Below are 230,686 nucleotides of genomic sequence, written 5' to 3' on the forward strand. Positions count from 1 at the left end.
AAGGGCGCGGATCTTGTGAATGGCAAACTGGTCTACACCAGCACCTGCGGCACGTGCCACAAGCTCCTGGGCGAAGGCGCCAGCGTGGGCCCGGATCTCACGGGTTCGAATCGCGGCAGCCTCGACTACCTTCTGGAGAACGTGCTCGACCCGAACGCCATCATCGGAAAGGCCTACCAGCTCAATCTCTTCTCCATGAAGGACGGTCGCGTACTCAGCGGCATCGTGAAGGAGGAAACGGATGATGCCTATCGCGTGGTCATGCCCGGTGGTGTGGAGTTCACTCTCACCAAGGCCGAGGTCGCGACGCGTGAAATCTCGAAGTTCAGCACCATGCCCGAGGGGCAGTTCGAGGCATTGCCAGCCGATATGGTCATCAACCTCGTCGCGTATCTGCAGAGCAACGTCTCCAAGCCCGCGACACCTGCCGCTGCCGGAGGGAATGCTCGCTGGGTGGAAGGTGCCATCGAAGGTGAGTCCTTGAGAGTGCTCAGCACCAGTGGTGGCAGTGCGCGTCCGCAGGCCATGGGTGGATTCGGCCCGCAGTGGAGCGGTGGACAGCACCTCTGGTGGACCGGTGCCAAGGCTGGCGACACGCTCACGGTGTCTCTCCCCGCGGAAAAGGCTGGCAAGTACGCGCTCAAGCTCGCCCTTACCAAGGCCCGCGACTATGGCATGATTGAAGCCACGCTCAACGAGACTCCCGTCTCAGCGGCAAAACTGGATCTCTACAACACACCGAACGTGATCCACACCGGAGAACTCGACTGGGGCACGTACGACTTGCCTGCTGGGGAGAACAAACTCACCATCAAGATTACCGGAGCCAATGCCGCTGCGGTGCAAAAGTTCATGGTCGGCATCGATTATGTGAAGCTGGAGAAGAGGTGAGGCCCGCCACGCGGGCAACACATTGCTCGGTGATGAATTCATTCGTAGCTGCGCCATAAAGGGGGCCTTGCAGCCTTTCAGGCTGCAACTTCGGTTGGGGTTGGGCGTGTGCTTCACGACATCTGAAAAATTGACTTCCCTCACACAAGCATTCCGCCCTGCGTCGTTGTCATAGATGCATGGCATTCATCCCATCTGGCAACGGGGACTCCCCACCCGGCGACAGCGGCGAGCGCGAGTACATCTCCGCTTCCGTCACCGCCGAGGCTGCAGAGGCTGTCCCCTGGCGCCAGTGGTATGAGTCCCATGCCTCGCGTCTGCTGCTCTACGTCCGCCAGTGGCTGCCTCGCCGGCAGGACGCGGAGGACGCGGTGCAGGCGGGTTTTGTGAAGTTCTGGAAGCACCGGCCCGAGCCGGTGACCGAGGACACGCCGCTGCTGTATGCCACGGTGCGGTGTGCGGCTCTGGATCTCCTCAAATCCCAAATGCGTGCCGCGAAGCGGGAATCGGATGCAGGGAAGGAATGGGACGATCGCTGGTGGGACGCTCCGACTCTGGAGGAGCAGGAGCGTGCCCAGGTCCTGCAGAAGGCCATGCAGCGCCTCTCCGAGGATCACCGCGAAGTCCTGCTGCTGAAGATCTGGGCAGAAATGACCTTTGCCGAAATTGCCCAAACCCTGAACGAGAACCCGAACACCGTGGCCGCGAGGTACCGCTACGCGCTGGCCAGCTTGAAGAAACTTCTGCCTGAAGATTGTCATGAACGAGTCTGAATTCGAATCCGGCCTGCGTCGCTTCACGCCGGTGAAGCCATCGCCCGACCTGGCGCAGGGTATTGCCACTGCTTTGGAGCGACATGTTCCTGCTCCCACTCCGGTGTCACGGCGGGTATCTGCGACTTCGGAACCTTCACTTCTCTGGGTCTGGCTTGATCGCCTGCTGTGGTCTGCGCTCGGCGCGACGGCGGCGATCGCCGTCACCATGGCCATGCGTCCAGCGCCGGCCCCTGATTCTGTGCTCACCGTCACGCAGCATGACCCTGTGACGGCGGTTCCGGGCGCAGTTCCTGAATTCCAGAAGGTGCTGACCAGCAACGAAGCGCTCGATTGGAAGGATGAGGGCATCCATTTCGACAGCAGTGGCCAGCCTGTGCTGAAGCTGCAGCGCACCGCCGTGGAGCACCAGGCTTGGGCGGACCTCCAGAATGCCGGGGTCGTGCAGGTGGAAGTGCCCCGCCAGGAGGTCATGTACGTGCCCGTCCAACTTCACTAGTGAATCGCGCAAAGAGACCAAAACATTCCAACTCAACTATCTTCATGAAATCGAATCGACGGAAACAAGCGCTGATATGCGCAACCCTGCTGTCCTCAGCTCTGGTGCCAGGCGGCATGTTGAAGGCACAAGACGAAAAGGACCCGGCCGCTGAGAAGAAGGAGCTGCTGGAAAAGGACCTGAAGAAGCTCAAGGAGTACAAGCTTGAAAGGCAGTTCGATGCCAAAGCTCCTGAAGCCAGAGAGTCTGGCCCCGCTTTGAGGAAGATGCTTTTCAAAAAGGAGGTGAAGCCAGGGACGAAGGTGCCATTCCTGGGAGTGGTCTTGGGTCCGGTGGATGAATCCCTCGGCTCACAGCTTGGCTTGTCTCGTGGTGTCGGTATTCTGGTGCGTGCTGTGATGGATGACAGCCCAGCTGCGAAATCGGGTGTGATGGAGCATGATGTCCTGCATTATTTCAATGACCAGCTCCTGGTGAATGAGCCCCAGTTGCAAGCGCTGGTACAGCAGGCTGGCATCGGCAATGAGGTGAAGCTCACCCTGTTCCGGAAAGGCAAAGTGGAAGCCATCCAGGTGAAGCTGGGCGAGATCGTGGCCAGTGAAGAGCGTGAAGTGACGGACGGCCCACGCCTGTTTCATCAGTTCGATGGTCCCGGTCGTGGAGTCATGGAGCGTCCGCTAGTTTGGGCTGCTCCGGTGAGGAGCCCTGAGGCTTACGAGCGTGAGGTGCGTGAGTTCCAGGAGCGCATGCACAAGCTGCAGGGGAATGCGGAGGAGATTCGCAAGGAGATTGAGCGTTTTACCTCCCGCATGCAGGATGCTGCGAAGCTTGAGGCCGGAAAGAAAAAAGGTGTCCTGTACTACCAGGACAAGGATGCCGGTGAGCCCAAAGTCCGTGTTCAGGTTCTTACGGGTGGGGAGGATGGAAAAGGCGCGGTGGCCTCAGCCATTTCCAGTGCCGTGGGCAAGGACGGCACGACCTACATCACGCACAACAACGTGATGGTCACGAAATGGAAGAACGAGCAGGGCAGCGGAGAGTTGAAGGTGGAGAACGGGCGCAAGCACCTCACCGTGAGGGATGCTGGGGGGAAGGAGCTTTTCTCCGGCCCGGTTGATACTCCCGAACAACGTGAAAAACTCTCCCCGGAGGTGCGTGAGCAAGTGGAGCGGATTGAAAAGGGGGTAAAGGTCGACGTCCGCTCCATCGACACCCCAGCGCCGGATGTCAAAAAGCCGGAGGGAGATTGATTCGCGCGACCCTATTCAACGGGAACGAGGGCCGGTGCATCTAAGGGAATGGGAGACCCCCATTCCCTATGAGCACACGAACCTTTGCCGGCCCCAAGCCGGACTCCGTACCGTCCCTGGCATCTGACGGTCTGCCCGACAAATCCGACTCAGGACAAAGTCACGGCCGACGGCGGCGACACACCCCGGAGCACCATCAAGATCGCTTCCTCCGTATCGTGTCGCGCGTTCTGGTGATCATGGGGGGACTGATGATGATCTGGCTCCTGCTGAGAGCTTTGGGTTGGGTGTGACGCGCCTCATTCTGCAATCACGGCCAAGTTCCTGAGTTTCTGCAACCAGGATGGACAATGGTGGTTCAAATGCCTACCATCTCTCCCATGCGCTCCCTCTCACGCATCGTTCCCGCCCTGTGCCTGCTTGGTTTTTCCCTCCTTTGCGGCGGGCTCCATGCCCAGACGACCACGACTTCAACGGGCCCTGTGGCTGTGTACCGGCTGTCGTTTGAGGAGACCGGGGACAGCGTGAACTACCGCCCCTACCAGAACGGCTTTTACATCGCCCCCATCAATGGTGGCAGTGGTTCCCTCATCCTGACACTCATCACGGGCAACCAGAAGCAATATTTCGCCTATGAGGCCTTCGGCGAACTCTTCGTAGCCGTCGATGGCAAGGAGAAGAAAATGGTCCTCAGTGCCACCGCCGCCAATGATGTGAGCACCACGGTCTTCTACGCCATCGGCAAGACTGAAAAGGAGATCGAAGTGGAGAGCCGCAACGCGGTGAGCAAGGTGAAGGTCGCTGAAAAGATGACGGGCTATGCCGTGAGCGCGGATAGCGAGAAGGATCTTCCGTTCGCAGGTGCCGGCACCTCCGTGGGTGTGGCTGGGGTGAGCATTCTCACCGCGAAGTTTGACCAGACTCTCACGAACGCCGCCATCCGCGACAATGCGAGCGTGGCCACTGAGGTGGATGAGATCATCGCTACGCTGACGGCTTCTGGATACGTCGACGGCAGGCCGCAGAACGCTGGCAACGGAAATCAGGCGACTGGCAACTAGGCTGGGTCTAGTGCCTGAGGGCGATTTGCGCGTATCTGCGCTCCATCTGCTCTCCGCGCACGGAGGCGGTGTAGGTGTTCAGGCAGCGCTCGCGTGCAGCTGCGCCTCGTTTGTGACGTTCTTCAGGGGAGTCGGCAAACGCCCTCAAGGCGTGAGCCAGCTCCTCCACGGTCTGGTCGGGTGTATCAGCTTCTATCACCCAGCCGCAGTCTTCATTCACAAAGAGTCCCGGGCCACCCAGGTTCAGGCAGATGACCGGAAGGCCGGCCGCCATGGCTTCGATGACGGCATAACCACCGGAGTCATGGAGCGAGGGGAAAAGCAGACCCGCCGCATTTGTGGTGGCCCTCAGAGCCTCTTCGCGGGGCACGCTCCCGCTGAACTGCACGCGGTCCGCGACGCTCAAATTCTTTGCAAGCTGTTCCAGGTATCCCCGCTCTGGTCCGTCGCCGAGCACGCGGAGATGCAGGTGGGAACGATCGCTCTGCGCCAGTGCGCGGATGGCGAGGTGAATACCCTTCCAGGCCAGCAGCCGTCCGGTGAAGAGCAGGGTGAGTTTTTCATTCTCGCCCGCGGACGGGTGACGCGGTAGGGCTGCAAGGGCCTGCGCTTCCTCATCCGGCAGAGAGATGGCCGGCAGCACGTCGGGATTCGGTGATCCGATGGCACGCAGCTCTTCGGCGGACTCGCGCGTCACACCCAGACTCAGGGCGGCACGTTTCACACAGGCGCGCAGCCAGGGGTCTGATCGCGCCAGGCGCACGTGCAGCAGGCGCAGGGATTCAGCGAGTCGTGTCTTCCACCCAAACTCTGCGTAGAAGCTTCCATGAGGCGCCTTCTCCGCACCGCCGACTGGTCCGAAGAGGAAGGGAATGCCCAGCTTGTGCAGATGGCTGGGTACGCTGTGTTTGCCAAAGGTGACGTGATGCGCCAAATCAAAGCGATGCTCCGCATGCAGGCGGCGGGCTTCACGAAGTGCGGCGAGCTGCCAGAGGTAGTAGTACGCCAGCCACCCGAGGCCATTGTTGAGCGGGCCGCCATCCACGAGCTTGTCCAGTGTCGGGATGCGCACCCAGACGAAGTGGACGTTGGGGTGTCTGGCCGGGTCGAATTTGCCGCCCATGCGCTCCTGCCAGCCAGCTTCCGTCAGCACCCAGACCTCATGATGCCGCGAGGCCTGCTCCACGGTGTTCCACCCGATGCCTGGTTCCGAACCCCAGCCGGGTCCGCAACTGAAGGCCGAGAGCAGGAGTTTCATTCCGTGGGTGCAGGAGGGTGTATCACGAGACATTCAACCCTCACGCCGGACACCCATTCATGCAAAACAAAACCTCCGCCCGGTGGGGACGGAGGTTTTGCGAAAACAGAATCGGAATGCGGTGGGGAAGTTACTTCTTCTGCGGCTTGTCCTGCGGAGAGGCCAGGGGCGGCACCGTTTCCACGGGCTTGCTGGAGGCCATGTCCTGCATGGGCACGCGGAAGAGCTTGCCGGTATAGGGACATTTCACTTCCATGCCGGCTGGCAGACCGGTCACATCCACGAGCTGGTGTTTGGCGGCGTACGGGCTGTTCACAAAGCCGGGGCGACCGGCAATGGCTTCGCCGTACGGAATCTCCTGCACCGGCTTCGGCGCTGGAGGCGTCGGAGCTGCGACTACCGGCGGGGAGGGCTTCACCGGAGGCGTGTTCTTTGCCACGTTGGGCGTGGGAGTGGGCTTCGTGGGAGCAATCTCCTTCGCCGCAGCGGGAGCCTTCGTCGGAGCGGAAAGTGCAGGGGCTGGCGAGCTGGCCACGGTGGGAGCGCTGGGCGTCGTCACCGGGTTGTTTTCGATCGGCTTCGTGGGAGCGGGCGCCGGAGGGGTGGGGGTGGAGACAGGTTTGTCATTGAGCACCACACGCGGAGCTTCAGCCTCCTGCTTAACAGGAGGGGCGGTGCGTTCTGGTGCCTGCACGCGGCTCGTGTCCTGCGCCAGCATGGTGCTTGGGGTGGGTACGGCTCCATTCGCGCCGGGCACAATGAACTTCCGGTGCGTATAGGGGCACACCATCGTGGTGCCGGAGGGCACGCCACGCACGTCCACGAGGCGCGGCGGGTTCGTGTACGGAGAGCGGACGTAGCCGGGAAGGGCCGGCACGCTGAAGGCCGTCAGCGGCGTGCGGGACTCCTCATTCTTCATCGACTCCACGAAGTTCCTCTGGGCGAGCACCATTTCGCCGGAGCGGGAACTGCCTGGCGTGGCCCTGGTGGGGGACACTGGCGTGGCAGGAGCAGGCGCTGTGGTCGGGGCACCGTGACGAGGCGTCTCAAGCTCGTACTTGATGTAGGCGATCAAGCCGTCATCTTGAATCTTGCGCCAAGCCTCACGTGGTGGCAGAGCACAGGAGGAAAGGGCTATGGTGGATGCCACACCCAAGAGCGCGGCACGTGACAGGTTTCGTGGGAGTGTGGCCATAGACGCGGGAGTTGAGACTAATCCAAAGTTTATGTTTTTTACAGCAATCTTGCAAGGCAAGTTAGAGAAAATTCTCAAAAAAGATTGTTCAGTGAGGCGGATTTTTTAGACCGATTGACTCATGAAGTGGCAGATCATCGTTGTAGGCAAGCCTTCCCTCCCTTGGGCCAAGCAGGGAATGGAGGACTATGCCGGGCGCCTTCGACACAAGGCCTCGGTGGAAATCGTCCATTTGCGGGAGGGGCCGTCCGCCCAAGTCGGGCAGAAAGCGCTGGAAGCCAGCGAAGGTGCCTGGCGCATTGTCCTCGACGAGAGGGGGAAACAGATGTCCAGTGTGGCTCTGGCGCAGTGGATAGAGAAGCAGGAGCTTTCCGGAAGGAAGCGCGTCTCTCTGTTGATTGGCGGGGCTGACGGCCACCCGCCGGAGGTGCGAAATGCGGCGGACGAGCTCTGGTCCCTCTCCGCCATGACCCTCCAGCACGAGTTGGCCCTCGTCGTGCTCATGGAGCAGATCTACCGTGCCATCAGCATCAATCGCGGGGAGCCTTACCATAGGGTGTGATACACCTGATTAATTTTCACAACGCGGGCGATGGTGGCTATAATACTTGGCGTCACATCCGGAAACCCGGAATCGATGGTAAAAATGTTTTTGAAAAAGAGTTCAGCGTCCGGCTTTTGTCTTGCTTGCGAAGCATGACAAAATTAATTATCACCCCTGAGATTCAGGGGAGCTTAAGCTATGGGGAACAGCCAGTTTTCACTACTGCGTCACGTCATCGAAAGCCAGGCCGACCAGCCCGGAGAGACTCCTGCGTCACCACCTCCCGCTCCTGACCTTTCGAGTTCGTTTCCGTCCGCCGGCACTCCGGTCATGCCTCATAGCAGTGCGGCGGATACGGTGGGTGCTGCACCGCGCGCCGCATTGGCTGGTCCAGCTCCACGCACGGCTGCCCACTCGGGGCACATGAAATTGCTGTTCGACAATGCGCCGGTTGCCATGGCCATGTTCGACACGGACATGCGCTATCTCCTCGCCAACCGCCGTTGGCTGGAGGACTTCAAGCTTTCGAAAGTCGACGTCACCGGTCGCAGCCAGTACGACCTCTTCCCTTCCCTGCATCCCGGCTGGCGCCATGTGTACAATCGCGCTCTCGGCGGGCAGGTCGTGCGCAGCGATCGCGACGCCATCACGCAGGACGGCAAGCGTGTGGTCTATCGCTGGGAGGTTCGCCCCTGGCGGCACATGGATACCACCATCGGTGGCGTCACCATTTCCTGCGAGCGTCTTTATCAAAGCGGCGCTCCTGCAGATGCGGTGGACAAGTCTGCCTCCCAGGAGGAAAGCCTTTGGAAGACGAAGATGCCGCTGCTTGCGCTCACCGCCACGGGGCGCATCCTGCGTGTGAGCGAGGGACTGGCGGGTACGATTCCCGATTGCTCGAAAGAAGAGGAACCCGTATTCTTCTGGGACGCTTTTGCGGAGCCGGAAATGCATCCTCCGGTGAGGCGTGCCACCCTCGTGGCTTTGGATGCGGTGTTGAGCAGCGGGGAATCGCAGGCTTCCATTTTCACCTATCCCATCCAGGAGAACGAAGACGTACTCGTCGCCTCTGCTCCCATCCAGTGGCTGGTGTCGAAGCTCCGCAGCGGATTGCCTGATGTGGAGGGAGATGTGGCGCTGGTAGTGGGCCTGCATGGAGCGGTGCCGGCTGCAAAGGTGGAGCCCGTCGCCGAGAATGCCGCAGCGCAGGGAGCAAGCAGCCAGGAATGGGATCAATTCACGGCGGAGATCGGCCGCCTCCGTCAGGCGCACAAGGAGGCGCTGGACGCTGCAGCTCTTTCCCGTCAGCGGGAGACCCGCCTGCGTGCCGTGCTGGAGCTCGCTCCGTGCGGACTCATGGTCATCGATGAGCACGCCTGTGCCATCTATCAGAATGCGCAGGTGCCCGGATTGCTGGGTCGCGTGGTGCCAGAGGGTCAGCCCATGCACGAGTGGCTGGCCGAGGGCGCGCGTGATGAGCAGCATCGCGCAGAAAGCATCCGCCTCTGGACTGAGGAGATCTGGAGAAAGCGCAGCATCATTCCCATGCCCCTCACCGGCGCGGACGGACTCCATCGCGAGGTGGAGATGCGCCCCGTGCCTCTTCCTGGTGGGGGACTCCTGCTCATGCTGCAGGATGTGACCGAGTCCCGCCGCAGCGAGGAAATGTTGCGCTCCACCGAGGCGAAGTTCCGCACGCTGGTGCATGAGAATCCGCTGCCGGTTGTGCTGGCAGACCGCTCCGGCGCAGTCTTCGACGTGAATCCCGCATGCGAGCAGTTGCTTGGCCACACGCGTGCTGAGATGCGCCGCATGCCCATCGAGCGCTGGCTGGACATGGAGAGCTTTTCGCGTCGTGCGGCTGTGTTGGAGGAGATGACGAAGCGTGGTGAGCGCTACGCAGAGTTCCCCGTGCAGGTCATCCACGCGACAGAGTATGTCTTCCCCGTGCAGTTGCGTCTGGCGGTGGTGCCAGACACGAGTGGCCAGCCGATGTTCACGCTGCACTTCTTCTCGCCGGTGCCTCAACTCGCAGCGAGCAGCCAGGTCGCACCCTCCGCTACTCCTGCAGCAGAGCCTGCCCACGAGTCGGCCTATCCCGCCCAGGTGGGTGAAGGCGAAGTGGAAGCTGCTGTCATGAAGACGTCCGCCGCGCTGGCTGACGCCGCAGCACGCATGAAGGCTTTCGCGCCCACGCCGCTGGAGAAGGCTCCTGCGGACCCGGTGACTGAGGACAGCGTCGCTCCGCCGACGGTTGCCGAAGCGCCAGCGCCGCCTCTCTTTGCTGAAACGGCTCCGGTTCCCGATTCGCCCAGTGTGTCCGCATACGATCCGGTGCTGAGCGAACCGCCCCCTGCCACCGAGCAGGAGGCGATGGCTCAGGATCCGTGGAGTGCGTCAACGGCAGTTCCTGCACCGGCGGAGTCGCATCGTGCCTTCGATCCCTGGAAAGCTTCCCAGCTGGCGGAGCCTGTCTCTCCGGCAGATCCTTGGAGCGCTCCGCAGGCCCAATCGTTTGCCTCCGCAGGGCTGGATCCCTGGGCGACGCCTGCACCTGCACCTCAGGTGGAACCTGAGCCTGCGACTGAAGTCAGCCAGCAGGCTGAATCCTTGTCGGAAACTATGCCAGCGGAAGCGGATATCCCCGTTTCCAGCGTCGAAGCCGCGCCTGCCGAGCCCGTGCCGCCCCCCGCTACTACACCAGTGCTGGAGGAGGCTGTCCCCATCGAGGAGATTCCCGCTTCCGTCCGTCCCGTCGCTCCTCTTGAAGAAGTGCGCGCCGTGGCTTTGCTCTCCACGGATTTTCACGGTCGCATCACGGCATGGACAAGCGAAGCCGAGACGCGCTTTGGTTTCTCACAAGTCGAAATGCTGGGACGCGGGTTGCACAGCCTGTTCCGTCCTTCGGATTCCACGGGGTTGCATATCGAAATCCTGGCACTGCCCGGGTGGGTATCAGCTTCTTCGTCCGCAGTGACGTGGAACTTTTTCCACAAGATGGAAGGACGTCAGGAGGCGACGTTCACGCTGATTCCTCTGGAGCAGGGTGGACTCGCCCTCATCATGCAGGAAGAACAGCGTGTCGCCATCCCGCAGAGTGCGCCGGAACTTCAGCCGGAGACTTCTCCAGAGCCAGCGTCGATCGTGGAAGACGCGCCCGTGCAGATGGAAGTGGCTGAGCCCATCATCGCACCCCAGGAATTCTCGCACGCGGTCCCGTTTGAAGCACCGCCAGCACCTGCAAGCGAGCCGCCCGTTCCCGGGGTTGCGGTCGTGGAGACTGCGCCTGAGAACGCAGCGGAGCCGAAGATCGCCGAAGACGAAGCGATGGTGCCGCCGCCTCTCTTGCTCGACGAGCACGAGGCGCCTGAGGAGTGGCCGGCGGTGCCCGCGAACTTGCTGGATGAGAGTCTTGCTCCTTCGATCTCCGCCGCGACTCCTGTGCCTCTGGCCTTCATTGCGGAGACCTTTGTGCAGAAGACAGTCGTGCCGGACGCGCCGGTGGCCCCGCTGACGCTGGCCCCTCCGCAGCGTATGTTTGCAGACACACCTCCCGCGGCGCCCAAGCCCTTGAGCCTCGCGCCGCCGCAGTCCCTGTACAAGGACACGACTGCCGCAGCTTCCGTGGAGGCGGGATTGACCGTGGCATATCAGGCAGCTCCTGTTTCTCCTCCTGTTCCGGCTCCAACTCCCCAGTCAGAGCTGCCACCGGAGCTGCCGGCACCTGAGAGCGCGCCTCCAGCTCCCACAACGCCCCAGCAGCGTCCTTCGTTTGAGGAGCTGCAGCGCGAGCGCGTGCTTCTCGGCGAGACGCACCACCGGGTGAAGAATCACCTGCAGATCATCACGTCGATGCTCAATCTGCAGATGAGCACGCTGCATAACGAAGAGGCTCGCGATGCCCTGCGCTCCAGCCAGAATCGCGTGCGTTCGATCGCGGCTCTGCACCAGCATCTTTATTTACTCACCACAGGTGAGACCGCGGACTTCCGCGCCTTTGCCACGGGACTCATCAGTCACCTGCGCGAGTGTTATCACGTTCCGTCGGATCGTGTGGTGCTTGGACTGGATATTCCCGAGCAGGCAATGCCCGATGAATGGCTCATGCCACTGGCCTTGGCGCTGAACGAGATGGTGTCCAATGCATTCAAGCATGCCTGGCCCGATGGACAGCCCGGCTTCATGCGCATCTGTCTCATGACTGGCAAGACCCCGGAAGGTACCCCGCACGGCCGGCTCACCGTGGCCGACGATGGCATCGGACTGCCTCCGGATTTTGAGCAGCGCGACCATCTCGGCATGGGGATGAAGATCCTTCGCGTGTTTGCCGGCCAGTTGGGCGGTGAAGTACGCACCCGCACTGGCAATGCCCAGGGGCGCGGCGTGTCTTTCGACCTCGTGTTTCCCACGGCGCGGTAAGCCGCGATAAAGGCGAAGGCGCCTAAGCAAGTAACTGGCTGTTTCCTACAGTTGGTTCACTGGCGCTTCGCTGCTCTCGTAGCAGCCGGATGGCCGAGACCACCAGAGATCCTGTGTGAAGAGCACCAGGATGGGGAAAATGAAGACGAAAGGTGCTTGCAATTGTTTGGCAAAAGGACATGCACACACGCCTGTGCACAAGTGATCCTGCGGCTGTCTTGAGATGCTTTTCCTCACCTATTGGTTCGTCATCTTTGCCGTGGCATTTTATGTCCTCTACTGGAGCATTCCCGTGGCCAGGGTCCGTGTGGGGTTGCTGCTGGTGGCATGCGTCGTATTCCACACGCATTTCGCGGGACCGGCTGGCGTGGTGCCCGTTTTGCTCCTGGGGCTGATCACGTATCTCGCGGCGCGCTCCCAGAACAAGAAAGCGTGCTTGGCGGCGATCGCGGTTTGTGCATTCGCGCTGGTCTTCTACAAGTATTCCAGTTTCATTCTCACGTCGGCGCTCTCACCCATCTCGCCTGAGATGGCAAAGACGGTCACAGAATGGGTGCAGGAGCACCTCCTTCCCGTAGCGCCACCTCTAGCCATCAGCTTCTTTGTCTTTGAGTTTGTGCATTATCTTTATGACGTCCGGAAGGGAACAGCGCCCCTGAAAAGCCCGGTGGAGTTTGGAGCCTTTGCCGTCTTCTGGCCCTCCATCGTCGCCGGCCCAATCAAGCGGTACGAGCAGTTCGTGCCAGCGATGCATGAAGGCGCGCGCAGCGTGAGCCAGCATGACGTGGCCATTGGACTCATCCGTGTCACGATCGGCCTCGTGAAGAAGTACGTGGCGGACAATCTCACCGCGTACATCACTTACTCAGTCTCTCTCTACGATACCCTTCCTTTGGCTACCCGGTGGTGGATTTTCATCGCGCTGGGATTGAGAATCCTCCTCGACTTCAGCGGCTACAGTGACATGGCCATCGGCTTCGCCCGGATGATGGGCATCGCGTTGCCTGAAAACTTCCGGTGGCCCTACCTTGCTGCTAACATCAACGAGTTCTGGAGGCGCTGGCACATCTCCCTCAGCACCTGGTCCGTGACTACATCTACATCCCCATCGGTGGAAACAGGTTCGGAGTCGCTCGCAGGATCTTCAATGGGTTGGTTGCCTTTGCCCTCTGCGGTCTCTGGCATGGCGCCGCGTGGAACTTCGTGCTGTGGGGCCTCTACCATGGGGTGGGATTGGCCATCAGCGGAAACTACCGCACGTTGCTGGGGCGGCCGGGACGCATGCTCGCCTTCTGGCTTTCACGAAACCGGATTTTTGCCTGGCTCCTCACCATGATGTTTGTGCACGTAGGCTGGCTCTTGTTTTTTTATCCCATACCACAAGCCATGAAGATGTTCTGCGGACTCTTTGCAACTGGGGGAACTCCATGAAACGACGCATCGAAACGGGTGCGAATCCCTGCATCATCCCATGGGCTTTGTTCTTGGGAGTGGCATGCGGTTTTGTCGCCTGCTGCATGGCTGGCAGGAAGACAACCGAGATCCACCAGCTGACCGAGGTGAATCGGTTCCATCAGTTGATCACACCCGAGGCCTTGTTTTATCCCACGGCGTCACAGGTGAAACAGCTGGCTCTGTACCGTACGAAGAAGGCAAAGATCAATGTGATCATCGGGGGAGTTCCATTCTCAATGGTTCCGGTCAGCAGGCTCACGAGTTGTGGTCAGGCAAATTGGCCAGGCTGCTTGGCCCGGAGTACAAGGTTGTCAATTTGGGCTTCCGTGCGGCCACCATGGGAGAGGTGGGCGCTCTCGGTGCAGAAATGATCATGGACCGTCGCAAGGTGATTTTCATCACCGACATGCGACCCGGTGGGAATCCTGCTCACCCTGACGGAGTCCGCTTCCGATACTTTTTTTGGGATGCCTGGTACAAGAAGCTGATTGATCGAAATAACCTCGCACGCAACGCCAGCCTTGCAGAGACCCAGAACCTGCGCAGGGGGGATGTCACCTTTGCAGATTTGCGCGCCGGCGCCCGGCTCGACTCTCGGTTTTACTTCAATGACTTGTGGAACTCCCTGGCGTACCACCACGGGGGAACCATCTGGAACCGGATTCATTGCTCCAAGTCCTTCACACCATTGAAACTGTTGCCGGACAATGAGCCGCAGCCACCACCGCCGGATGTCCGGCATGCGAGCCCAGACTATCTGGCCACAATCGACCCGTGCGTGAAACGGTTGGATCCTTCAGGACTGGAGAAGGAAGCTGATGGCCAGTGGACGGTGCCACCAGCCATGGTGCAACAGATCCAGAAAAAGTTGGAGGTTTCCCTGCCCAAAGATGAGTTGCGCCGTCGCACCATCGTCATTGAAACTACTTACGAACCTTTCGTCATGGCACGCATGCCGCCGGACCAACATCAGAAGCTGGCGGTTTTATCCAGTTGTACTGAAAAAGAAATCCAGGCGGCAGGGATGCGATGCTTGAATACTTTTGGAAAGTTCACTGACGAAGATTTCGCCGACCATGTGCACTTTACTGGGGCCGGTGGAGCAAAACTCGCTGCAGATCTCGCCCCTCTCGTTCGCGCCCTGGCCGCAGATCTCGGATACACAAAACAACAACAACAACCATCGGAGGGCCAAAAGAAGTAGATGTCCATGAAGAAGGCTCTCCGCATCCTGCTGTCATTCATCATTGGCTGTATCATTGGTGTCGTTGGCCACTACACATTGTACCGCATCGGCCTGCCGGTGGAGCCTTTCATCTACATGGCATTCTGATCCCGGGCCTCCTTTTCCTGGATGCCGTTCGAAGGCAGTTCATTCGGCCATGAGAAGGCCGGGCAGCTTTTTCACCGCGAACTGTTGCAGCATCTCCACCTGTGTTGACCAGTAGGCAGCGATGCTGTCTGGATCGGGCGTAGTTTCCGGAGCGCCGGACTCTCCATCGGCTGGGACGTCCGGCACTTCGATCATCAAGGGCTTGAGAGCTTCCAGAAGATCCGTGGAGCGTCCGGAGAGAAAGTCACTGAGCTGACAGGCCACTCCCACGGCGTTGCCAGGAAATGGCAACCGCAGGTGAAGGGGAGCTGTGAAGTTCAGGAGTCCTGCCGGGTACTCCGAAAGGGGCAGCTGAGGGTGATGCAGCCGCATGACACATCGGCATAGGGCCGCATGGATGGAACGCGGCAGGGCGAATGCTGGTGAGGCATCGGGCGTGTGGGCCTCTGTCAGGAGATGCTGGGAAGCCTCTGCCGCAGAGTCATCCAGCAAAGGAAGTGGGGGATGCAGAGAACGCGCAGGCGCGTGGACAGGCGAAACGATGGTGGTCACAGAGGACTCATCGGATGGCGCATCCACAGCAGGATTTCCCTCACGAGTCAGCGAGAGATGAAGGTGTTCACCTCTGACGGTGATGCGCAGATACCACGGCGGCGGTTGCCAGGTGCCGGCGCGGTTGAAGGGTGGGCGATGCTCAAGCAACAACACCCGCTCCAGTTCGATGGCGGCCCCGGCAGACTCGCAGGTCTGCCATTCGATTCGAGCGATGCGGTGCACCAGACGCAGGATGCGGCGGGGATGCCTCTCTGGGCTCACGTGACGATAGGAGGTGACTCGTGCGCGGAGATTGAGCGACTGTCCGATGTAGAGCAGCTTTCCCGTGAGATCGTAGAAGAAGTAGACCCCGGGGCACTGGGGCAGTCCCGCGAAGACCTCCGCACCCACACGCGTGGTGATGGGATTGGTGACCTGAAACAAGCGCATCTGACGTGGCCGCACTACAGAGGCGGACATTCCGGTCGCTATCTCGGTCGGATCTGGCGGCTTCATGCTCACGATGTGGACTCCCGTAGCTCGTCGGGAGAATCGTATGTTACCGCCGGGTCAAAAAGCAAGCGAGCGCGGACATCGCGTCCGTGCTCGCTTTGAGTTCCTCAAGGGAGGCGGAGACCGGTTTCAGTCTGTCCGTCTCCTATCTCCGGTGAAAAGGAATGCGAATGCTAGTTCGTTGCGTCTTTGACCGCATCCTTGGTTTCTTCTGCCGCGTCTTTGACGGCGTCCTTCACATCCTCACCGGCATCCTTGAGTCCTTCCGCGGGACGGCGATCCAAGGCGTCGTCCACGCCTTCTTTCAGTGACTTGTCGCGTTCACAACTCGTCATCGTGAGGGGGAGCATAGCCGAGGTGGCGACCAGACACAGGGAAATGCCGGCAGCCTTCAGGGTGTGGATTGCAGATTTCATGGTTCTTTTGGGTTGTGGTTGTTGCGGGTTGTTGAGGGGGAGACGGATTCGTGAATGGATGCAACCCGATCACGAATCGGGCTGGCTCCGGCAGCCGCCATCCTCATGGTGATGAGGTGGCCGGCATGCCGAAACTCAGGTTGGCGCTAGACGGCAGGTCTGCCGCGACCACCCCGACCGGTGAGGATCGAGATGAGGAAGAGCACCAGGAACACAACGAAGAGCACCTGGGCGATCCAAGCAGCAGTGCCCGCGACGCCGCCGAATCCGAGGACGCCCGCAATGAGGGCGACCACGAGGAAGATGATGGCATAGTGGAGCATGGCTTAGTTGGGGTTTGGGGTTTTGGTTTGGGTGATTTTGGGGGGGAAGTGTCCCGCCACGTTGCGGCGGGTTGGGGTTCTCAGGAAGGCAGCAGAGAGAGGTTCCTAGAGCTTCGCGATGAAGCTGCGGATGTTCTCCTTGGTCTCACCGGTGCGTTGCTGGATGCGACCGATCACTTCTTCCTCTTTTCCTTCTTCGAAGAGAAGATCGTCATCGGTGAGTTGGGCATACTTCTGTTTGATTTTGCCCTTCAGGGTGTTCCACCTGCCTTTAAAAGAGAGCTCTGTCATGGCTTTTTGGGGGTTGGGTTTTGGTTTCGTTTCAGAGTTTGGAAATCATCACAAACACCACGGATGAATCGCGGCTCGCGGGGTGGCTCAGTGTGAGGTGCTTCCCTCAATGGCCTCCTGATTGACGCCGGTGCTGAACCATCCGCCCGTGGCGATGTAGGACAGCATCTTGTCATGATCACCGGCGCGTGAAGCCAGCTTGCCCAGCAAGGTCGCTGCCTCACTCTTGCCCAGGCACCGGGCAAAGGCCTTCGCGGTGCCGAAGCCCGCGATTTCATAGTGGGCGATTCGTTGCGCATTGGCGATCAGACAGGCGTCGATGGTGGCTGTGTCCCCCTGCCCGCCCGTCGTTTGAGTGGTCTCCCGGATGAGCCCTCGCATGGCTTCGCAGGTGACACCGGTGGGAGCCGTCTCCAGAAGTTGGCAGACCTCCTGGAGTTGGGTGATGTTTTCGAGCGTGTTTTCAGAAATGTCGGAAAGCCCCTGACGCAGATCCGTGCTGGTCGCCTTCTCAATCATATCGGGGAGCATGGCGCTGAACTGGATTTCTGCGTCGAAGAGGTCCTTCAGTTGATCCTTGAGCAATTCATGGAGGGAGTGCATGGGAGGGAGCAGGGTTGTGCCCCACTAAGGGGCAATACCCGTGCCAATTTTGCGAGCTGTCATCGCAACATGTTGATGCACAGGTGTATATGTGCAGTTGGGAGCTTTTTGGTGCCTGCTAAAATTCCACCTGTTCGTGGCGAAATGCATGCGTATTGCGCATGGCGGTCAGCATTCTGCAATGTTCTTCCGTCCAAGGTGGAGTCGGCCGGAGATTAACTGGTGCTTGATCCCATCGTGACTTCTCCCTCATCTTAGCAGTCCCCCCGATGCGACTCCGGCAGCAAACCCCCAGGTCGATGCTCGTGCTTTTTGCAGGAGCCATGATTTTGAGCGCCTTCGTGCTCTCCGTTATTGTCTGGGTCCGTCTCAATTCAAGTGTGTCCAAACGGATGGAGGTGCGGACTGTCGCCATTGAGTGGGAGAAGCTGGTGTCCATGCTCAAGGACGCAGAGACAGGCCAGCGTGGCTTCCTCATCACCGGAGATGACAAGCACTTGCAGCCCTTCCATGCCGCTGCCGGCGCGCTGCCGGCCCAGTTTCAGAAACTGACGGAACTGGAGGCGCTGCAGGAGGATCAATATGGTGAGAATGAATTGCTCTCCTTCCAGCAGCTGACCGACCGGAGAATGGAAGAACTCCGCGACACCATTCTGGTACGGCGGCGTGAGGGTGCGGAAGCTGCGGCAACGCTCGTGAAGCAAGGTGCGGGCAAGGCCATCATGGACGAGATCCGTCTGAAGGCTGGCCGGAGAATGGGTGAGCTCGATGCCAAGGTCGAGCGGTACAACAAGATCATGGAAGGCGACCTGAGGTGGGGGTTCTACAGCGTGGCCGGCACCTCCCTTGCCAGCTTCCTCGCAGGCGTGCTCGCGTGGCGGCTTTTGCGTGAGTCCGAGCAGCAGGCGCGCCGTGAAGAACGTCTCGCGATCGAGAAGCGTCGCGCGGAACAGTCCGACCGCGAGAAAAGCATTTTCCTGGCGACGATGAGCCATGAAATTCGCACGCCCATGAATGCCATCCTCGGATTTGGTGAGCTGATGGTGGGGGAGGCGAAGACTGACAAGGAGCGTCGCTACGCGCAATCCATCGTCCGCAGCGGGCATTCCCTCCTGCAGATCATCAATGACATCCTGGATCTCTCCAAGATAGAAGCCGGCATGATGGAGATCCATGCCACGCCCACGGACGTGCGTGAGCAGGCGGCCTTTGTGCAGCAGCTTTTCAACACACAGGCAAATGCCAGGGGAGTGGAGATGCGGGTGGAGATTGCGCAGGACGTGCCACATTCCTTGATGCTGGACAGCACCCGTCTGCGGCAGGTGTTGATCAACCTCACCGGAAACGCTTTCAAGTTTACAGAAAAGGGGAGGGTGACCCTGCGGTTTGGCGGAAATCGGGAAGGGGATACGCGCCCCCTTTACCGACTGGTGGTGGAGGTCGCCGATACGGGCGTGGGCATTCCACCCGAGCGGCAGGCGGAAATCTTCAAGCCCTTCGTGCAGGCGAAGGTGAAGCGTGATGCGGAAAACCGGGGCACGGGTCTGGGCCTGGCCATTGTGCGACGACTCGCGGACCTCATGCGGGGCAGCGTTTCCGTGCAGAGCAAGGTGGGAGAGGGCAGCACCTTCCGCCTTGATCTGCCAGGAGTGGAAATCTCAGCGCGCCTGCCCCAGACTTCCATGCCGGAAGAACCTGCGGTGGACTTCAATGACTTGGTGCCATCCGAGATTCTCGTGGTGGATGACAACCCGGTGAACCGCGAGCTGGTACGCGGCTTCTTTGACACCACCCATCACCGCATCCGCGAGGCCTCTGATGGACGAGAGGCGCTGGACGTGCTGCGCGAGCGCAGACCCGACGTGGTGCTCATGGACATCCGCATGCCTGTCATGGACGGACGCACCGCGTTGCGGACGCTTCGTGAAAGCAAGGAGATGGATCCCTTGCCGGTGATTGCGGTCACTGCATCCAGTCTGGCAGGGGAGGAGGCCAGCTTGCGCCAGGCGTTCGACGGCTTTGTGCGCAAACCCTTTTCTCGCGCCCAACTCTTCCGGGAGCTCGCGCAATTCATCCCGAGGTACAAGGCGGTCAACGCCCCGCAATCCGGCTTGGGGGAGGTGCAGCCCACCCCGGCATGGAAAGAGCTGATCGAAAAATTGCACGATCTGGAGGCGAGCAGCTGGCCGGTGGTGCGCGATGGAATGGTGATTTCTGAGGTCAGCGCATTCGCGACGCGGTTGCGTGACCTCGCCGAGAAATACGCCTGCCCACCGCTCGACCTGTATGCATCCAATCTCATCACCCAATGCCAAAGCTTTTCACCAGGGGAACTTGATAAACTGATGGAATCCTTTCCACGTGTGATTGCCAAGATTGAGGAACGACTCGCCGCGACATGACCCAGCCCCCTGCGCAAACCATATTGATCGTTGATGATCAGGAAGAGAATCTCCGGCTGGTCGGCACGGTGCTTTCGATGATGAACTACGACATCATCCTGGCCAGCAGCGCGGAGCAGGCCTTCAAGCGCCTGACATCGCGACTGCCGGATTTGATTTTGCTGGATGTATTGATGCCAGAGACGGACGGGCTCTCCACCTGCCGGCAGATTAAGGCCGAGCCGAAGTGGTCGGACATTCCCGTAATCTTTCTCTCAGCGGCGGATGACAAGAATCTCATTGTGCAGGCTCTCGAGGCGGGTGGGGTGGACTATGTGACGAAGCCCTTCAACATGGCCGAGCTTGTCTCCCGCGTGCGCACGCAGCTTTCCCTGAAGCAGGCGCGTGACCAGTTGCGGACCCTGGCAGAGGACAAGGATGAGATTCTGGGCATCCTCGCACACGACCTCAAGAACACGCTGGCGGGCATGAAGCTGAGCGCCGGACTGCTGCAGGGGCGCTCCGGGGATCTGCCTCCAAGGTGCATGGCACTGGTGGACAACATCGCCAACTCCACCGAGCGCATGCTTTCTTTCGTGAAGGAGTTCCTCGCGAACCAGCATGCGGAGCGCCTGCAGTTGAAGAAGCAGAGGCTGAATCTCGGTGACTTCGTCACACTGCTCACTGCAAATCATCAGGCAGCGGCGCAAGCCAAGCGGATCACCCTGGTCTCGCAGATTCCCGGCACATCTGTGCAGGTGGAGGGCGATCGCGAGGCCATGACCCAGGTGTTGGAAAATCTCGTCTCGAACGCCCTGAAGTTCACCCCCCAGGGAGGCAACGTGGAGGTGATCGTGGAGCCGCCCGTGGCTGGCATGGCGAAGTGCATCGTGCGGGACAACGGACCCGGCTTCACTGAGCAGGACCGCGGAAAGATGTTCCGCCGTTATGGACGCCTGAGTGCGCGCCCTACCGGCGACGAGCCCTCCACGGGGCTGGGCCTCTCCATCGTAAAAAGGCTGCTCGATGCCATGGGTGGAACCATCGTCCTTGCGGAAGGTGGCGGACCCGGTGCAGAATTCATTGTGTCACTTCCCATCGCAACCACTCCGGAGCCCGCCGAAGTGCCCGCCGTGGCACAGGCTGCGGCCGATGCCCCCACGGAGCGCTCGCAATCCTAGTCACGCCTTCGCTCCCTCAGAATGGACATTCTCATCATCGACGACGAAAAGATCATCCGCGACGCCACCACCCAGCTAGTTGAGGACGCAGGGCACTACGCAGAGACTGCGACAGACAGCTCTACCGCCTTGCAGGCGCTGAAGGAATCTCCCTTCCACCTGGCACTGCTGGATGTGAATCTGGGCCGCGAGAACGGTCTCGATTTGCTCGCGGAAATCCAGAGGCAGCATCCGCAGCTGCCCGTGGTGGTGTTCACTGCGGCAGCAACCATCAAGACGGCGGTGGAGGCCATGCGTCGGGGTGCGCTCGACTTCCTGGAAAAGCCCTTCTCCGAAGCACAGCTCAGCATCGTGCTCTCCCGTGTGCAAAAGCATCGGAAGCTCGCGGAGCGCGTGGTGGAACTGCAAACTCAGGTGGCCAGCCAGTCCCCCGAGCCCGTGTTCGACTCGGCGAGTCCCGCGGTGAAAGAAGTGCTGGAGGTGCTCTTCCGCGCCGCCAGCACCCCGGCCTCCGTTCTGATCCTTGGTGAAAGCGGCACCGGCAAGAGCGTGGCGGCACGCGCGGTGCATCTGCGGAGCGCACGTGCGGAGAAACCTTTCGTCACCGTGAACTGCCCGAGCCTCTCCAAGGAATTGCTCGAGAGCGAACTCTTCGGTCACACGAAGGGTGCCTTCACTGGCGCGGTGCGGGATCACTGGGGCAAGGTGAAGGCCGCGGAGGGAGGCACCTTGTTTCTGGATGAAATTGGCGAGCTTCCCCTGGAACTGCAGCCCAAACTCCTGCGCCTGCTCCAGGATCGTGAATACGAACGCGTGGGCGAGAATACAACCCGCGCGGCGGATGTACGCATCATTGCGGCAACCAACCGCGACCTGAGAAAGTCCGTCGAGGCCGGCACCTTCCGCGAGGACCTCTACTACCGCCTGAACGTGATCACCGTGGAGATGCCATCGCTGCGCCGCAGGCCGGATGATCTGCTGCTCTTCGCTGACAAGTTCCGCGAGTTCTTTGCTTCACAATTCGGCCGCCCCGTGCGGAGCTTCTCCGCACCAGCCCGGCATCAGATTCTCGCCCATGGCTGGCCCGGCAATCTTCGCGAGCTCCGCAATGCCGTGGAGCGCGCTGTGATCCTCGCGCATGGAAAGGAAATTGCCGCGACCGATCTCCCATCTCCCAGCGCCAATGGCGTGGTCGGTGGCGTCGGTGGAGATGTCGCAACTGCTGGAAATGTCCCCATGGTGGGCACCGCAGTTTCGCTTGAGGAGCTGGAAAGTGCGCACATCAAAGCGCTTCTCAAGACCTTGCCGAATCTTGCTGACGTGGCGCGTGTCCTGGGAATCGACCAGGCCACCCTCTACCGGAAACGCAAGAAGCTCGGTCTTGATTGACAGAAGGCCGGGCTTGCAGATTGGAAATTGGATGGCGGGTTTTTCCACCCGCCATTTTTTTGATTGACGCGAATTGTTCCGACTACGGAATCGGAGTGGAGCAAAAGTTGCGCCACGAAGTGTCATAAGCCATGCGTGCCTCATTCCATGAATGTTGTGCATGATTTGTTTGCAACCTGCATAGCAACTTCGACCCAGGACATGCACATTGCATGAGGAATGAGGCGGTTGCGATGTGGTGTGAATTTGCAAAGGGTTGGGAATGAGGATGAAATCGTAACACCATCCCGATGGCACGCGGCATGCGCTTATGGATCGCATGGCAACCCTACTTTATTTTCCTGCACAAGACTGCTCCGAGGTGCCACGTCATCGCGGGCGTAGCCGGCACAGCAGTCACCTTGCTGCAGCCTTTGCAGCACTCAGTACGGCGCATGAGGACAACGTCGACCTCCGCCTTCTCGAGCATCTGGTCTCCATGGACGAAGACGAAAACGATGAGCCCCATGCTGCCTAGCCGCACCTCGCTCCAGACTTTCAAAGAAGCAAACCCCAACAAGAACATCCATACCCCCTCTTACCATGAGCACTTCCGGACCCTCCGTTGATACCCTCAAGCGCGATGTGCGCACTCTCGCTGACGACACCATGAAGATGGCGCAGAATCGCTTTGTCGAACCCGCCATGGACGCGGCGCAGCGTGCGAGCGTGCAAGCGCGCAAGGCTTTGGAGCAATCCCGTGATCGCATGAACCAACAGCTCGCTGTGGCGGAAAGATATGCCGCACGCGGCTACGACCAGACTACCACCTGGATCTCTGCGAACCCGCTGGCTGCCGTGGGCATTGCGGTAGGCGCCGGCCTGCTGTTGTCCTCCATCTTCCGCCTGTCCTCACGCCGATAGCCGCGAGCGCCTGGCAGACCTTTTTGACCCGCATGGCCGTCATGAAATCTCCCACCACTTGTGAACATGCACGCCTCCTCGCCTCCCTCGTGGTCATCACATCTTGATCGCGGAAACAGCCTGTCGGATTCCGTCCGCACGTTGCTTTCCTCGCTGGTGACCTATCTGGAGACGCGGTGGAAGCTGTTTAAGGTGGAATCGGGAGAGGCCATGCGGCTGGGAATCCAGGTGGCTGTGGTCACCCTGTTCGCTCTCGCGTGCGCCTTCGTGATGTACGTGTGCGCCATGGTCGGCGTGACCTTGTGGATCGCTCACCAATGGTGGGACGGCGCGGTGATGCCCGCTGCGTTCATCATGGCAGGAGTGCATCTCCTCCTCCTGCTCAGTTGCGCGGGATTCATCATCTGGTCCCTGCGCGGACGAAAGCTCTTTCACGATACGAGAACAGAATTCAAGGAGGACAAGCGATGGCTGCACCTGCAAACGACATCCAACGTCTGAGAACCCAGCTCGAATCCAGTCGCTGGCAGATGCACAGCGGCATCCAGCGGATCGAGGATCAGCTCAATGTCTCGAAGCGTGTGCGCACTGAGTTCAAGGAGCACCCGTTGAAGTGGGTGGCCATCAGTGCGGGAGTGGGACTGGTCGCAGCGAAGTTGATTCCACTCCTGCTCGGGAGCAGGAAGCGTGGCGTCATGGGTCGCATGCTCACGCCTCTCGTGCGTGCCGGTGCCGCAGCGGCAATGCCCATTGTGGCTCACCAGGTTTCCAATTGGATGGCCCAGAAAGGTCTGAGTATTCCAGGTCTTGCTCCGATGCCCATGCCCGAGCCCCACCCCATCTCCCAGGTGCCTCCGCCTGTCGTGGGATCTGCCCCGGTATCACCTGCTCAGGAGGCGTATCCCGAATGAACCCCTTCTCCTTACAGGACCGCACCATGGTGCTCGCCGCCAGATTTGTGATTGCGGCTCTCACGTGCGGTCTCCTGTATTGGGGGAGGGAAGTGCTCATGCCGCTGGCGCTGGCCACGTTGATTGCCTTCATGCTGCATCCACTCGCGGTGCGACTGCAGCGCATCCGGGTGCCCCGACTGATTTCTGTAGGGTCAGTAATGCTTCTGGCCACGGGACTGATCGTGACGGCTGTCTGGTTTATCACCGTGCAGGTGGCCAGTTTCACAAACGAACTGCCCTCCTATCAAAAGAACATCAGTCAGAAAATCGGTCAGGTGCAGGGCTCCATGCGAGGCGGCGCCTTGGAGAAGTTGCAGAAGGTTTTCCATTCTCTCGAGAGGGAGGCAAAGGCCAGGGAAGAAGCTGTTGCTCCTGCTTCCATTTCCAATGAGCCCATGCCTGTGGTGATTGAATCGAAGGAGCGCTGGTTCGACTTCAGTCTGACAAATGCCGCGATTCCCCTGATGGAACCCCTGGTCACCGGAGGCCTCATCTTTGTGCTCGTGGCACTCATGCTCCTGCGCTGGGAAGACCTGCGCGCGCGGCTGGTAAGCGTGATGAATCAGAATATCACGCGTACCACGCGAGCCATCGATGATGCTGGCAAGAGGATCGCGCGTTACCTCGCGGCGCAGATGTTCATCAACGGCAGCTTCGGCCTTGTCATCGGGCTGGGATTGTGGGCGCTGGGCGTGCCCTATGCCGGGTTGTGGGGCTTGTGTGCCGCCATGTTTCGCTATGTGCCTTATCTCGGTCCTCTGGTGGCCGCCGCATTGCCCATCATGGTGAGTCTGGTCACCTCTGAAGGGTGGACACAGGTGCTCAGTGTGGGGGCCTTGTTCCTCACGCTGGAATTGGTGAGCAACAATGTGCTGGAACCCTGGCTCTATGGGTGGCGCGTGGGTCTCTCGGAGATTGGCGTGATCCTGGCAGCCGTCGCATGGACATTCTTGTGGGGCACCGCAGGTCTGGTGCTGGCCGTGCCACTGACGGTGTGCCTCGTGGTGCTCGGCGAGCATGTGCCCGCGATTTCATTCTTCTCACAACTCCTTGGAGACAAGCCCGCGCTTCCATTGCATTTGCGCTTCTACCAGCGGCTGCTGGCCCATGACAAGAACGAGGCCGCTGAGTTGACGAAGAATCACGCCAAGGCCCATGGTTTTGCGAAGGCCGGTGACGAGATTATTGCACCTGCTCTGGCTCATGCCCGGGGTGAAGAGATGCGCGGAGCGCTCAGCGAGGAGGAGGTGGAGGAATTCGCGGCCGCCATTCCGTACATCCTCGATCGTACGGATGACGAAATCGACGAGGAAGAAGAGGCGGACGCAGCCAGGCAGAGCTCGGCAGTCTCTGCGGGACCGGTGGTGGTCTGGCCCTTGTGCAGCCTTTCAGAGGCACTGGTGCCACTGCTGCAGCATCACTGCACGGACCTCCCGTGCCGCTGGCAGGTCATTGCGGAGGGTTCCCTCACCTCCGAAGCGATTGGCCGGCTGGCCCGTGAAGAGGAACAGCCGGAGGCCGTGTGCCTGCTCCTCCTCACCCATGAGGATCTCTCGCGGACGCGCAACCTGTGCAAAAAGCTGCGCCACGCCTTCCCAGATGTCCATATCACGGTGGCATTCTGGGCTGAGTCGAGAATGGATACAGACATGACGCAAGCCATCGAAAAGCTGGGCTACGCCAAGATCACCTGGACGCCCTCCGAAACCCGTGGCGATCTCGCCCCGCACATCCTGGACCATGCCCGGGAGGTGGAAGAGAACGCGCCCCGCGTGCCGAACGCCCAACCTGTGGTGAGAGATGCTCGTGAAGCGGTCCCGGCGTGATCACTTCTGCCTGTGAGCTGGCGCCAGCCGCTCATCACTCAGGTCCAACCGGTACATGAGCTGGTTGTAGTCATACCGTGCCGGCGCGATCGGATTGCCGCTGAACTCCAGCGTATACGTCCCCTCAAAGTAAATGACCTTGCCACCCTCCTTATCCAGGAACCCGTGGTGTATCGGATTGTAATACGAATACCTGGGATGCGTGGCCACCTTCACCGCTTTGCCCCACGGACCGTCGGGAGCGTCGCTCTCGGCATACCACATCTCTCCGAGCGGTGAGGGAGCCTTGGCCTTGAAGCCATATTGCACCCCGAGCAGGATCCAGCGTTTGCGGTACGCGTTCCACTGCACACTGGCATTGTGAAGCTGCACAGGCTCTCCCGTGGCCGCATCTCGGATGTCAAAGCGGGCCTGCGCCAGCTTCATCTTTTCCTGCTTCAGCAGCACCTGCTCAGCCTCCTGGTTGGTGGGTGGGTGTTCCTTCTGCCACTTCCACTCACCCTTCGCCTGGTCGAACCACAGCGCTTCATACTTCGAAGGATCCAACACATCCGCCAGCGTGGCGCGTACGCGCGTGTGGGGCAGGGGAGCGCTGAAGTAGTAGTAGCCGTCCTCCGCCTGCACCGCATGCCCCTGCATGTAGCGCCATTCGTTGGACATCTCGAGCTTCACGGCAGTCTTGAAGGTCTGCGCCGCATCGTCGAAGCGCGCGATGCCATGTTCTGCATGTGGCTTGAGCCCCTCATGCCGTCCATAGTGGGCCAGCATCACCTCCTTGCCGTTCTCGTCCTTCACCGTGAGCAGGCCAAAGAGCCACACCGCGCCTGGTCCTTCCACGACCATCATCTTGCGCAGTCGCTTCGGGTCCTTCTCATCCATGTAGTACTTGTAGGCGATCCCTTTCTCGGGATCGATGTCGCGAGCCGTCGTCGCGCACGTGGTGTTGTAGTTGCCCAGCGGATAGTTGGGCATGTTCGTATCCCCCCACAGCCAGAAGATGCCATCCTTGTACGGCACCGCCTGCACTGAGTCCTGCCCCATGACACCGGAAGGATTCAAGTTCGGCAGCGGCAGGGGAAGCCCGAGCAGTTCACTCGCATGGTACTGTCCTTGTCCCGTGAGACGTCCCACGCGCTCGGCGATGTTGTTGCGCTTGAGCTTTACCGTGAATGTCTCGCCGGACTTCGGTGTCGGACGGATGCCGGTGAAACCAAAGCCGTCCTTCTTCCACTCATAACCCGGTCCACTGACATGGAACCACACCTCACGATCCATGAGTCCCGGCTCATAAATGGCGACCCACCCCGCATTGTCCGTCACATAGCGCAGGTCATTCACCGTGCGCAGCTCGATGAGCGGAATACCGCGTCCCGTGACTTCATCCACCACTTGGATGCCGAAGTGCTTGGTCTCAGCTTTGGAGACCAGAGGCGTGATGATGCCGAAAAGAAAGACAACAGCAGGCAGCAGAGGGCGGAGGAATGGCAGGACCGGTTTCATGAGTGATAGCACTGGAATCCTATCACGTGGCAATCTTGCCGGGAAAGGTTCAGCAGGAATGGCGAGCCGATTAGGTTGCGAACCGTCATCCCCGGGGCACCCCTGCGAAACCGCCACTTGCAAGTCGCGCTCTGGCAGGCACAGGCTTTGCTAGTACTGAAGTAACCTACCCCTCCCCGCTCCCGCACGCCCCTCCCTCATGGAAGACAAGACATCGCCAGCACCTGACTATCTCGACATCGGTTTCGAGCAGATTGATCGTGACATGAAGTTCCTCATGGGGGCTTTCGGAGAGGTGCTGGCGGAGTTGGGCATGCCGGAGCTCACGGAGCATCTCCCCTGGACGGGCAATGAACCCTCCACCACTGCGCTGCCGCCACGTCTCGGCCTCGCCTATTCCCTGGCCTTCCAGCTTCTGAACATGGTGGAGGAGAGCGCCGCCGCCAGTGTCCGCGCCATCCGTGAGGAGCATGAGGGCATCGCCGCCGAGCGCGGCCTCTGGGGCAGCCAGCTCCGCCGCCTCCAGAAGAAAGGCGCCACCGCAGAGGAAATCGTGGCCACCTTCCGTGAGGTCTGCGTGGAGCCAGTACTCACCGCCCACCCCACCGAGGCGAAGCGCCTCTCCGTGCTGGACCACCACCGCAGCCTGTTCACGCTGCTGAATGCGCGCCACCATCGCGAGGGTGGCAGCATCGGGGCCAAGCGTCAGCGCGCTGAAGTGAAGGCCGCCATCGAGCGCCTCTGGCGGACCGGGGAGATCCTTCTCGAAAAGCCCACGCTCACTGACGAGCGGCGCAATGTGCTCTACTATTTCCGCGAGGTCTTTCCCTCCGTACTGCGCATCTTGGATGAGCGTCTGCGCTTTGCCTGGACCGAGGTGGGGCTGGACCCGGTGCTGCTGAAGGAACCGGAGTCCCTCCCTGTGGTGCGCTTTGGCACCTGGGTGGGTGGTGACCGCGATGGTCACCCGGGGGTGACGTCTGAGGTCACGGAGGAGACCTTGGAACGCCTCCGCACGAACGCCATGGTGGTGCATCATCGCCACCTTGCCGATCTCGCCACGAAGCTCACACTCACGACCTGGATGCAGGCCCCGCCTGCACGTCTGCAGGCTCTGCGGGAGCGGCTCATCGCCACCAAGGTGCAGGTTGAGCCCCTGATGGCCTCCAGCTCTGAGGAGCCCTGGTCACAAGTGGTGAAGCTCATGCTGGCCCGCCTGCCTGTGAATGTCTCCCCCGGTACACTGGCGCATCTCCGGCATGGAGAGACCTACTATGCTCGTGCGGAGGAGCTCGCTGCCGATCTCGCGGAGTTGAGCGCCGCCCTCGTGGAGGCGGGTGCGGAGCGCCTGGCTGCCACCGATGTGGAGCCGTTACAGCGCGCCGTGCAGGTGTTCGGTTTCCACCTTGCCTGTCTCGATGTCCGGCAAAATTCGGCCTTCCATTCGCGGGCACTGTCCCAACTCATGAATGCCGCGGGCCTGGACGGCTCCGACTGGGAGGACTGGGCGGAGGGCGAGCGCCTGCGTTTCCTGGAGAAGGAGCTCCGCTCTCCACGTCCCTTCCTGCATGCCAATGCATCCGCGGGTCCCGAGGCAGATGCGGTGCTGGCCTGCTATCGCGTGCTGGCGAAGCACCTCGAAAGGAACGGCCACGAAGGACTCGGCGCCCTCATCGTCAGCATGACGCGCCGTCTCTCCGATCTTCTCCTCGTGTATGTGCTGGCGCGCGAGGCTGGCCTCATGAAGCGCACGCCGGAGGGACTGGTGTGCCTGCTCCCCGTGGTGCCGCTCTTTGAAACGGCGGACGACCTGGAAGGCGGTCCGGAGATGCTGCGGAAGTTTGTGGAGGAGCCGCTCACCCGGCGCAGTCTGGAGTACCACGCAAAGCGGGCCGGCAAGCCCGGGCGTTTGGTGCAACAGGTCATGATAGGATATAGTGACAGCAACAAGGATGCGGGCATCCTCGCCAGCCAGTGGGCGCTGCACCTGGCGCAGACCCAGCTGACCGCAGCCGGGAAGGATGCCGGGGTGAAGGTGCGCTTCTTCCACGGTCGCGGCGGTACCGTGAGCCGTGGCGCGGGCCCCACGCATCGCTTCCTCGATGCGCTGCCGCATGGCTCACTCTGCGGTGACATCCGCACCACGGAGCAAGGCGAGACCATTGCCCAGAAATTTGGCAACCAATCCACCGCTGCCTTCAATCTGGAACTGCTGCTCGCTGGTGTCTCCGCCACGGCGTGCCTCCATGCACGTGGCCCTGCTCCCGAGCATCCTCTGGCGCCGCTTGCAGGCAAGCTCGCCTCCACCTCGCGTACCGCCTATCGAGCGCTGCTGGAGAATGAGGGCTTCATGACCTTCTACCGGCAGGCCACACCCATTGATGCGCTGGAGCACAGCCGTATCGGTTCGCGTCCTTCACGTCGCACGGGCAAAGCGAGCCTGGATGACCTGCGTGCGATTCCCTGGGTGTTCTCGTGGAATCAATCGCGCTTCTACGTGCCCGGCTGGTACGGCACCGGCACTGCGCTGGCTTCGCTCACGGATGAGGAGTTCGCCCAACTCTCCAGCGAGCTCCGTAGCTGGCCCTTCCTGCACTATGTGATCACGAATGTGGAGTCTTCTCTCGCGAGCACCGACCACAGCCTGATGGCCGCGTATGCGGACCTCGTGGAAGACACCGAGGTGCGCGACAAGATCTTCGGCCAGATCGAGCAGGAATGGAATCTTACCCGCGTGATGCTCGATCGTCTCCGCGGCGGCCCCATGCATGAGCTGCGTCCCCGCATGTGGCGCACCCTCGAACTCCGCGCTGCTGCCTTGCGCACCCTGCACCAGCAGCAGATCGATCTGCTTCGTCAGTGGCGTGGACTGCTGAAGACCGATGAAGCCGCTGCGAACGAGTTGCTGCCTGAAGTGCTGCTGAGCGTGAATGCCATCGCGAGCGGCCTGCGCACGACGGGCTGAGCAAGTTCAAAGAACATGGCCCCTGTCGATCGAGTCAGCCTATTGCGGGCGCAATCTGTGCGGCGCTGTTTCAAAAAAATGCGGTGGGGAGCCGCTGCGCCGGCTTCCTAACTAGAGCGGGCGGAGGTGGGGCGGAGCATCCGGGTGATATCGGTTTGCGACACGCCAGTTCCCCACCACCTCCGCCCACCTGATCAGGAAGCCGACGCAGCGGCTCCCCACCAGTGTGTAGGCATGCCAAGCGATAGACTGGAGGAGTGTCGCGAGTGGGTTTTGGTTTCGAGGTGCGGCAGATTACCGAGGTGTTCTATGAAACAAAAAGCGCTGGCCCCACAACCGAGACCAGCGCTTAAAAAATCAATATCTCACCCCAACTCACCCTACCTCATAGTTCACCGGCTCCTCCGTGATCACGATGTCATGCGGATGGCTTTCCTTCAGACCGCCGGCTGTGATTTGGACGAAGTTCGCCTTCTGGCGGAGCTCTTCGAGGGTGTTGGCTCCCACGTAGCCCATGCCGCTGCGGAGACCGCCCATGAGTTGGAAGACCACATCGGCCAGCGGACCCTTGTAGGGCACGCGGGCTTCCACGCCTTCCGGTACCAGCTTGCCGCTGGAGTTCTGGCCGTAGCGGTCGCCGGCGCCCTTGCGCATGGCCTTGAGGGAACCCATGCCGCGGTACTCCTTGAAGGTGCGGCCCTGGAGACGCACGGTGGCGCCGGGGCTCTCCGCGGTGCCGGCGAGAAGCGAGCCAATCATCACGCAATCCGCGCCTGCGGCCATGGCCTTCACCACGTCGCCCGAGTAGCGCACGCCACCATCGGAGATGACGGCCACGCCACGGCTGCGGCAGACCTCGGCAGTTTCCTGCACGGCGGTGAACTGCGGCATACCCACGCCCGAAATGACGCGAGTGGTGCAGATGGAACCGGGACCCACACCCACTTTGATGGCGGAGGCGCCAGCATCGCAGAGATCGCGTGCACCTTCCTTGGTGACCACGTTGCCCGCGACAATCGGCGTGCGGTCGCCCAACGCTGCGCGGAGCTGTTCGATGACCTTGATGACTCGCGCGGTATGACCCGTGGCCGCGTCAATGAACACGGCATCCGCACCAGCAGCCTGCATGGCCAGACCGCGATCCACACAGTCTTCACCCACGCCCACAGCGGCGCCCACTCGAAGACGACCCTGGTCGTCCTTGGCGGCATTCGTGTACATCTGGCGCTTCTCGATGTCCTGCTTCGTGATGAGTCCGGCCAGATGACCGGCGGCGTCTACGAGCGGGAGCTTCTCGATGCGGTTGATCCAGAGAATCTTCAGCGCTTCCTCCCAGGTGGTGTCCGGCTTGCCAATCGCGAGCTTTTCGCGAGGCGTCATGATCTCACGGACGGGGGTGTTCTCGTCTTCGAGATACCACATGTCGCGGCTGGTCACCATGCCGACGAGGGCACCCTTCTCATCCACTACCGGGAAACCGCTCACACCCTTCTCGCGCATGAGGCGGGCGACATCGCCCAGCGTGTTGTCGGGCTTCACCCGCAGCGGGTTGTGGATGACGGTATTCTCCGAGCGCTTCACACGCGCCACCTGCTCCGCCTGGTAGTCGATGGGACAGGCCCGATGGATTACGCCCATGCCCCCCTCACGTGCCAGCGCAATGGCCAGCTCACTCTCCGTGACCGTGTCCATGGCGGACGACAGCACCGGAATATTCAGCGGCAGGGTGGGGGTCAGATTGGTACCCAGAAGAACCTCACCCGGCAGCACAGCACTTCTCCCCGGGAGGAGAAGAACGTCGTCGAACGACAAAGACAAAGGAATCGCGCCCATGTTCCACCTAAGCGAGTCTTTGCCATTTGTCAGGTGGTTTTTTAGGTTGCGTGCGGGAGGACTTCATTCGCAACGCAAATTGAGTGCTCACAAATGTGCGTGGGAGAGGGTTGGGCAACGCGGGGCTACATGAATCCCCTTTGCACCAGGTACCAGCCATCGCCCAGATCCTTCAAAACACGTCCTTCGTCGCGCATGGCGTCACTGACGGCGAGCGAGGCTTCATCTCCCGCATGGACCAGCACGTAGTAAAAGTCGATCGGCGTGACTTCCACAATCGGCGGTGTGGTGGGTTGCACCTCGATCGATTTCAGCACCGCCTGATACCTGCTGAGGTCGCCAGCTGGGTCTTTGCCCACGCTTTCGAGCAGTGCTTGGTATTCGCCCCGATGCGCTTTGAAATGAGCCAGGGTGGCGTCGCGATCAGCTGCGTTCCAAGTGCAGCCGGCAACCGGGAGCAACAGGCAAAACAAAAAGGCGAACCTGCTGGCCATATTGTCCCTCAGGTTCGCCAAATCTCAGACTTCCGCCGGGCTACACCACCGGCTTCCGTGAGCCACCTTCGTCATCGCCTTCGCGCTTGGGCGTGGTCTTCGGCTTGCGGCGCGGGATGATTTCCTCCTGCAGGATGCGGTCTTCCACGAGAGGTTTTGCGCCTGTCTCGGGCTTGGGATGCTTTTCCGTCCAGGCGCGCTGTTCCTTGTACTTGGTGAGGCGCTCACCCAGTTCCTTCTCCAGCTTCGAGCGGTCTTCGTCCGTGTACTCTTTCTCCTTGTCCTCGCTGAACATCACCAGCGCCTTGGTCTGGAGCTGCACCGCCTCGCCAAACTTGCCGTCCCGGGCCAGGGCGGCTGCAAGGGTGTCCACAACCTGATAGTCCTGCTTCTGCATCTTATCGACCGCGCTGCGGGCGAACTCCACTGCGGTGGGCCCATCATGGAAGGTCTCGTCCGGGCACACGGAAAGGAACCATGCGAGGTCATTGCGAGCCCACGGGTCCTCCGACCGGGCGGCGCGGCGATACCAGGCCTCCGCACGGCGGTAGTCCAGAGGTACTCCGGTGCCCGTGTAATACATGTAAGCGAGGTGGGTCATCGCGCGGATGAGCCCATTCTGCGCGGCCTTCAGGTACCACTTCGCGGCCTCGGGCGTGTTCTTGTCCACGCCGCTCCCTTTCTCCAGCTTCCAGGCATAAAGGGCTTGGGAGGGGGCGAACTCCTGGTGCGCGGCGCGCTCCAGCCACTTCATGGCCTCGGCCGGGTTCTTTTCCACCCCTTTCCCGGACTCATAGCACTCTGCAAGATTCTGCTGCGCCAATGGGAAACCGTATTTGGCAGCCTTTTCATACCATTCAAAAGCCTTCTTCTCGTCCTTGGCAAGGCCGACACCTTCCTCGTGCAAAGTGCCAAGGGCGTTCATCGCGGCTAGATTGTGCTGGTCCGCGGATTTCTGCAGCCATTCGGAGGCCTTCTTTTCATCCTTGGTCAGACCTTCGCCGCCCAGATAGCGGACGCCCAATTCGAACTGCGCATCGGCATTGCCACGTTCCGCAAGCTGCTGGAGGGCAGAGGCATCAAACTTGTCGTCCTGCGTGTCGGCTCCGAACTGGGCCTGCAACGGCAGGGCGGCCAGCGCCAGAAGGGCGGCAATCCAAAGGCAGCGTTGTTTCATGCTGTAGATCATAACCTCAACCATACGCTTCACAACACCGGACCTCGCTTGCATTTTTCGTGCCCGGGCATTTGTGAACAACTTGAATCGCGCCTCAGATTCATGGCGCTCGGACTTCCTTGGAAAACTTTATTGTCGATATGCTTGTAGTTGCCGGGCTGTAACAACAGTGCGCCACCGTGCACACTTCCGAAGAAGGTCCTGTGCATGGATGGCGCACTTGGATGTGCAGCCTTCAGGCCGCGGCGGGCTCTTCCGCTTCCAGAGGCTCGCCGTAGGGCAGGTCATCCGGCAATGGGACAAACTCACGAATCTTGTCCCACAGCCCGGTGAAGTCCTTGTTCACGTCGCCAGAGAGACAGTCCGTGATTTCGCCTGCGGCTTCGGGGTACTTCTTGATGACCTCGCGGAAGGAGAACTTCGGATCGTAGAAGGCGTAGACCAGCTTGCGCATGTTCTCCACGCCGAAGCGGATGGCCTTGCCATACTCTTCGAAGCGATTGGGTGAAAGGTCGCCCGCGACGAGGCCCTCGTGAATGGCTTCACCGACGAGATGACCACTCTTGAGGGCAAGCATGACCCCGCTGCTGAAGACCGGATCGAGGAACGCGAATGCATCACCGGCAAGTACGAGGCCGGGTGCCGCGCAGTACTTGGAGTGGCGGGAGTATTCGCTGGTCACGAAGTACTGCCCCGTGGACTCGCCCTCAGATAGGTAGCGCTTGATCCACTGGTTCTCTTCGATCTCGCGGTTGAAGATTTCCTTCGGATCCTTGACGCCGTCACGCGTGAGGTACTTGCCCTCCGCCACGATGCCCACACTGGTCATCTGGTCGTGTTGCGGGATGTGCCAGAACCAGCCCTTGTCAGGCACATATGCCACGGTGGTATCGCCTTCGTCGATGCCTTCGCCGCGCTTCGAGCCCTTGTAGTAGGTCCACACAGCAATCTTGTTCAGGTAGGGATCGTTCATGCGCCAGCCGCGCTTGTTGGAGGTGAAAGCCTCCTTGCCGGTGCAGTCGATCGTGATGGGCGCGCGCAGTTCGTAGGTCTTGCCGCTCTTGTCCGTGGCTTCCACACCCACCACCGTATCGCCATCCATGAGGAGCTTCTTCACGGTTGTTTCCTCGCGCACTTCGGCGCCCTTCTCGCGGGCGTTGTCCAGAAGCATCTGGTCAAACTCGGAGCGTAGCACCTGCCAGGTCTGGGCGATGGTCTCGCGATCATAGCGATTGAAGAAGTAGAAGGGCTGTGAGCGTTTCCCGTCCGGCTGCACGAAGGTGACGCTGTACTTCTTCACGAAGTGCGACTTCCGCATCTTCGGAATCATCCCGATGCGCTCCAGAGGCTGGAAAGTGAATGGGATCAGCGATTCACCGATGTGATAGCGGGGAAACTTCTCACGCTCGAGGATGACCACCTTGTGGCCGTACTCTCCGAGAATCGCGGCAGCGCAGGAACCGGCGGGACCACCGCCGATGATGATCGTATCATAGTCGTTTGGGTTGTTCTTCATAAGGGGCGTGTCTGTTGGCACTGGGTGGGTGGTGGTGGGTGCGTATTCGGAAATGAGCATTCAGTGGGACTTCCCGGTGGTTCCACCCTGGGCATCCATGCCCATGATGGAAAAGATGCGGTCGCGGACGGACAGGTAACGCGCGTCATCGAGGTTTCGTGGACGTGGCAAATCCACAATCACCTCTTCTTTGATCGTGGCGGGTCGCTTGCTCATCACGAGCACGCGGTCCGCGAGCTGTACCGCTTCCTCAATGTCATGCGTGACAAAAAGGATGGTCCTGCCCTCCTGCTGCCAGATGCGCACGAGGTCAGCCCGCATCTTCAGTCGCGTAAGGAAATCCAGCGCGCCGAAGGGTTCATCCATATAGAGCACGTGCGCTTCTGCTGCGAGAGCCCGGGCGATCTCCACACGCTGGCGCATGCCGCCAGAGAGTTCGCGTGGGTACGCTTTCTCAAAGCCGCTGAGCCCCACCATCTCGGTGTAGTGACGCACCTGCTTCTCGCGATGCGCCTTGGGCCGGTTCAGCAGTCCGAAGCCGATGTTGTCCTCCACGGTGAGCCAGGGAAAGACGCCGTTCTCCTGGAATACAAAGATGCGTGACGGATGCGGTCCCTGAACGGCTTCGCCCTCCACCACGGCAGTGCCGCGAGTCTGCTTCACGAAACCTCCGAGGACATTCAGCAGCGTGGTCTTTCCACAGCCACTCGGTCCCACGATGCAGACGAACTCACCGGGCCGGACGCTGAATTGCACGTTCTCCAGCACATGGATCGGTTCCTCAGCTCTGCGTCCGGGAAAGGTCAGCCACAGATCCTCCACGGTGATCACTGGCGATGCAGCAGCGGAGGCTGCGTTCGCGTTGCTGCGGCCGCTGTGCGCGCCTCCCATCTTGTCCATCGCCGCATTCATCGTTGGCCCACCCCCCAGCGTACTTCATCGAACTTCTCCAGCCGCCGCATCAGCAGATCCAGCCCAAGCCCAATCAATCCAATCATCACCATGCCCGCCACCACGAGGTCATACCGCTTGCCCGCATTTCGCGCATCGATAATCAGATAGCCGAGCCCACCGCCCTGCGTGGCAATCATCTCCGCAGCCACCACCACGAGCCACGCGATGCCCAGTGCAATGCGCAGTCCCGTGATGATCTGTGGCAGCGTGGCAGGCAAAATAACACGGCGGAAAAGCTGTATGCCACTCAAGCCAAAGTTCTGCGCCGCGCGGAGATAGACCAGTTGCATGTTGCGCACCGCCGCCGTCGACGCCACCACGATGGGAAACAGACTCGCGAGGAAGATCAGAAACACTGGCGCCGCGTCATGCGTGCCGAACCACAGGATGGCCACCGGGATCCACGCAATCGGCGAGATGGGCCGCAGCACCTGGATGATCGGATTGATGGCCATGAACGCCCGATCAAACCATCCCAGTGCCAATCCCAGCGGTACCCCCACGAGGATGGCCAGCACGAATCCCCAAGTCACTCGGAACAGCGAGGCCACGATGTATTTCACCAGAAGCCCATGGCTTGCCAGTTCTCCGATGCCTTTCACCACCTCCCACGGCGTGGGGAAGATGGTCGTGCCCGAAATCACCACCGAGAAATGCCACACGCCCAGCAGCACCGCTGCCACCAGCAGCGGCAGACCGAAGCGGGCCAGTATCGAGTCCTTCGCCTTCATCGCTGCACCCCCTTGCCCTTGTAGTCCCAGGGTTTCACCTGTGTGTCATCCGTCACAAACGAAGGATCCGCGTAGTCTTCAAAACGCACTGTGCCCTTGAGCACACCACCTTCCTTTCCGAGAGCCTCAATCTCTTCCAGATCCTTCCGCACCAGGTTGAGGTTGGTGTACTTCACACGATCCGGTGGCTTGCTCAGCACAAACTTCAGCAGCTCGGGATTCTGGTTGTAGTACTTCTTCGCCACCACCTCGCCAGCCTCCATGCGGTTGTCCATGCTGCTATCCAGCCACTTGCCGCTCTTCGCGATGCCATCCACCAGCGCCTGCACTTCTTCACGGCGGTTCTTGATGGCATCCTCATGCACCGCGAGCACGCAGGAGATGAAGTTCGGCCACACATCCTTGGTGAGGTAAAGGATGCGCCCATAGCCATCCATCTCCGTCTGTGCCATGAAGGGCTCTCCCGACGTCACTGCATCCACCGCACGCACACTCAGCGCCGCGGGCATGTCCGGTGGCGGCATTTCCACGAGTTTCACATCGCTGATGGACATGCCACGATCCTTCAGTGCCTTGAAGATAAGCAGCCGTTGATTGGAGAAGCGGCTCGGCACCGCAATGGTCTTGCCCTTGAGGTCCTCAATCTTGAAGATGTTCGAGTCCTTGTGCACCATCATCGCCGTGCCGTCACGATGCCCTAGGTACACCATCTTGATCGGCACGCCTTGTTCCCTCAGGGACATCGCCAGCGGCGCAAGAATGAACGTCGCCGGCATCTTGTCCGGATGGGACAGGAACATCTCCTTCAACTCTGGAAAGCCAGAGAACCGCATCGGCTTGAAAAAACTCTCGCCCTCCATGTTCTGATTGATGAAATCCGTGACCGGACAAGTCAGGTGGCAGGTCACCGGGATGAACCCCACGGCAAACTTCTCCTTCTTCGCCTCGGGCTTGCCCCACTCGAGATTCAGCGTGCCATGCAGCACCGTGATCGCAGCGATCCAGATGAGGCCGAAAATGAGCAGCGTGCTTCTCAGGGACATGAGTGAGAGTCAAAAACGTAACCGGGCGGTCTAATAGCGGAAATCCAATCTTGCAATCGCAGTGATGCCGTGATGATCTAACTCGCCTACCCTCATCCTCCCCATGGAACTCCGCCTTCTCCGATACTTCCAAGCCGTGGCGGAAGAGCTCAGCTTCTCCAAGGCCGCGCAGAAGCTTCGCATCGCCCAGCCCGCCCTCAGCCGTGCCGTGCGGGAACTGGAGCAGGAACTCGGCGCCGACCTCCTCACGCGGAACAAGCGCAGCGTGAAACTCACCCCCGCCGGCTCCGTATTGCTGAATGAAACCGGCATCATCCTCGGCCTCTGCGATGAAGCCGTGCGCAAGGTCCACCGCACCGTGAAGGGCCAGGAGGGCGAGCTGCGTCTCGGCTACATCGGACCGCCCACGCAGCCCTTCCTCACGGAATTGCTCAAGGAATATCGCAGCCGCCATCCGCGCGTCACCGTCGTCCTGGAGGAGCGCACCCCCGAGCGCGTGTGGGAGATGGTGTCCAAGGACCGTCTCGATATCGGCCTGACCCGTCCCGTCGCGGCCGGGGAGCGCATCGGTTTGCAAACCCTCCGCCTGCGACGTGAGGCCATGTGCGCCGTGGTGCCGCGCTCCCATGAACTGGCCAGGCTGGCCAGGGTGACGTGGAAGATGTTGCAGGGGCTGCCCCTCATCACCCTCGCCCGGCGCGAGGGTGTGGGCCTCTACGATGCCGTCATGCTCGGCTGCCACAAGGCGGGCTTCGCCCCGAGACTGGCGCACACTCCCAGCATCGTGGGCACGGTGCTCACTTATGTGGAGGCGGGCGCAGGGGTGGGGGTGGTGCCGGAGAGCATCAGCGCTTTCAACAACAGCAGTGATCTCATTTTCAAGCCTCTCCAACCCGTCCAGCCGGTGGAACTCGTGATGGTGTGGAACGCCGACCAGAACAACCCTGCCGCCCATGCATTCCGCACGCTCATGACCGAATGGCTCGCGCGCAAGAATGGCAAACAACCTCTGGTACCCGCCGGACGTTGAGTTATGTTGTCCACCCCCGTGTCCGAACCTGCCCCCCATCTGAACTACAAGCCCGAACTGCTCTCTCCCGCTGGCAACTGGGAGTGTGCCCGCGCCGCTGTGGCCAATGGGGCCGATGCCATCTACTTCGGCATGCCGCGCTTCAATGCGCGCCTGCGCGCAGACAACTTCACGGAGGAGGACCTGCCCGAGCTGATGACCTTCCTCCACAAGCATGGCGTGCGGGGCTACTGCGCGTTCAACACGCTCATCTTCACCGGCGAGATCGAAGACGCGGAGAAGCAGCTCAAGCTCCTGGAAAGCGCCGGCGTGGACGCGGTCATCATCCAGGACCTCGGCCTCTCCCGCATCGTGAAGGCCTGCACGCCGAAGCTGCACCTGCACGCCAGCACGCAGATGACCATCACCTCGCCCGAGGGCCTGCGCTTCGCAAGGAAGCTGGGTCTGGATCTCGCCGTGCTCTCGCGTGAGCTGAGCCTGCGTGAACTCGCCGCCTTCCCGAAGCCGGATGAGAATGCCCTGCCGCTGGAAGTTTTCGTCCACGGCGCCCTGTGCGTGGCCTACTCCGGCCAGTGCCTTACCAGCGAATCACTGGGACGTCGCAGTGCCAATCGTGGCGAGTGCGCCCAGGCCTGCCGCATGCCGTACGAGTTGGTGGTCGATGGCGAACTGCGCGATCTCGGTGACAAGCGCTACCTGCTCTCTCCGCAAGATCTCGCCGCAGTGAATGAGATCCCCGAGCTCATCAAACTCGGTGTGCGCAGCTTCAAGATCGAAGGCCGCCTCAAGACCCCCGAATACGTCGCCGCCGTGACGCAGGTCTATCGCAAGGCCATGGATGCCGCCTTCGCCGAGATGGCAGGCCTGCCCCATGGAGAAGCCTTTTCTGCAAAGGACAAGTACGCGCTGGAGATGACCTTCAGCCGCGGACTCTTCTCCGGCTGGATGCATGGCGTGAACCACCAGGAACTGGTCGGCGCGAAGTACGCGAAAAAGCGTGGCCCCTTCGTCGGTGAAGTCCTCTATGTGGATCGCGATGCTGTGGAGCTCACCGACTTCGCCACCCCCCTGAAACCCGGCGATGGCGTGGTGTTTGAGAATCCCTCCGACACCAACCGCGAACAAGGTGGCTACCTCTACGGTGTGCATGAGAACTGGATCGAGTTCCAGCGTGGCAAGATCGACTTTCGCATCGTGAAGCCCGGCACCCGCGTCTTCAAGACGAGCGACATGGCCCTGGAGAAGGAACTGCAGGCCAGTTTCAAAGGTGACATCGCTATTCGCAAACGATTGGAGCTCCACCTCCGCGTGAGTGGCATGATCGGCGCACCCTTGGTGCTGGAAGCGTTGGATGCCGCACAACAGGTCACCGCTCGTGTTGAATCCGCGATGCCTCTCGATGTGGCACGCAATCGCCCGCTGACGCGCGAGGGCTTGCAGTCCCAGCTTGAGCGTCTCGGTGGCACGCCCTACGAGTTGCGGCACCTCGATGTATCCCTCCCGGACAATGCCATCCTTCCTGTCAGCGAGCTGAATCGCCTGCGCCGCGACTTGGTGGAGAAGCTTGAGCAAGGCATCAACGCCGCAACTTCCATCGAAGTGAAGTCCGCCACGACCGCCGCAGAAATGCTCGCTGCCGTGCCGAAGCCTCGCGCGCCCATTGCATCTCCGGTGCTGCATGTTCTCTGCCGGAACATGGAACAAATCGAAGCTGCTCTCGATGCCAATGTGCAGCGCATGTACGTCGACTTCGAAGACATCCGTCTCTACAGCGATGCCGTGCGTCTTGTGCGCGAAAGCGGTCGCGATGGTCTCATCTTCCTCGCCACACCCCGTATCCAAAAGGCGCGCGAAGACGGTTTCTTCAAGCTCATCGCCCGCGCCGAACCGGATGGCGTGCTCATCCGCAACCTCGGTGCCATCGAGTTCTTCGCGAACGCCGGCCTGCGCATGACCGGCGACTTCTCCCTGAACGTGGCCAATCCTCTCACCGCCGAGTTCCTCATCGAGTCCGGCCTGGAACAGTGCACCATCAGCTATGATCTGAATATCGAGCAGGTGCTGGACCTTTTGAAAGGAGCACCGCCGGAGTGGTTTGAGATCACCCTGCACCAGCACATGCCCATGTTTCACATGGAGCACTGCGTGTTCGCCTCCTTCATGTCGAATGGGAAATCCTTCCTCGACTGCGGCCGCCCGTGTGAGAAGCACAACGTGAAGCTGCGCGACCGCGTCGGCATGGAGCACCCGCTCAAGGCCGACGTCGGCTGCCGCAACACCCTCTTCAACGCCGTCGCCCAGACCGGCGCCCTCTTCTTCCAGGACCTCATGAACGTGGGCCTGCGCCACTACCGCGTGGAACTGCTGGAGGAAACCGGTCGCGAGACCGCCCACATCATCTCCACCTACCAGGGACTCCTCTCCGGCCGCACCTCCGGCGTGAGCCTGCACCAGGCCCTGAAAGCCCAATCCCAACTCGGCGTCACGACCGGCACCCTCCGCCAAGGCGACTTCCGCTGATCCTTGGCGCCGCCATCACCGCTGAGCCCTGGGAGCGCGGGCCTCCGGCCGGCGTTGCGCCACCGTGCACACATGCCATACCCACACTCGCACCCTTGATCCCAACCGGCTCCGAGGTTGGCTGCGCACTCGAAGTTGCAGTCTGAAGGACTGCAGGAACCCAGCCCAGTGGTTAGGGAGCCTCAGCGACCGACACCCTGGGTGGAGAAAAAAAGGTGCCCACCCTGAAAGGGTGGAGGAGCGTGCGGCGGATTATGCATGGTGACGCCCCCTCATCGCAAGAATGCAGTTCAGAGCAGGATTGATTTTTTCTGCGCCATTGTAGACAATCAGTATGTTAGGCCAACAGCCATCGCGCTACATGATACACGTCTCATCTGAAGATCTGATCGAGTTCGTTTGTTCACGGGGCGACTTCCATCTTGTGACCCTGCACAGGAAGTGCCCATTCACTGTCCGGGTGCTGGGAGATGGCCTTGAGCATCTGCCTCAGACGGACAAGCCGCGACCACACGGACGCAAATCCCTTGATCGCCATTGCGTGGAGTTTTCCCGCACGAACTCATACCAGCCTGGCGATTACGCTAATATCACAATGAACGCATCATATACACTGGCGCTCATTCGAGCATATCTTGATTGGCAACGCACCGCAGCCTGACAGGGCGCTGCACCGAGTCCGGTTATCACGCCCGGAGCCTGTATACACTTTCGCGTGTACCAGTCACTTCCACACCGCATCCCATGACCCCTGAACACCAGAGCAACAACATCGCTTCATGGGAGATCGTCGCTGCCGGGATCGAAGAATATCCGGACAACGAGGCCTGGCTGCCGTGGAAGCCACTCGTTCGTCGATTCCTTCGTGCCGGGATCGACGCCGGGTTGAACCGTTACTTCCGCGTTGGCCAGTCGATGCATGAGATCATCTTCTCAACGCTCGATCATCACGGGTTTCGCGGCGGCGAGCCACGTGTCACCGTCGAGTTTCATCCCCCTACGGAACTTCGCATTCTGTACGGCACCTCTCTCCAAGGGGACCGTACCCGCAAGTTGAAGCCTGTCCTTCGCTTTGAAGACGGCGTCACCACGCTCAGCCACTATCTTCATCAGCTCTGGACCGCGACCATCCCGGGGCCGGTACCCGAGGAGATTCGCCATCTTGGCGTGAGCCTGCCACCGGACATCGCGACTAGACTTCGAGCGCTGGACTACGATCCAGCGTTCGATCCGAAGTTCTATGCGGATTCATTCCGCCGCCACGGTGGTGATTTTGTTCGCGGATACGTTGGCAGGATCGAAGAGTCGATGGACTACTACCTCGAGTGGTCGCCCAGGCTTCGTGACTTTGCGGCTGATTGCCGCAAGAAAAATCCGTGCCCCGACCCTGAGAGGCTGGATCCTCGTGATCGGGCCAAACTCCCAATCTATGAATCTCTGATCCGCAAGGCTTCGCCGAGTTCACACAGCGGAAGGAAGAGAGTCTTGATTTGCTCCATTCCGTTGGTGGGTATGTCCGTCGCAAAATCTTTGTGGCCGGGCGAGGACAATCGCGCGGTAGTGCTGACTCCCGACGAGCTATCAGCCTGGGATGAAATCTATAAAAACCCTGAATTAGTCATCAGGTGGTTCATCAACTATTGGTGGGAAGTCAAAGACCCTGCGCCGGACAAGTATTGGAATTTTTCGTACGACATGAAAACTGCTCCCGGCACTGTGCCGTGGCTTGTTCGCTCTGGAGAATCTTCAGGCGACCTCTCCGGGGGCGAAGACGCTGGACTTTGGTCATGGGATGGAAAACAAGCGGAATATGTGCGGCAACTTTGGACGATTGACTTTTAGCCGCATGCACGCGGGATGTGATAATCCCCCTCCACAGCCGTCGGCCGTTGACGGAGATCTTGCGCCTCGAACACCCACACCCCTACACCATGAGCGGTATCGAATACGATTGGGAACGCTTTGCGGAAGCGTGGCGAAACTCTGGCTGCGTAAACAGCGGGCAGGTCGGACCGAAGATGGAGCCGAGCCATGAACACTTGCTCTGCGTGGAGTTTACCGAACTGCATCCATACGCCGCCGACTTCCTGTTCTCCAAATTGTCGGACACGGATCCTTACCTGGCGGCTTACGCCTTCAAGTGCCTCACGCGAGTCAGCGATGATCTCCAGATGGATGACATTCCTCAATCCATCCTCCAGCGGAGTGATTCCATTCAGACTCTATGGGGGTGTGTGGTTCGCACGACTACACTTGGCAGTTTCATTCGCGGATATTGGGGTTTTGAAGACCCTGAACCGGAGCCGCCTGCCCCCCCTCCACGCTATCTGCCGTGACCCACGCGACTTCTGTTATTTGATATGAAAAGAGACTACAACGAGAAGGACATCAAGACGGCGAGTATTGCGGAGTCGGTTTGTCGGCGGCCCAAGCTGTGCCTTCCAAATGGCACGATCGAGGAAGTCTATGCCTACCTCCGAGGGTGCAATGACGTGATCATGAGATTCGGGCTGGAAGAGAAATCTCCGACTCCCCAAGATGCATTGAATTGGATCTATGGTGAGAGCAACAATTTGGGTGGCGGATTGGACCTGGCAGGACTACGCAGCAAATTTGGATCGGATGAAGCAACGCTTGCCAGTCTTCTTGAGAGCATTCAAGCTCTGAGGTTGGGCGATGAGCCCCTTGGTGACAAAGCATCCCCGGCGGAATAAATGCTGGATGCCAATCGCTGGGGTTCCGCCAGGAGATGAAACATCTCTCACCTTCAATCATTCCGTTCCGCACATGAAGAAGTGGACTGTCATCAATGGTATTATCCTCCACTGCGTCACCAGTGGATTGTGGGCTCTCGGATTCGGTGGCATGATGACTGCCTTCAACAAGGCTGAAGGCGTAAGTTTTGGGAAGGTCATATTCTTCCTGCACAACCTGTTTTATTTCCCGATCGTTCTCCTGGAATATTTCGGCCTGCGTGTGACCCCCAGAGGCTTGATGAGGAGAGAGACATTCTTTGAAACCATGATTGGGGGCACGATTGGCCCTTTCCCAAGTTTGGCTACCCTGGCGTGGTGCTTCGTCATGGGATACCTCCTCTATTCCTTCCTTCACCGTAGGAACAGGATAGAGAACTAGTGTGGTGTCACGCAAGTTTGTTTACGAAAAAGGCGGCGTTGCATGTGGCTGCTTTGTTGGCTGTTCCTACGCCGAAGGCGTTGCACATGCACAGCCCGGGGTCAGCCCGCGAAGCGGGCGCCACCCCGGGACAGCATGAGCATTCATGAACGCCGAAGGTGTTCCACAAAGACGGGTCCATCGGCAAGTCGCATCGTCCGGCCTGGCGTTGGTTTGTGGAACCCCTTCGGCGTAACAGCTCGCCCGGTTTGCGCACGTGTGAACGGGTCCCGTGATGGGGTAGGGAGAGCATGATGATTCAATAAACTTCCGTGACACCACACCAACTCGCTTGGCGCCCCTCCCTTCAAGCGCATGAGCTTTAGGGTAAAGATTCGGAAGCGGTGCCGAAGGCCTTGGATTTCGCGCGGCCCTGCTGCACGCTGCTTCGCGACGAAGTGGCACGTGGCGAGCGTGTAGCGCGGCGGTTGGAAAACCCGGAGTGATGGCTCTTCCCCTCTTTGTCAGTCAGCACAACCACCCCACCTTGGGCTCAACATCACAAATAATTCAACTATTTCATAAGTGCAAATTATGCGCAAACCTCTCCTTCGCTCCATGACACCCCCATGCCTGTCCCTCCCATATCTCACGCCCCCATCGAACCACCCCAGCATTCCAGCATTCCAGCACTCCAGCACTCCAGCACTCCAGCACTCCAGCACTCCAGCACTCCAGCACTCCAGCACTCCCCGCCACCCGTCCCTTCCCCCTCAAAACCAACGAACCGCTCCGAAAACGATAGTTCGTTCTGCCAAACATCCCTTTTTCGCCGATTCCAAGGCACCCAGAACGCCCTGAACTCGGTCACCACCTCCACGACCCGCTCCTTCCCACTCGACTCCACGCCGGGTTCGCGCTAAGACGCTGACGACGTTTTTCCCAGCCCAGTTTCCGCTCCCCCCCCTCTCATGACCCACGCAGTTCTCAGCTTGTTGAAGGAAGGCCGCACCAAGATGCGGGTGCATCTCATCGGAGTGGCCGGCAGTGGCATGAGCGGCCTCGCCTCTCTGCTGCTGGAACTGGGGCACTCCGTGAGTGGCTCAGACCGGGTGAGCACGGTCGAGACGACCCGCCTGCAGAAGGCTGGCCTGACCTTCCACTGCCCCCAGCATGATCGAGAGGTGGATGGCGCGGACATGGTCATCTACTCCAGTGCGGTGAAGCCGGGCAACCCCGCCTACGAAGCCGCCTACAAGCAGGGCATCCCCCTGGTGCGTCGTGCGGAAGCTCTGGCCGCCATCATGGCGCGCAAGGCTGGGGTGGTGGTGGCTGGTACGCATGGCAAGACGACGACCTCTTCCATGACGGCGCACGTGCTGCGCGTCGGTGGTATGCGTCCTTCGCACTATGTCGGTGCGGAGATCCCCATCCTTGGCTCAAACGCTCACTGGGATGATGAAGGCGAACTCTTCGTGGCGGAAGGCGATGAAAGCGACGGCACCCTGGTGAACTTCCAGCCGCGCCATGCCATCATCTTGAACATCGAGGCGGAGCACCTCGACTTTTATGAGGACTTGGATGCCATCAAGGTGGTGTTCCGTCAGCTCCTCGAAAAGACCAGCGGATTCAGCGTGTATTGCGCGGAAGACCCCGTGGCCACGGAACTCTGCCATGGTCGCAAGAATGGCGTGAGCTACGGATGGAGCCGCACCTGCGACTTCTCCGCGGAAATCATCGAACTGCGCCCGACGCAGACCGAGTACGACGTGTACGAAGGGCAGAACAAACTCGGCACCGTGGTGCTGGGCATTCCCGGGAAACACAACGTGCTGAACTCCCTCGCCGCGCTGGCGATGGCCACGCGTGCGGGAGTTCCCTTCGACCGCATCAAGCAGGCTCTGGAGTCCTTCCGCGGTGCACGACGTCGCTTCGAGTCGAAGTACGCCGGCGCGAACTACCAGATCATCGACGACTACGGGCACCATCCCACCGAGATCAAAGCGACACTCGCCACGGCAAAGGCGCTCAAGCCAAAGCGTCTCATCTGCCTCTTCCAGCCGCACCGCTATTCCCGCACGCAACTGCTCAAGAAGGAGTTTGGCCAGGCCTTTGGCGATGTGGACATCCTCTGCGTGACGGATGTGTATGCCGCGAGTGAGAAGCCGCTGCCTGGCGTCAGCGGCGAGACCATCATTGAAGAAGTGAAGTTGCAGTCGGAAGTGGAGTGCTACTCCACACCAAAACTCCTGCAGGCGCGTGACCTCATCGCCAGCAAACTGCAACCGGGGGACCTGCTCATCACCCTCGGCGCAGGGAACGTGCATGAGGTGGGCGGCTGCCTTGCGAAGGATCTCAAGGTGGCGGAACAAATCACCGAAATTCTCAACCGCGATGGCAGCGGTGCGGTGAAGCTGTATGAGCCGCTCTCCAATCACACCACCATCCGCATCGGTGGCCCGGCGCAGTTCTGGATTCAGCCCAGCACGATCAACGGGTTCGTCGAAGTGGTGAGGTTCCTGCGTGCTTCCTCCGTCCCCATTCGCGTCATTGGCCGCGGGTCGAATCTGCTGGTGCGCGATGGCGGCATCCGTGGCGCCGTGATTCATCCGTCCAAGGGTGAGTTTGACGAGGTGAAGGTGGAAGGAAATCGCATCATCGCCGGTGCGGGAGCGCGCCTGAAGAAGATTGCCAGTGCCGCCAAGGCTGCCGGCATCGGTGGCTTTGAATGGATGGAAGGCATCCCTGGGAATCTCGGTGGTTCGCTACGCATGAATGCGGGAGCCATGGGTTCGCAGACCTTTGACCAGGTGGTAAGCGTGCGTTTCCTGGATGGTGGCGGTGAGATTCGCGAGAAGACGAAGGATGAGATCACCCACCACTACCGCAGCGTGCCGGAGCTGGATCAGCACTACGCCGTGAGCGCCGTGCTGGAAGGTCGTCCGGCGGATGCGGCGGAGATTGATGCGAAGATGGAAGCCTCCCACACGAAGCGCCGCGAGAGTCAGCCCATTGGCGCGAGCGCGGGTTGCATCTTCAAGAATCCCGGACCCATCCCGGCAGGCAAGCTGGTGGATGAACTCGGCCTGAAAAAGACCGGCCGTGGCGCCGCCTTTGTCTCCGAGGAACATGGGAACTTCATCCTCAATGACGGCGGAGCGAGTGCGCGAGACGTATTGGATCTCATCAATGACATCAAGCAGTCCGCCCTCACCGAACGTGGCATTATCCTCGAGACCGAGGTGCAAATCATCGGGGAAGAGGAGCCCTTGGGCCTGTAGTCAGATGCCATGAAGATTGCGCTCGCTCAGCTCAATACCATCGTCGGCGACTTCGCCGGCAATCAGGCTCAGGTGCTTGATGCCTATCGCAAGTCGGTGGCCGCAGGCGCGAAGCTTGTGCTCACGCCGGAGCTTGTCATCACCGGCTATCCGCCCCGCGACCTCGTGCATCGTTCGCGCTTTGTGCCGGGGAATATCGAGACTCTGCATACCATCGCGGCAGAAGTGGGCGAGGTGCCCATAATCGTGGGCTTCGTCGACATCAACAAGGATGCCGGAAAGCATTTCCACAACGCAGCCGCCGTGCTGCAACACGGGAAGGTGGCGCACATCGTTCACAAGTCCCTGCTGCCAACGTATGACGTCTTCGATGAAGATCGTTACTTCGAGCCTGCGCGCATCATCGCGCCCGTGACGGTGGATGGCCAAAGACTGGGCATCACCATCTGTGAAGACATCTGGACGGACGAGTACCTGCCACGCCCGCTCTATGATGTGTCTCCACCGGAAATGCTGGGCGAGCAGGGGATTGATTTGCTGGTGAACATCAGCGCCTCCCCCTATGCCTTGGGCAAGCCTCGGATCCGTGAGCGCATGCTCGGTGCGCTCGCACAGGAGCTGAAAGTTCCCATCGTGTACTGCAACGCCGTGGGCGGGAATGACCAACTGGTGTTCGATGGCAACTCTCTGGTGATTGGAGCCAACGGTGATGTGCTCGCAAGATTGAAGGCATTCGAGACGGATCTGCAGGTCGTGGAGCTGGGCAAATCAACTGCTGCCACTCAGGCTGTCGAGACCTGCGATGCCGAAGAGCTTTACCGCGCGCTGGTGTTGGGCACCCGTGACTACGTGCGCAAGTGTGGCTTCAAGTCGTGCGTGCTGGGTCTGAGCGGCGGCATCGATTCCGCTTTGGTGGCGGTGATTGCCGCGGATGCCTTGGGATCCGAGAACGTGCTGGGCATCTCGCTGCCGACCGAGTTCTCCTCACAGGGCAGCAAGGACGATGCGCGAGACCTCGCAAAGCATCTGGGCATTCGCTACGACACCGTGGCCATCCAGCCAGTGTTTGAAAGCGTGAAGGGCCAGATGCGCGACATCTTCGCGGGCAAGCCGGAAGACGTTACGGAAGAGAATATGCAGAGCCGCATCCGCGGCCTCGTGCTCATGTCCCTCTCGAACAAGTTTGGTCACCTGCTGCTGACCACCGGGAACAAGAGCGAGATGGCTGTGGGCTACTGCACCATCTATGGCGACATGTGCGGCGGCCTCTCCGTCATCAGCGATCTTCCAAAGACGCGTGTGTACGAAGTCTCACGCTGGATTAATCGCGAGCGCGAGATCATTCCGTGGCCCACCATCGAGAAGCCACCGAGCGCCGAGCTGCGCCCCGACCAGAAGGACCAGGACACCCTGCCGGAGTACGACATTCTGGATGGCATCCTGGAGCTCTTTGTGGAGCAGGGGAAGAGCGTCGGCGAGATCGTGACCGCCGGCTACAACGAGGAAGTCGTGCGCTGGGTCCTTCGCCGCGTGGAGCTGAATGAGTGGAAACGCCATCAGGCCGCACCCGGCCTGAAGGTCACAAGCAAGGCCTTCGGCATGGGACGTCGCATGCCCATCGTCCAAAAATTCCGCGAGTAGCTCATCACAAAGTGCTTCGACTTCAGTCGAATCAGTCGGCGTTTCCGTCTCGAACGATTTCGAAGTTACACTGGAAGCTCTTCCTCACTCAAACTTCAGCAACCGCTTCGCTTCACCCAGCAGGAACTTCGCATCCTGGAACGGCGTGTAGCTTACATCCAGCCAGCGGGTCTGACCCTTGGCGTCGATGAGGAAGGTGCCGTGCAAGGGTGCCTTCTCGAAGTCATCGTAACAACGCCAGGCCTTGAAGGATTTCAGGTCAGCATCCGAAAGCAGCGTGAACGGTGCACCTGACTTCACATCACAAGTAGCTGCAGTGCTGCTGAGTTCCGCGGGAGGCTCGCTGCCAATGGCCACAATCTCGATGCCTTCTGCCGCATAATCTTTTGCGGCCGTGGTGAAGGCTTTGAGCTGCTGCATGCAGTGTTCACAGGTGCTGCCAAGGTAGAAGATCACCACCACAGGCTTTCCAGCGTAGTCCTTGAGCGAGACTTGCTTTCCAGCCGCATCTGAAAGCAGGAAATCTGGTGATGTCATCGGATGCCAGTGCAGTGGTCCCAGGGAGTCCAGGGAAGGATGCACGCCGCTGTCCTTGCGCGGAGCGGTGGGCTGACGCCAGTTCTTGTCCGCGCCGAATTCCACAGCGAGCTCATCCAGCCGCTTGCTCATGGGCAGCGAGGCATCGAGCAGCGAAGCGGTCTTGCGCGCTGTCGCGAACTGCTTCTTGGCGTCGTCCGTCTTGCCGCATTGCATTAAGGCATCGATGCGAATCGCAAGACCAGGAGCGTCATTTGGGAGTTGGTTGGCGAGAGTGACGGCCTTGTCCTTGTTACCAATCTTCAACTGGTAGCGGACGAGGCGTTCCTTCGGCGTGTCCTTGGCCTGGTCGAGCAGTTTGGTGACTTCTTCCGCAGGCTTGTTGTCGAGCATGGCGACAAGCGCCTGCAACTCGGCGATGGCATTGGTCACCGTCGCGTTGGGCTTGTTCTTGTCGTCCTTCCTCTTGTCGTCCTCGGACTTGGCAGCAGTGTCCTTGGTTTTGTCTTTGGGGCTGGCCTCATCTTTCTTCGCAGTCTCAGGTGCGGGCGATTTGTCAGGCTTCGCCTTGTCTTCGGGTTTTGCGGGTGCCGGTGATACCGGTGCATCCTTCTTGCTCTCTTCAGCCTTCGTATCCCCAGCCTTGGGCTTGTCTTTGCTGGTGTCCAATGAAGCCAGGGTGGTTGGATCCTCCTTCTTCTTCTCCGGGGCGTTTGGCGTCTTCGGTGCGGGCTTTGTCTTTTCCTCCGTCTTCAGTTTCAGCTTCTGCACTTCCGCGAGGCGTTTCTGCACGCCTGCCTTGTCCCCTTTGAAGAAGGCTGCAATGCCCAGTGCGCGAAGACGAGTGGCCTCGAAGCTGGGATTCTGCGCGACATCCAGATACGCCGTGCCATCCAAGGCCGTCAGTTCATCCCATTTTTCAAACTCGAGCAGTGTGTCCAGCAGGCGGTTGCGCCCATAGAAACTGCTGCTGCGATTCTTCTCGAAGGTGTTCCACTCGGGATGGCGGGGGAGTTCCACCATGTTCTTCGCGAGGCCCACGGCCTTGTCTGCCTGGCCGAGCTGGTTGTAGGTGCGGATGAGCCACTCAGCGTTGTGCGCGTAGTTGTGGATTTGATCGGGAAGCACGCGCGTACGGATCATGTACGCGTGATCCACGCGATTCGCGGCTTCCTGCTGCCAGGCGGCATCTTCATTGCGGCTCGTCTTGCTGAAGGTGTGGCCGGGCATGTGCCACATGTGGGCGATGCCGGGTGAGGTCTGGCCGCACAGCGCGGCGGAAGCGAGCGCTCGTGAGGGCTTCGTGTCATCCCATAGATGGATGATGTAGTGATGCGCCGGGTGCATGGGCGCTTTCGCAAACACCTGCTGCACGATGGCGTCCACGGACTCGCGGCTCACCATGGTGACACCTGCGTCCTTTGCCTTCCAGATGGCCCAGGCGAGAAAGGCCTTCGCCTCAATGTCTTCAGGGTTGTCGTGGATGATGTCCTCCAGATCCTTGATGAAGGTCGTATAGCGCACCTTCTTGTCCTTCTTCAGGTCCGCATAGAAGGTCTGTAGCGCGGTGATCCAGGCCTGCTCGCGCTTCGAGGCCTTGTCCTTGCGCTTCGCGGCCTCCGCAATGAAACCCGCCGCGCGCTTTTCATTGTTCACGTTCGCCATCGCACAACCCCAGTAGGCAATGGCACAATCCGGATCGAGTGTGAGGGCCTGACGGAAGGAGCGCTCGGCCTCGTAGTACCAGAAGCCGTGAATCTGGCCCACACCCTGATCAATGAATTGCTGAGCCGTGGTGCTTTTCGTCGTGGCTGGGAAACTCACCTTGCCGCAGCCCTCGATCAAAACGGCAGCCTGGCGCGGACCTTCATTGAAGGTCTCGCCATGGGCCGAATGGCCGGGCAGGGGATCCGCGGCGTGAAGAAGCGAGAGGGATGCCATCCCCGAAACGAGGAGGGCAGGGACATGGAAGCGCATAGGAAGGGAAACGTGCGAGCCGCGGGGATGTTGCGGCCCGCATCAGTCTACCGCTTCACCAGCGACTCGTACAGCTCATGCGTCTTCTCTGCGATGGCGCGCCAGGAGAAGTGCTGCTCGGCGCGCTCGCGGCCAGCCTTGGCCATGCGGGTGCGCAGGGGCTCGTCGGCCATCAGGCGGTTGATGCTTTCTGCAAGATCGTGGCTGTACTGCTCTGGGTGTGAAGCCTCGTAGGGGCTCTCAGATTGCTGAAGGAGCGGGACCAGCAGGCCGGTTTCACCGGGCAGGACCACCTCTTTGATGCCGCCCACGGCACTGGCGACCACGGCGGTTTCGCAGGCCATGGCTTCCAGATTGATGATGCCAAACGGCTCATAGATAGACGGGCAGCAGAAGACGTCCGCGTGCGAGTACAACGCGATCTTCTCCTCCACGGGGATCATGGCCTGGATCCACACGATGCCATCCCGAGTCTTCTGGGCTTCAGCCACAGCCTGCTGCATCTCCACCGCGATCTCCGGTGTGTCCGGCGCGCCAGCGCAGAGCACCACCTGATAGTTTGGATCCATGTACTTGATGGCTCGCACCAGGTGCACAATGCCCTTCTGCCGGGCGATGCGGCCTACGAAGAGCACGAAGGGCTTGTTCGGATCCACACCGTGCTTCACCAGGACCTCTGGCGCATGGACCTTGTGATACTCCTCGGGATCGATGCCGTTGTGGATCACGTGGATCTTCTTCGGATCCGCGTGGAAGAAGCGCAGCACATCCACCTTGGTTTCCTGGGAAACCGCGACGATGGCGTCGGCCATTTCAATCGCTGTCTTCTCCACCCAGCAGCTGAAGTCATAGCCGCCGCCGAGCTGTTCACGTTTCCACGGGCGCAGGGGTTCCAGCGAGTGCACCGTGAGCACCATGGGAATGCCATAGTTCAGCTTCGCGAGGATACCGCCGAGGTGCGAGTACCACGTGTGCAGGTGCACCACATCCGCATCGACATTCGTCGTGTTGAAGCTCAAGCCGCGCTGCACGGCTGCAAAGACGCTGGCGAGGGGTTTGGGGCAGGTCCACAGGTCCGTGTTGAGTCCGTAGCCCGTGACCTTGAGGTGGTCATTGAGCATTTCATTCTGATTGCCGAAGCAACGCACATCCACATCGCAGAGCCGGGAGAGTTCCTTCGTGAGGTACTGCACATGGATGCCGGCGCCACCGTAGATGTTGGGAGGATACTCGTTGGTCAGAAAAAGGGCTTTCATGGGAAGGAGATTCGAAAGGTAGAAAGACTCGGGCCGTGTCGATGAAGGAATTGTAGCAGATGAGTTGCGTCAGAGGGTCACGGTTTCATGCAGCTTGGCGACACGCACGTTGCTGGAGGGATACTTCAGCGCCAGTGCTGTGCGGAAGGCTTCGCTGCGCTCTGGTTCGCCATGCACAAGGAAGACCTGCTTCTTCGGGCCGCCCACGTGCGAGAACCAGTCGAGCAGCTCGCTGTGGTCCGCGTGGCCGGAGTAAGAGTCCATGATTTCGATGCGCGCATTCACCACAAATTCATCGCCGAGGATGTTCACCTTGCGCGCGCCGTTGCGCAGCTTCCATCCGAGGGTGTGCTCTGCGCAGTAGCCCACGAAGAGTACGGTGGTGCTGGGCTCACCCACGTGATTGCGCAAGTGGTGCAGAATGCGTCCGCTCTCGCACATGCCACTGGCGGCGATGATGACGGCGGGCTCCTTCAGGTCATTGAGCTGGCGCGATTCGTTGGCTTCACGGATGTAACGCAGGCCTTCGAAGCCGAAGGGATTCCGCTTCTCGAACAGGAACTGATACACCTCCTGGTTAAAGCACTCTGGATGCAGGCGGAAAATCTCCGTGGCGCTCACCGCGAGGGGGCTGTCCACGAAGATGGGAATGGGGGGGAAGCAGTTGCTTTCCCGCAGCTTGTTCAGCGAATACAGGAGCTGCTGGGTGCGCTCCACCGCAAAGGCGGGGATGAGGATCTTCCCGTTGCGCTCGAGCGTGGCATTGATGATCTCGCAGATGCGATCGTCGCTGGCGTTTTCCATTTCATGCTCGCGCCCGCCATAGGTGCTCTCCATGATCACGTAGTCGATGCCTTCGCTGGGTTCGGGCGGATTGAGCAGGTCGCTCTTGGGTCGGCCCACGTCTCCCGAGAACAGGAGGCGGCTCTTCTTGCCGGTCTCACGGTCATCAATGTCCAGAATCACCTGCGCCGCGCCGAGGATGTGACCGGCATCGATGAAGCTGAATTTCACCCCATCCGCCACGGGCATGGGGCGGTGGTAGTTGATGGTCACAAACTGACGCAGGCACTTCTCGGCGTCCATGCGGTTGTACGTGGGTTCCAGCAGTGGAAGCTTTTGTTTCTCGCGCTTCTTGTTAAGCCACTTCACATCACTTTCCTGGATGTGCGCAGAGTCCGGCAGCATGATGCTGCAAAGGTCCCGCGTGGCATCCGTGGCATAGATGTTTCCTGCGAAGCCCTGCTTCACCAGGTTTGGCAGATTCCCACTGTGGTCGATGTGCGCGTGGGAGAGAATCACCGCATCGAGTGTCTTTGGATCAAAGGGGAACTTGCGATTGCGCTCGAAGGCATCACCGCGGTGACCCTGGTACAGACCGCAGTCGAGCAGGATGCGCTGGCCATTGACTTCGATGAGGTGCTGCGAGCCGGTGGTGGTTTCGGCGGCGCCGTGGAAGATGATTTTCATGCAAGAGGCAAATGGGGAGCATGCGCGGCGTAGTATTTCAGACGCACCGTGGAGCGATTGAGAACGATGAAGGTGAAGACACCGAGAATCGTGCCGATTGGGAACTGCACGCAGTTAAACGCGGCCGTGGCGAGTGAGAACTTCCGGTGCCGGTGCTTGAGCAGGAACCATCCAGACAGGCCATTGAGCGTGATTCCTCCTATGAAGAGTACCAAGGCGAAGACATAGCCCCACTTCATGAGTGGGGGCATGGGCGTGATGATCGCCAGTTCCTCTCCTGATGAAGACGTCACCATCTGCACACGGGAGCCCAGAATGGACTTCATGATCATGTAGTGGGTTACGGTGACGGCAAACCCCGCCGCTGCGATTCCCGCGACGATGAAGTGGAAGAGGGCCAGCATCTTCAAATGATCCTCATCCCTGTCCCGTTCCGGTACGTGATACATGTGCGGCGGGACGGCACTTGGAACAGGCGGCGGGTTCATGGTGTAAGGTGTTTCAGCAGGGCCACGGATTACCTTGACGGGGCCAGCGTCCCATCGGCCACGGCGTATTTCGCCCGCACGCTTTCACGATTGAGCACGATGATGGTGCAGATGCCCAACGCTGTGCCCAGAGGGAACTGCAGGCAATTCTTCGCTGCGGTGAAGAGTGAGAATACCCGCCGCCTCCGTTTCAGCAGGAACACGCCGGAAAGACCATTGCACAGGGCGCTGAATCCCATCACCAGCAGGAGTGGCATGTAGAACCACTGCATCATGCGAATGGGATCCTCGATGTAGGTGACTTCGATTTGGGAACGTTCTCCGCCGCGCTTCATGCCCTCGTTGATCAGGAAGTGCATGATGCCGTAGTGCAGCCCCACCAGCAGCATCGCCAGGCCGATGCAACTCGCGCAGATGAAATGGAAGACCGCCAGCACCCCCAGGTGAGTCACGTCCCGGTCATGCCCATGTCCCGCGGGGAATGGGGTCATGGACCTGGGCGGTGGATTCATATCGGAGCTGGCGGACGCCGGTCCTGCTACTTGGCCTGCGCAGCGATCACCTTCTTGAGGTACTCAATGCTACGCTCTGCGATGACCTTCGGTCCGAGGGTGTAGTCGAAGACTTCGGTGCTCAGCCATCCATCGTAGCCCACTTCATTGAGTGCGGCGATGATGGGTTCGTATTTCACCTCACCCATGCCGGGACCGAGGAGGTTTGGGTCATTCGTGTGGAAGTGGATGAACCACTCCTTGCTGTTGCGGATGATGTCGGGAATGGACGTGGGCTCATCGCTCATCGCCTTCACGTCGAGATGCAGCTTGCAGCCGGGGTGATCCACCAGCTTGCAGAAGTCGATGCCTTCCGCGGCGGTGTTCATCCAGTTGGTCTCCTTGCGACCGAGGGGCTCCATGGCGAGCGTAGCACCGTTTTCGTAGGCCACTTCGGCCACGCCGCGGACCACTTCGGCGGCGCGCTTCGTGGCTTCTTCGCGATCCCACTCGGGGAGAAGGTTGCGGGCCTTGGGGCTGCCCCACACCATCACCTTGCCGCCGAGAGCGCCGCAGAAGCGGGCCAGATTCTGGCCGAAGCGCATCGCATCGCGACGCAGCAGCGGGTCCGGCGTGGTGATGTGCATCCACGTGGGACGGGTGAGCAGCCAGTGCAGGCCGATGATTTCCAGACCGAAGGAGTGCGCGATGCGCACCAGCCGCGTGGCATCTGCCAGGGTCAGCTCGCGGGGGTCTTCCTTCAGGGTGAAGGGGGCCAATTCCAGACCCTGGTAGCCGCAGGCCGCGGCGTCTTCACAAACCTTCTCAAAAGGCTCATTGCCCCAATGTTCGTTGCAGATAGCGAAACGCATGATGGGGATTTTTTAGCGGAGCGGTCCCATCGCCGCAAGCAACGAAGCCGCTTTTTGGCTCGGGGTGAGAGTCCTGCGGGTCACTCACTGAGCTGGATGACCCTGATCTCCGGTGGGTAGGGGGCCACTTCTGGCGGGACTTTGACGAGTTCATGGACCGATAAGTCTGACAGCGACATTCTCCAAACGTGGCCATCAAAGTCGTTCAGCAGCAGGTTCGCGTTGCTCGAAAGCGACCGAGGCGCCCTGCTGGCGCATAATGGAGCATCAACCCTGGCCAGTTCCTTATCCAGCGCGGCATCATGCGCCAGGAGGACCATCTCTTCCTTGCCTGACTTGATTCCGCAAATGAGTGCAGGCGTACCATGGAAGGTGGAGGTAATGACCCAACTTGGTGAGGCGTCCAGGTACAGTACCTTGCCCGGTGTCAATTTCCCATCCTTGAGCTCAAACCATTCAACCTGCCCTTTGCTGTTCCAGCGGAAGACTTCGCTCTGGCTCTTCGCGCCCATTCCATATCTTTTGCCCTCGGGTTCCAGACCTGGAGGTACAACGGTAGCCAGGGACTTCGAAGAGGTGTTGTAGTAATACAGTCCCGAGTTCGCCCATCCATAGATGGCCACGCCGTCGGGAATCTTCAGGAGTCGCGGGCTGTTGAATCCTGCAGGGAGCGGTACCAATTCAGCGGCGCCGGTGTCACCGTCCACGATGGCGAGCGAGAAGTTCTTCCTGTGTCCCTGTGCTTCGCCAAGATCTTCCACTGAGATGAGGAAATACTGACCCGTCTCGCCAACGACAATCTGTTCATCGGGGCCGCCCAGCCAGGCCTGATAGGGCACGTTGATGTCGATTTGACGCAGGGATTTACCCGTGTGGCAATCGATAGCCTGCAGCGTGCGTTTGAGCTTTCCGTCTATCTTGGTGGCAGAAAGGACGTGGATGGCCTTCTCACGGATTCCATAGATCGTTTGGCAGCCCAGTTCCACTTTCGTCTCGACCTTCCCATCTGCCAGGATCGTGAGTGCATCGTTGGCCCGGCCTGAAGCCAGGGTCAGGATGTGCTCGGTAGCCGAGGTGCCTGTTGCGCCAACGGCCATCAGGGCGAGCAAGGCTGCTGTCAGACAAGTCGATATTTTCATCGGTGCGTGGAAGGGGCGCTTGTTCGTGAATTCCGCAGTCCACCGCGCAGATCTCGACAGGTGGCAGGGTGAGGGCATTGCCCCTCCTACGGCTTCTTCTTCGTCACAAACGTTCCTATGTGATTCGTTGCCGGCACTGCCACTTTGTAGACCGTCCCTTCTGGCTCCACGGTGCAGACGATGTAGTTGGCCTGGCAGCCCTCACCGAGGTCGCCTTTGTTGGCGATGTGCTTTGGTTCGGTGGTGTTCTGCCGGTCGTCGCGCACGTTTTCATGAACCTGGTACATCGCCTTGATGGAAGGCGTACCCTTCAGCGCGTCCATGGCGGACTGGCTGGTACCCTTGCGCGGGCCGTTGTTCATGACGGAAACGGTGGGGGAGAGGCTCTTGATGAGCAGGGGATTGTTGCTCACATCGAGTCCGTGGTGGTTCACCTGATAAACATCCACTTCGCCTACAAGATTAATGGGCGAGACCAGCTTCTCCTCCAGGTTCCAAGTCAGGTCGCCCCCGTCGAAGAAGACGAAATTACCGTACTGTAGGAGCAGGACCACGCTGTTGGCGTTGTCGGAGGTGTCCTCGGGTTTGGCGGGCACGGAACCGTTGAGCGGGTTCGGGGTGGCCTGGTCGGCGCGCAGTGCGACGAATTTCTTGTTGGCACCGAGGCACTTGAGCGAGAGGGCAGGGGAGCCGGGAGCGCCTGACTTCAGGGGAATGGAATCACCGGCGGCAAGGGTCACGCGCTTGCCTACCTTGGCATCCCGATAGGGTCGGCTCATCAGGGTCCAGCGCATGTCATTGGGCTTGTTGTCGGGGCTCGTTTCCGTGATGCCCTTGTCGTAAAGCGTGCCGATGGGCATCAACACCGCCAGCTCTGCCAGGCCGCCAAAGTGGTCCACGTGAAAGTGGGTGATGACCACGTGGTCAATCTGCTTCAGCCCGGCGATCTCGGTCGCCAGCTTGTGAATGCGTCCCGCGTCCCGCCCGCCGGGGTTGCCGGTATCGATGAGGATGGATTCTCCTTCCGGAGTGACCACAAGGGTGGCGCCGCCGCCCTCGGCATCGATCCAGTAGATGGAAAGCTCTCTGGGTTTTGATGTTTCACTTTGAGCGTGAAGGGCTGGTGAGGTGAAAGCCAGCAGTGAAAACAGGCCGGCAAGAAAGGGGCGACGGGCGGATTTCATGGGAGGAATGTGGGTCCCGCGAGCCTAAAAGAGCCTCCCGTCGCAAGGGAACAGAAATCCGAAGCGGAGCCGAGAAAATTGGGGCGGAAGCGTGACTTTTCACTGCCGAGTTCACGGGTAAAATGTCCCGGAATTCCCATGCCTGATGAAACACTCGGGACGCCTCCTACAAAACCGGGCGACATGCGACAGCGATTCTTTCGCGGGCGTTCAAAATTCTTCCATTCCCGCCTTGCATTCGGCAGGCCCATCTCTACAATGGAAAACCCTTGTGAAATTTTTCACAAGCGCTGAAACAACTACCTCATGGGCAATTTCTTTCCTCGCTGGAGCAACTGGGTGCCGCTGCAAATCGCAGTCTGCCTCGGGTTTTTGGTGGTGGGTGCGGTCGTTGGCGCGACCTACTATTTCACGCCGAAGTACACGCGTGTGGGTTACGAGCCGACTCAGCCAGTTCCCTTCTCGCACAAGCAGCACGTCGGCGAGCTCGGTCTCGACTGCCGTTACTGCCATTCCTACATCGAGCAGTCCAGCCACGCGAACGTTCCCACGAACCAGACCTGCTACAACTGCCACGGCCCGGACAAGGCGCAGGTGAAGAAGGACAGCCCCAAGCTGGAGATGGTGCGCAATGCTGACAAGGACGGCCATCCCATCCAGTGGACCAAGGTTCACAAGGCGCCTGACTACGTGTACTTCAACCATAGCGTCCACCTTGCCCGCGGCGTCTCCTGTGTGAGCTGTCATGGCCAGGTCAATGAGATGGAAGTCGTGAAGCATGCCGAGCCGCAGAGCATGGGCTGGTGCCTTGACTGCCACCGCGAGCCTGAAAACAAGCTTCGCCCGCTCGACCAGATTACCAATCTGAACTACAAGCCCGAAGACCTCGGCCGCGAGCAGTTCTACAAGGGGCTTCAAGACAAGGGCGCCAAGGTCGAGGATCTTGCGCAGGTCATTCTTGGTGACAAGAAGGCTGAATCCCTCCCTGGCGACATCAGCGGCATCGTGGCCCTCGCCGAAAAGACTTACGGACCCAAGGTGACGCAGAAAGAGGTCGGCACCCAGCTCAAGCACAACTGGCGCATCACCCCGCCGGAAGATTGCACCGCCTGCCACCGCTAAAATCCCGCGCCCGCCCTGCTCAGCATGAAACGCATCTGGAACCATCCCGAAGTGAAATCCGATCGCCGCTACTGGCGTAGCCTCGGTGAATATCAGCAGACGCCTGAATTCACGGAGAAGCTCGGTCGCGAGTTCGATCCTGGACTCGCCAAGGGGGAAAATGAAGGGGAAGGCGAAACCCGCCGTGACTTCATGAAGATGGTTGGCGGTATTGCCGCCATGGCCGGTCTGGCGAGTTGCCGCCGCCCCGTCGAGAAGATTCTTCCCTTTACCAAGCACGTCGAGTGGATCATCCCCGGCAAGGCGCTGCTGTATGCCACTTCGATGCCTCGTCCCTGGGGTGCGACGCCGATGGTCGTGGTCACGCATGAAGGTCGTCCGACCCACTTGCAGGGCAACCCGCACCATCCCGGTGGCGGTGGCCTTGATATCTTTGCTCAGGCTTCCGTGCTGGACCTGTACAACGACAGCCGCATCAAGCATGTCTCCTACAAGAAGAAGGAGCACTCCTGGGCTGAGTTTCAGAAGAACATCCGCAAGTGGAATGAGAACGAATGGAGCAAGACGGGCGGTGAAGGCCTGGCCATTCTGACGAGTCCAAGTTCCTCCCCTACGCGCACCGGGCTGTATCAGGATCTTGCCAAGAAATATCCCAAGGCGAAGGTGTTTGTGTACAGCCCTGCGGCTTCCGCTGGTGAAGCGGCCGCGGTGAAGGCCGGTCTCGGTGAGAACGTGCAGCTGGTGCCGAACTTCGAAAAGGCCGAGCGTATCTTCTCCCTCGATAGCGACTTCCTTGGTCTTGATGCCTCGTCCGACAGTGGCACGAAGCAATTCATGAAGTGGCGCGGTCCCTCCAAGAAGGAGGACCAGATGAATCGCCTCTATGTGCTGGAAAACCGCTACACCCTCACGGGTGGCATTGCGGATCACCGCCTGCCGGTGGCAGCCAGCCTGATTCCCCAAGCCGCCGCCGTGCTCGCTGAAGAGCTTGGCAAGGCCCTTGGTAACGCTGCTCTTTCCCAATCCGCTTCGGCTCTGGCTGCAGGTGTGAGCGAAGACCTGCGCAAGTGGATCGCCATCGCCGCAAAGGATCTCGCCGAGCAGAAGGGCAAGTCCCTCGTGCTTGCGGGTGCTCGTCAGGGTGATGCGGTGCAAGCCCTCGTGCTCAGCATGAATCAGGCGCTCGGTGCCTTTGGCGCCACGCTCGACACCTTCACGGTGGATGCGGTGAAGTCCGCGGGCGGCATTGCCGAACTCGTGACTGACATCAAGGCCAACAAGGTCAAGCAGCTTGTCGTTACTGCGGAGACGGACCCTGCGTATGACGTTCCCGGGTTTGAAGAAGCCGTAAAGGCGACCACGAACATGAGCGTGGTGCAGCTCGCGCTTCGTCCGAACTACACCAGCCGTATTTCCGGTTGGGTGCTTCCCGCGGCGCACTACCTCGAGTCCTGGGGTGATGCTCGCTGCACGAATGGCACCTACGGCATCACGCAGCCGATGATTCAGCCGCTCTTCGGTGGCGCTTCGGAAATCGAACTTCTGCTGGCGATGCTTGGCCGCAAGCGCATCGGCCCGGCTCCTGAACCTGCTCCGGCCGCTGCTGCTGCACCCGCGGATCCCAAGGCCGCTCCCGCTCCCGCGCCTGCCCCGGCTCCTGCTGTTGCAGAATCCGACCCTGCTTATGAGGCTGTGAAGGCCACCTTTGCGAAGCTCGCGGGTGGGTGGAACGAGGAAAAGTGGAACATCACCCTGCGTGACGGTTTCCTCGCAGGCTCCGCCGCGACGAAGGCTGCCGCCTCCGTGAATGTCGGTGCCCTCGGTGGCCTTGTCGCCGCTGCCAAGCCTGCCTCCGCTCCGACGAAGGAAGCTTTTGAAGTCGTCCTCACTGCAGACGCCAGTGTCTTTGACGGTCGTTACACCGATAACGCCTGGCTGCAGGAAGCTCCGGATCCCATCACCAAACTGACTTGGGACAACGCCGCCTGGCTCAGTGTCCGCACATTCCGCGACCTTGGTCTGAAGAACGACGGTGACATGATCAAGGTCTCCGTGAATGGCAAGGAGCTGAAGCTCGCTGCCGTGCAGTGCCCCGGTCATGCACACAACTCCGTGACCATCCCGCTCGGCTACGGCCAGAAGGTGGGAAGTGCCGTTGGCAAGGATCGCGGCTTCAACGCCTACCCGCTGCGCAACAGCACGAGTGAGTTCATCCTGACCGGCGCCAAGGTCGAGAATGCCAATGAGCATTACGAGCTGGCCATCACGCAGGAGAATTACACCATGGAAGCCCGCGCGCAGGTGCGCGAAGGTTCCAAGACCCGCTTTGATGCGGATGAAGACTTCGCCGCGACCGAGGGCATGGACTCCCACATCCCGCCGGTAATGACCCTGTACAAGGGCCGCGTGGGCAAGAAGACCGAAGAGAACCCGAACGGTTTCGATTACGAGAACGAGCACCAGTGGGGCATGGTCATTGACCTCTCCAAGTGCCTCGGCTGCTCCGCCTGCATTGTGGCCTGCCAGAGCGAGAACAACATCGCGGTGGTCGGCAAGGAACAGGTGCGCATGGGGCGCGTGATGCAGTGGATCCGCATGGACCGCTACTTCTCCACCAGCGACGGTGTTTCCGAAGATCCGAGCCTTGAAGAGCTGGACAATCCGGAAATGGTCAGCCAGCCGGTGTCCTGCCAGCAGTGTGAAGCTGCTCCGTGCGAAACGGTCTGTCCGGTGAACGCCACGGTGCATACCGAAGACGGTCTCAATGCGATGGCCTACAACCGCTGCATCGGTACCCGCTACTGCGCGAACAACTGCCCGTATACCGCACGTCGTTTCAACTTCTTCGATTGGAACAAGCGCAATCCGTTCATCAAGACGGAAGTCCTTGGCGTCAAGATGAACAACCTGAAGGCTGGCCCGTTGGGCGAAAGGGCTCCGCAGGAAGTGCAGCAGCTTCAGAAGAATCCGAATGTCACTGTGCGCATGCGTGGTGTCATCGAGAAGTGCACCTACTGCGTGCAGCGTCTTGAAGAGGCGAAGATCCGCCAGCGTCGTATCGCGAAGGATGATGCCACCAAGCTGCGTGTGCCCGATGGTCATCTCAAGGTGGCCTGCCAGGCCGGTTGCGCCGCGGACGCCATCACCTTCGGTGACCTTGCCAATCCGGAAAGTGACGTGGTGAAGGCCAAGGCCAACCCGCGCAACTACGAAGTGCTGAAGTACATCGGCACGCGTCCCCGCACGAGCTACCTCGCGCGCATTCGCAACGTGAACGAAGAACTTCTCAAGCTCGACACCCGCGCCCGCAAGGCAGGCGAAGCCAGCAAGTACAACATCTGATTTCCTGACCCTTATCCGTCATGGCGCATTCCGCGACAGCATCCTCTGAAGCCCCGGCCAAGCCGCGCATCCTTGAGCGCGAGCCCCTGGTGCTCAACAACCGCAGCTACGCTTGGATCACGAACCGCATCTGCGGCATCGTGGAAAACAGGCAGCCCGCCCTCTGGTGGTGGCTGTTCGTCCCGTCAGTGTTTCTGACAGGCATCATGGTGTTCGGCTTTGTGTACCTCATCTCCACCGGTGTCGGTGTGTGGGGTCAGAAGCAGCCGGTCGCCTGGGCCTGGGACATCACGAACTTCGTGTTCTGGATCGGTATCGGTCACGCCGGTACGCTGATTTCCGCCATTCTCTTCCTCACCCGGCAGAAGTGGCGTACTGCGGTGAACCGTGCGTCGGAAGCGATGACGCTGTTCGCGGTGATGTGCGCGGGTCTGTACCCGGCCTTCCACGTGGGTCGTGTGTGGATGGTGTGGTTCCTGGCTCCCGTGCCGAACGCCAATGCCGTGTGGCAGAACTTCAAGTCTCCGCTGCTCTGGGACGTGTTCGCGGTGTCGACTTACTTCACCGTGTCCGTGCTCTTCTGGTATCTCGGCCTCGTGCCGGACCTCGCCACCCTGCGCGACCGCTGCAAGGCTGGCATCAAGAAGACCCTGTACGGCATCTTCGCCCTCGGCTGGCGCGGTGGCAACCGTCAGTGGAACCACTATGAAATGGCGTACCTCCTCCTGGCCGCCCTTTCCACCCCGCTGGTGCTTTCCGTGCACTCTGTGGTGTCCTTCGACTTCGCCACGTCCGTCGTTCCCGGCTGGCACACCACCATCTTCCCGCCCTACTTCGTGGCGGGCGCCATCTTCGGTGGCTTCGCGATGGTGCTGACCCTGATGATTCCCGTGCGTGCCATCTACGGCCTGCATGATCTCATCACGGAAAAGCACATCGACAACATGGCGAAGATCATCCTGCTCACGGGCACGATCGTCGGTTACGCCTACTGCATGGAGCTCTTCATGGCCTACTACAGCTCCAGCAAGTATGAAGGTGATGCCTTCCTGCTGCGCACCCTGTACGGCCCGAGCGTGTGGACGTATTACGCGATGTTCTTCTGCAACGTGATCGCGCCTCAGCTCTTCTGGTTCAAGTGGGCGCGCAAGAGCCTGCTGTGGGTCCTGGTCGTGAGCATGTTCGTGAACGCGGGCATGTGGTATGAGCGCTACGTGATCATCGTGACCACCCTGGAGCGCCACTTCATGCCGGGCTCCTGGAGGACCTTTGACGCCACCTGGGTGGATAACTGGACCTTCATCGGAACCTTCGGCTTCTTCCTGATGAACTTCCTTCTCTTCCTCCGCTTCCTGCCGGTGATCGCCATCGCGGAAGTGAAGGGTGTGGTGCCGCAGTCCAACCCGCACCATGACGACCATGTCGAACGTGGCGTCCACGAATTGCAACCCGGGGTGTTTGGCAATCCGGAACTGCCCAACAAGGCCTAATCACCCAGCGCACGAGGAAACCAATCATGGCGAAGACCACCCTCAAACGAGTACACGGCTACCTGGCGGAGTTTGAAAGCGCCTCGGACGTGTATCATGCATCCGAGAAGATCCGCGACGCGGGCTTCCAGCGCTGGGACGTGCACTCCCCGTTCCCCATCCACGGCCTCAATGAAGCCATGGGTGTGAAGCGTTCGTCGCTTCCCTTCTTTGTGTTCTTTGGCGGAGCTACGGGCACGCTGACGGCCTTCCTTCTTGCGTTCATCACGCAGGTGGAAATCTACCCCACGGTGGTGCAGGCGAAACCGGCGAACATCTTCACCACGCCGGCATTCTTCCCCATCATGTTCGAGCTGACGATTCTGTTCTCGGCGTTCACCACCCTGTTTGGCTGCTTCGCCTTCATGGGCCTGCCCCGTCTGAACCATCCGCTCTTCGCCTCGAAGCAGTTCAAGAAGTTCTCGGATGACGGCTTCTTCATCTGCATCGAAGCGCGCGACCCCAAATTCCATCAGGCTGAGACCAAGGCGCTCCTTGAGGAGATTGGCGGCAAGAACATCGAACTGGTGGAGGACGAACTCTAAGAGTCCCGGGCTCATTCCATGAAATACTTTTTCCTCATCTACATTCTGGTCGCGGTGGCCGTTGTGAGCTTCGCGGGCCTTCGTGGTCACAAGACCGAGAAGACTCCGTGGGAAATCTTCCCGGACATGGACCGCCAGGCGAAGGTCAAGTACCAGCGCTCCAGCAATTTCTTTGAAGACGGTCACGCCATGCGCCACCCTGTGAAGGGCACCATGCCGATCGGTTTCGAAATGCCCAGCAAGCCCGCCAGCCAGGGTTTTGAAAAGCAGGAGTACGGCTTCACCCACGGCACGGGTTATTACTACACCGGCAAAGTTGGTGACTTCTATGGCGACGGCTTCCCGAAGGAAGTGGTGCTCGACAATGCGCTGCTCAAGCGCGGCATGGAACGGTACAACATTCACTGCGCGATCTGCCATGGCTCCTCCGGCAACGGCAAGGGCATGGTGACGAAGTACACCATGGTGGCTCCCACGGATCTCACCGGGGCTGGCATCGACGATCCTGCCAACGCTGCCTACCGTCCCGACGGCAAGATCTACGACGTGATCACCAATGGCTGGAACCAGATGGGCTCCTATGGCGCCAACATCTCCGTGGAAGATCGCTGGGCCATCGTGGCCTATGTGCGCACCCTCCAGCACGCTGTGAAGAACCCCGTTTCCGGCAAGTAAAGGCAACACACCTGTCCGCATGCATCATTCCCTGACACTCGACGACCTGCCCCGCGACGGAGAGAAGCTGGATCTGGCCAAGATCAGCAAGCTCAACGGCGTCCTGCTCCTGGTGGGCGGCATCGGAGCGATCATCTCGCTCATCTACCTCTTCGGATTCGCCAATACGAAGGACGAAGCCGGCCATGTGGTGGTCAACCGCCAGGGCGAGTTTGCCTACTCCTGGTTGTTCGCTTTCTTCTTCTTCTTCACGATCACCTGCGGCGGCATCTTCTGGACCATGCTTCAGCATATCTCCAACTCCGGTTGGAGCGTGGCGGTCCGCCGTCTGTTTGAAAACCTCGGTGGTGGTGTGAAGTGGATGGCGGTGCTGGCGTTGCCTTTCCCGCTCATCCCTGGCGTGCGTGACTCCCTTTGGGAATGGTATGTGATTCACAAGGAAGCCGCACACCACGCTCATGAAGCGGGCACCTCCACCAAGGAAGCGCTCCACCACATGGCGGAGTCCAACCATCACCTGCACATCCTCTACGGCAAGTACGGCTATCTGAACACCACCTTCTGGTACATCCGTGCCTTCCTGTACTTCGCGTTTCTGATCGGCATCATCGGCCTGCTTCGCAAGTGGAGCATTCAGCAGGACAAGGATGGTGATTTCAAGCACACCTTCCGTTCCCGCGCCCTTTGTGCCTTCCCGCTGCTCTTCTTCGCTCTTGCAGTGACCTTCAGTGCCGTCGACTGGGTGATGAGCATGGACTACACCTGGTTCTCCACCATGTGGGGTGTCTATATCTTCGCTGGCGGCGCCTGGGGTGCGATGGCCACTTCCATCCTGGCGCTCACGTACGTGCGCAGGAATGGTTACCTGCAGAAGGTCGTCTCGGGTGAGCACTACCACCTGATGGGCAAGCTGCTCCTCGCCTTCACCATCTTCTGGGCGTACATCGCCTTCAGCCAGTACTTCCTCATCTGGTACGCGAACGTGACGGAAGAAACGCGCTTCTTCCTCCTGCGCAACACCGGCCCATGGTGGTACCTGAGCAACATCCTCGTATGGGGGCACTTCGTGGCCACTTTCGTGCTCCTTCTCTCCGCCGGTCGCAAAAAGAAGACCCTCAGCATGAACTGGGTTTGTGCTTGGGTGCTCGTCATGCACCTGGTGGACTGGTACTGGCTTGTCATTCCTGAGCGCGCACCTTCCCTCACGAAGGGTGAGCTTCTTCTCAGCCCGGGTGCCTGGGTGGGTGACGTCATCGCCTTCCTCACCATCGGCGGACTTGTCGGCTGGGCTTACCTCCGTCGTCTTGCCAAGGCCAGCCTTTATCCCTGCCGCGACCCGCGCCTGCTGGAGTCCGTGATCGCCACCAACTAGTCGTCCGCAAGCGCAGCATCCTTCTTATCCATGTCATCACCCGCGACACAACCACCTTCCCGTGCACTCACCACCACGCTTGGCGTGCTGGCGGCGATTGCCAGCTTTGCCTTGCTGGCCACGCTGTTCCAGTGGGCCGGCGGCGGCGCTCCTGAGGATGTCCGTCATGAGACGGCTCTGAAGAAGAAGGCCGAAGTGCAAAAGGACCAGCACGCTCTCCTTGAAAAGTACGGTCTGGCAGGAAACCCTGACGCTGTCTTCGCCAAAGCCATCGATGGTCTGAAGACCCGCAAGGAAGGCGCCAGCAAGGTCGTGGTCCCTGGATCGAAGACCGCGCTGGAACAGGCCGCTGCTGCGACCCCAGCACCAGCCCCGGCCCCGGCTCCTGCTGCTGACAAGAAGCCTGCTGAACAAAAGGCTCCCGAAGCTCCAGCCCCGACTCCCGCACCAGCTGCGGAACCGAAGCCTGCTCCGGCTGCCCCAGTCCCGGCTCCAGTCCCCGCCCCAACACCGGCTCCTGAGCCCAAGCCCGCCCCGGCACCTACGCCCGCCGCCGCGCCCGCTCCCACCCCTGAGCCAGCTTCTGCTCCAGGCAGCCGCGTTGAGCCCCCGCTTCCTACCAAGGAACCCGAGCCCGCACCTGCTGCCCCGGCTCCTGCAACCGCTCCGGTCCCTGCGACTCCGCCTGCGCCACCGCCCCCCGTTTCTGCTCCTCCGCCGGCTCCCGCTCCCCCCGCACCGAATCCCCAGTAAGTTTTTCCCAAGTATCCACCAACCATGGCGACCACAGACTCGTCCATCTCGAACAGCGACAGCCTGCGCCGCGCGGCCATTGACCGCTCGGTGAAGGGGCCGGTGCTTTTCCTTTTCGCCAATGCCGCCATGTGGCTGCTGGCCTCGACCGTGATGGGCTTGATTGCCTCCATCAAACTGGTCTCCCCTGACTTCCTGAACTACGACTGGCTCTGGTTCCTGAACTACAGCCGTCTTCAGCCCGCTCACATGGCAGCCTTGGTTTATGGCTGGGCCATGCAGGCCGGCCTCGGCGTGGCAGTGTGGCTTCTGGCCCGTCGCAGTGGTCAGGCCCTTTCAGGTGGCGCTGGCACGATGCTGGTGGCTGGCATCTTCTGGAACGTAGGCGTGACTCTCGGTGTGATCGGCATTCTTTCCGGTGCGGGCACTGCTCTCCAGTGGCTGGAGTTTCCCTCCTTCGTCTGGCCGGTGCTGTTGATTCCTTACCTCGTCATTGCGGTGAACATGATTGTGCACTACAACCGCGCGAATCGTCAGCAGGGTTTCCACCTCACTTCCTGGTACCTGCTTGCCGCGCTGCTTTGCTTCCCCTGGATCTTCCTCACGGGTAACCTGGTGCTCAACTGCTTCGCCGCTGCCACCCCGATTGGTGCCATCGGTGCCGGTGTCAATGCCTGGTACGTGAGCGCAACCATCATGCTCTTCTTCGCGCCTCTCGGCCTGGGCGTGTGCTACTACTTCATCCCGAAGATCACCGGTCAGCCGGTGTACAGCTACCAGCTCGCGCAGATTGGCTTCTGGGGCCTCATCATCCTCGGCGGTTGGAGTGGCTTCCAAAAATACATGGGCGGCCCGGTTCCTTCCTGGACGGCAGCCGTTGGTGGTATGGCGACCATCCTGCTCCTCGTGCCAGCGGGCATCGTGGCACTGAACCACCACCTCACCACCTCGGGCAAGCACAGCCTCATTGAGACCAGCCCGACCCTGCGCTTCATCTTCGTGGGTTCCGCCTCGTTCCTTGTGACGAGCGGCATCGCGGCCCTCATCAGCAACTTCTGGACGGGCACGAATTTCCAGTTCACCTACGCGGAATACGGCTACCACCTCGCTGCGGTGTACGCCTTCTTCAGCATGACGATGTTTGGCGCCATCTACTACATCACACCGCGTCTCGCCGGTTGTGAGTGGCTCAGCGCCCGTCTTATCCGCAATCACTTCTGGTTCTCCGTGTATGGAATCACGGCCCTGGTGGCTTGCATGGTGATTGGTGGTCTTGCCCAGGGGCAGAGCCAGAACAATCCCGACAACTGGAACCAGCCCTTCATCGGCAGTGTGATCAATGCGCGTGGCTACCTGGTGGGTCGCGCTCTTGCCTGGGCCTTCATCCTCTGGTCGAACTTCTGGTTCTTCACCCATCTGGTCTTCATGGTCCTCGGCCTTGGCCGCCGCAGCGTGGCTCCCACCCTGCTGGTGCATGACCATCACGACGAGCGCCCCGCCGCTGTGCCCGCCCCGACTCATCCCCCGGCTTCCGCGACGGCCTAAACTTTCCCTCCACGTAGCATGACTGGTTCCCGCAAGTTTCTTTTCGGCCTGGCCGGCGCCTTTGGCGTTCCCTGGCTGCTGCTCGTCATCATTCCGGTGATCAAAGCGCAAAAGCTCACCCCTGAAGCCTACGACAAGGATCGTGACGGCATCGAGGGTGTGTACCCCTCCACCTCGATCGACCGCCAGGGTCAGCTCGTGTACATCTCGGAAGGTTGCGCCCAGTGCCACACGCAGATGATTCGTCCCAGCTTTGTCGGTATTCTGGACGGCTGGAAGAAAGGCTGGGGCAGTGATCAAAGCGACCAGCCCAAGCATGCCGTTCGCCCCAGCAAGTGGGAAGACTACATGGGTGAGCCGGTGGCTCCGCTCGGCATTCAGCGCAATGGTCCCGACCTTGCCAATTATGGCTACCGTGCCCCCAAGGAGCGCGCCGCCATCCACCTGAAGCTGTATGCGCCGCGTGCTTCGAAGACGAATGCCTGGAGCATGATGCCCTCCTACCGTCACCTCTACAAAGTGAAGGCGATTGAAGGCAACGGTTCCTCGCACGCCCTGGAATTCCCCGAGGACATGGCGAAGGAACTCAAGCCCAAGAAGGGTTTCGAAGTGGTGCCCACCCCCGCGGCGGAGCAACTGGTCGACTATCTGCTGTCACTCAAGAAGGATGCACCCGTGCCCGGCGAAGTCGTGGCTGAGGACGCGAAATAATCATTGAGACATGAACGAAAACGCTCCCCAGAATTTTGATTCCACCGACCTTGACCGTCTGCATGCAGCGGTGAAGCGCGAGAAGCCGGACGTGCGTCCTGGCGCGGAACCTTCGCCCCTTTGGGTCTTCATCGCCACCATGGTGGCCATGGTCTTTGGCGGTGGTTACCTCGGTGCCTATGTCGGCGGCTTCGGTTTCGACCGGAATTCTCCCTTCGATGGCACTCCCAAGGATGTTCGCCCTATCATTCAGACGGAAGGTGGAGAACTTGATCCCTTCCAGTTCGCCATGAAAAAGGGCGCTGGTGTGTACAACATCTGCGGTGGCTGCCACGGCGCCGCGGGTACTGGCCAGCCCGGTGCCATTCCTCCGCTCGCCGGCTCCGAATGGGTGCTCGGTGGCACAGAGCGTACTACTCGCGTGATTCTTCACGGCCTCGGCGGCGCGGTGCAGGTCAAGGGTGTTACCTACAATGGTGTGATGCCTCCGCAGGGTGCGCTTTCCGACAAGGAAATCTCCTACGTGCTCACCTACATCCGCAACTCCTGGGGCAACTCCGGCCACATGGTCACTCCGGAAATGGTGAAGAAAGTGCGTGAAGAAACCGCCACCCATGCGGCTGCCTACACCCAAGCCGAGCTCGATGCTTTTAAGGACAAGGACATCGAAGGCCCGATTCCTGCCGGTCCTGGCGCTACTGTAGCCCCCGCCGCTGCTCCCGCTCCTGCCAAGTAACCTTTTCCGAAACCCACTTACCAAGTACAGGTCAGCTCCTTTATCTCATGAGCTCTGCGACTGCCACTCACGACCACTCTCACGCCGATCATGCGCACGAGCATGATCATCACCAGCAGAGCTGGCTCTACAAGTACATCTTCTCGACCGACCACAAGGTCATCGGCATCCAGTACGGATTTACCGCGATGGCGTTCCTGCTGTTCGGTTTCTTCCTGATGATGGTCATGCGCTGGAGCATTGCCTTCCCGGGCCAGCCGATGCCGATCTTCGGTGCCATCATGGGTGAGCGCTGGGCTCCTGGCGGTGTGGTGACTCCTGAGCTCTACAACATGTTCGGTGCCATGCACGGCACCATCATGGTGTTCCTCGGCATCGTGCCCCTTGGTTTCGCTGCTTTCGGCAACTACGTGATGCCCCTGCAAATCGGTGCGGTGGACATGGCCTTCCCGAAGCTGAACGCCTGGAGCTACTGGCTCTATTTCATCGGCGGCCTCATGATGATGATCAGCTTCTTCCTTCCGACGGGCGCTGCCCAGGTGGGTTGGACGAACTACTCACCGTTGGCCACCACGGCCCAAATCGACGTGAAGGACCTGTTCTGGACTGGCCAGACGCAGTGGCTCATGGCGATGGTAATGCTCATCTCCTCCTCGCTGCTCGGTGCTGTGAACTTCATCACCACCCTGCTGAACCTGCGCTGCAAGGGCATGACCTGGATGCGCATGCCGTTCTTCTGCTGGGCGATGCTCGTGACCGCCTTCCTGCTGCTCCTGGCTTTCCCCCCTCTGGAAGTGGCCGCCATTCTGCAGCTCTTTGACCGTCTCTTCGGTTCCAGCTTCTTCCTGCCCACTGGACTTGTGGAAGCCAACCGTCACCTTGACATCGCCGGCGGTGGTAGCCCTCTCCTGTACCAGCACTTGTTCTGGTTCCTGGGTCACCCTGAGGTGTACGTGCTCATCCTTCCGGCCATCGCCATTGTGGCGGAGGTCATCCCGACGAACATTCGCCGTCCGCTGTGGGGCCATCGCACGATGATCTACGCAGCCCTCGTGCTGGGCTTCCTGAGCTTCATCGTGTGGGCACACCACATGTACCTCACCGGCATGGGCTCGGTGGTGAGCACCTTCTTCCAGATCACCACGGTGTTGATCTCGGTGCCCTCGGTGATCCTGCTGACCTGCCTCATGATCTCCCTGTGGGGTGGTTCCATCCGCTTCAATACGGCGATGCTGTTCGCATGCGCGTTCCTCCCGATGTTCGGTATCGGTGGTCTCACCGGTCTGCCGCTGGCCTTCAGCTACATCGACCTCTTCCTGCACGACACCTACTATGTGATCGGTCACTTCCACTACGTGGTGGCGCCGGGTACCATCTTTGGTCTCTTTGCAGGCATCTACCACTGGTACCCCAAGATCACGGGACGTTTCATGAATGAAACTGCCGGTCGCTGGCACTTCTGGCCCTCCCTGGTGTTCATGAACCTGCTGTTCGCGCCGATGTTGGTGCAGGGTATGGCGGGCTTCCATCGCCGCTGGCACGATGGTGGTGCTGCCTTTGAAGGCACGACCCACGGCAGCATGTGGATCTCCGAACTCGTCGGGGGTGTGTTCAAGCTCTTTGGCTTCCACATGTATGATGGCAAGGGTAACGACATCACGGACACCCTGATGATTCTCAACCCGCTGATGTCCTTCGCAGCATGGGGACTCGCCCTGTCGCAGGTTCCTTTCATCATCAATCTCTTCCTGAGCATCAAGGGTGGCAAGAAGGTGACCTCGGACAATCCTTGGCAGTCCACCACGCTTGAGTGGGCAACACCGACGCCTCCCGGACACGGCAACTTCCTTGAGGATCCGGTCGTCTACCGCCAGCCCTATGAGTACAGCGTCCCCGGCGCCGAAACGGACTACACACCCTCGTGGCTTCCTGAAGGTGCCAAGGTGGAGGACAAACTCACCCACGCAAAGCACTGAAGTTCCTGATACCCGGCAGCATCGCGACCGTCTCCGTCTCAATCTGACAACCTGCTTCTCTCTCTTCTGATGGAAATCCCATACACCGTAAAAGCCAGACCGGACACCGGGCTGTGGAATGCCAAGATTGGCGTCTGGCTCTTCCTCGCCTCCGAAGTCATGCTCTTCGGCGGCCTGTTCTCCGCCTACATCTTCCTGCGCCTTGCGCCAGAAGGTCCCTGGCCGGTGCAGGTGCTCACGGTGAGCTGGGGATTCTGGAACACCCTGATCCTGATTCTATCCTCCGTGACCGTGCTTCAGGCATGGGTCGCGCTGAAGCTGCGGAAGTACAATCTCTTCCGCATCTGGATGGCCCTCACCATCTTCTGTGCTTTCGCCTTCCTCGGCATCAAAAGCATCGAGTACAATGACAAGTTCCATCACTACGGTCTGCGCCTGCATGACGGCTCGGTGATGGAAGGCCACTTGCCTCACGAGGCAGACGGTTCCCACGGCAAGTACAAGATCACGTTCTCCGACGTGACCACGGTGACCCTGGCCAGTCGCCCCATGGACATGGGTCTCTTCGGCATCAGCTTCTTCCACAACGGCTCGGACGGAGAGTTCTTGAAGTACATCACGGAAGGTGAACCCAAGTTCAAGACCGAAGACGGCGCGGAGATCACCCTTGATGAAGCCAAGGTGAAGGAATTGATGGACCACGCCCGCAGCAAGGAACACAAGGACGAGAAGGGCGTTTGGAAGCCCATCGCCTCGGTGAAGCTCACGGCGGTGAAGCCCCTGAAATTCACGATCCCTGCCGGCAAGATGTTCGACAACTCCTGGACGGAGAAGAATGCCTACCTTCGTGACGGCACTGTCCTCGAAGGCAAGCTCACGGATGACGCTGTGAAGCTCGAGGTCGACAAGCTGGACTTCCGCTGGCTCTTCCCCCACCACGAGAAGGACGAGGAGAAGGCTTTTGCCGCCGCCCTCAACGCAGATCTTTGGAAGCACATTCCCAATGGGGCTGAATTGAAGGAGAAGTTCAAGACGCACCGTGCCCACCATCTGGATCACTTCCACAAGAAGCACGATGCTGATCTTGGCGGCAAGGCGGTTCCGAATCCCATGAACAACGACGACTTCGTGCGCAACACCTATTCGGTGCTGCATGCGGAGCTGGAGAAGTTCTCTGCGGGTGGTGCCACGCATGAACCTGCAAAGCATTCCAGCAATCAGGACGCCAATGGCACTGCCTCCCGGGTGGCTGCTCTGGAACAAGGCGCTGCGCATGATGCCTCCGGCGGTGGTCACCACGACCATCCCACGGTCACTGTGCCCCACAAGGAAGTGGCCCACTTCTCCAACTTCACCCCGAAGTGGCATAACTACTACGCCATCTACTTCTGCATCACCGGCCTTCACGGTTTGCACGTTCTTGCTGGCGCGCTCGTCCTCTCTTATTTCCTCCTCTTCGGCAAGAAGCTGTATGACAAGGATCCCGAGCACATGGCAAACCGTGTGGAAGTAGGCGGCCTCTTCTGGCACTTTGTGGATCTGGTGTGGATCTTCCTTTTCCCGCTGCTGTATCTCCTCTAGTCCAGCGCTCTTACCTGTTCCGTACAAATTTTAGACTGATTCAACATGGCACACGACCATCACGACCACGACAGCCCTGAAGCGATCCGCAAGGCATCGAATATGATCTGGATCGTTGGACTTGTCCTTGTATTCGGCACGGTTGTTACCGTGTGGGCAAGAGACTGGGATATGGGTACCCGCGGTAAAAACATTGCCTTCGGCATGCTCATCGCAACCATCAAAGCCTCGTTCGTGGGACTGATCTTCATGCACTTGAAGAGCGAGCGTGGCCTGATCTACAAGTTCCTCTTCTTCACGGTCATCTTCGCCATCGGGTTGTTTGTGCTGACGTACCTCGCGTGGGCTGACCCGCTGCATTCGCACATCATTCCGGCCGTCGAGCACGGTTAATAAGTCACTTCTCTTCACGCGATGTCTCTCAAGGGTTTCCACATCCTGTTCATCACCTTGGCCTTCCTTTGCACGGCGGGCTTCTGGGGGTGGGCGGTGGTGTTCGCGGAGCGCGCGAAGGAGCTGGGCGTGTCCGCCATGGCAAATTTCAGCGGCTCGCTCGCCATCGCGTTGCTGGTGTACGGCATCTGGTTTGTCGTCCGCAAGAGCAAAACCATCCACGTTGTCTGACCCCATCTGACATGGACCTTATCACCCCGCTGCTTTCCTGCGCCACCTGCATGCCAGACCCTTCTTCGGAAGTGTCGAAGGCTGCCAGCATGTCCATCATGTTCCTCGGTGTGATCATCCTTGGGATGATGGGGCTCTTCATCAAAATCATGTTCAACTTTGCCCGCCGTGAGCGGGAGTTCGAAAAGTCCTCTCCTGCGCAATCATCATGAATCTGGATCCTATCGTCGCTGCCATCCCTGCCCTTAACAAGATTCTGGGTATCCCGGAGCTTGCTTCCGAGCATGGAGAAATGGTCGATCACATGCTGGAACTGGTGCACTGGTTCATGCTGGTTCTGTTCATCGGCTGGAGCACTTTCCTGGTGTTTGTGTTCACCAAGTTCCGCAAGGACAAGAGCGCCAAGGCGGACTACGTCGGTGTGCGTGGTCACGCGTCGACCCACATTGAAATCGGCGTGGTGATTGTGGAGGCCATTCTGCTCCTCGGGTTTGCCTTTCCCCTCTGGGCACAGCAGTCCGTGGGCTATCCCACCGGCAAGGAAGTGGTGAAGGTGCGCGCCATGGGTGAGAAGTTTAAGTGGAACTTCCAGTACGCTGGCCAGGATGGCACCCTCGGTGGGTACGCTCTCGCAAACATTGGAAACCCCGCCACGAATGAAATGGGGCTCGACGCCAAGGACCCGAATGGCAAGGATGACTTCGTGAAGGGTGCTACTCTGACCCTCCCCGTCGGCCGCCCGGTGATCATCGACGTGACCAGCAAGGACGTGATTCACAACCTCGCGCTCGTCCCCATGCGTGCCGCGCAGGACGCCACCCCTGGCGTGAACGGTCACCTCTGGTTCACCCCCACAAAGACGGGCTCATGGGACATCATCTGCGGTCAGCTTTGTGGCGCCGGTCACAGTGGCATGCGCGGCACTCTGGAAGTGATTCCGCAGAAGGACTTTGACGAATTCATGAAGGAAGGCAGCGAAGGCGCCCTCAAGAATGCTGCTGCTGCCCCGGCCGCAGCCCCGGCTGCCGCGCACTAAATTGCGAGGTGGTGCCTGCTGCGCTGTCCCGGCATTTTCTGTCTCTCGAATGTCCCGCACTGTTGACTGTGCGGGACATTTCGCCTGAGGCCAGCGCACGCACATGATCTGGACCCGTTTTCAACGCCTTGCCATCGCGACTTTCATCGCGGTGGAGCTGCTCATTTTTGTGGGCGCTGCCGTGCGGGCGAGCGGCTCCGGTCTCGGGTGTCCGGACTGGCCATTCTGCTACGGCTGCTGGCTGCCACCGACCAAGGCTGCGGACATCGATTTTTCAAAGCTGGATCTGGAGAAGTTCCGGAAGAAAGCAGCCCAGCACGGACGTGACCCTGCCAGCATCACCGAGGAGAGCTTGCGCACCGAGTTCGATCCTGTAGCCACATGGATTGAGTACCTGAACCGGCTCACCAGCCTTCCCGTGGGCTTTACTTCGCTGCTTCTTTTTGGGGCTTCGTTTGGCCAGCTCAAGCAAAGACGGTTTGGAGTCTTTCTCGCGGGAGTGAGCGCTTTCGCCCTGGTACTCATCAACGCGTGGTTGGGTGCCCGCGTGGTGCTCAGTGGATTGAAGCCTGGCATCATCACCCTGCACATGGCCCTGGCCATTCTCCTGCAGTGTGTACTGGTGTATGCGGCGTGGCGGGGCACCGCAATGCCCTGGCACCTGAACACCAAGGGCCGGATGACTGCAGGTCTCAGAATGCTGGGATGGTTGCTTTTCCTCCTCATTGTGATTGAGGGGGTGATGGGCTCCCAGGTGCGCGAGTTGACGGATGCGCTGGCCAAGAGTCATGTGGGTGAGCTTCGTTCGCAGTGGGTGGGTGAGCTGGAGCAGAGCTGGGTGTACCTCATCCACCGGAGCTTCTCGTGGCTCATTGTGGCTTGCGTCCTTTGGTGGGTATGGGAGGCAAAGTCGGTTCTGAAAAAGGTGGGATGGCTGGAGTGGGGTGTGGTGGGGATTGTCTTTGCGCAGATGTTTTTAGGATTGATCCTGGCTCACGTGGGCATCGTGCGCGTGGCGCAAGTGCTGCACATCGGCTTGTCTTCCATCCTCGTAAGCGGGTTGTTCCTGTGGCTCTTGGGTGCCACGAACCGGAAGACCGATGGCAGCGCTGCGGTTGCGGGTGGCGTCCCGGCCCCGACGCGTTAAGTTGAGCGACCACCCACCATGACGGAAACCGAGACCACCAGCAGCAACACGGCACCATCGCCAGGCACCATGAAGGACATCATGGTACTGACGAAGTTCCGTCTGAGCGCGATGGTGATCGTCACCACCTTCGTGGGTTTTTGGCTGAACAGTCATGGCCCGCTGAACTGGTGGCTTCTGGTGCACACCATCCTGGGCAGCACGCTCGCGGCCTTTGGGGCAGCGGTGTTCAACCAACTGATGGAGATCGACGTCGATAAGCGCATGAAGCGAACAGCGGATCGGCCGCTGCCTTCACGTCGTATGGAACCGGGGGCTGCCTTTGCCATTGGATGGCTGTTGAGCGCGTTTGCCATCATTCATCTGGTCAAGATGGTGAATCTGGAAGCTGCCACCTTGTGCGCCATGACGCTGGCGGTATACCTCTTCATTTACACACCGATGAAACAGCAGTCCGCGTGGAATACCATTGTGGGCGCGGTGTCTGGGGCGTTGCCACCCCTTATCGGTTGGGCTGGTGCGGCAGGTCAGCCCGCAGAGAGTGATCCGTATTTCCGCTGGCAGATCATTGTCTCACCGGGAGCCATCTATCTCTTCCTGCTTCTCTTCCTGTGGCAGCTTCCACACTTCCTGGCCATCAACTGGATGTACCGCGATGAATATCGGAAGGGTGGTTTTGTCATGTGGGCGAATGATGATGACACAGGGGCCAAGACCTCACGTCTCGCGTTTCTCTTTTCCATCTGCACGGTGGTCGCAGCCTTCCTGCCGGCGCTCACAGGCCAGACGGGGTTCTGGTTCCTGCCTGCGGCTTGTGTCATCAATGGAGCGCTGCTCTGGCTGGCGTGGAAGTTCCTGAAAACTCCAGACCGCCCCACGGCACGAAAACTTTTCTTCTACACCCTGATGCATTTACCGCTGCTGCTCGGGGTGAGCATGGCATTCTGGAAGCGCCTGTGATCGTTCCGCAGCGTACCCTTCTTCAGTCATGAGCACTCCCCCCCCTGCTGAAACTCGTCGCATTCACCCTCTCACCATCTGGATCCCCATCATTGCCATCGTGGGGGGCATCGTGGTGGCGTATAGCTACCTGGTGAAATTGAGCATGGAGAAGCGCCAGGATCGCCTGCCGGTGCTCTCACGTCTTGAGAAGGATCTCACCCTCGTTGAGCGCAGTGGGAAGACCGTTGAGCTTTCACAACTCAAGGGCAAGGTCATTGTCGCCTGCTGGGTGTACACGCATTGCCCTCGCGGCTGCGCAGGCGTCGTGAGTGCGATGCTCGACGTGCACAAGGATTACGAGAACAATCCCGACGTGCATTTCCTTTCCGTGAGTGTGGATCCTGACGACGGAGCTGAGCAGTTGAAGACGTTTGCGGATGGACTGAAGATTGGAGGGGACAACTGGTGGTTCGTCAATGGGCCCAAGGATGTGCTGCGAAGCTACATGACGCGCTACTTCGGTTTCATGGCTGTGCAGGATATTCCGGAAAAGGACCGGCTGTCTCCCGCGGACAAGTACATGCATGACATGAAGGTCGCGCTCGTGGACAAGCAGGGGAGGGTGCGTGGTCACTACGATATCTCCAATCCGGATCCCCAACAGAATGAGTTCATCAACGCCAAATTCAGAGAGGATATGAAGAGGGTTCTTGCTGAAACCCAGTCTTCCAACAACATGGCCATGGGCATCATCCTGCTTTCTGTCATGGGCATCTCCGTGCTCTCTCTGCTGATCATGGCGTGGAAGCGGCCGCCCGGCAGACCTGCTCCCTCCGACCCCGCCACGGCTCCCTGATCGCTCTCATCCTTGCCATGCAGCTCTCCGATCTCCCGACACTCAACGCCATCCTGAATTTCACCGCCACGATCCTGCTCGTAGTGGGGTGGATTTGCATCAAGAGCCGAAAGGTGGCCGCGCACATTGCCCTGATGATTCTGGCGTTGCTGGTGTCGGCGGCATTCCTGACCAGCTACCTGATCTACCATTTCAATACGGAGCCGTTCCGATTTCCAGTCACCAACTGGTTCCGCTATGTGTATTTCGCCCTGCTGGGAACCCATATCATTGCGGCGATCGTGAACCTCCCGATGATCATCATGACGGTCATTCCTGCGGCCAGACGCAAGTTTGACAAGCACAAGCGCATCGCGCGCTGGACTCTCCCGGTATGGCTGTACGTCTCTGTCACTGGAGTGGTGGTATACATCATGTGTTACCAAATCACCTACCCAACGGAGATGACTCAACGTGTGGACACGCAGAAGGTCCTGAAGTCGAGCTCTGCCAGGTGACGGTTCACCCGTGAAGCGGCGAGCAGCAGGGCAAATCCTGCAGCCACGACAAAGCCGAAGCCGTACCATGCTTCATTCTCCCGCAAGGTGATGATGCTCAGGGTGGCATTTCCCAGCAGGAATACCAGCGAGCACCAGAGCGCACCACGCCGGTCATCCAGGTAGAAGAGAACGGTGAGTGCGGAGAGGAACATCACCAGCAGAAGCGCGCCGAAAAGCGTGATTCGGAAGATGCCAGTCTGCACATAGCCGATGTGAAACCATGATGTAAGGTGATCGGCGAAGACCACCAGCACCACGGTGGTGAATCCCTGCACCTTCAACAAGCGGATGAATCCCTCACGCAGGCTGACCATGATGGCGTGGCGCGCGGAGGTGATTTCGCGCAGGGGGCGCCCTTCTTTCACCGCATCGAAATACTCGTGGAAGCGTTCGGCAAAGGCTGTCTCCACCTGAAGGAAGAAGACCGCCATGCCCGGTGCGATGGACAGGAGGCTCAGGTAGATGGCGAAGTCATAGTCCGGCGCCGCGTGCAGGGCTCCTGCGATCTGCACATTGCTCTGGGAAAACCACCAGAAGAGGAACTTGTCGATCCAGATCGCCAAGTTGTAAAACAGGCCGCAGAGCATGAGATCCGGGAATCGCGTGAAAGCACGCAGAAAGCCAAAGCACGAGCCGCGCCCCCTTCCGAACTCCGCATACACAAAGTAGAGGAGCATGACTGCGATGAGAAAATGCCCTCCAAGGAAACCGAGGATGGCCCCAGTGAGCCCGTGCTCCTTTGCGAGAAAGTACGCTGCCAACACGGACACCGCATAACCCGCGAAAAACGCGACCACGATGCGCGTGTAGTGCCTCAGGGCGCTGAGGTAGGTGCTGATGATGAAGATGCCTGCCACGTGCACGAGCAGGGCCCCGGCCGCAGCTTGATACAGGGGAGGCGCAGGTACCTGGGTAAGAAAGAACCAACCACCCGCAGCACCAGACAGCGCTGCCGTCAGAAAGAGAGAGCCGAGTAACGAAGGGAAAATGGCTCCCCGTTGTTTCTCAGAAAAGCAGTCCGCCGCATGACGTGTGAGCACCAGTTGGATGGGGCCGGTGATCACCAGCGCAAATGCATACACATGAGTGATGGAGGAGGTGAGGAGACGAAGGTCATCCGGGCGCAGGATGGAATCCAGCAGCCAGGTGGCGATCATGAGCGAGACGATGGAGATGATCCACGGTCCCGCGCTCACCACGGCCGCACTGGCATAAGCCTGCAATTGCCCCGTGTAATCACGACGCGCGCTCAATCTCCGAAGTTCGAATCCGATTCCAGCCATGGTCAGACAGGGAGAGCAGTCATGGGGGATGGACGGGCCTCTTTAGGGGTGGATGCCGGTGCGGTTGCCTCCGCATGAGCCAGGTTCCGATACATTTCCCAGTAGGCGCCGAGTGTGCGGCTCTCGTGATAGCTTCTGTAGACGCGCTCCCGGCCAATCAGGCCCAAACGATCCTGAATCTCGTGACTGACCAGCAGCGCAATCAGGGCCTGGGCCATTTGGTCGGAATCGCCAACCTCAGTTACCAAGCCGCATGCGCTCAGGCGGGGCTGCTCAGCGGGCTGGCCTTCGAGGAGCTCGCGGCACGCGCCGACATCCGTCGATACGATCGGGATGCCACAAGCCATCGCCTCCAGCATAACGAAGGGGAGTCCCTCGCTCACACTGGTGAGAGCCATCACATCCATGAGTGGCAGCACCTCGTCGCGCTGGCGCAGTCCCAAGAAGTGAACTTGATCCTTCAGTCCGAGCTGGGTGGCGAGTTGCGTGCATTCGCGCGCATAGTCAGGGGCTTCCTCCAGAGGTCCGGCGAGAAGGAACTGGGTGTCCGGCAGGGCATCACACACGCGGCGCGCGGCGCGCAGCAAGGTCTTCACATCCTTGATGGGGACAATGCGTCCCAAGAAACCCACCACGCGCGAGGTTGCATTGGCTTTGCGTCGCTCAAGCCGCTGCTGATACAGAGGTTCACAGGCCTCCACCGCGATGCCGTTGGGGATTACCCTGATCCTGGAGAGGTCCGCGCCGAAATGGTGCTGGATGGCTGCATTCCGATTGAACAAGGAAATGACGTGGGCGGATTGGTGATAGCACCACCGTCCAAGCACATCGAAGGTGCGCATCCAAGCCTGACGCAAGGTGCCAATGGAGTCCGTGAGAGAAGGGTGCAGGGTTAGGGAGTCCTGTATCCACCTGGAACGCCAGATGTCCTGAATGCGCTCACGGAGGTAGATTCCATGCTCACTCAAGATGAGTGGCCTGCCTTGTTGCTGTGCCACCAGCGCGCCAAGGAAGCCTGCGTATCCTGTGCATGCGGTGTGATACACCTTGGCCTGGGGAATTCGTGGCAGCGCGTGCATCAGTTTCCACAACGGCTCAATCAAGTAACGCGCGGTCCAGAAGAAATGAAGGAAGGATTCCTCCGGGGCGTAGCGCTCATACACCTCTTGAAGCACGCTCCAAGTTTGTGGTGCGTGGTAGAAATCCTCAAAGGCGATGCCGGGATGCCGGAGGAGGTGATCTGCCAGTGGCCCCATTAGACTCAATTCTTGAGCGTCACCGCGTGGCGCCAGTTCAAAGAGATTCCGGAGCAGCGCGTAGATGGCATTCCAAGATGCAGGAACCGCCCGCTTCTTCACGGTGGGTGTCCTTTCGAAGAGGTACAGCTCCTCCAGGACCAGGACGTTCTCCGGGATCTCATACTTGTAGCTGGTATCTTCTCCCTTCTCACTGCCGATGTAGAAGATGCCAAACGTCACCTGCGGCATGGCGGTGATGATCTGATGTACCCACGTGGATACACCACCGGACACGTAGGGGTAGGTGCCTTCCAAGAGGAGGCAGATATCCACAGCAGGTGCATCCGTTTGTTTCATGAGGGGAGAATGGTCAGCTCATCTGATAGTTACTGCTCACCACGGGCGGGGGACTCTGGATGAAAGCGACGTGCATCAGGCGCGGGACGAGGTCTGTGTGCAACGGACTGCCCACAGGCAGCCGCGCCTGCATGGCCTGGGCCTGGGCAGGTTGATTGAGTTGCAGGAAATACATGGCCGCAGCATGAAGGGCGCGTGGATGACTCAGTTCTTCGAGCCTCGGAGAGAGAAGATCCTGCACCCTTTCCACAATGGCTTTGTGCTCAGACGTCGGTGTGAGCGGGGAGCGCAGGAGCGCGAATGCCGCCTCAAGGAACGAAGCAAGAAGGGCGGGGGATTTTCTTGAGGCTGCCTTCTGAGCCAGCATCTGAAAATGATCCTGCAATGTGGCCTGTCCCTCCTGTAGCACGCATTGAGCGTAGAGTTGGAGTTCGGGATCACTGCTTTTGAGCTGACGGCGCAGGAGGGGAATCGTCTCTCTCCAGGGTAGATGCCTCATGCCAGAGACCAGTGGACGCAGCTCAGCAACTTCCAGAGTGCGGCATAGATGAAGCAGGGAGTGTGTCTGGACCTCCGGTGGTTGAGCGCGACCCCTTCCACGCAGCAAGGAATTCCCGATGCGGATTTCACCCATGTCATGGTGACGACGTGGCATGCAGCCGAGCGTCAATGCAGCGGCCAGCAGAGGCGCGCAGAATGCCGCCAGCCACAGGGCCGGATGCCAGTCCACGATGGCAAAGAGCGTGGTCATGATGCCTGTTGCAAGAGTTGCCAGAGGTCTTCGGCCGAGCTCTCCCCTGAGACAACATGGTGGCGGATGCGCGCTCCAGGAATGGTTTGCACGAGCGCGCGCGACAGCCCCGCAGCTTCTGCCTGACCGGAGAAAGGAAGGAGGACGGCCAGGGCATTCTCATCAGCAAGCTGGGCTGTGATGGCTGTGGATGGCAATGAAACCGACTTGCGACGTATCGGTGTACCGGTGGCAGGGGGATCGATGCGCAGCATGATCGAGGGAATGCCGTGAGTCTGATCCGTGTTGATGGCTTCAGAGAGAAGCGTGGAGAATTCCTGGTGACTTACATTCGCGCCTCTCTCTGAATGACGTGTGAAGTCCTGGCGCAGTGCTGCCAATGCCGAGGCCCAGGAGATGATGAGCTCAAGTCTCGCGAGATTCTGGAGCGTGTAGCTCTCCAGAGGCATGTCTTGAATGAGCAGGACACAGGTATGCCCACGCCCGTCCATCCATGGAAACGCGGCCAGGAAGGGTTGCGCCTGGGTGAGTTCCGTGGCGTCCGGCACACTGGCAAGCGCCTGGGCTGCGAGCGCCTTTTCCGCAAGAGGCGTGGCGGTGAGCAACAGCGACTCTTTGAGCGGTGTGGTGGGATGAAGCGATGCGAGTTGATGCAGCACATGATCCCGCACTTCGTAGATGGCTGCACTGACCATGCCGGTCGCCCGGTGCAGGGCATGCAGCAGTTGCGTATTGAACTGCTCTGGAGGGTGATTAAAGATGCGGGCGAGATCTTCGTCGAGGGGACACAACGGCGCGTTATAGACCGCGAGACGTTGCTGAAGTTGGTGACGTGTGTCGTTGATGATCTGAAGCTGGCTGTGCAACCTGGTGTTCTCCTCACTGAGTTGGGCCGATTCTTGTGCTAGTGCCCGCCGGCTCTTGCCTAGAATGCTCCCGGCTTCTCCGGCCACTGCCCCTGCCACGACAAGCGCGAGCATGTGATAGGAGTGGAGATGCAGTGCCTCTGCCAAAGTGATGACTTCCTTCTGACTTACCGCCAGGGCGACCCCTGCGCTGGTGACGAGCCCCGTCAGAAGACCAGGAATGAACCCATAGCGAATACCCACCAACATGGAGGGAATGAGCCACGGAGTAGGATTCAGGCCCAGCCATCCGGGATCGTTCTGGCCCAGCAGGTGATTGGCACCAGCCAGCAGCAACGTGAGCACGATGAAGTCTCGCGCGGCTTTGCCTGTGCTGCCAGTGGCGTCCACTTGGGTGGGTGGGAGTTGAGAGAGGGAAGTGATGAGCTGACGTGGGTGAAATTGCGACTACTGGCAGACTTCCTCCTCAGATGAAGAAGGCTGCTCGTCTGGCTGGAAATGCGGGATGCCCTGCAGATCCGGCGTGCCAACAAAGGGGATGCAGCCCTGCGCCTCGATGCGCCGCGCCGTCGTGCGGGCCAGAGAGGCGTTGTTGGGCGCCACGTAGTCCACCACAAACACGGGAAGCCCCAGCCGCTGGATGCGAGCCACGTGGGAGAGCAACCATTTGGCATCATCAGGGGAGACTGCCCGGTATTGCTGGCGGTAACCATCCCATGTCTGATAAAGGCTCTCGACCAGCACTGCGTCTGCATCTCGAGCGACGTCGGGCAGGAGATCAAAACCGCGATTGAGGATCAAGCGAGTGTAGGGGTGTTTCACCTTGAGCTGTTGGATGGCGTGTACCAAGGCGCTCCGGCATGACTCTGCTTTCTCCGGATGAGCGGTGCTGATGAGTTGGGCACTGTCCAGCGTATCGAGGAAGAGACCATCAAAGCCTCGCTGGATGGCCGGCTGTGTCAGATCCTCCAGCACCCACGGGAGCCACTGGGGATGGGTGATATCGAGCACAGAGGAGCTCCAGTTGGGATTGTCCCCAATGATGGGAATGCCGCGTCTTTTCGCAGCCAGCGCTTCGCGACTACCGGGTTGCACCTCCACCATGGAGGCATAGGCCAGCACACTACGTCCACCTCCCTTTAGCTGTGGCAGATCGACCTTGGCGGTGACAGCGATGATGCAGAGATCATGACTGCGCAGAACGGCGCTGTCGGGGATGAGGGAGTAGTCGATGCAGAAGCGTGTTTGCTCCGGCTTCCACACGGGCTGCGCGCGACGAATGGTCTGCTGGCCCCACACGGAAGCTCCGGTTAGTACGGAGAGGATGCCCATGAGAAGTGAGGGGATGGTCACGAGTCGCTGAAGCTTTGAGGTGCGCATATTCAGATCGCGTTTTTTTGGAAAATGCTCAGAAGTTGACCTCGGCGCCGAGAGAAGCCTGCCATGCTCCATCACTTGATGAGGAACCCACACCATCGGAGTCATGGCGGAGATCGAGGTACAGCATGGCGTGATCATTCAGCCAGTACTCCACGCCTGCAGCCACAGTGTATTCCCAGGCCTCATCGGCGAAGTCACGATACACGCCTGCCTGGAAATAGGTGCTCCAGGTGGTATCGATTCGCTTGCTGATGCTGAGCTGGATGCCATGGCGGTTCGTCTCGGGATCCACGAGGCTGTCGAAGATCTCGCGACCATAGTTGGCGGCGACTGCCTTGCGCAGTTCCTCCCCTGCATCAAGTGCGCGGCGAATCTGTTCAGGTGGGCCGAGCTCACGTGTCACGCTATTGGGTAGCTTGGACTCAGCATGGAACCTTGTATAGGTGCCGGAGTAGCCAATCGCGACCTCCGGGCGTTTGCGTGTTTCCGTCAGCAGAATGTAGTCGATGGAGCCACTGATGCCGTAGCTGTCGCCGAGGTCATCGCCATCCACGTGAATGCGGCTGGCGTAGGCTGAGCCGTTGTAGCGCACGCGAGGATGCAAGTATCCCTCCATGGCAAACTCCAGGCGGTCTTCGCGTCCGTTGAGAAGCTGAAGAGGAAGGCCGTAATCCGCGCGTTTATTTCCTGTGTAGGTGAGGGACCACGCCACGCTCGCCCAACCGACCCCGCTATTGGGGAATCGGCCGACACGTGCACCGTAGAGGACGTCTTCTTCCGAGCCCCCAGCTGACACTTCGGCGAAGTAGCCGCCGCGGAATCTCCGCTGAACGGCGAGCTCGCCTTCCACGAAATCAGCGCTGCTGTCCCTGAGGAAATTGGTGGCGTCATCAAGGCGGACGCTATCCTGACGCGCGCTCATGATGAGACGCCACTGATTCCACCAGGCTGTGGTGTAGCTCAGCGATTGGGTGTAGCGGTTGCCTTCGCTCTCGCTCAGCACGGAGGTTTCGACGTCGAGCGTAGGCTTCAGGAGCGGAAGCAATCCACGGCGATCCCAAGTGGCGCTCCATTTCTCCTGCGGTTCGAAGCCGGGCGAGTTGATGATTTCATCATAAGCGTCCAAGGCCTCTTCCCATTCACCAAGGCGGTGATGCGCCGAGGCGATGCCACCCTGCCCGTCGAAGGCACTACTGGCGGGCTGCTGACTTTTCAGACGCTGATAGTCTGTCAGAGCTTCGCGTGCCTTGCCATGACTGAGCTTGAGGTCTGCGCCGAGCAGTTCGACTTCCGGTGAGGTGGGGACTTCTGACTTCAGCTCCGCATGGATTTGTTCTGCTGGCTTCAGGTTGCCGTTTTCGATTTCACGATAGGCACCGGCGATCTTTTTCTGCTGTTGCGCGGAAAGGAGATCCTGGGTTGCCTCGGCCCGCATCGTGGCGTCATAGCGAGAGTCGTCGATGATGGACTGGTAGGAGGCGATGGAGTTGTCGTACTCCTTGCGCTCAAGCTGCACGTCCGCCAGCGTGTCCATGCTCTTGAATACTTCCCCCTTGGAGGCCGCCTCCTGCTGCAGAGCCCGCAGTCTTTCGAGCACCTCGGTGGATTGGCCGGACTTCGCTTCAACGAGGCAGCGGAATGCGAAGACATCGGGATCTTTGGGGAATTCCCTCTCCACTTCCTCCAGGACTTCCATGGCCGTGGTGAGATCATTCTTTTTGAGAGCCGTGCTGCCCTTCTCCAGTTTCTCGTCTGTGCGGATGTTGCTGAGCATCTGCGTGGCAATCACACGGGTGGGCTCCGGGTAGGCCCCATCCTTTACCTCCTTGAAGAGGCGGCGTGCTTCGGAAAAGTTCTTCGCGCCATAGTGCGTGAAGGCGAGCTGATCAAGATAGGCAAAAGGTCCTTCGGTCTGACGGGCCTTCAGCTCTTCCAGGAAGCTGAGGGATTCGTTGAATTTCCCTGCATGGTTGAGGCTTTCCACACGGAAGGTGATGACAATCGGGTCATTGGGATGTGCTTGTAGAAGCTTGGCGGAAGAGTTCACTCCTGCCTCGGGATCTCGCAATGCTTCCGTGCGCAAGGTGGCCACTTTTTGTTGCACAGCGACTACGGCCAGGGATTTGTGCGCGTCCTGTTTGACGGTGGGTGGAGTGGAAGGGTCCTGTATCAGGTCTTGGTATACCTCGGTCGCCTTTTCATATTGTCCGGCTTCCTGATAGGCGTCGGCAAGGTCCTGCCGGTAGGGGAAGGGCTGGCTGGGGAAGTTGAGCTGGCGGAGTGCTTCGAGAAGTTTTACGGCTTCGTTCGGGCGGTCATCCTGCATGAGGGTATTCGCCTGCACGGCAGCTCCATCGGGGTCCGGTACTGGCTTGCCTGCGGAAAGCATGCGCGCAAGGGATTCCAGGTATCCTGCGGGGCGCACCTCTTCATCGGGATCGAGTGTGCTGCTGATGCGAAGGGCCTCCGCGTTCTGCGGGTCGCGTTTCAAGATCTGGCGCACCAGAATGGAGCACATCGCGTCGTTGTTCAGCTTGTCGTATACGACAACCAATTCGACAAGGCGTTCGGTGGGCAGCACCCCGAGGTGGCGAATGACCCGCAGTTCCTGCTCGGAGAAGGGGATGGGACGCTGCACTTCCTCACTGCCACCTTTTGTCTCGTCCAGTGGGAGATCGATCAGGTCCTGACCTTCCATCGGAAGCGGCAAAAGCACCACCGCCACCAGCAGCAGAGGCAGGTAGACGAACGGTCGCAGGGGAAGCTGTGATGGAAGGTGCATGGTCGCCGTCGTCAGTTGGCCGCCGTGTCTGGCAGATCCGAGGTGAGGAGTACAAGGGAGTGGTCGTAGGCATTCTGGGCGTCTTCGGGCCGACCGAGCTGTTCCCAGAGTTCACCGAGAAAGATCCAATCCTGCGCGGTGCAGTTCGGATTGGTCTGCACATGGGATGTCATGAGACGCGCGGCTTCATCGCTCTGGCCGGCCCAGCTCCGGGCTTCGGCGATCATGCGAATCGATGAAGGGTTCTCCTTCACGGAGGCGAAGAGTTTTGCTGCCGCATCGGTGTCATTGATGCGTGCGTGTAGCACGGCGAGTTGCAATCGTTGCCTTGCACCCAGCGGGAACTTGCGCTCCACGTTTTTGCCGAGGAACTCCAGGGCCTGGCCGGCATCCGTCAACACCGGGGTCAACGCAAGCAGTTGGGAGGCGGCATCATAGCTGTCCCTGAGACGTTCGTGCTGGAGTGTGGTGACCGCTTCTTCATTACGACCAGCCCGGGCGAGGGAGTCTGCGAAGCTCAGGCGGAGTTGTGCGCTCTGCGGGTGAATGCGGAGACCATCTTCGAGAATCTGAAGTGTATCCTCAGTGCGTGATGCCTGGCGTGCGGCGTCCGCCAGATTGAGAAGAAGCTCGACGTCGGGTTTCCCGGTTTTGGCTTTGGTGAGACGCAGCGCTTCATATCTTGCTGGCTGATCGTCCAGCGACTCTGCAATCATTTCGTAGTTCTCCAGCGAGTCGAGCGTATGACCTGCGGCTGGAATGCGCTTGTAAAGATCAAGGGCCTCGGCGAGATCATGGTCGCGGACACACGCGGTGGCCAATCGCAGTATGACCGGCACATCACCTGGGAATGTCCCGAGCATGGATGCTAGTGCCCTGCGTGACCCGGGTTCGTCGCCCATGTCTTCCAACAGGCAGGCGTAGTCGAATCGCGCGTCACGGTCCCCCGGATAAGAGGCAAGCCATGCTTCGAAGCGAACTTTTGCTTCATCATCGTGCCCCAGTTCCGCAAGCTGCCGGGCATGGAGAATGGCGTACTCAGGATGATCCGGCACATCGCCAAGGATGGAAAGCAGGTCGCAGCATTCTTCCGTTCTGCCGAGGTAGTCGGTGAGTGCGATGCAGCGGTCACGTGATGCGCCATCTCCCAACACAGCGAGACGCAGGTGATGATCATACGCGGTGGTGAAGTCCTGGTTCCAGTCGCTCCATTGCGCCAGAGTCTTCGCCCACTTCAGGTAGTCTTGTAGATTGGAGCCGTCTGCCTGGGCCCATTTTTTGAGTTCATGCAACTTCATGCGTGCGGCGGGCATGGACTGCACGTGCCGGCGCAGCGTCGGCAGCAGTTCACCACTGCGGCCGGATTGCAGTGCGGAGAGGTGTGCGTTGTCGATGAGTTGTGAAGGAATCGGCTCTGAAGGAGCCTGTCGCTGAATCTGAGCCATGCATAGGGAGAAAGCCTCTCCGGGGGCGCTGCTCTCCATCGCAAGGTGGAAGTTCAGCTCTTCTGCCTGCGCGACTTGCTCTGCGTTCAGTGCCTCGCGGTGTGTTGCGAGCCAGCGGTCCAGCTCCGAGCGCGCATGTTGAGGATCATTGTTCCAGCGATGGCATTCGACCATCTGCCGGATGACCTTCCAATCGGAGGCTGCGCACTGGCTTGCGAAGCGGAGGGCATCCGCGGCCAGATCCGGTCGCGCGACGGCGAGTGCATTCTGGGCGAGCATGCTGAGCAACTCCAGACGGTTGGACTCAGGGACACGTTCTACAGCAGGCAGAATGATCCCGTGAACCTCTTCGGGTGATAGCACGTCCACGTAGCGCACGGCAGCGAGCACGATGTTGTGCACATACACGTCGTATTTCAGCGTGCTTCGTGAAGCGAAGACAGTGCGAATTTGTTCGCGAGGGGTGAGGCTCAAGAGGCGGCTGAGCGCGGTCATCTGCGCGGCATCGAGTGTGCTCAGGCCCCTGATGTCACTGGAGCGCATGCCGTGGGCTTCATCCTGGAGGATGCTGACCACACGGGCATACTGCTTGTCCTTGAAGAGGCGCTCCACAAGCTCGCCTTGCTTTGGCACCATGAGCCATGATCCGCCAAGGCACACCGCCACCAGCAGCCCGACCATGGGCAGCGGCAGGATGGGGCCTTGCAGGCGTTTGTCAGCGGGCTGCATGGACGGTGGGAAGGCTGAGGCGAATACGTGCCTGAGCAGGCAGGGTGAGACGGAGGCGGCCAGCAGCATCTGTGACGTGCTGCTCATCGCGGCCATTGATGCTGAGAGTGCACGTCGACTGCTTCGCGAGCCCTGCGAAGACGAGCTCAACCGGGCGCAGATCCTTCACCTCGACATCGAGCTGAGCCGCTGAGAACTTGAGCCAGCGTACTTCGGCGGAGCTTTGCTCCAGATAGGGATGAGGCGTCGCCTTCTCTGCATTGACCAGCACCAGTTCCGTCTCCGCTTTGCCGTCGGTGTGGATGTAGATCTGGTCTTCATGCCGGGTCCAGCCAGTGATGCCTCGTGAGCGTGCGATGTCTGGCACGCCGAGTGTCGCCGGCAGACGGAAGGTGCGCAGGCTGCCGCCATTCACGAAACGCCAGTGACCCGGACCGAGAGCGATGACTCGTGTCTCCCGCGCGTCCTTGGTGAGCTTCACAAACTCCAGCGCAGTGATGTTGTGCAGTTTCTGTTCGGCCGCCCAGTGATGAATCTTTTCCAGGGCGCGCAGGGAGCTGAGATAGGTGGCGCTGTAGAAGTGGTAGTACACATTCACCGGCTTCACACGGCGCGGTGACTCGGTGAGCTCGAAGGTGTCAATGACATCCGCGAACCCGCCGTAGAAGGGGCCGTTGAAGCCATTGGCGTACATGAACTCATTCTGATTTGAGGCATTCACCTGCAGCTCGCCATCCCACTCCATGGTGCGCGGCGCAATCCCTGCCAAGCCGGGGTACATGCGGCTGATGATGGTGTTGCCCCCGTTCAGATTCTCGAGTCCCATCTCACGCACCGTGCGCAGCGCTGCAGGTCCGGGCCGGCAATTGCCACTCCAAAGGAAGAGTTCACAGCGTTTGCCCGGTGGCAGGAGTGTTTCGTTGATGTACTTCACCGATCCCGGGATCTCCTTCGCAAGATCCAGCGCCGGGAACTTCGGTTCCACTTTCATCGCCAGACAGGGCTCGTCATAGCGACCGGGATTGGGGTCGAGTGGTTCCCAGATGTAGGGATGGCTGTAGCTGTGCGAAGCGGCCTGTACGTTTGGCAGGGAGAAGATCTCCTTTGCCACCTCCTGCACAAAAGGCTGTTCCTTGCTCATGCCTGCGGACTCGCCACGAAGCTCCGACTCAATGATCGAAACCGTGATGGGGAAGGGGAACACCTTCAGGATGCGATCGCGCACCAGTTCCGCACACAGCGGGTGCCCCTTGAACTGTGAGAGCGAGGCAAAGCCATCCCCATCGATGTGCGAGTAGAAGATGCGGCGCCCTTCGCGTGTGCTGGTGTCTGGCGCGGGGAAGACGCCATTGGGCTTCAGCCATTCTGCGAGCAGCCGGTACGGGTCCGCGTAAAAGGGACTGCTGTCTGCGGACGCGCGGCGGATGAGGTAAGGCTCCAGCCACATGCCACCCCACGACGTGAGGAAGATGGGATCAAAGCGGACGCGTGTGCCCTCCACATCGCGTGCTTTCAACGAGAGGAGCACGCGTGCCGATTCTGGTGCTGCCAGATTCAGGAAGTCACTGCCGCGCGGCTCCGCCTTCGCTTCGAAGTTCGCCACACCTTCGGCGGCGGCATTGATGGCGACTTCTGAGGGATTTTCCACCTTGGCGCAGGTGCCGCGCAGGCCGAGACTATTGGTGAGATCCTGAATAACCTCCTCGCGGGTGAAGGGAAAGCCACCGGTGAAAAGGAGGAGTGCTCCCTGCTTCCTTGCCGCGAGGAGCCAGCCTGCCACCTCCTGCTCGCGCAAGGTAGGGATGTCCACCTCGCCGTCGATGATAACTCCGGCGAAGCGCTCCGGCAGTTGCGGGGGCAGGGGACTCTTGCCGAGGTTCAGGTACTCCACTTCATAGCCCAGCCATTCGAGGGGCGCCTGGAGCAGTTCGCCCACGACTGTATCCACCGGCCAGGTTCTCGGCTTCTCGGAATGCTCCTCGTCCCATCCATACAACACGAGAATGCGGCGGGGGATTTCCCGGGGGCCATTGGCGGCGAAGGGTTGGCGACCTTCTGGATTGCGGAGGCCCTCGGCCCAAACGGGGAGGGGAAGGATACTTAAGAAAAGCGAGAGTGCGGCCAGGCTCGATGTTCCATAGACGCGAAGTTTTTCATAGCTGGAGTGGCCCTTGCTATCCTCATACTTGCGTGAGCGTACCAAGAGAAAGGCCATATGCTTCCAAGAATCTCGCAAACTTTTGACTATTCTCAAAAATACGACGCGATTGCAAGATAATTTTCACAAAAAGACTGAATATTGATAAACTGCACGAAGGCGGATTTTCTCCAGCCAGTCGGCGAATCGGGATGGCTAGGGAATGACGCGTTCTGGCGCCTTCTGCACCACGGAGTCACCACTCTTTCCCCGCTCTTTCTGGAACGTGGCGGGTGATACCCGGTCGAGTGGGAAGTCGGAGTAGCCTGGACCGGGATACACGGCCCGGCTCTCGCGAATTTCGAAATGCAGGTGAGCCAGGTACTTTCCTCCCGCCGTGCCTACCGTGCCGAGTGGGGTGCCTCGGGGAACGACATCGCTGTGCTTCACCTGAATCTTGTCCAAGTGGGCATACACGGCTTGGTAGACACGCCAGCCCTCCGGAGCTGCGGCGTCCGGAACACGATGGGCCAGCACCACCATGTTTCCCCAGCCATCACTCGGCCATCCGGCGTAGATTACCTTTCCCGTGGCGGCAGCGTAGACGGGGTCTCCGAGATCTGAGTTCCATCCCCCGATGCCATTGAGGTCGTCGCCAAGGTGGCGGGTCACGCGGAAGGGCTGGGCATTGTAAGTCAGCGCCCCTTGCTCGGCTCCCATGGGAGCCTCAAAACGGATAGCAAGAGGCAGACTCGCCATCTCGGCCGGAGAAAGGAGGAGGTAGGCCGCATCAAACGGGGGATGATGAGCCGGAGAGGCATCAGGCTGAGTGCGTTCGCAGAAGCTCAGCAAAAAAAGAGGCACGAGAGCGAAAATGGCAGTGCCCCGGAACATCAAGCAAACTGCCGTCATGCGACGGCCGCGTCAACGTGCGACCCTGTCGCATTTCCAAACAGGCCCGCCATTGCATTGCGGGTTGACCTTGTGCAAATGATTGGAACATTGATCGGATGACCGAGACCGCCCGCCAGCAGATCGAAACTTTCCTTTCCGGCAAGGGGCTCCGCCGCACCAAGCAGCGCGATGTGATCGTGGAAGCAGCGTTTGGCACGAAGGAGCACTTCAATGCCGAGGAGTTGCATGAGATGGCGCGTCGCATTGATCGCACGATCTCCCGTGCCACGGTGTACCGCACGCTCGCGTTGCTTGTGGAGTGCGGTCTCCTGCGCGAAGTGGACCTCGGTCGCGACCAGACCTATTACGACCCAAATTTCCTCGACAAGCCCGAGCACAACCACCTAATCTGCCTCGACTGCGATCGCGTGGTGGAGTTCGAGGATGATCACATTGCGCTGATGGAGGACTGCATTACCCGCCGTCTGGGTTTCACGCCCTCCAGCAAGACGATCCGGATTGCGGCAAATTGCGACCAGTTGGCCCGTTCAGGCCACTGCGCCTACCGCGACCAGAAGCTCGCGGGCACCCTGCCGGCGCATTCGCACGCTCACGCGCACGCGTAACCGGGCAGGCTCACCGCCGCAGAACGGGCAGGAGCGTTGCCAGACATTTCTTGCGCGACGGGAGGTTCCGTCTACTCTCTGCCTCCCCATGTGGAAAGGCAGATTCCAGCAACCGACCAGTGCGCTCGTGCAGCGCTACGGAGAGTCCGTGTCCTTTGATTGGAGGCTGTACGAGCACGACATCCGAGGTTCCATCGCGCATTCCAAGGCGCTGGTGAAGGCCGGCATCCTCACGCAGGACGAGCAGCAGAGCATTGAAAAAGGCCTGCTCGGCATCCGTGCGGACATTGAAGCGGGCAAGTTCACCTGGAAGCAGGAGCTTGAGGACGTGCACATGAACATCGAGTCCGAGCTCACGCGCCGCATCGGTGCTGCCGGAGCGAAGCTGCACACCGCCCGCAGCCGCAATGACCAGATTGCCACGGATGCACGCCTCTATTGCCGTGCCTCGGTGGACCAGATTCTCGTACTCGTGCGCTCCATGCAGCGCGCCCTCGTGGAATGCGCCGAGCGCAATGCGGACGCCGTGATGCCCGGCTACACGCACCTGCAGCGCGGGCAGCCCGTGCTTTTTGCCCATCACCTGCTCGCCTATGTGGAGATGCTGGACCGCGATGCGAGCCGCCTGGCGGATGCGCGGAAGCGTTTGAACGTCCTGCCGCTGGGTTCCGGCGCGCTGGCGGGCAGCACCATTGTTCTCGACCGCGTCTTTGTAGCGCAGGAGCTGGAGTTTGATGGTGTGACGCAGAACTCGATGGATGCCGTGAGCGATCGCGATTTCATCGCCGAGCTGCTCTTTGATTTCGCGCTCACGGGCGTGCATCTCTCGCGTCTCAGCGAGGACGTCATCCTCTGGGCCAGCGCGGAGTTTGCCTTCATCACCCTGAGCGATGCCCACACCACGGGCTCGAGCCTCATGCCGCAGAAAAAGAATCCGGATGTGGCGGAACTCACACGCGGCAAGTCCGGACGTCTCGTCGGCAATCTCATGGGCCTGCTCACCACGCTGAAGGGCCTGCCCATGACGTACAATCGTGATCTGCAGGAGGACAAGGAACCGCTTTTTGATTCCATCGAGACGCTGGGCCTCGCGCTGGAAGTCTTCGCGGAAATGGTCAGCGGCATGGAGGTGAACCGGCCCAAGACCATTGCCGCGACCGCCGATCCGCTGCTGCTGGCGACCGATCTTGCAGATTACCTGGTGCTGAAGGGCACACCCTTCCGTCATGCGCATGAAGTCATCGGCAAGCTGGTGGCCCACTGTGGGCAGACCGGGAAGACTTTCCTGGAGCTCAGCACGGCGGACTACCGGCAGTTCAGCGAGGCGTTTGATGATTCCGTGCACGACCTGTTGAAGGTGGATGTGGCTCTCGCAGCCAGAAAAGGCGCTGGAGCTCCCTCGCCGCAGAATGTGGCCGCGCGCCTGAACCACTGGAGGAGCGTACTCTCGGAGTAGAGCAGGAGTGATTTGACTGAACCCATGACCATCCCGGACTTCGAGATCTGCACCTTTGAGGACCACGACGGCTGGCAAAAGCTGCCGGGCAAAATCGTCTATGGTGGTCGCTATGTGCAGGTGGAGGAGTGTCACTTCCGCACGCCGGCCCGCCCAGGTGAGGACATCCCGTGGACCGTGGCGCACCGCGTGCCTGCCGTGGCCGTGGCTGCCTTCACGGAGGATGGAAAGTTTGTCCTGGTACACCAGGAGCGCCTGCCGGTGAAGCGGGCGTTGTGGGAGTTCCCCGCGGGCCAGATTGATGATGGCGAGACGCGGGAGAGCATCATTGCCACCGTCTTGCGCGAGCTGGATGAGGAGGCCGGGGTGGAAGCACTCCCCGGCGCCGAGTTCACCCCGCTGGGCTGGTTTTTTGCCTCGCAAGGTTTCACCAGCGAGCACGTTTACCTTTTTGCCGTCGGCCCGATGCGTATCGTCCGCGCACCACAACCCGTCGGCGGGGAGCACATCGGCGAGGTCCGGCTGGTAACGCCGGATGAACTGCGCCACCTGGTGGCTTCCCTGATCATCCAGGACGCGCTATCGCTCGCCCTCTTCGCGCGCCTGTCGGCCCGCGGGATGGTGTGAGCGGGCACTCCCCCCCTAGCGACAGACGCGACACATGTTTAACTGGCTCTTTAAGAAAGTCGTCACCTTCCGTGAAAAGGTGGCGGTGGATCTCGGCCAAGGCGACGACGAGAAACCGTTCCTGGATCACCTTGATGACTTGCGCACGATGATTGTGCGCATGGCCGTCACCCTGCTGGTGATGACTCTCGCCACCTTCTTCTTCATTGAAGAATTGATGGCCATCATGACCTACCCCCTGACGTTGGCGGGTATCGAGCAGCAGGTCACCCTACAGAACCTGGATCCCACCGGGGGCTTCATGACCGCGATGAATGTGGCCCTGGTGGCCAGCGTCATCCTGGCATTCCCGATACTGCTCTATTTCCTGCTGCAGTTCGTCCTGCCTGGCCTGCGTAGTAATGAGAAGAAGGTGCTCTTCCCGGCATTGAGTGTGGGAGCTGGCCTCTTCCTCATAGGTGTACTCTTCGCCTACTTCGTGGTGTCACCCCGTGCGCTGACCTTCTTCTACGAGTTCAGCCGTGACATGGGTGCCGTGTCGAAGAATAAGAAGGAGGAGGTGCAGACGCAGAAGGCGGAGACGCCCCCGGCTACGACCACCACTCTTCCGGACCTGAAACCCGGCACCCGCATCACCGCCACGACCGCGGAAGGAATGTCTTTCGTGTTTGAGGTTGTCGAAGTGCAGGCTCCCCGGTTGGAGTCGAACAAAGGAGCGACCTCCCCAGGAAGCACAGGCACGGCTCCCGTGCCCACACCGGGCACGACTACTCCTCCACCTGCACCACCGGACAAGCCACTAGTGACTGCCGAGGCATCACCCACCACGGCAATTGCCGCGGTGCCTGCAGTGGCTGCGGCCACGATTGCTCCTGCAACTCCCTTCATCTGGGAGCTGAAGCAGTATGTGAAATTCATCTGCCAGTTCATCCTCATCTTCGGCGCCTGCTTTGAGCTGCCGGTGGTGGTGATGGCCCTGGTGAAGCTGGATGTGCTGAACTACAAGGTGATGAAGACCTCCCGCTCCTGGGCGGCCATCATCATCTGCGTGGCTGCTGCGCTCATCACGCCCACCCAGGATGCCATGACTCTCGGCCTGCTCGCAGTGCCGATGTACATCTTGTATGAGATCTGCATCTGGCTCGCATGGTGGCTGGAGAAGCGTGATCGTGCCCTCTATCCCGAGTACTACAAGGAACAGGACGAGGACGAAAAGGCCCTCGAAGTGGCCGACAACGACTGGGACAACGAAAACTACAACCCGTGGGGTGGTGGCGACGAAGAAGAGGACGAGGATGAAGGCTCGGGCACCAAGCCGAAGCCCCAATCCACGCCTCCGCCTTCTACCGACGGATCAACGCCGGAAGGCGAGTCGAAGCTGGAAGCCGGCACTGAAGCGAAGACAGATGCAGAGGCGCTCTCTGAGTCTCCTTCATCTGAGTCGCCCGCCACAAGCAGCGAAGAGAACTCCGTCTCAGACACCAGCTACAGTGCACCTGAAGCCAGCATCACTGGCGACAGTCCTGCCGTACCTGAACCTGAATCTGAGCCAAGTCCCGTGCCTGAGGAGGGCAAGGCCTCGCCAGCGACGGATACTTCGAACGACGATGACGACTGGTCCCTGAAGAAAAAGGACAAGCCGGACGATGGGCCCACGGCCGACAAGCGGGACACGGATTGATCAAGGACTCGATGGTTTTGGCTGGGCAAGCTGCCTCCGCGCATTTATTCCTGTGAGGCAGTGAACCCAAGGCATCCATTCACAGCGGCAGCGCGGCGATGGAACGCCGCCTGTGTTCATGGCGTATTGGTCCTGTTGTCATTGGCAGTTCCGGCATTGGCATGGGCCGAAGAGAAGACCGCGCCGGAGTCCCGGAAAGGAGAGACTGGATACATCGAGTACTGGCCCGGTGAACTGCCCATCGTGCTCTCCGCGCCGCATGGAGGACGTCTCATCCCGAAGGAACTTCCCAACCGCACCACGGGTCGGCTCCAGCGGGATGCCTTCACGGCGGAGCTCGCGATGGAGATGCGCGATGCTTTGCAGCGGAGGTATGGTGTCGCCCCGCATCTGGTCATCTGCCATCTCGCACGTGTGAAGCTGGATGCGAACCGTGAGATCAAGGAGGCTGCACAGGGGAGCGCCGTCGCGGAGAAGGCCTGGCACGAGTACCACGGCTTTCTCCATGAGGCGGAGGGTGCCGTGATGAAGAGGTTTCCGCGTGGGCTGTATCTGGATGTCCATGGACACAGCCATGAGAAGCAGCAGGTGGAACTCGGCTACCTCCTCGGCAAGGACGAGATTCAGTGGCCACCGCAGAAGCTGAACCTCCCTGAAGTGGCTGCTCGCAGCAGCATCCGGCTACTCGACCAAAACTCAGATGAAGACTTCGCGGCCCTCCTGAAAGGACCAGCGAGCCTGGGTGGCCTGCTGGAGCAGCGCGGTGTGCCGTGCATCCCAGCTCCGGGCGCTCATGTGGATCCGGGGGATTTGTATTTCAATGGCGGGTACAACACTGAAACGCATGGCTCACTCGATGGCGTGGGCTTGGATGCCATCCAGCTCGAAGTGCCGCGCAAGTTCCGAAATGAGAAGACTGACCGCGAGGCGCTGGCACGCGCGCTGGCGGATGCCTTGGAGCCGTACTTTCAGAAACACTTCAAAATGACCTTGCCGGTCACCTCACCAAATGCGCAACCCCAGGCACCTGTCCCTGGGGCGGCCACATCTTCTGCAACATCGGGCTTGAATCAGAAGCTTCCCAGCCGTTGATGCCGCCATGGTAGAAATCAATGTCACCTATGAAGGCGGCCTGCGCACGCGCGCCATCCATGGCCCCTCGAAGACCGAACTCGTCACGGATGCACCGGTGGACAACATGGGGAAGGGAGAATCCTTCTCACCCACCGATCTTGTGGCCACTGCGCTGGCCAGCTGCATCGCCACCACCATCGGCATCGTGGCCCAGCGCAAGGGCATCGAAGTCACCGGCATGCGTGTGCGCACGGAGAAGCACATGAGCACGGACAGCCCGCGCCGCATCGTGCGCCTGCCCACCACCGTGTGGATGCCGCTGCCACCGGACCATCCCGAACGCGCCCTCTTCGAGAACACCGCTCACGGCTGCCCGGTGCACCAGAGCGTGCGTCCGGAGATCGACATCCCGATTGAGTTCGTGTGGGAGGGCTGAGAGCCCGCTCAGGTTACTGAGCACGAAATACCCGAAACTGATTCCTTCGTGACCCCGGAGGAAGATGCCCGATTCGCGCGCGTAGATGCACACCGAAGCATCTCTACCGTTTGCACTCTACGCCGATGAATCGTCGCACCCTTCTCACTCAAGGCACGGCCGCCGGAGCCGCCGTGGCTCTTTCCTCCTTCAATATCGTCCGTGCCGCGGAGCAGCCCGGAAAGAAAATGAAGGTCGCCGTCATCGCGCTCGGACGTGGCATGGGCCATGTGAGTGCCCTGCTCAATCTGCCAGATGTGGAGATCGCCTACCTCTGCGAGGTCGATCCGAAGCGCCTGGAGCGTGGACTCAAGGTGGTGTCCGACAAGCAACAGGTCTCGTGTCAGGGCGTGAAGGACTTCCGCAAGATTCTGGAGGACAAGTCGGTGGATGCAGTCTTCATCGCCACGCCGAACTTCTGGCACACGCCCATGGCCCTCATGGCCATGCAGGCAGGCAAGCACGTGTACGTGGAAAAACCCGGCAGTCAGAATCCGCGCGAAGCGGAAATGATTGTGGAGGCCTCCAAGAAGTACAACCGCCTCGTGCAAATGGGCAACCAGCGCCGCACGTGGATGAAGGAATCCATTGATGCCCTCCATGGCGGCGCCATTGGTGAGGTGAAGTTTGGCCGCGCCACCTACTACAACAAGCGCAAGGCGATTGGCGTGCCCGGCGAACTCGCAGCTCCGCCGGACCTCGACATGGATCTCTGGCAGGGACCGGTGCCGGATGAGCGGGACATGAAGCCCTTTGTGCACTATGACTGGCATTGGCTCTGGCACTGGGGCAACGGCGAACTCGGCAACAACGGCATCCACACGCTTGATATCCTGCGCTGGGGACTGAAGGTGGATTATCCCGAGCGCATCACCTACCTCGGCAACCGCTACTGGTACGACGACAAGCAGGAAACACCCGACACCGGTACCGCCGTGTACGACTGCGGTAAGGTGGGCTTTGAATGGGTGCAGAGCAGTTGTCACCAGCGCTCCGCTGAGAAGGGCATCGGCGAAATCGTCTTCTACGGAGACAAGGGCACCATGGGCATCGGCCGCGACTCATGGACCATCTACGATCTCGCTGGCGCAGAAACCGGCAAGGGCAAGGCCACCATCAAGGGCAACGACACCACCCACATCGGCAACTTCCTTGATGCCATCCGCAACAACGCCAAGCTCAACTCACCCATCGACGAAGGCCAGAAGAGCACCATGCTCTGTCACTTGGGGAACATCGCCTACCGCACCAATACCGTGGTGCGCTGTGATCCCAAGACTGGCAAGGTGCTCGACAAGGCTGCCGCTGAAAAATTCTGGGGCCGGCCGGAGTACCGCAAGGGATGGGATGTGAAGGTGTGAACTCGTGGATTGAGGCAGGAGGCAGCTTGATGCCTCCTGTCGTTTCATCGTTCCTTGTTCAAGCCGTCGATAACGGGGTGCATTGCTCTTAGAAGGCGACCGGTCCATTCTTCAGCGGTCCCCTGCACCCATGGGCACTCCTTCAAAAAATTATCCCAGTCCACGTTGTCCTCGTCTACTCGGGCGAATGGGAACCTTTTAAGAGTTCGTTCCCCTTCCCAGGTTTTGCTGTCGACCATGACCTGCTTCAAAAGTTGCGGCGGGAGGATGATTAACTCTGCGAGGAGCACAGCGTCATAGAGGTCTTTTCCTTGAGGGTACATGTCGCTTGCAAGCCACGATAACTTCCAGGCAAGCGATTCTTCCGGACTGGCCATGGTAACTCTTTTGCGCGTGCCTTGTTCGAACCTGATTTCCTCATTGATTGCTGGCGCGTGCAATGGTTGCTCGAATACAAAGTCCATCTGCACAATCGCAGGAGGAAGCTCGTCGCATCGCCATGGGAAGGCAATGCGGTGGCCGGGCGCGCGATCATAGGTCCAAATGTCTGTAGACGTGATGTTCTGGTGCTCAATCCATACATCATCGCATTGGGGATTTGCGATCACCCCCCGAATGATACCCTCCAGCATCTCCTTGGACTCTCGATCATCCATGCGCATCTCGCTTGGCTGAATCACCCAGTCAATATCACCCGGTTCGCGAGCTTCTTCTCCAAGGCACGACTTGAGAGCCAAGCTTCCACGAAGCACCAGATAGTGCGCTCCTATTCCGGAAGTCGCAATGCTCACGAGATGTGTCATGATTTTTCGTCTTGCAGACACCCAACGCTTCTGATCTTCCGGGGGAAGAACAGGGTCACCCCGACGGAATGCCCTGGTATAGTGCTGAGTGGATGGGTCGAAAATGAAGTCCGCGATGCTCTCACCGGCTGAAGGTGGCGGGCCCATGGTGGGCGGATACTCCGGGCGTTTTTGCATGCTGGCGGGAGGTGGTGAACTGGGAGCAGGCTGCCCGGACTTCCCAAAAAGCTTGTCGAAGAAGGACATGTGATTAAGGGGATGAAAGCCAGCCTGCATCGAGATCCACATTGCTGTCGAAGATCACGTACTCGGCCTCTGTCTCTAGAATGGTGAATGACTCGTTTTTTAGCTCGAACTGCAGGCGCTCAAGGGCCGCCGAGGCTGCATTACGCCCCTGCCGGTAGAGTCGCTGGGTAAGGAAACGCTCTTCGAAGGAGTCCTCTCGATGCCTTAGTGCGTTCCGCGACACCCGGGCACCGTGTCGGTTTGCGATTTCGGTGAGCAGTGTGTGCTCTTCCCCCGCCGCGAGCAGCAATTTGATGTGGTGCTCGAAATAGCAAATGGGAGGGCAAAGCATGGCATCGCTCGCATCCGCAGGAGCGGCAGGATTATCGGCATCCATTTCGATCTTGATGCGGAGCACCTCCGCTCCCATGGACTGCAGTTGTGTTGCAATGCGCTGTGCTTCGGCACGGGAGACCTGAAGACGTCCTGAGCTGTGCCTCGTGATCATGGGCTGGGAAGGGTGCTCGCCGCCCAAGAGCACAATGTGGGTCAGCTTCATGCCCTGCCTCTGAGCCCAATCGATGACCTCACCCGCGTCAGCGACCTTGAGCGTAAAATGGGTTTCGAAGCTTCCGATCGCGTCCACAGCGCAAGAAAGCCATGCCGACCGATCTAGCAAGCGAGTCGGGATGGCTTCCGAAGAAAAACACGTCGGACCGACGGGCGTTTTCTAACCCCAATACTGCGCCATCTTCTTGCGCAGGAAGGTCACGCTGCGTTCGAGTTGGTCCATGCCTTCCACGCCGTCTTCGATGCTGATCCAGCCATCGAAGCCGACACGCTTGAGTTCGGTGAAGATGGCATCGTAGTCGTTGAGGCCCTTGCCGATTTCACCGTGGCGCAGGCGCTTGGCGTAGCCGAGGGCGCCGCCTTCTTCCTTGCGGAGATCTTCGATCGTGCCTTCGATGAGGTAGCGATCGCTGGCGTGCATGGTGACCACGCGCTTGGAGACACGGTAGAGGAGCTCGAGCGGTTCCTCGCCAGCGAGGTAGGTATTGCTGGGGTCGTAGTTCACCCCGAAGTGGGAGTGATGCACGGCGTCCACCAGTTTGCAGAAGACATCCATCTTCTGAGCAAACTCGGGGTACTCCCAGAAGTCATCCTTGTAGTGATTCTCCAGGATGAGGGTGATGCCGCGCTCCTGGGCGTAGGGGAGGCATGCGTAGATGCAATCGGCGGCGAGCTTCACGCCTTCGTCCATGCTGAGCTCCGGACGACGCTGGCCGCTGAGCACCCGGCAGTAGGAGCCGCCGAGGACCTCGGTCATGTCGATCCAGCGTTTCTGCTTGGCGATCTCCTTCTCACGGAAGGCGGCATCAGGATGGGTGAAGTCCGGTGAGCAGCACATCATGGGGATGCACTTGCCGGTATCCTCCACCTCCTTGCGGAAGCGAGACCAGTTGGATTCATCGGCCATCTCCAGGAGGCCTGCGTACCATTCGAGGCCATCGATATCGAGCTTGGACGCGAGAGCGATCCATTCAGAGACTTTCATGGTGCCGTCCTTGCAGAGAGCCTGCATGAACGCTTTGGGGAAGGCGGCGAGTTTTGGCATGAGTCGGGAAGAGGCGACGAGGTGAGGAAAGTTGGGACAACTACTTGGCGGGTGTCGGGATCGTGGTGGCGTCCTTCGGAGGATTGCGGCCGATGAAAGGATGCTGTTCCAGATCCACGACCTGTCCGCTGATGGGACCGCTTTCGTCCGCGAGCCAGTACACGACTGCGGCGGCGATCTCTGCAGGCCACAGGATACGACCGGCCGGCGCATACACCTTGGGTACCTGGGTGTACCAGTCATCGGCGAGGCCGTGTTCGCGTTTACGTTGGGCCTCGTTTTCTGTGAGTACCCAACCAGGATTGATCTGGTTCACACGCACGCCGTCTTCGCGCATGAGCGTATCGCCGAGATTGCGGGTGAGGGTCATGAGTGCGCCCTTGGACACACTGTAGGGGAAGAGATTGGGCTCGCCACTCCAGGCATTCACGGAGCCGATGTTCAAAACCGCGCCACGTACCTTGCGAAGCTCCGGAAGCGCGGCCTTGATGAGGGAGAAGGGAGCAAGCGTGTTCACCTCCAGCATGCGGCGGAAGAAGGCGAGGTCCGTGGTGTGGATGTTCGAGGCGGAGACCATCGCCGCGTTGTTCACCACGGCATCCAGCTTGCCGAAGGTGGAGACAGCGAGCTGTACCAGACGCTCTGAGGAGCCTTCTGCTGTGAGATCTTCGATGTGCAGCACGGCTCTATCCTTGCCGAGTTCCGCGACGAGCGCTTCGCCCAAGTCTTTCTCAAGACCGTGGATGACGACGCGGGCGCCTTCGGCCACGCAGCGTTGTGCAATGGCCTTGCCGATGCCGGTGCAGCTACCGGTGACGAGTACGACTTTATCCTGAAGACGGGATGACATGGAAAGAGAGGAAGTGTGGTGTAATGGAAACTATCATGTCTGGGTGAATGGACCGGCATTCACCTTGGTGAGGGCCTCGCGGACCTTTTGGCCATTCAGCGTGGCCACTTCGGCCTTCGATTGCAGGGCCAGTGCCGCAGCGCATCCGGCTGCCTCGCCCATGGCCATCGCAGTGACGGTCACGCGGGTGGAGGCATGTGCACCACGAGTGGCGGAATGGCAGCGGCCAGCAACGAGAAGGTTCTCGATCTTCTGCGGCAGCAGGGATCGATAAGGGATGTCGTACGGCGCAGGCTGCACCTTCTCCGGCTGGAAATCATTCGCGCTGCCCAGTGTTGTCTTGTTGGGATGAAGGTCCAGGTACCAGCAGCCTGTAGCGATGGCGTCATCGAAGGAGTGTCCCTTCATGATGTCGTCCTCATTGAGCACGTGCTGGCCGATGAGACGTCGCGACTCGCGCACACCAATCCACGGATAGGATTCGATGAAATAGGAATCTTTGAATGCAGGCACCTCCGCCTTCCATGCGTGGAACATGGCAAGCGCATCTGCGCGTCCCTGCATCTCTGCTCGCGAGAGATCGGCTGCGTCCGTGGGATTGGCCGGGACGCGCACGCCGTGGATATACACCTCGTCCTTGCCATAAGTGAAGCCGACCCCGGGGCCGTAAAAGTGTGGCAGTTCCCCGCGTTGCTGGGCATTGATTAGAGCAGTGCGGCACAGCGCACTGATGCCTTTCGTGGGTTGCACGTGACCAATGCGGAAATGCAGCGTGAGTGGTTGCACCTCGGCGCTCTGTTCAGTGGGAGCACCAGCCCAGGCGGCCACATCGGCGTCGCCGGTGCAGTCGATGACCACCTTGGGGCGGATGCGCACCAGGCCATCCTTGTTCGCAATGGTGACTGAAGTGATGCGGCCACCGGAAGATTCGGCATCACAGGCCACGGAATTGAAGAGCACCTTCAGTTTTTCACCGCAGGCCTGCAGTTCACGATCCAGGAGCACCTTGAACTCAAAGGTGTTCGGAATCGTGGGATTGTGCGGCTTGATGTGCGTGGCGTCCGGTTTGCACACGCCCGTCTTCGCGAGCAGTTCCAGCGCGATGCCCTTCACCACGACACGGAAATCCTTGATGTTGGAAATGCCGTCGAAGTAGGGCAAGCCTACATTCGTGATGATGCCACCGGCAAAGGGAGCCTTCTCCACGAGCAGTGTCTTCGCCCCGGCGCGTGCCGCACTCAGAGCCGCCGTCGTTCCTGCGCAGCCGCCGCCGCACACGAGCACGTCGGTTTCAATTTCACGCAGGTTCTTCTTTGGGGCTGCTTCAGGCGACTGCGCACTCAAGAGAGGGGCGCTTACAGCGGCAGCCGCGGAAGAGGTGAGGAAGGTGCGACGCGTGTTCATGGCATCGTGTCGGGGTTGTGTTACACCGGCTTCAGCACGCTCTTCACCACTTCGCCCTTGTGCATCTTCTCAAAGGCCTCATGCCACTCCGTGATGGGCCACACGCCACCGATGATCGGGCGCACGTCCATCTGGCCGCTGGCGAGCAACGCGATGACGCGCTCCCAGATGGGCCAGTTATGGCTGAAGCTTCCCTGCAGAGTGATGTTCTTCTGCACGAGCGGATCGATGTTGAACCCAAGCGGCTGCGGACCCCAACCCACCTTGCTGATCCATCCGGCGGGACGCACGAGATCGAGCGCGATGCGCAATGTCACGCTGGCACCGGCGGCATCGATAATGCCATCTGCACCCATGCCGTCGCGCTCCATGGCCCAGGGCTTGGCATCACCGATGATGACCTGGCAGCCATACTTTTTCGCGATCTCAAGACGATGCGCGTCCTGCTCCAGACCCACAATCGCCACTTCTGCACCACACAGGCGCGCCATGGCCGCGCAGAGAATGCCGATGGTGCCAGGTCCCAGCACCACCACGCGGTCACCGGGCTCGATGCGCGCGTTCCTCACCACGGCATTGTACGCCACACAGCAGGGTTCCGTGAGACACGCCTGCTCAAAGGGAAGCTGGTCTGGCACATGGTGCAGAATGCGGGAGGGCACGCGCACGTACTTGGTCATCGCGCCGTTCACGCCGTAGCCGAAGCCCTTGCGAGTCGGGTCCAGATTGTACAGCCCACGACGTGTCATGGGATTGTTCTGGCTGATGATGGCGGCGGTCTCGCTCACCACACGGTCGCCTTCCTTCCAGCCCTGCACGTCCTTGCCCACCTGCACAATGTGTCCGCCGAACTCATGGCCCAGCACCACGGGATAGTTCACCGGCCAGGAGTGGTCCGCCGTCCACTGGTGCAGGTCACTGCCGCACACGCCGACATTGGCGACTTCGAGCAGCACATCCTCACTGCCGATCTCCGGCTTGGGGATTTCACGGATTTCGACGGAGCCCTTTTCGGGCGCGAAGTTGACGACGGCAGCGGAGTTCATGGGGGGAAGGGGAATTACGAGGAAAGGCGGTGGCGGGCGTCAGTAGTCAGTAGTCAGTAGTCAGTAGTCAGTAGTCAGTAGTCAGTAGTCAGTAGTCAGTAGTCAGTAGTCAGTAGTCAGTAGTCAGTAGTCAGTGCGACGCCTTGGTGAATGAAAAACGAGAGTTTCAAGACTTGAGTATCAAACTCTCAAACGACATCAGTTTCAGTTCTACTTACTATCTACTACTTACTTTTTACTTGCCTGCGCCCACAGCTACATCGCCATAGGCGTGGATCTTTTCACAGATCAGGCGAAGAGAGCTTTCAAGATCACCATCCGCAGTCTTGAAGGCATCCGCATCAATGGTGAGCGGAGCGCCCAGCACCACGAGCGGGGCGCCGAACTCAGGGCAGCGGATGGCTTGCTCCAGCGTAAGTCCACCGACGGCCTGCACGGGAATCTTCACCGCCTGCACCACTTCGCGAAGCTGGTCGAGCGGGCTGGGCATGCGATGACCGGCGGCGGCGATGCCACGGCGCTCATCATAGCCGATGTGGTGAATCACATAGTCACAGCCGAGGTCTTCCAGCCACTTTGCGCCTTCTACCATGTCAGGGCACACCATGTTGTCGCCCATCACCTTTGCGCCGAAGTCACGACCGGCATTCACCACGCATTTGATGGTCTCAGCGTGCGCGCGTGCCATCACCACCACGTGGGTGGCGCCGGCCTTGGCCATCATCTCCGCTTCCAAATAGCCGCCATCCATGGTCTTGAGGTCAGCGACGATGGGCGTGTTCGGGAACGCTTTGCGCAAGGCACGCACGCCATGCAGTCCTTCCGCAAGGATGAGCGGCGTGCCTGCCTCCAGCCAGTCCACGCCAGCGCGCATGGCCAGCGCGGCGGTCTCAAGGGCTTCGTCGATGTTGGTGAGGTCGAGGGAGATTTGAACGATGGGTTTCATGACGGAGGAAGCGAGTACTAAAAAACAAAGTCGGGCGGTTGATGAGCATGCAGGTCACGCCACCGTGGTTTCATCCGCGGGCATCCATTCGGCCCATTCACGGATATGCTTCTGCATCTGCTGCACCGCCTTCTCGGGATCACCTGCAGAGAGTGCGCGGAAGATGGGGCGATGCCCGCGCAGGGCGTGGTCGCTCACAGGAATGTCATTCGCTGCCTGCCAGCGGTGTGCCTTGGCCAGGAGCAGCTCGAATTGGGTCCGCACCGTATGCCAGCAGACGCGCAGGCGTTCATGGCGTGCGGCCTGCATGATGAGGTCATGGAACTCGACGTCCAGACGGCTGATGTTCGTCACGTCCTTTTCCTCTTCCAGAGCATCGAGATTGCTCTTCAGCAGCGCGAGATCCTGGGAGGTCACCTTTTCTGCAGCGAGTTTCACGCTCATCAATTCCAGGTTGAGCCGCAGTGACAGGATTTCCTCGAAGTCCGCCTTGGTGAACTGGCGAACCTGGCAACGGCCGCGATGATCAAAGACCACCACGCCATCGTGTTCCAGTTCTGCGAGGGCCTCACGGACGGGCACTCGGCTCACATGAAGCTGCTCTGCGAGCTTGGGCTCACTCACCTGGCTGCCTTCGGCGATCTGGCCCGAGATGATGGCGCGACGTACCTGGGCGGCCACCTCCTCGGCGAGAGTGGAGCGGCGGATGGCTTGGAGACCGTTAGGAGGCAGGGATGACATGCTGTATACAGTATAAGTGTGATTTGTAGGCAGATGGCAAGGTCCGTCAACCAAGATGTTGCGATTTTGTCCCCACCGGCGCGAGGCCCAAGATTCTCAGAAGTCCGCTGGCGCAGTGGATTTCCTGCGTTTAGTTCCACCCAACAACCAACTCCGCTCCTGCAAAGCTATGCCTGTGGAAGATGCGTCCCCGACTCCGCCTGCGACCCAAGAGACCGTCCTCTGGTCAGGTCACTCTTCCCAGTGGGTCCATTTCTGGTGGTACCTCTTCTGCGTACTCCTGGCCATCGCCGCTGCGGTGGGTGCTTTGTTCACCGCAGGGCTGTCGCTGGTAGGACTTCTCATCCCGCTCCTGATGTGGATTGGGCGCTGGTGGATGACCCGCACGACCAAGTACGAACTGACCTCCCAGCGCCTGCGAAAGACCTCCGGCATCCTGAACCGCACCCTCGATGAACTCGAACTCTACCGCGTGAAGGACTACAGTGTGGAGATGCCGCTGCTCATGCGCATCTTCGGTCTCGGCAATATCCGCCTGGTCACCTCGGATGCGACTACCCCCGTTGTCGATATCCCCGCGATCAAAGATGCGATGGAAGTGCGCGAACTGCTTCGCACGGCGGTGCAGGCTGAGCGCGACCGCAAGCGCGTCCGCGAGCTGGATGTGGACGGGCCTGGGGGAGCGATTCCTTGAGCAACGACGGAATTGAATCGTTTGCCCGGCAAAAAATGTTCGCTGATGATCGATTCAGTTCTAGCAAATGAGAGTAATTCCAGCTCTCATGAACATGATAGCACGCACCAAATAGGTGTAGACTTTTAACTTCACTTAACTAAACTCCGTGGAAATTATGACGGCTGCGCACACTACCGCTACTTCCGGAGTTGTTTTCACTCATCCCACCCTGCTCGCCGCAAGCACTGAAACGGGGGATGGCTATCATCAGGAGCTCCTTCGGGGCGTCACGCACAAGCTGAACAATCTCCTCGCCATCATCCAGGGCTTCAGCAGCCTCATCCTGATGAATGACGACCTCGACGAAGGTTCGAAGGAGAACATGCAGCACATCAAGGAAGCGAGTCTCGCCGTCTCAGGCCTGAGCGAGCGCATCCGTGTCGCTGGTGGTTGTGCGAAGATCACGCCTCAAACGCTGAATCTCACGGACTACCTCAGTGCGGTGGAAATGTCCCTGCGCGAGCCCTTCTCCAAGGCTGGTGTTCCTTTCGATATCGAGGTGTCTCCCGGACTGCCAAACGTCGATACCGATCCTTCCAAGCTCAAGGATCTGGTCCTTGAAATCCTGCGCAATGCCGCCTCCGCCGCGCAAAAGGGTGGCGGCCGTGCGCTCATGCAGATCAGTGGCCCCGGCATCGTGACCCCGACCCAGGAAGGCAGCGTGGACATTCTCATCACGAACACCGGCTCCACGATTCCGGCGGACAAGATCCAGGAGGTGTTCAAGCCTTTCGTCAGCAGCCGCAGCAGTCATCATCTTGGTCTTGGCCTGACCGTCGCGGCGATGCTTGCCCGCCAGATGAACGTACGCCTCGGGGTGAATTCCCAAGAGAACATGGTCACCTTCTGGCTGAGCCTGCCGATGGCGTGAGTAAGGCGAGTGCGTCAGCGGCTCACCCGCGACGCGTCACGCTCTCCAGAACTCCCAGTGCGATCTCCGCGGGTCGCGCTTCCCGGCATTTTTCGGCGGCGGTGCGGCATGCTGCGCCCACAAGGTCATCCTCGGAGAGGAACTTCAGCATCGCCGCGACTTTGGCAGCGTTGAAATCCCTGTGCAGCAAGCTCGCCCCCGCGCCCAGTCGTGCGAGCCGCATCGCATTGTCCGGCTGATCGTGGCCCATTGGCATCAGGAGCTGTGGTACACCGGCAGCGAGTGCTTGTGAGAGCGTACCAATACCGCCGTGGTGGATCAGCACATTCACCCGCGGTAGCAAATCGCCGAAGGGCAGGTAGTCGAAATGCCGCGCGAACTCGGGTAGTGGTGAAGGCAACTGCTCTGGATACCGGGTGCCGATCAGGGCTCGCATGCCGGCGAGACGGCAGGCCTCCAGCCCCTCGCGGAAGAAGTCGTGCGCTTGCGCATTGCCAGAGCCGGGACTCATGAGCACCGGCTTGTCCCCGGCATCGAGCCACGTTCTCAAAGAGGCCGGCAGTTCGAATTGACCCTTCAGATCCTCCAGTGGAAACCCGGTCTGCGTGGTGTGCTCCGGCCAGTCCGGTTGCGCCGCGGAGAACCACGAGGGGAAGAGCGCAAGATTCGCATCCGGTGAGTGCATCCAATGGGGCAGGGGACGAGGCGGAGGCGTGACCCCGACCTCGCGGCACAGCTTTTTGAGCACCGGAGAGAGCTTGAAGTCGGCCGGATTTGGCAGGGAAAACATCAGCCGCTTCATCCACTTGGGCAGCTTTGTGATCCACTCCAGGCCCGGGATGAGCACTGGGGTGTCATGCAGGCTCAGGAAGCAAGAGGGTTGCAGATGGGTGGATACCAGAGGCACGTGGAATTTCTCCCTCGCCACCCGCGCCGCGAAGAGGTGAAACGGCGACACCAGTCGTGTCTCACCCGGACGCACTCGTGAGGCGATGATCTCGTAACAGGGGACGAGGAATTTGGCGCCGTACTCCAGCACCAATGCGGTGCCTTTCAGTGGCTTCCACAGGTCGGGGTGGTGGATAATGGCCTCAAACTCCTCGTCCTTGCCCAGCGGATGGAAGGGCAGCCCGGCTCGCTCCACCATCTCGCGAAACATGGGGGCAGTGATGAGCTCCACCTCGTGGCCGCGGGACTGGAGCAGCCGGCCCATCCAGATGAAGGGGTTCACATCACCAGCGCTGCCAAAGGGGGTCAGGAGAAAGTGCGACATCCGCCTAACGCTGCACCATTCCCGCCCGTTCGTAAAATGACGCCTCCAGTGCAATCGGGGGCCTGCCCACCCTGTATTGCTCTGCCCGGAAAAATGCCCACGCTCTCCCGCTCACTGATTCCCATCAGCACCCAGGCATATGCTGCCACTACCCTGGCCGCTTCGTTTGCTTTTCTGACGTCGCTGGATGCCGCGCCCAATATCACAAGCTTTGTCGATCAACATTGCGCCGAGTGCCATGATGCGGATGTGAAGAAAGGTGGACTCGATCTCACGGCTTTGAAATGGGATCCCGCCAAGCGCGAGAACTTCGATGAGTGGGTGAAGATCTTCGATCGTGTGGTGACAGGCGAGATGCCTCCGGCGAAGAAACCGCGTCCTGAAGCGACCGAGCTCACGCCCTTCCTCTCCTCGATCAAGGGCGAGTTGCACAACGCGAACATGGCCCGGCAAAAGGTGACAGGACGCACCCTCCTGCGACGGCTCAACCGCACCGAGTATGAACGCACCGTGCAGGACCTGCTCGGCATCCAGACTCCTTTGAAGGATATCCTTCCCGAAGATACCCCCATGCACGGCTTCGACACCGTGGCGGAGGGGCTGCGGCTCTCCACCCTGCAAATCGAAAAGTACCTGGAGGCAGCGGACACGGCGATCGAGGCGGCCATCAATCTTCAGGTCGCTCCGGCACCGTCCACCAAGAAGCAGTACTTCTTCAAGGATGATCAGGGCACCCGGAAGCACCTCGACATCGCGGAAGGCACCATCACGAACAAGAACGATCCCAAGAGCGCGCACAAGCACCTGCTGAAGGAACTGCCCGACGCGGTGGTGTTTTTTAACGAAGGCTATCCTTCCGCGAAGATTCACCAGTTCAACCCGCGCTTCACGGGCATGTACAAGCTGCGCCTGGCAGGGTACGTGCATCAGAGCATGGGCCACCCGGTGGTGATGCGGGTATACGCGGATAACTATCGTGAGAAGCGCCTGCTGGGATACTTCGACATCACAGAGCAACCCCGCGTGGTGGAAATGACAGTGATGCTCAAGGAGGGCGAGCACCTGAACATCCAGCCCTCTGACTCGGGAGTGGATGCGAAGGGAAAGAATGTTTACAACATCAACGTGAAGGAGTTCACGGGTCCGGGCCTGGCTTTGCAGTGGTTGGAAGCAGAAGGCCCACTCCTGGAGAGCTGGCCGCCGCCCAGCGTGAAGAAGCTTTTTGGCGATACGCCTGTCAATCCCACGGACCCAAAGAAGAAGACCTTCCGCAATAACCGGCAGATCGGCTTCGAACTTGCCCCGGTGGATCCCAAGGCCTCCGCACGCCAGCTTCTGGAAAACTTCGCCGCGCGCGCCTTCCGACGTCCGCTGGAAGCGGGTGAGGCAGATCGCTTCGTGAAGCTCTCGACCGATGCGATGGATGCCGGCGATAGCTTCCTTGATGCCATGCGTCTGGGTTTCCGTGCCGTGCTCACGGCGCCGCAGTTCCTCCTGTTTGAAGAGAAGCCTGGGAAGCTCGACGACTACGCGCTGGCCTCGCGCCTCTCCTACTTCCTCTGGAGCACCCTGCCAGATGAAACCCTGATGAAGCTCGCCGCGGAGAAGAAGCTCTCGCAGCCTGAAGTGCTGCGCGCCCAGACAGAGCGCCTGCTCAAGGACGAGAAGGCGAAGGCCTTCGTGCAAAACTTCGCGGGCCAGTGGCTCGACCTGCGCAGCATCGCGGCCACCTCGCCGGATAAGCGGCTTTACCCGGAGTTCGATGAGCTCATGCAGCTCGGCATGGTGGCGGAGACGGAGGCGTTCTTTGCCGAAATCCTGAAGAACAATCTGAGCGTGTCGAACTTCATCGACTCGAAGTTTGCCATGCTGAACCGCTGCATGGCTGAGCTCTACGAAATTGAGGGCGTGAAGGGTGAGGAATTCCGCAAGGTGGCGCTGCCTGTGGGCAGCCCCCGTGGCGGCGTGCTCACCCAGGCCAGCGTGCTGAAGGTCACCGCCAATGGTACCACGACCTCCCCCGTGATGCGTGGCGCATGGGTGCTGAAGCGCATCCTCGGCCAGCCGCCCGCTCCACCTCCACCCGGGGTGGGCTCCGTAGAGCCGGATACACGTGGCGCCACGACCATTCGCGAGCTGCTCGCCCTGCACCGCAATGTGGAGAGCTGCGCAGGCTGCCACAGCAAGATTGATCCGCCCGGCTTCGCTCTGGAGAGCTTCGATGTCATCGGTGGGTGGCGCGAGCGCTATCGCTCCCAGGGGAAGGGCGACGCAGCTCCCACCAAGCGGCCGGGAAGGTATCCTCCGTACAAGCTGGGCCCCGCCGTGGATGCCACTGGAGAGCTGACCGACGGAAGCAAGTTCAACGGCATCGTCGAATTCAAGCAACTCCTACTCAAGCAGGAGACCCAGATGCTGCGTGCGCTCACCGGGAAGCTGCTCACCTACGCCAGCGGCGCGGGCATCTCCTTTGCTGACCGTGCCACGGTGGAGGACATCGCAAACCGTACCGCACAGCAGGGCAGCGGCTTACGTACACTCGTGCACGAGATTGTTGCCAGCCCCGCCTTTCAGAGCAAGTAACTCCCTCCTTCCGGCCTTCCCATGAATCGCATCCCCGCCAGCATGTCCCGCCGCTCCTTCCTGCGCGGCACCGGTGTCTCCCTTGCTTTGCCTTTCCTGGATGCCATGTGGCCCGGACGCGCCAGTGCCGCGGGAGCCGCAGCCACCGCGCCGAAGCGCATGGTCACGGTGTGTGCTTCGCTGGGGATTTATGTCCCGGACCTCATCCCCACAAAGACAGGCCGCGACTACGAACTCACACCGTATTTGAGTCAGCTGAAGGACCATCGGAATGACTTCACCGTCTTCTCCGGTCTCTCCCACCCGGAACAGTCCGGCGCGGATGGCCACTCCTCCGAGATGACCTGGCTCACCGCTGCGCGCCATCCCGGCCTCGGCGGCTTCCGCAACAGCATCTCGCTCGACCAGTACGTGGCGGAGAAGATTGGCTACGAGACGCGCTACCCCTCGCTCGTGCTCGGCACGGGAGGCACGAGCCAGAGCTACACCCGCAGCGGCGTCATGATTCCGGCGGACTCCAAGCCCTCGCAAATTTTTGCCAAGCTCTTCCTGGACGGCACGCCAGACCAGATCAAGAACCAGATGCGCAAGCTCCGCGAGGGGCGCAGCATCATGGACACCGTGACGGAGGAGGCGAAGCGCTTCGAGCGCCGCGTGGGCAGCGCCGACCGCGACAAGCTTGATGAATACTACACCTCCGTACGTGAAATGGAGCAGCGCCTCGCCAAGGCGGAAGACTGGGTGCAGAAGCCCAAACCCAAAGTCGATGCCACCGCGCCGCAGGACATCACCAATGAGGCTGATACCATCGGGCGCATGACCCTTTTGTTTGAGCTCATCCCTCTTGCACTGCAGACGGATAGCACCCGCCTCATCACCATTCTCCTGCAGGCGCGTGGAGACGTGCCGCCGGTGCAGGGCGTCACCATTGACCATCATAACCTATCACACCACGGCCAGGATCCGGAGAAGATCCGCCAGCTGCGTCTCATTGAGGAGGCTGAGTTCCGAGCCTTCAATGGTCTGCTCACTTCGTTGAAGGCCAAGAAGGAGGGCGGCGGCTCCCTTCTGGACAGCACCATGGTCCTCTTCGGCAGCAACCTGGGGAATGCCAATTCCCATGACTGGCACAACCTGCCCATGGTGCTTGCCGGCGGCGGCTTCAAGCACGGGCAGCACCTTGGATTCGACGCGAAAAATAACATCCCCCTCAGCAACCTCTTCGTGCAGATGCTCCAGCGCATGTCCGTGGAGACAGACGCTTTTGGCACCAGCACTGGCGCCAGCGTCCCGGGTCTTGTATAAGAGGAGATGGCGGCGAAACAAAAACCCATCATCGCCCTTACCATGGGCGACCCCGCTGGCGTCGGACCGGAGGTGTGCCTGCATCTCATCACGCGCCAGAGCATCTCGGAGATCTGCACGCCAGTCATCTTTGGTGACGCGTTGATCCTCAAGCGCGTTGCCGCCCTTACGAACCTTCCTTTCGAGGCGGAAATCCTCAAGCCGGCGGAGTGGCGGAGCCGCCGCAAGAAGCTGAACCGGCCCGCCATTCTGGACCTGCCTGCATTGAATGCGGATCGTGTGACACCAGGTGAAATCGGTGCCCACACCGGAGCCGCTGCCTTCGCCTATGTCGAGGCCTCTATCGAAGCCGCGCTCGCAGGTGAGATTGCTGGTGTGGCCACAGGCCCGCTCAACAAGGAGGCGCTGCACATGGCTGGCATCAATTTTCCCGGGCATACGGAGATCTTTGCTTCACGCACGCACGCGCCCCGCTGGTGCATGATGCAGTACTCGGAGGAAATCACCTGTACCTTCGTCACCGTGCACGTGGGCTACGCTGAGGTGCCAGCCCTGCTCACGCAGGAACGCATCCTGGATGTCATCGAACTCACGGCGGACGCCCTGCAACGCATCCGCGGATACGCGCCGAAGATCGTGGTGTGTGGCCTGAATCCCCACGCCGGTGAGCACGGCCTCTTCGGAAATCAGGAGGAGGAGCGCGTCATCATTCCCGCCATCGAGATTGCTTGCGCGAAGGGCTTGCAGATTGAAGGCCCGCTTCCTCCCGATACCTGTTTTGTCCCTGCCAAGCGCAAGACCACCGACGCCTTCGTGTGCATGTATCACGACCAGGGGCACATCCCCGTGAAGGCCCTCGCCTTCGACAGCGCTGTGAACACCACGCTCGGTCTTCCTGTCATCCGTACCAGCGTGGACCACGGCACCGCCTTGGACATCGCCTGGCAGGGCAAAGCGAATCCCGGCAGTATGATTCAGGCAGTGCGTCTGGCGGTGAAGCTGGCGGGTGGGTGAGCAGGCTGAAGGCTTGAATCCATGAGACGCGCTCTTGCTATCACTGGCATCCTTTTTCTGGTGGCACCGCTTCTTCTCGTGCTGTGGACGGTGATCCAATACTTCGTGCTGAAGTCCCAGATTCACCATGTCGAGGAGCAGTTCGCCAGAGCCAGCATTGTGCTCATGGCCTTTCAACTCCAAGGTGGAGTGTGCACTGGGTTCGTTGGGATGATCCTTCTTGGACTTTGTGTCGACGGCCAGGGCTATCGACCACGATGGCTCCTCTGGTGGATGATCAGCCTCGGTGTACTGTGGCTTCTCTATTTCCCCCTTGGTAGCACGTTGGGACTGGCACTGCTGATTTACACTGCCTCAAAGAGGAAGAAGTTTGGCGTGGTGCGATAATTCGTCGAGATGGGCGATGAACAGGAGCGTCACTTCGCCTTCCACTCGCAGATGTACCCCTGCGTCCAGTCGGTGCTGTCTGCCACATCGACCCAGCCGCCTTTGGGGCCCAGGGCAACATAGTTCTCATTGCCTTTCACATCGTTTGGCTGGCCGCGGTCCCAAGCCTGGAAAGTCATGGCGGAGCCATCGATCCATTTCCACACTTCCGAGCGTTCTTTGCTGGCGCCGATCATGAGTTTCCGGCCATTGGCCAGTTTTTTCAGGAACGCCTGGGTTTCCTGATTGGGAATGATGGCCAATTGCCCGCCGAGACGCTGGCATTTTCCCTGGCTGGCTTTCCATCCGGAGCCGTCGACGTAGGCCTTGTACCACTTGCCGTTGAAGTACACGGCGTCCTCGGGAATGCCCGCCGCCTTCTTGGGGTCGGCAGCGTGCAGAGAAGCCATCATCGAAAATATGCCGACGGCCGCGATCCAGGGGATCATGACCAGATGGACCGACAGAAACCGGCGTGTGAAAGAGGGAGCTGTATTCATGGCCTTGGACACCCTAACGCTTCAGAGATCCGGTCTTTTCATCAGACGTTACACCAAAACGGACCGCCGGAGCAAGGGGGCAGATGGCGCACCGCCACGGCGGACCCATGCCGCGATCCACGGACATGAGTTCCATCAATCAAAACCAGCCCGAGCACAACCACGACGACCTCGCGGGACCGCAGGCGGTCGACAAGATCCGGGAGTTGGTCGGCAAGGCGCAGACCTGCTTCTTCTGTACCAAGGTGATGGTCACCGGTTCCTCGGGCGCCCGGCCTATGAACGTGCGCAAGGTGGATGACAACGGAAGCCTCTGGTTTCTCAGCGCCATCGACAGCCATCTCAATCGCGAACTCGCCCGCGACCCCTCAGCGCATCTCTATTTTCAGGCGTCGCCGCATTCCGGATTTCTCCATCTGAATGGGAAGGCGCGGGTGACGCAGGATGCCGTGAAGATTCACGAACTGTGGGAACCGATCATCAAGACATGGTTCACCCAGGGCGAGCAGGATCCGCGCATCACCGTCATCGAAGTCATCCCCACCGAGGGCTACTACTGGGATGTGAAGCACGGCAACCTGGTCGCAGGAATCAAGATGATAATCGGCGCCGCGATTGGTGAGACGCTCGATGATTCGATTGAAGGAGCGATTAGGCTGTGAGGCGGTTCTCGGGGCCCTGAAGAGTCTTATGGCCCCGACCACTTGAGCTGGGATCGCATTTCCGGAGGCACCAATGCAAACAGCCCCCGGATGAGTCCGACTTGCTGGGGATACATCGAAGACAATTTGACGTCACATTTTTCGCAGTACCAGCGTGCCTGCCAATTGAGAAAATGGATGTCGTGTTCCACGAACTCTGGCTTGTACATCGAGTTGGGCAGGTTGTGAATCAACTCAGCCTCGTAGTAAGCAGAGCGGTCGCGCATTCGACGCCACCAGCCCAGTGAGGCGACGTTTCGCAGGTGCGGAAGGGTCCTGCGAAGCATGAACTCATAGATCTCTTGCTTGGCGGAAGTCATCGCTGCGATGATGGGTTCGCCTGTAGACTGAACTCACACCGGATACTCCCACGGTCCGCGATACTTCCGGGCCAACAACTTGCTCGCCTCTTCATCGCCGATGATGAGTTCCTTCTCGGCATCCCAGCGGATGCTCCGTCCAGCCTTCCATGAGAGCATGCCGAGCAGGGGCAGGCACGATGAACGGTGGGCGCTCTCGATGTCTGCCACCGGTTTGCGTTTTTGCTCGATGGCATCGATCAGATCCGCCCACAAGGCGCCGATGTTGTGGCCGTCACCTTGGGGCTCCTGAAGCTGGGAGTCGCCATGTGTGTTGGGTGTCTTGCCATCCGCAGGGTAGAAGGTCCATCCATCCTTCCAGCCGATGTGCAGCGTTCCCTTCTCACCGTAGAAGTAGCAGCCCACATTGTGATGTTCAGGACCGTTTCCAGCGAAGCGGCGGTGTTCCCACACGGCAGTGAAGTTTTCGAACTCGAACGTGGCTACCTGGTGATCCGGTGTGTCGGTGGTCTGCTCCTTGTCATTCAGGATGGCGGGACCGGCGATGTCGCGTCCGCCGGTGCAGTACACCGTCTTGGGTCCCTTCTCGCCGCTCCACCAGAGCACCTGGTCCAGCCAATGCACGCCCCAGTCGGCCATGGTGCCATTGGCAAAGTCCAGGAAACCGCGCCAGCCGCCGGGGTGGATCTTGCTGCAAAAGGGGCGGAGGTTGGAAGGGCCGCAGTACAGATCCCAGTTCATGCCCTTGGGCGGCTGGACGTTGGCCTTGGGGGCTTCCGGACCGCCTCTGCTGTGGGCGAAGCAGCGCACCATGCCCACCTTGCCCACGGCACCGCTCTTCAGGAAATTCATGGCCTCCACGTGATGCGGCCCGATGCGGCGATGCAGGCCCACCTGCACGAGCACTCCGGAGTCTTTGGCCGCATGCACCATCGCCTTGCTTTCGTTCACGGTGTGTCCGGTGGGCTTTTCCACCAGTACATGGGCGCCCGCCTTCACCGCAGCGATGGTCTGCAGCGCATGCCAGTGATCCGGCGTTGCGATGATCACGATCTCCGGCTTCTCCTTCTCCAGCATCTCGCGGTAGTCCTCGTACTTCTTCGGCGTCTCGCCGTTCTCGGCATTGACGTCGTTCACCGCATTCTCCGCCACGTTGTCATCCGCATCGCACACGGCGCACACAGTGACGCGACCGGAGGCGATGGCTTCGCGCAGGATGTTCATGCCCCACCAGCCGGATCCGATGAGCGCCGTGCGGTATTTCTTCCCAGACTTCTGCGCCAGGATGGGCACGGCGGAGAAGGCACTGGCCGCAGTGACAGCGGCGGTCGTCAGGAAGTGGCGGCGTTGCATGGGCGTGAGAATGGCAGGCGGATCGTGGAGAGGGAGAAATCGTGACGGAGTGGCGGATTCAGTCAAGAATCTTCCTGATGCGCCAGCGAATCGGCGAGGTTACCTTGGACGCCGCAGCACATGGAGACCGCCGAATTGATAGAACCAGGATTCACAGTGGCCGATGCCAATAGGCCGGACCTGACCACTACCGAGGGAAACCTGCGGATTCATTTCACCCAATGGAACGACGAGCCCACCCAGGTGTTGTTCGTGGATGCCATCGCTCATCGCTGGGGGGAGATCAATTGGGATGGTGAGTTGGAAGGGGAACACTTTGATGGTACCCACATCATCCATCAGTCGAAGTGGATGCAATCGCTTTTCGATTGCCGCGAGTGTGCCCCTGAGGCGGGGTACAAACACTACAGGCTTAATTTCAATGCGGCGGGGTCTCTTGAGGTTATTGCCCGAGAAGTGACTGTGGAGATCGGTGGCGACGGGACGACGGAATACTCTCCCGGCTAGCGCGAAAATGGCGGGTTGGGAAACCCGCCATCCGCTGTCCGGTCAGGAGACCCGACTTCCTGGAAACTTTTGCGTCCTTTGCGTTCTTTTGCGGCTATTCCCAACCGCATTGCTGGCCGACGACGCTCAGCTTTCTGGATTCACCGGATACCCCTTCTCCTCCCACCATTCCTCAAGTTCATCCGCGCCGAAGTCGGCCAGGATCTCACCGTCCACGTCGATGCTCGGGGCCTTGGTCTGGCCGGTGAGTTCGCGCATTTCTTCGCGGGCTTCCTGATCGGCAGAGACGTTCAGTGTCGTGTATTCGATGCCGTGGTCGTCGAGCCACTCCATCGCTTCATCGCACCAGGGGCAACCGGACTTTACAAACAAGCGGACATTCATGGGGGTTATTTGAGATTTGGATTTTTTTGGGGGTGAATTTTTGGGGAGTGAGACAGGCAATGAAGCGCTGGGGTTCAGCGCTTCCTCATTCCTGCGCTCAATGCAATTTATTTTGTCCGCAGATCGACACACACAACACTGCCTGAGGCATTCCGGCCGTACAGCAATCCGTTGGCGAGCACGGGTACGGTCCAGCATTTGGGGTCGAGCACCTGGCCACGTGAGAGTGGCTCGAATGCCTTCGGAGAGGCCTTGGCGACGACGAGTTCACCGGATTCGCACAGGAGGATCAGCTTGTCACCGGCGGCGATTACTGCTCCGGCCCCGGCGCTTTTCTCTTCCCAGAGCTGCCTGCCTGTCGCCAGCTCAATGCACTTCAGGCTGGCACCGCGATCTTCATTGCCATCGATGCCGTAGAGGTGGCCATCGATGAGGATGGAGGCGTTCATCTGATTGCGCATCACGCGGTTCTGCCACACCACCTGCGGTTCACTTCCGCCGAGCTTGAGCAGGGCCGCGCCCTTGTTGTAGCCGGAGGAAATGAAGGCATGACCCTCATGGATGACGGGGTCAGCAGCATTCACGCCGTAGCTCGTGGTCCACTTGTGCTCCCACACTTTCGCACCTGTCTTGGGATCGATGGCCACGTAGGCGCGTCCCGAGCCGAAGGTGAGCAGCGTCTTCCCATCCTGCTGGTAGGGCAGGGGAGTGGAGTAGCCGGCGTTTTCGTCCGGGGATTTCCACACAACCTTGCCGGAGGCCTTGTCCAGGGCCACGCCGTGCTCGCCGACATTCAGCACCACGAGATTTTCCCAAATCAGCGGAGCTCCGGTGTAGCCCCAGTCAGGGAGGCGGAGTCCGGTTTCCTGCTGGATGTTTTTCTGCCACACGATTTTTCCCGTGGCTGCGTCGAAGCAGAACATGTCCCCCCAGCGGCTGAGGTGATACAGCTTTCCATCTGCGAGAGTAGGGGTGCCGGTGGTGCCGCCCTGGAAGAACTTGTCCCCAAGCTCCGCGGGGTAGGTGTGTTTCCACACTTCCTTTCCGGTCACTGCGTCGAAGCAGAAGACAGTGTCCTTTCCATCCGCATGGCCCGTAGTGTAGACCTTTCCGTCCGCGACGACGAAGGACGAATAGCCCAGGCCCACGGATGCCTTCCACAGAATCTTGGGGGAATCCTTCCAGTCGACCTTCCAGTCGGTTTCCTTGGAGATGCCGTTTCTGTCCGGCCCGCGCCATTGGGGCCAGTCTGCCCCCATCACGCTGGCGAGGGGTAGGAAACAGAGAAGAGCGAAGTGTCTCATGGTACGCAGGATGGGTAGTGGCAGGTGGTGAGTGGTGGGCAGGGAATCAAACGGTGGAGCGGGCGTTCCGTAGGGACGCCCGCTCCACAGTAGGTGAGTGATGGTGGGTCACTGGCCGCGGCGAAGCAGCCAAAAGCTATTTCGCCTGCACCACCTTGCACAGATGCGTCTTTGTGCGCACGAAAATGGCACCATCCGCCACTGCAGGCGAGGCAGTGACGGGAGACTCGAACTTGCTGGAGGCAATCACCTTGAACTCCGGTGCGGCGGCAACCACGGTGACGTCTCCTGTGTCGCTGATGAAATAGATGCGGTCCTTGGTGGCAATGGGCGAGGCGACGAACTTGCCTGGCGAGATGCGCTCGCTCCACACGTCCTCACCGGTCTTGGGATCGGCGCAGGTACCCACGGCGGCTCCGGTGGCCTGGAAGATGTGGCCATTCAGGAGGATGGGACTGGAGAGCACGGCATTGCGCTTGGCGCGGTCCCAGAGGATGCGTGGCGTCTCGGTGAGATCTCCTTTGGCGTCCTTGTCCAGCTTCAGCGCGGTGAGATGGGAGCGCTCGGAACCAGTGTTGATGTACACGATGTTGCCATCCACCACGGGGCGGGCTGAGGCGTTGAACTCGGTGTGACGGATGGTCCAGATTTCTTTGCCCGTCTTGGCGTCATAGCCGAACGCGGCGCGGGAACCCACGGAGATGACCTGCCACTGCCCGTCCACATTCATCAGGGTCGGGGTGCCGTAGGCCTTGCGCAGATCGCCGTCGCGGGTGGGTTTGCCTTCCTTGTCGAGGTCGCCGTAGTCGGTGGTACGGTTGGTCGTCCACACGGTCTTGCCCGTGTCCTTCTCCAGCGCGGTGACAAATTGTTTGTCGATGCCGTCAAAGGTGAGGATCAGGAGATTCTCAAACAGCACCGGCGTGGAGCCCGGACCGCGGAAGTGACGCACATTGATGTCACGGCGCTGCCAGATGACCTTGGCCGTCTTGGGGTCCAGCTTCGCGGTGCCATACGTGCCGAAGTGGACGTACACACCGGTCTCATCCATGGTGGGCGAGGGTGCGGCGTAGTTGTTCACCGGATTGCCCAGTTCTTCCGGCGCTTCGTTTTCGAAAAGAAGCTTGTGGTGGACAATCTTTCCGTCATGCCGGTTGATGGCATAGACGTACATCTTGTGGCCATCTGTGGTGGCGGAGGTGAACCAGACCAGATCCCCACCGATGATGGGGGAGCAGTGGCCTTCATTCTCGATGGGCGTCTTCCACGCAATGCCCTTGCCGCTCGCTTCGTCCCACTCCAGCGGCAGCTTTGCCCATTCGGACTCCGGAATCTTCCCGTCGCGCGTGGGTCCCTGGCGGTCCGGCCAGAAGAGGGGGGTGGTCGCTGGCTCTGCGAGCAGCGTGCCGCAACTGAGCAGGGTGGTGAGGAGCGCGGGCAGTTTCATGCAGGGTAGGAGAGCACAAAAAAACGCACGGCAAAACGAATGTCTTGCCGTGCGGGATAAATGGTTTCGAAGCGACCTTATTATTTACTCTGCCGCAAGGTACTTCTCCACGAGTTCCTCGAGCTTGCCCCGTGCGTTGGTGCTCACCACCATGCCCTTCTTGTCCACCAGCCACATCGCGGGAATGCTGTTGATCCCATATTTGGTGGAAATGTCGTTTTTCCAACCCTTGCCATCGAAATACTGGGGCCATGCCATGCCCTTGTCCTTCACAAAAGCCTCCAGCTTGGCCTTGTCCTGATCGAGCGAAATGCCCACGATCTCGAAGCCCTTGGGATGCAGCTTTTCATAGGCCTTCAGCACGTTCGGCATTTCCGCCACACACGGGCCACACCACACGGCCCAGAAGTCGATGAGCACCACCTTGCCTCGCATCTTGGAGAGATCGATTTCACGGCCATCCACGGCGGTGAATTTCAGATCCAGGGGTTTGTCTTTGATGCCTGCGAGCGCGGTGATGGATTTGAGCTTCTGCTCAAACATCGGGGCAAACTTGCTCTGGGGATTTGCCTTGAGATAGGCCTCGGCGTCCTTGGCCCAGGCCGTTTCGCCGCCGGGCGATTCGTCCAGGTTCTGGACCCTGTTGACCAGCTTCATGCCCGTGGCATTTGCCTTCATCTCGGCGGAGGCGTCGGGCGCGTTGAGAATTTCGTCGGCCAGCTTGTCCGCAGAGGGAGCATCTTTCTGGCCCACGAAGTCGCGGGCGCGTGAGATTTCCAGCTCGAAGTACTTGGCTTCCCAGCGTCGGGCATCGGTCGGTGCCTTCTCGCTAAACGCCTTGGCTGCGGCGTCGTATTCGGCGAGTCCCTTCTTCAGCATCTCCACCGCCTCCTCCCGGGACTTGGGGCGTGTCTCCGGCTGCTTGATGCTCTTCATGGCCGCTTCTACTTTTTTCCAGCTTTCGTCGGCAGCGGCGTCGGCGAAAATTTGAGGGACGGCCAGGGCATAGGCAGCGGCCAGGAGGGTCAGGATGCGGGCTTGCATGGGGACAAGGTACAGGCAGCTTCCGAAGCACGGCAAGCATATCTCCCGGGCGGCGGGTGAATTCCTCCTGAAGAAAGCGCACGGCGGGAGCGTTAGCAGCCTTCTGTCATGTCCACCTTCTCCTCTTTCTCTCTTTTGGCCGTCATTGGCATGGGCTTCATCACGCTGTCACCTGCGCACCTCTGTGCTGAACTGACGGATGAGCAAAAGAAGGTGCCTCTGGAGGTGGATACGAAGGATGCATCGCTGGCCAAAGTGGTGCTGCTGGCAGGCACTCCCAGCAATAAACCCGGACAGCACGAGTATTTCGCCGGCTGCGCTCTCATGCTGGACTGGCTGAAGCAACAACCCGGTGTGTGGCCCGTGATGGTGGCGGAGGGCTGGCCGAAGGATGAGTCGATTCTCAAGGGCGCCAAATCCGTGGTCTGCTACATGGATGGGGGTGACAAGTTTGCCTTGTTGGAGCCTGCTCGCTGGCAGCGCATTTCCCAGCTCATGGATGAAGGCGCCGGGCTCATCATGCTGCACCAGGCGGTGGAGGTGCCTGAAGCTCAGGCGGCTCAGTTCAAGTCCTGGATGGGGGGTGTCTGGCAGAAGGACATTGGCAATCGTGGTCATTGGGACATGAGCTTTGATAGCATCCCGCAACATGACACCACGCGCGGGGTGAAGCCCTTTGCCGCACCGAAGGACGGATGGCTCTTCAACTTGCACTTCGCGGACAGGGGCGTGACGCCACTCCTCACCGGTCAGGTACCGGACAAATCCCGCACCACGGAAGATGCGAAGTCACACGCTGGTCGCGCCGAAGTCATCGCCTGGGCCTATGAACGCGCCAATGGCGGGCGCAGCGTGGGATTCACCGGATGTGACCTGCACTCCGCGTGGGGCATCGAGAGCCAGCGGCGCTTCATGGTGAATTCGATTCTCTGGGCATCGAAACTTCCCGTGCCGGACGCAGGCACCACGGTGCCAGCCTGCAGCGATGACGATTTGAAGAAGAACTGGGATCGCAAGGCTCTCATCCTCCGCGGCAAGCCCGCGCAGCCAGCCGCAACTTCACCTACTGCCAGCACCACCGGAAACTCCCAATGAACAAAAAGGCACTGTCACTGACGTTCTGCACCCTTCTCAGTCTTACAGCACCCGCGGTGTGGAGTGCAGAAACCGAAATCGTCGATGCCCTCAGGACGGGTCAATTCAATGTGAAAGTGGTTGGTGACCACGCCACGGAGATCGGCTGGGGGAAGGGAGAATGGACGCCCGAATTGTGGAACAAGCTTCCGGAGTTGCCGGAAATGTCGCTGGTGCGTGGCACGGCGAAGTTTGCCGATGCCAAGGCGCTGGAGGTGCTCACGAAGCTGCCAAAACTCCATACGGTCTATTTCAACGCCACGATCTTCGATGACTCGGGCTTTGCCGTGCTCGCGAAGTGCAAAGAACTGCAGAGCATCTCGCTGGATCACAACTTCATCATCAGTGGCAGCGGAGCGGGCGCGCTCAAGGATTTGCCGAAGCTGAAGTCGCTGCGTTTCGGCGGCTGCACGAAGATGACCAGCGAAGCGGCAAAAGCTTGCGCACAGCTTACCCAGTTGGAGTCCCTTCAGTTCTTCCACATGGGGGCCAGTGATGAAGACGTGGCCACGCTCCTGCCACTCGCTGGAAATCTGAAAGCCTTCGTGGTTGCCTCGCAATTCAACGGTGAGTTGAGCGGAGCTGCTTTGGAGCACCTGGCGAAGTTTAAGAATCTGGAGTCGCTCAAGTTTGGCGAAGTCGTGGTAAGCTATGATGGTGGACTGAAGCATCTGGCTACACTAAAGAACCTCAAGAAACTGGAGCTCGACAAGGTCGGCGCCAGCGAGGAGGACATCAACAAGCTGAAGGCGGCGCTGCCCGGCTGCGAGATCAAGTGGACCCCGCCATCTGCCCAAGAAGCGGAACGCTATCAGAAGAGTCTCGCCAAGCTGCGTGGAAATTCTTAAGCTACGATTCCTTCATTTTCACGAATCCCATGAAACGTTCTGCATTCCTTTCTCTCCTTCTGGCCATCGGGCTGTGCGGTTTTTCGCACGCCCAGGCTCCGTCCAAGCCCACCACCGGTCTGCAACTTTACAGCTTGCGCAGCCAGACCGCCCTGCGTGGCGTGCCGTGGGTGCTGGATAAGGTGAAGGAGTTTGGCATCACCGAACTTGAACTCGCTGGCACGGGCAACCTCACACCGGAGCAGTTCAAAGCAGAGGTGGACAAGCGCGGCCTCAAGGCCGTGAGCAGCCACTTCCCCTACGGACGCTACAAGAATGATCTCGCCAATGTGGTGAAGGATGCAAAGGCGCTCGGCATCAAATTCGCCGGCTGCGCCTGGATTGATCACAAGGATGCCTTTGATGAAGCCGAATGCCGCGATGCCATTGCGGTGTTCAACAAGGCCGGTGAGGCGCTCGCGAAGGAGGGCATCACCTTCTTCTACCATGCGCATGGTTATGAGTTCCATCCACACGGAAGCGGTACCCTGCTGGATCTCCTCATCACCGAGACGAAGCCGGAGTACGTGAGCTATCAGATGGACGTGCTGTGGATTGTCTTCCCTGGTCACGATCCGGTGAAGCTCCTCGAGAAATACGGCAACCGCTGGAAGCTGATGCACCTCAAGGACCTGAAGAAGAACGTGGCTACCGGCTCGCTCTCCGGCAAGACGGATGTGGAGAATGATGTGACGCTCGGAACCGGTCAAACGGACTGGCCTGCCGTGCTCGCTGCTGCGAAGAAGGTGGGTGTGCAGCATTACTTCATCGAGGACGAATCCTCCACGTCCATCGATCAGATTCCCCAGAGTCTGAAGTTCATGAAGACGCAGGGTTTTGAGTGATTGTAGAAGGCTTCTCCAGAAGCCTTTTTGCGGCCTGATTATCCCCTTGGCAGCCACGTCGTTCTGCGATGTGGCTGTTTACGTTTCAGACGTTTTGAAAGGCTTCTGGAGAAGCCTTCTACGTTGTTGCGCCAGCTGCCAGCGCCATCGCATCAATTTCAGTGACCACCGTGGCGAGCTGGCGATAGACCATCGCATCGTCCGGTGAGATGTTTGCGGGAGGCGCCGTCTTTTGCCACGAGTCTTTCGGTGAAGGTACACCCGACTCCAGGCTCTTTGCCAGCCCTTCCATCGTTTCTGTGATGCTGGTCACATAGGCGTGTGGAATGGCGAGCGGATCCCCTGCACGATGATTCAAATGCTGACCTAGCACGGTGATGGCGCGGGTGAGTCGCTGATTATAAGTCGTCAGTGCCGCGATCTGCTCAACGTCACCTCGTCGCTTCGAGGGTTCGCTGAGCAGGCGTTGCAAGGACGCCACAGCCTGGCTGTTCGCACGCTCGACCGTGCGCTTGGCCAGCACCGCGGCGCCTGTGAAGCGGTCCCCCTTCCCGAAGTGCTCGACCACTGATTCCAGATAGTTGCGATTCGCCCGTAGAGCAGCGGCCACGTAGCGCGGTGCCTGGGACTGCTCCCATTTCGGCCAGAGCAGGAAAGCGGCAGCGAGTGAGAGCATGCCACCGGCGAGTGTGGCGAGCAGCCGTTCCACAGTGAAGTCAAGATGCACGGGGATCATCGACTCCGTCATCAGCACGATCATGAGGGTGACGAAGAACACGGCATAGCCGTAGCGACGACGGACGAAGTACGCGAAGCAGAACGCCATGACCGACGCGCAGAGGATGAAACCGGCGGCAGGCATCTTCACCCAAAGAAGCAGGCTCCCCACGGTGCTGCCTGCGAGTGTGCCAAAGAGACGTTGACCCAGCTTCTGCCGGGTCGCGCCGTAGTCAGGCTGCAACACCACCAGCGCCGTGAAGGCAATCCAGTGCCCGCGCGGAATCTGGAACCACTGATGAATCGCCACCGCCACCATGAGCACCGCAGCGACGCGAAAGGTGTAGCGTACCAGCGTCCAGTCGAACTGGGCTGGAGGATTCACCCACGCGCCGAGTGAACGCATCGACATGCCGCTCAGGTCTGGCAGACGCAGCGCAAATCCGGATTGCGGCGTGCCGTGGTCGACGGTCTCCCGGAGCGTCAATTGCACTGTGGGTAGCAACTCGCTCACCATGGCAAGCATCTGTCTGGCCTGCAGCACTTCTTCATCTTGGAGTGCCAGCGATTGCAGTCGGGTATCGAGCACCTGGAGCAAGTCACCGGCGCGGCGGATGCGCACATCGAGTGCCATCAATTGCTCCGGCCGATGGGTGATGACGGTGAGTGCTCCAGAACGCAAGGCGCTCGCGAGGGACCGCAGTGCAGAATCAAAGCTGGGCCCAACGGACTTGAAGTCATCCCGCGAGCGCAGGGTCTCCATGGCCGTGTGGAGAGCCGTGGTACGGGTGGCCAGACGTGCGGCCAGTTGCGTCGTGTCATCCAGATGCGCGGCCAGACTCTCACTGCGCTGGCCCATGGTGGTCGCGATGACATGCAAGGTGCGGTCGACGGTGGCGCGCAGGGCCCCCTCTTTCTCGGGGACCTGCTGCACCGTGGGCTTGCCATCATCCGTTTCAGAGCGCATGGCCGTCACGAGATCTGAGGCCGCCACCCAAGTCTCTGCCACTGCATGCCGCACCGCATGTTGCGGACGGAAGAACCAGCCGGCCAGTTGCACCAGAATGCCGCCCAGCCCACCCAGGCACGTGGCTGCCATTAGGTGCCAGGCATGTGACCAGTCACCCGGCTCGGACATGGCCAGGAGAAAGAAGAGTCCGGACGCCAGGGCAAAGTTTGGCCCGTAGTCTCCGCTGAGGTACCTCCAGCACCCCGCGAGCATGGCCAGCACACCAATGGCCAGCACGGCGGTGATGAGGTGATTCCCTGCCATGGCGCCCGCCCATGCCGAGCAGGCAAGCACCGCCGTCAGCACGAGAAGAATCGCCGCCCGTGCGCGATAGTCACCTCGGACATCGAGCAGAGCCACATTCTGCGCGGCTGGCGCCGCCATGATCACTGCCCAGGGGTTCCCCGTCAGCAGGCAGAGAGACCAGGCCCCGGCCATCGCCAGCGAGCTGCGTAGCGCACGGGCGACATCTGTCGTGAGCATCGAGTGCTCAAAAACCTTCCCTGCCCTGGTCGAGTCGTGAGGTGAGGCCATGCTGCCTGCGCACTCTATAGCCAAACCAGTGGCATGGCAAAACGAGTGCGCAGGAGAGGATGCTTTCGACGAGGACTATTTGGCCGCCGAAGCCGCAGGCAGGGGCACCTGCGCATAAGTCTGCAGGTAGGCGACAAGGTCACGCTGCTGCTGCTCATTCAGCGTCAGGAGCAGGCCTTCCGGCATGAGGGACATGGGGAATTCCTCCTGCTTGGCAATCTCTGTGCGTTCCACCGTGGTTTCCTGGCCCACCATTTTCAGCGTAACGGTGCGCTGGGTCTTGGCGGCCACATTGCCGCTGAGGATGCGGCCATCCTTCAGGGTCATCACGGTCATGCGATAGTCCGCGGCAACCATGGCGCTGGGGTCCACGATGTTGTCCAGCAGGTAGCTCAGATCATGGCGACCGCTGCCGGTGAGGTCAGGGCCAATGTGATTCCCCTGGCCGTACAGTGTGTGGCAGGCGGCGCACACGTTGTTGAAGACAAGACGTCCCGCGTTCACGTCGGCTTTTGCCAGGGCATCCTTGGTAAGACGGGTCTTCAGGTCGGCGATGAGCTTCTTCTTGTCTTCGCTCGATTCACGCTGCTCGCCCCAGGCTTCAGCCAGTTTCTTGGTGAGGGCTTCATCGTTGAAGCCGCGAATCTGGCGGGCTTGCATGGCAGTGACGTCCGCACGCTCGATGCGGCCGGCGGCGAGGGCATTGAGCAGGGCGGCGGCGAATGCAGGACGCGACACAAGCGTGTCCAGCACGGCGGGACGTTCGGCGGGGTAGAACTTGCGATAGTTCTTCACCAGCAGTTCGCCGATGGCCGGGTCATCGAACGCGGCCAGGCCACGTGCGGCCACCGTGTTCAGACTGCGCACATCCAGCAGGGATTCGCAGGTCTTCCGGAGATCCGCATCCTTGGCATCGATGAGTGTCTTCAGCGCGGCCATGCGGGCGTTCACATCAGCATTGCCATCCTTCACGATGCGCTTCACTTCGTCGAGGGCGCGTCCATCGCCGAAGAGGACGTTCAGGTCACGCAGCTTTTGGTCGAATGTGTCGCACTTCAGTGAGGCAACTCTGGCAGAGAACTTATCCCACGCCTCTGGTTTTTGTGCCTTGCGCCAGCCAGTGAATCCCGTGGTGAGGCCGCGCAGAATGGCATCGGTGGTGTCGAGCATGTTGCGTCCCTCCTGGTCTTTGGCAAATACCAGCAGCGTGTTGAGCGCCGCAGGATTGGTTTCCATGTCCTCAGCAGTGCGGCGGGCGATGAGTTCGGTGACCAGCGGGATGCGGCATCCCTTGGCGAGATTCACCAGATCCGTGGCAGGCAGGTCACGAATGCCAAACCAGTACATGAGCGGCAGGTTGTGGTCTTTGGCGTCCTCTCCATAAGCGACGAGGGCGCTGGCAAGCTTCAGCTTCTGGGCATCATTCCACACCGAGAGCGTTTCGGCCCAGGCCAGGCGCTGGCGGGGAGTGGATGCCGCAATGTGGGTGACGGCTGTGTCGGCGAGCTCTTCGAAATACTTCTCCATGTTCGCCTTGTCCTTCTCAGAAGCATTTGGAGGCATCGCGCCTGCCATCTTCTTGTTGTAGGTGTAGACCAAGTGGATGGCCGAGGATTTCAGCGCATCGTCCTTGGAGGCGAGCCATTGATCCAGGTGGGACTTTAGGTCTGCCATCGTGGCACTCATCACTTCCTTGGAGGAGGCGTCGAAGATGTAGCCTGCAGTCCACACGGAGCGGAGTTTCGTGCGCGTATCTGACGCGCCATCGTGCATGGCCAGCAATTGCTTGATGGTCGCAGTGAGGTTGCCTCCCTTGATGGCGCGCTCACGGAGTTCCCACCGTGCCATGCGCACCAGCCACTCATTGTCGCTGAGCTGGAGCTTCACGAGTTCTTCATCGCTGAGCTTCGTGAGGTCCGCTTCCTTGGGCTTCACGGCATCGCCGTAGGTGATCTTGTAGATGCGACCGGAGTTGCGATGCACGCCGTCGTTCTCATGGCATTCACCGATGTCGCTCCAGTCGAGCATGTACACGCCACCATCCGGCCCGTATTGAATTTCGATGCCGCGGAACCAAGGGTCGGCGGTCTTGAACATGTCTGGCTCATGCTTGGCCACATAGCCGCTGCCCTGCTTTTCGATGCGCTCCACATTGGCGCGGCGTCCGTGAAGATTCAGGGTGAAAACTTTTCCGCGGTACTCCTTGGGCCAGTTCGTGCCCTGGTAGATCATCATGCCTACGTGGGCGTGACCACCGCCGAGCTCGTCGTGTTTGTTGCCGGAGGCGTTGCGTGAGTCTGTCCAGCTCTTGCCCGTGTCCCAGTGGTAGTGATCCGCGTGCTGGTCGATGAGGCCATACACATGCTCATAGGGAGGCTCACCGTGCATGCGCTTCAGGAACGCGCCGCGCATGCCGTGCCAGAAATGGCCGATGACCGTGTTGATGAAAAACATTTCGCCATTCTCATCCCAATCCATGCCCCAGGGATTCGTGGTGCCATGGCAGTAGGGTTCGTAGATTTTGCGCACAGGATGGTAGCGCCAGATGCCGCCGGCGGTGGGGAGACGATTCTCCTTCGGGGTGCCGGGAACATCGATCCACGAGGTGCTGCTGATGCCAATACGGCCATACAGCCAGCCATCGGGACCCCACTTCAGGCCGTTGGCGAAGGTGTGGCGGCTGTCGGCCTTCGTCTCGAATCCATCCAGCAGCACCTGCGGTGGGCCGTCCGGCACATCATCGCCATCCTTGTCAGGAATCCAGAGCAGGTGGGGAGGGCACATGGCATACACACCACCATAGCCGCGCTCGATGCTGGTGAGCATCTGGGCTTCGTCCCAGAAGATCTTGCGCTCGTCATAGCGGCCGTCGTTGTTCTTGTCTTCGAAGATGAGGATGCGGTCCCGCAGCTTCATGTCGAAGCGCTCCTTGCTGTCGGAGTAGGTGTAGTTCTCCGCAATCCACAGGCGTCCCTTCTGGTCCCATGTCATGGCGATGGGCTGCATCACATCCGGCTCCGCAGCGAACACCGTGGCCTTGAACCCGGGCGGAAGCTGCATCTTCGAGAGCGACTCCTCCGCCTTGGCATACGGGATGGTCATTGCCTGGTTGTCCGTGGGCGTGGGGAAGTCCGCCCGTAAGGTAGGGGCGGCGCAGGAGAGGGCGAGGGCGGCAGCAGTGGAGATGCCGGGGAGAGCTGAGCGTCGGAGCATTATGAGAAGAACGGGTGGTGCGGAGAAACTTTCGGGGTCTTCGCAAGAAAACCCCCGGGGCGCAAGAGGGGAAACCTGCTCGTCCCGCCGGTGATGCGGGCCGGCAAAAAATGAGCCAATCACTTCAACGGTAGCGCGGCATTGGCCTGCCAGGCCATCACATACGCAGTGATGTAGAGTCCGAGGACGAACGCTGCGGTGATCCACTTCCCCAAAGAAGAGCCCTTCTTCAGAATCGGCGCCTCAGCAGCGTTGTATTCGCGGAAATCATCCTGCTGGGAGAGGTAATTCCAATCGGACGTGTGGATCGCCTGGCGTATTTTTGCTTCGAAGTCGTTCAACTTGTCCACGATGCGCTCGTATCCGTGCTTCGATTTGAAGTCGATATCGCTGCAATGTGGACCACTCCCAAATTCCATCTTGAGATTGGTCATCGAGTAAAAGCCGTTCACGTATTCTGCGGTGCCCTTCAATTTCGTCAGCGTCCAGAGAGGCCAGAAAGAGACTTCATTGCCCTCGGTCTTGATGATGTAGAGCGGCGTGATTACCAGCCAGTCCTTCAGTTTGGAAGTGAAGAGCTTCCAGGTGCTGAGAACGATGCCAATCTGAATCAGGGCTGCGACCAGCGTCACCACACCCAGCCAAAATTCGGTAGAACCCTTCCACCGGGCGTTGAATCCATACCCCACCACGTACACCATGGGGAGCAGGGCAATGAAGCACAGGACCACCCTTGAGCCGGACAAACTCGTGTCGATGGCAAATTGCCCGCTCCGGTTGGCGTCCAGGCGCTTGAGGAGACGTTCTTGTACTGGCGGAGGCAAGGCGTGATAGTGGGCATGACCAGCCTCCAGCCGGCCGAGCTTGGCGGCCTCCGCAGCCGGGGGCTGGATGCTGCCCAATCTGCTTTGGTGGGGTGGATATTCTCGGTTGGAATCCATGAAATTGTCTCCAGAATACTAGTTGTCGTCCTGCCTCTGAACGGCGGCGACTATGAACAAAGAATGGAGTAAATCAATGCTCGCCACAGCCGCTGTAGGTTGACGTTGCCTGTATCTTTGGCCCCCCCGAAATCATGACTCCTGTCCAGCACCTCAATGCCCTCCTGGCCCGCCCGGAGCCGCTGCTGGCCCTTGCCCCCATGCAGGACGTGACGGACCTGCCTTTTTGGCGGCTCATGACGGCCTACGGCGGTGCGGACGTGTACTACACGGAGTACTTCCGCGTCCACGCCGACTCCAAGCTGGAGAAGGGCATCGTGCCCTCCATCGCGGAGAATCCCACCGGCATGCCTGCCGTGGCGCAAATGATTGGGAATGACATTCCCTCCCTCGTACGCACGGCAAAAGAGCTCCAGCAGTACCCCATCGCCGCCGTGGACCTGAATCTCGGCTGCCCGGCACCCGTGGTGTACAAGAAGTGCGCCGGCGGCGGCCTGCTGCGCGAGCCGGAACGCATTGATGCCATCCTCGGCGCCCTGCGCGATGCCGTGCAGGTGAAGTTCACCGTGAAGACCCGCATCGGCTTTGATGACAATGCCGTCTTCGACCGTCTCCTGCCCATCTTCGCGAAGCACTCCATCGACCTCCTCACCGTCCACGGTCGCACCGTGCTGGAGATGTATCGCAGTGACGTGCATTACGACTTCATCGCCCGCGCCGTGCAGGCGATGTCCTGCCCGGTGCTGGCGAATGGCAATGTCTCCTCCGCGAAGAAGGCGGAGCAGATCTTGCAAGAGACCGGCGCGCGTGGCCTCATGATTGGCCGTGGAGCGATTCGCAATCCGTGGATGTTCCAGCAGATCCGGCAGCATCAGCACGGCGAGCCCATCCTGCTGCCTCGTGGCCGCGACGTCCTCGCGTACATCCACGCCCTCTACGATGCCGTCACCTCACCTGAAGTGCCTGAAACCTTGCAGGTGCAGAAGATGAAGAAGTACCTCAACTTCCTCGGTCTCGGCGTGGAGCCTAGCGGCGCCTTCCTGCATGCGATGCGTCGCGTGAAGACCAAGGCCGAACTCTTCGCCCTGTGTGCTGAGCATCTGGATCACGGGGATGAGATGTCACTGGAACCTTTCGAGCTGGACTTGCAGGCGAAGGACGTGCTGGCGGGGGTGCACCAATAGCGGTCGTCACGCGAGCGTAAAAAAACCGGTCTGCGTGCAGACCGGTTTTCGAAAAGGAATGTTGGAACGAACTTAGTTCGCGCGGCCCAGGTAGCTGCCGTCTTCGGTCTTCACGCTGATCTTGTCGCCGCGATTGATGAAGAGGGGGACCTGCACGTCGAGACCGGTTTCCATGGTGGCGGTCTTGTAGACGTTGTTGGCGGAGTCGCCACGCACGCCTTCGGGAGCCTCGGTCACTTCCATCACGATGGACGGGGGAAGTTCAATGCCGGCCACGACTTCGTCCGCAAAAACGATGAGGTACTTCTGGCCTTCGATGAGGTACTTCTTCACGTCCTTCACCTTGTCGTCGCCCAAGAGTACGTCTTCGAAGGTCTCGGGGTGCATGAAGTGGTAGCCGTCGCCGTCCTTGTAGCTGTACTCGTGGGAGTCACGGTTCAGGTTCACCGACTCCATGGACTCGTTGGAGGTCATGCGCAGGTTGTACACCTTGCCGATGGTGATGCTGCGGATGGACATCTGGACGTACGAAGCCATGCGCGGAGGCGTCTTGAGTTCGTAGTCGGAGACGACGCAAATGTCGTTGTTGTGACGAACAGCGTGACCTTTGCGGAGATTGATGACGGGGACGGAAGCCATGGGAGGGCGGTACTTAGAGAGGAATGGGGCAATTGCAACTAGGGAAAGGAGGCGGGGGAGGTGGATTGCCGCGGGCGGGTGGGGGCAAGTGTACAGTGTTCAGTGTTCAGTTTTCAGGATGAGGGGGGTACGGAAACTTAAACGATGCGGAGTCGGTTCCTGAAAACGACGTCTTTTTCACGGCTTCTTCGCCAGATCGGCCACCGGCAGCTTGCAAAACGCCTGCCACATCTCCTCGCACTTCTCCTTGGCTGCCACCCCCTCATGGACCCAGAGAGCCCAACGCCCTCGGAGTGGGGTGGTGTCATTCACGGTCAGAGCACCATTGCGAGAGAAGCAGGCGCACATCCAGCCGTCCTTGCGCACGTGGAAGTCAGTGGGGTTGTAGGGATTCTGCGGGTGGTTGAAGAGAGTGATGCCGGCGAAGCCTTTTTCGTCGTTCGTCAGGCGACCGCTGTAGTCGCACCAGCGTGCGGGTTTCTCATGGATCTGCTCCTCATTAATCTGGCCCTCGGAGTTCAGGATGCGCCCGCCGCCATCGGCCGTGCCGAGCTGTTTTGCCATGCGCACACCCACCAGGCCGAAGTTGTTCTGGTCAAAGGTGGTCGTCTTGCCCTTCGGCGCGGTGAATTCGCTGTCGATGATGAGCAGCCATGAGGTGGCATCCGGCAGCAGCTTCAGTTCCGTATGGCGCTTCTCGAGAAGAAGGATGCGCTGGTCGCGCTCAGAGACCCAGTGATTCAGGGTCATCATGGAGGCGGAGTCCTCACCGTCCCAGTACCCCAGCACGTTCTTCACACGGATGCTGCCGTATTCGTTCTTCCCGCCATTGTCCTTTTCATCTGACCAGAAGCTCACGCCATCCACCGAGTTGTGTGTCATCCACACACCGTAGTGGTGGCGGTGCCCATGCGGATCATGCGGATGCCCCATGCGCACCAGGGAGGGCGCCATGGTCGTTTGAATGGGGTACCAGAACGGTCTCTTCGCCTCCGGGTCGAAGTGGAAGCGTGTCAGTTCCTTTCCATCCAACTGGAAGCTCGCCTGATGGTCCGGCAGCGGCAGCACCTGCAGGCGTGGCACCGGCTTGGTGTTGGGAATGGTGGAAGTGTCTTGAGAAAATGCGGGGAATGCGAGGGCTGAGCAGCAGAGCAGGGCGAGAGGAAGCGTGCGCATGGGAAGCCGTGAGGAAGGTTCCCGATACAGGACGCAGTCCGGGACAAGAATCCTTCATCAACGAGCAGCGCCCAGGTCGATCACTTCCGGAGCACATTCGGATCAAAGAGACGTCCCAGCTGCAGGTAGATCCCTACATCCCCACCTTCCGCGACACCGGCGCCTAGATAGAGCCCACCGAAGACAGTATCTGCTCCCAGGAAGATGCTGCCCGCAAGGGTGCCCTCTTCCAGGTCGAATCCGCGACCTGGTCCCCACACCTCACCATACTCTGCGGAGAATCCTGCATAGATGCCACGGCCTGTGGAGGGATTCAGATCCATGACTTTGCGATAGTAGACCAACTCTGCGACCGCATAGCTCTCCCCAAACAACACACCCGGCGCCAGTCCGGAGAGGTTCAGGAAGCCACCCAGCGATCCTTGATCGTAGAGCGGCACGTCGTCACCATCGAGCTTCACTGAGCCACTGATACGCGGCACGATGGTGTTTTTCCCGAAGGTTAGTGGCTTGTAGACCTGTCCGTACAGCCTGGTGTAATCCGCCACATCCCCCAACTCCCGACGTGAGGCCGCGACGGATACCTGACCGTAGAACCCCTGCGTAGCGAAATTGGGAGAGTCCAGGGTATCCACCGAGAGATCTGCGTGAAGCCATCCTCGGTCGCCTTGGGTGGGCACATCATCAGGTACACCGAGTCGTCGATGAATCTCACTCGATCCGCCGGCATAGCCCACACGGAACTCACCCGCCTGCCACAGGCGCATTCCCACATCCACGCCGCCGATGTAGTCCTTCTGGCGGAAGCGCATGGGGTCATCATCCTCGCTTCGCGCATCAATGAAGGAGCTGGATGCAAGTCCATGTACGGCCACAAAGAATCGACGCTCGGGATCCAACGGCTGGTACCATTCGCTGCGGATTTGGGTGGTTGTTCCCAGGCTCAGGTAGTTCACCCATTCTGCTCCCCAGCGATTCAGGTCCGTCATGCGATGAGCGAGCAGCAGGTTGTAGTCGCCTTCGTCCGTGGAGCTGTAGCCAAAATCGAGCCCGAAATGAATCTGGTGCCGGCCGGCTCTCGGTTCACGCGCTGTGATTAAGAGCCCGCGGCTGCCACCTTCCTCAATCACCTCATAGTCGCCGACGTCGTATTGGTGAAACTCCCCGAGGTCCGCGACGATGTCCTGCATGTGAATCCTCGCGTCCTCATCATTCAGGAGGAAGTTGAAAGGGCGCCTTACCGGGTGATTGGTCACACGACCGTCCGGAGTGCGCACTTTGACGAAGTCGACCATCACCGCCTCCTCACGGGCGAGTCTTTGCCGGGAGAGGTAGCGCTCGTAGGCTTCAGGTGTCAGGGAGAGGCGGGAAAGCTTCTCCCGGGATTTCATGGTTTCCGCGTAGCCGACGGCAATGCCCTCCACGCCTTTCGCGAAATCCATCGCCGAGATGTCCGGCACAATCGTGCGCAGCAGCACATCGTCTGGCTTGAGGAGTTTCTTCTCCAGGTCCATCTGGTTGTTCAGCAGGATGGACACCACCTGCAGGGCCATGTTGTCGGCGGTATCCAGTTGATCCGCTTTCTTGAGCGCCTCGGTAGCATCCACGGCGATGATTACATCCGCGCCCATGTCTTGCGCGGTGCTGATGGGCAGGTTGCTGGCGGAGCCGCCGTCTGCCAGGAGTTTGCCATCACGTTCCACCGGGAGGAAGATGGCCGGAATGGACATGCTTGCGCGGATGCATTGCACCAGGTCGCCTTCGCCCATCACGACCTTGTTACCTGTCTGGATGTCGGTGGCGATCGCGCGGAAGGGAATGGGCAGGTGATTGAAGTCGTGCACATCGCGGACCGGAACGGTGAGCTTGCGCAGGCTCGCCATGATGTTCCGTCCCGAAACGAAGGCGGCCGGAAGTTTCAGCGTGTTGTTTTTGATTTCGAACTCCACGCCCTGGTTGAGCGCAAAGCCACGATCCTTGGTGCGTAGAGATTCGCTCTCGCGTGGCAGGCTGTCCGAGAGAAGGTAGTGCCAGTCCGCTTCGCGAAACCAACGCTCAATCTCTTCGGGTGGCATGCCGCTGGCGTACAGTCCCCCTACGATTGAGCCCATGCTCGTGCCTGCGATGTAGTCGACCGGTACTCGCAGTTCCTCCAGGGCCTTGAGCACGCCGATGTGGGAGATGCCAAAGGCCGCGCCGCCGCTGAGCACCAGGCCCACTTTGGGGCGTGCGCTATCGCCCCCTTTCGCGACAGGCTCCTGTGCGGTCACAGGCTGCATGATCGTGGCCATCAAGAAGAACGCCGTGGTGAGAGCGGTGGTGTGTTTCATTGCTCCGTATTGCGTCCGATGATGGGAGGTTGCATGGAACGATGTAAAGAAGAAACGGGAGTCCGGTGATTTGGACTGCTGGAGCAAGCTCCAGCAGTCCAAGTTCGCCGCCATCTCAGGCAGCACGGCGATGATAAATGTCCCCGAGCCTTGAGCGATGCCTCACATCACCCGGTGCACGCTGTTTACTTTCCTCCTCACTTCACCTTGAACCGCGCATCATCCCACACAAAGGGCGCCTTCTCGCCGAGGTACACCTTGTAGATGTTGTAGTTCGTTTTCATCACCTCTTCGAGCATGCCCTTCCATGGGCGATCCGCCACGGAGATGACGCCGCTGTTGGAGCGCTCACCGTCGAAGCCGGAGAACCAGCGGCCGGTCACGGATTGATCCACCAGGGTGAACCACTCGATGCCCAACACGAAGCCCAGCGCTGCGCCTTGTTCCACGTAGTTCCGGTACGCAAGACCGCGCTCCTGCTGGCTGTTCACATCGCGCCCGCCCTCCAGGCCGCTGTCCTTTGGTGAAGACCAGAAAAATTCGCTGAGGAACATCGGCTTGCCACCGGTCCACTCGTAGATGCGCTTCAGGAAACCCGTGTCGAGGCCATACGTGTAGTAGTTGAAGGACATCACATCCACATACTTGCCCATCACGCGGCTGATCCATTCGTGCGAAATGGTGCCGGGCTGCAGGCGGCTGCCGATGATCATGTGATTGGGGTCATGCTTGCGGGTGTTCTCACACACCAGCTTCATGTACTCATCCAGGAAGACGCTGGCGAAGGCGATGGCATCTTGTTTTGCAGCATCCGTCTGCATCGCGAGCCCGACGTCGGTCAGTGCGCCAAACGAGGTCGCATTTGTGCCCCATGCGGTGTTGAAGGCGGCAATGTTCTTGTACTTCTCCTCCACCCACTGCACGAAGCGGAGCTTGCACGCATGGCTGCCGTTGAGCGTCGGCACTATGTGGGGTATCTGCTCATAGATGGGTTCGTTCACAATGTACCAGCCGATGATGAGCGGATCGTTGGCTTTGCCAGGCAGCACATTGGCCAGGTTCTTCTGCACCAATGCACGGGTCTTTTCATCAAAGGGATCAAAGGTCTCGTGGATGCCTGCGATGCGGGGAATGCCCTCCCAGAAATTCAGCGGGAGGTGAGAGACCGTGGGGAAGCTTGCTGCCTTGCGTGCCTGTTCACCACTCTCGGAAAATGCTCCCACCGAGGTGAAGCCCCACTTCCGCATGCGCTCGATCATCCGCGCGGTGTAGCTCTCGATGCCGTAGGGCTGGCCATACTTGCGGATCTGGTTCACCAAGTGGAACGAAACAATCGTGCCACCACTGTCCGGACGAAACACCGAGGCAAATTCACCCTGGGGCGAAGGCAGCCATTCGTAGGCGCTCTCGCGTCCTTTCACGAGGGTGTAGTCGTCATTGGGATTCACACCGCAGAGACCGAGGTGGAAGAAGGCGTTGCCTGCTGGATTCACGAGCACCCAGCGGTCTCCCTTCTTCTCCACATGGAAGAAACCGGTCCCTTTCAATCCGAGCTTCTCCTTGCTGCCCGGCAGGCCCCCGAAGGCATCACGCGCCGGAGGTTGCAGACCGTCGTAGTATTTTTTCTCCGCAGCGACATCCGCCTTCAACTCTTCCACGCTCTTCACCTTGTCGGCCCATTCCTCACGGGCACTCTGGCCAAAGGAATCCACCAGTGGCTTGGCCTTCGCGCCACCGGCGGGACCTGCATCCGTGATCGTAAGCGTCACCGTGTTCCTGCTGGCATCGTAGGGCGTCACCGACTTGAAATGGAAGATGGCCCAGTTCCATTCGCGATTGTCCGCGAGCTGCAGAAACGAGAACTCCGGTGTGGCGATGGTGAGCGTTTTGCCCTCGTAGTTCGTGATGTTCAGGGAAGGGGCATGTCCTTGGAAAAGATGCGGGGAGGCGGGCTTTGTCTTTGGAAAGTCGCCAGTCTTGTCTCCCATCTTCCACGAGCCGCCCTGGTTGTAGGCAATCGGGATCTGCATCTGGAAATCGAAGTGCTTCACATCCGACGGGATGCTGGACATCGTCATCGTCACCTGCCCGCCCTGGCCAACAGCCATCTCCACCTGCGCGCCATCCTCATACTTGATGGTCACCGATTTCCCAGCCGCCTTGCGTTCCACCAGCTTGTGCACCGGCTTCTGCTGCGCATCGGAGAACGTGGGATACTCCACGATGAACTTGCCGAGGCTTCCAGCATCCACTTCGAGGCCGTCGTGGACGAGGGATAGGTTGGCTGCATGAAGAGCCCACGCCGAGATAAGATATGCCGAGGCAAGAGTGAGAAAGTGCTTCACGGAAAAGGAAGGGTTGAAGGGAACTATCGGACGTGACGACCCTATCCGCCAAAACTTGCCTCCGTCACCCTGAATTCGCGGTCGAGTAGGACAGTAAGATTAAACGACGGAAATGGCTGGCACGGTTCGTAGACAAGCTCGTCGTTGCCCGAGGATACCAGCTTGATGATGGAGAGTTTCAGGAAGGGGAACATTTTGTCTATGTCTGCGGGCGCGATTTGGTAATGTTTAAAAAGCCGTCGAAAGATTTTTTTGCCTGTTGAGAGAATGGTCTGTTCAGAAGCAACGATGTCCTGTCCCCTGGATTCCGCCTGCCGTAGGTCCTTTGTCCATGAAGTGGCGTCATGGGATGGTGGATGGAATACTACACTAATCAGATCGTGGTGGTCCGTTGCCCATTCGGCGGAGTAGTTGAAGGAGTGAAATCCGGGGACGCAGACCTCAGAGAGTGTAAGAAGACCGAAGATCGGAGACTCCAATATCTGAGGAAGTGAGTTCTCGTTCATGGCGATTTGCACTAGAGCATTCCCGGACATCCATCGCAGTTCAACCCTCACTCCAACGCCGCTTTCAGCACCGTGGGATTGATTTTCTTTCCGGCATCGAACGGAAATCCGCCGTGCTGTACCATGAGGATGACCACCAGTCCACGCACCGGGTCCACCCACATCTGCGTGGCATAGGCGCCTCCGTGGCCGTAGCTGCCCACGCTCAGGGAATCCTCACCGCCCTCTTTGGTCGTGATCTTCAACCCGAAGCCGTAGTCCGCGAGTTGGTCTTTGGACTTTGCCTCGCCAGACTGCACCGTGGTCATCTGCTTCACCGCGTCTGCACTCAGGATCCTCTTGCCACTGAGCGTGCCCTTGTTCAGCAGCATCCGGCAGAATTTGGAGACGTCCATCGCAGTGGAAAAGTAGCCGCCTCCCGGCATGCACTGCCGCTTCGTATTCGTGAGCGGGTAGGTGAGCTGGGTGATCTGGAACTCTTCAAGTCCATCCTTGGTGGCATTCGGTCGATACGATTTGGCAAGACGGGCTACCTGATCTTCATCCGGCCAGAAGGTGGTGTCCTTCATGCCCAGCGGCGCCAGCAGGCGTTCGTTCATGAATTCCTCGTATTTCATCCCGCTCACGATCTCGATGATCATGGCCGCCGTGTTGATTCCGGCATTGCTGTACTGGTAGGCAGAACCCGGCTCTGATTGCAAAGGCGTCACCGCATAGCTGATGGTGCGCTGGCGCAAGGTGTAGATGTCCAGCACCGGCTGCTCGATCGACGACTTGAAGGGCAGGCCGCTGGTGTGGGAAAGAATTTGCCGAACGGTGATCGGTTGCGAAGGTTTCTTGAGCTCGAAGCGCCCATCGTCACCCTTCTCCGCCAGCATCTGTCCTCCGAATTCGGGCAGGTATTTTTCCACCGGGTCATCGAGCTTCACCTTGCCCTCGTCCACCAGGATCATCAGGCCGGCGGCGGTCATGGCCTTGGACATGGAGGCAATCCAGAAGACGCCGTCCGTCTGCATCGTCTTCTTCTTGTCGATGTCCGCCCACCCGACGGCTTCGAGGCTCAGCACCTTGTCCTTGTTTGCCACGAGGGTTACGGCGCCAGCGAGGGTGTTCTGCCCCACAAAGGGTTGCAAGGCCGCAGCAATGCGTCCGGGTTTGTAGTCAGCGCTCGCGGGTGTGTGCAGCGAGAGCAAAACGGCAACCGCTGTGGCGGTCGCAACAAATGAGCGAAGGGAAAAGGGTCTCATGGCAGGACAACGAGGAAAGCGTGAAACAGCAGGGTAGGGGCAGGGAGGGACGAGCCGCCTCTCTACACCGCAGACCGAGAAAATCCATCGCCGACTCGCGCCTCGATTTCCGCGATGGCCCACTGGGCGTGCTCGGAAATGATCGGGTGCTCATCTGCCTCAGCGATCCGCAGGGCAGGGAGATCCTCTTCCGTGCCGATATTGCCCAGCACCACGCACACATTCCGCAGGAAGGCGGGTCGCTTGATGCGCTTGATGGGAGACTTGCTGAAGAGCGCGCGGAACTGCTCATCCGTGAGCGCCAGCATCTCGCGCAACTTCATCGAGAAGACCGACTCGCGCGCCGCAAAGGTGGCCTCTCGCGACACCTGGGCGAAGCGATTCCATGGGCAGGCATTCAGGCAGTCGTCGCAACCATAGAGATGATCACCAATGGCCTTGCGGAACTCCAGTGGGATGCTGCCCTTGCTCTCGATGGTGAGGTAAGAAATGCAGCGCCGTGCATCCATGCGGCGGGGTCCCGTGATGGCATTCGTGGGACAGGCATCGATGCAACGTGTGCATTTGCCGCAGAGGTCATGCGCAGGCGTGTCCGGAGGCAGCTCAAGAGTGGTAAGGATGTCCGCAAGGAAAAACCACGTGCCCAGCTTGCGGTGGATCTGCATGGTACTTTTTCCATTCCATCCCAGGCCGCTTTCGCTGGCGAAGTCGCGCTCCAGGACCGGGCCCGTATCCACGTAGAAGCGTTGCGAACCACCACGCGAGATGAGGAAGGCATCCACCTCGCGCAGCTTCTTCTCAATCATGTCGTGGTAGTCGTCATTCCACGCGTATCGGGCGATGCGACCTTCCAACTCCCCGGGCTCCTCAGCACCCTGGAAGTAATTCATGGCAAACATTACCACCGACTGTGCCCCCGGCAGCACCACACGCGGATCGCTGCGGCGGTCCAGATTCCGCGCCATCCAGGCCATGTCACCATACTTGCCCTCAGCCACCCATTGCGCGTAGAGATGGCGATGCGCCGCAGGCAGTGCAGGCGCGATGCGGCAATCACTGAAGCCGAGTTGTGCGGCCAGTGCTTGCAGTTCGGCCTTGAGGAGGGAATTCATCGAAACTGCAGTCCATGGCGGCGCATGGATGCTCTGCTTTAGTCATATGCACGCTGCCAGCCTACCATCCCCAAATGATTTCTTTGAAGAACAACCGCACTGCACTCCAGGACCCTTTTTCCTTGGCGTGGAGCACCGTCCCTACAATCAAGCCTGAAACGAAAATCAGACCCAGAACCCAGGGAAAGAAATAGGCCAGGAAAGCCACGGGTACGAGGAGCAGAATCGTGAGCAGCAGCCAGGCGGCGACCTGAGGGCCAATCAGCTTGTTCGTCCGGGTCTTCATTTCATGAGTGAGGATGCGTGCGAGGGGCGGGGGATGCCTTGCTGAAGTGTACCCTCGCCGTCTCCGCCACGCCATAAGCTACATCCTGCGGGGAGAAGTCATCGGTATTTATTTTCATGTCGCTGGCCTGCTCATAGAGCGGGCTCCGGCCGTCGTGCAGTTTGCGCAACGTTCCTGCGGGATCGGGATTCTTCAGCAGCGGTCGATCGTGGCTGTGGGCCGTGCGGCGATGCAATACATTGGGGTCGGCACTGAGCCACACCACAAAACCAAGCTGCTTCAGCAGGGGGAGATTCTCCGGGCGTGTGACGATCCCGCCGCCCGTGGCAATCACCAGGCCGTCCCGCCCAATCAACGAGCGCAGAGCTGCCGTCTCACGTACGCGAAATCCTTCTTCACCTTCTGCCGCGAAGATCTCCGGGATGGTCTGCCCTGCCACATCCGTGATGAGATGATCCGTGTCCGCAAAGCCAAAGCCCAGGCTCTGCGCCACCATGCGGCCCACCGTCGACTTTCCGGAGCCCATGAGACCCACGAGAATCACATTACACCCACGCGAGGCATCGGCAGCGGAAGGCGCCGCTCCATTGCCACCTAATTGAACCATGATCGACCGCACGAGGTCCGGGTCCTGCGCGATGGCTTCTTCGTAGGAGGGATAGCTCAGGGTGAATCCGGTGCTGCGGAGCTTTGCATTCGATACCCGCTTGTGCGTCCACGCACGCTTGCGCTGGGTATTGGGTTCCGTGACTGGGGGCATCAGCTTCTCAAAACGCCACGAGAGCGCGGTGTAGCACTCTCGCTGCGTCACCGGCGTGTCATCCGTCACATTGTAGATGCCCAGCGGTGCAGTGGTGGTGAGATGCACCAGCGCGCGTGCGGCATCCTCCCGATGAATCTGATTGAGGTAGCGGCCGTTGCCGTCATTTCCCTCAATGGTGGCCGTGCCTTCCAGATAGCTCTTCAGCACAAAGGACCGCGAGGGGCCGTAGATGCCCGCGAGCCGGGCCACACTGCCGCCACCGGCGAGCACAAGCTCTTCGGTCGCACGCAGGATCTGGCTGGTCTCCCTGTCGGGAGTGGCATCACTCTCCTCCGTGACCACCGACCCGTCTGTCTGTGGATATACACTGGTGCTGCTGGTGAAGAGAATCTTCGCCGCCGGAAACGAAGCCCGAAGGTTGTTGCAGCCCGCCAGATGCACCTGCCGGTAGGTTTCCGCGCCACCGCGGCTGGAGGACGCGCAGTGAATGACCCACGCAGGGCTGCCTCCGAATTTTTCTGACAGGGCCTGCACCTCCGCCGCCTGACTCACGTCGAAAGCATGTACTGGGTAGGGCTTGGCGGCCGCGAGGCGCTGTGCCGACTCCGGCGAGTGCGTCACTCCCGCCACGTCATGCCCTGCCTCGTGCAGCAGGTCCGCGACCCGCTCACCGATGTAGCCACAGCCAATGACGAGGTATCTCATGGAGCCTCCTTCTTGCGGTTGGCTGAGTAGTACTCTTCAAGACCGCGCACCACACCGCGTGTGTAGTCTTCCAACGGGCTGGAGACGAGGTGGCCATCCAGCAGCGTGCGCCCGATGTAGTGGCCCAGCAGCAGCCGCTTGTAGGTCTCCTCGTGATTCATCACATAGGGCTCAAAATAGAGCACCGGGCACTGGTAGGTGCGATTGGCGAGCAGGTTGCGCGCATACACGTAGGGACTGCCGGATACGCGCCGGGCTGTGTTTTTCGTGTAGACATATGCTGGCAGTCCCGTGGCCTGGGCCATGGCTCCGGCTACCGTATCCGCCATGGGGATCTCGGATTCCTGCACGCGGCTGAAGAGACGCTGCAGCATCTCAAAGCGGATGTCCTCATGCCGTAGTTCTGCCGGGCTGTAGCAGCCATTTACCAGCAGATGAAGATGATTCTGCGGCACGAAGGCGGGCTTTTCCGGGTCACCCCACGCCTCGGCATTCAGGTGCAGGCACAGCACAAGATCGGGCTTCAGTTCCTGATTCACCCGGTTCGCACGCGCCCGGATCTCACTCACACGGTAGAAGAGCTTCTCCGCCTGCCACTGCACGGAAATGATGCGCCGTTCGTCGTAGCGATTGGTATAGGAGTCTGGGGGATTGGAGATGCCTGAATCGAGCAATACTTGCTTTGCCACGGGCCGGAGTGAGTCCGGGGTCTGCGTGGTGACGGGAGCTTCCTGAGACCGCACAAAGGTCACCACAGCACCCAGAGCCTCAAGCCGTGGCTTCAGCAGATTGGCCACCTGCAGGACCAGGCTCCCTTCCATCACGGCCTCACCGGGACGCATGCTGAGCCAGCGCTCCTCGACCTGGGCGTAGCCGCCCCCGATGTGGCCCGGGTCCAGGGCGATGTGCAATCCTTTCAACGGTGAATCACCCTTCTGGAGCGGGGGTAACTCCTGCGCGGTGCGCCAGTAGCGGATGGGCTTGCTCCGCAGAGCATCCTCGCGGACGAAGGCAATGGTGATCGGGGGCTGCCCGGGGGACGTCTCCACCATGAGCGAGTCTCCCTCGATGTGCCACGGAGGCAATTGGGCGGAATCATCGAGGTACACGGAGGCCGTGGCCTGCTGAAACTCGGTCCGTGTCATGGTGCCTGCCACCGCCTTCAGTGTGTTCCAGTCCGGCTTGTCGGCCAGGGGACTGAGCAGAGGCTTGTCGGGGACGGTGGGTACGGTGAGCAGGGGTGGGCTGTCTTCCTGCGTCAGGGGGGGCGGGGGAGGTGCGGGTGGGGGGGAGGCAGATGCCGGTGCCGCAGGAGGCACAGCCGGAACTGCAGGCGCTGGAGCCTCCTGCGCGGGCATGGCTCCCCCGCACAGCGCCACCACTGCGGTGCCGATCGCGGGCTTCAAACATCTCCAGTTCCAGAATGACATGACCCTCAGCCTAAACTTGATTCGTGGGCAATTCATCTCCAAATACCATGCTCATGACTGGAGCCCCTGACGACAACACCATCCGCATCTTGTTCTTGGGGGATGTCATGGGTGATCCCGGGCGTCGCGCCGTGGGAGACTTGCTGCCGAAGCTCAAGGAGGAGTTCTCCGTGGACTTTGCGATTGTAAACGGGGAAAACATTGCCGGTGGCCGTGGCCTCACGCCAAAGCTCGCCATCGGGCTCATGCGCGCCGGAGCCGCCGTGGTGACCACCGGTGACCACGTGTGGGACCAGAAGGAGATCATCCCTTGGTTTGAAGAGGAGCCGCGCCTGCTCCGACCCATCAACTACCCCGAGGGCACGCCCGGCAGCGGCAGCGTGGTCCTGGACACGAAGAAGGGCAAGGTGGCCGTCATGAACGTGCAAGGCCGCACCTTCATGAAAATGCTCCTGGAGAATCCCTTCACTGTCATGCAGGACGCCGTGGAGAAGGTTCGCGAGGAGACCAATGTCATCTTTGTGGACATGCACAGCGAGACCACAAGCGAGAAAGTGTGCATGGGCTGGTTCCTGGATGGCAAGGTTTCCGCTGTCGTGGGCACGCACACCCACGTACAGACGGCGGATGAACGCATTCTCCCCGAAGGGACAGCCTTCCTTTGTGATGCTGGCATGTGCGGGCCCATCAATTCCTGCATCGGCATGGAAATCGATTCCGCCGTCTCACGCTTCATCACGCTCATGCCCAGCCGCAATCATGTGGCCAGGGGACCCGTGAAGGTCTGCGGCGTGCTGGTGGATGTGGATGCCGCCACAGGCAAGGCAACAGCCATCGAGCGCGTCCAGCGGATGTGGGAGGAGCCGGGGAGCGGCACGAACTGAGCGGCTGCCGCTTCGGTTTCCATGGTTCCCTTTTGACTGGTGCAGTCATGCTCGTTGAACTTGAGTATCCTGTTGCGAAGAACGTTCTCCGTTCGCTGAAGGTGATCGTTCATTCCTACGCGGTTGATCACCTGCTGGCGGATGCTCAGGAGGCATATCGTGTGTACGAATTGATGTCCATCCGGAGGCCGGGAGACATCATCCACTACATCGGCATCGAACCGGTTGAGGTCACCGAGTACACCTTGTCGCGGTGTTTGGAAAAGAAACCCAAGGAGGAACCGAAGACCGTTGTGTCGCTGGCGACGTTCGATGGCTTCTTCATCGCGGCGTGGGATGACACGGAGCCGGAAGACGGCTGTTGGCTGCACTTCCGAAAGTCGGCACGGTTTCATGATCACTTGAGAAGCCTCTTTGAACGGGTTCGCGCCGCTCAGGAGGCGCTGCGGAGTGGTTCCGATCCGCTGATTCGTCACGTGATCCATCTCATGGAGACCTCGTCCCATTCGTGGGACAACTCTCCCGATGCTCCGTGGTGGCGAACGCCCAGCCACTATGACTCCCGGACCAGGCCGCTGCGGACTCTGGAGTACTATGCGAAACTCACAGAACTGCTCGCCCGTCCGGACATCACCTCCGTGCGGCTCTACATGCACGATGACTACCAGACGGAGCGGCTCGTCTGCACTGAACAGCGCGTGAGGGCCAGTGCCACCGGGCAGATTACCTTTGAAGCCCTGCCCATCTGCATGTTCGCCAACAGAATTCCAGCCAGCCCAGGATGGGGTGAAAAGATCATGGCCTTCCATGAAGGCACTGGCTATGGAATGCTGGTGATCGTGGAGGATCCCGGGGAAGCTGCCTATATCAAGAGAATGGCGGAGGAGCGGGAACGCTGTGAAAAGTACCTGCTGTTTCACGCCGGGGCACCGGACATCACCGGATACCGCCGCACGGATGGACCAGGCTGGACTTTGCTCGAAGATCTCACGGACCATCGCCATCACCGTGTCTGTGGAGAGCGCATGATCGCGGACTTTGTTCAAACGGAGCTAAAGAAAGCGGGCCGTCGGCCTTAGCGAGAGGAGCTACTTGGAAACTCTCAGCTCCGCACACACCAGTTCCCTCTCATTCCGCGCGAAGGCACATCCATTCGCAAACGCCGGTGGTGACCAGCACAACTTCCTCCCCGAAAAAGAATACACGGGCTCCAGCAGTTTTGTCCTGCTGATCTCCTCATAACCTTGTGGTGTGAGTTTCGCGCGAATCAAATTCCCCTCATCCGTGTAGAGCAGCACGCTGTTTCCATTGGGGAAGAAATGGATCGCGGTGCCGCTCATTTTTGAGGTGAGACCGTCCTTACTCCAGAGCTTCTTTCCTGTCTGTGCATCCAGGCACACCAGTTCACCCTTGGTGGTGGCGGAGTACACATGTCCTTCGGCGAGCATCGCCGTCGAGGTGTTGCTCAGTACACGATGGGACACGGCCTTGGTATCCGGCCATAGAAAGGAAACACCTGGCTTGTCTTGCGCCAGCTTCAGCATCAGGCCGCCAATGAGCAGCAGATCTCCCTGAGACACCGGCGTGGAGACCGTATTGTCCGAGCTGGTGAGCAGGCGCTGTCGCCAGAGCACTGCACCGTTGTGCGGGTCCAGTGCGCTCACGGATTGCTGTGTCCACACCACGAGCTGACGCTTTCCCCCGGCTTCCACGAGGATGGGTGAGCTGTTCGCCGAAGCCTCATCCAGCGCGTGCCAGATCTCGTTGCCTGTGTGCTTGTCCAGGGCCACCACACACGCATCCGGCTTGCCACCGATGACGAGCACCAGTTTTTCGCCATCGATGAGAGGAGAGGCATTCGTGGAGAATCCTCCCATGCCATAGTCCTTGGCGAGATCCTTGTGCCACAGGACCGCGCCGGTCTTGGCATCCAGGCAATGCAGCGCGCCAATCGCACCGAGCATCCATACTTTGCCATCTTCGGCAATCGGAGTGACGGAGGGACCGTTTTCCTGTCCCGCCGTGAAGACCCAGTCGGGATACGGCGCCTCGTACGAATGCGCCCACAGGACCTTGCCGCTGGCCTCCTCGAAGCACTGCAGGCGCTCCGTGGCTTTTGGTTTCTGCAGCACGACATCTGTGATGTAGACATGCCCATCAGCAATCACCGGACTTGACCACGAAGGTCCCACAGGCATGCGCCAGCGCACCTTCACCCCTGCTTCAGGGAAGGCCTCCAGGATGTCCGTTTCCTTCCACACATTGTCCCGGGCCATGCCGCGCCACTGGGGCCAATCTTCTGCTGAGGCGAACCCAGAGCACAGAAAGGATGCGCCGGTGCACATCAGCAGCGCCGCGATAGTCCTTCTCATGGCAGAGCGCATCAATCAGAGCAAAATCGAAGCAGAAGGGCGCCATGGAGGTCACCACCTCGCGAGGAATCGCACAGGCGAGCTGATCATGGCGCCACGTTCATCCGTGATGTTGAAGAACCACATGTCAGAATCCGGGGGCGGGGCGGGTGCGGTTACAATACCGTTCTCGATCGTGGCAGGCACGGTCTCCCACTCGCGCGTGTGGAACGTGTTGCCGGGTTTCGCATAGGAGAGCGTCGCTGTTTTGAGGACAGTGGAACTGCGCACGGAGGCCTTCACGTTGTCGCCTGCGGATTCAGGGAGGTCGCAGGATTGCAGCGGCTTTTCGCTGCGCACACCGAGAAGGCTGTCCACAAACAGGCCGATCTCCATCGGTGCCCAGCCGGGTTGGTGGCCATGGGACATCTTCACCTGGATGCGGATGTTTTTCGGTGTCAGCTTCACTGCATCGTAGCTCTTGATGTAGCTGTTGAGGCGGTAGTGCACATCGTTGGTGCCGTTCACAAAGAAGATAGGCACACGGCACTGCGGCAGCCATGAACCCGGATCATAGAACTTCACCCACTTCTTGGTGTAATCCGGACTGAGCTTCTCGAATTCTGGGAGCCATGAGCTGTTTTGATTCAAGAAGCCGCAGCCATACACCGGCACCGCTGCCTTGAATCGATCATCGAGAGACGCCACGATGCATGTCGTGTAGCCGCCCCAGGAAATGCCGGTCACCGCCGTGCGGTCGGCATCCACTTCCGGGAAGCTGCGCAGCAGCGAGTGTGCGAGAATGCCATTGGCCACCGCGTGGTAGTTCCAGTCATCCGTGAAGTCCTCTGTCTTGATGGTGTCGAACTTCGCGACGTGATCCTGTCCGGGCCCACCTTGGGGTATGGGGGTGCGGTTCTTGTTGTCCGCCTCATCTGGACGCACGCCGGCGAGATCCATGGCGATCGCCGCATAGCCCCGCCTGGCCCACAAGGTTGCCCATTCCTTGAACGCGGTGCCACCGCCTCCGTGAATCAGCACGATGCCGGGATACTTCGTTCCTGCCTTCGTCGGCGCGCCCGCGAGCGTATCCGGCGTGGCGTAGTAGGCGAAGATACGGCTGGGTTTTCCTTGAAACAGCTCGCCCGTGTAGAAGAGCGCATGCACGGGACTCTTCTGGTCTGCCCATTCAAAAGAAGGCGCTTTGAAAAGCTGCTCAAGATTCCATGGAGGCGTAGGTTTGGAATCTGCAAAGGCAGTCCCGGCCATCAGCAACGCGATGGCGGCCATGAGGAGAGAAACGCGCATGTCATTGCAAAGGCCGCATGCGCTCGAATCTTGCAGTCTCGCCTGGTTATTCGGTGGCAGGCATGCCCAGCTTTTCCCTCCGTCCCTTTTTGGTCAGGGGTTTCATGGCTTCCACGGCTTGATGAAATTTCTCCCAATCGCGGCCCTGCTCTTCATACAGACGATGAAAGGCCGGCACGAGGTCGTAGTAGGTCGCCAGGGCGGTGAGGCGTGCATTGTTGAGCTGCGTGCCAAAGAGCCTGTCATACGAGCTGTCGCATTCACCGCGGCGTTTCATGGCCTCATATTCCGCGCGTGTCTCGTCGAAGACCGCCGTCTTCCGCAGACGCATGTCTTTCTCAGAGAGATTGTCTTCCTGGGCGTAGAGCGCTTCCAGCTTCGCGCGTGTGCTGCGGAGCAGGGCAAGAATGCGGCCGAACTCCAGCAGGTCCGCTTCATATTTTTTCAGTCCCTCGGTGTCTCCCTTGGAGCGCAGCCACTGTCGCACACCCTCCTGCCCGCTGGCCGTGGCGTAGGCTTCATTGAAGTCCGTGTCGCCGCTCACGAAGAAGCGCGCATGCGTCAGCTCATGGAACAGGGTTTCCGCGAGCTGCGATTCCTTGTCATTTACAAAAGTATTCAGCACCGGATCGGAAAACCATCCCAGGGTGGAGTACACCCGCACGCCGCCTACCATCACGTCATAACCATCCTCTCGCAGCTCTTCCGCCTCTTCCTTGGCGGCGCTTTCCGAGAAGAAGCCGCGGTATTTCAGCGAGCCCACCACGGGATACCTCCACGTCTTCGCCTTCAGGGAGAACTCCGGCGCGGCATACACATTCCACACCGCGAACTTCCGGCCGAGATCCGCATAATTTTTGTACTGCTTGTTCGTCGGCAGTTTCAATTGGTCATGCGCGAAGGTGCGAAGCTCCTGCACCAGCTCCAGCTGCGAACGCAGTTTGGCGTTGGTCTTTGGATCGGCAAGCACCTTGGGAATGGGCCGGGCACGCCGCAGCATATCCGCCTGCCCTTGAGCCGCCTGCGAGTAGAAGTGGCTTGAGCTGCAGGAGACCGTGATGGTGATCACCGCCGCCAGAAGCACCAGGCTGAGGGTGAGACACACGGCGTGCTGCATGCGATGATTGCGATGGGGCAGGGGACGGCGCATTTTCGGACACAATCACTACGCGTCCGGAGCCGCATGTGCACGTCTCTCCCGCAGATCCTGCCACTTCCGGGTGATGCGCCGCATGCTCTCCACCAGGGGCAGAGCCTGCATTTCCTCCGGTGTGAACCACCGCAGTTCCACGCTTTCAGGGCTGATGATCTCCGTGGCCCCCTCAGGGGCGATGAGCACGAAGTTCACATCATAATGAAAGTGATCCGGTTCATTTCCATGAGCAGGGATGGGATGAACATCGAGGTCGAAAGGACGTGCGGACGCCAGGATCAATCCTTCGATGCCACACTCTTCCAGAGCTTCACGTTGTGCGACTCGTACAAGGTTCTCATCACCGTCGCAGTGGCCGCCAAAGTGAAGCCAGCGGTTCAGCTTGCGATGATGATTCAGCAGCGTGCGCGACCCGTCCGCGCTGACGATGAAGGCGCTTGCCGTGAAGTGACCGGGAAAACAGCTGCGATGGAAGCATTGCGATTCTGCATCGAGCAGTGCAATCATCTGATCACGAAAGGGTTCTTCAACGGTGCGCCGTGTGAGGTCCAAGGTTGCAAGCTGGGAACGAAGAGCGTGGCGATCCATGGTGTGCGAGAGAGTCCGTTTCTCTTCGCATTTCACCCGGAAGTCAACGCGCGCACTTCTCTTGCGACACGAAATCTCGCGAATTCGTCACCCAAGTTTTTTTCCGGATTTTGTAACAACCGACTGCAGTTGCTTCTGTAAAGGGATGAAACCTGTTCCTGGGAAGCAATGAGAAAAATCTTCCAAGCAATCCTGCCTGAATCCGTGGTGCTGTCTGGCAGCCAGACTACGGATATGATCTTTCCCGGTATCTTCTGCTATAGGAACGGTGCTTTCCTTTCGTGGATGGCGCTGCGGAGGTCTCGTGGGCAGGGTGAAGTTTCCACGCACGCTGGCATCATGTGCGGCATCACTTTTTACAGAACTTTGACGGAAATCCGTCACGATGTAGACAAATTGGTGCGGTCTTTGCGTCTAACGCCGAATACCTGCCGCAGTTGACGGCGCGGCGCCTCTCTGCCCCTGAAGTTTTGCCAAGCATTCGAATACTCCAACCCTCAGAGAATCAACGACACCATGCAATCCCTGAAATCACTCTTCATCACAGTCCTTGTGCTGGGTGGCGCTTTCCTGGCCTACGATTACTTCGTGGCCCCGCCGGAGGAAAAGATGGTCTTCAAGCAGCCGGCAGTGGCGAAGTCAGCCGAATCTGATGCATCTGCCGCCATGGCTTCCACGGAGTCTGCAAGCGCGCCAGTTCCATCACCGGCGCCCCCTCCTCCAACTCCTGAATCCGTGAACACCGCGCCGCCTCCCATGCCGCAGCCCCCTGCTCCGGCGCCTGCACCTCCCGTGGCTTCTTCGGACACATTCACGCCACCTGCTCTGCCGAGCGTGGAGCAGGCGACTGCGAACTGGACGCGCGTTCCCGCGAGTGCCTTTCCCCGGCAGGTGAAGCTGCTGCTTCCGGTGGCGTTCAAGGCCAGCTACGGCGGCACCCAGATGCCAGCAGGGAGCGAAGTCACGGCCCTCTCCCTGCAGAATGGGTCGCTGCTCCTCGCGCCTACACCCGCTTCCGCAGCGCGCGCTTCGGTCACGGTGGATTCCACCGATCTCAAGGCATCACTCACCACAGCCTACAATGCCTGGCGCGAGCGCCGCATTGAGGAAGCCCGCATCGCCTGGAAAAATCGGGACCGTGCGCCCGTGGTGTTCACAACTCCTCAGGTCGCAGCCGATGGCAAACCCCAGATCAGCGCGGATGGCACTTTCCCTCTGTTGCTCGCCAGCATGCGTGCCGGCATGGTGACGGAAGTCACTCCGAACTCCATTACCCGCTGGGGAAACCCCGAAAAAGGCGATCACAATGGCAAACCCTGCTGGGTCGTTGCCGTGGACTACGATGCGCAGACTGCCTTCGGCAAATTCAGCACCACTGCTGTCGCCAAGATCGTGGATGGTCGCGTCGCAGGTTGGTACTACAAGGGCTCCGGCGAGCAGGTGCCGTGATCGATATCGAGCGAACCGCTCGTGGACGCTAACCTGCGCTGATGATACAACCGGCTTTTGCGTTTCGGCCTTGCCGGAAGCTTGTGTTCATGAGCGCCTGTTGGCGTTGATTAGCGGTCCAAAAACCTACCTCCGCTTCTTCGTCTTCCGGCCGAACATAATCGCACGAGCCTTGTCTTCGTTCTCCAGCACGGTCGTGTACTTGTAGGGGAAGTTGTCCAGCTTCTTGCGCTCGATCTCCTGGCCGATGAGGCGCTCAATGGAGGAGACATAACCGATCTCTTCGGCAGTGAATAGGGTGAAGGCATCGCCTTCCTTCTTCGCGCGTCCGGTACGGCCGATGCGGTGGACGTAGTCTTCCGAGCGCTCGGGGACCATGTAGTTGATCACGTGGGTCACGCCGCTGATGTCCAGACCGCGCGCGGCGACGTCGGTGGCGACGATGACCTCCACCTTGCCTTCGCGGAAATCCTGCAGGGCCTTCTCGCGGTCGCGTTGGGTGATGTCGCCATGCATGACGGCGGCCTTGTGTTCACCGTCGCGCTGGATCGAGCCGAAGAGGCGATCTGCATCCATCTTCGTGCGGGTGAAAATCATCACGCTGTGGAAGTCGGTGCGGCGCAGCAGCTCGAGCAGCAATTCCTCACGCTGATCGCTGGCGACGGGATACAGGTAGTGGCTCACCGTCTCGGAGGGCGAGAAGCGGATGCCAACTTCCACACTGGCAGGCTCCTTCAGCGCCCAATCCGCAAGCCCCTTGATCTGTGCGGGCATCGTGGCGGAGAAGAACAGTGTCTGGCGGGTGCGCGGTGTGCGCTCCACAATGCGGCGTACGTCCGGCAGGAAGCCCATGTCCAGCATGCGGTCCACTTCATCGAGGATGAGCACCTCGACCGTGTCGAGATTCACGGTGCCATCCTGCATGAAATCCAGCAGGCGCCCCGGAGTGGCCACCACGATGTCGACGCCCTGCTGCAAGCCCTTGCGTTGCTTCTCATACCCCACGCCCCCATGCACGAGCAGGGTGCGCAGACCGGTGTGTTTGCCCAGCTTGTCGAAATTGTCCACCACCTGGGCTGCCAGCTCGCGCGTGGGTTCCAGGATGAGGCAGCGCAGCGCACCGGGAGCCCCCATCTTGCTGAGCGCGGGCATGCCGAATGCTGCCGTCTTGCCGGTGCCGGTCTGCGAGGCTCCGATAAGGTCGCGGCCTTCCAGCACAATGGGCGCGGCCTTCACCTGAATCTCCGTGGGCTGGGCGTAGCCGAGGTCACGGATACCAGCCAGAATGGCAGGAGAGAAGCCCAGCACTTCAAATGCCTCGGGATACGGACCCTCAGGAACAGGAGGGGCCGGGGGCGGCGGCAGGGCCTCGAAGTTCTGGCGGGGTGCATGCTCTTCGCGTTCGCCACGTTCCGGTTTGCCCGAGCGTCCTCCACGTCCTGACCTTCCATCACGGCCTCCGCGGGCATCCCTTCCACCGCGAGGCCCTCTTTCGCCATCACGGCCTCCACGGGGGCCGCGGTCACCTTCGCGAGGAGGTCTGGAGCCTTCGCGACGCTCACCCTCAGCGCGAGGATGACGGGAACTCTTCTTGTCATCATGCCCACCGGCGGTCGGCTTTTTCGCAGGGTGATGCTTTGCACTCGCGTGCAGCTTCTCCGGGTGTTCCTCGTGGCCGTGTTTCTTCTCCTCGGTCTTCTTCTTTTTCGAGCCAAGCAGGCGTTTGATGCCTGACTTCAGACGGGTGAGCAGGGACGTTTTGGGCTTTTTCGGAGTGGTCACAGGAAATCAGGGATGCACGAGCGGAGGGCGGGCGAGCGACGGCAATCTACTGCCATCAGGGAGCTTTCGCCATCAGTGCAACTAGCCTGTGGCCGGAAAAAGGCCGTTCGTCAACCCCGCTTCCCGCATCGGAGTCGTCACCCGGGGATGGTTACCGTCATCATTTCGCTCATGGGACCCGTGAGGCCACGGTGGCTCTCCCAGCGCCCGATGATGTAGACGGTCTTGCCGAGGTCTGCCTCATTGAACTGGATGACGTAGGGCGTGCGCGTGTCCGTGGCCACGTGGTTCATGCTTTCCAGAATCACCGGCGGGCTGCCGCCAATCTGAATCCAGAACTGGCAGCCCCGTACTCCGGGTGGCTTGGCCTTGGTGGTCGCGCCGAAGTCACGGAAATGAATGGTGAGTTGACCGGCGCGGGTGGTATCCGCCTCAAGCTGGGGGCGGGTGGTGGGCTTGGCGTGGCCGTTGCGCCCTTCATTGCGGGCGCCCATGCCCAGGGCTGTGCGCAGCGTCTGGCTCACGTGCGGATTCTCCTGCCACTCGGCCAGCAGAGGACGGAGGAAAATCTCCTGCTCACGGCGCGCGTTTTCTTTCCAGGATGCGGTGGCCGCTGCTGCTGTTTGTGCTTTGAGGTGATCCGTGAAAGCGGTCTGCCACGCCAGCCGGGCGTTTTCCAGAGCCACTTTTTTGGTGGGATCCAAATTCAGCTCATGCGCATGGGCGAGCGCAACCGAGGTCAGGTTGTCCTGCCACTGATTGTAATGAGCGTCGTTGCCGGGGAACTGAGGAAGCATGGCTGTCTGAGTGGATTTGGAGTGCGCTTCCATCAGGGAATCGCCTTCAACACAGACACTGTGCCATAAAATCTATAATAATCACGTATCAACCGTGACAATAAATATAGTTTTATGTTGTAACTATGGGCTCGAAATCAGCCCTATTTCCTTCCTTTTCGGAGACCCAACCAAGAGAGTCTCCGCAATTTCTCACAAGTCGTCGCGATTCTGAGAATGCCTACCCTTGCGGCACATCCACCTCCACGATCGAGCAACTCTTCGCCAGACCGAGCACTTTTTTGGTGGTGGGGAAGACCCTCGCGGAGGCTACCGCGAGCGCCAGTTCCGCCAGTCCTTCCTCTCCGTGCTGCCGCACCAAAGCCTCCCGCAAAGGAGTCGCTGTGGACTCGTCACCTGTCAGGGCGGCCCTCACCAGCATCACCGTGTCCCGGACGTTCGGAGGCAGCTTTTCATCCTTCCGATGCGCCAGAGCCTGCAGGAGCGACGCGGGTATGCCATCCTTGAGTGCCAGGTTCACGGTGACTTGTACACACGTGCCGCAGTCATCTACTTGGGTGGCCACGATGCGGGCCGCATGCCAGAGGTCTGGCGGCAGCTTCCGCCGATACCGTGCCAGTGGCATGAATCTCAGGAACTTCCAGAAACCGCTCCGCGAATGCTGGGCGATGAACCGGAGGTAGTCCATCGTCACGCCGGTGGCCCGCTCGGCCGCTTGGATGATGATATTCGTGAGCATGGGGGAAACGAAAAAGCGGGGAAGGAGAGACGCCTCTGAATGCACTACGCCCGTCAGGGACGGCGACGCCGGCAAATCCTTTCCACGATGCGTCGGGCGAAACAATCACCCTTTTCCCGTCGTCTTTCCGCCATGCCTTCCGCACTTCGCTTGGTTTCCCTTCTTCTCGCCACCGCTTTCATGGGGGTGTTGGGGCATGCCGGCGGTCTTCACGCTGCACCAGCCGCAGCGAAGCCGAACGTGCTCTTGATGATGTCCGACGATCTCGCGGCCACGCTGGGATGTTATGGGCATCCGGTGGCGAAGACACCCAACCTCGACGCTCTGGCCAAGCGAGGCGTGCAGTTCGACCAGGCCTATTGCCAGTTCCCCCACTGCAATCCCTCTCGCGCCTCCATGATGAGTGGGCTCCGACCCAATACCACCCGTGTCACGGACAATGGGGACAATCTCTACAAAAACATCCCGGGTGTCCTGACGCTGCCGCATCACTTCCGGCAGCAGGGTTATGCCACGGCGCGGTATGGAAAGATCTTCCACCTCGGCGTCCCGACGGGTGAGGAGAGCATGGACGACCCGCAGGCGTGGGACTTCGGCCTGCCTTTCCGCGATGAGCGCCCATATCCGCCCACACGGGTGAGTGACGTGAAAGTGAAGGCTGGCAAAAAGCAGGGCTTACCCTGGCAGGAAACCACCGGACCAGACAGCAACATGGTGGATGGAGAGTTCGCCGAAAAGGCGGTCGGTTGGTTGGAAAAGCGCGACTCCACAAAGCCCTTCTTCCTCGCTGTCGGCTTCCACCGTCCCCATCTGCCGCTGGTGGCGCCTGCGAAGTACTTTGATCTCTATCCGTTCGATTCCATCACGCTTCCAGAATCGCCCGCGGATGATGAGGCGGACATTCCTGAGCCCGCGCGCAATGGAGCTGTGCCTGGATACACGCTGACCTCGACGCCGGAGCAGCGCCGTGCCGCCATTCGTGCCTACCTTGCCTGTGTGAGCTACATGGACGCCCAGGCCGGCGTGGTGCTGGAGGCTCTCAAACGGCTTGGATTGGAGGAAAATACCATCGTCGTTTTCTCCGGCGACCATGGCTGGCACCTCGGTGAACACGGCCTCTGGCATAAGCGCAGCCTCTTCGAAGAAAGCGCCCGCGTGCCCTTCATCATTGCCGCGCCGGGCACGAAGGGCGTGGGCAAGCGAAGCACCAGTCTCGTGGAACTGCTCGATGTGTATCCCACCCTCTGCGATCTTGCCGGCCTTCCGGCGCCTGATGTCCTTCAGGGCAAATCTCTCCGGTCCGTGCTGGAGGACCCGGGTGTATCCATTCATGATGCCGCCTTCACCCAGGCCCGCCGGGGCAAGAACGCCGAGTACTGGGGGCGCACCGTGCGCACAAAGCGCTGGCGCTGCACCGAGTGGGATGAGGGGCGCAATGGCATCGAGTTGTACGACCACGATGCGGATCCACACGAGTACAAGAATCTCGCGGAAGACCCCCAGCACGCTGCGGTACTGAAGGAACTGAGGGGCCTGCTCGCCGAGAAGCTGCCGCCGATAGAGGTGGCGAAGAAGTAGGACGGCCCTGAGGCGAAGCCACGGGAAAACGGGGGCAGAAGTGCCCCCGATCCTTGGGCAAAGCCTCATTCCACACGATGGGAAACGTTTGCATTTCCAAGGAACATCAGCTCCTTCAAGGATCGGGGACACTCTTGTCCCCTCAGTACTGGTGGCATCTTCGGCCGCGGCAGAGATCGTGCTTTCAACGTGGCCTCCTCCTCAGCTTGCGTTCTGCCCATCATGTGGCATGAAGACACCCCGCCATCACCCGGATGGCGCATCAGGACAAAGCAAACCAACCAACAAGGAGGCTGCCATGACGATGCAACATGCACACGAAGACGGCGCCTTTTTTCGAGCGCACTAGCAAGCGCCGGAAAGGCTACCCCAGCGAAACACGCGTCATGAAAGGATGGCGTGTGGTTCACGGAACCAAGGAACTGGTCGAGAAGCTCGGACGCAACGATCTATGTCCGTGCGGATCCTGCCGGAAATTTCCGCAACTGCTGCCTGCGCTCCGGCCGGCATGACGGTTCCCTGCGCGATCACTACTTTTAGGGAGTGAGGGCAGCTGGGTCCGGAGTGCGGAACCCGAAGACCGGAGTCTGAGCCCATCTGCAGTGCTGAGTTTTCAGCACTGTGGATGGGTTTGTCATTGGTCATTCGGGGTTCGGAAAATCACCGGGCCTCAGGCAGCAGTCCTTCCCTTTCCTTAAACAACTGCTCAGCCATCGCTCATCAACCGCTCAACGATCGCAAACTTCCTCAACCTCCGCATTTCGAACTCCCACCTCCGGACTTCCGCTCTTGCTCCCACGCCAATCCCCGCCATCATCGGCGCATGGCATACGCTGCGGACATCCTCGTTCTCCTGCTTTACTTCGCCGTCATCCTCGGCATCGGCCTCGCCCAGAGCCGGAAGAACAAGAGCGTGGAAGGCTTCGCTCTCGGCGATCGTGAGATGGCATGGTGGGCGGTGCTGGCGAGCATCCTCGCCGCGGAAATCAGTGCCGCCACCTTCCTGGGAGCGCCGGAGTCCGGGTACAGCCGGCAGAATTGGAGCTACGCGCAGTTTGCCATCGGCACCATCCTCGCGCGCATCATCGTCAGCTTCCTTTTCATCCCGCTCTTCTACCGGCACAACGTCATCTCCCTCTACGAGTACCTCGAGACCCGCTTCGGCGTGGTGACGCGGAAGTTCGCCTCCATCACCTTCATGGTCACGCGCGTGCTGGCCATGGGCACGCGGCTGTATGTGTCCGCGATCATCATGGTGCTGGCCTACACCATGTGGACGGGTGAGGTCGCCACGGCGGATACGAAATTCTGGCTGTATGCGGGCGCGGTGGTCGTGGTGACCCTGCTCACGGCTCTCTACACTTCGGTCGGTGGCATTCGCGCAGTGATCTGGACGGACTTCATCCAGGTGGGGGTGCTCATTGCGTCTCTCGGTTTCACCATTCCCTACCTCATCGGAAAGATTCCCGGCGGCTGGGACTCCATCGGGGCGGTGATCAAATCCCCCGCGTTCTTTGATTTCGCCAAGCCAGAGTCACCCGGAGTGTGGGCGTGGATCCGCAATGTGCTGGTCACGGAATACACCCTGTGGGGCGCCATTATTGGCAGTACCTTCGTGACGATGAGCACGCACGGCATCGACCAGGATACGGTGCAGCGCATGCTGACCGCGAAGAACCGCCGCCAGAGCGCCTTCGCCACCATCCTGTCCGGCCTCATCGACCTGCCGGTGGTCTCTGCCTTCATCTTCATCGGCGTTCTTCTGTTTGCCTACTATCAGGCGTTCCCCAATCCAAACCTGCCTGCGGAAACGCGCGAGATCTTCCCCTACTTCATCATGCATGAGATGCCTCCCGGCATGCGCGGCCTCGTGACGGCGGGAATCCTGGCTACAGCCATGGGATCGCTGAGCACGGCATTGAATGCGCTCGCCACTTCGCTCTCACGTGACTTCCTTCTGCCGATGTTGCCCGCCGATGCTCCGGAGAGCCGCCGCATTTCGGTCATGCGCTGGAGCACCGTGTTCTTTGCGGTGCTCATCATTGGGGTCGGCATCTGGACGGCATGGGTCATGGCGCACAATCCTAAGTTGGAAATCCTTCCCTTGGTGTTGGGCATCCTCGGCTTCACCTTCGGCTCGCTGCTGGGCATCTTCCTGCTGGCCATCTTTACGAAAACACGAGGAAACGACATGGGCAACGTCATCGCCATGTGGTGCGGCATCGTGGTGGTGCTCTTCATGAGCAACGTGCTCGGGGTGCAGGAGGCCTTTGGCTTCACGCAGACGAATGCCAAGGGGGAAACCGTGCCATTGCTCCCCATGTCCTTCCCGTGGCGCATCACACTCGGCACCTTCGTCACGATAGCTGTCGCCATTCTCTTCCGGACTCCTGAGCATAAACAGCGTCAGGCGGCTGAGGCTCCGGTGAGCATGGTGTAAGAAAGGGACTGGCAAAGGAGTGCGGACTCGCTTGTCTGCTGTATTGCGAATAGCGCTCCTGGACTCCTCTGGTGAGCTCACCGGCCCCGTGCCTGGCCCCGGTTTCAGCTCTGCCGGCAGAAGTCAGCGTTAGCTCCCTCAAGGATCGGGGACACTCTTGTCCCCTCAAGGCGGCATTCCATGTTCGGTGAGCAATTCAAATAAAAAAGGCAGGCCATGCGGCCTGCCTTTTTCAGATGAAATTTCGTCTCTGCCGCTGCCTTAAGGCTTCGGGGTTTCGGGCGCAGCAGGAGCCGGCGCAGGTGCTGCGGGTGCTTCCGTCTTGGCTGGTGCCGCAGGAGGCGCATCCGCCTTCGGTGCTTCTGGGGCTGGGGCTGGGGCTGGGGTGGCCGGGGCCGGTGCAGGCGTCGTCTCAGCAGGCTTGTCTGCAGCGGGCGGCGCAGCCGGGGTCGGAGTCGGCGCTGGCACTGGCTTGGATTCCGTGGTGGGAGGCACAGGAGCAGGAGCAGGTGTTGGAGCTGGCGCCTCTGTCTTCGGCATCAAGGGATCCACTGCGGGAGCGGTCGGTGTCAGGGACGGAGCCGAAAGCGGTGCGGGTGCGCTCGGAGTCGGGGTCAGCAAGCTGGGGGTCGTGGGAGGAGTCAGCGCGCCAGGAAGTCCGGGGATTGGGGCCGGAGGAGCGGGAGGCGCCGGGGGCGGCTCCACCTCCACGGTGGGCAGGCCGGCGTCGATCATCTGCACGCGTTCATCAATGCGGGCCAGAAGGGGGCTTCCGGGGTAGTTGCGAGGCAGGTCGTTGAAGTGTTTCTTCGCTTCTTCCAGTTTGCCTTCGGTCCAGAGGAGGTCGCCGATCTGAATCTGCGCAGCAGCAGCCACGTCCGTTTTGGGGAACTTCTGAACCACTTCGTCCAGCGTCTTGCGACCGGAATCCTTTTCCCCCATGGCCAATTGCTTGGTGCCAAGGGCCAGCATCGCCTGCGGCAGCAGCGGGTGACCGCTCTCTGTCTTCACAAACTCCTGCAACGCCTTCACGGATGACTCCTTCTTGCCTTCGGCCCAGAGGAAGTCGGCCTTCAGGAGCTGGGCATTCCCAGCCGCCTGCGTGCCGGGAAACCCTTGGATGACCTTTTCGCTTTCCTCGGCATTCTTCGCGGAGGTGAACCTTTCAGCGGCTTCCAACTCGGTCTGATGCCGGAAATGCCGAGCCAGCCCCAAGACCACCACGACGATGACGAGGAGGACAAAGCCGATGGCGAGCTTCTTGAAGTTCTTCTCAAGAAACTGTTCGACGGGACTTGGTTCACCAGGCTGGGCCTGGGGAGGGACTGCGGGATTCTGGGCGGCCGACATGCGGATGAGGGAGGAAGCGGGAATGACGAGGAGGGAACAATGAAAGACTACGCACCGACCTTGGCCCTGGCTTCATCGGCCAGTGCGGTGGACAGATAGCGCTCGCCGGTGGAGCAGGCGATGGTCACGATGAGCTTGCCCTTGTTTTCAGGGCGCTTGGCGACTTCGATGGCGGCCACTACGTTCGCGCCGGTGGAGATACCCACGAGGATGCCTTCTTCCTTGGCAAGACGGCGGGCCATGGCGAAGGCGTCATCATTGGAGACCTTCACGCACTCGGTGATCTGGGCGTTGCCCGCTTCATCCTTGAGGTGGAGGTTCTTCGGCACGAAGCCAGCGCCGGTACCCTGAATCTTGTGCGGTCCGGGCTGGAGGGTTTCGCCTGCGAGTGTCTGGTTGATCACCGGGGAGGCTTCGGGCTCAACCGCGATGGCTTGGAAGCCGGGGCGGCGGGGCTTGATCACTTCGTAGCAGCCGGTGATGGTGCCACCCGTGCCGACGGCGGCGACGAGGATGTCCACCTTGCCATCCGTATCCGCCCAGATTTCTTCAGCGGTGGTCTTCTTGTGGATTTCAGGGTTGGCGGGATTCTCGAACTGCTGGGGAATCCAGGCATTGGGCGTGGCCTTGAGAATTTCTTCCGCCTTGGCGATTGCGCCCTTCATGCCCTGCGGTCCAGGGGTGAGCACGAGTTCCGCGCCGAGGAGGGCCAGCAGGGTGCGGCGCTCCAGGCTCATGGTCTCGGGCATGGTCAGGATGAGCTTGTACCCCTTGGCAGCGGCCACGAAGGCGAGGGCAATGCCGGTGTTGCCGCTGGTGGGCTCCACAATGACCGTGTCCTTGTTCAGGATGCCGCGCTTCTCAGCGTCTTCGATCATCGCCATGCCGATACGGTCTTTCACCGAGCCCAGCGGGTTGAAGAATTCACACTTGAGGGCAATCGTGGCATCGAGTCCGGCGGTGACCTTGTTGAGCTTCACAAGCGGGGTGCGGCCCACGGTTTCAACGATGTTGTTGTAGATATTGCCCATAAGTGCTGAGTGGTTAGGAGTGGGAAAAGTCGACCAGCCGCCCGGAGCGGCGGAACGCTGCCTATAGACGGAGGGACCGCGCTTGCAAGGCAAAAAGGATACAGCCATCCCTAGGAAAATGTGCGATGATGGGTCATGGCCGAACTGTTGCAAGAATCGGAAATCGTGGAGCAACTCAGCGCAGTGGCAGGGTGGAGCAGGGAGGGGGTGGAGATCGTGCGCCTCTTCAAGTTCTCCAGTTACATGGCCGGGATCGACTTCGTGGTGAAGGTGGCGCACCTCGCGGAAGAGGCCAATCATCACCCGGATATGCAGGTCGGCTGGCGCAAGGTGACCGTGCGACTCAGCACCCACAGCAAGGGTGGGCTCACGAAGCTCGACTTCGCGTTGGCCAGACAGGTGGACGGCCTGGTGGGGTGACTCGGGGCATCTGTTGAGATGTTCCTGATAGTGAGCCCGGAACGTGGCCGTTGGACGGGAGCGCGCTACTGCCCCTCCGCGCTGGCTGTTGTGTTCTTCAGCCCAGGCACTGGCCCATATCCGTAAAAAGCCGCCTTGCCGTCGCGTTTGGGCATCACAAAATCAAAGACGCTCACCCCGTTGCGACGCTGCCCATCATAGGTGCGACCGTCGCTGGCGCCGAAGACGATCGGCTTGCCGTCCTTCTTGCGCTTCCCGAGATAGAGCATGACGTGGGAAATCGGCAGTTCACGAGGGCTGCTGGTCTCATAGGTGCCCGTCCAGAAGAGCAGGTCACCGGGCCTCAACGCGGAGAGGGACTTGTCCTTCAGATTGGATGTATCTTCCGTGCGATACAGGAGGGTGCGCCGCATGACCCACCGGCAGATCTCGTCACTCTGCCTCGGCACGTCCTTGATGCCGGAGTCTTGCAGTATCCGGTACATGGTGCCGGAGCAGTCCATGCCGCCCGCCTTTGGATCCGCAGATCCGAACTGGTAACGGAGATTCTGGGTCGTGAGTTCCAGCGAATGGCGGATGAGCTGTTGTGTTGCGGCCGGATAAGCCTCGAAGCCTTCGAGCTCCTCCGGCGCGATGCTGGAGACTGCCGCAGGCTTCTTTCCCGCTTTCGTGGGGTCGCGCTCGTCAGTGCCTTCTTCCTCTTCAAGAGGCTCGCCTGATGCGGTGGAGGTCTTCTTTGCGGACGATGTGGAATCCTTCTTTTCGCTGCCGTCGGTTTTGCGCGAGGTGCCCGACCCCTTTTCCTCATCTGTCATCGAGGCGTCCGGGCTTTTCTTGGGTTCTTCCTCTTTTGAATTCGTGTTCTCCTTTGTGGCAGCCTCCTTGCTGGCGACCGTTGTCTTGACTCCTGGGGAGGTTGCTTTCGACTTCGATTTCGAGGTCGTGGAGGAAGTGCTGGTGGTGCTGCCCGATGACGCGGATTTCTTTTTCGCCGAAGAACTGGTGCCACTCGTGCCCGTGGTAGCACTGGCGCCCGACGTTTTCTTCTTGCTCGATGTTTTTGAACCCGAGTTCTCCTGTGCCGGGGCCCCAGTGCCCAGGCAAATGAGCAGAGTCATGATGAGATGAACCACGCGCATACTCGAAATCCTTTGCTGCTGAAAAAGGAACGGACGCCACACGCGCCGTGGTCGTGCGAAAACGCCTTACGATTTTGTGCGATGCCATCGAATTGTTCTGAATGCACATGACGGACGGTAGAAATGAGTCGTCCGAAGTTGCTGCTGCCTGAAGGGCAGCAGGAGCCAAGCCCGGGGTTAGGGAGTCTCAGCGACGAACACCTTGGGTGGGAAAGCTAAGGATGCTGGCCGAATGGCGCATGCTGCCAGCTCCGCACCGTTGTGCCGCGGACGTTCGATCCTTAAGGAGCTGCCGTGGCCTCTATCGCCTAACTCGTCACACCTTTCTGCGCGAGCAGATGCGTGAAGGGGTTTGGCGCCACCAAGTTGTACTGGCGGATCGCGAGCTTCCAGAAGGGCGAGAGTGTCTCTTCCGAGGAAGACCACAGCTCATAGTGCAGATGGATGACCGTATCCGGGTCATACAGCACTGCGGTGAGTTCGCGTTTGCTGAGACTGTTGGGACCCTGGCTGATGAGCTTGTGGCTCAGGTGACGGAAGTACTCGCGAGAGTGCTCCACCTGACGACGCCGGCGCAGCAGGCTCACATGCAGGCCGTTTACATACGGGTCCAGGCATACTTGCACGAGACCGAAGCGCTGCTCCAGTTCCGGCTGCAGCGGAGGTCGCGCGTGCACTTCATCCAGGTGCTCATTCAGCGACTGCAGCACGGGTGGCGGATGCAGTTCCTCTGGCGTGACGAAAAGCCCCAGACGTTGCAGGGTCTTCGTGCTGGAGGTGGTGATCGCAAACGGGATGGCGAGGATGAGCCCCAGCAGCACCGGGCTGATCCAGAGAAGGAATTGCGTCGAGATGAAGAACGCCGCGACACCCCAAGCGATGCCCACCAGCGTGACCGAGCCGAAGGTGAGGATGGGTTCTCGCCAGTCAATGCCACCGCCGAGTTTGCGCCGCTGCGCCACCCACGACACACCCTGACCCAAGATGGTCTTCACCACGAACTGCGAGTGGAAGTACATCATGATGGGTGCCATCAACGTGAAGATGAAGGTGTCCAGGAAGCTGCTCAGCGCTGCCATCAGGCGCAGACGGATGGGCTTGAAAAGGCGACCGGTGACCAGCTCATCGAGCATGATGATGATCTTCGGCATGAAGATGAAGGCCAGCGTCAGCAGCAGGAGCAGTTGCCCCGCAAAGGTCGCCCGCGCCATGTCCATGGGGGAGATCTCATTGCTGGCTCCCATGATGGTGCCCAGCACGAGGAACAGCAGCCACACCGGCGAGCTCACGTAGCTCATGATGCCGTGGTAGAAATTCAACCGGCTGATGGGATGCCAGCCACGCGCGAAGAGCAGCCAGAAGTGCTGCATGTTCCCCAGGCACCAGCGGCGATCGCGCTTCAGCGTATCGATGAGCGTGGGTGGGCCCTCCTCATAGCTGCCATGGTCCGTGGCAAGAAGGCGCACCGCGTAGCCCGCTTTGCGCATGAGCGCCGCTTCCACGAAGTCGTGGCTCATGATGTGGCCGCCAAAGGGCACCTTCTCCGGAAGCGGGGGCAGAGCGCAGTACTCAATGAAGGGCGCAAGACGGATGATGGCATTGTGCCCCCAGAAGTTCGCCTCACCACACTGCCAGTAGCTCAAGCCGGAAATGAAAGCCGGACCGTAGAATGCCTGCGCGAACTGCATGATGCGGCCCAGCAAGGTGTCCGCGCCAATCTGCTTCGGGAAAGTCTGGAGAATGCCGATGCCCGGATTCTTCTCCATGATGCGCACCAGGTTCACCAGCAGCGGACCGCTCATCACGCTGTCCGCATCGAACACAATCATGTAGCGGTAGCGCTTGCCCCAGCGGCGGCAGAAGTCGGAGACGTTTCCGCTCTTGCGATTGATGGGGGTACGACGCTTGCGGTAGAAGATCTTCCCGAAGGCATTGAGCTGGCGGCAGAGTTCCAGCCACCCTGCCTCCTCTTCAATCCACTTGTTCGAGTCATCCGAGTCACTCAGGATGAAAAAGTCGTAGTGCTCCAGCTTGCCCGTCTTCGCGAGGGAGTTGTACACCGAGCGGATGCCCTCGAACACGCGGGTCACGTCCTCGTTGTACACCGGCACGATGATCGCGGTCGTCGCGCCGAGGGGCGCTTCCATGTCATCGTTCGTGATGGTGCGGAACAGGTCGAGCGGATCCGGCTTGGGCCGGTTCATCATCCAGATGCCGATGAGCGCCGTCCAGAAGCCGATGTTGAGCTGGTAGTACAGGGGGATGAAGACCACCAGCAGGCCCCATTCATACCAGGCCATGCCGCCGCTGTTCAGCATCTGGTACATGAGCCAGATGCCCACGACCGTACCCACGAAGACGAAGGAGAAGAAGGTGGCCCTCCTCAACCGGGAAGTCGCCGGGGATGGCATGCCCGCATGCGACTGGAGCTGCGCGGTGCGCGAGCCGAGGGCGGTCGTCGGTGAGGGTGACCCGGAGGGGCTGGCTACGGGGGCGCTCATTTCGTCAGGTCATACACAAACCACAGCGCACCCACCACGAAGGCCAGCAGTGCGGCATAGCGTAGCAGGGCGTACCCGCCACGGTCCGTGGCGTCTTCTTCATCCAGATTTTCAAACAGGCCCAGATCGATCGGGCGGGGGGTCATCTTGGAGACTTGCAGACGCGGGCCGGAGGTGCGCACGGCGGAGCGCATGGCCTCCGTCATGTCCGGCGGCAGGTTCTCACGGTCGATGAAAAAGTGCGGCCAGCGGCTGGGGCCATCGCACAGGTGGAATCCCAATCTTCCTGACCCTTCGATCTGGCTGTCGGTAAGTTCCATGCCCTTGTAAATTTCAGAGAGCCAGCTCTGCATCATCAGCCGGGCCTGCTGAATGGCGTGGGCCGTGGGGCTGCGGGAGGGATTCTTCTCATGCTCCTCCGCCGCGCGGCGCAGCGTCTCCAGGATGAGCTGGGTACGACGGATGCGGTTGTGGAGCCGATAGCTGCGGAAGTAGTCCGCCAGACGCGCGTACGCTTCGTTCCAGTCTTCCTCGGATCCCGTCTTGGGCGCGAAATGAATCGTCACCGCATCCATGGGATCCGTGGTGACTGGAGTCTGCGTGAGATTCACTTTTGACGAATGGGAGGACGATACCATGCGAATCGAACGGTGGCGTTCAAATTCGCGGCCGGAGCGGATTTCTGATGCAGGAATCGCTCCGGCTCGGTCGCGTATCAGCGCTTCCACTGGTAGGACCAGCGTTCGGAGATCGGCTTCTTGCCATCCACGAGGTCGCAGGTCATTTCCAGAATCTTCACGTCCGGCTGGATGTCCAGCTTGAAGAAGGCACGGTAGCCGCCCGTCTCGGGATTGATCATCACGCGCTTGTCGAGCACCTTCGCTGTGCCGGTGATGTGCAGCTCGGTGTCAGGCACCCAGTCTGCAGCCTTGCCGGGGAGGGGCTTGCCCTTGCTGAAGTCCACCACAAAGAGGTAGTCGTTCGGAATCTCCGACGTGGCCACACCTTCACCCCAGCGGGTGGCGAGCACCTTTGCCAGGTCGTGGGGCTTCTCCGCCAGCCAGGAGAGATTGTAGGCGAAGCGCAGCGGCTCGGTCGCCGTGGGTTGGGTTTCGGGTTCCCAGAAGGTCACGATGTTGTCCCAGGTCTCTTCACCCGTGGCCAGTTCGATAAGGTGCAGCTTGCCGCGGCCAAAGCCTTCCACCGGGTCCACCCACACAGACACGCGCTCATGGTACCGGGCTTCGAGGTCTTCGAAATGATTGAAGTTACGGTCGCGCTTCTGCAGACCGAATCCCTTGATGCCCTCCAGGCTGTAGACGCTCTGGCGCATCTCCTTGCCATTGTCCAGGGGGCGCCAGATCATGGTGCCGTTCTCCTGCTCAATCAGCAGACCGTCGGAGTCATGCACCTCGGGGCGGAAGTCCAGCGGCTTCGGGTGGGTGTTCTCCCCGTACCAGAACATGCTGGAGAAGGGGGCCAGGCCCAGCAGCTTCACCTTCTTGCGCAGGAAGAGCGAGCCGCTCACGCGCATCATGGTCGTCTCCCCGGGGGTGACTTCGAACTGGTAGGCGCCGCATACACTCGGGCCATTCAGCAGGGCGTAGAACTGGAACACCTTCTCACCGGCCTTCGGCTGCACGAACCAGAAGTGGGTGAAATCTGGGAACTCCTCAGGCTCGCCACCCACAGTATTGATGGCCACGCCACGGGCGGAGAGGCCCCAGCCCAGCTTCGTGGTCACCGCTCGGAAGTAGCTGGCACCCATGAAGACCATGAACTCAAAGCGCTTGTTCAGCAGCGTGTCCGGTGCCAGCAGACGGAAGCCAGCATAGCCGTCCGGGTACTTGGCGCCCTCAGGCACCTTCAGGTTGCCGTAGTCGAAGAGGTCCTTGCTGAAAGGGATGGCGGCAGGCTGGCCCGCCTTGATGTCAAAGAACTCGACCGTCTTCTTCGCCGTCCAGCCGGGGTGGAAGAACTCGATACGGTAGGAGTGCTCCACGTCATTGTAGAGGGCCTTGTCCGCCTTGAACCGGATCTGGCGATGCCCGTCGTATTTCAGGGTGTCGAAAAAAGGATCCAGCGGGTGCTTGGGCGGATCGTAGGGTTTCTGCGCCAGAGAAGCTGCATAAGCCTCCAGGTCCAGAAAGGTGCGGATAGGCGGAGGAGCAGCGGAGGCGTCCTGTGCCTGCGTTGACGACATTGCGCACGTCAGCGCAATCAGACCGGACAGAACGGGGCGAAATAGCATAAGATCGTTGAAAGACAGCGAAAGACTGTCGCTAGCATGCCGTGGGAATGCACCACGTCAAGAGAGCGAGGGGGACAATAAGATGCCCCCTTCCCCGGAGCCTTCAATCGCCGGATCGATGGCCCTGCCCGTGGGTAAGGAACCGCAGGACATTCCCGCGCCTCGGCCACATCGGAAAAAGGCTATTCTGGCAACGGGAGCGGCAAGCTCTGACGGCGGTAGTCGCGGGGGGCTCCGGAGGGGATGTTCCAGGCATCGACTGGGACGAGGTGATCTTGAGGGCTGGAACGCAACCTGCCGTTCCAATCAGTCAATCAAGCAGCCACACAAAGAGAAGGTTCCAGCAGAGAGCGCCGGCGATTAGCCCGCCTGCGGCCCAAAGCACAAGAATTTGCCCGCCGCCGGAATAGTCTACGAACCAGGATAGCGGAGCAATGATGAACATGGCGCCAGCCGCCGTGATGCAAAACCTCAAGAATTCATGCCATTGAGGATGGGTGGTACGGATGCGCCGCATTTGCGCCCACGCAGGAATGCTGATGAAAGCAAACAGGCCGACAAGAAAGAATGCTCCACTGCCGGCAATCGCTTCGTTCATACACAACCGCTCCTCACTTCAGTTCAGTAAGCACGCCCACGAGTTTTGTCATTCCATCGCGGATGAAAGAATTATGACACGTGCACTTCGCACAGTGTGTGACAGCTTTATCCGTCGCTGCGTTCATATCTATTTGAGATTGCCGGCTTATATCGTGATAAGGTGTTCCCCACCTTGGCGGCTTCGTAGAAAGGCCTTGTGTTTTGGTCTTTCAAGTTTATACATTGAATTGTTAGTTCACCTGTACAATTCAAGACATGGTAGTCGCTTGGCAGATATTGATCTGGCGGCGGCTTGAAACTCGGAGATCGAGAACAGTCGAAGAAAGCAGATTGTTCTCTCAATCCAAGATCATGAACACCAAAATATACATCGGGAATCTTTCCTTCGACACTTCGGAGACGGATCTTCGGGCCACTTGCGAACAACACGGTTTGGTTACCGATATTCATTTCCCAATGGATCGCAGTACAGGCCGCCCTCGTGGCTTTGCCTTTGTAACGATGGAAAGCGCTGAAGGCATGAAGAAGGCTATCTCCGCGATGAACGGCAAACCGCTGAACGGCCGCCTGCTGAATGTCAATGAGGCGATGCCTCGTGAAGAACGCCCCGCATTTTCTGGCGGAGCAGGTGGCAGAAGGCAAAGCCGCTACTAAATATCGACTGCAACGGCCGGCCCTTGCCAGCTGGTTGCCTGTCATCCATCGGCGGAGTCTCTTGCGGGATTCCGCCTTTTTATTTCACTGAAGAAGCAAGGGCTTGGCTGAGTTCAGGTGCACCTGAACCGTGCACTTGAGGGGGCGAATGTTGCATCCTTACATTTGTAGTGGACAGATCTCTACGAATGTAGTGATCTCGCGGGAAATATGTCCCTGCCTGCTATTTCCGAATCCGAATGGGCCGTCATGGAGGCCCTGTGGGAGTCCGCTCCGCAGACCGCCTCCGAGCTGACCAAGGCTCTGCGCCCGAAGATGAACTGGGCGGAGAATACGGTGCGCACCCTGCTGACACGCCTCATGGAAAAAGGGGCGCTCCATACCAACGAGAATAGTGCCGGAACCCGCACCTACCTGCCGGCGGTGAAACGCGAGGCCTGTGTGCGGGCGGAGGGGGAGTCCTTCATGCAGCGTGTCTTTGGTGGGGCTGCGAAGCCGTTGCTCGTCCACTTCGCCCAGAACAGCAAGCTCACTGCCGAAGAAGTGCGCGAGCTGAAGAAGATTCTCGATCAATCGCTCAAGTCCTGACTCGACCCTGCCATGAACACCCTCATGCCGCTCTTTGATTGGATGCTCACCGCGAGTGCACGCGCCTCGGTGCTTGCGGTGGTGGTGCTCATCGTCCAGGCGCTGCTGCGGCACCGTGTGCCGGCACGGTGGCTTTCTGCTCTCTGGCTGCCGGTGCTCGTCGTGCTGCTCATGCCGGTGTTTCCGGAAAGTTCGTGGAGTATGAGTTCCATCACGCGTCTTGGCCCGGTGAAGAAGATGGAGGTTCCTGTGATGAAGCAGACCACTGTAGCTCTCCCTATGCCGCCCATCGCTTCGGGAGAAGCCGCCAGGTCGGCGCCCATGCCGTGGAGGCAAATCCTGGCGGTGGTGTGGCTCACTGGTGTGGTGAGCACAGTACTCATCGGCCTGGGCTCTTATGGACACACGCTGCGACGGTACAAGCGCAGTCGTCAGCCATTGAGCGAGGGTTTGCAGCGCGAGATTGCGGGGATGGTTCGAGAAGTGGGGCTGCGTCGTGTTCCGCGTGTCTGGATGTCCGCGGCGGTGCCCAGCCCTGCGGTCACTGGTTTGCTGCGTCCCGTGCTGCTGCTTCCAGCACAGTTCGAGCAGACGCTCACGGTGCACGAGGCTCGTCTGGTCTTGAAACACGAACTCATGCACATAAAGCGTGGCGATCTGCTGGTGAATGCGCTGCTCTGTCTCCTGCTTTCGATGCATTGGTTCAACCCGCTGCTGTGGTTCGCGTTCCTCAAGGCGCGCTTTGATCGCGAAGCTGCTTGTGACGCGCAAGTGCTCGGTGGTGAAGGCCAGGTCGAGCGGGTGGCCTACGGGCACACCTTGCTGAAGGTGGAGACCTCCTTCAGCCATCACGGACTCAGTCTCGGTTTTGTCGGCATCTTCCAGCGCGGCGCTGCCCTGCGCTCCCGCATTCGTTTCATTGCAGCCAGGCCCAATCAGCATCCTCTTATGAAAGCCACTCTCAGCCTCGGCATCGTGCTTTTGAGTTTCCTTGGCATCACCCAGGCCGCGACTCCGGCACCGGATCCGAAAGCTCTCCAGATCTACATCACTTCCAAGTTTGTGGAAATCACCGAACAAAAGGCAGGGGCTTCCGCGAGCGCCCTGCCGTTTGGTCTGCTGGAGGAGAAGGGAACGCCCGGCCTTATCGGCACTCTTACCGATCCTCAATTCCAAGTGCTGATTCGGGGACTCAGCAAGCGGAAAGGCGTGGATCTCATGGCCGCTCCCTCAGTGCTCACAAGATCCGGACAGCCAGCCAGGATTGAAGTGGTGCGTGAGTTCGTTTACCCAGACAACAAGAGCAGACAGGTGACCGAAAACGTGGGTGTCTTTCTCGAACTGACCCCGAAGGTGACTAGGGAGGAGCAGATCACCCTGGCTCTCGCTCCGAAGGTGGTGGAGTTCGAGGGATTTGCCCCTGCCGAAGGTGCAAGCCCGGATTCCGTCTCCGTGAGGAAGGTTCTGCACCCGGATGGCACCAGCACACTGTCTGCGAGCGATGCCGTACGCGGAGAGGTTGAAGAGTCCACCTATGACGCCAAGGGGGCGCTGATCTCCATGACCAGGGTCCCCTACAAGAAGCCTGTCTTCAGCAAGCGTGAAGCCAAGGCTGATGTGGTGCTGAGCGATGGACAAACCGTGGTCATGGAATTGCAGCCGAGAACTGACAAGCAACTCGTGGAAGAAACTGACGCGGCAGGACGGACGATCAAGTCGGAGACTATCTCCTTTCAGAGACGGTGTTTCGTCTTTGTCACTGCAAACCTGATCGACCCTTTGGGTGATCCGCCTGCTCCGAAACCCGCTGGCGGTACCGAGAAGCGGTGATACCAGACGAGTTGAAAACAGGTCGATAACGCGCCAAACATACCCAGGGTGTTGCGGCAGGCCCAAGGAACGGGAACGCCTCGTTCCCGTCAGCGGTCACTACGACTGGTGATGTGGCATAAGGAGTGCCCTGTGTTCCGAAAGAGTGCTCTGGCGGATACACGCCACAAGCCCTTTCACCCACGGGAACGAGGCGTTCCCGTTCCTTGGGCCTTTGCCATGTCCGTGTTCCATGGATGACCTTGTGGTATGAACCACTCTAGGCGGTCCCACGTCTTTCATAGGCGCTAGCGGAGGGCATGGTGCTCACTTCTTTGCCGCCTTCTGCTTCTCCCACTCCTTCAAGAAAGCCTGCTCACGGTCTTCCACATACCGCTTGTAGCCTTCCTTATCGATGAACGGATTTGTCGCCGCACCTTCGAGATTCTTCACCTTGGCTTCCATGTCGTAGTAACTGCCGTGCGCACCGAGGAAAAGGTCTACGGGCAGGGACTTCAGCACGCGGAAGGTCTTCTCATAGTCGGTGGCGATGCCGGGATAGTCCTTGTTGTTCACGAGGACGTAGCCGGGATTCACATTCGGGCTGCCGATGATCACCGCGTCCAGCTTCTTGCCATTCTCCTCCACCTGCAGGGTCCAAGTGGTGCAGCCGGGGGTGTGGCCCGGAGTTAGGTGTGCTACCAGCGTCGCCCCGCCCAGCTTCACTTCATCACCATCCTTCAGCACACGGTCTACCTTGGCCGTGGGAAAGCCCAGGTAGGCGGGCTTCAGACGGGATTTTTTTGGAGCGTTGCCGGATTCCACCACAGCCACGTCCTGCTCCATCACCATGTACTTCGCTCCCGTGGCCTTGATGATGCTCGCGCTGCCCGCGCAGTGGTCCCAGTGCGCGTGGCTGATGAGCAGGATCTTCACGTCGCTGAACTTGAAGCCCAGCTGCTCCACGTTCTTTTGAATCAGCGGCAGGGAGTCCTCAAGGTTGCTGTTGATAAGGACGTGTCCCTCCGGCGTGGTGACGAGGTAGGTGGCAAGTCCCTTCGAGCCCACGTAGTAGAGATTGCCCGCGACCTTGTGCGGAGGGAAGGGTTCGGACCATTCCGCCGTGTTCTGCGCGTTTGCGGTGCTGGTGATCGTGGTGCTCAAACACAGGGCGAGCATGCCGGAGAGGAAGAGGGAGCGAGTCATGCGGAGTGCGGAGTGACGAATGACGAATGACGAATGACGAATGACGAATGCAGGCAAAAAAATTCGGGGAATGGGACCGTGCCCATTCCCCGAATGTTGAAACGATTTTCGATCTACTGAAAAGGCTTACTTCAGCGCGGCGATGCGGCGGCAGACTTCCTCCACATTGGCGCGGCTGTTGAAGGCGCTGATGCGGAACCAGCCTTCACCGGCGCTGCCGAAGCCACTGCCGGGGGTGATGACCACGTTGGCTTCGTTCAGCATCTTGTCGAACATCTGCCAGCTCGAGAGACCGCTCGGGCAGCCGACCCACACGTAGGGGGCGTTCACGCCACCGTAGACGGGGAGACCAGCCTTCTTGCAGGCTTCCACGAGTAGGGCGGCATTGCCCATGTAGTGCTCGATGAGTTCCTTCACTTGGGCCTTGCCTTCGTCCGTGTAGAGGGCTTCAGCACCACGCTGCACGATGTAGCTCGCGCCGTTGAACTTGGTGCTGTGGCGGCGGCTCCAGAGGGGATGCAGCGGGTGCTTGCTGCCGTCCTTCTTGCGGCCCATGAGGGTCTTCGGAATCACCACGAAGGCGCAACGCACGCCGGTAAATCCACCGTTCTTGGAGAAGCTGCGGAACTCGATGGCACACTCGCGCGCGCCTTCGATTTCATAGATGCTGCGGGGCAGCTCGGGGTCGCGGATGAAGGCCTCGTACGCGGCGTCGTAGAGCAGCGTGGTGTCATTCGCCAGGCAGTACTTCACCCAGGCTTCGAGCTGCGCGCGCGTGGCCACAGCGCCTGTGGGATTGTTCGGGTAACAGAGGTAGACGAGGTCCACCTTCTCCTTCGGGATGTCCGCCACGAAGTTGTTCTCCGGGGTGCACTTCAGGTAAACGAGACCGCCGTAGGCGCCGTTCTCATCCGCGTCGCCGGTGTTGCCGTTCATCACGTTGGTGTCCACGTACACGGGGTACACCGGGTCGGTGATGGCGATCTTGTTCCCGCTGCCGAAGATGTCGAGGATGTTGCCCGTGTCGCACTTGCTGCCGTCGGACACGAAGATTTCGTCCGCCTCGATGTTCAGGCCGCGGGCCTGGAAGTCGTTCTTGGCGATCGCCTGGCGCAGGAAATCGTAACCCTGCTCCGGGCCGTAGCCATGGAAGCTCTCGCGCTTGCCCATCTCATCCACCGCTTCGTGCATGGCGTAGCGCACCGCCTCGGGGAGGGCCTCCGTCACGTCGCCGATGCCGCAGCGAATCAGGCGCTTCGCTGCATCCGGATTGGCTTCGGTGAAGGCCTTCACGCGCCGGGCGATTTCTGGGAAGAGATAGCCGGCTTTGAGCTTGAGGTAGTTTTCGTTGATGAGTGCCATGGTAAAAGGGGAGCTGAGGAGCCGGTCATCATGCCGGAAAGGGGCGCAATTGCAACTCCGCGTGCGGCGAGGCCAGTTCGGCCGCGAAAACCCGGCCTGAGAGATTTTCCTTCAGTTTTTGCAACCAGTCGCCGGGAGCGGTGTTCCCGCTGTGGGATTTCTTTCGAAATCAAGGAAATGCATTGCGAAGCATTATGAAAACATTTATCATGCCTCCAATCACGTCGGCCATGCACGTCACGATTCGGCGCTACAAGATCCATCCGGGTGCCACGCAGCAACTGGTGGATTCCATCAACGAGCACTTTGTGCCGCTGATCCGGGAGGCTCCGCGCTTTGTAGCCTACTACGCGGTCGACGAGGGTGACGGGGATGTGACGGCCATCAGCATCTTCGAGGATGAAGCCAGCGCCACCGCTTCCAACCAACTGGCTTCCCAGTTTGTGATGAAGCACCTCTCCGCGCTGATTCCCTTCCCGCCGAAAATCATCTCCGGCGATGTGGTTGCCACGGCGATGTCGGGTGAAGTGGCGGCGTAAAAGGAGCCACCTTGCAGAGCTACTTTTTCGTGGCCGTGTAAACCCCGCTCCAATCCCGGGGCGGATTGGCTGCGAGGGTGTCGCAACGGTGGATGTATTCGTAGGTGAGTTGATCTCCGAGTCCCGCCGCCTCTGCTTGCAAGAACAGCTCCTTGGCCTCAAGGAATTTTTCTTCGCGATAACGTTTCACGCCGGCCTCGAATTGGTCCAAGCCAGGTGGTCGTTGTCCATTCGCTAGCCCGATGACGGCAAATACCTCCACCGGCTTGAGCTTTCCAGAGGCTCGAACCAAGTCAGTCGTTCGACATACGAAGTCATCGCCCAGGTGGTGGCGGACGGCGTCACTCACGAGAAGATCCACACCGTATTGCTTGGTCAGGCCCTCCAGGCGCGAAGCCGTGTTCACGCTGTCCCCGATCACGGTGATGTCCATCTTCTCGTAGGGCGACTCCGCGCCGATGTTTCCCACGACGACCGGCCCCTGGTGAATGCCAATGCCGAATTTCAATTCCTGGATGTCGCGCTTCACCCAGTCTGCATTGAGCTCTGTCAGAGCCTTGCGCATCTCCAGTGCGGACATGACTGCGCGTCGCGCATCCTCGCGATCGCCGTCCACGTTCTGCTGACCGCGCATGCTGCCCCAGAGCGCCATGACCGCGTCTCCGATGAATTTGTCCACCAGGCCTTTTTGCTTGAAGACTCGCTCCACCATCTTGCTCAGGTACTCGTTGAGCTGTCCCACGATCTCCGTGGGAGACATGTTCTCAGACATGCTGGTGAAACCGCGGACGTCGGAGAATAGAACCGTCACGGTGCGCTCGGTGCCCCCAAGGGCGTTGTACAGGCTTGTTCTGTCACGCGTCATCTCTTTCGCCATTTCAGGCGACGTGTAACGGGCGAGAAGGCGCACTGCTCGTTGTTGCGCGCGGCGCTGCATCAAATAGTTGCCGGTGATGCCGGCGACACCGCAGAGGTCGAGAGCAACCACGAAAGGCACGGGGCTTGCTTCAATGCTGTGGATGTCGAACATGTAAAACGTCCCCGCATAGGCTCCGACTGTCAGCAGTACGAGGACAGCCAGTGTGGCGAGGGGGTGACGTACGAAGGTGACCAACGTCCATGCGAGCACTGCACCAAGCACGAGACTGGCCCAGGTCCACCAGGGAGGCGCGTCGTGCACGAAGGAATTGGCCAGGAGAGCTGTCAGTGCGTGTGCGTGGACCCGTACTCCCTCCACACGTCCCAAGGTGGTCTCCTGGAAGTCCTGCAAGTCCGACGCCGTGGCGCCGACCATGACGATCTTTTCCTTGAAGGCAGCGCCATTGCCGAAGTTGTTTTTCCAGAGTTCATCCACAAAGATCTGGTGGATCGACAAAGGCGGATAGGAATCCAGATCACAGTATCGAATGCGCTCAAGGGCGCCGGCCTTCGCCGCCGCTTCCGGATCGATTTTCCTTCCGAGCACCATGGCGACGGAGGGACGGGCCACCTCCGTGGGATCCAATTGCCCTGTGACGATGCCCTGCTGAATCAGCTGATTCACGGAAACCCAGTAGTTCGCGCTTCTTACCACCCCATCCAGGTTGGCCTCACCAAAGAAATTGAGGATGCCGAACATGTCGCTCGTCGCAAACTCCTCCCCGACGGCGGTAGGGCTGGGTACCATGAGCGGCACGTTTTCCGTGTTCTGGACGATGCGCTTGTTGCCAACGGCCGCCTCAATTTCCCATTTTCCGCCCACAACCACTTTGCCCTTGTGTCTCTCAAGCGCTTCCCGGAGGAGGCGGTCGTCCTCGTCATCGTGCGCCGGAGCCTTGAAAGTAAGGTCCAGAAAGACGTATTTTGCTCCGGCCTCAAAGAGGCGGTCCAGCACCGGTGCCCAGACGCGGCGGCGCCATTGCCACTGCTTCTTCATCTCCTTCAGGGCAGGGGAGGCATCGATTTCCTCGGGCCACAGGGTGTCGAGCTTCTGGCTTGCATCGTCGATCCCGAGGATGACAATGTCATCTCGCGCGGGCGTTTTGCGCGAACTGTCGTGGTACTCGTCGAGCACAGAGCGGTCGCGCCGCTCCATCAGGTCGCGCGTATTGTCCCATCCGTAGACGATCGCGAGCACCCCAAACGCGCCCAGAATCATCATCGCCAGCACCCGCTGGTGTACAGCGGATTCGGTACTCAGCAGATTCTTGAGGCTGTTGTTTGTCACGGGACTGTGGATTGCTGCTGAAGGTTAAACGATGAAACTCCGTGCGTGACAAGCTCGGGATTCGGTCAGCCTGGTGTGAAATGCGCTCCGGCCTCCACGGGTTTGTCCCACCAGGTACCGAGATTTGAATCAGTCAATCACTGGACTTTCCCCTAAAAAATCCTTATCCTCTGTTTCTTAGAGCTAGTCTGTCTCCCTGAGATTTCCCGCCTCATGACTGCCTTGTCCCGTCACCTCCGGATTGCTTCTGCTCTCGTTTTGCTTGGCGTTGCTGTGCCTTTGTCCGCGCAAACCCAACTGGACCCGGCCCGTGCGGCCGCAGCCACTCCTACAGATGCCGCCACCCAGGCACTGATTCGCGCTCAAGAAGAAGCGACGAGTGCCGGCCTTGATTCCGAGAATGCCTACGCCCCGGCCTCTCCAGGGGACTCCGATCTGGGTGATCAGTTGATTCTCAAGCGTCTGGAAAAAGTCCAACCCTTCACCGCGTGGTTGGACAGCAGCGTCTTCTGGACGGATAACGCGGCCAACGTCAGCAATGGCGAAATTGACGATTGGTTCTACGTCGGAGGGGTGAATATCTCCTGGCAACAGCGGCTCAAGGGCCGTTTCTACGGAGACGCTTACATCGGGCAGCACTGGTACCGCTATGATGAACTGGACGCGCTCGACTACGAAAATGGTGAAGCAAGTCTGGGGCTCATTGTGCTCGCTCCGGAGCTGGCCAACTCCGTTTTCTTCCTGAACTACTACTATCAGCGCATCACCCAGGGGCTGGATGATTCGCCCATCTACGATACGCACAACATCCGGTTTGGTGCCCAGAAGACCTTCCTCATCGACCGCCTTAACAGCGTGAACCTGAGCCTGATGAGCTCCTTCTCCGTGGACGCCGAGCCCGATGTGTTGCGCCGCCACGAGCAGTCCCTCCACGTCGGGTACAACTTCAAAATCACCCGTGAACTGCTGCTCTCGCTCACGTACCGCCTGATTTATTACGACTACTTCAACCTGGAAGACCGTGAAGACTGGTACCAAAATTTCGGCGCCTATGTCACGTGGAGGCCCAAAAAGTACCTCGAACTTAGTGCCGGTTACAATTTTACTCTGAACAAGAGCAACATCGATGCTTTCGAATACGAGGCCCAGCTTGCGGGCCCGTCCGTCGTGCTGAAGTACCAGTTCTAACGATAGTTCGTTCTGCTCCGTTTTTCTTTTTTTCCCGTCCCCCAGTTCAAATCCTGATACTGCCATGAAAGTGAAGCCTCTCCTCCTTGCGCTGCTCGCTGCCAGCGTGATGCCAGGCGTGACGGCGAATTCGTTCGCCGCCGGCTACAGCAAGGCCGAATTCACCCGCCTGCACAATCAAGTGAACGTGCTCAAGGGTGAAGAAGCACCCAAGCCCGCTGCCGTGGGCCAGGAGATCACGAATGTCACGTCCGTGGCCACCGGGGCGGACTCGCGCGCGGAACTGCGTTTTCCGGACAAGTCACTGACCCGCATTGGGGCAAACTCCCGTTTCACCTTGAAGGGGGATGGCCGTACGCTGGATCTGGAAGGTGGCGTGATGATGCTTCAGGTGCCCAAGAAAATGGGCGGGGCCAAGGTGCGCACGGCGGCCGTGACTGCTGCGGTAACCGGAACGACCGTGCTCTTCGAGTATCTCCCGGGTGGCTACGTGAAGCTCATCTGCGTGGAGGGTTCGGTGGACCTCTCCATGAACAAGAACCCCAGCCAGTTCGTGACGGTCGGGGCAGGGCAGATGATCATCATGAAGGCGGATGGCAATACCATCCCGCAGCCGGTGGACGTTGATCTCTCCACGCTGCTGAAGTCCTCAAAGCTCATCAGTGCTGATGACCTGGGCCCGAATGCCCGGCAGATCCAGCAGGCGATGCAGCAGCAGCAGGAGGAGATTCAGGGCGGCGACCTCGTGGTGACGAACATGGTCATCGAGGGCCGTGGTACCCTGGTCTCGCTCAACAACAACACTGCGCTCAACGTCTTCAAGGAAGTCACCGTCACGGACAACAACCCGCCGCCTCCGCCGAACAATCCCGGTGGCGGAAACAATGACAACCCGAATCCCGGTCCCGACGGGCCCAGCTTCCCCGGCATTGCTCCTTTGATCGCCGGCACGACAGTACTGAACCAGAACTCCACGGTTTTCACCAACCCCCATGTGGAGGCTTACAATGTGCAGCAGGGTGGTGTAGTCACCTCCGAGGGTATTGTTTACAACGGGATCGCGAATGGCCTGTTCCAGTACTTCACCTTCGGCGACTCGAATGTCATCAGCCCGACGTTGCAGCCGCTTCTCAATGCTCCTGCTGACGCCTGGGGCTATCCCAACAGCGGGGACTGGGCGCTCTTCAAGTTTGAGAAGCTCATCATCAACGGCACTCCCTACTTCGAGTACCCCTATTCCATTGCCTACTCCGAAGGCCCCGTGCCGATTCACGACGTGATTCTGGCCTCGCAGAACGGCATTCTCCTCGGCGAAGCGGGGCTGTTCCCCGGTGAGGTCCCTGAAGAAGCGGGTGGCGTTGTGGGCCCCCAAGGTGTTGAAGATACCCTGCTGAATCTGGCGGATGACACCCTGGTCGACAATTTCGTCCTCTACACCCAGAACGGGAACCTCGACATCCGGACCACCAAGGGCAACGCGATCTACGGGTACAACCAGAACGTGACTCTGGTCGCAGCGAGCGCGCAGAGTGACGTGAACATCAACGGCGATGTCATCCTGGAATCCGGTGGCGACTCCTACGAGGGCACTCTCACGGCCAATCTCAATGTCATCGCGGGTCGCGACGTGAATGTCACCAAGAAGGTGGTGGCAGATGCGGTGAACATCGAATCAGGCCGTGATGTGAACGTCAATGGCGGCAAGATCGTGGCTGACAAGCGCAACCTCACGGTGACCGCGAAGCGCCATATCAACGTGAGCAACAGCGCTGAACTCAAGGCGTTGACCTTCTATGAGACCACTGCCTTGGTGAAGCTGGTGGCGCAGCAGGGTGATATCAACATTTCCAACAGCGTGGTGGAAGGACGGAACATTGAACTGGAGGCGTTGGCGGGGAACATCCATCTCCTCAACACCCAGACTTCGGGTGATGTCTTCAAGGCCACGACCTATGGAGGCAACGGTTGGATCAATGTCGGTGGAACCACCATCAATGCCGGAACTCTCATTCAGCTCTTTGCGCAAGGCGCCAATGGCGGCGTGAGGTTTACCGAGAACTCACACCTGAACTCACCCAATGTGAGGATAGCCGGCAAGACAGTGGAAATCTTGAATGACAAGACGGTGACCATCGATTCGAGCTCCTTCAAGGTCTTCTCTGACAATCACAAGTACAACACCACGGGCCAGGGGAACTTCTCCCAATCTCCGCAGCAGAATGCGTTCGGTCCGCCGAACTGAGTTCGGAACAGCGGGAAAGGGAGCTCAGATTCTGTTTCGCGTCTGACCATGACCATCAGGCGGAAGATGCCTGATGGTCTGTGAGACATGGCGCGCTATTCCGCCGCCGCCTTCTTTTTCTTGCCTTTGCCTTTCTGCTTGTCTTCACCTTTTCCTGCCGCGGGCTCCTTGTTTGAAGTGGGAAGCCACTTGGCGAGCTCGGCTTTCTTGTCTGCAAAGTTGGAGTCACCCGCGAGGTTCTTGTACTCCAGCGGATCCTTGGTCTCGTCATAGAGTTCCTCATCACCGTTCGCGTAGCGGATGTAGCGCCAGCCTTCACTGCGCACCGCGTGGTTGTTGTACATGTGGGTGGTGAGTGCTGGCGTGTCCCAGGCGGACTTCGGATCGGCCAGCAGGGATTTGATGCTCTTGCCTTCCACGTGCGCCGGCTTGGGAATGCCTGCCAGGTCGCACAGGGTGGGGTAGATGGACATGCAGTCCACGGTGCGTTCGCAGAGGCTGTCCGGCTTGGTGAGTCCGGGTACGACCCAGAGCATCGGAGCTCGTGTGGACTCCTCCCACAGGGCAAATTTTCTCCAGTGTTCCTTTTCTCCCAAGTGCCAGCCGTGGTCCCCCCAGAAGACAATGATGGTGTTGTCCTTGATGGGTGATTTGTCATACGCCTCCATGAGACGGCCGATGTTCATGTCCGTGTAGCTGATCGCGGCGAGGTAGCCTTGCACCGCTTCCTTCCAGCGTCCGCTCTTCAGCATGGCGGCGTGGTCACCTTCCGGCCTCGCCATCTTCACACCGGCGGGAGGGACGTCTGCGAGATCGCCTTCGAGATGAGGAGGCAGCTCGATCTTGTCGAGCGGGTGCATGTCGTAGTACTTCTGCGGAACATTCCAGGGCATGTGCGGCTTGTGCAGGCCGCAGGCGATGAAGATGGGTCTGTCATGCTTCTTGCCAAGCTGCTCGATGGCGTAGTCCGTAATGCCCCAGTCGGAGAGGTCGGAGTCCGCGCAGTCCAGGGGCGCGAACTTGATGCCACCCACGCCGTCGCTACCCTTGGGCTTGGGTTCTTTGCCTTTCTCCTTGGGGTAGTCTTCCCACTCACTGGTCCGGTCGAAGCCCCCGTGGTAGATTTTCCCCGCGCCGCCGGTAAAGTAGCCCGCATTCCTGAAGGTGGTGATGAGAGTCTTCTCCTCCGGGATGACAGTCCTCCAGTCTTCGTTGTTGCTGTACACGCCCGTGGTGCTGGGGCGCATGCCGGACATGAGCGCCGCGCGTGAAGGATTGCAGACGGGTGCTGCGCAGTAGCTGCGGGTGAAGCGAACCCCACGCGCTGCGAGCTTGTCGATGTTCGGTGTGATGGTCTGCTTGTTGCGTCCCAGATAGCCCACCCAGTGGTTCAGGTCATCGATGGCAATGAAGAGGACGTTGGGCTTCGATGGCGCGGCATCAGCAGCGGCAGCGGGGAGAATGCCGCTCGCCAGGAGCGCCAGGGTGGCAAGGATGCGTTTCATCCCGTGCCAGACGAAGTGCAGGCATGGGATGTTGCATCGATTTACCGCAAGCGACGGCGGTGCAGCAACAGCATCGCAAGGCCACCGGCAAAGAGCAGACCGCTGGCAGGTTCTGGCACGGCTGCCACGCGGAGGATGCCATCCGAGAGAAATGTTCCGGTATCCCAGCGGAGACTGGTGTCGGTGAAGCTGGGAAGCAGTAGCTGGCTCAGCAGAGTAGCTTCATTGGTGTACGTACTGCCCCATGTGACGCTGGCCCAGTCCATAAGGTCGAAGGCATCTCCCTGCACGCCCTCGTAACCCAACCATTGCACGATGATCTGAGTGGAGTTCCCCGCGCTGAATTGACCCAGTACGTCCAGCTGATCGTAGGTCGAACTGCCGGAAATCTGGAAATACGCGGTGGCGTTGTCCGTGAGCGACAGATTGTTGGTGAAGGTGAGCGTGCCCGCCAGAGCGCCGGCGGTGGCGGAGTCCGTCGCCAGTGTGGAGGCTCCGGGCTTGAGGAGCGAGTTTTGTCCAAGGGTCATGTTGCCCTGCACTGAGCCCGTGCCACTCAGGATTTTTGAAGTGAGTGCAGGAGTCGAGCTGAGCGCGCTGACATCAAATTGAGCCCCCGTCTGGATCTCGATCCACGGACTGGTCAGGGATGCTGTGCCTTGCAGCGCCAGGGTGCCTGCGCTGACGGTGGTTTTGCCAGTGTAAGCCGCCTGACTGGTGATGATGAGCCGGCCGGTTCCTGTCTTGTTGAGGCCGCCTGCGCCAGCAATGCCTCCCGTGATGGTGAGGTCCGGTGTGGGCAGGGTGGCTCCATTATCGCGCACCTCAATCTCTGCCTGCCCAGGGCCCTCCAAAGTGATGTCCCCCGCATAGATGGCGCCCGCGTTGTCCAGGTTGGTCTGGCCACGATTGCGCAGGCGACTACCTTCCTTGAGGACAAGGTCGTCGTTGTACGTGTTATCGCTCGTCAGGAAATTGCCACCGCCGGTACCGTTGTGGTCGAGGCTGAAGGTGGCGCCACTGCGCACGATGACGCCGCCCTGGGCGGAGCCCAGTGAACTGGCACGGCGCACCAGGAATTCGCCACTGAGCACATCGATCAGGCCATGGAAGGTGGAGGCGTTGTTTCCTGAGAGCCAGGCATTGCCGGCGATGAAGAGGGTGCTGTCTGCCGCGCCTACTACGTTGCCATTGATGCGCCATGCGGTGTTCCCGGAGAGGGTGCCGCCATTTGCCGTGACAGTGATGCCGCGGTTGGTGGAGGCCCCTCCTGTGTGTTCCCACGTGCCGCCATCGAGAACGATGTTGGACGGAGAATTCGGGGCGTCTCCCAGTTCGTCAAAGGTCGGTGTGATGAGCTTGCCCTGCTTGATGGTGATGACGCCGTTGTAGGTATTGGCCGCGCCTCCGGAGAGCGTGAGATTGCCCAGGCCAAGTTTGGTGAGTCCGCCATCCGTGGCGGGACCTGTGGGATCGTGCCTGAGCGGAGCACCGAGGGTGGCATTGAAGCCATTCGTGTCGAAGATGGCGCCACCGCCTGAGACGTACACAAAGTCCACGTCACTGCCGATGAAGGTTCCTGTGCCGGCTGCAGGGGTGGCGTTGATGACCACCTTGCCTCCGTCGAAGCGAAGTGTCGCGGTGCCGGGCGCTCCCGTCGCCTTGCCTATCTTGCGCGTGTAAAGGGTTCCGCCACTTTCCAGGTTGATGACGCCGGTGCCCTGAAACTGGACACCGAAAGGCGCCCCGGCATGGGTGGTGAAGGAGCCGTTGTTTTTCACCGTGAAAGTCGCCGTGCCGGTGGATCCCCCAAGGAAAAGATCGCCGCCGCCGGACGCGCCAGTCCGAGTAGTGCCGGTGCCACCATCGAAGATTACCGTGCCGCTGCCTCCGGGGCCGTCCTGAGTATCAGTGAAGCTCCCGATAAACATGTCCCTGGACGATGTGAACTGGCCACCCGCTTTCACGATCACGGTGGCATCATGATTGACGATCACATTGCCGCCTCCTTCCGAGCGTACCATGCCGTTGAGGTCAATGGTAAGCGTGCCTCCGCCGTAGATGTGCATCGGGCTGGTGGCTCCGGTGCGGTAGATGCGCAGACCCGTGGCCGCGTCGCCGCCCACAGTGACATTCACCTCAGGCGCCACGTAGATGCTGCGGAAGGGAGTGGCGTTGCTGATCTGAATGGTGCGCACCGGCACGCCATCGCCACCGGGTGCTACGTCTCCCCTGAGGATGTAGCCGTCCGCGTTGTCGTAAAACTCCAGGGAACGCGCGATGACGTTTCCAGTGACTGTGACCGTGCCGGGTCCCGTGGTGTCATAGGCATGGCCGAAGATGGCCGTCTGATGGTCTGACCAGTTGGCCGTGACCGGGGTGGGTGTGGGACTGGTCACCCAGGCATTGGTGCTGCTCCACGTACCATTGCCCCCAGTGCCGCTCGCTCCACCCCAAAGCAGACCGCTGGTCATCGCGAGGCTGTCAAAGCGGACGGTACGGGTGGACCCTGCCGCTGCGGGCATGTCCTCGATTAAAAAGCCGAGCCCCGCGATGGTATCCGTCGGCTCGTCAAACAAGTCGGCGAAAGTGCGGGTGATGCTGGTATCGACCGAAAGATCCGTCGAACTAACCGGGTTCCAGGTGGCGGTCAGAAAATCCAGGAAGTACTGGCTGCCGTTCAGGAATGGGGATGAGGTAGCGACGTACCAGGCCCCATCCACTTCGATCGCGAACCGGCGTGCGGCATCTGGAGCGGCACTTTGATTCGAGTACCAGCTGACGTACAGGGATTGGTATGCCACATCAGGGTTGATGGAGAGCGTGCCTGTGGTGTTGAGCAGGTAGTCGCTCGGCACGGATGCACCCGTGTGCTGGACATAGATGTAGCCGCCCCCGACGCCGAACTGGTTTCCGGGATTCCAGCCGGCATCATGAGGGGCGCTGTTGTGCGTGGCACCCACCAGGGTAGTGCCGTCCCAGCGGACGCCTTCCCAGCGGGCGGTTCCCGTGTAGGGATTGGTGGCAAAGGGGTCCTGATACAAGGTGGAGCCTTGTGTCTGCGATGGGAACGGGAGCGCCAGGACGGTGGAGAGAACAAGAGGAATGAAGAACTTCACGTGTGTCTGGGCGGCGGCTGAGGAATGGAGGAAATGCGGCGACAGTGGGGAATCGCTCACTTCGCGATCTTCCGATGGCCGTCCAAAGAGCTGGTCCCGGTGGAAACCGAAATAGCGCGAAGGCAACAAAAGGCGGAACTCGATCCTTTTTGGACAGAGAACTGCAGTTTTATCCGCCTCTAAGCAGGACCACTAGATCCCTCAGCCGGGTTACACCCGCACCTGGCCTGTGCCGATCACCAGATACTTGTAGCTGCACAGCTCCGCGAGGCCCATCGGCCCGCGTGCATGGAGCTTGTCCGTGCTGATGCCGATCTCGGCGCCGAACCCGAATTCACCGCCATCGTTGAAGCGCGTGCTGGCGTTCCAGAGCACCACGGCGCTATCCACCTCGTGCATGAACTGTTTGGCCACAGACTCGGTTTCCGTCACGATGGTGTCAGTGTGGCGGGAGCCGTGCGCGTTGATGTGGGCAATGGCCTCGTCCACGCCTTTCACCGTCTTCGCGGAAAGGATCAGGTCGAGGTATTCCGTGTTCCAGTCTTCCTCAGTGGCCTCTTTGGATCCGGGCCAGAATTTCTGCAGAGTGGCGTCTGCGCGCACTTCCACGCCATGGGGGCGAATGAGGTCCGCCAGGGTGGCTGCGAAGCCTTCGGCAATGGATTCATGCACCAGCACGGTTTCCACCGCGTTGCAGGCGCTGGGCTTCTGGACCTTGCCATTGATGATGAGGTCGGCCGCCATCTCAAAGCTGGCATCCTTGTGCACGTACACGTGGCACACGCCGTCGTAGTGTTTGATGACCGGCATGCGGGCCTCTTTGACCACGCGCTCGATGAGACCTTTTCCTCCCCGGGGGATGATGAGGTCGAGGTACTGGTCCATCTGGGCCAGGTGCGTCACACTCTCGCGGTTGGTGAAGGGGATGAGCTGGATGCTGTCCGCAGGCAGGCCAGCGCGCTCGCCACCCTTTTGCAAGGCTTCAGCGAGGGCGGTGTTGGAGTGGATGGCCTCCGAACCGCCACGCAGGATGGTGGCGTTGCCCGTCTTGAAGCACAGCACTGCCGCGTCGCTCGTTACATTGGGCCGGGATTCGTAGATGATGCCGATGACCCCGATGGGCACACGTTCTTTGCGGAACTTCAGGCCGTTGGGACGGGTCCATTCTCCCAATACTTCGCCCACGGGATCGGGCAGGTCTGCGACCTGCTCGATGGCTACTGCAATGGCTTCCAAGGACTTGGGGCTGAGCTCCAGTCGCTGGACCATCGGCTTGGAAAGGCCCTTTTCCTCAGCCGCTGCGATGTCCTTGGCATTGGCCTCCAGGATGGTCTTTTCCCGGCGGCGTACCTCCGCCGCCATGGCGCGAAGGACGTCATTTTTCTGCTCCGAGGTCAGCTTCACCAGCTCACGCGAGGCAGCCCGCGCGCGGGCACCCATGTCGAGGATGCGGTTTTGGATTTCCTGGGAGGTCATGAAGATCGGACGGGGAAGAGAAATGGGGAGGGGCAGGGAGGGATACGTGCGTGCCCGCACGTGCAGATGGAGGTGGAGGCGTCAGGCCGGGACAGGGAAGCGGGTCCCCACGCCGCTGCCATCTACCAGATCGGCGAGCTGTTCAGGGTGGCGACCGCTGGCGATGATGCAGGGGATGCCGCCTTGCACCGCGTCTTGTACCGCGCGCAGCTTGGAGGTCATGCCGCCCACGGAGAGGGAGCCCTTGACCTCCTCAGCCAGATGCAGTGCGTCTTCTACATTCTTCACCTCGGGCACGATGTCCACCGAGCCGCTGTCCTTGAGGTTCATGAGCCCTGGCACACTGGTCAGGAGGATGAGCAGGTCCGCCTTCCAGAGGAGGGCCACGCGGGCGGAAAGCTTGTCGTTGTCTCCGAAACGCAGTTCTTCGACTGCCACGGAGTCATTCTCATTGATGATTGGAATCACATTGTGGCACTCCAGAAGGCGCAGGAGGGTGGCTTTCACCTTTTCCGCACGATCCTGACTTTCGAGATCGGCATGGGTGAGGAGGAGTTGTCCCACGTTCAATCCGTGACCACGCAGGAAACTTTGGTATGTGTGCATGAGCGTGGTTTGACCTACGGCTGCGCAGGCTTGCAGGGTCACCATGTCCTGGGGCCGTTCCTTGAAGCCCATCGCCTTCAGTCCAGAGGCCACGGCGCCGCTGCTTACCACCACGACTTCGTGCTTGCGACGCTTCAACTCCGCGATGGCCTGCACCAGCTTGCAGAGCTGCTCTTCATCCGTCTCGGCGCGATCCGTGCGCGTAAGGATGCCACTGCCGAACTTCAGGATGATTTTTTTGCTGCTCATGGATTTGGGGAAAGGGGCAGCAGCATGACAAGGGTGGGGGTATTTGCAAGCTTTCGACGATCCCTCTCTAAGGTTCTGGCGGCTTCTTCGTTGTGCCTCGTTTACCCGAACTCCGTCCTAAATTCGTATGTAATTCCACAGTCATTTTTTGCTGGCCAAACCAATGCTCGCTGGTTAAAAAACCGCCCCTTGCCCGAAAAATTGCCTTGCTGATCCAATACCCGTCCCGTCAGAATGACACCCTACGCCCTTGTCTTCTGACAGAGTGCTCTATGAGAACATTTTTCCTCCTTGCCTTCAGTTTTTGTCTCGCCTCTTCCCTGATGGGTCAGGCGACGCCACCCAAGCCGCCGGCCACTCCTGCGGCTCCGGCTGCGCCCGCTCCCGCGGGCAGCACTGCGCTGAATCCTGAGCAGGAAATGCAGCAGATGTTTGACGACATCCAGGCCACCTTTACCAAGGGCCAGTATGACGTCACGCTGCAGAAGATCGGCGGCTTCCACACGAAGACCAACAACAAGGACTTCCCCCAAATCATCTTCCTGGAGGGGGCGTGCCATTTCAACCTCAAGCAATACGACAAAGCTGCGACGTTCTTCGAGAAGTTCGTCACGACCTACAAGGACGATCCGGAGCAGGCGGGGCCGATCAACGACGCCCTGATGGCGCTTGGCGAATCTTACCTGAACGCGGGCATGGCGGACAAGGGCATTGAGGCTCTCAAGAAGGCGGCGGCCGTGGATGAGCTGCGTGACCGCGCGGGCCTGATGATCGCCAACCACCACAAGAAGGCCGGTCAGGTGGATGAGGCGCTGCAGATCCTTGAAGTCGTGTTGAAAGACCAGGAGGGGGCACCCACGCAGGAGCAGCAACAGGCGATTCTCCTGGCTTCGGACATCTACGTGGGCAAGGGCCAGACGGACAAGGCCTCCGCCCTCATGGAACGCCTTCGCGCCGGCACCAGTGGTGCTGAGAGCATCGTGGAACTGAACATCCTCGCACAGAAGGTGGGCGACGCCATGCTGGAGTCGAGCAACTTTGGTGCAGCGCTGCGTGCCTACCAGAGCATGCGCCGCCACTCGGAACTCGTGCGCCTGCAGAAGGAACGTGTGGCCACCATTGAGCGGTGGATCGTCACCCTGAACACTCCCGGCGGACGCGTCCAGTTCATGGGCAAGCTGCTCTCGAAGGAAGAAGCGGACGGCCTGCTCGCCCAGAACAAGAAGGTGCTCGAAGAGATCGAGGCAGTGAAGGACTACGATGCGAACATCTACTACCGCCTCGGCCAGTGCTTCTATGAGATGCAGCGCATGCACGAGTCCATCCTTTCCTTCAAGGAGGTCTACGAGAACTTCAGGGAATTCCCGGGTCGTGATGGCGCTCTCTTTGGCATGATTGCAGCCAACCAGCGTTTGGAACGCGCGGGCCGCGCCTACAAGCTGTGCGAACAGTACATGAAGGAGTTTCCGGAAGGGAAGTTCATCACAGACGTGACGCAGATGTTTGGCTCGCTGGCGTATGAGAGCGGCAATCTGGACGAGGCAGAGTCCTCCCTGCAGCGTGTGGTCGCTTCCACGAAGGACGCCGACCAGAAGGTCTCCCTCATGTTCCTCCTGGGCGTGGTGCAGTTTGAATCGCAGAAGTTCGACGCCTGCCGTGGCACCTTCCAGCAGCTGGTGACTGAGCACAAGACCGCGGTGCAGCGTCCTGCCGCCCAGTACTACATCGCCCTGTCCTACTTCTTCCAGAACGATTCCGTGAAGACCCGCCGTGCACTGCGCGACTACATCACGGAGAATCCGAAGGGTGAGTACATCGTGGACGCGCGCTACCGTCTCGCATTCATCGAAGTGCAGGGACGTGCCAACGTGGCTGAAGCCCAGACCGACCTTGAAAAACTGACTCAGGACTATCCGAACGACACCAACATCGGCCAGGTGTGGTCCCTGCTGGGAGACATCTACTCCCAGAAGCAGCCTACGGAAGATGAGGTCAAGAAGGGTGTCGACTACGTGGCCAAGACGCTAGAGGCCTACCGCAACGCGGTGGACAAGGCCAAGTCCCCGGACGTGATTAATTACGCCATCGAAAACGCCACCAACCTCATGGTGGAAAAGGGCCTGTACAAGGAACTGGCCGACATGTGGTCCAAATACTATTCCGTCTGGCAGGGCAAGCCGGAAGCCCTCAAGGCCATCTACTGGATCACCCGCGCGAAGGAACGTGATGCCAAGGAACTGATGAGCCAGGGCAAAACGGATGAAGCGAAGGCCGCTGAGCAGGATGCCCGCAAACTGGTGGCGAAAGAATTGGCTCCGCACCTTGGCAATCCCGGAAATGAACAGGTGGAAGTGCTGCTTCAGCAGCTCACCACGATGATGGTGCCCAAGCGCCGTTCCCGTGCCCAGGCCGCCGCTGCTGCTGCCGCGGCCGCTGCTGCGGCAACTCCAGCCCCTGCTCCTGCTGCCTCTCCGGATGGAGCGGCACCGACCCCGCCTGCCGATGGCGCGGCGACACCTGCGCCAGCCGCGGCTCCGACGCCTCCGCCAGCTCCTCCCACTCCTGAAATCACCTTTGAGCAGGTCGAGGAAGAGTTTAAGCAACTGGTCACTCCGGAAAGTGGCAATGTGAACGGCACCGCTGCCGCGCGCATCCTCTACGGCCGGGCGCTGATCGCCCGTGGTTTCCGCGACGTGACGAAGTTCGAAAATCTCATCAATCTGATTCCCGACGCCGCCAAGGCGGAGGAACTGAGCCCTCTGCTTCTCGCCACCCTTGGTGACTTGATGTTCAAGAAGGGCGACTACGACAAGGCTGGCCAGTTCTATGAGCAGATTCGCCTCAAGTATCCGAACAGCGAGTTCGGCGACCGTGCACCTGCCGGCCTCGGTGAGATTGCCTTCCAGAAGAAGGACTACGAGACCGCGATGACCCTGTTTACCGAAGCGGTTGAGAAGTATGCCTTCAGCCCTGACAGCATCTTGAACGGTACTCTTGGACGCGCCAAGACCTTCCTTGCCCAAGGAAAGTATGACGAGGCGCTCAAGCTCTACGAAACCGTGATGAACACTCGCGAATGGCGTTCCGCCATGCCGGAGGCTCTGTTCGGCGTGGGGCAGTGCTATGAAGGCAAGGCGGAGCCGAAAAAGGCCGTGGACTTCTACCGGAAGATCATCATCGCGAACCGCAAGAACAAGCCCATCCTGGCCAAGGCTTACATTCAGGCGGCCAAGTGCTACGTCCAACTCAAGGACAGCGAGAACGCCCGCAAGGTGCTTGAGGAAATGCTCCGCCAGAAGGACATTACGGACCTGCCCGAATTCGAGCAGGGGAGAGCGCTCATCAACACCGTTGGCCAATAGTCAGTCCATATTCTGAGCAGGTTCCGCTTCATGAAAGCCGCACTCATTTTTTCATTCCTTTGCCTCTGCGCCACCGGGCTGCATGCCCAGGCGCTGGTGCTCAAGGATGGCTCCCGCATTCCGGGTGGCCAGTTCACCATCGAAAACGGGAAGATCCAGCAGACCAAGACGCTCTCCAATGGCCAGAAGGCCCAGGTGATGGTCGCCGTGGAGAGCATCGATCGCCTGGAATGGCCGGAGGTGAACCAGATACTGGAAGCCCAGACGTTGATGTCCGAAGGCAAGGCGAAGGAAGCCGTCGACATCCTTCAGAAGGCCAAGGACTACTTCAAGCCCTTCAAGAGCGTCAAGGGCAGCCCGTACAACGATGTGTCCTTTGCCCTCGTGGAAGTGATGGACCAGGCAGGTGACTTTGATTCCCTGCTTCGTGTGCTTCCTGAAGTGGAGGCCATGAAGTGGGACGGGACCAAGGCGTTCAAGCTGCAGATCGTGAAGCTGAACATGGATCGCCGTACCTCCTCGGATGTGGATACGATTCTGGCCCGGGCCCAGCAATTGCTGCGTGACTCTGACGATTCGTCGATTGCCGCGCGTCTTTGGATCACCATTGCCGAGATTCACACCCGCAAGGAACGTTGGGAGGAGGCCTTCGAAGCCTACCTGCACGTGCCTGTCTTCTACGGCAGCCAGGGCGCTCTGGTGCCTCAGGCAGAACTCTCCGCCGCCCGTACCCTGGTGAAGATGGAACTTTTCAAGGACGCCGTGGGCTTCTACCAGAGGATTCAGGAACAGTACGCCGGGTCGGAAATCGCGGAGACCGCGAAGAAAGAGATGATGCCCATCAACGGCCTGCCGAACAAGGCGGACAAGGTCCCCGGTTCGAAGGCCAAGGACAAAGGCAAAGAAGAATCACCAAAGACCGCCGCAAACCCAGATTCAAAGTAACCAGACACCATGCACATCACATCCCCGAATCGTACCCGTTCCCGAACCACCCTCTGGCTTGGACGCCTGCTCATCTGCGGCACGTTGCTCTGCGGGTCCGTCAACGCCTTTGCGGAGGAGGCGCCTGCCGGAGGTGAAGGTGCGGCGAAGGTGGTCCACCACAAGAAGTCGATGCTGGACAAGTTCAAGGAAGGTGGCTGGGTGATGTACCCCATCCTTGGCTTCTCGGTGCTGACCATCTGGCTTTCCGTGGACCTCTGGATTCGCACGGGCAAGAAGAAGCTGGCCCCGGATGCGCATGTGAACGGCGCGAAGGACCTCTTCCGCATGGGCGACTACGTCGGCGCCTACCAGCACTGCAAGAACAATCCCTCCGCCTTCAGCGACTCCACCCGTGTGGCTCTCAGCTTCATCGGGGACGGCCAGCAGGCGACGGAAGACGCCATGATCGGTGAACTGAACAAGTTCAACGCGGCCACGACCACCCGAATCAACTACCTCTCGGTTATCGGGGTGTGCACTCCGATGGTGGGTCTCCTCGGAACGGTGACGGGTATGGTGACCGCGTTCGAACACCTTGGCACCGCCGGCGTGGGCGACCCCTCCGGTCTGTCCGCGGCCATCGGTGAAGTGCTCATCGCCACGGCGTCCGGTCTGGCCATCGCCATTCCGGCGTTCATGATGTTCTACGTGCTGCGCAACCGCCTGCAGGGATCCATCCACTATGCCCAGGACATTGTGGTCTCCCTGTTCCGCAAGATGCCCTACGAAGATCTCAAGGATTGCCACGTGGGCGAGGAAGAATTCTTCGCCGCCCGCCCGAACTGGGTGGCGGACGATGCTGGTGCAGCCCATGCGGTGCCTGCCTGATCGAGAAAATGAACGGAGCCTGCGCCAGCAGGCTCCAATTTCTTCAACGAGTCTCATTCAACCTTTTACTTTTTTCTGACTTATGGGCGGCGGCGGCGGCAGTATGGAGAGCGGCGAACCGGAGTTTCAAATTGCTCCGATGATCGACTGCTTGCTTGTGTTGCTCATTTTCTTCATGAGCATCACCACGGCTTCGGTGTTGCAGATTGACAAGGACATCGTCCTTCCGGTCGCGCCCGATGCGAAGAAGCCTGAAAAGGCCAAGGTCCAGGAAGGCGCCATCAACGTGAAGTGGGATGCGAAGGCCCAGAAAGGCGTATTCAGCTTTGAAGGCGTCACCTATGATGACACCGCCGTGCTCGTGGAGCGCCTGAAGGAACGCCTTGAGACGATCAAGGGCTACCGCCTGATCATCCGCGGTGACAGTCGTCTCCCCGCCGTCGAGATCCAGAAGACCATGAATATCCTGGCGAATGCCGGATACTCGGATCTCTCGTTTTCCGCCCTGAATCAGTAGCAATTCCTCTTTCTCTTCTTTTCCCTATGAGCAGTCACGGACACAAGGGCCGCAGACAGATCGAAACCGAAAGCCCGAATGCGGGCTTTCAGATCGCCCCGATGATCGACGTCGTGTTCGTGATCATGCTTTTCTTCATGGTCATGGCGAACAGCGTGAAGGTGGAGTACGAGCTGAAGACTGCGCTCCCCGGCATCGCCCAGACCACCAATGAAGAAGTGGTCATGCCGGATGAAATCACCATTGAGGTCTCTGAAGACGATCTGGTGACCATGAACGAGGAGGTCTATGACGCCGATCTTCCTCCGGACCAGGCGAAGAAGCTTCCCACGCTGACCGACAGCCTCACCCGCCTGAAGAAGGATGCGGATGACCGCGGCAGCAAGGTGCTCGTCACCTTGGTGACCGAGGAACAGGCCAAATATGGCCGCATCATTGATGTGATGAACGCCCTCGCCAAGGCCAAGATTTCCAACGTGACCTTCACCGTCGGCTCCGAAGAATTTTAATGGTTTGTTCAAAGATTCCGGCCCCTTGGCCGTCATGCCTTTAACAACCTGCCCGCTCCGCTCATGAGTGACCAGCAACCTCCCAGTGGCAATCCGGTGCCACCGAACCCAGGCGTGACGCCTGTGCAGATCCAATCCCTTACGCCAGGAGGCAGCAGCTCCTCTGCGGTGCCGATTCCGGCTGCCCCGGTGATTCCGCCGCCCACCGTCTCCTCCGCGGTACAACTGGAGACCGCTGCCTATGAAGAAGGCGCCACCGCCTATCCGGAGCATCACACCGACTTTCACGCGCCGCACTACGCTCCAGCTCCGAAGAAGAACATCTTCGTGCAGTACTGGAACAAGGTGGGGGGCGGTTCCTTCCTCATCAGCTTGTTGATTCACGCCGGCCTTTTGATTGGCGCGTTCTTCATCGTGAAGGAGTACAGCACCGAGAAGAAGGTGGATTTCCTCCCCGGTGGTGGCAGCAAGGAGGGCCAGCAGGCCAGCCAGCAGCTCGCCCAGAAGGTGCAGAACAAGAAGCGCAGCTCGCTGAACAAGTCCACCCCGATGCGGAAGGTGGTCTCCATGAATGCCACGAGCGCCATCCAGCTTCCCGAGGTGCCCATGGAATCGATCGACATGCCCGAAATGAGCAGCCTCATGGGCGGCTCCATGGGCAGCGGTGGTTTTGGAACGGGTGGTGCGGGTGGTGGATTCGGCAAGGGCACCGGCATCGGTGGCAACACCGGCTTCGTGAGCCTGCCTCCTTCCATGAGAAGCCGCTGCAGCAGCGCGGAACGTCTCCAGAAACTCAAGGAAAGCGGCGGTACCGCTGAGTGCGAGCGCGCGGTGAGCAACGCTCTGGAGTATCTCAAGAGCAAGCAGAAGCCTGATGGCAGCTGGGGCACCAACTCCAAGGGCGCCATGACCGGTTTCGCCCTGTTGTGCTTCCTCGGTCGCTGCGAGACACCCGAGTCCATCTACTACGGCGACAACGTGATGAAGGGGATTCTCTTCCTCATCGAGATGCAGAAGAAGAATCCGTACAAGATGTTCAGCCAGGCGACCTCTGGGAACGGCCCGGTGTATGAGCACGGCATTGCGACCTACGCGTTGGGTGAGATGTACACGCTCGCTCGTATGGGCAGCAAATCCCTCCCCGGCATGCGTGAAGCCTTTGAGCAGGGCGTGCAGGTCATCATCGACAACCAACAGCCCAGCGGAAGCTGGGTGTACGACACGGAGAAGGGCTTCTATGCCAACCCTGGTCGTGAAGACCTTTCCGTCACGGGATGGCAGTACCAAGCGCTCAAGGCGGCCAGACTGACCAGCCTGAAGATCAACGGCCTCAACTCTTCCATCGACAAGACAGTCAAATATCTCGAAGGTAAGCAGACCAAGGATGGCGGCATCGGCAATTCCAACCGCGAAGGTGGCTACAATCAGTGGAATTTGACCGGTGCTGGCGCGCTGGGTCTCCAGACGCTCGCCCATGGTGGCAAGAAGACGGAAATCAAGAAGGCCATCACCTTCGCCCATGAGCTCTTCAAGAAGGAGCCGCCGGAGTTTGCCACGGGTGACATGTACGGCTGGTACTACTACCACCAGGCCTTCTTCCAGTTCGGTGGAGAAGAGTGGAAGTACTGGAACGAACTTGTCCTGCCCCAACTCTTGAAGGCCCAGCAGCCCGATGGCAGCTGGAAGCCCAATGGCGCCGCGCACAATCCCTCCGCTGGTGGTGACAACGTCTATGCAACCGCTCTCTGCACACTGATGCTGGAAGTGTACTACCGCTACCTGAAGGTGGGCGACCGCGAACAGAAGTCGATGTTCGACCGGTAAGCTCCGGCAGAAGGTAAACAGCCATAGCGATTTTGTGAAGGGCCTCCTCGGAGGTCCTTCATTGTTTGGGCAACTGAGCGGAGCTCATGCACCGGCGGCGGCGTACTCCTGCGTGCGGCACTATGGTGTATCACACTGGGATGGATGTTGCGCGCAGCCCAATCGTTACGCGGAGCAGGCGCTTTTCTTGGAAGTTCAGACAGGTGTCTCTCCATTCTCGTCATGCGGGCGAACTCAACACGCGTCCGCAATGAACGAATCACCCTCTCCGCAACGCCACGAGCCCCGGCCATCTGGAGAAGTGGCCGGGGCTGTCCAGATACAGTCTCTCACCGGGTGGGGGCAATCCGCCCGACCAAGCGACTCCTCAAATAGCCGCGCCTTCCGGGAGGGTGATGGAGACGGCATGTCTGCGGCCAGCAGTACTCGAGCGTGGGGTCGCCTCGTCTTGCGCACTACGTTCCATTTCCGTATCCAGTGGTGTGAAGAGGAGCTTCCTCGCGGCTTATTGGGAGAAGGTGGGTGGTGGTTCGTTCATCGTAAGCCTGGTGATTCATGCTGGGCTTTTGATCATGGCATTCTTTGTTGTGAAGGAGTACCAGCAGGAACCCACGGTGGACTTCCTACCTGGATTCCAAGCGGCCGGGCAGAAGCGGACCAGTGACAATCTCACGGCGAAGATTCACGACTCGCGAGTCAGAAACATGCAGAAGAATCTCAAACCCGTGCGGGTTGCCGTTCCCACTCCTGCGCCTGGCCAGCTCCTGCTGCCGGAGATGCCCACGGACGTGATCGAGGTGCCCGAGCCGAGCTTGAGCACCTTTGGCGATGCCAAGGGCATTCCCGGGGAGCTGGGAAAGGTTGGGACGAAAGCTGGTGGCGCGGGAAGAGGTACGGGGCCGGGGAATGCTCCGGGAGTGGTGCAGCTTCCCGTTTCCATGAGGGGTCGGTGCAGCAGTGCGGAGCGTCTGCGGAAGCTCACGGCGGGCGGTGGCACCGCCGAGTGTGAGCGCGCCGTGAGCAGTGCGCTGGAGCACCTGAAGAGCAAGCAGAAGTCTGATGGCGGCTGGGGTACAAACAACCGTGGGGCGATGACGGGCTTTGCCTTGCTGTGCTTCCTTGATCGCTGCGAGACGCCCGAGTCCATCTACTACGGGGACAATGTGATGAAGGGCATCCTCTTCCTCATGGAGATGCAGCAGAAGAATCCGTACAAGATGTTCAGCCAGGCCACCTCGGGCAATGGCCAGGTGTATGAGCATGGCATCGCGACGTATGCGCTCGGTGAGATGTACACGCTGGCGCGCATGGGCAGCAAGTCGCTGCCGGGCATGCGCGAGTCCTTTGAGCAAGGCGTGCAGGTCATCATTGATAACCAGCAGGCGGGTGGCGGCTGGGTGTATGACAGCGAGAAGGGCTTCTACTCACCGAGCCGCGAAGACCTCTCTGTGACCGGCTGGCAATATCAGGCGCTGAAGGCGGCAAAGCTTACGGGACTGAAGATTCGTGGTCTCGAAGGCGCGATTGATAAGACGGTGAAGTACCTTGAGAGCAAGCAGACGAAGGATGGCGGTATCGGCACGACGAATCGTGAAGGCAGCTACAACCAGTGGAATCTCACGGGTGCCGGAACACTGGGATTGCAGACACTGGCACACGGTGGAAAGAAGACGGAAATCAAGAAGGCCATCGCGTTTGCCCATGACCTCTTCAAGAAGGAGCCGCCAGAGTTTGCCACGGGCGACATGTATGGCTGGTACTACTACCACCAGGCCTTCTTCCAGCATGGTGGTGAAGAGTGGAAGTACTGGAACGAGCTCGTGCTACCGCAGTTGCTAAAAGCGCAGCAGCCGGATGGAAGCTGGAAGCCCAATGGTGGTGCCCATAATCCCGCAGCGGGCGGGGACAATGTGTACTCCACGGCGCTGTGCACACTGATGCTGGAGGTGTACTACCGGTACCTGAAGGTGGGGGACAGGGAGCGGGGGTCGTTGTTTGATCGGTAGCGGGAAACTTGTGCGCAGTGAGAGGGACGGGTTGGGAGCGTTGGGCGAGGCAGACTGCATCGGATTCAACGCAGAGACACGGAGACGCAGAGGAACTTCGAAGACTGAAACTGAGGTCGTGGGGCACAACGAGGGATTGTGGTCTCTTTGCCACCGCGATTGGAGATGCAGAGCCGCAACTCAACGTAGCTCGCGAGTCCCTTCGCGAGGTTCTATTGTACTGGAGGTTGCGACCCGACTGATCTCGCGAAGGGACTCGCGATTTACGTTTGGCGGGCGCAATCACGCTCCCGTCAATCCCCGTCGCATCTCTTCCAGTGGCACAGGCTCACCGAACCAATGCCCGAAGGAGATGGCGCCCTGATGCAGGAGAAGCACGAGGCCGTCGCAGGTTTTGGCGCCGGCGTTCCTTGCGGCTTCAATCAACGGCGTGGTGCCATTGGCGCGATACACCATATCATAGACCAGGTGTGAGGGACGGATGAGGCTGGTATCGAAGAGCGGTTCATCGCCGGGCTTCATGCCGCGGGGTGTGGCATTGACGATGAGGTCAGTGCGTGCCAGAGCGTCGGCGAGGGACGCATCGTCCCACTTCACGGCCTCGATGGTGGTCGCAGGGGAGATGGCGGTGCACTCCTCGATGAGGGGCTGTAGCTTCTCCACGGTGCGATTCACCAGGAGCAGGGAGGGGCATTTCTCCAGCGCGCTTTGCACGGCCACGGCGCGTCCAGCGCCACCACCGGCACCGATGATGAGCACGCGGAGGTCACGCACTTCACGACCAAAGGCCTCGGCCACGGAGCGCAGAAATCCGGGGCCGTCCGTGTTGTAGCCGGTGAACTTGCTGTCTTCAATGTGAACCGTGTTCACGGCACCCAGTTGGCGTGCGAGGGAGGACACTTCATGCATGGCCTCCAGCGCCTCGAACTTGTGCGGAATGGTGCAGTTCACGCCCACGAAGCCATGCTTCGAAAACAAGCCAAGCGCCTCCTCGACATTCCCCGGAGGGACTTGCACCCGGATGTACTGCGCCTCGATGCCGCGTGCCGTGAGCGCCGGATTGTGCATCTGCGGCGAGCGCGAGTGGGCAATCGGGTCACCGATGACGGCGACCCGGGCTCGCGGCGACAGAGTGGGAGCGATGTCCTCCCACCGACGCAGATCGTCGAGCGTGTAGTGGTTTTTGCCTTCCATGGCGATTTGATGTCTCCACCAGACTAGGCAGCGAGCAATCCCTGGACGCGTTCAAGACGACCGAGCACGCGCTCCTTGCCGAGCACGAGCATCATGGCCTTCACATCGGGTCCACGAGTCTGGCCGCTCAGGGAGAAGCGCAGCAGGGGCATGAAGGCACCGGCCTTCACCTTGAGCTCGGCAGCGAGGGTATTGATGGTGGCGGTGATGCCTGCCTCGCTCCAGTCGGCGGTGGCTTGGAGCGCGGGGCGCAGGGCGGTGAGGAGTGCGGGGTGCTGTGCATTGCCCTTGAGCTTCGTCATGGCTTCGTCTTCGAAGGGGAAGTCCTCGCGGAAGAAGAAGTGCACCCAGCCGGAGAACTCCGTGGCGACGCTGACTTTTTCCTTCACGGTCTCCAGCGCACGCGCGGCGAAGTCTTCATCCGTGACCTGAATGCCATCCTGCTCCAGCCATGGCTTTGCATAAGCCACCAGCGCCGCGCCGGTGAGGTCGCGCAGGTGCTGTTGATTCAGCCAGGTGCACTTCACCATGTCGAAGCGCGCATTGCTGTGGTGAATCTCGCTCACGTCAAAGAGGTCCACCGCTTCCTGTGCGGTGAATTTTTCGCGGTCGAGCTTCGGCGTCCAGCCGAGCAAGCAGAGATAGTTGAAGACCGCCCCGGGGAGGAAGCCTGCCTTCTGGTAGCTCTCGATGCTCGCGCCCTCGTCGCGCTTGCTCATCTTCGAGCCACCCGGATTCAGGATGAGCGGGATGTGGCCAAACTTCGGCGGTTCGGCATCAAGTGCGCGGTAGAGGTCGATGTGTTTCCAGGTGTTCGGCAGGTGGTCCTCGCCGCGGATCACGTGGGTCATCTTCATCTCAATGTCGTCCACGACATTCACGAAGTGGAAGATGTAGCCACCATCGGGGCGGCGGATGGTCATGTCCGGTTCATCCGTCGCGGCGAACTGGACGTCACCACACACGAGGTCGGGCACGAGAATGGGCACGCGGCTGAACTTGAAACGCACCGCGCCATTTTCCTCCGTGTAGACACGGCCGGCGGCTTCGAGCTTGGCCAGGTAGGCATCGTAGATGGGCTTGCGCTGGCTCTGGAAGTAGGGGCCGGTATCGCCGCCTTTTTCCGGGCCTTCATCCCAGTCCAAGCCGAGCCACTTCAGACCGTCGTAGATGGCCTGGCGGGCGGGTTCGGTGTTGCGGGCCTCGTCCGTGTCCTCAATGCGCAGGATGAAGGCGCCGCCGGACTTGCGGGCCAGGAGCCAGTTGAAGAGGGCAGTACGGGCGCCACCGACGTGGAGGTAGCCGGTGGGGGAGGGAGCGAAGCGAACACGGATGGACATTCCCGGCATGTAACGAAGGAACGCCCCGGCCTCAAGCCCCAAGCGTCCCCGGAGAGAATTTGAACTACTTTCCCCCGGTGCACACCAAGTGCAGGGTCCCCGGCGTTAACCCCTAAAGTGCTTGGAACTTAAGACTTCCCCCGTATCCTCCCGCGCATGAAGAAGCTGAAAAAGAAGGCGCTCATTGTCTTTCTCACCCTGGCGGCGCTGCTCCTCGGGGCTGGCACGGGTGGCTACTTCTGGGTCGCCGGGAAGCTGGAGAAGGAATCCCTCATCGCCCAGATGGAGGAGGCGTGGGACTGCCGCGTGCAATTGGAGAGGACGGAGGTGAACCTGCTCAGCTCCCCCGCCTCGGTGAAACTGATTGGCCTGAAGATGGTGCCCAAGGATGACGAGGCGGAAAAGCCGCTCGCCCAGCGCGCGCTTATCAAGGATGAGGAAGTGCTGGTCGGCGCCAGGGAAGCGGTGCTCTCCATGGAGCTCATGGACCTCCTGAAGGGCACGCTGAAGGTGGAGAAGCTGCACCTGGAGGGCGCGCTGGTGCGCATGCTCATCGATGAATACGGCGACAGCAGCCTGGATGAGCTCTTCGACGACCCTTACGAAAAGGACGACGACCACTACGAGTACGTCGAAGTACCCCAGGCGACTGCTGCTCCTGCACCCAACGCTCCGTCTCCGGCGGTGAATCCGGCACGTGCGCCAGCACCGGCTCCTCCTGTACCTGCTCCCGCGCCTGCGCCTGAGAACACGGCCCCGCCGGCACTCGTCCCACCTACGCCCACTCCTGCTCCCACGCCCACGCCCACGCCCACGCCGCAGCCGAATCCCGACCCGGTGGCCACGCCTGTACCCCCCGTGGGTGCTGAGCCTGCTCCTGCCACTCGGGTGCCTGCGCCGGTCCCCGTTGCGCCTTCACCTGTAGCCACTCCTCTTCCAGCAGCGACTCATACCATCGTGGTGACGAATCCGGATGGGACGAAGGTGACTCTGGTCCGGAAGAAGAAGGCCAAGAAGAAGAAAAAGAAGCGCGATAAGAAGGAGATGTACGCCAATGAGCTGAAGCTCAATCTCGACATCAAAGAGGTGTCCATCAGCAACGGCCTTTTTGAGAACATCGACATGGAGAAGGGGACCTACCTCACCTTCAGCAATCTGAATGTGGCCATCAAGAACATCGACATCGTGCCCACGGCGCTGGCCACGCACAACCGGTGTGACCTTGAGATGAAGTCCGGCATCAAGTTCGTGAAGACCGAGAAAAAACAGGAGGTGACGGTCGCGGACTTCGCCTTTGAAGGCACCGGCAAAGTGGCCCCTTTCGATGCGACCAGCGGCCTGTGGAGTCCGGACCTCAAGCTCGAAATCCTGCTGAAGAAGGGCGGCCTGCTGGGTGGTCTTCCTTTGGGCAAACAATTGGGTAAGAAAGATGCGAAACGCGTGGCCGAGTACGGCATCAACCTTGATGAAGTCGCGATTGGCGGTGTGCTGACAGAGGACACGAAGACCGGCATCCACGTGGTGCGCGGCAGCAAGATCATGCTGGAGGGCGACACCCGCTTCGCCTTTCCTCAGTATGAGATCACCATGCTGGACAACAGCTGGTTCAACGCTCCCGAGGACGCCATCAATGCGCGTGCGAAGCTGGTGGTGAGTCCTGAGCTGACCCAGAAAATCATCGAGGACGCGAAGAAGGTCCTCGCGAAGGAACTCGGCGCCCATGAGGCGGTGAATGTGGTGGTCGAGCTCATTGGCATCGCGCTAATGGATGAGCAGAAGCGCCTCGCGGTCCCTTTCCGTGCCAAGGGCTCCATGTCCAAACCGGATGTGAGCCTGGATACAGCGCTCTCCGACGTGAAGGACAAGCTCAAGGACGCCGGGAAGAGTTTCCTCAAGAGCCTGCTGGAGGACGCGACGAAGTAGGAACTCCAGCTTTAGCCTGGCGTTGAGGGGCCGTGCCTTGTGATCCATGTTTTGCCTGGTGATTGCGGGGCAAAGGTTGTTCATTGGATGGTGCTTCGAGGGGCAGGGGGTGTTCATTGCCTAGTGAAGAGGAACCTCGGTCAGTCGCAGGTCGTGCCGTTTGGCATTGCGAAGACTGAATGGCCCAATGATGCACGGGGCGCATTCAAACTCCCCACCACGACTCCTGCCCTTCAGGAGATCGAGTGCATGCGCCGTCAACCGCACTCCCATGAATATCACATCCTCTCACACCACCAACGAGGGGCGATTCACACGCTTCGGACTGGCCGCTTTGGTCAGCCTGACCTGTGGAGGTCTTGCCCTGGCACAATCACCATCTTCAACTCCCGCGACTCCGCCTCCGGATGCGGCCATCACCCTGCCACCGGTCACGGTCACAGCAGAGACACCCTTGCGTACCAGCGAGGATTTGCTGAACCTGCCGCAGTCCATCACCGTGATCGAGCACGAGGACCTCATCCGTCGCCAGCCTCGCACACCCATCGAGGCGCTTCAGGAGGAGCCCGGCATCTGGGCGGTCAGTGTGGCCGCTCAGGGGTCGCCAATCATTCGCGGGCAGCTTGGCAATCGCAATCTCTATCTTTGGGATGGCGTGCGTATCAACAATGCTGCCGGGTTCGGTGGTCCAAGTCCGTTCTTCAATCAGTTTCCGATTGGTGCACTGGACCGTGTGGAGGTCATCCGTGGTTCGGGTTCCGTGCAGTACGGAAGTGACGCCATCGGAGGTGTCTTGAATCTCATTCCCCGTCGGGCGTCGTTCTCCGACACGGTAAATGTGGGTGGTGAATTGTACGGTCGCTACGGCTCGAACGATGATGAGTTCACCGAGACGCTCGATGTGCATGCCACGGGGCCCACGCTTGCTTTTTCGGCAGGCATCACGCGACAGGATGTCGATGACTACAAAGGTCCCGGTGAAGGCACGCTGAGTCCGACGGGATACGAGGCGACCGGAGGCTATGCCAATCTGGCATTTCGTCCGGCGGAGGGGCACACCTTCAGACTCTCGTGGATTCACAACCGGCGCGACGATGTGGAAACGTATGTGCAGTCCAAGCTGAATGCGAACGGCGTGCCGCGTATCTTCACCCCGGATGAGACGCGAGGGATTGTGAAGTTCGACTACACGGCGGAGAATCTTGGCTCCTGGAGCGATGAGTTGAGAGTCTACGGCTACTACCATTACTACGACCAGCTCTCTGAACGCCGCCGGCAGAACGATACCAACTTCAGCAATACCAAGACGACGACCGACCAGGAGGTCCTCGGCGTGGGTGTTCAGAATGCCGTCTCGTTCGAGAAGCACTCCGTCCGTCTCATCTACGGCGTGGACTACCGCTATGAGATGCTGGATTCCTCCATCAGCCAGTCCATCTACGACTATGCCTCTGGAAACACCAGCGTGGTGGAGCCCTATGGCAATGTTCCCGATGGCACGTATGATGTGTTCGACGCGTTCGCCACGTTTGAGTTTCGCCCCACGGAGAGACTGCTCCTTACGGTTGGTGCTCGCTTTGAAAACTCCCACATCAATTCAGACCCGTCGCAGAGTGATGTGATCCCAGATGCGGGTTATGACATCAACGACCTCTCGATTGATGAGAGCTGGCAATCCGTCACGTGGAATGCCGGAGCCATTTACAATGTCACGGAGAACTGGGATCTCGTAGCCAATATCGGCAGCGGATTCCGTGCGCCGGGGTATTGGGACCTGCTGAGCGCGGGTACACCCACCTTCTCCAGCCGTATTGCCTACCTGCCGAGCCCGAATCTGGACCCGGAGAAGTCCATCACGTATGAGTTCGGTCCGCGCTACCATTCATCGCGCACGAACTTCTCGCTCGTCGGCTTCTACACACGGCTGGATGACCTTATCGGCTCCCAGACGGAGGGGACGGTGACACTTCCAGGACAGGGCACCTTTGCTGCCACTCATGAAGCAAACATCGGCGAGGGATATGTGACCGGCGCTGAACTCGCGCTGGCTTATGAACTGGCGGACAACTGGACCTTCTTTGGCAATGCCACCTACACCTACGGGAAGGACACTGCGAGTGGATATCCCCCGCGGTTCATTCCTCCCTTCTTCGGCACGGTGGGATTGCGCTATGAGCACCCCTCGGGTCGCTGGTGGGTCGAGGTGGTGGAGGTCTTCTCCGACCGCCTGCGCAGACACGCGCCGGATGATGAGCAGGATGCAGGCTTCTCCAAGGATCCGGCTTACGGTTCACCCAATGACACCAACAATCCGCCGCTGCGCGATGACTTCTCCCTTCCCGGATGGGCCATCACCAATGTGCGTGGTGGGGTGAATGTGTGGCGCGAAGGGGACCGGGCTCTGGACCTGACGCTTGCCTTCAACAACATCTTCGACACGCGTTATCGCGAAGCCTACGCCCAGCGTCAGAAGGTGGCTCCTGGCTTCGGCATCGTGGTCGGTGCGCGTTTGACCTTCTGATTCGCGATGCTGCCTGGCGTCACCAAGTCGATAAAGGCCATTGCGGCCACCACAGCGTGCTTGCTGTGGTGGTCCGCTATCGTGATGGGTCAGGCTGTTCCGTCCTCCACGAAGCTGGCATTCGTGGGGGTGTGGGAGCGTTCCATGCCGCTGCTGGACCAGGCGTGCCGTGAGCATGGTGTGTCTGCAGGATTCTATTCTGCCGGTGAGTTCGCGAAGTTGGACGGCAAGGAAGTCTCGGCATTTCCAGTTGTGCTGGTGCTTAACATTGATGCCGCGAGCACCTCGGCACTTACCGCAAAGCTGAAGGAGGCCCATGAGGTCAATGCTGCGCAGAAGGTGCTCTCGCTCGACACGCGTGACAGCCAGGTGGACCTCGAGAAGCAAGGCTTGCTGGTTCAAGACCCAGCGCTGCGCAGCTACTGGCGGGGGAATGGGCCCACGAATGTGACCCGCATGATTGGCTATTGCGGGAAGGCATATCTCGGATTGGAACGCGAAGTGCTGCCTCCCATCATCATTCCGGAGTTCGGCTACTATGCGCCGGAGCACGAGGATGCTTTCACGGACATTGAGCGGTACCGTGAGTTTCGAAAATCAACACAACATTGGAAGGATGATGCACCGGTGGCGGTGCTGGTGATCCAGCAGTCTTTTTGGATTACGCGAGACCTGAAGGTGGTGAATGCGCAGATGGAGGCCCTGGAGCGGCATGGGCTGAATCCTGTGGTGATCTTTGGTGACAGCGCGGACAAGGTGAATGGCCTCATTCGTGCAGCGAAACCGGCGGTACTGATCGAGGACCGTCATGGCTCGAACTGGAACAACGGTGAGTTTCTCAAGGAGCTGGATATCCCCTATTTGCGGCCGGTATCCATGCTGGGCTCCACGGTGGAGGAGTGGCAGAAGAATCCGCGCGGCCTGTCTTACCAGGACGTGGGCCTGTTCATGTCTCTGCAGGAGTACTGGGGCACCGTCGAGCCGATGGTCGTGGGTGGATTGCAGGCGAGCATCCAGGGATTCCGTCTGCATGAACCCATCCCCGACCGGGTGGAAGCCTTTGCGGCACGCGCGGCGAATCTGGTGGCCCTCCGCACGAAGAAGAACCCGGAGAAGAAGATTGCCATCATCTACTACAACAAGGGGCTCGGGCAGGATGACCTGATGCGAGGAAGTCCCACGGGGGCATTTCTAGATGGTCCGGAGAGTCTGGTGCGTTTCCTGCCGCGCTTGCAGAAGGCGGGCTATGCGATGGAAAACCTTCCCGCCACAGCCGCGGAACTGATTGAGACTTTGAAGAAGAAGGGGCGGAACATCGGGCCGTGGGCTCAGGGGGATTTGGAAAAGCTCGCGGATGAAGGGGAGCCTTCTTTGATTCCTCTCAGGGCGTATCAGAAATGGTTTGATGCCCGTCTCAGTGAGGAGGCTCGTAAGGCAGTGGTCGACAAGTATGGTCCACCACCTGGACGACTGATGGTGGTAAAGCGCAACGGTGAACCGCATCTGGTGATTCCGCGCATCCAGATGGGGAATGTCATCCTGACGCCGCAGCCCGAACGCGGACACAAGCAGGACGACAAGCTGCTGCACTCACGTGATGTGCCGCCACCACACAGCTATCTGGCCTTCTACTGGTGGCTTGAGGAGGAATTCGGGGCGGATGCCATCCTGCACTGGGGCACGCATGGATCCCTGGAACTTCTGCCAGGAAAGGAGAATGGCCTCTCCAAGGATTGCTGGAGTGATGTGTGCGTCAGCAGGATGCCGGTCGTCAATCTGTGGATCACGGACAACCTTGCTGAAGCTACCGTTTCGCGTCGCCGCTCCTATGCCACGCTGGTGGATCACCGGGTGCCGCCAGCACTCACGGCAGGTCTCTCCGAGGAGTTCAAGACGCTGCATGATGACATCCACAAGTTCAACACGCTTGAGCCGGGATTGCTGAGGGAGGAATTCCGCAAGGGCATCAGTGAGCAAATTGTGAAGGAAAGCCTGGAACTCGTGGCGCGGGCTCCAGAGGGTAAGAAGCCCTTCCCGGATGAGGTCATCGCACGTGTCGACGATCATCTGCATCATCTTTATGATTCACAGACGCCTACGCGTCTGCACATTCTAGGGCAGCCGCCGACGGAGCAGGAGCGACTTCCGTATCTCACTTCGATTTTGGGATTACGGTATCTCAAGCACTTGAGTGAAGCTGCGCCCTTCATCAGGAACATGGAGCATGACAAGCAGATGCAGCGGGATGCTGCCGCACGTCTGTTGGGAGATGCATTGGAGGGGAAAGTGGAGACCGCCATGCCGCGTACGCCGGAGATTGAGAAGGATGTGACCTTTGCCCGTGACGTGCAGGAGCGGCTCATGAATGCCGATTCGGAGATCACCGGGCTCATTCATGCGCTGGACGGTGGCTACACGCTACCGGGACCGGGGCCGGATCCGATTCGGAATTCAGGTTCATTGCCTACGGGCAGGAATCTGTATTCACTGAATCCCGAAGAGATCCCCAATCGGGCCGCGTGGGAAGTGGGATGCAGGTTGGTGAATGATCTGTTGCGCGATCGCAAGCCAAAGAAAATTGGCATGGACCTCACCGGCATGGAGACCATGTGCGACTACGGAGTCATGGAGGCGCAGATTCTTTTTCTGCTTGGTGTTCGTCCCGTGTGGGACCACAACAATTTGGTGAATGACGTCGAACTCATTCCGATGGATGAGCTGAAGCGTCCGCGTGTGGATGTGTTTATTGCGGTGGGAGGCGACTACAAGGAGACCTTCGGTTCCAGGATGGTGCTGCTGGATAAAGCGGTGCGACTGGCCGCAGCGGCGAAGGAAGAGCACAATCCCGTGCGTGATGCGGTGGCAGAAATGGAGACCCGATTGCATCGTCGTGGGTTCTCCAGCGTCCGGGCATCGCAGTTCTCACTGGCGCGCATCTTCGGCACGAAGCCGGGGAACATGACCGGCACGCACATCCTCTACCTTGTGCCACGCTCTGGTGTCTGGGAAAATCAAGATGAGATCACCAGCGTGTACACGGATAACATGAGCTACGTGTACAGCGGTGAAGTGTGGGGGGAGAAGGTGGATGGCCTCTATGAAGAAGCCATCCAGGGTACTGATACCATCTTGCGCGTGTGGGCTTCCAATATGACCAGCCAGCTCACCAACCATCACTCTTACGAATATTTCGGTGGACTCAGCATGGCCGTGAAGAAGCTCACGGGTTCCACACCGCAGGCGCTGATTGCCGACGTGCGCAATCCTGATGGCGCCAGCATTCGTGATCTGGAGGAAGTGCTGGCCACCAACCTGCGTTCAGAGCTGCTCGGCAAGAAATGGCTCCAAGGCATGAAGGACCATGACTATGCCGGAGCGGGACACATCGCGGAGATGGTGAAGAATACCTTTGGCTGGTCTGTCACGCGTCCGGAGAGCGTCTCCCAGCAAACCTGGACGGACATCTATGAAGTGGTGCTGAAAGACAGGCACAAGCTTGGTCTGGAGGAATGGTTCGAGAAGGTGTCGCCCCATGCCATGCAGGAGATTGCAGCCACGCTGCTGGAGGCGGCGAGGAAGGGCGTCTGGCAGGCATCCGAGGAGCAGATTGCCGACATCACCCGTATGTATGCGGATTCCGTCGCGAGGCATGGCGACTCAGGCGGCCTCGTGAGTGGCGGCAATGTGAAGCTCGCCACCTATGCGGCCAAGACCTTGATTTCAGGGGGCGAGGCCAAAGACCAGGAGCTTGCGAAGGCGATGCAGGAAGCGCTCGCCAAATCTTCAGCAGCCGGAGCAGAAGAGAAGGTCGTGGGCCAGAAGCTGGAAAACGTGACGGAACAGAAACAAGTGGAAGAAAAGCAAGCGCCGGCAGAGGCGCAGGCAGGGAGGCCAACTTTCAACTGGAGCTACCTCGCAGGGGCCTTTGTTCTTGCGCTGCTCATCGTGGGATTCTTCAGAAAGTCAGGCTCGGTATGATGGATGCAATCCAACATGCACTCTATGTGCTCTCAAATGCGCTGTTGCTTCCTACGCTCCTGGCCATTCTGATCATGGCAGCGTGGAGCATGCTGCTGCTTGGAGGGCTGGTGCGGGAGTGGTTCACAAGGCCGAGGGTCCAGCGAGTGCTGCGAGAGGCCCGGCACCTCGCGAAGCAGCAGAAGTCAGTGAAGTCCCCGGGAAAAGCAGATGGTGGAGCTCTGGTCCGGTGCTTGAGTGAGTGCACCTTAGGACTTCCGGCGAGACTTGCTGTCCTGCTCGGGCGTGATGCTCCGGAATTGTCCGACTATGCGAAGAGTCTCGATGATTTGGAAGGAGAGGTGGCCGCTTCACTGGCGCAGCTTTCCTGGCTCACACGTGTCGCGCCCATGTTGGGACTCATGGGTACGCTCATACCGCTCGGGCCAGCGCTTACCGGTCTGGCATCCGGGGATGTCGCGGTGCTCTCCAGCCATCTCGTGGTGGCCTTCACTGCCACGGTCATCGGAGTGCTCATTGGCTGCTGTTCCTTTACCATGGGGCTGGTGCGGAAGCACTGGTATCAGCATGACATGGGGGAGCTGGAATACATTTTTGCCCAAGTCTCAACGGGTGTGGCTACCCGTGGCACGCACATCGGTAAGGAGCCATGAGACGCAAACCGAGAAAGTGGGACGAAGGTTCCGAGGATGACCCGGCAGCGGGTCTGCTGAATCTCTTCGATGTCTGGATCGCTTTTGCTGTGGCGCTGCTGCTGGCCATCTTGAGCTATGAAGTGCTGGATCGGAGTTCCTCCGGCACCACGGCCACGATGATCAAGAATGAGGGCACTCCCGAGATGGAAATCATCAAGAGAGACGGGATGAAAATTGAGCGGTTTCGCGCCAGCCCGGAATCGCTGGGTGGCGACGGTGAACGTCTCGGCACCGCCTACCGGCTGAAATCCGGCGAGGTGATCTATGTGCCCGAGAGGAAGGCCCCGGGGAAGTGAGAGGCTTCTTCTAGGAGTACAACCATTGCTGGTCAGGCCGGAGGCCTAACATCCGCTGTCAGACGGGACGCCTAACCTCCGGGCACCTACTCCCGCATCGTGATCTTGTTCACGAAGATCATCATCTTCTGGAACTCGGGCACGGGATGTTTCTCCGCCTTCCAGCTGAAGACCTGGATGGTGGGGCGTTTCTGCTCACCGGTGAGGATGATGGCATTGATCTCCAGGCTGCGTTCCGCGCCCTCAGGGACCGGGAGCTGCTTGGCCTCGACGGTCGTGGGATTGTCTCCATTCTTCAGGCCTCCGATGACCAGATGCTCCTCGGCATTGTCCTGGACGGTGGCGACGTCGAATCCATTCACAGACACGCGGGTGGCATAGCCGAAGGATGCAATCTGGAGCACGCCAATCCGGTCCGGCACCGGGCAGGCTTTGGGCACGGCCGGGACCTCGCCAGTCGGGGCGAACTCGGGATCATCGAGGAAATTAGCGCGACCACCATTCTTCAGGGCAGCCTGAATTTCCGGGGCCGAGCCGAGATTGATGAGCCGGGTGGTATCGAACTTCCAACCGGTGCTTTCCCGGACGAACTTCAGGATGAGGAGGCTTTCAGGGATTTCGGACTGGTCGACGAGCCCGAGGTCCACCTTGCCAAAGTAGGCGAGATTGGCGGTGTTGCCCTTCACGGTGCTGCCCAGGAATCGTAGGGTGGCGATCTCCGGCGGCCTCATGGGAATGGCGAAAAGCGCGTGCGGGAACGGCTGTTTCTGGCTCACGATGAGGTTTCTGGTGAGCATCTGCCGGTGGGCGGCGGTGCTCTGCTGCCAGCCGCTCAGGTCTGCGGCGATGAGGGATTGCTTCCACGCGCCGTACGACCGCTCCAGCTGCCGGCGAAGTTCCGGGTCCTCACCCCGCAGAATTCCGGCGGTCAAGAACAGGAAGGCGAGGAAGCGCACGAAAGTCATGGAAACTTCATCGTAGCAGCCCGACCGGCGGATGCAAAACGTTGCGGCAATTCTGCGCATTAAAATTGCCCACCACGACAAAAACTGGCAGGATTGGTGCTTGTTTTTCGCGGGTTCCCTCCCTCTCAATCCCCAGAACCGTAAAAGTATTTGCCGACGTTGAGAATCTCTTGATTATCCGCGCCTGCTTTCCCCCAATACATGCTTTCCCAAGATGACAGCCTGTCCAAGCCAGCTCCGATTGATCGGAATCGTGAGCTGCTGAAGACCGCGCGCGAAGAGATTTACAAGACCGTCGGTGGCGTGAACCTGCCGGTCTATATTTGGGAACCGGAATCTGGAAAGGCTCCGCCCTACCCGAAGAGCGTCATTGCCTTCTTCTACAGCAGCGGCTGGGATAATGGGCAGGTGAGCCAGTTTGCCCCTCACTGTGTGTACTTTGCGTCCCGTGGCATGCTGGCCATGGCCTTTGACTACCGGGTCAGCGCCCGGCACGGCAGCACCCCGGTGGATGCCATGGCGGATGCCCGCTCGGCATTCCGCTGGCTGCGACTGAATGCAGTGGAGCTGGGCATCAGCCCTGGAAAGATTGTCGGTGCGGGTGGCAGTGGCGGTGCGCATATCGCCGCAGCGTCTGCCATGGTGAGCGGCTTTGATGAGGCCGGAGAAGACCTCTCCATCCCTTGCGCTCCGAATGCGCTGGTGATGTTCAACCCGGTGCTGGACACCTCCAAGAAGGGCTTCGGCTTTGATCGCTTCACTGAGCCGGATCAGGCCAAGCGCGCAAACCTCGCCGGGGCGATTGCTCCGGGACTGCCCCCGACACTCATCTTCCATGGCACCCAGGACCGCGTGGTGCCGTTCGACGCTTCCTTCGACTTTGCGAAGCGGATGAAGAAGAAGAAGAACATCTGCGAACTCATCGTCTATGAGGGCCAGGGTCACGGGTTCTTCAATTTCAACGTGTCGTTCGATATCTACCAGGCGACCTTGAACGTCATGGATGACTTCCTTGTGGGTCAGGGCTTCATCGAGCCGGACCCAGACGCTCTATCAGACGTGCTCTAAGCGGAATGTCACGCAATGCCGGGCCAGTCTTCCGGCATGGGGATTGGACAACGGTTGCTTGCACGGTTCGCGGAACCGTCCAACTTCCTCAGCCGTATGAACTACCCACTGCAGTTGCGTTTCAAAATCCTCGCTCTTGCTCCCCAGATCTACGTTCAGGACGCGGGCGGTCAGGAGGTCTGCTACGTGAAGCAGAAGCTCTTCAAGTTCCGGGAGAAGGTGGAGGTCTTCACCGATTCCTCCCGCAAGAGCCTGCTGGCCACCATCCAGGCGGACCGCATCATCGATTTCAATGCGAACTATGCCTTCCGCACGCCGGAGGGCGTGCAGATAGGCAGCGTACGCCGCCGGGGCTTGAGGTCCCTTTGGAAGGCGCATTATGAGATCCTCGATGGAAATGGGCAGGTAGCCTATGACATCCGGGAGGAGAATCCCTGGGCCAAGATTCTGGATTCGATGCTCGGGGACATTCCGATTGTGGGTCTTTTCACCGGATTCTTTTGCCACCCGAAGTATTCCATTTCCCGTCAGGGCAGCGCGGTGATGCGGTTCACCAAGAACCGCGCCTTCCTTGAAAGCAGCTTCAACATTGAGAAACTGGGCGACCTGCCCGCCCAAGATGAGCTGCCCATCATCTTGTCCCTGCTCATGTTCGGCCTCTTGGAAAGGTCGCGCGGCTAGCCCCGTTAGTGACTCGGCCCCCCAGTGGGGCCGGCGAAAGTTTTGAACAGGTGGCGGCTCTTTACCTCTACCTACTTCCCGGCTCACGCCGTACAGATTCTCATACCTGCTATCATCCATCATGCGACTCTGCCTCCTCGCCGCGTTGTGTTTATCCCTGCTCCCTGCAACCTCACGGGCCGAAATCTGGCCGCAGGAGGTGAGCGATTTGAAACCTGATGAAAAGGCCGTCTTCGGACGGCTGGAGAACGGGCTCCGCTACATCATCTACCCGAACAAGTTCCCCGTGGCTGGGCGCGCCAGCGTGCGCCTGTACGTGGATGCCGGCTCACTGATGGAGGAGGACGACCAGCAGGGGATGGCGCACTTCCTGGAGCACATGGCTTTCAACGGGTCCAAGCGTTTCGCGGCGGGCACCATGGTGGAGCGCTTCCAGCGTCTCGGCATGGGCTTCGGCGCCGATACGAATGCGCACACCTCCTTCAAGGAGACGGTGTACAAGCTCGAGTTGCCCCGCGTGGACGAGAAGATGTTCACCGAGGCGTTTGAGCTCTTCCGCGATGACCTCGACGGCATGCTGCTGGGTCAGGAGGAAATCAACAAGGAGCGCGGCGTCATCCTGAGTGAGAAGCTGGCACGCGACAGCGTGGATACCCGCACCATGGAGGCCGGGTACAAGTTCGCCCTGCCGGACTCACTCATTCCCGTTCGCATGCCCATTGGCATTGAGGAGACCTTGAACAAGATGGGCCGCCCGCGCTTTGTGGACTTCTACGAGAAGTGGTACACGCCGAAGCGTGCTGTGGTGGTTGTGGTGGGGGATGTGGATATCCCGCTGGTGGAGGGCCTTATCAAAAAGAACTTCAGCGACTCCAAGGCCCGCCGTGGTGACTCCGAAGATCCCAGCCTGGGCAAGCTGACCAAGGGACGTGGCCTCGTGGCCATGCTGCACACGGAGATGGAAGCCGCAGCGACGGAAATCAGCATCGAAGCTCCCCGTGAGGCGAACAAGGCGCACGACAGCGCCGCACGCCGTCGTGAGAAGATGATCCGCACCCTGGCGGACAACATGCTCAACCAGCGTCTGAGCGAGCTGGCCAAGGCGGAGAACTCTCCCATCATGGAGGCGCAGGCCTACAACTTCGACATGTTCAAGTTCTTTGAGAACAACGGCATCTACGCGAAGAGCAAGCCGGAGCAGTGGAAGGAGGCGCTCTCCCTCGCGGAACAGGAACTGCGCCGCGCCGTGCAGCATGGCTTCACCGAGGCGGAATTCGCCGAGGCCACCAGTTCCTTCCTCAAGTCCGTGCGCCTGCGTGCGGAGCAGAAGGACACCCGCAAGAACAGTGACCTCGCCGATGCCTTTGTACGTCAGTTGGGCAATGACCAGGTCATCACCGACCCGGATGCCGACTTCAAGCGCGTGACAGCGGACCTCGCGGGCATCACCGCAGAAGACTGCCACAAGGCTCTGCAGGAAGTGTGGAAGAACCCAGACGTGCAGGTCTTCATCGGCGGCAATCTGAAGCTCGACAATGCTTCTGAAACCATCCTCACCGCCTACCGCGAAAGCCAGAAAAAGGAGGTGAAGGCGCCCGAGCAATCGAAGGCCCTCGAGTTCGCCTACACCAGCTTTGGTGAAGCAGGCAAGGTCGCCTCTACCAACGTGGTGAAGGATTTGGAAATCACGCAGGCCGTCTTTGCCAACCAGGTGCGCGCCAATGTGAAGAAGACCGAATTTGAAAAGAACGGCGTGAACATCATGGTGACCTTCGGAGGTGGCAAGCTGGAGGCTCCCAAGGACAAGCCGGGCATGATTCCCTTTGCCGAGAGCGTGTTCCCCCTCGCGGGCCTGGAGAAACACAGTGTGGATGATCTGCGCCGCATCTTCGCCAGCAAGACCGTGAGCACGAAGTTTGAGATCAAGGATGACTCCTTTGCGTTCACCGGGAAGACGACACCGCAGGACTTCGAGGCCCAGTGCCAGCGCCTCTGTGCGAATATCGCGGCCCCAGGCTGGCGTGAAGAAGCCGAGCGCCAGTTCAAGAAGAACCTCGACGCGCTGTACACTGCGATCGAGCACACGGATGAAGGGGTGATGCAGGACAAGGTGGAGGCCTTCACCCACGGTGGCGATTTCCGCTTCGGCTTCCCCGAGCGGAAGGTCATGGATGAGCGCAATCTCGCGGAGCTCAAGGCCTGGCTCACGCCCGCGCTCAAGGAGGGCTACATGGAAGTCTCTGTGGTGGGTGACATTGACCCGGAGAAGGCTCTTGAAGTGATTGGCAAGACCTTCGGCGCACTGGCGAAGCGCCAGGACAAGAGGCCTGAATTTGCAGACGCACGGAAGATAACCTTCCCACGCGATGTGCATGACAAGGACTTCTCCTTCGTCTCGGAAATCACCCGCTCCTGGGCGCTGGCCTACTGGCCCACGGATGACATGCTGGACATCCGCCGCACGCGCCGTCTCATCCTGCTTGGCCAGATTCTGGATGACCGTCTGCGTCTGAAGATTCGCGAAGAGCTCGGCGAGACCTACAGCCCCATGGCGCATCATCTGGCGAATGATACCTTCACCGGCTACGGCTACATGTTTGCCGCTGCTACGTTGAAGCCGGACCAGGTGGCGAAGGTGAAGCCGATGTTCACCGAGATTGCAGAGAACATTGAGAAGGGCATCACGGCGGATGAATTCGAGCGCGCCCGCGAACCGATGTTGCAACAGCTCATCCAAACGCGTCGTGACAATCGCTACTGGCTCACGCGGACGCTGATGAACTGCCAGGCGCAGCCCTACCGTCTCGACTGGTCCCGCTCCCTGATGGATGACTTCTCCAGCATCAAGAAGGAAGACCTCGAAGCGCTGGCGAAGCAATATCTCACCAACGGGCACGTGCTGACCATCGGTCTCGTGCCCACGGCCAAGCAAGGCGAGGCAAGGACGGAGTAGCAGACCGGCTGACGATCATTTGATTGAACTACACAACACCCGGGTGGAGCGCGCTTCATCCGGGTGTTTTTGTTTCTCTGATTCTCATGCGGGACCTCCTTCGCCTGAGATTCAGAAAACTGTGTAGCGGAGGCGAGAGAAAGAACACGACAGATCCAGATGCTGTGATGCGAAGCGGCCTTGGACTGCGTGCAGCCTGCTGCCGCTTTCCAGAGTCCACAGCCTGCTGTGGCGATGGTGGCACTCGCTGGCGATCTCACGCTGCCAGAAAACAATTGGCGACTCCGTCGCGGTGAAGCGTGCAGCAGGCTGCACTTGAGGAAAGCGGCAGCAGGCTGCACGCAGTCCAAGGCCTTCGGCACTGCCTCCACATCTCTCCTCTGAAGTTCATGCTTAAGGTGTGTCTTGTGTGAAACAAATCTGTATCATGGTATATCACACACCTTCCGTGACGGATGATTTCCACACTCCACTGAAACTTGGTCACGACGCGGCACATGATGTGCTTGGCACAGTCGAAAACAAACGCCGAACCCCCATTCGCGTGCCCCCCATCCTCTCTACTGGATTCGTTCCCTCCCTCGAAGCCATGCCGCTGCTTGCTCACACGAAGGGCGCCGACGCCTGGCGCATGCTGCCATGTCCCAGCTATGGACGCATCATCCGGCAATTGCTCACCGGAGAACTGGCCGCAGGACTCCTGCCGTGGGAGCTGGGCATTACGGAGCTGGTGAACAAGCCTGCGCAGAAGGGCGTGTGGTGCGTGCCCATGGTGCTGCATGCCTGTCCCACCGAACTCGTGCTGACCACCAAGGCCGCAAAACTGGCACAGCCTCCCAAGGCCAACAAGAAGACGGATGTCAGGCGCCTGGTGTTCGGCATTGAGGGGCGCTGCTCACTCACGCGCTACCAGATACTCACCTGGCAGCTTCAAGTGGCGAAGAAACATCTGGACCCTCCCGCTTTTAAAGTGCTGCCGATGGAACTCATGCGCAAAGGGCTCGAGGCCGGAACGCTGGACGGCATGGTGGCTCCTACGCCGTGGGGCATGCAGGCACAGGTGGAGGGGAATGGGAAACTGGATGCGAGATTCGAACCGGGGAAATATGCGCAGCAGTTGGTCATCTTCTGCAGGAAGGAACTCGTCGCGGAACATGAGGAGGAGTTTGCGCTGTTGCCTCACGCACTCGCAGACATGCACAAGCGATTGGAAGAGGATAGCGAGTTCCTGAAGGTCGCGGATCAGATGGCACGATTGGGCACACCGCGCTGTGATTCTGCGATCTTGCTGGAGGCTGCGAAGCGTCATCTCACGGGCATCGTGCAGAAGGACTTTCAACCGGACAAGGAGTGGCTCGCCACGGAGCTGCAGCTCCTCGCCGAACGCGTACCGTTGGGGGAAGGTGTATTCAACGCCGAGGAACTCGGCGCCGCCCTCGCGCCGCAGGGCATCCGCGCCTACGCCGCCACATCATCTCTCTAAGCAATCAAAATATCCACCGCGTCGCAACAGCCCCCAGGAGTGGGGGCATTCCTGCCCCACATTTTCACGTATGAAGATCTTCACTCCCGTCGCTCGTCCATAAGAGGAGGCTCGTTGGTTCGCAGGGAGCGGCGCTAGCCTAGTGCCGGCGGTGAGCCATTGGGGTGCGGAGCCTGCTATAAACACACACTGGCCCAGCTACAAACCAAACACCACGAGTCGAAACTCAACGTGCATGACGGCACTAGGCTAGTGCCGCTCCCTGCGAGACAGTCGCGTCGTTCATACGTCGTGTGTGTGTGTTCAATGCCACGGGTGTAGCAGGCGTTCCATGGGCGGGGGAATGACCCCACTCCTTGTCCCCGCGACCAGGTCATGAGTGAGCTCGACCCGACTCGGTGTGATGGAAATGGACATTTTACGATGCCGCGCTTTCACCACCCTCCTGAGCCACCATCGCCACGAGACTCACGAACACTTCCGCTGCCCAGCTCAGTTCCACCCGGCCTGACCAATGGATGGCGCATGACCACTGCAAACTCGCGTTGGTCGTGCGCAGCGGTACGAGGTGGCCCTGGCTCACGGACTTCGCTGCCAGACGCTGCGGCAGCAGCGCCACGGCCTGACCCACGCGTGCCAGCTCACGTGCACTCTCCACGCTGGGCATCTGCCAGATACGCGCTTTTCCAAAATCGCCACTGAAGAGTCGCTCCTTCGCCAGCTTCATAAGTGAGCCATTGGCAAGCGCGAGTGGATATTGCTCAAACATGCTGAGCTCCAGCGGCGCCTTCCGCGCGAGAGAGTGAAACGGCGCGACATAGAGAGCGAGCGCTTCGTGGAAGAGGTCACGCCGCACCACATCACGTCCCGGCTTCGCATTGTAGGAGATGAGCAGGTCCAGCTCGCCTGAGACTAGAGATGTTTCCACTGAGCTCTCCTCATCCGCGTCCCCCGGTGCGATTTCAAACAGTGCGAGCGGGAAGCATTCCATGAAATCCGGCAGCACCTTCGGCAGCATGGAGGAGGCGAAGCACTCCGGCATCATCACACGCAGCGAGCGCGGATTGCCCTGGATGGTGGCTACTTCATGACGCAGGCGTGCCATGCGCGTGAGCAGCTCCTCCGCGAGTGGCATGAGGCGGATGCCCGCGCGGGTAAGGGTGACGCGGGGGCCATGACGCTTGAAGAGATTGCAGTCAAACTCTTCTTCGAGCGCCTTGATGGCATGACTCACCGCGGAGGGTGTGAGGCTCAGCCGCTCTGCGGCGGCGGCGAAACTGGATGTCTGCGCAGCGGCGAGAAACATCTGGAGACGCCTTGAGTCGATGGCTCCGGGTTCGGTTTGAATGAAAGTCGTGTTCGCGGGGGTGATCATGAATCCGAAAATTCATCTTGCCATCTCACTCGCGTGTCTGGTCATGGGGCAACGCGAGTCATGGGCATCTTATCGCCAAGCATGATCCATTCCCGTGATGCACAGGGAATGACGTTATTTTCAGGTCTCATGCGCCACGGCAAGCGTGAGCAAATCACAGGTTGAATTCTTTTCATCATCACCCGTCCCGGCTGGCATACCTGCGGCACGGGCGGTGCTTTAGCTCGCATCGCAAATCCAAACCATCGGATCAGCCACGCTGAAAAGAGAACGGAGATGCCGCAGCACACCGAACGAACGGCGCGCTGATGACCACCGCCAACCGTCATCACAGAACCACACATGAAAAAACGAGCTCCAATATTCAAAAGCAAGCTGCGCACCATGGCCGCGCTGCTTGCCATCACAGGGCTTACAGCCCAGGCCAAGCCACCGACCTCTGAAGTGAATACCACCGGTCTCGCGGTGACCGATGATACGGTGACGGTGGGCCAGCTGCACTCTGCCACGGGAACGATGGCCATCTCCGAGACGGGTTCCATCCAGGCGGAGCAGCTCGCGATTGACCAGATCAACGCCGCTGGTGGTGTGCTCGGTCGACAGATCAAGGTCATCAAGGAAGACGGCGCCAGTGACTGGCCCACCTTCGCGGAGAAGGCCAAGAAGCTCCTCGTGAGTGACAAGGTCGGCACCGTGTTCGGCTGCTGGACCTCCGCCTCACGCAAGGCGGTGCTTCCGGTCTTCGAGAAGGAGAATGGCATGCTCTACTACCCCACCTTCTATGAAGGCCTGGAGCAGTCCAAGAACGTGATCTACACCGGCCAGGAGGCCACGCAGCAGATCATTGCCGGTCTCGACTGGATCGTGAAGGAGAAGAAGGCCAAGACCTTCTACCTCATCGGCTCCGACTACATATGGCCCCGTACTTCCGCCAAGATTGCCCGCAAGCACATTGAGAATGTGATCAAGGGCACCGTCGTGGGTGAGGAGTACTACGCCCTCGGTCACACGCAGTTCGGTTCCTTGATCAACAAGATCAAGCTGAAGAAGCCGGACGTCATCTACGCAATCGTCGTGGGTGGCTCGAACGTGTCCTTCTACAAGCAGCTCAAGGCCGCGGGCATCACCAGCGCCAAGCAGACGCTCCTTACCATCTCGGTGACTGAGGACGAAGTGCTCGGCATCGGTGGTGAAAACCTCGTGGGCTTCTATTCTGCCATGAAGTACTTCCAGAGCCTCGACAACGAGAACAACAAGGCCTTCGTGAAGGCCTTCAAGGACAAGTACGGCGCAAACAGCGTGATCGGTGACGTGACGCAGGCGGGCTACCTTGGTCCCTGGTTGTGGAAGGCTGCGGTGGAAAAGGCGAACAGCTTCGACATCGACAAGATTGCCGCGGCATCCCCCGGACTTGAGCTCACCACGGCACCGGAAGGTTACGTGAAGGTCCACCCGAACCACCACCTGTGGAGCAAGCTCCGCATCGGCCAGTGGCAGGACGATGGCCAAGCCAAAGTTCTCTACGAATCCGAGCTCATCGAGCCCGATCCGTTCCCCAAGGGTTATCAATAAACCCATCTGAAAATTCCCCCTACCACTCCCGCGACGTGGCACAACCGGCGAAGTGCCGTGCTCGCGGGAGGGGCGGGAGGACCCAGACACCAGCGCTGGGTCCTCCATTCTCCAGATAAGTAGAAAGATAGCTCTGCAGCTTCAGCGCCGCGCACATCACACACCCTTCGACCGCTTCGGTCCCACTCACACCCCCACCAGACATGGAATACAGTTGGGAAGACCTACAAAACATTTTCCTCATGCAGGGCTTCGCAGGCATCAGCCTGTTCAGCGTGCTGCTTCTCATGGGCCTCGGCCTGGCTGTGATCTTCGGCCAGATGGGCGTCATCAATATGGCTCACGGCGAGTTCATGGCGCTCGGCGCCTACACCGTGTACCTCTGCTCCACACTCACGCACGAGTACGCTCCGTCTTTTGGTCCCTACTATTTCGTTGTCGCCATCTTCATTGCCTTCTTCATCTGCGCCGTGGTCGGTGCACTGGTCGAGTGGGGATTGATACGACATCTCTATCATCGACCGTTGGATACCTTGCTGGCCACCTGGGGCCTGAGTTTGATCATGCAGCAAGGTTTCCGCTCCATCTTTGGAGCACGTGAAGTGACTCCCACGCTGCCTGAGTGGCTCATGGGTTCTTACTCACCCAAGGAAGGTCTCGATATTCCAATCAACGGCATGTTCGTGCTCGGTCTCGCCATTGCCGTCTCCATGGGGCTGCTGCTCTTCATGTTCAAGTCCTCCTTCGGTCTTCGCCTTCGCGCCACGGTGCAGAATCGCAAGATGAGCGCCGCCGTCGGCATCAATACCGAGCGCGTGGACCGGCTGGCCTTTGCACTCGGGTGCGGCATTGCCGGCATCGCCGGTGCGGCCTTCACTACCATCGGCTCCACCGGTCCGGACAGTGGCAGCCGCTACATCGTGGATGCCTTCCTCGTGGTGGTCTTCGGTGGTGCCGCCAGCCTCATGGGTTCGCTCGCCTCTGCTTTCGGCATCGCCCAGGCGCAGTCGATTCTCGAGTTCTTCCTCGAGGGTACAAAAGGCAAGGTCGCCACGCTGCTCGTGATTGTGGTCGCGCTCATGTTCCGCCCGCAGGGTCTCTTCCCCAGCAAGGTGCGCGCACACTGATGCCGGGTCATTCCACCATCCACTTCTGATATACCTCACACCACCTTGATGTTGTCATGACTACTGCATTCCGAACGTTGTTCAAAAACCGGGGGGAGGCCATCGCCTTCGCGCTCTTTGCGGCCCTCATCCTCGTGGTCCTTCCTCTGGTGCTGCCCATCTTCCGCCTGAACCTGGTGGGCAAGTACCTGACCTTTGGCTTCGTCGCCATCGGTCTGGTACTGCTCTGGGGACGCTGCGGCATTCTGAGTTTGGGACAGGGCGTATTCTTCGGCCTCGGCGGCTATGCCATGGCGATGTTCCTGAAGCTGGAGGCCTCTGACCCACAGAGCACCGCCATTCAGAGCACGCCGGGCATTCCGGACTTCATGGACTGGAACCAGCTCACGGCGCTGCCGTGGTTCTGGGAGCCGTTCAAGAGCTTTACCTTCACCACCTTCGCTGTGTTCCTGCTGCCGGGCATCATCGCCTTCATCATCGGCTGGGCCATGTTCCGCAGAAGGGTGGGGGGCGTGTACTTCGCCATCATCACGCAGGCCATGGCGCTCATCATGTCCCTCGGCATTGATGGCAACCAGGGTTACACCGGTGGCAGAAACGGCATCACCGACCTGAGGACGCTGATGGGCTGGGACATCCGGACCACGGGCGCGCAGTACACGCTCTACTTCGTGTGTGTGGCTCTGCTCATCCTCGCCGCGCTCTTTGCGAAGTATGTAATCAACACCCGCACCGGTCGCGTACTCATGGCCATTCGTGACCGTGAGGAGCGTGTGCGCTTCTCCGGGTACAATGTGGCCATCTTCCGCACGTTTGTGTTCACCATCGCTGCGATGCTCTCCGGTCTGGGTGGCGCGCTCTTCGTGCTCCAGGTGGGCTTCATGTCCCCTTCCATCATCGGCATTGTGCCTTCGATTGAGATGGTCATCTTCACCGCGGTGGGAGGCAGGCTCTCGGTGATTGGCGCCGTGCTCGGCTGTCTCATCGTGAACTTCGGCAAGACGGCCTTCTCTGAAGCCTATCCCGATGCCTGGCTCTACCTCATGGGAGGCACCTTCATAGCCGTGGTGATGTTCTTTCCGGATGGTCTCGCCGGCATCCTCGACAAATCCAAGGGGTTCAAGGAAAAGCTCGCCATTCTCGGGGGCAAGACCGCGGGACTCATTCGCGGCATGAAGAAAGCCGCGGCCACCCCAGCCACTGCCGCCGCCACGCCTGCTGGCTCCACTGAAATCCACAACCGCGCAGACTGATTTACCTCTATGATGCCGAACGAAAACTTTGTGCTGGAGGTGGAAGACCTCGGCGTGTCCTTCGATGGATTCAAGGCGGTGGATGGATTCAACTTCTACCTGACCCGAAACTCCGTCCACGTCATCATCGGCCCCAATGGAGCTGGTAAGACCACGGTCTTGGACCTCATCTGCGGAAAGACACGAGCCACCACCGGCAGTGTGAAGTTCAAGGACAAGAACATCCGCGGCAATCGTGAGTACCGCATCGTGCGCCAGGGAATCGGAAGGAAATTCCAGACGCCCTCTATCTACGAGAACCTCACGGTGCTGGAGAATCTGGAGCTCTCGCATCCCAAGGGTCGCGGCGTTTTCAGCTGCTTCTTCTACCGGCGCAAACCGGATATCATGCAGATGTGCCTGGATGTCGCGAAGGAGATTGGCCTGGAGGACAAGCTGGAGACCGAGGGCGGCATCCTCAGCCACGGACAGAAGCAGTGGCTGGAGATTGGCATGCTGCTCATGCAGAATCCGGAGATCATCATGCTGGATGAACCCGTGGCCGGCATGAGCGTGAAGGAGCGCGAAGCCACCTCCAAACTCATCCGCAAAATCTGCCAGAACCGCTCGGTCATCGTCATCGAGCACGACATGGAGTTCGTGAAGGAAATCGCCGATCGCGTCACGGTCATGCACATGGGCAAGGTCCTCTCCGAGGGCTCCATGGAGACCGTGCAGAGCGACCCCAAGGTCATCGAGGTCTACATCGGCCACTGATACATCATCTTATCCTAGAAACCATCCCATCATGTTTGATGTCAAAAATCTCAAGGTTGCCTACGGGCAGAGTGTGGTCATCCCGGACCTGAGCTTCAGCGCCGCTGAGAGCGAGATTCTGGGAATCGTGGGCCGCAACGGCATGGGGAAGACGACCCTCTTCCGCAGCCTCATTGGCATGATTCCCACGGTGGATGGCACCGTCACCATCAAGGGCAAGGAAATCACGCACAAGCCCTCCTACAAGCGCGTGTCCGAGGGGGTGGCCTTCGTGCCGCAGGGGCGCATGATCTTCCCGTATCTCTCGGTGTATGAGAACCTCATCTCCGGGGTGAAAGGCGGCGTGAGCGAGGAGGCGGTGAATGAAATCTATGCTCTCTTCCCCGTGCTGCGGGACATGAAGAACCGCAAGGGTGGCAACCTCTCCGGTGGCCAGCAGCAGCAGCTGGCCATCGGTCGCGCGCTGATGACGAACCCCAGCGTGCTCCTTCTCGATGAACCGACCGAAGGCATCCAGCCCTCCATCATTAAGGACATCTCCAAGAGCCTCCGCGAGATTCGTGACATGAAGAAGCTCACCATTATCGTGAGTGAGCAGGTCCTCTCCTTCGTGCTCGACACCTGCGACCGCATCGCGGTGATCGACAAGGGCAAGCTCATTCGCGAGGACAAACGCGACGCGGTCGATGCCGCCAAGATCAAGGCCATGCTCGCGGTGTGATGAGGTGCAGTGATGCCTCATCCCAGGTCCCGTCTGGGCGCCGCCATCCCAATTTGCCAAGCCAAAAACCACAACATCAGCACACGCTATGAAAACACTGATCAAAGTAGACCTCAACGCTTCGCCTGAATCCCAAGAATATCTCCACAACCGCTGGCACCCGGACATCCCCATGGTGGCCATGGTCAAACCTGGCGACGAGTTCCGTGTCGAGTGCATCGACTGGACGGGCAGCCAGATTTTGAACGATGATAACGCGAAGGACGTGGAGGTCGTAGACCTTTCCAAGGTGCACTATCTCAGCGGCCCCATCGGTGTGGAAGGCGCGGAGCCGGGGGACCTTCTCGTGGTGGACATTCTTGATGTGGGTGTGCTCGAGGAATCCGCCTGGGGTTTCACCGGCATCTTTGCCAAGACGAACGGCGGCGGCTTCCTCACGGAACATTATCCGGATGCGCGCAAGGCTTGCTGGGACTTCCACGGCATCTACACCTCCTCCCGCCACATTCCGAAGGTGGAGTTCGCCGGCGTGATGCACCCCGGCCTCATCGGCTGCCTTCCTTCCAAGGAGATGCTTGAGACGTGGAACACGCGCGAAAAGGAACTCTACGATACCAACCCGGATCGCGTGCCCGCTCTCGCGGCTCTGCCCTACGCCCCCACGGCGCACATGGGCAAGATGACCGGCGATGCCAAGGACAAGGCGGCCGCGGAAGGTGCGCGTACGGTGCCGCCCCGTGAGCATGGTGGGAATTGCGACATCAAGAACCTGACCAAGGGTTCCAAGGTGTACTTCCCGGTGTACGTGAAGGACGGCGGCCTCTCGATGGGGGACATCCACTTCAGCCAGGGCGATGGCGAAATCACCTTCTGCGGTGCCATCGAAATGGCCGGCTACCTTGACCTGCGCGTCAGCCTTATCAAGGGCGGCGTGGCGAAGTACGGCGTGGTGAATCCCATCTTCGAACCGAGCCCCCTGTCTCCCGAGTACAAGCGTCATCTCATCTTCGAAGGCATCTCCGTGGATGAGTCTGGCAAGCAGCACTACCTGGATCCGCACGTCTCGTACCGCATGGCCTGTCTCAATGCCATCGAGTACATGAAGAAGTTTGGCTACACGGGTGAGCAGGCGTATGCCATCCTCGGCACCGCTCCGGTGGAAGGTCGCATCAGCGGCATCGTGGATATCCCGAATGCCTGCGCCACACTGTGGCTGCCCACGGAAATCTTCGACTTCGACATCCGGCCCAATGCTGATGGACCCACCATCAAGGTGGAGCCCGGAACGGACCTCGCAGTCGTCTCATAGAACACCCCCCCACTCCCATACTCCCGGGAGCTCCAGAGTCCCATCCTCGGAGCTCCCTCAACGAGCGAGAGATTTTCTTCATCTCACACTCAATCCATCTTCCTCATGCCCGTTTACAACTACACCTGTCAGGATTGCGGTGGCTTTGAACTTTTCCGCAGCATCGAAGAACGCAATCACGCTGCCACGTGTCCGGCATGCCAAGGTATCGCCGAGCGCTTCATTGTCGCCCCGAACCTGGCTTTGATGAATCGCAACGTCCGATTCGCGCATGCCACCAATGAGCGCAGCCGTCACGAGCCTCGTCTCAGCACCGGTGGTCCTGCCGCGATGGAAGCGGAAGTGTCCCCGAAGCGCAGACGCGGACACACCTGCAGCAGTGGGTGCAATCACGGCCCTGCCGGATCCAAAGGCGTGCGGCAAAAGCGGTTCGTCGAAACCAAGCTCGGCAAACTCCAGGCGCAGAAGCAGAGCGCGCGGCCGTGGATGCTGGGGCATTGAGGAAGACGCCTCCTATCGGTGCGAGCTAGACGCCTGCTTGCGTGCGAGCAGGCAGCACTTCGTTGCTGTAGAATGCCTCTGTCTTGGTGCCAAACCAATTCCAGAAGACGAGGGCACAGGTATTCTCAACGCCCCAGGTGCCTTCCTCGAAATTCTCAAGAGTCCACTTGTAGGGCGTTCCATTGGAGCGCCTCTCCCGGATGCGCATGGAGGGACTGAGCATGTCCCGGATCAGACCCAGCATGCCCGCCACAAAGTCCTTCTTTGGCTCGGTAACGGAGTAGTGTTCATGCCATCCTTCGCCCCATAGGATGATCGCGTCCGAGTCGATGTGGACGGTGATATCAAAGCCGGCGTCACCCTTCCCTTGGATTTCGAGGATGGCGTGATCCTCGTCGTCATCCACGGACCACGAATGCTGAATCTCGGGTTGCTTGGCCAGGAACCTCCTGGCCTCGGATACAAAGAGGCGGCACAACTCGGGGTCGCGATTGAGTTTGTTCACCGGGATACCTTGGAAATGGAGGGGTTCCGAGGCAATGGTCACTTTCTTTACAAGGCGGGATCCAATTCACCGGTTGCCCGTGGTGGCGTTTTTGGAATGGCTTTGCTAGACTTGCCCTCCGAAGCACCGCCTCATGCCCACCAGCACCCCACCGTCGAGCCTTTCCGAAAACGCACCTCCGCTGAAATCCGCCCTCGTCCTTGGAGCGGGGAGCTGGGGCACGGCGCTTGCCGACATGCTGGCGCGTCGCGGACTCGAGGTCGTCTTCTGGGGCCGCGATGAAGCGCTGATGAGTGCCATGGCCAGCACGCGCCGGAATGAGCGCTACTTGTCCGAGATGGAAATCCACGAAGGTGTGCGACCCACACACGATTTCGCCGTATTGAAAGAAGCCAAGGCAGATCTCGTGGTCTTCGTAATGCCCTCCAAGGGGCTGCGCTCCGTGTCCGCCCAGCTTCACGATGCGGGCGTGTTTCACGGGAGGGAGCTTCTTCTCTCCTGCACGAAGGGCATTGAAATGACCACCGGCAAGACCATGTCCGGCGTGTTGGGAGACGTCTTCCCCCAGCACCGGCATGCCGCGCTCTCCGGGCCGAACCACGCCGAGGAAATCTCGCGCCAGATGCCCAGCGCCGGCGTGGTGGCGTGTGATGATGCGGAGTCCGCGCTCGCCCTGCAGTCCTGCTTCACGCTCCCGTGGTTCCGCTGTTACACCAGCGAAGACGTCCTGGGGGTCGAGTGGGCCGGTGCCATGAAGAATGTCTACGCCATTGCCGCAGGCATCGCCCGCGGATTGAACTTGGGGGACAACGCCATCGCGGCCCTCGTGACGCGGGGCCTTGCAGAGATGGTGCGTCTCGGTGTGTCTCGCGGCGGGCAGGTGGAGACCTTCTATGGCCTGAGTGGGGTGGGGGACCTGGTGGCCACGTGCTACTCCGAGCACAGCCGGAATAACCGCGTGGGCAAGCTCCTCGGCCAGGGCATGCCTCTTGCGGAAATCATCGCCAGCACTCGCATGGTAGCCGAGGGGGTGCCGAATACTGAAAGCCTGTGGCACTCGGCCCGCGCTGCCGGGGTGCGCACCCCGCTCATGGATGCGGTCTATGGCGTGCTCTATGAAAACAAGCCACCGAAGCGAGCGCTTCAGGAGTTGCTGGGCCGTGACCCTAGACCCGAGAATGACTAGGCGCGGATTGTGGACAAAACGATCCCCCATTGCGGGCTGGAGGGCACTCTGCGATTCCACCTCCCCTTTCAGGGGCTCAATTTGCGCTCTTGGCATTGCTGAAACGCGCTCAAAAAATGACCGGGTATCCCAGAAAGATGACCCGAATGAATGTTTTTCTTAAAAAATCAAAGAAATCCGGTTGAGTGGCGTGAAGCGGGGGTGCTACCCTAACCGCCCTCCACGCTCGGAGAGTACCCCCACCCACCTAGTGATAATCTTAAACCAAGGAGAACGCCTGTGAAGTTCAAGTGCCCCTCGTGCGGAATGAGTCTGAAAGCTGAGCCAGAAATGGCGGGCAAGG

Annotated in this window: 193 protein-coding genes and 1 pseudogene (2 of these 194 only partly in view); 104 read left to right on the top strand and 90 right to left on the bottom strand. The window is 59.9% G+C overall.

What is annotated here, in order from left to right:
- From DES53_RS01150 to DES53_RS01170, 6 genes are all read left to right on the top strand, one after another.
- Positions 1-891, top strand: partial view of a PVC-type heme-binding CxxCH protein gene (locus DES53_RS01150; protein ID WP_113956373.1) — the 3' end only. The gene continues 3,795 nt to the left of window position 1, outside the view; 891 of the gene's 4,686 nt are visible here — the last part of the coding sequence; the start codon falls outside the window, past its left edge; its stop codon occupies positions 889-891.
- A 179-nt stretch (positions 892-1,070) separates the two neighbouring features.
- Positions 1,071-1,664, top strand: a complete 594-nt coding sequence (locus tag DES53_RS01155; RefSeq protein ID WP_113956374.1) for an RNA polymerase sigma factor — start codon at positions 1,071-1,073, stop codon at positions 1,662-1,664.
- On the top strand, positions 1,651-2,163 hold the full coding sequence (locus tag DES53_RS01160) for a hypothetical protein (RefSeq protein WP_113956375.1): 513 nt from the start codon (positions 1,651-1,653) through the stop codon (positions 2,161-2,163). The genes DES53_RS01155 and DES53_RS01160 overlap by 14 nt, the downstream gene beginning before the upstream one ends.
- Before the next feature lie 44 nt (positions 2,164-2,207).
- Positions 2,208-3,413, top strand: a complete 1,206-nt coding sequence (locus DES53_RS01165; RefSeq protein WP_113956376.1) for a PDZ domain-containing protein — start codon at positions 2,208-2,210, stop codon at positions 3,411-3,413.
- A gap of 68 nt (positions 3,414-3,481) precedes the next feature.
- A complete protein-coding gene (locus DES53_RS32705; protein WP_170156767.1) occupies positions 3,482-3,706 on the top strand; it encodes a hypothetical protein in 225 nt (74 codons plus the stop codon).
- A gap of 87 nt (positions 3,707-3,793) precedes the next feature.
- Positions 3,794-4,474, top strand: a complete 681-nt coding sequence (locus DES53_RS01170; RefSeq protein ID WP_147263125.1) for a hypothetical protein — start codon at positions 3,794-3,796, stop codon at positions 4,472-4,474.
- Positions 4,475-4,481: 7 nt separating this feature from the next.
- Here DES53_RS01170 and DES53_RS01175 read toward each other — a convergent pair whose 3' ends face one another.
- A complete protein-coding gene (locus DES53_RS01175) occupies positions 4,482-5,732 on the bottom strand; it encodes a glycosyltransferase family 4 protein (protein ID WP_170156768.1) in 1,251 nt (416 codons plus the stop codon).
- A 130-nt stretch (positions 5,733-5,862) separates the two neighbouring features.
- Positions 5,863-6,927 carry a hypothetical protein gene (locus DES53_RS01180; protein ID WP_113956379.1) on the bottom strand — a complete coding sequence of 355 codons (1,065 nt, stop codon included), beginning with the start codon at positions 6,925-6,927 and terminating at the stop codon, positions 5,863-5,865.
- A gap of 121 nt (positions 6,928-7,048) precedes the next feature.
- Between DES53_RS01180 and DES53_RS01185 the strand changes: the two genes are divergently transcribed.
- From DES53_RS01185 to DES53_RS33805, 5 genes and pseudogenes are all read left to right on the top strand, one after another.
- Positions 7,049-7,489, top strand: a complete 441-nt coding sequence (locus DES53_RS01185; RefSeq protein WP_113956380.1) for a 23S rRNA (pseudouridine(1915)-N(3))-methyltransferase RlmH — start codon at positions 7,049-7,051, stop codon at positions 7,487-7,489.
- Positions 7,490-7,894: 405 nt separating this feature from the next.
- Positions 7,895-11,890 (top strand): PAS domain S-box protein, encoded by a 3,996-nt coding sequence (locus DES53_RS01190; protein WP_170156769.1) that lies wholly within the window; start codon positions 7,895-7,897, stop codon positions 11,888-11,890.
- Positions 11,891-12,419: 529 nt separating this feature from the next.
- Positions 12,420-13,321: pseudogene (locus DES53_RS01195) on the top strand (MBOAT family O-acyltransferase).
- A gap of 40 nt (positions 13,322-13,361) precedes the next feature.
- On the top strand, positions 13,362-14,549 hold the full coding sequence (locus tag DES53_RS01200; protein ID WP_147263127.1) for a hypothetical protein: 1,188 nt from the start codon (positions 13,362-13,364) through the stop codon (positions 14,547-14,549).
- 6 nt (positions 14,550-14,555) lie between these two features.
- On the top strand, positions 14,556-14,678 hold the full coding sequence (locus DES53_RS33805) for a hypothetical protein (RefSeq protein WP_281270102.1): 123 nt from the start codon (positions 14,556-14,558) through the stop codon (positions 14,676-14,678).
- 39 nt (positions 14,679-14,717) lie between these two features.
- On the opposite strand, the gene DES53_RS01205 is transcribed toward DES53_RS33805, so the two are convergent.
- The 5 genes from DES53_RS01205 to DES53_RS01225 all read right to left on the bottom strand — a co-directional run bounded on the left by DES53_RS01205 (position 14,718) and on the right by DES53_RS01225 (position 17,358).
- Complete coding sequence (locus DES53_RS01205) at positions 14,718-15,728, bottom strand: nucleotide excision repair endonuclease (protein WP_113956384.1); 1,011 nt, start codon at positions 15,726-15,728, stop codon at positions 14,718-14,720.
- A 170-nt stretch (positions 15,729-15,898) separates the two neighbouring features.
- The gene (locus DES53_RS01210) at positions 15,899-16,141 is read right to left on the bottom strand and encodes a hypothetical protein (RefSeq protein ID WP_113956385.1); all 243 of its coding nucleotides are present in this window, start codon (positions 16,139-16,141) and stop codon (positions 15,899-15,901) included.
- Positions 16,142-16,287: 146 nt separating this feature from the next.
- Positions 16,288-16,464 (bottom strand): DUF1328 domain-containing protein, encoded by a 177-nt coding sequence (locus DES53_RS01215; RefSeq protein WP_113956386.1) that lies wholly within the window; start codon positions 16,462-16,464, stop codon positions 16,288-16,290.
- Between the two features lie 105 nt (positions 16,465-16,569).
- Entirely contained in the window at positions 16,570-16,755 is a 186-nt protein-coding gene (locus tag DES53_RS01220) for a CsbD family protein (RefSeq protein ID WP_113956387.1), read from the bottom strand.
- A gap of 87 nt (positions 16,756-16,842) precedes the next feature.
- Positions 16,843-17,358: a DUF892 family protein gene (locus DES53_RS01225; protein ID WP_113956388.1), complete on the bottom strand. Its 516-nt coding sequence runs from the start codon at positions 17,356-17,358 to the stop codon at positions 16,843-16,845.
- A 323-nt stretch (positions 17,359-17,681) separates the two neighbouring features.
- Here DES53_RS01225 and DES53_RS01230 point away from each other — a divergent pair, with 323 nt between their 5' ends.
- From DES53_RS01230 to DES53_RS01265, 8 genes are all read left to right on the top strand, one after another.
- A complete protein-coding gene (locus DES53_RS01230) occupies positions 17,682-19,760 on the top strand; it encodes an ATP-binding protein (protein ID WP_170156770.1) in 2,079 nt (692 codons plus the stop codon).
- Positions 19,757-20,920 carry a hybrid sensor histidine kinase/response regulator gene (locus DES53_RS01235; RefSeq protein WP_113956390.1) on the top strand — a complete coding sequence of 388 codons (1,164 nt, stop codon included), beginning with the start codon at positions 19,757-19,759 and terminating at the stop codon, positions 20,918-20,920. The genes DES53_RS01230 and DES53_RS01235 overlap by 4 nt, the downstream gene beginning before the upstream one ends.
- Before the next feature lie 21 nt (positions 20,921-20,941).
- Positions 20,942-22,309: a sigma-54-dependent transcriptional regulator gene (locus DES53_RS01240; RefSeq protein WP_113956391.1), complete on the top strand. Its 1,368-nt coding sequence runs from the start codon at positions 20,942-20,944 to the stop codon at positions 22,307-22,309.
- Between the two features lie 319 nt (positions 22,310-22,628).
- On the top strand, positions 22,629-22,826 hold the full coding sequence (locus DES53_RS32355; RefSeq protein WP_147263129.1) for a hypothetical protein: 198 nt from the start codon (positions 22,629-22,631) through the stop codon (positions 22,824-22,826).
- Positions 22,827-22,891: 65 nt separating this feature from the next.
- Positions 22,892-23,212, top strand: a complete 321-nt coding sequence (locus DES53_RS01250; RefSeq protein WP_113956393.1) for an ElaB/YgaM/YqjD family protein — start codon at positions 22,892-22,894, stop codon at positions 23,210-23,212.
- Positions 23,213-23,278: 66 nt separating this feature from the next.
- On the top strand, positions 23,279-23,713 hold the full coding sequence (locus tag DES53_RS01255) for a phage holin family protein (RefSeq protein WP_147263131.1): 435 nt from the start codon (positions 23,279-23,281) through the stop codon (positions 23,711-23,713).
- Entirely contained in the window at positions 23,680-24,123 is a 444-nt protein-coding gene (locus DES53_RS01260; protein WP_113956395.1) for a hypothetical protein, read from the top strand. Before DES53_RS01255 ends, DES53_RS01260 begins: the two co-directional genes overlap by 34 nt.
- Positions 24,120-25,991, top strand: coding sequence for an AI-2E family transporter (locus DES53_RS01265; RefSeq protein WP_113956396.1), 1,872 nt, complete (start codon positions 24,120-24,122; stop codon positions 25,989-25,991). The genes DES53_RS01260 and DES53_RS01265 overlap by 4 nt, the downstream gene beginning before the upstream one ends.
- Here DES53_RS01265 and DES53_RS01270 read toward each other — a convergent pair whose 3' ends face one another.
- Positions 25,992-27,491 carry a glycoside hydrolase family 183 protein gene (locus tag DES53_RS01270; RefSeq protein WP_113956397.1) on the bottom strand — a complete coding sequence of 500 codons (1,500 nt, stop codon included), beginning with the start codon at positions 27,489-27,491 and terminating at the stop codon, positions 25,992-25,994.
- Positions 27,492-27,690: 199 nt separating this feature from the next.
- On the opposite strand from DES53_RS01270, the gene DES53_RS01275 reads away from it, so the two are divergent.
- Positions 27,691-30,456, top strand: a complete 2,766-nt coding sequence (locus tag DES53_RS01275; RefSeq protein WP_113956398.1) for a phosphoenolpyruvate carboxylase — start codon at positions 27,691-27,693, stop codon at positions 30,454-30,456.
- Positions 30,457-30,831: 375 nt separating this feature from the next.
- Here DES53_RS01275 and guaB read toward each other — a convergent pair whose 3' ends face one another.
- The 7 genes from guaB to DES53_RS01310 form a co-directional block, all read right to left on the bottom strand.
- Entirely contained in the window at positions 30,832-32,289 is a 1,458-nt protein-coding gene (gene guaB / locus DES53_RS01280; RefSeq protein WP_113956399.1) for an IMP dehydrogenase, read from the bottom strand.
- Positions 32,290-32,414: 125 nt separating this feature from the next.
- A complete protein-coding gene (locus tag DES53_RS01285; protein WP_147263133.1) occupies positions 32,415-32,804 on the bottom strand; it encodes a hypothetical protein in 390 nt (129 codons plus the stop codon).
- 19 nt (positions 32,805-32,823) lie between these two features.
- Entirely contained in the window at positions 32,824-33,960 is a 1,137-nt protein-coding gene (locus DES53_RS01290; protein ID WP_170156771.1) for a tetratricopeptide repeat protein, read from the bottom strand.
- A gap of 235 nt (positions 33,961-34,195) precedes the next feature.
- The gene (locus DES53_RS01295; RefSeq protein WP_113957149.1) at positions 34,196-35,476 is read right to left on the bottom strand and encodes an NAD(P)/FAD-dependent oxidoreductase; all 1,281 of its coding nucleotides are present in this window, start codon (positions 35,474-35,476) and stop codon (positions 34,196-34,198) included.
- Between the two features lie 60 nt (positions 35,477-35,536).
- Complete coding sequence (locus DES53_RS01300; RefSeq protein ID WP_211325406.1) at positions 35,537-36,388, bottom strand: ABC transporter ATP-binding protein; 852 nt, start codon at positions 36,386-36,388, stop codon at positions 35,537-35,539.
- The gene (locus tag DES53_RS01305; RefSeq protein WP_113956402.1) at positions 36,385-37,161 is read right to left on the bottom strand and encodes an ABC transporter permease; all 777 of its coding nucleotides are present in this window, start codon (positions 37,159-37,161) and stop codon (positions 36,385-36,387) included. The genes DES53_RS01300 and DES53_RS01305 overlap by 4 nt, the downstream gene beginning before the upstream one ends.
- Positions 37,158-38,204 (bottom strand): ABC transporter substrate-binding protein, encoded by a 1,047-nt coding sequence (locus DES53_RS01310; protein ID WP_113956403.1) that lies wholly within the window; start codon positions 38,202-38,204, stop codon positions 37,158-37,160. The genes DES53_RS01305 and DES53_RS01310 overlap by 4 nt, the downstream gene beginning before the upstream one ends.
- A 103-nt stretch (positions 38,205-38,307) precedes the next feature.
- On the opposite strand from DES53_RS01310, the gene DES53_RS01315 reads away from it, so the two are divergent.
- The 8 genes from DES53_RS01315 to DES53_RS01355 all read left to right on the top strand — a co-directional run bounded on the left by DES53_RS01315 (position 38,308) and on the right by DES53_RS01355 (position 49,790).
- Positions 38,308-39,234 (top strand): LysR family transcriptional regulator, encoded by a 927-nt coding sequence (locus tag DES53_RS01315; protein ID WP_113956404.1) that lies wholly within the window; start codon positions 38,308-38,310, stop codon positions 39,232-39,234.
- 18 nt (positions 39,235-39,252) lie between these two features.
- Complete coding sequence (locus DES53_RS01320) at positions 39,253-41,754, top strand: U32 family peptidase (protein WP_245958063.1); 2,502 nt, start codon at positions 39,253-39,255, stop codon at positions 41,752-41,754.
- 744 nt (positions 41,755-42,498) lie between these two features.
- Positions 42,499-43,596, top strand: a complete 1,098-nt coding sequence (locus tag DES53_RS01325) for a hypothetical protein (protein WP_113956406.1) — start codon at positions 42,499-42,501, stop codon at positions 43,594-43,596.
- A gap of 89 nt (positions 43,597-43,685) precedes the next feature.
- Positions 43,686-44,090, top strand: a complete 405-nt coding sequence (locus DES53_RS01330) for a hypothetical protein (RefSeq protein ID WP_147263135.1) — start codon at positions 43,686-43,688, stop codon at positions 44,088-44,090.
- Between the two features lie 24 nt (positions 44,091-44,114).
- Complete coding sequence (locus tag DES53_RS01335; RefSeq protein ID WP_113956408.1) at positions 44,115-44,468, top strand: hypothetical protein; 354 nt, start codon at positions 44,115-44,117, stop codon at positions 44,466-44,468.
- Positions 44,469-44,541: 73 nt separating this feature from the next.
- Positions 44,542-44,889, top strand: coding sequence for a hypothetical protein (locus tag DES53_RS01340; protein ID WP_113956409.1), 348 nt, complete (start codon positions 44,542-44,544; stop codon positions 44,887-44,889).
- A 950-nt stretch (positions 44,890-45,839) separates the two neighbouring features.
- Complete coding sequence (murC, locus tag DES53_RS01350) at positions 45,840-48,149, top strand: UDP-N-acetylmuramate--L-alanine ligase (RefSeq protein WP_113956411.1); 2,310 nt, start codon at positions 45,840-45,842, stop codon at positions 48,147-48,149.
- A gap of 9 nt (positions 48,150-48,158) precedes the next feature.
- Positions 48,159-49,790, top strand: coding sequence for an NAD+ synthase (locus DES53_RS01355; protein ID WP_113956412.1), 1,632 nt, complete (start codon positions 48,159-48,161; stop codon positions 49,788-49,790).
- Between the two features lie 84 nt (positions 49,791-49,874).
- On the opposite strand, the gene DES53_RS01360 is transcribed toward DES53_RS01355, so the two are convergent.
- From DES53_RS01360 to DES53_RS01395, 8 genes are all read right to left on the bottom strand, one after another.
- On the bottom strand, positions 49,875-52,268 hold the full coding sequence (locus DES53_RS01360; protein WP_170156772.1) for a peroxiredoxin family protein: 2,394 nt from the start codon (positions 52,266-52,268) through the stop codon (positions 49,875-49,877).
- 83 nt (positions 52,269-52,351) lie between these two features.
- On the bottom strand, positions 52,352-53,560 hold the full coding sequence (glgA, locus tag DES53_RS01365; protein WP_113956414.1) for a glycogen synthase: 1,209 nt from the start codon (positions 53,558-53,560) through the stop codon (positions 52,352-52,354).
- Between the two features lie 69 nt (positions 53,561-53,629).
- Positions 53,630-55,030 (bottom strand): MBL fold metallo-hydrolase RNA specificity domain-containing protein, encoded by a 1,401-nt coding sequence (locus DES53_RS01370; protein ID WP_113956415.1) that lies wholly within the window; start codon positions 55,028-55,030, stop codon positions 53,630-53,632.
- On the bottom strand, positions 55,027-55,518 hold the full coding sequence (locus DES53_RS01375; protein ID WP_147263137.1) for a hypothetical protein: 492 nt from the start codon (positions 55,516-55,518) through the stop codon (positions 55,027-55,029). Before DES53_RS01375 ends, DES53_RS01370 begins: the two co-directional genes overlap by 4 nt.
- A 29-nt stretch (positions 55,519-55,547) precedes the next feature.
- Positions 55,548-56,009: a hypothetical protein gene (locus tag DES53_RS01380; RefSeq protein WP_113956417.1), complete on the bottom strand. Its 462-nt coding sequence runs from the start codon at positions 56,007-56,009 to the stop codon at positions 55,548-55,550.
- Between the two features lie 47 nt (positions 56,010-56,056).
- Positions 56,057-56,881: a sugar phosphate isomerase/epimerase family protein gene (locus DES53_RS01385; protein WP_113956418.1), complete on the bottom strand. Its 825-nt coding sequence runs from the start codon at positions 56,879-56,881 to the stop codon at positions 56,057-56,059.
- Positions 56,882-56,961: 80 nt separating this feature from the next.
- Complete coding sequence (locus tag DES53_RS01390) at positions 56,962-58,020, bottom strand: NHL repeat-containing protein (RefSeq protein ID WP_147263138.1); 1,059 nt, start codon at positions 58,018-58,020, stop codon at positions 56,962-56,964.
- An 86-nt stretch (positions 58,021-58,106) separates the two neighbouring features.
- On the bottom strand, positions 58,107-59,204 hold the full coding sequence (locus tag DES53_RS01395; protein ID WP_113956420.1) for a ComEC/Rec2 family competence protein: 1,098 nt from the start codon (positions 59,202-59,204) through the stop codon (positions 58,107-58,109).
- 306 nt (positions 59,205-59,510) lie between these two features.
- Between DES53_RS01395 and DES53_RS01400 the strand changes: the two genes are divergently transcribed.
- The 20 genes from DES53_RS01400 to DES53_RS01500 all read left to right on the top strand — a co-directional run bounded on the left by DES53_RS01400 (position 59,511) and on the right by DES53_RS01500 (position 80,193).
- Positions 59,511-60,326, top strand: coding sequence for a cytochrome c3 family protein (locus DES53_RS01400; protein ID WP_113956421.1), 816 nt, complete (start codon positions 59,511-59,513; stop codon positions 60,324-60,326).
- 24 nt (positions 60,327-60,350) lie between these two features.
- Positions 60,351-63,668 (top strand): TAT-variant-translocated molybdopterin oxidoreductase, encoded by a 3,318-nt coding sequence (locus tag DES53_RS01405; RefSeq protein WP_113956422.1) that lies wholly within the window; start codon positions 60,351-60,353, stop codon positions 63,666-63,668.
- 20 nt (positions 63,669-63,688) lie between these two features.
- Positions 63,689-65,158, top strand: a complete 1,470-nt coding sequence (gene nrfD / locus DES53_RS01410; protein WP_113956423.1) for an NrfD/PsrC family molybdoenzyme membrane anchor subunit — start codon at positions 63,689-63,691, stop codon at positions 65,156-65,158.
- Positions 65,159-65,184: 26 nt separating this feature from the next.
- Positions 65,185-65,742 carry a DUF3341 domain-containing protein gene (locus DES53_RS01415; RefSeq protein ID WP_113956424.1) on the top strand — a complete coding sequence of 186 codons (558 nt, stop codon included), beginning with the start codon at positions 65,185-65,187 and terminating at the stop codon, positions 65,740-65,742.
- 18 nt (positions 65,743-65,760) lie between these two features.
- On the top strand, positions 65,761-66,417 hold the full coding sequence (locus DES53_RS01420; RefSeq protein ID WP_113956425.1) for a c-type cytochrome: 657 nt from the start codon (positions 65,761-65,763) through the stop codon (positions 66,415-66,417).
- Positions 66,418-66,436: 19 nt separating this feature from the next.
- Positions 66,437-67,789: a hypothetical protein gene (locus DES53_RS01425; RefSeq protein WP_113956426.1), complete on the top strand. Its 1,353-nt coding sequence runs from the start codon at positions 66,437-66,439 to the stop codon at positions 67,787-67,789.
- Between the two features lie 30 nt (positions 67,790-67,819).
- A complete protein-coding gene (locus DES53_RS33390; RefSeq protein WP_147263140.1) occupies positions 67,820-68,542 on the top strand; it encodes a hypothetical protein in 723 nt (240 codons plus the stop codon).
- Positions 68,543-68,566: 24 nt separating this feature from the next.
- Positions 68,567-70,087 carry a cbb3-type cytochrome c oxidase subunit I gene (locus DES53_RS01435; protein ID WP_113956427.1) on the top strand — a complete coding sequence of 507 codons (1,521 nt, stop codon included), beginning with the start codon at positions 68,567-68,569 and terminating at the stop codon, positions 70,085-70,087.
- An 18-nt stretch (positions 70,088-70,105) separates the two neighbouring features.
- Entirely contained in the window at positions 70,106-70,798 is a 693-nt protein-coding gene (locus tag DES53_RS01440) for a cbb3-type cytochrome c oxidase subunit II (protein WP_113956428.1), read from the top strand.
- Positions 70,799-70,808: 10 nt separating this feature from the next.
- Positions 70,809-71,534 (top strand): c-type cytochrome, encoded by a 726-nt coding sequence (locus DES53_RS01445; protein WP_113956429.1) that lies wholly within the window; start codon positions 70,809-70,811, stop codon positions 71,532-71,534.
- 47 nt (positions 71,535-71,581) lie between these two features.
- Positions 71,582-73,510, top strand: coding sequence for a cytochrome c oxidase subunit I (locus DES53_RS01450; RefSeq protein WP_113956430.1), 1,929 nt, complete (start codon positions 71,582-71,584; stop codon positions 73,508-73,510).
- Between the two features lie 69 nt (positions 73,511-73,579).
- A complete protein-coding gene (locus tag DES53_RS33665) occupies positions 73,580-75,091 on the top strand; it encodes a cytochrome c oxidase subunit 3 (RefSeq protein ID WP_245958064.1) in 1,512 nt (503 codons plus the stop codon).
- Between the two features lie 45 nt (positions 75,092-75,136).
- Positions 75,137-75,484 (top strand): cytochrome C oxidase subunit IV family protein, encoded by a 348-nt coding sequence (locus DES53_RS01465; RefSeq protein WP_113956431.1) that lies wholly within the window; start codon positions 75,137-75,139, stop codon positions 75,482-75,484.
- 21 nt (positions 75,485-75,505) lie between these two features.
- A complete protein-coding gene (locus tag DES53_RS01470; RefSeq protein WP_113956432.1) occupies positions 75,506-75,715 on the top strand; it encodes a hypothetical protein in 210 nt (69 codons plus the stop codon).
- Positions 75,716-75,726: 11 nt separating this feature from the next.
- Positions 75,727-75,927: a hypothetical protein gene (locus DES53_RS32715; RefSeq protein ID WP_113956433.1), complete on the top strand. Its 201-nt coding sequence runs from the start codon at positions 75,727-75,729 to the stop codon at positions 75,925-75,927.
- Positions 75,924-76,751 carry a cytochrome c oxidase subunit II gene (locus tag DES53_RS01480; protein ID WP_113956434.1) on the top strand — a complete coding sequence of 276 codons (828 nt, stop codon included), beginning with the start codon at positions 75,924-75,926 and terminating at the stop codon, positions 76,749-76,751. The genes DES53_RS32715 and DES53_RS01480 overlap by 4 nt, the downstream gene beginning before the upstream one ends.
- 103 nt (positions 76,752-76,854) lie before the next feature.
- Positions 76,855-77,898 (top strand): COX15/CtaA family protein, encoded by a 1,044-nt coding sequence (locus tag DES53_RS01485; RefSeq protein WP_113956435.1) that lies wholly within the window; start codon positions 76,855-76,857, stop codon positions 77,896-77,898.
- Between the two features lie 18 nt (positions 77,899-77,916).
- Positions 77,917-78,858 (top strand): heme o synthase, encoded by a 942-nt coding sequence (gene cyoE, locus DES53_RS01490; RefSeq protein WP_113956436.1) that lies wholly within the window; start codon positions 77,917-77,919, stop codon positions 78,856-78,858.
- A 28-nt stretch (positions 78,859-78,886) separates the two neighbouring features.
- Positions 78,887-79,696 carry an SCO family protein gene (locus tag DES53_RS01495; protein WP_113956437.1) on the top strand — a complete coding sequence of 270 codons (810 nt, stop codon included), beginning with the start codon at positions 78,887-78,889 and terminating at the stop codon, positions 79,694-79,696.
- Positions 79,697-79,713: 17 nt separating this feature from the next.
- Entirely contained in the window at positions 79,714-80,193 is a 480-nt protein-coding gene (locus DES53_RS01500; protein ID WP_113956438.1) for a DUF420 domain-containing protein, read from the top strand.
- On the opposite strand, the gene pelG is transcribed toward DES53_RS01500, so the two are convergent.
- The 9 genes from pelG to DES53_RS01545 form a co-directional block, all read right to left on the bottom strand.
- Positions 80,145-81,518 (bottom strand): exopolysaccharide Pel transporter PelG, encoded by a 1,374-nt coding sequence (gene pelG / locus DES53_RS01505; protein ID WP_113956439.1) that lies wholly within the window; start codon positions 81,516-81,518, stop codon positions 80,145-80,147. The genes DES53_RS01500 and pelG overlap by 49 nt on opposite strands.
- Before the next feature lie 2 nt (positions 81,519-81,520).
- Complete coding sequence (gene pelF / locus DES53_RS01510; RefSeq protein ID WP_113956440.1) at positions 81,521-83,113, bottom strand: GT4 family glycosyltransferase PelF; 1,593 nt, start codon at positions 83,111-83,113, stop codon at positions 81,521-81,523.
- Between the two features lie 13 nt (positions 83,114-83,126).
- Positions 83,127-83,864, bottom strand: coding sequence for a hypothetical protein (locus DES53_RS01515; protein WP_113956441.1), 738 nt, complete (start codon positions 83,862-83,864; stop codon positions 83,127-83,129).
- Positions 83,861-85,120 (bottom strand): hypothetical protein, encoded by a 1,260-nt coding sequence (locus DES53_RS01520; protein WP_113956442.1) that lies wholly within the window; start codon positions 85,118-85,120, stop codon positions 83,861-83,863. The genes DES53_RS01515 and DES53_RS01520 overlap by 4 nt, the downstream gene beginning before the upstream one ends.
- Before the next feature lie 57 nt (positions 85,121-85,177).
- Positions 85,178-86,062, bottom strand: coding sequence for an endo alpha-1,4 polygalactosaminidase (locus DES53_RS01525; protein ID WP_170156774.1), 885 nt, complete (start codon positions 86,060-86,062; stop codon positions 85,178-85,180).
- A 76-nt stretch (positions 86,063-86,138) separates the two neighbouring features.
- Positions 86,139-88,892 carry a tetratricopeptide repeat protein gene (locus DES53_RS01530; protein WP_113956444.1) on the bottom strand — a complete coding sequence of 918 codons (2,754 nt, stop codon included), beginning with the start codon at positions 88,890-88,892 and terminating at the stop codon, positions 86,139-86,141.
- Between the two features lie 11 nt (positions 88,893-88,903).
- On the bottom strand, positions 88,904-91,066 hold the full coding sequence (locus DES53_RS01535; RefSeq protein WP_113956445.1) for a tetratricopeptide repeat protein: 2,163 nt from the start codon (positions 91,064-91,066) through the stop codon (positions 88,904-88,906).
- A complete protein-coding gene (locus DES53_RS01540; protein ID WP_113956446.1) occupies positions 91,053-93,281 on the bottom strand; it encodes a polysaccharide deacetylase family protein in 2,229 nt (742 codons plus the stop codon). The genes DES53_RS01535 and DES53_RS01540 overlap by 14 nt, the downstream gene beginning before the upstream one ends.
- A gap of 138 nt (positions 93,282-93,419) precedes the next feature.
- Positions 93,420-93,923: a murein hydrolase activator EnvC family protein gene (locus tag DES53_RS01545; RefSeq protein WP_211325407.1), complete on the bottom strand. Its 504-nt coding sequence runs from the start codon at positions 93,921-93,923 to the stop codon at positions 93,420-93,422.
- A 290-nt stretch (positions 93,924-94,213) separates the two neighbouring features.
- Here DES53_RS01545 and DES53_RS01550 point away from each other — a divergent pair, with 290 nt between their 5' ends.
- The 7 genes from DES53_RS01550 to DES53_RS01580 all read left to right on the top strand — a co-directional run bounded on the left by DES53_RS01550 (position 94,214) and on the right by DES53_RS01580 (position 101,397).
- Positions 94,214-94,723, top strand: coding sequence for a Fur family transcriptional regulator (locus DES53_RS01550; RefSeq protein WP_113956448.1), 510 nt, complete (start codon positions 94,214-94,216; stop codon positions 94,721-94,723).
- Positions 94,724-94,811: 88 nt separating this feature from the next.
- Positions 94,812-96,179, top strand: coding sequence for an argininosuccinate lyase (argH, locus tag DES53_RS01555; RefSeq protein ID WP_113956449.1), 1,368 nt, complete (start codon positions 94,812-94,814; stop codon positions 96,177-96,179).
- Positions 96,180-96,203: 24 nt separating this feature from the next.
- Complete coding sequence (locus DES53_RS01560) at positions 96,204-96,806, top strand: NUDIX hydrolase (RefSeq protein ID WP_113956450.1); 603 nt, start codon at positions 96,204-96,206, stop codon at positions 96,804-96,806.
- Positions 96,807-96,840: 34 nt separating this feature from the next.
- Positions 96,841-98,487 carry a twin-arginine translocase subunit TatC gene (locus DES53_RS01565; RefSeq protein WP_113956451.1) on the top strand — a complete coding sequence of 549 codons (1,647 nt, stop codon included), beginning with the start codon at positions 96,841-96,843 and terminating at the stop codon, positions 98,485-98,487.
- Between the two features lie 135 nt (positions 98,488-98,622).
- Positions 98,623-99,579, top strand: coding sequence for an N-formylglutamate amidohydrolase (locus DES53_RS01570; protein ID WP_147263142.1), 957 nt, complete (start codon positions 98,623-98,625; stop codon positions 99,577-99,579).
- Positions 99,580-99,586: 7 nt separating this feature from the next.
- Positions 99,587-99,997, top strand: coding sequence for an OsmC family protein (locus DES53_RS01575; RefSeq protein WP_113956453.1), 411 nt, complete (start codon positions 99,587-99,589; stop codon positions 99,995-99,997).
- 125 nt (positions 99,998-100,122) lie between these two features.
- Positions 100,123-101,397: a Gfo/Idh/MocA family protein gene (locus tag DES53_RS01580; protein ID WP_113956454.1), complete on the top strand. Its 1,275-nt coding sequence runs from the start codon at positions 100,123-100,125 to the stop codon at positions 101,395-101,397.
- Positions 101,398-101,441: 44 nt separating this feature from the next.
- On the opposite strand, the gene DES53_RS01585 is transcribed toward DES53_RS01580, so the two are convergent.
- The 8 genes from DES53_RS01585 to DES53_RS01620 form a co-directional block, all read right to left on the bottom strand.
- Positions 101,442-102,446 carry a nucleotidyl transferase AbiEii/AbiGii toxin family protein gene (locus DES53_RS01585; protein ID WP_170156776.1) on the bottom strand — a complete coding sequence of 335 codons (1,005 nt, stop codon included), beginning with the start codon at positions 102,444-102,446 and terminating at the stop codon, positions 101,442-101,444.
- Positions 102,447-102,450: 4 nt separating this feature from the next.
- Complete coding sequence (locus tag DES53_RS01590; protein ID WP_147263143.1) at positions 102,451-102,984, bottom strand: hypothetical protein; 534 nt, start codon at positions 102,982-102,984, stop codon at positions 102,451-102,453.
- A 171-nt stretch (positions 102,985-103,155) separates the two neighbouring features.
- Complete coding sequence (locus DES53_RS01595) at positions 103,156-104,040, bottom strand: sugar phosphate isomerase/epimerase family protein (protein WP_113956457.1); 885 nt, start codon at positions 104,038-104,040, stop codon at positions 103,156-103,158.
- Positions 104,041-104,080: 40 nt separating this feature from the next.
- Positions 104,081-104,890, bottom strand: a complete 810-nt coding sequence (locus DES53_RS01600) for an SDR family oxidoreductase (protein WP_113956458.1) — start codon at positions 104,888-104,890, stop codon at positions 104,081-104,083.
- 33 nt (positions 104,891-104,923) lie between these two features.
- A complete protein-coding gene (locus DES53_RS01605) occupies positions 104,924-106,294 on the bottom strand; it encodes an FAD-dependent oxidoreductase (RefSeq protein WP_113956459.1) in 1,371 nt (456 codons plus the stop codon).
- A 20-nt stretch (positions 106,295-106,314) separates the two neighbouring features.
- Positions 106,315-107,340, bottom strand: a complete 1,026-nt coding sequence (locus tag DES53_RS01610) for a zinc-binding dehydrogenase (protein ID WP_113956460.1) — start codon at positions 107,338-107,340, stop codon at positions 106,315-106,317.
- A 235-nt stretch (positions 107,341-107,575) separates the two neighbouring features.
- Entirely contained in the window at positions 107,576-108,286 is a 711-nt protein-coding gene (locus tag DES53_RS01615; protein ID WP_113956461.1) for an orotidine 5'-phosphate decarboxylase / HUMPS family protein, read from the bottom strand.
- Between the two features lie 54 nt (positions 108,287-108,340).
- Complete coding sequence (locus DES53_RS01620) at positions 108,341-109,027, bottom strand: GntR family transcriptional regulator (protein ID WP_113956462.1); 687 nt, start codon at positions 109,025-109,027, stop codon at positions 108,341-108,343.
- Between the two features lie 169 nt (positions 109,028-109,196).
- On the opposite strand from DES53_RS01620, the gene DES53_RS01625 reads away from it, so the two are divergent.
- Together DES53_RS01625 and DES53_RS01630 are read left to right on the top strand one after the other, a co-directional pair.
- Positions 109,197-109,721 carry a PH domain-containing protein gene (locus tag DES53_RS01625; protein WP_170156777.1) on the top strand — a complete coding sequence of 175 codons (525 nt, stop codon included), beginning with the start codon at positions 109,197-109,199 and terminating at the stop codon, positions 109,719-109,721.
- 157 nt (positions 109,722-109,878) lie between these two features.
- Complete coding sequence (locus DES53_RS01630; RefSeq protein ID WP_113956464.1) at positions 109,879-110,634, top strand: sensor histidine kinase; 756 nt, start codon at positions 109,879-109,881, stop codon at positions 110,632-110,634.
- A 22-nt stretch (positions 110,635-110,656) separates the two neighbouring features.
- Here DES53_RS01630 and DES53_RS01635 read toward each other — a convergent pair whose 3' ends face one another.
- Positions 110,657-111,907 carry a glycosyltransferase gene (locus DES53_RS01635; RefSeq protein WP_113956465.1) on the bottom strand — a complete coding sequence of 417 codons (1,251 nt, stop codon included), beginning with the start codon at positions 111,905-111,907 and terminating at the stop codon, positions 110,657-110,659.
- A gap of 93 nt (positions 111,908-112,000) precedes the next feature.
- Between DES53_RS01635 and DES53_RS01640 the strand changes: the two genes are divergently transcribed.
- The 4 genes from DES53_RS01640 to DES53_RS01655 are packed head-to-tail and all read left to right on the top strand — an operon-like array spanning position 112,001 to position 117,196.
- Positions 112,001-114,490, top strand: coding sequence for a DUF1592 domain-containing protein (locus DES53_RS01640; protein WP_113956466.1), 2,490 nt, complete (start codon positions 112,001-112,003; stop codon positions 114,488-114,490).
- Positions 114,491-114,511: 21 nt separating this feature from the next.
- Entirely contained in the window at positions 114,512-115,795 is a 1,284-nt protein-coding gene (locus DES53_RS01645; RefSeq protein WP_113956467.1) for a DUF1552 domain-containing protein, read from the top strand.
- A gap of 6 nt (positions 115,796-115,801) precedes the next feature.
- Positions 115,802-116,809: a 4-hydroxythreonine-4-phosphate dehydrogenase PdxA gene (gene pdxA / locus DES53_RS01650; RefSeq protein ID WP_211325409.1), complete on the top strand. Its 1,008-nt coding sequence runs from the start codon at positions 115,802-115,804 to the stop codon at positions 116,807-116,809.
- Between the two features lie 21 nt (positions 116,810-116,830).
- Positions 116,831-117,196, top strand: coding sequence for a hypothetical protein (locus DES53_RS01655; RefSeq protein ID WP_113956468.1), 366 nt, complete (start codon positions 116,831-116,833; stop codon positions 117,194-117,196).
- 29 nt (positions 117,197-117,225) lie between these two features.
- On the opposite strand, the gene DES53_RS01660 is transcribed toward DES53_RS01655, so the two are convergent.
- Positions 117,226-117,684: a C-type lectin domain-containing protein gene (locus DES53_RS01660; protein ID WP_170156778.1), complete on the bottom strand. Its 459-nt coding sequence runs from the start codon at positions 117,682-117,684 to the stop codon at positions 117,226-117,228.
- A 134-nt stretch (positions 117,685-117,818) separates the two neighbouring features.
- Here DES53_RS01660 and DES53_RS01665 point away from each other — a divergent pair, with 134 nt between their 5' ends.
- A complete protein-coding gene (locus DES53_RS01665; protein ID WP_211325410.1) occupies positions 117,819-118,397 on the top strand; it encodes a pyridoxamine 5'-phosphate oxidase family protein in 579 nt (192 codons plus the stop codon).
- Between the two features lie 26 nt (positions 118,398-118,423).
- Here DES53_RS01665 and DES53_RS33395 read toward each other — a convergent pair whose 3' ends face one another.
- Positions 118,424-118,756 (bottom strand): zinc ABC transporter substrate-binding protein, encoded by a 333-nt coding sequence (locus DES53_RS33395; protein ID WP_113956471.1) that lies wholly within the window; start codon positions 118,754-118,756, stop codon positions 118,424-118,426.
- 33 nt (positions 118,757-118,789) lie between these two features.
- Positions 118,790-120,109: a Gfo/Idh/MocA family protein gene (locus DES53_RS01675; protein ID WP_113956472.1), complete on the bottom strand. Its 1,320-nt coding sequence runs from the start codon at positions 120,107-120,109 to the stop codon at positions 118,790-118,792.
- A 120-nt stretch (positions 120,110-120,229) separates the two neighbouring features.
- Between DES53_RS01675 and DES53_RS01680 the strand changes: the two genes are divergently transcribed.
- Complete coding sequence (locus tag DES53_RS01680; RefSeq protein WP_113956473.1) at positions 120,230-120,616, top strand: hypothetical protein; 387 nt, start codon at positions 120,230-120,232, stop codon at positions 120,614-120,616.
- A 126-nt stretch (positions 120,617-120,742) separates the two neighbouring features.
- Here DES53_RS01680 and DES53_RS01685 read toward each other — a convergent pair whose 3' ends face one another.
- The 4 genes from DES53_RS01685 to DES53_RS01700 all read right to left on the bottom strand — a co-directional run bounded on the left by DES53_RS01685 (position 120,743) and on the right by DES53_RS01700 (position 124,795).
- Positions 120,743-121,000, bottom strand: coding sequence for a glutaredoxin family protein (locus tag DES53_RS01685; RefSeq protein WP_211325411.1), 258 nt, complete (start codon positions 120,998-121,000; stop codon positions 120,743-120,745).
- A 107-nt stretch (positions 121,001-121,107) separates the two neighbouring features.
- Complete coding sequence (locus DES53_RS01690; protein WP_113956474.1) at positions 121,108-122,304, bottom strand: PQQ-binding-like beta-propeller repeat protein; 1,197 nt, start codon at positions 122,302-122,304, stop codon at positions 121,108-121,110.
- Positions 122,305-122,440: 136 nt separating this feature from the next.
- Positions 122,441-123,751: an outer membrane protein assembly factor BamB family protein gene (locus DES53_RS01695; protein WP_113956475.1), complete on the bottom strand. Its 1,311-nt coding sequence runs from the start codon at positions 123,749-123,751 to the stop codon at positions 122,441-122,443.
- 84 nt (positions 123,752-123,835) lie between these two features.
- Positions 123,836-124,795, bottom strand: coding sequence for a TlpA family protein disulfide reductase (locus DES53_RS01700; RefSeq protein ID WP_113956476.1), 960 nt, complete (start codon positions 124,793-124,795; stop codon positions 123,836-123,838).
- A gap of 108 nt (positions 124,796-124,903) precedes the next feature.
- Between DES53_RS01700 and DES53_RS01705 the strand changes: the two genes are divergently transcribed.
- From DES53_RS01705 to DES53_RS01715, 3 genes are read left to right on the top strand one after another with little or no spacing between them, the layout of a single operon-like run.
- Entirely contained in the window at positions 124,904-125,890 is a 987-nt protein-coding gene (locus DES53_RS01705) for a ThuA domain-containing protein (protein WP_113956477.1), read from the top strand.
- Complete coding sequence (locus tag DES53_RS01710; RefSeq protein ID WP_113956478.1) at positions 125,887-126,777, top strand: leucine-rich repeat domain-containing protein; 891 nt, start codon at positions 125,887-125,889, stop codon at positions 126,775-126,777. Before DES53_RS01705 ends, DES53_RS01710 begins: the two co-directional genes overlap by 4 nt.
- Before the next feature lie 29 nt (positions 126,778-126,806).
- Positions 126,807-127,661, top strand: coding sequence for a sugar phosphate isomerase/epimerase family protein (locus DES53_RS01715; protein WP_113956479.1), 855 nt, complete (start codon positions 126,807-126,809; stop codon positions 127,659-127,661).
- 118 nt (positions 127,662-127,779) lie between these two features.
- Here DES53_RS01715 and DES53_RS01720 read toward each other — a convergent pair whose 3' ends face one another.
- The 3 genes from DES53_RS01720 to DES53_RS01730 all read right to left on the bottom strand — a co-directional run bounded on the left by DES53_RS01720 (position 127,780) and on the right by DES53_RS01730 (position 134,075).
- The gene (locus tag DES53_RS01720; RefSeq protein ID WP_170156779.1) at positions 127,780-129,870 is read right to left on the bottom strand and encodes an FUSC family protein; all 2,091 of its coding nucleotides are present in this window, start codon (positions 129,868-129,870) and stop codon (positions 127,780-127,782) included.
- A 126-nt stretch (positions 129,871-129,996) separates the two neighbouring features.
- On the bottom strand, positions 129,997-133,134 hold the full coding sequence (locus tag DES53_RS01725) for a PVC-type heme-binding CxxCH protein (RefSeq protein ID WP_113956481.1): 3,138 nt from the start codon (positions 133,132-133,134) through the stop codon (positions 129,997-129,999).
- 119 nt (positions 133,135-133,253) lie between these two features.
- The gene (locus DES53_RS01730; protein ID WP_147263147.1) at positions 133,254-134,075 is read right to left on the bottom strand and encodes a hypothetical protein; all 822 of its coding nucleotides are present in this window, start codon (positions 134,073-134,075) and stop codon (positions 133,254-133,256) included.
- A gap of 134 nt (positions 134,076-134,209) precedes the next feature.
- Between DES53_RS01730 and DES53_RS01735 the strand changes: the two genes are divergently transcribed.
- Positions 134,210-135,259 (top strand): tRNA dihydrouridine synthase, encoded by a 1,050-nt coding sequence (locus tag DES53_RS01735; RefSeq protein ID WP_211325412.1) that lies wholly within the window; start codon positions 134,210-134,212, stop codon positions 135,257-135,259.
- 72 nt (positions 135,260-135,331) lie between these two features.
- Here the strand turns inward: DES53_RS01735 and efp are convergent, their stop codons facing one another.
- From efp to DES53_RS01785, 10 genes are all read right to left on the bottom strand, one after another.
- Positions 135,332-135,898 carry an elongation factor P gene (gene efp, locus DES53_RS01740; RefSeq protein ID WP_113956483.1) on the bottom strand — a complete coding sequence of 189 codons (567 nt, stop codon included), beginning with the start codon at positions 135,896-135,898 and terminating at the stop codon, positions 135,332-135,334.
- Positions 135,899-136,075: 177 nt separating this feature from the next.
- Positions 136,076-137,074, bottom strand: a complete 999-nt coding sequence (locus tag DES53_RS01745) for a DUF6807 domain-containing protein (protein ID WP_113956484.1) — start codon at positions 137,072-137,074, stop codon at positions 136,076-136,078.
- Positions 137,075-137,154: 80 nt separating this feature from the next.
- The gene (locus DES53_RS01750) at positions 137,155-139,404 is read right to left on the bottom strand and encodes a patatin-like phospholipase family protein (protein WP_170156780.1); all 2,250 of its coding nucleotides are present in this window, start codon (positions 139,402-139,404) and stop codon (positions 137,155-137,157) included.
- Between the two features lie 197 nt (positions 139,405-139,601).
- A complete protein-coding gene (locus tag DES53_RS01755) occupies positions 139,602-141,749 on the bottom strand; it encodes a beta-galactosidase (protein ID WP_113956486.1) in 2,148 nt (715 codons plus the stop codon).
- A 41-nt stretch (positions 141,750-141,790) separates the two neighbouring features.
- Positions 141,791-142,255: a hypothetical protein gene (locus tag DES53_RS01760; protein ID WP_147263151.1), complete on the bottom strand. Its 465-nt coding sequence runs from the start codon at positions 142,253-142,255 to the stop codon at positions 141,791-141,793.
- Positions 142,256-142,302: 47 nt separating this feature from the next.
- Positions 142,303-143,502 carry a serine hydrolase domain-containing protein gene (locus DES53_RS01765; protein ID WP_113956488.1) on the bottom strand — a complete coding sequence of 400 codons (1,200 nt, stop codon included), beginning with the start codon at positions 143,500-143,502 and terminating at the stop codon, positions 142,303-142,305.
- Positions 143,503-143,564: 62 nt separating this feature from the next.
- The gene (gene queG / locus DES53_RS01770) at positions 143,565-144,614 is read right to left on the bottom strand and encodes a tRNA epoxyqueuosine(34) reductase QueG (RefSeq protein WP_113956489.1); all 1,050 of its coding nucleotides are present in this window, start codon (positions 144,612-144,614) and stop codon (positions 143,565-143,567) included.
- Positions 144,615-144,675: 61 nt separating this feature from the next.
- A complete protein-coding gene (locus tag DES53_RS01775) occupies positions 144,676-144,900 on the bottom strand; it encodes a hypothetical protein (protein WP_113956490.1) in 225 nt (74 codons plus the stop codon).
- A gap of 1 nt (position 144,901) precedes the next feature.
- On the bottom strand, positions 144,902-146,368 hold the full coding sequence (locus DES53_RS01780; RefSeq protein ID WP_113956491.1) for a shikimate kinase: 1,467 nt from the start codon (positions 146,366-146,368) through the stop codon (positions 144,902-144,904).
- Positions 146,365-147,798 (bottom strand): N-acetylmuramoyl-L-alanine amidase, encoded by a 1,434-nt coding sequence (locus DES53_RS01785; protein ID WP_113956492.1) that lies wholly within the window; start codon positions 147,796-147,798, stop codon positions 146,365-146,367. Before DES53_RS01785 ends, DES53_RS01780 begins: the two co-directional genes overlap by 4 nt.
- Positions 147,799-147,851: 53 nt before the next feature.
- Between DES53_RS01785 and DES53_RS01790 the strand changes: the two genes are divergently transcribed.
- Together DES53_RS01790 and DES53_RS01795 are read left to right on the top strand one after the other, a co-directional pair.
- Positions 147,852-148,682: a TIGR00282 family metallophosphoesterase gene (locus DES53_RS01790; RefSeq protein ID WP_113957155.1), complete on the top strand. Its 831-nt coding sequence runs from the start codon at positions 147,852-147,854 to the stop codon at positions 148,680-148,682.
- A gap of 47 nt (positions 148,683-148,729) precedes the next feature.
- The gene (locus DES53_RS01795) at positions 148,730-149,761 is read left to right on the top strand and encodes a hypothetical protein (RefSeq protein WP_113956493.1); all 1,032 of its coding nucleotides are present in this window, start codon (positions 148,730-148,732) and stop codon (positions 149,759-149,761) included.
- 9 nt (positions 149,762-149,770) lie between these two features.
- Here DES53_RS01795 and DES53_RS01800 read toward each other — a convergent pair whose 3' ends face one another.
- From DES53_RS01800 to DES53_RS32365, 5 genes are all read right to left on the bottom strand, one after another.
- Positions 149,771-151,054, bottom strand: a complete 1,284-nt coding sequence (locus tag DES53_RS01800; RefSeq protein WP_170156781.1) for a PQQ-binding-like beta-propeller repeat protein — start codon at positions 151,052-151,054, stop codon at positions 149,771-149,773.
- Between the two features lie 51 nt (positions 151,055-151,105).
- Positions 151,106-152,341, bottom strand: coding sequence for an alpha/beta hydrolase family protein (locus DES53_RS01805; protein ID WP_113956495.1), 1,236 nt, complete (start codon positions 152,339-152,341; stop codon positions 151,106-151,108).
- 46 nt (positions 152,342-152,387) lie between these two features.
- Positions 152,388-153,491 carry an aminopeptidase gene (locus DES53_RS01810; RefSeq protein ID WP_113956496.1) on the bottom strand — a complete coding sequence of 368 codons (1,104 nt, stop codon included), beginning with the start codon at positions 153,489-153,491 and terminating at the stop codon, positions 152,388-152,390.
- Positions 153,492-153,506: 15 nt separating this feature from the next.
- Positions 153,507-154,082: an NUDIX hydrolase gene (locus tag DES53_RS01815; RefSeq protein ID WP_147263152.1), complete on the bottom strand. Its 576-nt coding sequence runs from the start codon at positions 154,080-154,082 to the stop codon at positions 153,507-153,509.
- Between the two features lie 87 nt (positions 154,083-154,169).
- On the bottom strand, positions 154,170-154,466 hold the full coding sequence (locus tag DES53_RS32365) for a hypothetical protein (protein WP_147263154.1): 297 nt from the start codon (positions 154,464-154,466) through the stop codon (positions 154,170-154,172).
- A gap of 132 nt (positions 154,467-154,598) precedes the next feature.
- On the opposite strand from DES53_RS32365, the gene DES53_RS01825 reads away from it, so the two are divergent.
- Positions 154,599-155,531 (top strand): hypothetical protein, encoded by a 933-nt coding sequence (locus DES53_RS01825; RefSeq protein ID WP_113956499.1) that lies wholly within the window; start codon positions 154,599-154,601, stop codon positions 155,529-155,531.
- 126 nt (positions 155,532-155,657) lie between these two features.
- Here DES53_RS01825 and DES53_RS01830 read toward each other — a convergent pair whose 3' ends face one another.
- The 3 genes from DES53_RS01830 to DES53_RS01840 form a co-directional block, all read right to left on the bottom strand.
- Entirely contained in the window at positions 155,658-157,313 is a 1,656-nt protein-coding gene (locus DES53_RS01830; RefSeq protein WP_245958065.1) for a DEAD/DEAH box helicase, read from the bottom strand.
- 137 nt (positions 157,314-157,450) lie between these two features.
- Complete coding sequence (locus DES53_RS01835; RefSeq protein WP_147263156.1) at positions 157,451-158,110, bottom strand: hypothetical protein; 660 nt, start codon at positions 158,108-158,110, stop codon at positions 157,451-157,453.
- Between the two features lie 220 nt (positions 158,111-158,330).
- A complete protein-coding gene (locus DES53_RS01840) occupies positions 158,331-158,849 on the bottom strand; it encodes a carboxymuconolactone decarboxylase family protein (protein WP_113956501.1) in 519 nt (172 codons plus the stop codon).
- A gap of 132 nt (positions 158,850-158,981) precedes the next feature.
- On the opposite strand from DES53_RS01840, the gene DES53_RS01845 reads away from it, so the two are divergent.
- Complete coding sequence (locus DES53_RS01845) at positions 158,982-160,427, top strand: sulfatase (protein WP_170156782.1); 1,446 nt, start codon at positions 158,982-158,984, stop codon at positions 160,425-160,427.
- 823 nt (positions 160,428-161,250) lie between these two features.
- Entirely contained in the window at positions 161,251-162,867 is a 1,617-nt protein-coding gene (locus DES53_RS01855) for a sodium:solute symporter (RefSeq protein WP_170156783.1), read from the top strand.
- Between the two features lie 261 nt (positions 162,868-163,128).
- Here DES53_RS01855 and DES53_RS01860 read toward each other — a convergent pair whose 3' ends face one another.
- Both DES53_RS01860 and cysK read right to left on the bottom strand, forming a co-directional pair.
- A complete protein-coding gene (locus tag DES53_RS01860) occupies positions 163,129-164,217 on the bottom strand; it encodes a tetratricopeptide repeat protein (protein ID WP_113956505.1) in 1,089 nt (362 codons plus the stop codon).
- Positions 164,218-164,264: 47 nt separating this feature from the next.
- The gene (gene cysK, locus DES53_RS01865) at positions 164,265-165,248 is read right to left on the bottom strand and encodes a cysteine synthase A (RefSeq protein WP_113956506.1); all 984 of its coding nucleotides are present in this window, start codon (positions 165,246-165,248) and stop codon (positions 164,265-164,267) included.
- 135 nt (positions 165,249-165,383) lie between these two features.
- Here cysK and DES53_RS01870 point away from each other — a divergent pair, with 135 nt between their 5' ends.
- On the top strand, positions 165,384-165,668 hold the full coding sequence (locus DES53_RS01870; protein WP_113956507.1) for a 4a-hydroxytetrahydrobiopterin dehydratase: 285 nt from the start codon (positions 165,384-165,386) through the stop codon (positions 165,666-165,668).
- A 65-nt stretch (positions 165,669-165,733) separates the two neighbouring features.
- On the opposite strand, the gene DES53_RS01875 is transcribed toward DES53_RS01870, so the two are convergent.
- The 6 genes from DES53_RS01875 to DES53_RS01895 form a co-directional block, all read right to left on the bottom strand.
- Positions 165,734-166,483, bottom strand: coding sequence for a C40 family peptidase (locus DES53_RS01875; RefSeq protein ID WP_170156784.1), 750 nt, complete (start codon positions 166,481-166,483; stop codon positions 165,734-165,736).
- Positions 166,473-166,916, bottom strand: a complete 444-nt coding sequence (locus tag DES53_RS32720; RefSeq protein ID WP_170156785.1) for a hypothetical protein — start codon at positions 166,914-166,916, stop codon at positions 166,473-166,475. The genes DES53_RS01875 and DES53_RS32720 overlap by 11 nt, the downstream gene beginning before the upstream one ends.
- A gap of 199 nt (positions 166,917-167,115) precedes the next feature.
- Entirely contained in the window at positions 167,116-169,308 is a 2,193-nt protein-coding gene (mdoH, locus tag DES53_RS01880) for a glucans biosynthesis glucosyltransferase MdoH (RefSeq protein ID WP_113956509.1), read from the bottom strand.
- Positions 169,305-169,946 (bottom strand): hypothetical protein, encoded by a 642-nt coding sequence (locus DES53_RS01885; RefSeq protein ID WP_113956510.1) that lies wholly within the window; start codon positions 169,944-169,946, stop codon positions 169,305-169,307. Before DES53_RS01885 ends, mdoH begins: the two co-directional genes overlap by 4 nt.
- A gap of 77 nt (positions 169,947-170,023) precedes the next feature.
- A complete protein-coding gene (locus tag DES53_RS01890) occupies positions 170,024-171,511 on the bottom strand; it encodes an OpgD/OpgG family glucan biosynthesis protein (RefSeq protein ID WP_113956511.1) in 1,488 nt (495 codons plus the stop codon).
- Between the two features lie 358 nt (positions 171,512-171,869).
- Positions 171,870-172,157 (bottom strand): hypothetical protein, encoded by a 288-nt coding sequence (locus DES53_RS01895; protein WP_113956512.1) that lies wholly within the window; start codon positions 172,155-172,157, stop codon positions 171,870-171,872.
- Between the two features lie 353 nt (positions 172,158-172,510).
- Here DES53_RS01895 and DES53_RS01900 point away from each other — a divergent pair, with 353 nt between their 5' ends.
- From DES53_RS01900 to DES53_RS01910, 3 genes are all read left to right on the top strand, one after another.
- A complete protein-coding gene (locus DES53_RS01900) occupies positions 172,511-172,813 on the top strand; it encodes an RNA recognition motif domain-containing protein (protein ID WP_113957157.1) in 303 nt (100 codons plus the stop codon).
- A 210-nt stretch (positions 172,814-173,023) separates the two neighbouring features.
- The gene (locus DES53_RS01905) at positions 173,024-173,401 is read left to right on the top strand and encodes a BlaI/MecI/CopY family transcriptional regulator (protein ID WP_113956513.1); all 378 of its coding nucleotides are present in this window, start codon (positions 173,024-173,026) and stop codon (positions 173,399-173,401) included.
- A 12-nt stretch (positions 173,402-173,413) separates the two neighbouring features.
- On the top strand, positions 173,414-175,231 hold the full coding sequence (locus DES53_RS01910) for a M56 family metallopeptidase (RefSeq protein ID WP_113956514.1): 1,818 nt from the start codon (positions 173,414-173,416) through the stop codon (positions 175,229-175,231).
- A 306-nt stretch (positions 175,232-175,537) separates the two neighbouring features.
- Here DES53_RS01910 and bla read toward each other — a convergent pair whose 3' ends face one another.
- Positions 175,538-176,389, bottom strand: coding sequence for a subclass B3 metallo-beta-lactamase (bla, locus tag DES53_RS01915; protein ID WP_113957158.1), 852 nt, complete (start codon positions 176,387-176,389; stop codon positions 175,538-175,540).
- A gap of 153 nt (positions 176,390-176,542) precedes the next feature.
- On the bottom strand, positions 176,543-177,778 hold the full coding sequence (locus DES53_RS01920; protein ID WP_113956515.1) for an LL-diaminopimelate aminotransferase: 1,236 nt from the start codon (positions 177,776-177,778) through the stop codon (positions 176,543-176,545).
- A 209-nt stretch (positions 177,779-177,987) separates the two neighbouring features.
- On the opposite strand from DES53_RS01920, the gene DES53_RS01925 reads away from it, so the two are divergent.
- A complete protein-coding gene (locus DES53_RS01925; protein WP_211325414.1) occupies positions 177,988-178,317 on the top strand; it encodes an antibiotic biosynthesis monooxygenase in 330 nt (109 codons plus the stop codon).
- A gap of 19 nt (positions 178,318-178,336) precedes the next feature.
- On the opposite strand, the gene DES53_RS01930 is transcribed toward DES53_RS01925, so the two are convergent.
- Complete coding sequence (locus DES53_RS01930) at positions 178,337-180,523, bottom strand: adenylate/guanylate cyclase domain-containing protein (protein WP_113956516.1); 2,187 nt, start codon at positions 180,521-180,523, stop codon at positions 178,337-178,339.
- 213 nt (positions 180,524-180,736) lie between these two features.
- On the opposite strand from DES53_RS01930, the gene DES53_RS01935 reads away from it, so the two are divergent.
- Together DES53_RS01935 and DES53_RS01940 are read left to right on the top strand one after the other, a co-directional pair.
- Positions 180,737-181,711, top strand: coding sequence for a porin family protein (locus DES53_RS01935; protein WP_113956517.1), 975 nt, complete (start codon positions 180,737-180,739; stop codon positions 181,709-181,711).
- Between the two features lie 64 nt (positions 181,712-181,775).
- Positions 181,776-183,953, top strand: coding sequence for a FecR family protein (locus DES53_RS01940; RefSeq protein WP_113956518.1), 2,178 nt, complete (start codon positions 181,776-181,778; stop codon positions 183,951-183,953).
- A 95-nt stretch (positions 183,954-184,048) separates the two neighbouring features.
- Here the strand turns inward: DES53_RS01940 and DES53_RS01945 are convergent, their stop codons facing one another.
- The 4 genes from DES53_RS01945 to proB all read right to left on the bottom strand — a co-directional run bounded on the left by DES53_RS01945 (position 184,049) and on the right by proB (position 190,908).
- Positions 184,049-185,458 carry a sulfatase gene (locus DES53_RS01945; protein ID WP_113956519.1) on the bottom strand — a complete coding sequence of 470 codons (1,410 nt, stop codon included), beginning with the start codon at positions 185,456-185,458 and terminating at the stop codon, positions 184,049-184,051.
- Positions 185,459-185,499: 41 nt separating this feature from the next.
- Positions 185,500-188,637 carry an autotransporter-associated beta strand repeat-containing protein gene (locus DES53_RS01950; RefSeq protein ID WP_147263158.1) on the bottom strand — a complete coding sequence of 1,046 codons (3,138 nt, stop codon included), beginning with the start codon at positions 188,635-188,637 and terminating at the stop codon, positions 185,500-185,502.
- A gap of 150 nt (positions 188,638-188,787) precedes the next feature.
- The gene (locus tag DES53_RS01955; RefSeq protein ID WP_113956521.1) at positions 188,788-190,053 is read right to left on the bottom strand and encodes a glutamate-5-semialdehyde dehydrogenase; all 1,266 of its coding nucleotides are present in this window, start codon (positions 190,051-190,053) and stop codon (positions 188,788-188,790) included.
- 81 nt (positions 190,054-190,134) lie between these two features.
- Positions 190,135-190,908, bottom strand: a complete 774-nt coding sequence (gene proB / locus DES53_RS01960; RefSeq protein ID WP_113956522.1) for a glutamate 5-kinase — start codon at positions 190,906-190,908, stop codon at positions 190,135-190,137.
- A 272-nt stretch (positions 190,909-191,180) separates the two neighbouring features.
- Here proB and DES53_RS01965 point away from each other — a divergent pair, with 272 nt between their 5' ends.
- From DES53_RS01965 to DES53_RS01995, 7 genes are all read left to right on the top strand, one after another.
- Positions 191,181-194,270: a tetratricopeptide repeat protein gene (locus tag DES53_RS01965; protein ID WP_113956523.1), complete on the top strand. Its 3,090-nt coding sequence runs from the start codon at positions 191,181-191,183 to the stop codon at positions 194,268-194,270.
- A gap of 30 nt (positions 194,271-194,300) precedes the next feature.
- On the top strand, positions 194,301-195,215 hold the full coding sequence (locus tag DES53_RS01970) for a tetratricopeptide repeat protein (RefSeq protein WP_113956524.1): 915 nt from the start codon (positions 194,301-194,303) through the stop codon (positions 195,213-195,215).
- 9 nt (positions 195,216-195,224) lie between these two features.
- Positions 195,225-196,085, top strand: coding sequence for a MotA/TolQ/ExbB proton channel family protein (locus DES53_RS01975; RefSeq protein ID WP_113956525.1), 861 nt, complete (start codon positions 195,225-195,227; stop codon positions 196,083-196,085).
- Between the two features lie 103 nt (positions 196,086-196,188).
- Complete coding sequence (locus DES53_RS01980; RefSeq protein ID WP_281270107.1) at positions 196,189-196,602, top strand: ExbD/TolR family protein; 414 nt, start codon at positions 196,189-196,191, stop codon at positions 196,600-196,602.
- 26 nt (positions 196,603-196,628) lie between these two features.
- Positions 196,629-197,111: an ExbD/TolR family protein gene (locus tag DES53_RS01985; protein ID WP_113956527.1), complete on the top strand. Its 483-nt coding sequence runs from the start codon at positions 196,629-196,631 to the stop codon at positions 197,109-197,111.
- 63 nt (positions 197,112-197,174) lie between these two features.
- On the top strand, positions 197,175-198,935 hold the full coding sequence (locus DES53_RS01990) for a prenyltransferase/squalene oxidase repeat-containing protein (protein ID WP_113956528.1): 1,761 nt from the start codon (positions 197,175-197,177) through the stop codon (positions 198,933-198,935).
- Positions 198,936-199,417: 482 nt separating this feature from the next.
- Positions 199,418-200,941 carry a prenyltransferase/squalene oxidase repeat-containing protein gene (locus tag DES53_RS01995; RefSeq protein WP_170156787.1) on the top strand — a complete coding sequence of 508 codons (1,524 nt, stop codon included), beginning with the start codon at positions 199,418-199,420 and terminating at the stop codon, positions 200,939-200,941.
- A gap of 282 nt (positions 200,942-201,223) precedes the next feature.
- On the opposite strand, the gene aroE is transcribed toward DES53_RS01995, so the two are convergent.
- Complete coding sequence (gene aroE / locus DES53_RS02000; RefSeq protein ID WP_113956530.1) at positions 201,224-202,135, bottom strand: shikimate dehydrogenase; 912 nt, start codon at positions 202,133-202,135, stop codon at positions 201,224-201,226.
- A gap of 23 nt (positions 202,136-202,158) precedes the next feature.
- Positions 202,159-203,475 carry a glutamate--tRNA ligase gene (locus DES53_RS02005; protein ID WP_113956531.1) on the bottom strand — a complete coding sequence of 439 codons (1,317 nt, stop codon included), beginning with the start codon at positions 203,473-203,475 and terminating at the stop codon, positions 202,159-202,161.
- Positions 203,476-203,631: 156 nt separating this feature from the next.
- Here DES53_RS02005 and DES53_RS32725 point away from each other — a divergent pair, with 156 nt between their 5' ends.
- From DES53_RS32725 to DES53_RS02030, 5 genes are all read left to right on the top strand, one after another.
- Positions 203,632-205,398: a hypothetical protein gene (locus DES53_RS32725; RefSeq protein WP_113956532.1), complete on the top strand. Its 1,767-nt coding sequence runs from the start codon at positions 203,632-203,634 to the stop codon at positions 205,396-205,398.
- A 271-nt stretch (positions 205,399-205,669) separates the two neighbouring features.
- Positions 205,670-207,919 (top strand): TonB-dependent receptor plug domain-containing protein, encoded by a 2,250-nt coding sequence (locus tag DES53_RS02015; protein ID WP_113956533.1) that lies wholly within the window; start codon positions 205,670-205,672, stop codon positions 207,917-207,919.
- 6 nt (positions 207,920-207,925) lie between these two features.
- Positions 207,926-211,897 (top strand): cobaltochelatase subunit CobN, encoded by a 3,972-nt coding sequence (locus DES53_RS02020; RefSeq protein WP_113956534.1) that lies wholly within the window; start codon positions 207,926-207,928, stop codon positions 211,895-211,897.
- A complete protein-coding gene (locus DES53_RS02025) occupies positions 211,894-212,550 on the top strand; it encodes a MotA/TolQ/ExbB proton channel family protein (RefSeq protein ID WP_113956535.1) in 657 nt (218 codons plus the stop codon). Before DES53_RS02020 ends, DES53_RS02025 begins: the two co-directional genes overlap by 4 nt.
- The gene (locus tag DES53_RS02030) at positions 212,547-212,888 is read left to right on the top strand and encodes a DUF2149 domain-containing protein (RefSeq protein WP_113956536.1); all 342 of its coding nucleotides are present in this window, start codon (positions 212,547-212,549) and stop codon (positions 212,886-212,888) included. Before DES53_RS02025 ends, DES53_RS02030 begins: the two co-directional genes overlap by 4 nt.
- Before the next feature lie 86 nt (positions 212,889-212,974).
- On the opposite strand, the gene DES53_RS02035 is transcribed toward DES53_RS02030, so the two are convergent.
- Positions 212,975-213,853, bottom strand: a complete 879-nt coding sequence (locus tag DES53_RS02035) for a hypothetical protein (protein ID WP_113956537.1) — start codon at positions 213,851-213,853, stop codon at positions 212,975-212,977.
- Between the two features lie 201 nt (positions 213,854-214,054).
- Between DES53_RS02035 and DES53_RS02040 the strand changes: the two genes are divergently transcribed.
- From DES53_RS02040 to DES53_RS02055, 4 genes are all read left to right on the top strand, one after another.
- Positions 214,055-214,921 carry an alpha/beta hydrolase gene (locus DES53_RS02040; protein ID WP_113956538.1) on the top strand — a complete coding sequence of 289 codons (867 nt, stop codon included), beginning with the start codon at positions 214,055-214,057 and terminating at the stop codon, positions 214,919-214,921.
- A gap of 96 nt (positions 214,922-215,017) precedes the next feature.
- On the top strand, positions 215,018-215,602 hold the full coding sequence (locus DES53_RS02045) for an LURP-one-related family protein (RefSeq protein WP_113956539.1): 585 nt from the start codon (positions 215,018-215,020) through the stop codon (positions 215,600-215,602).
- A gap of 121 nt (positions 215,603-215,723) precedes the next feature.
- Positions 215,724-218,555, top strand: a complete 2,832-nt coding sequence (locus tag DES53_RS02050; RefSeq protein ID WP_113956540.1) for a M16 family metallopeptidase — start codon at positions 215,724-215,726, stop codon at positions 218,553-218,555.
- A gap of 544 nt (positions 218,556-219,099) precedes the next feature.
- Positions 219,100-220,038, top strand: coding sequence for an ABC transporter substrate-binding protein (locus DES53_RS02055; protein WP_170156788.1), 939 nt, complete (start codon positions 219,100-219,102; stop codon positions 220,036-220,038).
- Positions 220,039-220,456: 418 nt separating this feature from the next.
- On the opposite strand, the gene DES53_RS02060 is transcribed toward DES53_RS02055, so the two are convergent.
- Positions 220,457-221,413, bottom strand: a complete 957-nt coding sequence (locus DES53_RS02060; RefSeq protein ID WP_113956542.1) for a LysR family transcriptional regulator — start codon at positions 221,411-221,413, stop codon at positions 220,457-220,459.
- 41 nt (positions 221,414-221,454) lie between these two features.
- Positions 221,455-221,799, bottom strand: coding sequence for a hypothetical protein (locus DES53_RS32375; RefSeq protein WP_147263161.1), 345 nt, complete (start codon positions 221,797-221,799; stop codon positions 221,455-221,457).
- Here DES53_RS32375 and urtA point away from each other — a divergent pair.
- The 7 genes from urtA to DES53_RS02095 all read left to right on the top strand — a co-directional run bounded on the left by urtA (position 221,798) and on the right by DES53_RS02095 (position 228,652).
- A complete protein-coding gene (urtA, locus tag DES53_RS02065; protein ID WP_113957160.1) occupies positions 221,798-222,985 on the top strand; it encodes an urea ABC transporter substrate-binding protein in 1,188 nt (395 codons plus the stop codon). The two genes, DES53_RS32375 and urtA, sit on opposite strands and share 2 nt — an antisense overlap.
- Positions 222,986-223,188: 203 nt before the next feature.
- Positions 223,189-224,112, top strand: coding sequence for an urea ABC transporter permease subunit UrtB (urtB, locus tag DES53_RS02070; protein ID WP_113956543.1), 924 nt, complete (start codon positions 223,189-223,191; stop codon positions 224,110-224,112).
- 56 nt (positions 224,113-224,168) lie between these two features.
- Entirely contained in the window at positions 224,169-225,365 is a 1,197-nt protein-coding gene (urtC, locus tag DES53_RS02075) for an urea ABC transporter permease subunit UrtC (protein WP_113956544.1), read from the top strand.
- A gap of 12 nt (positions 225,366-225,377) precedes the next feature.
- Complete coding sequence (gene urtD, locus DES53_RS02080; protein ID WP_113957161.1) at positions 225,378-226,121, top strand: urea ABC transporter ATP-binding protein UrtD; 744 nt, start codon at positions 225,378-225,380, stop codon at positions 226,119-226,121.
- A gap of 31 nt (positions 226,122-226,152) precedes the next feature.
- A complete protein-coding gene (gene urtE / locus DES53_RS02085; RefSeq protein ID WP_113956545.1) occupies positions 226,153-226,842 on the top strand; it encodes an urea ABC transporter ATP-binding subunit UrtE in 690 nt (229 codons plus the stop codon).
- An 88-nt stretch (positions 226,843-226,930) separates the two neighbouring features.
- Positions 226,931-228,151: a formamidase gene (gene fmdA, locus DES53_RS02090; protein ID WP_113956546.1), complete on the top strand. Its 1,221-nt coding sequence runs from the start codon at positions 226,931-226,933 to the stop codon at positions 228,149-228,151.
- Positions 228,152-228,256: 105 nt separating this feature from the next.
- The gene (locus DES53_RS02095; protein WP_113956547.1) at positions 228,257-228,652 is read left to right on the top strand and encodes an FmdB family zinc ribbon protein; all 396 of its coding nucleotides are present in this window, start codon (positions 228,257-228,259) and stop codon (positions 228,650-228,652) included.
- A 25-nt stretch (positions 228,653-228,677) separates the two neighbouring features.
- Here the strand turns inward: DES53_RS02095 and DES53_RS02100 are convergent, their stop codons facing one another.
- On the bottom strand, positions 228,678-229,157 hold the full coding sequence (locus DES53_RS02100; RefSeq protein ID WP_147263163.1) for a hypothetical protein: 480 nt from the start codon (positions 229,155-229,157) through the stop codon (positions 228,678-228,680).
- Between the two features lie 133 nt (positions 229,158-229,290).
- Here DES53_RS02100 and DES53_RS02105 point away from each other — a divergent pair, with 133 nt between their 5' ends.
- Together DES53_RS02105 and DES53_RS02110 are read left to right on the top strand one after the other, a co-directional pair.
- Positions 229,291-230,343, top strand: a complete 1,053-nt coding sequence (locus DES53_RS02105; protein ID WP_113956549.1) for an NAD(P)H-dependent glycerol-3-phosphate dehydrogenase — start codon at positions 229,291-229,293, stop codon at positions 230,341-230,343.
- A gap of 306 nt (positions 230,344-230,649) precedes the next feature.
- On the top strand, positions 230,650-230,686 hold the beginning of the coding sequence (locus DES53_RS02110) for a MotA/TolQ/ExbB proton channel family protein (protein ID WP_113956550.1). It continues 1,355 nt past the right edge of the window; the window shows 37 of its 1,392 coding nt (coding positions 1-37); its start codon is at positions 230,650-230,652; the stop codon falls past the right edge of the window.

Origin of the sequence: Roseimicrobium gellanilyticum (assembly GCF_003315205.1) — a bacterium.
Classification (GTDB): Bacteria; Verrucomicrobiota; Verrucomicrobiia; order Verrucomicrobiales; family Verrucomicrobiaceae; genus Roseimicrobium; species Roseimicrobium gellanilyticum.

Excerpts from the sequence above, each read along its gene's own strand:
- DES53_RS01525 (WP_170156774.1), bottom strand. The coding sequence starts at position 86,062 with ATGGGCATCCTCTCCGTACTAACCGGAGCTTCCGTGTGGGGCCAGCAG.
- DES53_RS01780 (WP_113956491.1), bottom strand. The coding sequence starts at position 146,368 with ATGAGATACCTCGTCATTGGCTGTGGCTACATCGGTGAGCGGGTCGCG.
- DES53_RS01825 (WP_113956499.1), top strand. The coding sequence starts at position 154,599 with ATGCAATCCCTGAAATCACTCTTCATCACAGTCCTTGTGCTGGGTGGC.
- DES53_RS01665 (WP_211325410.1), top strand. The coding sequence starts at position 117,819 with ATGGCGCACCGCCACGGCGGACCCATGCCGCGATCCACGGACATGAGT.
- DES53_RS01300 (WP_211325406.1), bottom strand. The coding sequence starts at position 36,388 with ATGAATGCGGCGATGGACAAGATGGGAGGCGCGCACAGCGGCCGCAGC.
- DES53_RS01675 (WP_113956472.1), bottom strand. The coding sequence starts at position 120,109 with ATGCAACGCCGCCACTTCCTGACGACCGCCGCTGTCACTGCGGCCAGT.
- DES53_RS01310 (WP_113956403.1), bottom strand. The coding sequence starts at position 38,204 with ATGTCCCTGAGAAGCACGCTGCTCATTTTCGGCCTCATCTGGATCGCT.
- urtE (WP_113956545.1), top strand. The coding sequence starts at position 226,153 with ATGTTTGATGTCAAAAATCTCAAGGTTGCCTACGGGCAGAGTGTGGTC.
- DES53_RS02025 (WP_113956535.1), top strand. The coding sequence starts at position 211,894 with ATGATGGATGCAATCCAACATGCACTCTATGTGCTCTCAAATGCGCTG.
- DES53_RS01465 (WP_113956431.1), top strand. The coding sequence starts at position 75,137 with ATGGCACACGACCATCACGACCACGACAGCCCTGAAGCGATCCGCAAG.
- mdoH (WP_113956509.1), bottom strand. The coding sequence starts at position 169,308 with ATGAGCGCCCCCGTAGCCAGCCCCTCCGGGTCACCCTCACCGACGACC.
- DES53_RS01265 (WP_113956396.1), top strand. The coding sequence starts at position 24,120 with ATGAACCCCTTCTCCTTACAGGACCGCACCATGGTGCTCGCCGCCAGA.
- DES53_RS01885 (WP_113956510.1), bottom strand. The coding sequence starts at position 169,946 with ATGGTATCGTCCTCCCATTCGTCAAAAGTGAATCTCACGCAGACTCCA.
- DES53_RS01470 (WP_113956432.1), top strand. The coding sequence starts at position 75,506 with ATGTCTCTCAAGGGTTTCCACATCCTGTTCATCACCTTGGCCTTCCTT.
- DES53_RS01375 (WP_147263137.1), bottom strand. The coding sequence starts at position 55,518 with ATGAACCCGCCGCCTGTTCCAAGTGCCGTCCCGCCGCACATGTATCAC.
- argH (WP_113956449.1), top strand. The coding sequence starts at position 94,812 with ATGTGGAAAGGCAGATTCCAGCAACCGACCAGTGCGCTCGTGCAGCGC.
- DES53_RS01420 (WP_113956425.1), top strand. The coding sequence starts at position 65,761 with ATGAAATACTTTTTCCTCATCTACATTCTGGTCGCGGTGGCCGTTGTG.
- DES53_RS01765 (WP_113956488.1), bottom strand. The coding sequence starts at position 143,502 with ATGAGACCCTTTTCCCTTCGCTCATTTGTTGCGACCGCCACAGCGGTT.
- DES53_RS01530 (WP_113956444.1), bottom strand. The coding sequence starts at position 88,892 with ATGCACCTTCCATCACAGCTTCCCCTGCGACCGTTCGTCTACCTGCCT.
- DES53_RS01835 (WP_147263156.1), bottom strand. The coding sequence starts at position 158,110 with ATGCTTCCTCAGTTCCCCGGCAACGACGCTCATTACAATCAGTGGCAG.
- DES53_RS01890 (WP_113956511.1), bottom strand. The coding sequence starts at position 171,511 with ATGTCGTCAACGCAGGCACAGGACGCCTCCGCTGCTCCTCCGCCTATC.
- DES53_RS01305 (WP_113956402.1), bottom strand. The coding sequence starts at position 37,161 with ATGAAGGCGAAGGACTCGATACTGGCCCGCTTCGGTCTGCCGCTGCTG.
- DES53_RS01620 (WP_113956462.1), bottom strand. The coding sequence starts at position 109,027 with ATGTCATCCCTGCCTCCTAACGGTCTCCAAGCCATCCGCCGCTCCACT.
- DES53_RS33805 (WP_281270102.1), top strand. The coding sequence starts at position 14,556 with ATGAAGAAGGCTCTCCGCATCCTGCTGTCATTCATCATTGGCTGTATC.
- DES53_RS01235 (WP_113956390.1), top strand. The coding sequence starts at position 19,757 with ATGACCCAGCCCCCTGCGCAAACCATATTGATCGTTGATGATCAGGAA.
- urtD (WP_113957161.1), top strand. The coding sequence starts at position 225,378 with ATGCCGAACGAAAACTTTGTGCTGGAGGTGGAAGACCTCGGCGTGTCC.
- DES53_RS01810 (WP_113956496.1), bottom strand. The coding sequence starts at position 153,491 with ATGCGCCGTCCCCTGCCCCATCGCAATCATCGCATGCAGCACGCCGTG.
- DES53_RS01405 (WP_113956422.1), top strand. The coding sequence starts at position 60,351 with ATGAAACGCATCTGGAACCATCCCGAAGTGAAATCCGATCGCCGCTAC.
- DES53_RS01325 (WP_113956406.1), top strand. The coding sequence starts at position 42,499 with ATGACCCCTGAACACCAGAGCAACAACATCGCTTCATGGGAGATCGTC.
- DES53_RS01695 (WP_113956475.1), bottom strand. The coding sequence starts at position 123,751 with ATGAAACTGCCCGCGCTCCTCACCACCCTGCTCAGTTGCGGCACGCTG.
- DES53_RS01440 (WP_113956428.1), top strand. The coding sequence starts at position 70,106 with ATGACTGGTTCCCGCAAGTTTCTTTTCGGCCTGGCCGGCGCCTTTGGC.
- DES53_RS01965 (WP_113956523.1), top strand. The coding sequence starts at position 191,181 with ATGAGAACATTTTTCCTCCTTGCCTTCAGTTTTTGTCTCGCCTCTTCC.
- DES53_RS01700 (WP_113956476.1), bottom strand. The coding sequence starts at position 124,795 with ATGCAAGCCCGCATCCTGACCCTCCTGGCCGCTGCCTATGCCCTGGCC.
- DES53_RS01480 (WP_113956434.1), top strand. The coding sequence starts at position 75,924 with ATGAATCTGGATCCTATCGTCGCTGCCATCCCTGCCCTTAACAAGATT.
- DES53_RS01860 (WP_113956505.1), bottom strand. The coding sequence starts at position 164,217 with ATGTCGGCCGCCCAGAATCCCGCAGTCCCTCCCCAGGCCCAGCCTGGT.
- DES53_RS01220 (WP_113956387.1), bottom strand. The coding sequence starts at position 16,755 with ATGACAGAGCTCTCTTTTAAAGGCAGGTGGAACACCCTGAAGGGCAAA.
- DES53_RS01240 (WP_113956391.1), top strand. The coding sequence starts at position 20,942 with ATGGACATTCTCATCATCGACGACGAAAAGATCATCCGCGACGCCACC.
- DES53_RS01315 (WP_113956404.1), top strand. The coding sequence starts at position 38,308 with ATGGAACTCCGCCTTCTCCGATACTTCCAAGCCGTGGCGGAAGAGCTC.
- DES53_RS01615 (WP_113956461.1), bottom strand. The coding sequence starts at position 108,286 with ATGAAACCCATCGTTCAAATCTCCCTCGACCTCACCAACATCGACGAA.
- DES53_RS01900 (WP_113957157.1), top strand. The coding sequence starts at position 172,511 with ATGAACACCAAAATATACATCGGGAATCTTTCCTTCGACACTTCGGAG.
- DES53_RS01895 (WP_113956512.1), bottom strand. The coding sequence starts at position 172,157 with ATGAACGAAGCGATTGCCGGCAGTGGAGCATTCTTTCTTGTCGGCCTG.
- DES53_RS02035 (WP_113956537.1), bottom strand. The coding sequence starts at position 213,853 with ATGACTTTCGTGCGCTTCCTCGCCTTCCTGTTCTTGACCGCCGGAATT.
- DES53_RS01340 (WP_113956409.1), top strand. The coding sequence starts at position 44,542 with ATGAAGAAGTGGACTGTCATCAATGGTATTATCCTCCACTGCGTCACC.
- DES53_RS01705 (WP_113956477.1), top strand. The coding sequence starts at position 124,904 with ATGTCCACCTTCTCCTCTTTCTCTCTTTTGGCCGTCATTGGCATGGGC.
- DES53_RS33665 (WP_245958064.1), top strand. The coding sequence starts at position 73,580 with ATGGAAATCCCATACACCGTAAAAGCCAGACCGGACACCGGGCTGTGG.
- DES53_RS01805 (WP_113956495.1), bottom strand. The coding sequence starts at position 152,341 with ATGCGCGTTTCTCTCCTCATGGCCGCCATCGCGTTGCTGATGGCCGGG.
- DES53_RS02015 (WP_113956533.1), top strand. The coding sequence starts at position 205,670 with ATGAATATCACATCCTCTCACACCACCAACGAGGGGCGATTCACACGC.
- DES53_RS01680 (WP_113956473.1), top strand. The coding sequence starts at position 120,230 with ATGGAGACCGCCGAATTGATAGAACCAGGATTCACAGTGGCCGATGCC.
- DES53_RS01165 (WP_113956376.1), top strand. The coding sequence starts at position 2,208 with ATGAAATCGAATCGACGGAAACAAGCGCTGATATGCGCAACCCTGCTG.
- DES53_RS01275 (WP_113956398.1), top strand. The coding sequence starts at position 27,691 with ATGGAAGACAAGACATCGCCAGCACCTGACTATCTCGACATCGGTTTC.
- DES53_RS02105 (WP_113956549.1), top strand. The coding sequence starts at position 229,291 with ATGCCCACCAGCACCCCACCGTCGAGCCTTTCCGAAAACGCACCTCCG.
- DES53_RS01605 (WP_113956459.1), bottom strand. The coding sequence starts at position 106,294 with ATGAACACGCGTCGCACCTTCCTCACCTCTTCCGCGGCTGCCGCTGTA.
- DES53_RS02030 (WP_113956536.1), top strand. The coding sequence starts at position 212,547 with ATGAGACGCAAACCGAGAAAGTGGGACGAAGGTTCCGAGGATGACCCG.
- cyoE (WP_113956436.1), top strand. The coding sequence starts at position 77,917 with ATGACGGAAACCGAGACCACCAGCAGCAACACGGCACCATCGCCAGGC.
- DES53_RS01720 (WP_170156779.1), bottom strand. The coding sequence starts at position 129,870 with ATGCTCACGACAGATGTCGCCCGTGCGCTACGCAGCTCGCTGGCGATG.
- DES53_RS01225 (WP_113956388.1), bottom strand. The coding sequence starts at position 17,358 with ATGCACTCCCTCCATGAATTGCTCAAGGATCAACTGAAGGACCTCTTC.
- DES53_RS01905 (WP_113956513.1), top strand. The coding sequence starts at position 173,024 with ATGTCCCTGCCTGCTATTTCCGAATCCGAATGGGCCGTCATGGAGGCC.
- DES53_RS01575 (WP_113956453.1), top strand. The coding sequence starts at position 99,587 with ATGGTAGAAATCAATGTCACCTATGAAGGCGGCCTGCGCACGCGCGCC.
- DES53_RS01270 (WP_113956397.1), bottom strand. The coding sequence starts at position 27,491 with ATGAAACCGGTCCTGCCATTCCTCCGCCCTCTGCTGCCTGCTGTTGTC.
- DES53_RS01970 (WP_113956524.1), top strand. The coding sequence starts at position 194,301 with ATGAAAGCCGCACTCATTTTTTCATTCCTTTGCCTCTGCGCCACCGGG.
- DES53_RS01255 (WP_147263131.1), top strand. The coding sequence starts at position 23,279 with ATGCACGCCTCCTCGCCTCCCTCGTGGTCATCACATCTTGATCGCGGA.
- DES53_RS01535 (WP_113956445.1), bottom strand. The coding sequence starts at position 91,066 with ATGCAGCCCGCTGACAAACGCCTGCAAGGCCCCATCCTGCCGCTGCCC.
- DES53_RS01775 (WP_113956490.1), bottom strand. The coding sequence starts at position 144,900 with ATGAAGACCCGGACGAACAAGCTGATTGGCCCTCAGGTCGCCGCCTGG.
- DES53_RS01610 (WP_113956460.1), bottom strand. The coding sequence starts at position 107,340 with ATGAACTCCGCTGCCGTCGTCAACTTCGCGCCCGAAAAGGGCTCCGTC.
- DES53_RS02045 (WP_113956539.1), top strand. The coding sequence starts at position 215,018 with ATGAACTACCCACTGCAGTTGCGTTTCAAAATCCTCGCTCTTGCTCCC.
- DES53_RS01685 (WP_211325411.1), bottom strand. The coding sequence starts at position 121,000 with ATGAATGTCCGCTTGTTTGTAAAGTCCGGTTGCCCCTGGTGCGATGAA.
- DES53_RS01910 (WP_113956514.1), top strand. The coding sequence starts at position 173,414 with ATGAACACCCTCATGCCGCTCTTTGATTGGATGCTCACCGCGAGTGCA.
- glgA (WP_113956414.1), bottom strand. The coding sequence starts at position 53,560 with ATGAAAGCCCTTTTTCTGACCAACGAGTATCCTCCCAACATCTACGGT.
- DES53_RS01785 (WP_113956492.1), bottom strand. The coding sequence starts at position 147,798 with ATGTCATTCTGGAACTGGAGATGTTTGAAGCCCGCGATCGGCACCGCA.
- DES53_RS01495 (WP_113956437.1), top strand. The coding sequence starts at position 78,887 with ATGAGCACTCCCCCCCCTGCTGAAACTCGTCGCATTCACCCTCTCACC.
- proB (WP_113956522.1), bottom strand. The coding sequence starts at position 190,908 with ATGAGCAGCAAAAAAATCATCCTGAAGTTCGGCAGTGGCATCCTTACG.
- DES53_RS01210 (WP_113956385.1), bottom strand. The coding sequence starts at position 16,141 with ATGAAATCTGCAATCCACACCCTGAAGGCTGCCGGCATTTCCCTGTGT.
- DES53_RS01955 (WP_113956521.1), bottom strand. The coding sequence starts at position 190,053 with ATGACCTCCCAGGAAATCCAAAACCGCATCCTCGACATGGGTGCCCGC.
- DES53_RS32725 (WP_113956532.1), top strand. The coding sequence starts at position 203,632 with ATGAAGAAGCTGAAAAAGAAGGCGCTCATTGTCTTTCTCACCCTGGCG.
- DES53_RS01655 (WP_113956468.1), top strand. The coding sequence starts at position 116,831 with ATGAGACGCGCTCTTGCTATCACTGGCATCCTTTTTCTGGTGGCACCG.
- DES53_RS01590 (WP_147263143.1), bottom strand. The coding sequence starts at position 102,984 with ATGAAGCTGACCCACATTGTGCTCTTGGGCGGCGAGCACCCTTCCCAG.
- DES53_RS01385 (WP_113956418.1), bottom strand. The coding sequence starts at position 56,881 with ATGCGTTTCGCTATCTGCAACGAACATTGGGGCAATGAGCCTTTTGAG.
- DES53_RS02095 (WP_113956547.1), top strand. The coding sequence starts at position 228,257 with ATGCCCGTTTACAACTACACCTGTCAGGATTGCGGTGGCTTTGAACTT.
- DES53_RS01185 (WP_113956380.1), top strand. The coding sequence starts at position 7,049 with ATGAAGTGGCAGATCATCGTTGTAGGCAAGCCTTCCCTCCCTTGGGCC.
- DES53_RS01540 (WP_113956446.1), bottom strand. The coding sequence starts at position 93,281 with ATGGCCTTTCTCTTGGTACGCTCACGCAAGTATGAGGATAGCAAGGGC.
- DES53_RS02005 (WP_113956531.1), bottom strand. The coding sequence starts at position 203,475 with ATGTCCATCCGTGTTCGCTTCGCTCCCTCCCCCACCGGCTACCTCCAC.
- DES53_RS01870 (WP_113956507.1), top strand. The coding sequence starts at position 165,384 with ATGGCCGAACTGTTGCAAGAATCGGAAATCGTGGAGCAACTCAGCGCA.
- DES53_RS01925 (WP_211325414.1), top strand. The coding sequence starts at position 177,988 with ATGCCTCCAATCACGTCGGCCATGCACGTCACGATTCGGCGCTACAAG.
- DES53_RS01935 (WP_113956517.1), top strand. The coding sequence starts at position 180,737 with ATGACTGCCTTGTCCCGTCACCTCCGGATTGCTTCTGCTCTCGTTTTG.
- DES53_RS01580 (WP_113956454.1), top strand. The coding sequence starts at position 100,123 with ATGAATCGTCGCACCCTTCTCACTCAAGGCACGGCCGCCGGAGCCGCC.
- DES53_RS02040 (WP_113956538.1), top strand. The coding sequence starts at position 214,055 with ATGCTTTCCCAAGATGACAGCCTGTCCAAGCCAGCTCCGATTGATCGG.
- queG (WP_113956489.1), bottom strand. The coding sequence starts at position 144,614 with ATGAATTCCCTCCTCAAGGCCGAACTGCAAGCACTGGCCGCACAACTC.
- DES53_RS01425 (WP_113956426.1), top strand. The coding sequence starts at position 66,437 with ATGCATCATTCCCTGACACTCGACGACCTGCCCCGCGACGGAGAGAAG.
- DES53_RS02020 (WP_113956534.1), top strand. The coding sequence starts at position 207,926 with ATGCTGCCTGGCGTCACCAAGTCGATAAAGGCCATTGCGGCCACCACA.
- DES53_RS01690 (WP_113956474.1), bottom strand. The coding sequence starts at position 122,304 with ATGAGACACTTCGCTCTTCTCTGTTTCCTACCCCTCGCCAGCGTGATG.
- aroE (WP_113956530.1), bottom strand. The coding sequence starts at position 202,135 with ATGGAAGGCAAAAACCACTACACGCTCGACGATCTGCGTCGGTGGGAG.
- DES53_RS33395 (WP_113956471.1), bottom strand. The coding sequence starts at position 118,756 with ATGACTTCCGCCAAGCAAGAGATCTATGAGTTCATGCTTCGCAGGACC.
- DES53_RS01735 (WP_211325412.1), top strand. The coding sequence starts at position 134,210 with ATGACTCCTGTCCAGCACCTCAATGCCCTCCTGGCCCGCCCGGAGCCG.
- DES53_RS01945 (WP_113956519.1), bottom strand. The coding sequence starts at position 185,458 with ATGAAACGCATCCTTGCCACCCTGGCGCTCCTGGCGAGCGGCATTCTC.
- DES53_RS01190 (WP_170156769.1), top strand. The coding sequence starts at position 7,895 with ATGAAATTGCTGTTCGACAATGCGCCGGTTGCCATGGCCATGTTCGAC.
- DES53_RS01435 (WP_113956427.1), top strand. The coding sequence starts at position 68,567 with ATGGCGACCACAGACTCGTCCATCTCGAACAGCGACAGCCTGCGCCGC.
- DES53_RS01215 (WP_113956386.1), bottom strand. The coding sequence starts at position 16,464 with ATGCTCCACTATGCCATCATCTTCCTCGTGGTCGCCCTCATTGCGGGC.
- DES53_RS01710 (WP_113956478.1), top strand. The coding sequence starts at position 125,887 with ATGAACAAAAAGGCACTGTCACTGACGTTCTGCACCCTTCTCAGTCTT.
- DES53_RS01800 (WP_170156781.1), bottom strand. The coding sequence starts at position 151,054 with ATGAGAAGGACTATCGCGGCGCTGCTGATGTGCACCGGCGCATCCTTT.
- DES53_RS01550 (WP_113956448.1), top strand. The coding sequence starts at position 94,214 with ATGACCGAGACCGCCCGCCAGCAGATCGAAACTTTCCTTTCCGGCAAG.
- DES53_RS01360 (WP_170156772.1), bottom strand. The coding sequence starts at position 52,268 with ATGGCATCCCTCTCGCTTCTTCACGCCGCGGATCCCCTGCCCGGCCAT.
- DES53_RS01380 (WP_113956417.1), bottom strand. The coding sequence starts at position 56,009 with ATGACCCCATTCCCCGCGGGACATGGGCATGACCGGGACGTGACTCAC.
- DES53_RS32715 (WP_113956433.1), top strand. The coding sequence starts at position 75,727 with ATGGACCTTATCACCCCGCTGCTTTCCTGCGCCACCTGCATGCCAGAC.
- DES53_RS01335 (WP_113956408.1), top strand. The coding sequence starts at position 44,115 with ATGAAAAGAGACTACAACGAGAAGGACATCAAGACGGCGAGTATTGCG.
- DES53_RS01750 (WP_170156780.1), bottom strand. The coding sequence starts at position 139,404 with ATGAAACACACCACCGCTCTCACCACGGCGTTCTTCTTGATGGCCACG.
- DES53_RS01450 (WP_113956430.1), top strand. The coding sequence starts at position 71,582 with ATGAGCTCTGCGACTGCCACTCACGACCACTCTCACGCCGATCATGCG.
- DES53_RS01400 (WP_113956421.1), top strand. The coding sequence starts at position 59,511 with ATGGGCAATTTCTTTCCTCGCTGGAGCAACTGGGTGCCGCTGCAAATC.
- DES53_RS01640 (WP_113956466.1), top strand. The coding sequence starts at position 112,001 with ATGCCCACGCTCTCCCGCTCACTGATTCCCATCAGCACCCAGGCATAT.
- DES53_RS02060 (WP_113956542.1), bottom strand. The coding sequence starts at position 221,413 with ATGATCACCCCCGCGAACACGACTTTCATTCAAACCGAACCCGGAGCC.
- pelG (WP_113956439.1), bottom strand. The coding sequence starts at position 81,518 with ATGGCTGGAATCGGATTCGAACTTCGGAGATTGAGCGCGCGTCGTGAT.
- DES53_RS01180 (WP_113956379.1), bottom strand. The coding sequence starts at position 6,927 with ATGGCCACACTCCCACGAAACCTGTCACGTGCCGCGCTCTTGGGTGTG.
- guaB (WP_113956399.1), bottom strand. The coding sequence starts at position 32,289 with ATGGGCGCGATTCCTTTGTCTTTGTCGTTCGACGACGTTCTTCTCCTC.
- DES53_RS01645 (WP_113956467.1), top strand. The coding sequence starts at position 114,512 with ATGAATCGCATCCCCGCCAGCATGTCCCGCCGCTCCTTCCTGCGCGGC.
- murC (WP_113956411.1), top strand. The coding sequence starts at position 45,840 with ATGACCCACGCAGTTCTCAGCTTGTTGAAGGAAGGCCGCACCAAGATG.
- DES53_RS01230 (WP_170156770.1), top strand. The coding sequence starts at position 17,682 with ATGATTTTGAGCGCCTTCGTGCTCTCCGTTATTGTCTGGGTCCGTCTC.
- DES53_RS32355 (WP_147263129.1), top strand. The coding sequence starts at position 22,629 with ATGGCAACCCTACTTTATTTTCCTGCACAAGACTGCTCCGAGGTGCCA.
- urtA (WP_113957160.1), top strand. The coding sequence starts at position 221,798 with ATGGCCGCGCTGCTTGCCATCACAGGGCTTACAGCCCAGGCCAAGCCA.
- DES53_RS32705 (WP_170156767.1), top strand. The coding sequence starts at position 3,482 with ATGAGCACACGAACCTTTGCCGGCCCCAAGCCGGACTCCGTACCGTCC.
- urtB (WP_113956543.1), top strand. The coding sequence starts at position 223,189 with ATGGAATACAGTTGGGAAGACCTACAAAACATTTTCCTCATGCAGGGC.
- urtC (WP_113956544.1), top strand. The coding sequence starts at position 224,169 with ATGACTACTGCATTCCGAACGTTGTTCAAAAACCGGGGGGAGGCCATC.
- DES53_RS32720 (WP_170156785.1), bottom strand. The coding sequence starts at position 166,916 with ATGTGCATTCAGAACAATTCGATGGCATCGCACAAAATCGTAAGGCGT.
- DES53_RS01175 (WP_170156768.1), bottom strand. The coding sequence starts at position 5,732 with ATGAAACTCCTGCTCTCGGCCTTCAGTTGCGGACCCGGCTGGGGTTCG.
- DES53_RS01790 (WP_113957155.1), top strand. The coding sequence starts at position 147,852 with ATGACTGGAGCCCCTGACGACAACACCATCCGCATCTTGTTCTTGGGG.
- DES53_RS01745 (WP_113956484.1), bottom strand. The coding sequence starts at position 137,074 with ATGCGCACGCTTCCTCTCGCCCTGCTCTGCTGCTCAGCCCTCGCATTC.
- DES53_RS01985 (WP_113956527.1), top strand. The coding sequence starts at position 196,629 with ATGAGCAGTCACGGACACAAGGGCCGCAGACAGATCGAAACCGAAAGC.
- DES53_RS01160 (WP_113956375.1), top strand. The coding sequence starts at position 1,651 with ATGAACGAGTCTGAATTCGAATCCGGCCTGCGTCGCTTCACGCCGGTG.
- DES53_RS01980 (WP_281270107.1), top strand. The coding sequence starts at position 196,189 with ATGGAGAGCGGCGAACCGGAGTTTCAAATTGCTCCGATGATCGACTGC.
- DES53_RS01260 (WP_113956395.1), top strand. The coding sequence starts at position 23,680 with ATGGCTGCACCTGCAAACGACATCCAACGTCTGAGAACCCAGCTCGAA.
- DES53_RS01975 (WP_113956525.1), top strand. The coding sequence starts at position 195,225 with ATGCACATCACATCCCCGAATCGTACCCGTTCCCGAACCACCCTCTGG.
- DES53_RS01795 (WP_113956493.1), top strand. The coding sequence starts at position 148,730 with ATGCTCGTTGAACTTGAGTATCCTGTTGCGAAGAACGTTCTCCGTTCG.
- DES53_RS01940 (WP_113956518.1), top strand. The coding sequence starts at position 181,776 with ATGAAAGTGAAGCCTCTCCTCCTTGCGCTGCTCGCTGCCAGCGTGATG.
- DES53_RS32375 (WP_147263161.1), bottom strand. The coding sequence starts at position 221,799 with ATGGTGCGCAGCTTGCTTTTGAATATTGGAGCTCGTTTTTTCATGTGT.
- DES53_RS01855 (WP_170156783.1), top strand. The coding sequence starts at position 161,251 with ATGGCATACGCTGCGGACATCCTCGTTCTCCTGCTTTACTTCGCCGTC.
- DES53_RS01815 (WP_147263152.1), bottom strand. The coding sequence starts at position 154,082 with ATGGATCGCCACGCTCTTCGTTCCCAGCTTGCAACCTTGGACCTCACA.
- DES53_RS01155 (WP_113956374.1), top strand. The coding sequence starts at position 1,071 with ATGGCATTCATCCCATCTGGCAACGGGGACTCCCCACCCGGCGACAGC.
- DES53_RS01330 (WP_147263135.1), top strand. The coding sequence starts at position 43,686 with ATGAGCGGTATCGAATACGATTGGGAACGCTTTGCGGAAGCGTGGCGA.
- DES53_RS01660 (WP_170156778.1), bottom strand. The coding sequence starts at position 117,684 with ATGATCCCCTGGATCGCGGCCGTCGGCATATTTTCGATGATGGCTTCT.
- DES53_RS01415 (WP_113956424.1), top strand. The coding sequence starts at position 65,185 with ATGGCGAAGACCACCCTCAAACGAGTACACGGCTACCTGGCGGAGTTT.
- DES53_RS01600 (WP_113956458.1), bottom strand. The coding sequence starts at position 104,890 with ATGTCATCCCGTCTTCAGGATAAAGTCGTACTCGTCACCGGTAGCTGC.
- DES53_RS01595 (WP_113956457.1), bottom strand. The coding sequence starts at position 104,040 with ATGCCAAAACTCGCCGCCTTCCCCAAAGCGTTCATGCAGGCTCTCTGC.
- DES53_RS01635 (WP_113956465.1), bottom strand. The coding sequence starts at position 111,907 with ATGTCGCACTTTCTCCTGACCCCCTTTGGCAGCGCTGGTGATGTGAAC.
- DES53_RS01395 (WP_113956420.1), bottom strand. The coding sequence starts at position 59,204 with ATGAAATCCGCCCGTCGCCCCTTTCTTGCCGGCCTGTTTTCACTGCTG.
- DES53_RS01355 (WP_113956412.1), top strand. The coding sequence starts at position 48,159 with ATGAAGATTGCGCTCGCTCAGCTCAATACCATCGTCGGCGACTTCGCC.
- DES53_RS01390 (WP_147263138.1), bottom strand. The coding sequence starts at position 58,020 with ATGAAAATATCGACTTGTCTGACAGCAGCCTTGCTCGCCCTGATGGCC.
- DES53_RS01845 (WP_170156782.1), top strand. The coding sequence starts at position 158,982 with ATGCCTTCCGCACTTCGCTTGGTTTCCCTTCTTCTCGCCACCGCTTTC.
- fmdA (WP_113956546.1), top strand. The coding sequence starts at position 226,931 with ATGAAAACACTGATCAAAGTAGACCTCAACGCTTCGCCTGAATCCCAA.
- DES53_RS01990 (WP_113956528.1), top strand. The coding sequence starts at position 197,175 with ATGAGTGACCAGCAACCTCCCAGTGGCAATCCGGTGCCACCGAACCCA.
- DES53_RS01170 (WP_147263125.1), top strand. The coding sequence starts at position 3,794 with ATGCGCTCCCTCTCACGCATCGTTCCCGCCCTGTGCCTGCTTGGTTTT.
- DES53_RS33390 (WP_147263140.1), top strand. The coding sequence starts at position 67,820 with ATGTCATCACCCGCGACACAACCACCTTCCCGTGCACTCACCACCACG.
- DES53_RS01560 (WP_113956450.1), top strand. The coding sequence starts at position 96,204 with ATGACCATCCCGGACTTCGAGATCTGCACCTTTGAGGACCACGACGGC.
- nrfD (WP_113956423.1), top strand. The coding sequence starts at position 63,689 with ATGGCGCATTCCGCGACAGCATCCTCTGAAGCCCCGGCCAAGCCGCGC.
- DES53_RS01565 (WP_113956451.1), top strand. The coding sequence starts at position 96,841 with ATGTTTAACTGGCTCTTTAAGAAAGTCGTCACCTTCCGTGAAAAGGTG.
- DES53_RS01485 (WP_113956435.1), top strand. The coding sequence starts at position 76,855 with ATGATCTGGACCCGTTTTCAACGCCTTGCCATCGCGACTTTCATCGCG.
- DES53_RS01250 (WP_113956393.1), top strand. The coding sequence starts at position 22,892 with ATGAGCACTTCCGGACCCTCCGTTGATACCCTCAAGCGCGATGTGCGC.
- DES53_RS01730 (WP_147263147.1), bottom strand. The coding sequence starts at position 134,075 with ATGGATTCCAACCGAGAATATCCACCCCACCAAAGCAGATTGGGCAGC.
- DES53_RS01760 (WP_147263151.1), bottom strand. The coding sequence starts at position 142,255 with ATGAACGAGAACTCACTTCCTCAGATATTGGAGTCTCCGATCTTCGGT.
- DES53_RS01630 (WP_113956464.1), top strand. The coding sequence starts at position 109,879 with ATGACGGCTGCGCACACTACCGCTACTTCCGGAGTTGTTTTCACTCAT.
- DES53_RS01205 (WP_113956384.1), bottom strand. The coding sequence starts at position 15,728 with ATGAAGCCGCCAGATCCGACCGAGATAGCGACCGGAATGTCCGCCTCT.
- DES53_RS01370 (WP_113956415.1), bottom strand. The coding sequence starts at position 55,030 with ATGAAAATCATCTTCCACGGCGCCGCCGAAACCACCACCGGCTCGCAG.
- bla (WP_113957158.1), bottom strand. The coding sequence starts at position 176,389 with ATGCTCGCCCTGTGTTTGAGCACCACGATCACCAGCACCGCAAACGCG.
- cysK (WP_113956506.1), bottom strand. The coding sequence starts at position 165,248 with ATGGGCAATATCTACAACAACATCGTTGAAACCGTGGGCCGCACCCCG.
- DES53_RS02050 (WP_113956540.1), top strand. The coding sequence starts at position 215,724 with ATGCGACTCTGCCTCCTCGCCGCGTTGTGTTTATCCCTGCTCCCTGCA.
- DES53_RS01840 (WP_113956501.1), bottom strand. The coding sequence starts at position 158,849 with ATGCTCACGAATATCATCATCCAAGCGGCCGAGCGGGCCACCGGCGTG.
- DES53_RS01445 (WP_113956429.1), top strand. The coding sequence starts at position 70,809 with ATGAACGAAAACGCTCCCCAGAATTTTGATTCCACCGACCTTGACCGT.
- DES53_RS01715 (WP_113956479.1), top strand. The coding sequence starts at position 126,807 with ATGAAACGTTCTGCATTCCTTTCTCTCCTTCTGGCCATCGGGCTGTGC.
- efp (WP_113956483.1), bottom strand. The coding sequence starts at position 135,898 with ATGGCTTCCGTCCCCGTCATCAATCTCCGCAAAGGTCACGCTGTTCGT.
- DES53_RS01515 (WP_113956441.1), bottom strand. The coding sequence starts at position 83,864 with ATGACCACGCTCTTTGCCATCGTGGACTGGCATCCGGCCCTGTGGCTG.
- DES53_RS01545 (WP_211325407.1), bottom strand. The coding sequence starts at position 93,923 with ATGGGAGCCGAGCAAGGGGCGCTGACTTACAATGCCCAGCCCTTCCGC.
- pelF (WP_113956440.1), bottom strand. The coding sequence starts at position 83,113 with ATGAAACAAACGGATGCACCTGCTGTGGATATCTGCCTCCTCTTGGAA.
- DES53_RS01725 (WP_113956481.1), bottom strand. The coding sequence starts at position 133,134 with ATGCTCCGACGCTCAGCTCTCCCCGGCATCTCCACTGCTGCCGCCCTC.
- DES53_RS01295 (WP_113957149.1), bottom strand. The coding sequence starts at position 35,476 with ATGAAGAACAACCCAAACGACTATGATACGATCATCATCGGCGGTGGT.
- DES53_RS01625 (WP_170156777.1), top strand. The coding sequence starts at position 109,197 with ATGCCTGTGGAAGATGCGTCCCCGACTCCGCCTGCGACCCAAGAGACC.
- pdxA (WP_211325409.1), top strand. The coding sequence starts at position 115,802 with ATGGCGGCGAAACAAAAACCCATCATCGCCCTTACCATGGGCGACCCC.
- DES53_RS01920 (WP_113956515.1), bottom strand. The coding sequence starts at position 177,778 with ATGGCACTCATCAACGAAAACTACCTCAAGCTCAAAGCCGGCTATCTC.
- DES53_RS01500 (WP_113956438.1), top strand. The coding sequence starts at position 79,714 with ATGCAGCTCTCCGATCTCCCGACACTCAACGCCATCCTGAATTTCACC.
- DES53_RS01585 (WP_170156776.1), bottom strand. The coding sequence starts at position 102,446 with ATGTCCTTCTTCGACAAGCTTTTTGGGAAGTCCGGGCAGCCTGCTCCC.
- DES53_RS01290 (WP_170156771.1), bottom strand. The coding sequence starts at position 33,960 with ATGAAACAACGCTGCCTTTGGATTGCCGCCCTTCTGGCGCTGGCCGCC.
- DES53_RS01200 (WP_147263127.1), top strand. The coding sequence starts at position 13,362 with ATGGGCTTTGTTCTTGGGAGTGGCATGCGGTTTTGTCGCCTGCTGCAT.
- DES53_RS01875 (WP_170156784.1), bottom strand. The coding sequence starts at position 166,483 with ATGACAGATGAGGAAAAGGGGTCGGGCACCTCGCGCAAAACCGACGGC.